Here is a 167,537-nt window from a genome sequence, read left to right as displayed (position 1 = left end):
CGATCCACGCGTAGGGAACGGGGGCGGCGGGCGCGGGTTCGGCATAGCCGGTGGTGGGGGGGGGGGGGGGGGCGGGGCGGGGGGGGGGGGGGGGGGGGGGCCGCCCCCCCCCCCCCCCCCCCCCCCCCCCCCCACTTCGATGTTGTGCTCTTTGTAGCGGTCGAGTTTTTCGAATTTTTCGACGGGGAAGAGGCGTCCGTCGGCGCGCATGTGGGTGTGGCCTTGTTTCTCGATCCAGGTGGCGATGGGTTGGTGGTGGCCTTTGCGTCCGCGAATGAGCGGGGCGCAGAGGTAGAGTTTTTTCGCCTTCTTCACACGCGGGTCGGTGGCGAGGATTTTGGCGAGGTGGGCGCGGAGTTGCGCGAGCGTGAGCGGAACAATGGGGCGGCCGGTGTCGGGGTGGTGCTGCACGCCGAGGCGGGCGTAGAGGAGGCGGAGGTATTGCGCGACTTCGGTGATGGTGGCGACGGTGGACTTGCGGGAGCCGCGCGTGATGCGCTGCTCGATCGCGACGGTGGGCGGGATGCCGGTGAGCAGGTCGATGTCGGGGCGCGGGAGTTGCTCGACGAACTGGCGCGCGTAGGGCGACATGGATTCCATGAAGCGGCGCTGGCCTTCGGCGAAAACGATGTCGAACGCGAGCGTGGACTTGCCCGAGCCGGAGACGCCGGTGACGACGTTGAGGCCGTGGTGCGGGATGTCGAGGGAGAGGTTTTTGAGGTTGTTTTCGCGCGCACCTATTATGTTGAGCGAGGCGGGGGTTGAACCGCGAATGGACGCGAATGAACGCGAATCCCCGGCGGGAAGTGATGTTTGGTTTTTTTGAGATTTGGATTTTGGTGATTTGAGATTTTTTTGGAATTTGGGATTTTGGATTTTGGAATTTGCGAGCGCGGCGAGCAGGTAGGGCGCGGTTTCGGTTTTGGTTTGCGCGAGGTGCTCGGGCGTGCCTTCGGCGACGATGCGGCCGCCGTCGGCTCCGGCCTCGGGGCCGATTTCGATGATCCAGTCGGCGGATTTGAGGACGTCGATGTTGTGCTCGATCACGATGATGCTGTGGCCTCGGTCAACGAGGGCGTGCAGGACGGCGAGCAGGCGTTTGACGTCGTGGCGGTGGAGGCCGGTGGTGGGTTCGTCCAGCAGGAGCAGCGCGGGTTTGAATGCGGATTGCGGAGTGCGGAGTGCGGAATGGCCGGACGCATGCGGCGGCTTGTTGGCTTGGGTGGTTTTTAATTCCGCATTCCGCATTCCGAAATCCACATTTGCGGCGTTTGGCGCCGCCAGGTGACGGACGAGTTTCAGGCGTTGTGATTCGCCTCCGCTGAGTGTGTTGAGCGGCTGGCCGAGTGTGAGGTAGCCGAGGCCGACTTGGGCGAGGGGGGCGAGGCGGGTGGTGATTTGCGGGTGGTCAACGAAGAGGGCGATCGCGTCGTCGATGCTCGTGTTGAGGAGGTCGTGGATGCTGCGGTCGCGCCATGTGATCGCGAGGACTTCGGGTTTGAAACGGCGGCCTTCGCAAATGGGGCAGGGGACGTAAACGTCGGAGAGGAATTGCATTTCGACACGCTCGGAGCCGAGGCCGTTGCAGTGGTCGCAGCGTCCGTCGCCGCTGTTGAACGAGAAGCTCGACGCGGTGAAGCCCGCCGTTTGCGCGGCGGGGGTGGAGGCGTAGAGGTCGCGGATGTGCTCCCACGCCTCGCTGTAGAGCGCGGGATTGGAGCGCGGGGTGCGGCTGAGCGGGGATTGGTCGACGAGGATGATTTCGCCAAACGCATCGACGCCGGTGATGCGCGCGATTTCGGCGGGGTCCTCGGCGAGCAGGTGGCGCGAGGCGAGGATTCCTTGATAGATGATGTTGTCGAGGAGCGTCGATTTGCCGGAGCCGGAAACGCCGCTGAGGCAGACGAGCCGGTTGAGGGGGACGGAGAGGGAGAGGTCGCGGATGTTGTGCTTGGACGCGCCTTCGATGCGAAGGGAGTCAGAGGCCGGAATACCAGAGGCCAGAGGGCCAGAAGCCAGAAGGCCAGAAGCCAGAGTGCCAGAGGGTGATGCGGAGGCTGAAGATTTGGGCGCGGTTTTTCTGGCTTTCTGGTCTCTGGTATTCTGGCCTCTGGTATTCCGGCCTCTTTCCACCGGTCTTCTGGTTTGTGGCGCGGGGATTGTTTCGCGTCCGCTGAGGTAGCGGCCGGTGATGCTTGTTTTGTCGGCGAGCAGTTTTTGTAGTGGTCCGCTGAATACAATGTGGCCGCCTTGCGCGCCGGGTTCGGGGCCGACTTCGATGATGTGGTCGGCGGCGCGAATCATGGTTTCGTCGTGCTCGACAACGACGACGGTGTTGCCGGCGTCGGTGAGCGAACGGATGATCGCGATGAGGCGGTCGATGTCGCGCGGGTGCAGGCCGACACTGGGTTCGTCGAGGACGAAGAGGGTGTCGACGAGCGAGGTGCCCAGGCACGAGGTGAGGTTGACGCGCTCGACTTCGCCGCCGGAGAGCGTTTTTGAGGGGCGGTCGAGCGTGAGGTATCCGAGGCCGACGTGGACGAGGTAGCGCAGGCGCGTGAGGATGCTGTCGCGCGCGAGTTTGGCGCTGTGCGTTTCGAGGGATGTGGCGGAGTCGGAGATCGTGGACTTTTCAACGAGCGGGAGAAGCTCGCTGACGGGGAGCGTGTAGAGTTCGGGGATGGCGCGGTCTTGCCATTTCCAGCAGAGCGCGTCGGGTTGCAAGCGCTGGCCGTGGCAGGCGGGGCAGGGATTGTAGGCGCGGAAACGCGAGAGGAAGACGCGCACGTGCATTTTGTAGGTGTTGTTTTCGAGCCATTCGAAAAAGCCCTTCAATCCATACCAAAGGTCGTCGGTTTCGTAGTCGATTTGCTCGTTGCGGGCTTTGCGTTTCCGATATTCGGGTTCGCCGAGCATGACAAACTCACGCTGTTTTTCGGTGAGTTGCGCGTAGGGGATGTTTGTGGGAATCTTGTGGCGGCGCGCGGCGCGGATGAGGTCTTCGCGCGACATGCTGTAAACCTGGCCGGCGAAGGCGGTGATCGCGCCGCCTTCGATGGAGAGCGACTGGTCGGGGATGGCGAGGCGGTAGTCGATTTCGATGACGCGTCCGAAGCCGCGGCAAACGGGGCAGGCGCCAAGCGGCGAGTTGAAGGAAAAGAGCGCGGGCGTGGCGGGGCGGAAGGTGCGGTTGGTGGCGGGATTGTGGAGCGTGGTGGAGAAGGAGGAGTGCTGGTGAAATGCGGAGTGCGGAGTGCGGGGTGCGGAATGATCGGAGGAGGCGGCGAAGAGTTGGAGCTGGCCGTGGCCGAAGTGGAGGGCGGCCTCGGCGGCCTCGAGGAATCGGGGTCGGTTTGTATCCGTTATTTCAATACGGTCCTGGACGACGTGGATTTCGGCGGCGGTGGACGGGATTTGTTTTGGGCTGGCGAGGAGGTCGTCGACGCGGGCGGATGTGCAGGCGCGTTTTTTGTCCGGGATGAGGACGCGGACGTAAGTCTGGTTTTTGAGGCTGGTGAGGATTTCGGGCCAGGTGATGTTGCCGGGTTTTTTGACGCGGAAGGTGACGATGAGCGTTTGGCCCTTGGCCGCGGCGAGGGTTTTGGCCCAGATGGTTTGCGGCGTGTCGGCCTCGATGTGCTCGCCGGTTTCGGGATCGTAACACTTGGCAATGTGGCTGAACCAGACTTTGAAGTAGTCGGTGAGCTCGGTCATGGTGCCGACGGTCGAGCGCGAGGTCTTGACGGTGTTGGTTTGCTCGATGGCGATGGAGGGGCGGATGTTTTCGATGCTGTCGACCTTGGGCTTGTCGAGGAGGTCGAGAAACTGGCGCGTGTAGGCGCTGAAAGTTTCGACGTAGCGGCGCTGGCCCTCGGCGTGGAGCGTGTCGAAAACGAGCGAGGATTTGCCCGCGCCGCTCAGTCCGGTGACGGCGATGTATTTGCCGAGCGGGATGTCGAGGTCGAAGCCCTTGAGGTTGTTCTGGCGGACGCCGCGCAGGCGGATGCAATCGAATGCGGAGTGCGGAGTGCGGATTGCGGAAGTGGAGGAACGGATTGCGCGGGCGGCTGGCTTTTTGGACTTGGACACGGAAACACGGAAGGGCCGTTGCCCGGTTTTCTCAAGCCGTGACTTTGGCAAAAATTTCCAAGTAACGCCGGAGCTGGGTTTGGGGGGCAAAGTGTTCCTGCGCGTGGGCTGCGACGCGGGCGGATTCGGCGGCGTGGTGTTCGGGGTCGTTGAGCAGACGGGTGAGCGCGGCGATGAAGGCGGGCTGGTTGCCGGGGGTGATGGCGATGCCGCCACATTCGGAGACGCCGCCGACGGCGTAGGCGACGGAGGGGATGCCGTGCATGTGCGCCTCCACGAGAAAATTGGGAAGCGATTCGCTGTGCGAAGTGAGGACGGCGACGCGCGCTTGTTTGTAGTAGGGCGAGGGATCGGAAAGATAACCGTGGAAGTGGACGCGCCCGACCAGTCCCATGCGTTTGACGGCGGAGCAGCAGGGGAGAAGTTCGCTGCCGGCGCCGATGATGTGAAGTTCGGCCGGTGGCGCGGGGGGGAGTTGGGAAAAGATTTTGATGAGCTCGTGGTGGTTTTTTTCAGGGCGCAGCATCGCGACGCAGAGGAGGCGGTGGGGAAGGGCTGAAGGACTGAAGGGCTGAAGGGCTGAAGAAGGGACGGCATCGGTCGATTCCTCGGGCTGGGGCGCGCTGTCGGCGTCGTGGACGATGGCGTTGTGGATGACGGAGATTTTTTCGTCGGGGACGTCGTAATTTTCGACGAGGGTTTTCGCGATTGCGTGGCTGTTGGCGATCACATGGCTCGTGGTGTGCAGCGAGCGGATGTAGGCGCGCGGGAGTTTTTTGCCGGTGCGCATGGTCGAGATGACGGCGGCGTCGGGCAGCGCGCGCGCGATGCGCCCCGCCTTGCAATTCGCCATGCGCCCCATGCAGAGCACGATGTCGGGCGCGAGGCGGCGCAGCGCGGGGATGAGGCGAGGGGCGAAAAAATCGAGGTGCGTGTCGAAGGACTGGAGACTTTGAAATTTGTAATTGGCGGAATGTTGTTGTTGCCCGGTGGAAATCTGCGATTGCGCGGACGGCGGGGCTAGCGCGCCGCCGGGGCGGAAAGTGAGCAGTGTTGTGTCGAGACCGTGCGCGGCGAATCTTCCGGCGAGGTGGACGGACTGTCGCTCCGTGCCGCCGTTTCGAAGATAATCCTGCAATATGACGATTTTTTTCATGGTGTTCGCCGTTGCAGCCAAGGGGTGTTGTCATTAGCCCGCCAATTGCAACGATGAAAATCCGCGCGCGCGGAGATTTGGGCGCGTGTTTCCCGTTGACCGTGGGCGACAGTTGCGGTGCTTTTGCACCCAGTAAATATTAATCAACAAAGACCTCCCTCCTCAACATGGCTGAAATCCAAGAATATGATCTGATTGTCATCGGCGGCGGCCCGGCGGGCTACGCGGGCGCGATTCGCGCAGGGCAACTCGGAAAAAAAGTGGCGTGCATCGAAATGGAGCGCGCCGGCGGCACATGCCTGAACTGGGGGTGCATCCCGACGAAGGCGCTGCTCAAGAGCGCGGAGCTTTACCAGAAGATGAAGCACGCCGACATCTACGGGCTGAGCGTGAAGGAAGTGACGTTTGATTTTGCGAAGGTGATCGAGCGCTCGCGCGGCGTCTCGAACCAGATGGCCAAGGGCGTCGAGTTTTTGCTCAAGAAAAACAAGGTCGATTATTTCATCGGCCGCGCGGTTGTGAACGCGCCGGGCATGGTTTCGATCACGGAGGGCGAGCATAACGGTAAATTTTTCAAAACAAAAAACATCCTCGTTGCCACGGGCTGCAAGATGCGTCGCATCCCCGGGATCGAATACGACGACGCGCGCGTGATGACCTCGCGCGAGGCACTCGCGGGCAAGTCGCTGCCGAAGTCGGTGATTATTGTCGGCGCGGGTGCGATTGGCGTGGAGTTCGCGTATTTCTACAACGCGCTTGGCTCGAAGGTGACGCTCGTTGAAATGCTGCCGCAGATTTTGCCGGTCGAGGACGCGGAAATCTCAAGGACGCTCAGCCGCGCGCTCGTGAAGCAGGGCATCGATATCCACACGGACACCAAGTGCGAAAACTTCCGCACCGGCAAGGGCGGCGTGAAAGTGGACCTCGTGCAAGGCGACAAAAAGACCGAGGTCGAGGCCGAGGTGCTGCTTTCCGCGATTGGCGTGGTGGCAAACATCGACCATGTGTTCGCGTCGAATCTCAAGCCGGAGCTCGACCGCAATTACCTGAAGGTCGGCGACGACTACGAGACCAGCATCAAGGGCATTTACGGCGCGGGCGACATTATCGGCCCGCCGTGGCTTGCGCACGTGGCTACGTTCGAGGCGGTGAGCGCGGTGAACGGCATGTTCGGCCACGGCACGCCGAAGCGCGTGAAAGTTTTCCCCGGTTGCACGTATTGCCAGCCGCAGGTGGCGAGCACGGGGCTCACTGAAAAAGCGGCGAAGGCGGAGGGGCTCGACATCAAGGTCGGCAAGTTCCCGTTCACCGCGTCGGGCAAGGCGGTCGCGTCCGCCGAGAGCGAGGGTTTTGTCAAGGTGATCAGCGACGCAAAGACGGGCGAGATTTATGGCGCGCACATCATCGGCTCGGAGGCGACGGAGTTGATCGCCGAATACGGCCTCGCCGTGGAGATGGAGGCGACCGTCGATGAGATTCACCAGACGATCCACGCGCACCCGACATTGAGCGAGGCGGTGATGGAAGCCGCCGCCGCGACCCTGGGCGAGGCGATTCACATCTGACGCGCGCGCGATTTTAACGCATTAAGAAACGACGACGATGGACGAATATCCGTTATGGGCCTGGTTGGGCTTTGGCATTTTTATCTCGGCGATGCTGGCGCTCGATTTGGGCGTGTTTAATCGCAAGGCGCATGTGGTTTCCGTGAAGGAAGCCGCCACATGGTGCATTGTCTGGTTCTCGCTGGCGATGGGGTTCAACGCCTTTGTGTGGCATGAGCACGGCTCGCAGGCGGCGGCGCAATGGTTCGCAAGCTACCTGGTCGAGCTCGGCCTGAGCGTGGACAATGTGTTCGTGTTCATCGTGGTGTTTTCGTTTTTCAAGGTGCGCGCGGAGTATCAGCACCGGGTGCTGTTCTGGGGCATCGTCGGCGCGGCGGTGATGCGCGCGGTGTTCATCCTGGTCGGGGTAAAACTCATCGAGCATTTCGAATGGGTTCTGATGATATTCGGCGCGTTTTTGATTTTCACGGGCATCAAGCTGGCGCTTCCAAAAAAAGACGAGCATGTGCATCCCGAGAAAAATGTCGTGGTGCGTTTGTTTCGTAAGTTTTTTCCGGTGGCGCCCGATTATCACGAGGGGCGTTTCTTCACGAAGATCGACGGGCGCAAGGTGGCGACACCCCTGTTCATCGTGCTGCTGGTGATCGAGACGACGGACGTGGTGTTCGCGCTCGACTCGATTCCCGCGGTGCTCGGGATCACGAAAGTGCCGTTCATCGCGTTCACATCGAATATTTTTGCGATACTCGGGCTGCGCTCAATGTATTTCGCGCTGAGCGGCGTGATGGGCATGTTCCGGTTCCTGGGCATCGGGCTGGCCGTGATCCTCGTGTTCATCGGCATGAAAATGATCGTCGGATACATATTCGAGTATCACGTGAGCATCGGGTTGTCGCTTGGCGTGATCGGCGGCACGCTGGCGCTTTCGGTGATCGCCTCGCTGCTGTTTCCGGGGAAAAAGAAAACGGAGGCGCAATGATTCGCCATGCGGACGCCCGATTACTTCAAAAAGATTTTTCGCACCGTGCGCGACTGGCCCAAGCCGGGCGTTAATTTTCGAGACATCACGACACTGTTTCACGATCCGGTCGCGTTTTCGAGGGCGATCGATGTGTTTGCGGAGGAGGGCGACAAGCGGCCGTTCGACATTGTCGCGGCGGTGGACGCGCGCGGGTTCACGATTGGCGGCGCGCTGGCATACCGCTTGCGAAAGCCGTTCGTGCTCGTGCGCAAAAAAGGCAAGCTGCCGTTCAAGACGATCTCCGAAAGTTACCAGCTCGAATACGGAACGGCCGCGGTGGAAATCCACGTGGACGCGTGCAAGCCGGGTGATCGCGTGCTGATTGTTGACGACTTGATCGCGACGGGCGGGACATTGCTTGCCGCGGCGAAACTGTTTCAGCAACTCGGCGGTGAAGTTGTCGGCGTGGCGGCGTTGATCGACCTTGTCGAATTGGGCGGCTCGAAAAAACTGCGCGCCGCCGGGCTCGACGTATTCACGCTTTGCGAGTTCACGGAGAGCGAGTAGGGACGGGCGCCTGAAAAAGTGGAACCCAATAGCTTACTCAGAATGAGAATACCCCTGTTTTGCGCAGAAGAACCAACCGCTTTTATTTGAGCGCATTTTCTGGTAGGGCGAACCCTCCGGGTGAGCCGAAATATCCCCGGCTCACCCGGAGGGTTCGCCCTACCAAAAGGCTTTATTTTTCTTGATAATTTTAAATCGAAAAAAGCTTTAGAAATCGGCGGTGATTTCGTGCTGGTGGCCGGGTTCGAGTTTGGGCGCGCCGATGCGGGTGCATTCGACGGAATCGTTTTTGTAGAGCTTGAACGAGACGGGCGCGACGGCGTCGTTTGTTTCCCATCGCCACTTGCCGATCGAGACAAACTGGAGCGGCACGCCTTTGTTCCAGCTCAGGCCGGGGCCGTCGCCGCGAATGTAGAGTTTGTTTCCGATTCCAATGTAGGAGGTCACGATGAGCCGGGTGACGCCGTCGGCCGACATTGCGGAGCTGAAGCCGCCGTCCTCGGGTTCGCCTTGGGAATACTCGTCGGAGGGAGGAGGCAAATCGAGGTCAAGCATGGGTTCCTCGTCGCGCGGCGGTTTCGGTTTGGACGCGGCGCGTTTGCGCGGAGGCGGCGGGGGGGCGGGCTCGGGTTTGGGTGTGTCGTCCTCGTTCGATTGCGGTTTGTCCGGGGGCGGAGCCTCGGGTTGGGGCTCGACTGGCGGCGGAGGAGGCGGTGGCGCGGGGGATTGCGGGCTTTCGGTTTTGTTGGCGTGCGCGGCGCCGGGCGTTTCGTCCCCGGGGGTTTTTTGCGCGTCGGGTTTGGGCGAGGTGTTGGGAGTTTTTTCGGGCTTGGTTTTTTCCTGGAGGCGCGGGGTTGAGGGAGGGTGCGCGATGTTTTTCTTGAATGGCGGGGTGCTCGTGGCGGCGGGGGTGTCGTCCGTGTTTGACGCAACGCTGTCGTCTGCCTTCGGCGTGTTTTTGGGCTGCGCCTGGATGTGCGCGGGGGGAGTCGGCGACGGGGGTGGCGGCGATGTTTTTTCGGGGGCTGGAGTCTTGGACGCCGGTTGCGTTTGCGCGGCGGACAGTTTGCCGGACAAGTCCTTGAGTTTGTTTTCGAGCGCGGTGATTTCGCCGGCAAAACGGGCGAGCATTTCCTTGTTGCGGCGTTCGATGGATTCGTCGACGGACTGCCCGAGTTTTTCGCGCGCGGTGTCGAGCGCGGCGGCGATTTGGGCGGGGAGGGCTTTGATGGCGGCGTCGAGCGCGCCGGAGAGTTGCCCGAGTTTGCGCGCGGTTTCGTCGGATTGGGTTTGGGCGTTTGTCTCGCGGGTGAGGATTTCGTTGGAGAATTTTTTGACGGCATCGAGGGCGTTTTCGAGTCGTTCGGTTTCGGAGGCGCGCAGGGTGTTGACTTCCTGCTCAAGCGCCTCGATTTCGGCGGAGGCGATTTCGTTGAGCTGGGTTTTCACGTCGCCGATTTTTTCCTGGAGTCGCGCGGGCAGGGTGTCGGCGTGCTTGAGCATTTTGGCGTTGGTGTCCGCGATGTCGTGCAGGCTGGTTGTGAGGATGCTGATTTGGTTGGCGGCGGCTGCGGCGGCCTGTGTGAGGGCGACAATTTGATCCTGGCGCTCGTCGAGGAGTTTGTCGCGCTGGCGTGTGTGGTTGAGCACGACGGGCAGGCAGGCGAGCACGGCGCCGAGGCAGACGCACAGCGTGATGGTTATGAGTGACGCCGGCGGAATCGGCGAGGGCGATTCGAGGGCGACCATGATCGCCAGGACGAGCAGCACGATGTCGGCGATGATAAAGGGCAGTGGGTTCAGTTTGGGTGCCTCTTGGGGAATTTTCATTGGCGTGACGTTTGGCTTTGGTTTTGCGCGTTCACATTGTTCTGGGAGGGCGGGGCTTTTCTCAAGGTCAAATATGCGCGGCCGTGCCCGCCGGGATGCTCACTTTCGGGAGCGCGTGATGCGCGCGGTGGCAATCCAGATGCCGTTGTCCCGCGGAAGGCCGTTGATGGTGGCGACGGCGACGAGCGCGTCGTCGTCAACCTGGCAAAGCGAGTTCCAGAGCGCGGCGGCGTTTTCCGGCAAATCGGGGAAGGGGGTGCTTTTGTTCGCGAAGTTTTTCGCGGAGTCATCGCCGACATAAACGTGAAGGTTGGCGAATTTGTGCGCCTCGTTGCGGCGGTTTTCGGTGGACTGGACGGAGAGCACGGTTTCGCCTGTGCTCAACTGGATGAGGTAGGGCGCGCCGGCGTAGGTTGCGGCGGGCAGCCGGCAGTCACGGCGAAGCGCGTGCCAGCGCCGGGGGCTTTGCCCGCCAACAACGCCGTCCACATTTCCTTCGGGAGTGAGGCTGATGATGGCCGGCTTGAATGCGCCGTCGATGCCGTTGTCCTCGATGGCGACGACGAGCCCCTTGTTGTTTTTCAACAGCACGGGAACGGGCATGCCGTCGCGTTTGCCCTTGCGATAGCTGGCCGTGACGGGTTTGAGCCATGTGGCGCCGTTGTCGCGGGAGCGGAGGACGGCGATGGTTTGGTCTCCCGCGGGCGTGATGGATTCGTCGGCATACCACACTTGCAATTCCCCGGAGGGAAGCTGGATCGGGCAGGGCTCCCAGCAGCCGGTGCGCCGGGTGTTGCCGGCAACATGGAGATCGCGCGCGCCGCCCCAAGTTCGTCCGCCGTCGCTGGAAAATGCGGCCATGATTTTATACGGCAGGTGTCCATCCTTGCGCACCGGGCGGGCGTTCCATGTGTAACAGAGTCTCCCGTCGGCGAGTTCGCACATCTCGGCGTTGGTATACCGGTAGCCGGATTCCTTCGCGGGCGAGGCGACGCGGACGGCGGGACCCCATGCGCCTGCCCTGGCGCTTTTCTTTTTTATACAAACTGAATCGCCGCTCGAAAAGACCAGGGCGATTTCACCGGTGGAAAGTTTCTTCATTCGCGCGTAGCCGCCGCGTGTCACGAATTCATTGGCCCCGGTGTTCCATTCGAGCGTGATTGAGGCGGCGGGGATGAGCGGCGCCGCAAGACAAAGGGCGCAAACAAGGCAGAGGCTGAATGTTTTTATGAGGCGTTGACTGGCGCGCGCGGAAACCATCCCGGATTCGTGCGCCAAAAGCGGCCGCCAGTCAATTCCGCCCGGCGGCCCGGCGGCGCGATTGATTGCGCGCGCATTTTTCCATTGATCGACACGGGGTGCTCGGTGTGCAGTCTTCGGGATATGGCTATCAATGTTCATGTGATTCCCGCAGGGCTGATTCAGACGAACGCCTATTTGCTCGCGGCGCCGGAGCGCGGCGAGGCGGTGCTCATCGACGCGCCGGGCGATGTGTGGTGGGATGTCGAGGCGGTGTTGCAGCAGGAGAAGTGCAAGCTCGTCGAGCTTTGGCTCACGCACGGGCATTGGGACCACATGCAGGGCGGGGCGGATGTGGCGCGCCGCACGGGCGCGAAGGTGCGCGCGCATCGCGACGACCAAATGCTGATTGAGACGCCCGAGGTGATGACGCAGTTCATGGGCGAGGATCTCGGGCTTGAGCCGGTTCGCGTGGACATGTGGGTGGGGCAGGGCGACACGTTTTCCGCGCTGGGCGGGGAGGTTGAGGTGCGCCATGTGCCGGGGCATTGCCCGGGCAATGTGCTGTTTTATTTTGCGAAGGAAAAAAAGGCGTTTGTCGGCGACGCGCTTTTTGCGGGCAGCATCGGCCGCACGGATTTGCCCGGCGGCAGCATGCGGCAGCTTGAGCAATCGATCCGCTCGCAAATCTACACGCTGCCCGACGACACCGCGGTGTTTCCGGGGCATGGTCCCTCGACGACAGTCGGGCGCGAAAAACTGACGAATCCCTATGTGCGCGGATAAAATGAGCATGAACAAAGACGACCACCTCTCCTTCGCCCGGCACGAACACTTCATGCGGCGCGCGCTCGTGCTCGCGCGCAAGGCGTGGGGGCAAACGCATCCCAACCCGATGGTCGGCGCGCTCATCGTCGAGGACGGCGAAATCGTGGCCGAGGGATTTCATGCGAGCGACGGCATGCCGCACGCGGAGCGCGTGGCGTTGAATGCGCTGGGACGCAAACCCAAGCCGGGGGCGACGCTTTATGTGACGCTTGAGCCGTGCTCGACGCACGGGCGCACGGGCGCGTGCTGCGACGCGATCCGCGAGGCGGGAATCGCGCGCGTGGTCGTGGGCGCGACCGATCCCAACCCGGTGCACGCCGGGCGCGGTTTCGGTGTGTTGCGCGAAGCGGGCGTCGAGGTGATTTCGGGCGTGCTCGACGGCGAGTGCGAGGACCTGAACTTGATTTTCAACCACTCGATCCGCACGGACGGCGAGCCGTTGATCGCGGCAAAATCCGCCATGACGCTCGACGGCAAAATCGCGACGCGCTCGATGGAGTCGAAATGGATAACCGGGCCGGTCGCGCGCGAAAACGTGATGCGCTGGCGGCGGCTGTTCCCGGCGATCACGGTCGGCGCGGGCACCGTGATCGCGGACAATCCGCGGCTGACCTCGCGCATTGAGGGCGAGCCGGAGTGGTGCCCGTGGCGCGTTGTGTTCGACGGTTTGCTGCGCACGGTCATGACGCAAAACATGCCCTCGCTTTACACCGACGAATTTCGCGACCGCACGATTGTCGTGACGACGCAGCACGGCGGGCTCGGTTATGTGCGCAAGCTGCGCGACCTGGGCGTGCGCGTGTGGTGCATGGACTCGCCGACGCAGCGCAGCTCGCTGGGCATGTTTCGCAAGCGCTGCGCCGGGGAAAAAATAACGGGTGTTTACCTGGAGGGCGGCGCGCAGCTGGTGAGCGAGTTTTTGCAGGAGCGGCAGATTGATTATCTCTTCACTTACACCGCGCCGATGCTGCTTGCCGACGACAAGGGGCGCTCCGCCTACTCGGGTTTGCGCACGGAGCATTTGACGCAGGCGGTGCGCATGGCCGATGTCCGGCACGAATCGCTGGGCGACGATTTCCTGATGCGCGGGCGCGCGGTCTATCCCGAAAAACTCAATGTCGATGAAACTGTATTTCGCCTCAGGTAACGCGCACAAGGCACGGGAGTTTCAAGCGCTCGTCGACGCGGGCGAGCTGCGCGGCGCGGTCGAGATCGTTTCGGCGCGCGCGGTTGGCGGCATGCCGCGCGTGGAGGAGGACACGGGCGCGTTCATCGGCAACGCTCGAAAAAAGGCGCGGGCGTTGCGTGAAAAACTGCGGGCGCTTTCCCCGGATGCCGGCGCCTGGGTGCTTGCCGACGACAGCGGGTTGTGCGTTGACGCGCTTGGCGGCGCGCCGGGCGTGGAGTCGGCCTATTATGCGGGGCCGCAGGGCGACAGCGCGGCGAACCTGGCGAAACTCGCGCGCGAAATGCGCGGCGTGCCGGACGAAAAACGCGGCGCGTATTTTGTCTGCGTGCTGTTTTTGATCGGGCCGGACGGTGTGGAGCATGTGTTCGAGGGGCGTTGCCCGGGGAGGCTGGTTCGCGAGCCGCGCGAGGGCGGCGGTTTTGGTTACGATCCGCTTTTTGCGCCGGAGGGTTTCTCGCGGACTTTTTCGGAGCTGGGCGACGCCGAAAAAAACAAACTCAGTCATCGCGCGCTCGCGTGGATTGAGATGGCGCGCTTCCTGAATACCGTCAAGGATCGCTGACGCATCATCACAATGGAAAAAACGAATCCAGTGTTTCCCGACATCGTGGCCGCCACGGGCCGCACTCCGCTCGTGAAACTCAACCGCATCGCGCAAGGGTTGGAGGCGAATGTTTTCCTGAAAATCGAATTCATGAATCCGCTTGCGAGCGTGAAGGATCGCATCGCGCGCGCGATGATCGAGGCCGCCGAGGCGCAGGGCAAGGTCGGCCAGGGCTCGGTGATCATCGAGCCGACATCCGGCAGCATGGGCGTTGCGCTGGCGCTCGTGTGCGCGCAACGCGGCTACAAGCTCATGCTGACGATGCCCGAGTCGACGCCGACGGAGCGGCGGGTGTTGTTGCGCATGCTGGGCGCGGAAGTCGTGCTGACGCCGGGCACCGGGGGAATGCCGGGCGCGATTCGTCGCGCTGGCGAGTTGCTGGCGGAGCACGGTCCGATGGCGTTCATGCCGCGGCAGTTTGAAAACCCGGCGAATCCCGAGGCGCACCGGCGGACGACGGCGCGGGAAATCTGGGATGCGCTCGGCGGCGAGGTCGATGCCTTTGTCGCCGGCGTGGGCACGGGCGGCACGATCACGGGCGTGTCGGAGACGATCAAGGCGATGCGTCCGGCGATGCGCGCGTTTGCGGTCGAGCCCGCGGCGAGCGCGGTGCTTTCCGGCGGCAAGCCGGGGCATCATTTGATTCAGGGGCTGGGCTGCGGATTCATTCCGAAAAATTGCAACCGCTCCGTGATCGACGAGGTGATCGCGGTAAGCGATGCGGACGCGATTGAAACCGTGCGCAAGCTGGCCGTGCTTGATGGAATCTTCGGGGGGCTTTCGACCGGGGCGAACGTATGGGCCGCATTGCGGGTGGCCGCGCGAAAAGAGTTTGCCGGAAAAAACATCGTCACAATCGCCTGCAGCTGCGGCGAGCGATATCTGGACACGGAGCTGGCCGCGCAGGCGCGCCGCGAGGTGGTTGTGTAAGGGGCGGCGGGCGCGGTGAAAATTGGATGATTGCGCGCCGCATTCTTACGCTCCGATTGCGCGCCCGCTTGTTTCGACAAGCGATATCCCGTCCACTCGCGTTCGCATGACACCGACCACATTTCGCAACCTCGCACTCCCCGCGTTTCTCGCCGCCTTTCTCATTGCTCCCGCGGTTTGCTCCGCCGCCGCGGATGCCGGCATTTTCGTAAACGCAAAACCCGCCACGCACACCTCGCCCGACATTTATCGCGACGGCTGGATCGACCTTAACAAGAACGGAGTAAAGGATGCCTACGAGGATCCCGCGCTCCCGCATGAGCGACGAATTGAGGACCTTGTCGCGCGCATGACCCTTGAGGAAAAAACCGCGCAGATGGTCACTTGGTATGGTTACCCGCGCGTCGCCAAGGACGAGCTTCCCACGCCCGCCTGGGACACCGCGTTTTGGAAGGACGGCATTGGCAACATCGACGAGCACATGAACGGCAACACCGGCTGGACCAACTCCAACCCGACGCCCAAGCACGCGCTCCCCTGGTCGCTCCACGCCCGCGCCATCAACGAAGTCCAGCGCTGGTTCATTGAAAACACTCGTCTCGGCATTCCCGTCGATTTCACAAACGAGGGCATCCGCGGCCTCCTTCACTCCAAGGCCACCGCGTTCCCGCACGAGATTTCCGTCGGCGCCACCTGGAACACCTCGCTCGTCCGCGAAATGGGGCGCGTTGTCGGACGCGAGGCGCGCGCGCTCGGCTACACCAACGTCTATTCGCCCGTCCTCGACGTCGCCCGCGATCCCCGCTGGGGCCGCATCGTCGAAAGTTTTTCCGAGGACCCGTTTCTCACCGGCGAGCTAGGCCTGCAACAAGTCCTCGGCATCCAGGAGCAAAACGTCGTCTCCACACTCAAGCATTTCGCCATTTACAGCATTCCGAAAGGCGGCCGCGACGGCCACGCCCGCACCGACCCGCAGGCCACCTGGCGCGAAGTTCAGACCATCTTCATGCCGCCCTTCAAGCGCGCCATCAAGGACGGCGGCGCGCTCGGGGTCATGTCGTCCTACAACGACTACGACGGCATCCCCGTCCAGGCCAGCAAGCTCTTCCTTACCGAAATCCTCCGCGGCGAATACGGTTTTCGCGGTTATGTTGTTTCCGACAGCGGCGCGGTTGAGTTCATCCATGACAAACACCGCACCGCCGTCACTCCCGCCGAAGCCATCCGCCAGTCCGTCGAGGCCGGCCTCAACATCCGCACCAACTTCACGCCTCCCGAAGCCTACGCCGAACCGCTCCGCCAGCTCGTGCGCGACGGCAGGCTCTCCATGGAAACAATCGACTCCCGCGTGCGCGACATTCTCCGCGTGAAATACTGGCTCGGCCTTTTCGACCGCCCCTATGTCGCCGCGCCCGATGCCGCCGAAAAAATCGTGCGCGCCCCCGCGCACATGGCGGTCGCCCGCCAGGCCGAGCGCGAAGGCATCGTCCTTCTCAAAAACGAAAACAACGTCCTCCCGCTCGACGCCAAAAAACTCAAGCGCGTGCTCGTCGCGGGTCCGCTCGCCGACGACAAGCATGGCTGGTGGTCGCGCTACGGCGCGCAACTGCTCGACTTCGTCACGCCGCTCGACGGCATCCGCGCCAAGCTCAGCAACGCGAATCCCGCCGTTGAAGTTCGCCACGCCAAGGGTGTTGACGTGAAGGACAAAAACTTTCCCGAAAGCGATGTTTACAAGGATGCTCCCGACGCCGAGGTGCGGGCCGGAATCGACGCCGCCGTGGCCGCCGCCAAGGATGTTGATATCATCATCGCCGCGCTCGGCGAAACCGACGACCTTTGCCGCGAATCCGCCAGCCGCATCAGCCTGAACCTTCCCGGTTATCAGGAGGAACTGCTCAAGGCGCTCCACGCCACCGGCAAGCCCGTCATTCTCGTTCTCAGCAACGGCCGCCCCCTTTCGGTCAACTGGGCGGCGAAACACATTCCCGCCATCGTCGAAATGTGGCTGCCCGGCGAGGAGGGCGGCGGTGCAATTGCCGACGTGCTCTTTGGCGATTACAATCCCGCCGGACGCCTTCCCGTTACCTTCCCCAAAAGCGCCGGCCAGATTCAAATGAATTTTCCCGCGCATCCCGGCTCGCAAGACCGGGACTACGGCCAGGTTTCCGGCGTGCTCTGGCCCTTCGGTCACGGCCTCAGCTACACGACCTTCACTTACTCGAACTTAAAAATCACGCCCGCGGAGCAAGGCCCGCAAGGCCGCGTCGAGGTTTCGTGCGAGGTCACCAACTCGGGCTCCCGCGCGGGCGATGAAGTGGTGCAGCTCTACGTGCGCGACGATTACAGCAGCGTCGTTACCTTTGAGAAAGTTTTGCGCGGATTTGAGCGCGTCAACCTGGCCCCCGGTGAAACCAAGACCGTCCATTTCACGCTCAAACCCGAGCACCTCGCGCTATACGACAAACTCCACCAATGGACGGTTGAGTCGGGGCATTTCACGGTGATGGTCGGCGCGTCCTCGGAGGATATTCGCCTGCGCGGCGGCTTCGACATCATCGGCGGAGCCTTCGCGCGCGAAAAGCCCGCCGACGTTAAGGAAAGCGTTGATCCGCGCTGATTTCGCGAGCAAGGCCACAAACTCGCCAAGCGCTTGCGGCCTCGCCCAACGCGCCCGGGCGTCGAACATGACACGGTTCGCTTCTTACGGTCAGATGTGCGCCGCCTTGAGCCGAACCGCGCAAGACGGCCTTGTTCTCGCTAAATAGCGCTCACCCTGTAACGTAACATTTAACCACACATTTTATGGGATTCTATTTCGAGGACTTTCAAAGCATGCACGCCCACGAGGGCATGAATATTGAAAAGACATTGGAAGCCGTTGCCCGGAGATACATCGGGCAAAATCCGGCGCATCCGTTCACCTATCGCGCGTTCAGCAGGGCGGGCATTTTGCGGGGCAAGGACTATCGCTACGAAGCCGATTTCAATAAAAATTTTCCCAATGCAAAACTCGGCCAGTATGTGTATGCGTGGGCGAAAATCTGGGCCGACGCGGACAGCGCGATCAGGTTCGACATCGACTGCCACAGCCCCGTGCTCATCTACGTGAACGGCGCGCAGATTTTCCGCTCCGACATTTTTCAGGAGCGCTATTTCAACAAGCGCACGCCGCTCGAAATCGGCCTCAAGGCCGGCTGGAACCACTTTGTCGTGCGCGTGCGCAAAACACTCGGCGGCTTCGGCGCGGTTTACGGCACGTGGCTCGGCAAGCTGCCCTATTATTTTCTCGTTCCCGATCCTGCCCGCGAAGGGCAGGAGGGCTGGATTTTCACGGAGCCGCGCGACACCGAGCTCGAGGTTATTCCCGGCGCGCCCGGCGCGCTCACACCCGGTGCGCTGCCTGAAAAGTTGAAATGGCTGCCGTCCGTCGCATGGGATTCCAAACAGCGCGCGCTCGGCCAAATGACGCGCCTCTTTGGCAAAACCAAAAACACCGCCGCGATCGGCTGGACGCGCGCGCAATTCCTCCTGCCCGGCAATGCCGCCTACACGCTCAAGGGCCGGGCGCGCTCGAAACTTTCCGTCACGATCAATGGCGAGGTTGTTTACGCCACCGGCAAGGCCGGTCCGGTCAACGCCAGGGTGAGCGTGCCCTTCGGCATTCACGACATCATCGTGCGCGCCGAATGCACCGGCGGGGATTGGGGCTACGAACTCGCGCTCTCGCAGGCGGCGGGCAAAAACGAACCGCTCGTGTTTCTCAATCCGGCCAACATGACCGGCACCGGGGCGAAGTGGCTCTATCTCGGCCCGATTCCCGCCGGCGCGGAACTCGACCTCGACACACTCACCGACCTCAACAAGCTGCACGATTCCGCAACCGGCGGGCGCATTTACTGGCGTGTTGACGAACCGGACACATGGGTGCGCCCCTACAACGACAACGCGCTTTACGGCAAATGGAACTACCCGCTCGGCGTCACGCTTTACGGGCTTCTACACGCCGGCGCGGCGATACACTCCGAGGATACGCGCCGTTATGTCGTGAACCATTTTCAGTCCTGCTGCGACACATACGACTACGCCATGTGGGATCGCGAGCAATACGGCGGCGCGACCAACGTCCATCATTTGCTCACCTCGCTTGATTCGCTGGACGATTGCGGCTCGGCGGGCTCGGCAATGCTCGAGGTTGCGAAATACTACGAGCTGCGCGGCAGCAGAAAAATTGCCGATGTCGTGGCCGATCACATCAGCAACAAGCAAGTCCGCCTGCCCGACGGCACCTTCTTCCGCAAAAACCTCATGCACACCTTCCATGAGGACACCATGTGGGCCGACGACCTTTACATGAGCGTGCCGTTCCTCGTGCGTTATTACCAGCTCACGAATGAGCGGAAATACATCGACGACGCGGCGCGCCAGTTTATCGGGTTCAAAAAGCACCTCTACATCCCGCGCCTGCGGCTCATGTCGCACGTCTATGATTTTATGCGCGGCAAGGCGACCGGCATTCCCTGGGGGCGCGGCAACGGCTGGGTGCTTTTCTCGCTTTCCGAGCTGCTCGCCGTGCTGCCCGAGAAGCACAAACTGCGTCCGCAACTGCTCGACTTTTTCCGCGAATTCAGCGCGGGCATCCTCGCGCAGCAGGACGCCGCGGGCATGTTCCACCAGGTTGTCAACGAGCACGATTCCTATCCCGAAACCTCGTGCACGGCGATGTTCATGTATGGGTTTTCGCGCGGCGTGCGGAATGGCTGGTATAAGGATCCCGCGCCCTACATCCGCGCCGCATACAGGGCGTGGGAGGCGATCAACAAAAACTCGATCGACAAATTTGGCAATGTGCACGGTGTTTGCCGGGGCTCGGAATTCTCGTTCCAGTCGGAGTATTACAAACGCGATCTCCTCTGGAACCTGAACGACACGCACGGCATCGGCATTGTCCTCCTCGCCGGCATCGAGCTCTGCAAACTGCGCGATTTTTTGCAGGAAGGGTAGGGCGTTTTTTGCGCCATCCATCACGCCCTTGATTCCGCGGATATTCCCTTTGCCATGTCCACAACCATCCCTTCTTCCTCAGGCAGTTTCACGCTTCCCGGCGAGGCCGGCTTTGAACAGCTCACGCTCCAGCTCGCAAAAAAATGGGGCGCCGACACCATTCGCGACTCCGACGGCACGCAGCTTTCGCCGGAGATCACGCAGTCCGGCTACTCGATTTATTCGACGATCTGCCTCGTGCGTTCGGTGCAGCCTTGGGCGCGCAAGAATCCGCACAAGCTCCAGCAAAATTTCCTCATGTCGAGGCCGGTTGTCGCGGCGAAACCGTCCGTCACGATTTCGCTGCTCGACGGTTATTACACCGAGCAGTTTGTCGTGAACGTCAAGGATTCGCCGAAACAATGGTGGCAGGTTTTTGACCGCACCACGGGCAGGGAAGTCGCGAAGTCGAAGTGGAGCGTTGATCCGAAAAAAGGCGCGGTCACCATCACCGGCGCGACGCCCGGGCATCGCTACACGGTCAATTTTCTCGCGTTCCGCGTCTGGGAGGAAATCTCGATGTATAATCACCTCACCAACAACTGGGGTGACCGCGAGCATCTCTCCGCCGTCGATCCCATGCATCCGGAAACGCAAAAGGCGCTGCTCGCATATCTCGACGGCTGGCTGCGCGACCATGCCGACACGCGCGTCGTGCGCTTCACGTCGATGTTTTATAATTTAACATGGTTCTGGGGCGCCGACCACAAACGCCTGCGCGATGTGTATACCGACTGGGCCGATTATGAAATGACCGTGAGCCCGCGCGCGCTGAAACTCTTCGAGAAAAAATACGGCTACAAGCTCACCTCCGAGGATTTCGTCAACGGCGGCCTCTACAATTCCACGCACAACGCCCCGACGCGCCGCTACCGCGACTACATGACGTTCATGCACGACTTCGTGATCGAGTTTGGCCGCAAGTGCGTCGATCTCGTCCACAAGCACAAAAAGCTCGCCTACGTTTTTTACGACGACAACTGGATCGGCGTCGAGCCGAGCAGCCCGCGCTTCCATGAGTTCGGTTTCGACGGCCTCATCAAGTGCGTGTTCAACGCCTTCGAGGTTCGCCTCTGCGCGCACTCGCGCGGCGTGGCCACAAAAGAACTGCGCCTGCACCCGTATCTTTTCCCGACCGGATTGAAAGGCGAGCCCACCTTCCAAAAAGACGGCGGCGGCAACCCCACGCTCGACGCGAAAAATTTCTGGATCGACGCGCGACGCGGCATCGTGCGCGCGCCCATCGACCGCATCGGCCTCGGCGGCTATCTCTCGCTCGTCGAACCGTGGCCCGACTTCCAGGATTACATTGAAAAAGTGGCCAATGAATTCCGCCTGCTGAAATCATTCCACAAGGGCGACAAACCCCACGTCGCGCCGTTCAAGGTCGCCGTGCTCACCGCGTGGGGCGATCTGCGCGCGTGGACGTGCTCCGGCCACTTCATGGCCAATGTCGAGCTCTACCACGTGCTCGAGGCGCTCTCCGGGCTTCCGCTCGACGTGCAATTCATCAGCCTCGACGACATCGCGCAAAACGGCGTGCCGCGCGGCGTGAAGGCGATCATCAACTGCGGACGCGCCGGCACCGCGTGGAGCGGCGGCGCGCATTGGGCCGACCCGCGCGTCGAAACCGCGATCACGCAATACGTGCAGCGCGGCGGCGGCCTCATCGGCATCGCCGAGCCAAGCGCGCTTCCTCAGGCCGGGCAAAATTTCCGCCTCGCGCGCGTGCTCGGACTCGACCGCGACAACGGCGAGCGCGTCGCCAACGGCCGCTACAAATACGACCTCTCTCCAAAACATTTTATCACCGAGGAATTGGCCGATGTGGCGCTCGATTTCGGCCCGAAGGAAATCGACAACATTTATGTTTTTGACGGCGACACGCATGTGCTCGCCGAGCGTCCTGGCGAAGCCTCGCCGCGCCTCGCCACGCACGCCTTCGGCAAGGGCCGAGCGGTGTATATGAGCGGATTCAAGTTCACCTACGAAAACACGCGCCTGTTGCACCGCGCGCTTTTCTGGGCCGCCGCGCACGAGGCGAAGTGGGGCGTGTGGCACTCCGAAAATCTCAACACCGAGGCGACATATTTTCCGAAGCGCAAAAAGCTCGTCGTCATCAACAACGCCGGCACGCCGCAAACCACGCGCATCACACTCGCCGACAGCAGGACGGCGAAGACCGTCAACCTCGAAGCGCACGGCATCGCGATTCTGGACATGTGAGCCGGGGATGTTGCGGCTCACCGGGACGGTTCGCCCTACCAAAAGGCATTTCCTCGCGACAATTTAAACAGAAACCGCGCTAACCGAAATATTTGTTCACGGCCTCCATGCGGGAGTGCACGTGGAGTTTGTCGTAGATGCTGCGCAGGTGGCTGTTCACGGTTTGCACGCCGATGCCGCATTGCGCGGCGATTTCCTTCGCGGCCAGGCCGCGCGCGGCCATTTGCAGGATTTCAATTTCGCGCAGGGTAAGCGGATCGTCGAGGCTTTGGCTGGCGCTCACGGGTTTGTCCTTGTGAAAAAACTGGATGACCTTGCGCGCGATTTCGCCGGTCATGGGCACTTCGCCCTTTGAAAGATTTCTAAGCGCGGCGAGAAGCTCTTCCGATGACGAGCGTTTGAGGAGGTAGCCGCTCGCGCCGGCTTCGAGCGCCTTGAAGATTTCGTCGGTCTCCTCGTAGATTGTCAGGATGAGAACCTCGGTTTTGGGAAGGACGCGCTTGATGTGGGCGGTGGCCTGGATGCCCGAGCCGTCGGGCAGGTTGATGTCCATGATGACGACGTCCGGCTGCGCCTCGGGAATGCGCGCGAGGGCGCTTCGGTAGTTGCGGCACACGCAGGCGAGTTCCATGTCGGGCGCGCGCGTGATTATGCGGGAGAGCTCCTCCGCGATCTCGGAGCGGTCTTCAACAATGGCGACTTTGAGTGGCATCCGGGTTTTTTGGCTGGGGGTTCGCCCCGCCTCCGTATTGGGGCGGGCGGCATTTGAGAGGCGAGTCTATTGTGATCGTCGAACCATTCCCCGGATTGCTTGTTATGTCAACACGTCCTCCAATCTCAGCCATGCGCGTTCGCATATTGTAGAGGCCGTTGCCCTCGTTGTTTTCGGGCGCGTTTGGATCGAAGCCGCGTCCGTCGTCGGCAATGACGAGGCGAAAGCGTTCGTTGTCGGCGCTCATGGTGATGGTGGCTCGCGCGGCTTGCGAATGTTTGAGGATATTGTTCAGCACTTCCTTTGCGATGGACAGGATGTTGTGGCGGGCTTCGGGCGTGATTGGCAGGTCAGGGATGGTGTGCGCGCCATCGGCGGTGCACAGGATTGGCGTGCCGGCGAGATGGCGCTGGGCATAGCGCACTATGTATGCGGCGAGCTGCTGCCAGGAATCATTTTGCGGGTTTACAGTCCAAACAACGCCGTGAAGATCCTCCACAAGGTAGTGCGACTGGGTGACCAGGTTTTGCGCGAGCTCCTTCACCGGGGTCGGTTCGTCCTCGCGGAGCAGGCTGTCGGCGATGTATCCGATTTTGGTGACACGGCCGCCGAGCTCGTCGTGCAAGTCGCGCGCGATGCGCGTGCGTTCGCGCTCCAGGGCGTGTTCGTGCTCGAGGCGGCGGAGCCGCTGCTTGAGGAGGCGGTTGGAAACCTTGAGCGCGATCCACGAGACGAGCGCGACGCAGGCGAAGGCAAGGATCGCGCGGAACCACACGGTCTGCCACCACGCGGCCGCGACGATGATGACGAGGGAGGTTTCGGCGCGGCTCGCGCCGCCGTCGCCGTTGATCGCCTCGACGCGGAACACGTAGCGTCCTGGCCGGAGGTTGGGGTAGGCGCAGTGGAGTTCGCCGGTGGCGTCGTTCCAGTCTATATCGAAACCCTCGAGCATGCGGCGCACGCGCACGCGTCCGGGATTCGAGAAATCAAGCGCGGCGAAATGCAGCTCAAGCTGCCCGACGCCTGGGCCGACATGAATTGGACCCTTGCCGGGCACGGGAACGCGGGCTCCGTCGATATGGATGCCGTCGATGTAAACGGGAAGCGGCTTGGGTGTTTCGGGCGGACGCACGGCGTCGAAACCGACAACGCCGCGATAGGTGACAAACCACAGGTTGCCGTCGCGGTGCTTCCACGCCATGGGCTGGATGCCGACCATGCCGGAGATTCCCTCGAGGTTGTCGTCGCGCCCGAAGAGCGTGGCGTTGACGGGGGAGCCGGGCGTGTCCGCCGCGGCCAGTAGTTGTTTTATGGATACATGAAAAATGCCCCGGCGACTGCTCACCCAAAGGCGTCCGTAGCCGTCGGCGATAACCTGGTTGATTATGTTGTCGGGCAGGCCGTCGTCCTGGGTGAAGAGGCGCGGGGCGGCGCCGGGGACGACGCCGTCAGCACGCGGGACGCGCGCGGTCCCCGCGTCTCCTCGCCAGAGGACGAGGCCGCTGGTGGTGCCGAGCCAGAGGTTGTTTTCGGAGTCGACAAAGAGCGTGTGCAATTGCGCGTCGCGGGCGCCGTGGGGGAGTGATTGCGCGATGAACTTTTTTTCGCCGTCGGGCGCGTCCTCGCGCACTTGGAAGAGCCGGCCGTTTTCCAAGGCCATCCATATTTCGCGGCCTTTCGGTGTCTTGCGCTCGGCGATGCTGGCCACCCGCGAACCGGGGAAGCCGTCCTCCGCGGTGAATTCGTTCACCACGCCGTTTTTTATGACGGCGAATTTTGAGGATGCCCAGCTCAGCCAGAGGTTTCCCTTGGAATCGCAGAAGAGGGTTTGGATGCCGCGCAGCGCCGGATTGACGTGATGCAGGACGCGCTGTCCGTCGTCCGCCTTGACGGGTGTCGAATACAGGCCGCTCGCCGTGCCGACCCAGATGGTGCCGCGCTGATCCGCGCAGACATTGATGACAAAGGGCATGTTGCGGGTGGGGGCTTTTATGACGGTGATTTCGCCGTTCTCGACGCGAACGAGCCCGCCCGCCTGGTTGGCGCACCAAAGCGCGCCGGTTTCGTCAATGCTCACCGATGTGCTCACGTCCATGGGCAGGCCGGCGTCGCTGTTCAGTATCACGTGGCGGTTTGGTTTCAGGTGGACGAGCCCGGCGGCGTAGATGCCGAGCCAGATGTCGTTGTTAATGTCCTCGTTGATGGCGTGCACGCGGTCGTATCGAAGCGCCAGGGGCTTCAGGTGTCCGTCGATTAGGCGCAGCACGCCGTCGCGCCGGGTTGCGAGCCAGAGCACGCCGTCCTTGCCTTCATAAAAATGCTGAAGCCCGGCGCGCGCCATGGGCCAGTCCTTGCCGGAGAGCACGACATTCCAGGTGCCGCGTGTCGTGTCGAAGCGCGCGAGGTTGTCGCGGCTCGCGACCCAAAGCCCGCCGGCGCGCGCCTTGGTTATCATGACCGAGCGGGGATTTTGTTTTTCGTAGCGATGCAGTTCGCCGTCCTCATACCAGCCGAAAAAATCGCCGCCTGCCACCCAGGTGCGGTTGTTTTCATCGCTCACGAAACAGAAGGTGGAATTGCGCCGGGTGACGCCCGCCCCGGTGCCGAAGATTTCCATGGCGCCCGCGCCGCCGGCTTCCGACCAGCGCATGATCGACGGCGAGTCCGTGCCGATCCAGACGGCGCCGGTGTGATCCACCGCGAGGTCGCGCGGCGTGATGTTGGCGAGGTGCTCATTCGCCGGATGCAGTTCGTATTTTCCGTTGCGCAGGCGGAGGAGTTTGTTCGCCGCGTTGAGCAGCAGGATTGTGTTTTCATCCTCGATCGCGATGGCGCGGATGTTGTAGCGGCTGCGGGCGAACTCCTCCGGCATTGGATATTCGACAAAGTTTCTCCCGTCGAAGCGCGCCAGGCCGCCCAGCGTGCCTATCCAGAGGAAGCCGCGCGAGTCGCGCACGATGTTGTTGATGCCGTTGTGGGGCAGCCCGTCCTCGACGAACCAGTTGTGTATGATGAACTCGGGATTGGTGTCGCCGGACTGCGGAAAATTCGCAATCGGCGCATGCGCCGAGCGAGCCATCAGGGCCGCGGTGAAAAGAAGAAGGAGGGTGATCGAACGCATGATCGGGGTGTGCATTTATTTCACTCTGACAGAGCTCGATTTTTTAATCATCCCTAAAAATAGGGGTGCGGGGCACCATGTGCGATTTGGTATTTTGTGCGGACAAGATCAACCCTCGACCCCGTTTCGCAACACGCCCCGCCCCGGTTCGCGCCTCCGAATTTTTCAAAAAAACCATGCGTATTAATACAACCATCCCCTCCGCGCCTGTCTCCATGCAGGTTTTTCTCATTGCAAAAACACTCCTGCTTGCCGCCGCCTCCGCGCTGCTGCTGCAGGGAACCGCCGCCGCCCAGAACGCGACGCTTACCTGGACCGGCGCGACCGACGGCAACTGGAACTCGACATCGCAAAACTGGACCGACAACGGCTCGCCCGCGACATTCATCAACGGCGACGCGGTCGTGTTCGATGACACGTCGAGCACCGCGACGATCGCAATCCCCGGCGCGGTTTCGCCCGGATCGGTCACCGTGGACACGACGCGCGCGCTGACCTTCGCGCCCGCCGCCGGCGGAGGACTTTCCGGAAACATGCCGCTGCTCAAAAAGGGCGCGGGCACGCTGGCATTTTCCGCCACGAACACGGCGTTCACCGGCACGAGCACGGTGGAGGCGGGGACGCTTCAGGTTTTTTATCCTGCGGTTAATTACGTCACATCGTCCTTCGGTCCGGTCGTTTTGGCGGGCGGAACGCTCACGATGGACGCCTCGACCTCCATCGTTCTCGACCACTCGATTCTTGTCCCCGAGGGGAAAACAGGCGAGATGCGAACCGGCCGCGCTTTGCGCATCGGCGGGGCCGTGACCGGCTCCGGCACGTTCACGGTTACAGCCGGAAACATTATCGATATTTATGGCGAATCGTTCGCCAACTTTTCCGGCGAGCTGCGCCTCAACACCACTTCGGCCACGGTCAGGCAGATACGTTATCTCAATGGCACCAATGGCTACGCCGCCTCCAAGGGCACCGAGCTGGCCGGCGCAAATGTCATACTCAACAATGTCTACATCGAGCCGCATGGTAGCGGCGCGTCGACCGGCACGGTTAGCTTTGGCGCGCTGGGCAACGTCATTGGCACGGAAAGGCTCGTGGCCCGCCCCGCCAACGGCACGACGGTTTTTGCCATTGGCGCGCGAAATCTCGACACCGTTTTCAGCGGAACCATCGAGAATAAAACCGCCGCGCAAATCGCCGCCCTCTCCAAGGTTGGCACCGGCATGTTCACGCTCAGCGGTGTGAGCACCTACACCGGCGCGACCACGGTCAGCGCGGGCGCGCTTCACCTCACCGGGCATCTCTCCGGCGCGAGCGCGGTCACGGTCGCGGGTTCTGGCGCGTTTGGCGGTTCCGGCACGAGCACGGGCGCGGCAACTTTTGCGGACGGCTCCACGCTTCTCGCCGATGCCACCGATGCGGGCGCGCTCGCCACCTTCAATGTCGGCGGCGCCGTCGCGCTCGGCTCCATCCTCAAGGTCACGCCTGTCGTCCCCGAGGGTGTCACGCTGGTTCCCGGCACCTACACAATTCTTCAGGCCGGCGGCGGCATCACCGGCTCGCCGTTGTTTATTTGGGATGAATCCGCCGCGCCGGGATTTGTCGCCAGTATCACCATTGTCGATGCGAACAAAATCCAGGCCGTCGTTTCCGTTGACTCCGGCAGCCCGCGCCCGGTCATCACCAGTGAACTCGCTGTCTCGGGCAATTATCGCGACGCCTTCAGTTACACAATCACCGCCAGCAACGCCCCCACTTCCTTCGCCGCGGCAAATCTTCCCGAAGGCTGGTCGATCAACTCCTCCACTGGAGAAATCACTGGCGACATCAAAACCACAAGCCCCATTGCCCTGACCATCGTCGCTGTCAATGGCAACGGCGCCACTTCGGCCACGCTTAACATTAGCGTTGAAGGCACCGTTGGTCCGTTCGACTGGTTTGTCGCGCCCGATGGCGATGACAACGCCACCGGCACGCTCGCGCGCCCCTTCGCCACCATCCAGCGCGCGCAGGAGGCCGTCTCGCCCGGCGAAACCGTTTACATTCGCGGCGGCACCTACGCCATGCAGGACTCGCAGATCGCGGCATACAGCGGCGTTTTCGCCTACGTCACCAACCTCACCAAAAGCGGATCAAGCGGCAGCCCGATCACCTACGCCGCGTATCAGGATGAAAAGCCCGTCTTCGACATGAGCGCGGTCAATCCCGCCGGCTACCGAATCCACGTCTTCAGCCTCAAGGGCTCCTGGATACACATTCGCGGCCTCGAAGTTATCGGCGTGCAAGTGAACATCACCACGCACACCCAATCCATCTGCTTTGAGGTCACCGGCAACGACAACATCCTCGAGCGCCTCTCCATGCACGACGGCAAGGCCATCGGCGTTTACATGTCCGGCAGCGCCGCGCGCAACCTCGTGCTCAACTGCGACGCCTACAACAACTGGGACGACGTCTCCGAGGGCGGCGCGGGTGGAAACGTGGACGGTTTCGGCTGCCACGGAAACGGCGCGGGCAATATCTTCCGCGGCTGCCGCGCCTGGTATAACAGCGACGACGGCTTCGACTGCATCAACCAAAACCAATCCGTCGTTTTTGAAAACTGCTGGGCCCTTTACAACGGTTACAGCAAGGACGGCGTCTCCCGCGGCGACGGCACCGGTTTCAAGGCAGGCGGCTACGGTATCGCAAAATCCGACGTCCCCAATCCCATCCCTCGCAACACCGTGCGCAACAGCATCGCCGTCAAAAACAAACGCGGCTTCTACGCCAATCATCACCCCGGCGGCATCGATTGGTATAACAACAGCGCTTATCAAAACAGCTCCGATTATAATTTCCTCGGCTATCAACCTAATGCCGATCCGAACCAACCGGGCGTTGATGTTCCCGGCACCGATCATGTCATCCGTAACAACCTCAGCCATGGAAACCCGCTGAACAGGATACTCAGCAACCTCGCCGACACCGGAAACACGATGGATCACAACGCCATCCCGACTGCCGCCGAACCCGCGCAACTCGCCGACACCGAATTCGAAAGCGTCGATTTCACTCAACTCACGACGCTTCCCCGCAAGGCCAACGGCGACCTGCCGGATATCACCTTCCTGAAACCCAAACTCGGCAGCGCCCTGATTGACGCCGGCGTTGATGTCGGCCTTCCCTATGCCGGACTTGCGCCCGACATCGGTGCGCATGAGAACACCGCGCCCGTCATCACAAGCGAGCTCACCGCGTCGGCCGCGCAAGGCGTTGCATTCACCTACACCATCACCGCGCTCAACGACGCGACCGGCTACGCGGCCGCAAGCCTGCCCGCCGGCCTCGTCATTGACACCACGACCGGCGTCATCAGCGGCACGCCCACCGTGAGCGGCAACTTCGACATCACGCTCTCCGCAACCAACGCCGCCGGCGAAACGGGCACGGCCACGCTCGCCTTGTCCGTCGTCGCGCCCGCGCTGCCCGTCTTTGATGCCGGCGACACCTTCGCCATCAACGGCGTGACGGGCGAAACCTTCGAATACGCCATCGCGATCACCAGCGATTCGCCCGTGACCTTTTCCGCCACCGCATTGCCCGACGGCCTCGACTTCGATCCGTTGACCGGCGTCATCAGCGGCGCGCCGACCGTCACCGGCACCTTTACCGTCACGATCACCGCCACCAACGCCGGCGGCCCCGTCACGCAACAAATCACATTCACCATCGGCAACCAGACCGCGCTCGTCGCCCTCGCGGGCGGCGCGCCCAACCCCGGCGACTCGGACGGCCAGGCCATCTACGCCCGTTTCAACACCCCCGGTTCCATCACCGCGCACACCGACGGAAAACTCTACGTCGCCGACACGCTCAACAACGCCATCCGCTCCGTCGATTCGCTCGGCAACGTCACCAAGCACACCGCCGCGCTCTCGCGTCCCGCCGCCATTGTCTCCGCCGGCGCCTCGCTCATCGTGGCCGACACCAACGCCATCCTCGCGTTCGACCCCGCCACCTCGCAACTCACCACGCTCGCCACCGGAATCACACAACCCGCCGGCCTCGCCCGCGACGCAGCCGGAAACCTCTACATCGCGAGCGCCGCGCGCCACGTCGTCTACAAACTCGCCGCCGGATCGGACACCGCGACCGTGCTCGCCGGCGAGCTCGACACATCCGGCACGGCGGACGGCGACTCCGAGACCGCGCGCCTCAATTCGCCCGCCGGCCTCGCCCTCGACGCCGCCGGCCAGCTCTACGTCGCCGACACGCTCAACAGCGCCATCCGCAAAATCGACACGACCACCGGCGACGTCACCACCATCGCCGGCCAGCCCGGCGCGAGCGGCACCGCCAACGGCCTCGCGCCCGACGCCCGCTTCAACAAGCCGAAAGGACTCGTCGCCGACGCCATCGGCAACCTCTACATCGCCGACACCGGCAACCACGCCATCCGCCGCCTCGACATCCTTTCCGGCATCGTCACCACAAGCGCCGGCCTCGCCGGAACCCCCGGCACGGACGACGGCTTTGGCTCCGCCGCCCGGCTCAGGCAACCCGCGGACCTCGCCATCGACTCCGCCACGGGGGAAATCTACGTGGCCGACACCGGCAACCACGCCATCCGCCTCTATCTCGACAGCCCGCGCCTGTTGAAACACCCCGAGGACATCTCGGTCGAGGAAGGCTCTGCGGCGACCTTCACCGTGCTCGCCATCGGCGCGCCGAATCCGGACTACCAATGGTATAAGGACGGCGCGATCATCGCCAGCGCGACCGCCTACACCCACACGATGGCCGCCGCGCAAACGGCGGACGAAGGCAAGTATTCGGTGATTATTACCAACGAAATCGGCACACTCACCAGCAACACCGCCACGCTGACGGTCACGGCCTCGACGAGCGGCACCAACAGCGGCACGACCGCCCCGCCTCCGACCGGTGACGACACCGACAAGGGTGGGGGAGGGGGCGGCGGCGGCGCGCCGGGCCTCCTCTATCTCGCCGCGCTCGCGCTCCTCGCCACGTTCCGCCGTCTGCGGGCAGCTTGATCCGTTTTGTGACGCGGCGGGATTTGCGGTTTGGTTGGCACACGAAAAAAATAAAATGCGGAGAAAAGCCTAAAAAAGGGGAAGCAAACAGGCTGACCTCGTCTGGTATTATATAAACATCTTTTTTCCCCGTTCCCTTCGTGACTCACCCCCGAGCGCATGTGCGTCTTCGCATTCGAAAAAGCCCTTTTGTTTTGGCCTGTCCACTCGATCCTTTGGGCGCGGGGATGTTCTTACTGTCAACCCGACATCCCTAAAATTAGGGAGCAATGGGCAATGGGTATGTTGGTATTTTGATAAAAACGAAATTCAGCCTCAGCCCTCTTAATTCCGTCCATTAAACTTTGTCTGCCTTTTCCCCCCTTCCGTTAAACCCTCATGCCCCCGCGCAATTAGCCCAGTTCCTCGCGTTTTGTGTCCGGTCGCCGTTTCGGCGCACGCTTCCATTTCCTGACCGTCCAACCTCGCACGCCTGTTGCAAAAACCCTCACCAAAGTAAATTTCCTATGAATAAAACACATCAAATCATTCGTTTCCGCCAGCTTGTCCGCATGGCGGGTTTGATATTGGCACCGCTGGCATTTGTTGCGGCGAACGCCGCCGACGGAACTTGGACGCAAACCGCCGGGGGCAACTGGAGCGACACGGCAAACTGGGAGGGCGGTGCCGCTGCGGGCGGTTCGGGCGCGGTCGCGAAATTCGACACGCTGGACATCTCCGGCACGGTCGCGGTCAATCTGGACGGCGCCCAATCCGCGGGGTCGATAGTCTTCGGCGATGCCAACACCGACACTGAAGGTTCATGGCTGCTTGGCGGCACGGGCACACTCACGCTCGACTCGTCCACTCCCACTATCACAACCGCATCCGCGCCCGCCACGGTGAGGGCGCCTCTTGTCGGCGCGACCGGCTTGACCAAGGCGGGCACGGGCGTTCTCACGCTGGCCGGCCCGGCGGAAATCTCCGGCGGTTATTCCGTCGCATCCGGAACACTTCTGATCGCCACGGGCGGCAGTTTAACGGGTGGCAATGTCATCAACCTTTCCGCCAAAACAGGGTTGGTTATTGATGGCGGCCACCTTTTAATTTCTCACGCCAGCAATGTAAGCACCATGGGCGGAGGCAACGCGGGCTCCGGTTTTTTTGCCCTCCACTCGGGGACCGCCCGGTTTTCCGCTTTTCGCTCCAACAGTGCTGATGGAACAATCATGCGCATCACCGGCGGGGCGTTTTTCGCTGACAGTGTCGCATTGCAGCGTGATGTGAACAACGCCACCAATTTTGCCTCCGGGTTGATTATTACTGGCGGCACTTCGACAATCGGGAACCTCACCATCGCCTCCGGAAATTCCTGGGCGCACATGTCGGTCGAAGGCGGTGATGTGCTTGTCACCGGCACCATGATTGTCGGCAACCAAGCCTCGGGCGGCCGCGGCGGCGCGTTGCGTGTGACGGGCGGGCGCCTCACTGTCACAAACGCCGACTATGGCATGGTTCTCAGCGCGAGGGCTGGCGTTAACAACATTGCCCTTGTCACAATCTCCGGCGGCATCAGCACGGTTGAGAAAATTACCTGCGGCCTCAATGACACGGTCACTCTCGGCTCGGGATCGCTTTCCCTGACTGGCGGCACCATGTTTGTCGGCCCGGGAGGCATCGTCAAATCCGGCGCTCCCGCCTTTCTTGCAAACATCACGCTCACCAGCGGTCGCCTCGGTGCCGATGCCGACTGGAATTGGGACGTTGCCGTCCCCATGACCCTGCCCGCCTCAAACTCGATTGTTATCGACGCGGCCGATGAATATGGTGCCGCGCACAACATCAACATCGACGGCATGATCTCCGGCGCGGGCGGTTTCACCAAGACCGGCGGCGGCATGCTCACGCTCAGTTCGACCACCAATTCCTTTACCGGCGCGATGACGTTGTCCGAGGGCAGCATTCACATAACAGGGCAGGTGGTCGGAAGCGGGGCGCTCATGACCATACCCGCCTCGACGGGCATCGGCGGTTCGGGAACGATCGCGCGCAGTCTCAACTTCTCCACCGACGCCGGGCTGCTCGTGGATGTGGACGTCCTCACCGGAGCGCTCAAGGGGCTTTCAGTCACCGGCGATGTGAACCTTGGTGGCACACTCGTCGTGACGCCCGTCATTCCCGAAAATGCCGCGATGGAATCGGGCACTTTCACCGTGCTCAAGACCACGGGCGTGATTTCGGGCAATCCGTCCTACACATGGAATTACTCTTCGGTGATGATGCCCGTCACCGCCACGTTTGCCAAGTCGGCGGACAGCAAATCCATCGTTGCGACTGTCGTGGCGCCGCCGCCGATCACGCCCGATATCAACAGCCCGCTTACGGCAAGCGGCACGGCGGCCTTCCCCTTCACCTACACAATCACCGCGGATAATTATCCCCGCAGCTTTGGCGCCACCGGCCTGCCCGAGGGCCTTGAGATCGACACGGCAACCGGCGTCATAAGCGGCATCACCGAGGTCGAGGGTCCGACAACCGTCACCATCACCGCCACGAACCGCGGAGGCACCGACACCAAGACGCTCGTCATCACCATGGCGCCCATTCCGCCCGCGACGGTCATCCCCGTGATTACCAGCACGCTTTCGGTGACGGGCACCGTGGATGCGTCCTTTGAATACCAAATCACGGCGACCAAGGACCCGATCCTTGGCTACGGCGCGATCCTCGGCTACGATGCGACTCCGCTGCCCGCCGGTCTTTCGCTCGACGCGGCCACGGGTCTTATCAGCGGCACGATTCTCAACAAGGGCGCGACGGATATTGTGCTCAGCGCCACCAACGCAGCCGGCGTCGGCAACGCCACGCTCAGCCTCACCGCATGGGCCATACCAATCATCACCAGCCCGACTTACGCGGAGGCCATGATCAACGAGCCCTTCAGCTATTTCATCACCGCTGACAACGATCCCACCTCATTTGAGCAGAGCGGCCTGCCCGAGGACTTTGCGCTCAACCCGGGCACCGGTGAAATCACCGGCACCGGCACGGCGGTTATTATAACCACGGCCACCATCACGGCCAAGAACTCGGTCGGCAGCGACACGAAGACGCTCGACATCCTCATCGACATCTACGAACCGCGCGTTGTCAGCGACCAGACCATCGTTTTGCCCCTCGGCGAGTCCGTTGACTACCAGACTATTGCCACCCGCAATCCCACCGAATTCTACGCCGCGCCCCTGCCCGCCGGTTTTTCCTTTGACCAGGCAACCGGGCGGCTCACCGGCACGCCCTCCGCCGCCGGCACCCTTAGCATCGATCTCTCCGCCAAAAACGCCTCCGGAGTCGGCCCCGCCGTCACCCTTAAGATCGTCACCTACGGTCCCGCGCCGTCCGGCGTGCTGCTCTGGACGGGCACGGCCGATCAGGTGACCGGCACAAGCGGTCTCATCGAGGCGACATGGGACACAACCACCCAGAACTGGGTTCAGGGTGGCTCGCCAAAAACCTACTCCGATGGAGCCGATGTGTTCATCGACGATTCATCCACCACCGATAACATCATTTTTGCCAGCAGCACATTCGCACCCAACTCCATCACCATCGATGTTTCCGGGCGTCCCCTTACGATAGCGATTTCCAATTCCGCGGCCCTCAATGTCAGCGGAACGAAGGAAATGCTCATCAAGGGCACCGGCACCGTCACCTTCGACGTCACCAACGACCGCACTTGGGGCGGTATCACTCGTGTTCAGGACACTGCCGTTTTTGCGCTGCAAGCCGCCCACGGCAGCACGGCCACTCCCGCCGGCAATGCGGGGCCGATCTACTTTGAGGGCGGTTCGCTTCGCTATGATCCGCCCGCGAGCAAAGCCAGGCTCGGACTCGCCTCCAGCATTGTTGTGCGCGAGGGGCACGCCCTCCTGGACATGCATTACGCCTTTGCGCTTAACAGTATTCTGGAGGGTTCCGGCACCTTGGAGGTCAGGAATCACGACCAAAGCGCGCGCTATGCGTTTATCGGAAACAACTTCACTGGCGCGCTGCTGCTCAGCGGTTCCGGCGTCTCGGAGCTGCCCAGCACCAACAGTTGGGATTTTACGGGCAACATGGCCAATATGACCATTGTGATTGAGGACGAGGCGCAGATGCGCCCCACCACAAACTCCGGCGGCAACACCATCTACATCGGCGCGCTTGCGGGAAGCAGCCCCGATGGCGTGCTGAACGCCGGACGCAACGGCCCCACCGGCAAACCCAACAGCACTTATCGCATCGGTCGCAAAAATATCGACACCCATTTCGCCGGCTCCATCGGCGACTGGACGGTCGGCGCCGCCACCCTCTATAACAAGGCCGCGCTCATCAAGGAGGGCACTGGCATGCTCACGCTTTCGGGGTCGCATAATTACCTTTTCGGAACGACAGTCTCCGCGGGTTCGCTGTTCCTCGCAAAGACAGGCCGCATCACCAATGGCGACGCCGCCAATCTGGTCACTGTCAATGAGGGGGCTGCGTTTGGCGGTTCGGGCGTGGTTACACCCAATGTCACCTTCCAAGGCGGGGCGGCGCTCCTCATCGATGCCGACCCGGAGACGGGCGAGCTTTCCGGAATGTCGGTCAGCGGCTTGGTAAGATTCGAGGGCAGCTCGGTCGAAATCAAACCCGTCGTCACCGGCACCAATCGCATTGCAAACGGCACCTACACGATTCTTTTCTCCGAAAACGACTTTGCCAGCCAGCCCGTGCTCAACTGGTCGTATGCCGCCGATCCTCTCATTAACGCCCGGCTTGAGTATGTCGGAAACAATCGCATTCAAGTCACCATCACCGGCGGGGCGATCCCCTTGTCAACGATCACCAGCGGAAACCGCGCCGCGGGCATCGTCGGCCAGCCGTTTTCCCACGCTATCGTCGCCACAAGCGATGATTCCTCGCCCACGATCTTGACCGTGGAAAACCTTCCCGAGGGTCTTGTTTTCGATTCAGCGACCGGCATCATCAGCGGCACGCCAACCACGGCGGGATACTACGATGGCGCCAGGGACGAGAATGGCAACCTGCTGCCCGGTTCCTACGAAGTGGTTCTGGTTCACGCCACCAATTCCAGCGGCACGACCACGGAGGAGCTGGTTGTGCGGATTTATCCAGCCGATTACGTATTGGACGCCCCGGTTATCAGCAGCCCCCTGAGCGTGGCGGTGATCAGAAGCCGCAACATGAGCTACCAGATAACGGCATCCAATTTTCCAACCGCCTTCTCGGCCACGGGCCTGCCCAATGGTGTTGAGATTGACGCCAATGGCTTGATCACGGGCATTCCCGAGATACTGGGCATGTATGAAGTTGTCATTACCGCGTCCAACCTCGCCGGCACGGACACAAAAACCTTGCAGCTGAACGTCGCGCTGCCGCCCCCGGTCATCATTTCGGAGAGCACCGCGATCGCCATACAGGACAGGTTGTTCACCTATCAAATCGAGGCGCAGAACGAGCCCACCGGCTATCGCATGTCGGCCTTTTACGAAACCACGGATTCCCTGACGATTACAGGAAGCCGGATATATTACCTTTCGATTGACGGCACCACGGGCCTTGTCAGCGGCACCTGCCCGAATGTCGCCACGACGGGGACGGCGCCGCTCATGGTCACCGGCACCCTTTTCGCCGACAATGAAACCGGCACATGGGGCTCGCAGGTGTTCTTCACGATCAACCCGCCCGAGCCGGTTGTCACCACTGGCACGGAGTTTTTCGGCGTGGTCGGCGTGCCTTTCACCTATGTGCTCAGTGCGTCGAACATGTATCCGGCCTACAAGCCCGGCTACGGCGTCACCAACATTCCCCAAGGCCTTAACGTGAGCCGCGCGGACGGAGTGATCACGGGCACGCCGCTCGTGGCCGGGGAGTATACGGTTGCGTTTGTTGCCACCAATATCACGGGAGCCGGCGCCAGGGCCGCGCGCTTCACAATCAATGGAGCCTCGCTGATCTCCACCATCACTGGCGAGGCGGGCACGGCCGGCTCCACCGACGGCGACCTGGCCTCGGCGCGGTTCAACTCGCCCGGCGCGGGCGTCGGCGACAAGGACGGCAATCTTTACATCGCCGACACCGACAACAACAGCATCCGCAAAATCTCGGCGGATGGCACCGTCTCGACTCTCGCCACGGGGCTTAACCAGCCCTCGTCCATCGTTCTTGATGCCGCGGGCACGGCTCTCTACGTGGCCGATTCCGCGTCGAACACGATCAAGAAAATCGATACGGCCACCGGCAATGTCACCACGCTCGCCCTTACCGGCGCGCCCGCGCTCAACTCCCCGCACGGGCTTGTCCTTGATGCGTCCGGCAATCTCTACGTGGCCGACACCGGCAACAACATGATCCGCAAAATCGAGATTTCGACCGGGGCGATGAGCACCGTTGCCGGCACCGGCGCATCCGGCGCCACGGATGGCGCGGGAGCCGCCGCCGCCTTCGACATGCCCATGGGTGTTGCGCTCAGCGCCGATGGTCTCCGCCTTTTCGTGGCCGACACCGGCAATAGCACCATCCGGGACATCGCGCTTGGCTCCGGTGTCGTGGGCACGCTCGTTGGCTCCGCCGGCGTCAACGGCAGCGCGGACGGTGTCGGGGCCGATGCCCGCTTCAATACACCGGAAGGCCTGGCCGTTGATTCGGCCGGCGTCCTGTATGTGGCCGATACCGGCAACAACACCATACGTTCCGTCGACGTGCGCGCGGGTATTGTCATCACGTTTGCCGGTTCACCGGGGATTTCCGGCAGCATGGATGGCAACGCTGTCAATTCGCTCCTCAACGCTCCGAGCGGCCTTGCCGTTGATGCCGACGGGGAAATCTATGTGTTCGACTCGGGCAACCATACCATTCGGGCCTTGCAGATCGGCCCCGCCATCGTCACGCCGCCGGCCGATCAGCGTGTGGCCGCCGGCACCGACGTCACCTTCTCCGTTGTTGCCTCCGGCGGGCCGCTTCCCACCTACCAATGGTATAGGGATCAATTGCTAATTGCCGGCGCGACCGGACCCTCGCTCACGATTAACAACGCCCAGCTTTCCGATGTGGCCAGCTATCGTGTTGTTGTCACCAATCCGCTCGGCTTCCGCACCGCGAACGCCTGGCTCACCATCTCCGACGCCAATCCGAATAATCCGGATGATGTCGGAGGCATTGATAATGGCAATTCCGGCGGCGACACCGGCGGCGGTGGTGGTGGCGGCGGAGCGCCCAGCGCCTGGTATCTGGCGGCGCTCGCAATCGGCGCCTTCATGTATCGCTTCCGCCGTCGCGGACCGGCTTTGTTTGCCCTCATGCTTGGTGTCGCGGTTTTCACCGCATCCACCGATCTCTCCGCCCAGGCCGCGCGGAGCGAGGGCGGCGGGGTCGTGACCGGGCGCGTCCTCAACAAGGCCACCGGCCAGTATCTTTCCGACGCCGTCGTGACTGTTGAGGGCACAAACATCCAGACCGTCACTGATGCGTCCGGCGCCTACCGTCTCGACAATGTGCCGGCCGGCACCGTGCGCATTTCCGCCAGCTATGTGGGCCTCGACGACATGGCCAGGGAGGTGACCGTTGTTTCGAGCGCGCAAGCTCGCGCCGACTTCGACATGACCTCGCAGATTTACCATCTTGAAAAATTTGTGGTCGCCGGTGATCGCGAGGGCTCGTCCCGGGCGCTTCAGGAACAGCGTGTCGCGGTCACCCAGAAGGCCGTTTTCGCGGCCGATTCGTTCGGCAATGTTGTTGATAACAACATCGGCGAACTCATGAAAAACCTTCCCGGCATCACCATCGACTACGATGGCGAGGACGCCTCCACGATGCGCATTCGCGGCATGGACCCCGACTTTGCCAGCATCACCCTCGACGGCAATGAGACCGCCTCCATGTCGTATGACTCCGACGGCAACACGAGCCGCGCCTTCAACCTGAAGACTGCCGCCCTTCAAAACATTGAGAAAATCGAGATCAACGCCGCGCCCACCGCCGACCAGCCGGCCAGCACCATGGGCGGCCAGATCAACATCGTGACCAAGAGCGCGCTCCGGCAAAAGGGCCGCCGCATGATGTTCACGGCCAATATGAGCCTCAATACCGCCGAGCTCAACTTCGACAAGACTCCCGGTGGCGGTCGCACTCCCGACCGCAAACTCCAGCCTGGTTTCAACTTTTCCTGGAGCGAGAATTTCAACCAGCGCTTTGCCATCGCGTTTGATGTGGGCTTTACGCGCAAATATCGATATAGCAACGAGTATACATTGCCAAACGGCTATTCCTACGATTCCTTCTCGCTGGCCAATTCCAATAACGTGCTCACGAAAGACACGACCGGTTATGTGCGGTCCCTGCGTTGGAGGGAACGAAGCGGCAGCACGGAGGATCGCGTGATTTCGCTCAACCTCGACTATGAGCCTTGGGGCTCCAATCACTCGTTCTATTTAAAGACATCGTATAATGACAGCCGCGGATTGGGCGCCTATGACCGCAATATGCGAGTCAACGCCGGTTCGCACGCCAACGGCTCCGACCTCTACAATATGATTTCGCCCAACGGCGTCTCGGTTGATATAAGCAACAGCGTCAATGCCAGCGACAATCGCACCTATATGTTCAACGCGGGCGCCAAGCATAAATTCGGCAGGGTGTCCGTTGATTACAATGCCTATTACAGCAAGGCCGAGGCCGATCCCAGTCCCGATGACAACTATTCGGTTTCCTACGGTGTGCGCGGGCTCGGGATGAACATTTTCGATCTTGCCGGCAATGCCACCGGCAGGCTTGTCCAGACCAATCACGACGGACAGGGCGTTATCACCTCCAGCGACCCGCGCAGCTATCAGAACCTGGACAACTACGACCGCCTCACGCTCGACCAGAATTTTAACTACGGCACGGACGAAAAGCTCGGTGCCAAGATGGACATAACCATCCCCCTCGAGCTCCGCGTGCCCCTCACCGAATACCGGGTCCCCGTCGAGGTTAAATTTGGCGGCCTCTACGCCGAGCAATCGCGCCACACCAATAAATATTGGAGGCGTCGCCAGATGACGGGCGGCAGCTCGGAATCAAGCTGGACGACCTCGCAACCCGCCCTCGGCCAGTTCGCCGATCCCTATTTCAAAAACAACTGGGGATTTGGCGTGCCCATTCCCACCTGGGTCAGCCCCTACCAAGTCTATGATTTTTATAACGCCAATCCCGACGCCTTTTATTCGCGGGAAACCCACGATGATCGCGGACATGAGCAGACGTATCAGGAAATGATTTCCGAGAAGGAAACCAAGGAGGCCACCACCGCCGGTTATGTTCAGCTGACCGCCCGCGTGACTCCCACCTTCACCGTGATCGCGGGTCTCCGTTATGAACGGTTGAGGTCGACCGGCAAAACGCCGGAGTTCCTGGGCATGCGCAGCTATACCAATGTGGATGGCACCGCGGTCACTGTTTCCGACTACAATATCTACAGCACGACCAACGCCAACAGCCAGCGCAACCCCAATCGCGAGTTCAACACCGTCGCCGTGCGCGATCCGATCACCAACGAGTTCCTCCATTTCGACCAGGTGCCCAATCCGTATTACGGCATGCACGACGTTGTTGACCAGACCAAGGCGCTCTTCTCGAAAAAATCATTCACCCACACCGGCGACGGCGAATTGTTTCCCAATATTCAGTTCCGGTGGACGACGCCGATACGCAATCTCACGGTTCGCGGCGCCCGCACCCAAAACATCGGGCGTCCCAAGCTCAGCCAGGTGCTCGCCGAAAGTGATTACAACCAAAGCAGCAGGAGAATGACCACGGGCAACCCCGCGCTCAAACCCCAGCGCTCGGTGAAATACGACGTGTCCATTGACTATATGACATCGCGCGACGGCGAAATCCGCTTTTCGCTTTTCCGCCAGGACATCAAGGATTACATCCACCAGGAGACCTCGTATTTTGAGGTTACCGACTTGCCCGAACTGGCGAACGAAATCGACGTGTTTTATAATGACGATCTCCGCTACTTCCCCGTCCTCATGCGCACCGGCATCTGGACCTCGATCAATTATTACAACAGCGGCGAGGGCAAAAACGAGGGCTTCGAAATCTCCTATCGCCAGCGGCTCGACATCATTCACAAGAGCCTGAGAAATTTCTTCTTCTACGGCGCCTTTTCATACGCCGACCCCACGATCAAGGCCTATCGTCACACCATGCGCGCGCCTTCCACGGTGACCGCGCAAACCGTGGCCGAATACAACGCCAGTGAAATGGTGTGGGTCACGCTGCCCATGTCCGGCATCCAAAAACGCAGCGGCACCATCCAGCTCAGCTACACGGGCCGGAAATTCAACGGGCGCGTCGCAGCCTACTGGGTTGATGATTTCGCGAAGGCGGTCAACGCCGACATCGTCGAAATTACGAACCAGGCCTCTGTCGTGCGCCTCGACCTCAACCTCACCTACAAGATCAACAGCCGATGGAACGCCACATTCGACTGGCGCAACATGACCGACGAGGGCGATGACCGTAAAATCTTTGACCGCACCGCCGGCTACTTCACCTCCGGCATGGTTATTAATCTCGGTGTGAGGGCCAACTTCTGACGCCCCTCGGGCTAATGCATAATGAAAAATGTATAATAGACCCGAAAAAACACAATCAGCCAACGCCACTTTAAATATATGAAAACACTCCGCACCACATCCCTCGCCCTGGCCCTCGGTCTTGCCTGTGCTCACCTCGCCGCCCAGACCACGCCTGTGCCGACCCAGTTTAGCGACTGGACCGGCGCTGTTGACAATAACTTCTTCAATGCCGCCAACTGGAGCACCGGCTCCGTGCCCGACAGCCCCGTGGCCGCCATTCGCCTTCCCGGCGACACCGCCATCGCGAACAAGGACATCGTCGCCACCCACACGGGGGACGAGGATAGAACCATTCAGTTTTATAGCATCCAGACTGGCGCCAACAAAAGCTACACGATCGAGTTTTCGAGCGAGGGCGACGGCGTCCTTTATATCAATCCAGTCGGCAAGGGGTTCACATTTAATGGCTTGATTGGAAGCACTCCGGAGTTGGGGCGCTCACTTGATCTCACCTATCCCGAATCGACCGGGGATGACTCGACCCGGCTGGCCGCCTATTACAAGCTCGGAAGAAACACCGTCATCACGGCAGCGGATTCCTACGCCGGCTCCCGCGTCGCCAACAGCGGTCTTGGCACGGGCATCTTCACGCTTACTGACAACGCCCGCATTGACATCTCCATGGCGGGCGAAATCCCCTTTGTTTACGAGGGGTATGTCGAGAACAGGCCCGGCGTCGTCACCTACACGTCGGCCCGCACCGACGGCGTGCGCATCGGCGGCATTCTTGAGGCCGGCGCCAACACGACAATCTACGTGGGCGGACGCAATGTGACGCTGAATGACAAGCTCACAACAGGCCAGGTCAGTATCATGGGCGGGTTGTTCTATCAGGAGCCCGCCAACTCCAATTCCGCCAATGCCATTTGCGATGTGTATGGCTACATCACACGCATGACGGGCCAGGTGAACTACGAGGGCGACGGGCGCGCGCGTTTTCGCATCCGCTCCGGCGCCCAGTATCTCGTGGAGGGCGTTCACAACGGCGGCATTCAAGCCATGGCCGGCTCGGTTATCGGCGGCAGCGGCATAATCAACGGCTTTATCACCGTCGATGAGGGCGGCATGCTCACGCCCGGTTACCTCGGCTCCACCATCGGCAATTCCCCCGACACGCCGCTCACCATCAACGCCACCAATTTCGAGCTCAACGGCAGCCTCGGTTTTGATCTTGTCACGGAGACCGTGCACGACCGTCTCGACGTCACCCTCACGGGCACCATGACCATTCGCAGCTCCACAACCGTGGACTCCACCTCGAGCAATCCCAGGTATGCAAACCTCATCATCAACATGGCCGACACGTTCCCCCGCATCGTGCGCACGCCCGTCACCTACGAGCTGATGACCGTCAACCTGGATGTCGCCAGCAGTGGCACCGACGTCATGATCCTGGGCGATTTTGAAAACACCACGCTTCCCGCCAGCATGACGCTCAAGACCACTTGGGAGTGGAAGAGCGAGTCCGAATACAACTACACCTACCTGCAGGACATGGAGGTGCGCCGCACGCTCCTCGTCACCGTGGAGCAAACGCCGTTCTCCGGGGTTTCCCAACTCGCCTCCGGCGACCTCGGCGACAAATACCTGGCCGCCGCCCGGAAGGTTGACGATATTTATTACAACACTCCCGTGGCGAGCCAGGCCGCCTACGAGCCGCTTTTCGAGTCGCTGAACCGCCAGCCCTCCATCATCCAATACTGCCAGGTGCTCGACCAGCTCACGCCCAGCGTCTATCAGTCCTGGTTTCCCGCGGCGGTCGTCCGCACCAACTCGCTCGTGCAAAGCGTGGAGGATCGCATGTATCAGGATGCCGCCTTCAAACGGCAGAAAGGTTCGTGGCAGGCGTTTCTCGACGGCTTCCGCCAGGAGGCGTCCAAGGGCAATGAGGGTGATGCCGACTATTCCAACTACGGCATCGTGGGCACCGTTGTCGGCACCAGCTACGCAATCAGCGAAAACTTCGTTGTCGGCGGTTTCTTCAGTTACGAGTTCACCGACTTCGATCTCGACACTGCCGGCGGCTATACCGACCTGAACAGCTATACCTTCGGCCTCAGCGCCCGTTACAACACCGGCAAGCTTCAATTCAATTTCACCGGTTTTTATGGCGTCGACGATTATGAATCCGAGCGCTCCGTGGCCCTGACCGGCCTTGGCACATGGGCGAAATCCGACACCGACGGCTCGCGCCTCGGCGCCGCGATTTCCGCCGCCTACACGGTGAATCTTCCCTGGTTCGAGGTCGTTCCCGTTGCGGGCCTTCAAGTGATGAATTGGAAGGTGGACGGCTTCGAGGAACGCAACGCCGGCGCGGCCAGTCTCCGCGTTTATGACCAGGAAAAGATGTCGCTTCAGGGCAAACTGGGCGTTCGCGTGGCTCGCAGCTTCCCGCTCAAGCACGGTGTTCTGCGTCCCTATTTGCACTATTCCTATCTGCACGAATTCGACGATGACGAGCGCTGGATCGCCTCCGACCTGTTCGGCGAGCGCATGTCGGTCCGCGGTCCCGACATCGGCAGCAACGGCTGGCGCATGGACATCGGCCTCGACTGGAATGTGACTCGCAAGCTCCGCGCCGAACTGCGCTACCAGTCCGAGTATCGCGGCGCCGCCAAGGAAAGCGTTGGTGTGCGCGGCGGCATCACCTACACCTTCTGAAAACGCCGCCAGTTTGACACCCGCTCCCGGCTACGCGATTCGAGGCCCTTCCGAATCGCGTAGCGCGCGTTTGCTCCCTTGCGATTTAAGTAGCCTCATCCAACCCGCCGCCTGCCCATGCCCACACGCACAACATGAAAACCCGCCTCCTCGCGCTTCTCTCATTATACATTTTCCATTTTCCATTATTCATTGGCGCCAGCGGCGCGCCCCCCGGACCCGTTGTCGAAATGGAACCCTACATCGTCAAGGGAGACCGCGTCCTGCCGGAGCCCGAGCGCTGGACCTATGTTCGCGTGCCCGCGCTTGCCCTTGAGCGCGGCGGGCGCACCGTTATCGCGCCCGGTTACGAGTTGCTTTCCAACCTCAATTCCAGCCAGACAAGGGTGCTCGTGCACGAACTGCAGTTGCGCCAGCTGGCCTCCACCCGCCTCTGGCCCGCGCTTGTGCGGAATTTGCCGAGGACGCCCGTTTATGTTGTCGTTGACATCAATCAGCAACACTCGGCGCCACGGCAGTTCGTGAAAACGAGCGACACCTGGGAGGGCGACCCGATTGTGGCGGTCAACATCGAGCCCGCGCCGAGCAATTTCAGCAGCTCCGTCAATTTCGCCTACATGGGCGCGCAACGCTTTGCCTCCGAATACGGGCTCACCCAGATGGACGACATGAATGACGGCAATATTTTGACCGGCGATGAAACTGAAACCACAACGCAGGACCACTTGAACCTCACCAGTCGCAATGTGCCGAGGTTTGTGCGCGATGAATCCATCGTGAGGCCGCTTCCCGATGGTTATGTTGAGCTGGCGGTGAACGGCGGCCCGCTTGCGGTGCTCGTTCGCGCCGACGAACCGCGTTCCGGTTTGCAACGTCCCTCCGTGGAGCGCCTGGCCTCCACGGTCAGTTACGAACTGGGCCGCTTTGCCCTCGATGCGCAGCCGCAAAAATTGCCCGCGTGGTTCACGCGCGGCTTCAGCAATCTTCTCGGCAGCACGCAGGTTTCCGACAGGCTCATCCAGTTCGCGCGGGTTCGCGAGGAACTGGCCGGTCGCGCCATGCCAAAACTCTCCGAACTTCTCAAAAAGGAGGGGGCGTTCACGGAGGAGGAGGCGCGGGCCGCGTCCCTCTTTGTCCATTACGGACTTTACGGGGACAATAATAAATACTCCGCGCGTTTCATGCAGTTTGTGAACAGGCTGGCGAGTGGCGTGGAGCCGACCGATGCGATGTTCAGGGAGGTTTTTGGGAAATCCGTGAAAACCATTGAAAGTCACCTGGCCGCTTATGCGCGCGACATCGCCTACTATAAGAGCACGGATTTTAAGTTCGATTCGCCTCCGCCGCTGCCCGCGCCGACTTATCGCGCGGCCACGCAATCCGAGGTCGCGCGCATCAAGGGCGAGATGCATGTTTCGCAGGCGAACCCGGGAAAGGCGCTTGAGGAATTGCGCACCGCCTACTGGCGCGGCGAGCGCGATCCCGCCATGCTGGCGCTGCTCGCGACGCTCGAGCAGCAGGCCGGCTCCGAAACGCGCGCGCGCAAAATCCTCAAGGCGCTGATGGCGCTTCCCAAGCCGCCCGCGCAAGCCCACATCGCCGCCGCGCGCCTCCAGCTCAAGGACGCGCTCGCGGCCAAACCCGCCGGCGCGAAACTGAACGCGGAGGAAACATCGGCATTGATCGACACCCTCGGCGGCGCGCTCACGGGCGGCCTGGCCACGGAGGATGTTTGCGACACGCTCGCCGAGATTCTCCTGAAAAGCGAGGCCCGCCCCGAACCCGGCACGCTCGGATTCCTGCAACAGGCCGCCAAGCGTTTTCCGAAAAACCAAACCATCGCCGGGGCCGCTGGAATAAAGGCTTAGGCAAAAGTTAAAAATTAATACCGCAACCCGACGCGCAAGATAGCTCGAATTTTTCAACCAATGATAAAACACATCCTCGTCACCACCATTCTGTCAGTCACGGCCCTCTCCGCCGCGCCGCAACGCATCGACATCGCCCCCGGCTCGATAACAAGTTCCTCGCCGTTCGTCTCCATCGACCTGCCCGAGGGCGTTTACGATGTCACCGTCCACCTCGGCAGCCCGGACGTCGCGTCCGATACTACCGTGAAGGCGGAGAACCGCCGCCTCATGCTTGAGTCGGTCAAGACGGCGAAAGGCGAAACAACCGCGCGCACCTTCACGGTCAGCGTCCACACACCGGACATCCCCGGTTCGGACAAAAAAGTGTCGCTCAAACCCAATGAAATCGGCGCCGCAAACTGGGACAACAAGCTCACGCTCGAATTCAACGGCCCGAGTCCCGCGGTCTCCGCGATTGAAATCGCGCGCAACGAAACCGCGCTGAATGTTTTTCTCGCGGGCGATTCCACCGTCACCGACCAGCAAAACGAACCCTGGGCCTCGTGGGGGCAGATGCTCCCGCGCTTCTTCGCGCCCGGCACGGTTGTCACCAACTACGCCCAGTCCGGCCTCGCGCTCGGTTCCTTCCACCGTCAGAACCGGCTCGAAAAAATCCTCAACACGCTCCGGCCCGGCGATTACGTTTTCATACAATTCGGGCATAACGACATGAAGGAGAAAAACGGCGGCGCGTTCACAACCTATGCCGGCAACCTCCGCGAATATGTCGACGCCATCGTCGCGAAAAAGGGCAGGCCCGTGCTGATTTCCCCCATGTATCGCCGCCGTTTTGATAAGGCTGGCAAACTCCAAAACACGCACGGCGATTATCCCGCCGCCGTCCGCAAAGTCGCGGAGGAAAAAAACGTCCCCTTCATCGACCTGCACACGATTAGCGGACGCCTCTTCACCGCGCTCGGCGTCGAGAAATCAAAGGATGCCTTTGTGTTTGCCCCGGCCAACACCTATCCCAACCAGCCCAAGGCCCTCGCCGACAATTCGCACTTCAGCAACTACGGCGCCTACGAACTCGCGCGATGCATAGTCGAGGCCATTCGCGTGCAGCTTCCCGAACTCGCCGTCCGCCTCGCTCCCGACGCCGGCAGATTTAACCCCGAGCACCCCGACGATCCGAAAAAAATCGCCATCCCTTCCAGTCCGTCCGCAGCCACACTCGAAAAACCCGAGGGAAGTTAAACACAATCCGTCATTCCAACACGGATCACACGAATAAACACAAATGCGGCGAAGTCCGCATCCGTGTTAATCCGTGCTCTCTGTCTCCAAAATAAACCATTTTCCGTCAGCCACGCTCAATGAATCAGCCCAAACTCCACGTTCTTCTCCTCGCCATCCTCGCATCGCTCGTTCTAGCGCCCGCCGCCCTTGCGCAACGCGAAACCCACAACCTCAATCTCGACTGGCGCCTGCACGTCGGCGACCCTTCTCGCGCCGATGCCAGGGACTTCGACGACTCCGCGTGGAAACTCGTCACGCTCCCGCGCGCGTGGAACGAGGACGACGCTTTCAGCAAGGACATCAAGGATCACTCGACCGGCGTCGCCTGGTATCGGAAACATTTCACCCTCACCGCCGCGCAGCTCGATAACACAAAAATATTCATCGAGTTCGAGGGCGTGCGGCAGGCGGCCGAGGTTTATGTGAACGGTAAGCACGTTGGCCGTGGCGAAAATGGCATCATGGCATTTGGCTTCGATATCACCGGGCAGCTCGTCGCCGGCGAAAACATCATCGCCGTGCGCACCGACAACGCCTGGGACTATCGCGAAAAGGAAACCAACCAGCGCTACCAGTGGGCCGACAAAAACTTCAACGCCAACTACGGCGGCATCACAAAAAACGTCCGCCTGCATATCACCAAAAAACTTTATCAAACGCTCCCGCTTTATTCGAACCTCAAGACGACCGGCGTTTATATATACGCCGTTGATTTTGATATTAAAAACCGCGCCGCCACGATTCACGCCGAATCCGAGGTGCGCAACGAAACCGGCAAGTCGCAGGCCGCCTTGTATACAATGGAAATCCCCGCGCTCGGCGTGAAAGTTTCCGCCGCGGCCCCCGTCAATATCGCCCCCGGCGAAACCGCCGTTTTGAAGGCAAGCGCGCGCGCCAAAAACATCGACTTTTGGAGCTGGGGGCACGGCGCGCTCTATGATGTGCGCACCACGATCTCGGTTGCCGGCAAAACCGTGGACACCGTCACCACGCGCACCGGTTTCCGCAAAACCGAATACGCCAACGGCATGATCACGCTCAACGACCGCGTCATCCAAATGCACGGTTACGCGCAGCGCACCTCAAACGAATGGCCCGCCATCGGCGCGAGCGTGCCCGCGTGGCTCAGCGATTTCAGCAACGGGCTCATGGTTGAAAGCGGCGGCAATCTTGTGCGCTGGATGCACATCACACCCTGGAAACAGGATGTCGAATCGTGCGACCGCGTCGGCCTCATCCAGGCGATGCCCGCCGGCGATTCCGAGCGCGACGTGACCGGCCGCCGCTGGGAGCAGCGCGTCGAGGTCATGCGCGACGCCATCATCTACAACCGCAACAATCCGAGCATCCTCTTCTACGAGTCCGGCAACAACGGCGTCTCAGAGGCGCACATGATCGAAATGAGGGCACTGCGCGACAAATACGATCCGCACGGCGGGCGCGCCTCGGGTTCCCGCGACATGCTCAACAGCAAAATCGCCGAATACGGCGGCCATATGCTTTATATAAACAAAAGCGCGCGCATCCCTTTTTGGCAGATGGAGTATTCGCGCGACGAGGGTTTGCGCAAATATTGGGATGACTACTCGCCGCCTTATCACAAGGATGGTGACGGCCCGTTATATAGAAACGCGCCCGCCGCCGTCTATAATCGCAACCAGGACTCCCATGCCATCGAGAACATAGTGCGCTGGTATGATTACTGGCGCGAGCGTCCGGGCACCGGGCGTCGCGTGAACAGCGGCGGCACCAATATTATATTTTCCGATTCCAACACGCACCATCGCGGCTCCGAAAACTACCGCCGCAGCGGCGAGGTTGACGCCATGCGCATTCCCAAGGACGGCTTCCACGCGCACAAGGTCATGTGGGACGCGTGGGTCGATATCGAGCGCCCCGCCGCGCACATCATCGGTCACTGGAACTACGCGCCCGGCACCGTAAAAAACATATGCGTTGTATCGAGCGCCGACGCGGTTGAGTTGTTTCTCAATGGAAAATCGCTCGGGCGCGGCGCGCAGTCGCACCGGTTTCTTTATACATTTGAAAACATTGCCTGGCAGCCGGGCGAACTCCGCGCGGCCGGTTATGACACCGCCGGAAAAAAAGTCACCGAAGCCGTCATCCAAACAGCCGGCGAACCGGCAGCCTTGCGCCTGAAAAACATCGGCAAGGCAAACTACCACGCGGACGGGCACGACCTCGCGCTGGTCGAGTTCGAGGTCGTCGATGCCGATGGCCGCCGCTGCCCGACCGCGCTCGACTTGGTCGAGTTTGAACTCGACGGTCCCGCCGAATGGCGCGGCGGCATCGGGCACGGGCGCGCCGACAACTACATTCTTTCGAAAACGCTGCCGGTCGAATGCGGGGTGAATCGCGTCCTGATTCGCACCACGCGCCAGCCCGGCGCGATCACGCTTCGCGCCCGTTCGGGTTCGTTGCGCTCCGCCACGCTCACGCTCCACTCGGTCGAGTATCCGTCGCACAACGGCCTCGCCGCCTTGCAGCCCGCGCCGGAAATCGCCCTCCCGGATCGCGGCCCAACACCAGCGGGTCTGTCGTATAAAATCTCGCGCACACCGGTCGGGGTGGTTTCCGTGCGCGCCGGCTCAAACGCCGCCGATGCCGCCAAGAGTTACGACGATGATGAGACGACGGCGTGGACGAGCGCGAACGATCTCGCCGGCGCGTGGATTGAATACACGCTTGAGCGTCCCGCGAAGCTGGACGAAATCACATTGCGGCTCACCGGCTGGCGCCAGCGCAGTTACCCGGTGAGCATTACGCTCGACGGCGTTGAGATCCACCGCGACGCGACACCGAAGAGTCTCGGTTATGTGACCCTCGCGGTGAAGCCCGCCGTCGCTGGCAAGGTCGTGCGCATTGAGTTGCAGGGCAGCTCCGAGGCGCGCGACGCCTTCACCATGAGCGAAGTCGCCGCAAAGGAAAACGCCTCCACCGGAGCCGACAAAATCGGCGGCAAAACCCTGAGCATCGGCGAGGTTGAATTCTACGAAATATTAAAATAGTTGGGCGAACCACGCTTGTGCCCGGGAGCGCGGGCATCCTGCCCGCAAGACAATGGACGGGGCGAAAAATCCCCAATTTTGGGGAGGCGCAGCGAATGCGCGCTTCGGTATTCTTTCCATCATGCGCCAACTGCATGGCGCGATATGCAATCAATCCTCAAGCTCCTTTATGCGCATGAAAAAATTCCACCCGATCCCACTCTGCATCCTCGCCGCCTCCCTCTTGCTTGGAGCCGTCGCCGCCACCGCCGCGCCGTCGCAAATGGAGGCGCTTGACCGCGGGGTTGTCGCGGTGCGCGCGACCGAGTCGTCCGTCTTCGTGAGCTGGCGGCTGCTCGGCACGGAGGCGTCCGACACGGCGTTTGATATTTACCGCTCCACCGACGGCGGAGCGCCCGTGAAACTCAACACGGCGCCCCTCGCCAAGGCCACGCACTTCACCGACAAATCCGCCGATTTCTCGAAAACCAACACCTACTCAGTGCGCGTCATCACCGGCGAACAAAGCTTCCCCGCAGCCGCGAAAAAAACCTCGCTCAACACGCTCCGGCCAAACGCGCCCGTGCGCCAATACATCTCTATCCCGTTGCGCGTCCCCGAGGGCGGCGTCACACCCGCTGGAGAATCCTATACCTACAATGCCAACGATTGCTCGGTTGGCGACCTCGACGGCGACGGTGAATACGAGATCATATTAAAATGGGATCCGACCAACGCGCACGACAACGCCCACGACGGCCACACGGGCAATGTGCTTATCGACGCTTACAAACTCGACGGCACTTTTCTCTGGCGCATCGACCTCGGAAAAAACATCCGTGCCGGCGCGCATTACACACAATTCCAGGTTTATGATTTCGACGGAGACGGCTTTGCCGAGGTCGCCTGCAAGACCGCCGACGGCACCATCGACGGCGTTGGCAAAATCATCGGCGACGCGAACGCCGACCATCGCGGCACGGAAGGCCGCCACACCGGGCGCATACTCTCCGGCCCCGAATACCTCACCATTTTCAACGGCAGGACCGGCGCGGCCATGTCCACCGTGCGATACCACCCGCAACGCGATCCCGAAAACCGCGACGACAATCCGGACGGCGCTCGTCAGAGGGAAATCTGGGGCGACGGCAACGGAAACCGCATCGACCGTTTCCTCGCCGCCACGGCGTATCTCGACGGAAGCCGCCCGAGCCTCGTCATGTGCCGCGGTTATTACACGCGCGCCGTGCTCGCCGCGTGGGACTGGCGCGACGGCAAGCTCTCGCAACGCTGGGTTTTTGACAGCGAGGACGGCACGCCCGGCAACAAACAATACAACGGCCAGGGCGCGCACAGCGTGACCGTCGGCGATGTCGATGGCGACGGCTGCGACGAAATCATCTACGGCGCCGCCGCCATCAACAACGACGGCAAGGGGCTCTACTCGACCGGGCTCGGCCACGGCGACGCGCTGCACATGAGCGTCATGGACCCGGATCGCGGCGGGCAGCAGGTGTTCATGGTTCACGAAAGCCGGCGCTCGTATGGCGACGCGGGCATCGAATACCGCGACGCGCGCACGGGCACGCTGCTCTTCGGCGTCGGCCCCAAGGGCGACGAGTGGGGCAAAAAAGCCGACGTCGGCCGCGGTGTCGCCGCCGACATTGATCCGCGCACAAAAGGTTGCGAGATGTGGGCCAGCTACGGCGCGCTTTACGACAACAAGGGCAACATCATTTCAAAAAAGCCCCCGCGTGAAAAAAACTTCCTCATTTGGTGGGACGGCGATCTCCTGCGTGAATTTCTCGACGGCGACTCGCGACGCGGGCGCGCGTGGATATCGAAATGGAATTGGAAAACGCAAACCTCCGACATGCTTTTGTCCGATCCCGAGTGCGTGACCAACAACGGCACCAAGGCCACGCCCTGCCTGAGCGGCGACATCTTTGGCGACTGGCGCGAGGAAGTGATCTGGCGCACGAAGGACAACAGCGAACTGCGCATTTACACGACGACGATCCCGACGGAGCACCGCCTCCGCACGCTCATGCACGACCGCCAGTATCGCCTGGCGATCGCGTGGCAGAACACCGCCTACAACCAGCCGCCGCATCCCGGGTTTTATCTCGGCGAAGGCATGACGCCGCCGGCGAAACCAAACATCGTCACGGCAGCCCGCGACGAAAGATAAATGCCATTAGCAAGCTCGGTTTGACCTTTGAAAGGGTGGGGCGCGCTCGCCGAGCGCGCCGGGAATTAAAAGTGGCAGGACGGCGGGTCGCAGAACGCGGTGGCGTTCTGAACGGCGAAGCCGCGCTGCTTTTTAACGCCCAAAAATAATCGCAAGGGATGCTTATTTCTTTTTCAGGTTCCGCACCGTCGGGCCGTCAACCCATTGGGCGGGCACGGTTGTCGTGGTGCGCAGCTCGGGGACGCCGCATTCGTTGCGGTAGAGTTGGCCTATGACGAGTTCGATGCCGCGCGCGCCGAGAATGCGCGGTTGGAGGTTCAGGCCGGCGCAGGGCACGTCGGGGTTCATCATTGTGTTCAGGCAGCAGAAACCGTGCGACTGCGGAACCTTCGCGCCGCACTCGCGCATCCAGTCGAGCACCTCGGCGCGGTGGCAGAGCACGACGTCGGGTTTGTATTTCTTGAACCACTTGGAAAAGTCCGCGCGGTTGATTTCTCGCGACAGGAGCGAGGGAACCTTGGTTGCGTTGTTGTTGTAGTGGTGCTGGTAGATTTGGTAGGCGGCTTCCCATCGGTGGAAGAGGCGCTCGTCGTGGTGTTGTTGAATCACGAGGCCGGGGCGCTTGTAGCCCAGCGACTGGAGGCGGTGCAACGCCATGAGCATGGCGCGGTAGTGATTGGGGCAGATATTGTGGAGCGCAGGCTGCTCGATCACGTAATCGGTGTAGATGCTGGCGTAGCGCGACCAGTTGATTTTTGTGAGGTCGGGATTGTCGCTGACGGGGAGCAGGAACACGCCGCGGATGCCGCGCGACTGGAGTATGGTGTCGAGTCGCTGGGGCGTCATGCCCTCGTGCCCCACGATGAAAACCTCGGCCTTGAAACCGAGTTCCTCCGCGCGCTCAATGGCGCCCTTGGTGAGTTCGCGGTGGTAGCGCGCGGAGCTGGGCGCGCGTCCCGCGGGACCGTCGAGATCGACGATGGCGATCACGCCGCGAAAGGTGGTCGCGCGCGAGCGGCGCATTTCGGACATGAGCGCGCCGGCGAGCGGGTTGTATTGATAGCCGGCGGCCTTGGCGGCGGCGTGCACGCGCTGGCGCGTCTCGGGCTTGACGCGGGGATTGTTGCGGAGGGCCTCGGAAACGGTGGTGTGCGAGAGGCCAAGGGTCTTTGCGAGATCGCGGAGTGAGGGGGCTGTTGAGGACATGGGTGCTTCTTACTGTCAGAGAGTTGGCTGTTCGCGAAAGACATCAAGCTTGTTTCACATGTAAATGTTAATGTTGCCGGCGCAAGCCGGGTTGAATGTGCTGAAAATGCGCACGCGCCCCGTTTCGCTTTCCCCGATGACAAACACCCGTAACCAACCCTCCATATCTGCCCCTAAACGCACTGCGGCGGGTTGTTCAATTTCATCAATCAAATAACCCAAACTCGCATTATTTTATGAACGGCATCCGAATATTGGACATCCTGGTGGTTCTCGCTTATTTCGCGGCGATTGTTTACATCGGGAGGCGCGCCAAGGCCGCCTCGTCAAAGGGCGAGGAGAGTTACTTCCTCGCGGGCCGCAAGCTCGGCAAGCTCTACCAGGCGTTCCTCAACTTCGGCAACGCCACCGAGCCGCAGGGCGCGGTTTCCAACGCGAGCTTCGTTTACAGAAGCGGCGCGTCGAACGCGTGGTATTCGTTCCAGACGGTGTTCATCAACCCGTATTACTGGTTCATGAACGTGTGGTTTCGCCGCGTGCGCCTGCTCACGATGGCCGATCTTTTTGTCGACCGTTTCAACAGCAAGGGCATGGGCGTGTTTTATTCGCTGTTCCAGATTTGCGTGGCGGTGCTGCTGATTGGTTTCGGCAGTTTCACGGCTTACACGATCACGGCGTCGCTGGTGAACAAGGCCGAGGCTTCATGGACGGTTGAGGAGCGCGCCGCCGTCGAAAGTTTCCGCGAGTTGCGCGCCCTCGAAACACAACAGCGCGTGTCGATCATCGCCGCCGAGCTGGCGGATTTGAATGCGATCGCGCCCGGTGCGCTCACCGGCGCGCAGCGCGCCCGAGTCGCCGAAATCACCCATGACATGGCGGCGGACACGAAGAGTTTTGAAAACATCACCCCGCTCACGCCCGCGCAGCAGCAACGCCTGGCGGACTTGCGCGACGCGAAGGCGCGCGGCGATATATACAGCAATGTGTCGGTGCTTCGCCCGCCTGTGTATAAATGGGGTTTTTATATAATGTTTATCGCGGTCGTGGGCGCGTATATGGTGCTCGGCGGCATGCAGGCCGCGGCGGTCGCGGAGGCGTTGCAGGGCACGCTGATTATTATTTTCTCCATATTGCTCATCCCGACCGGACTCTACGCGATCGGCGGCTGGGGGCAGCTTGCCGAGAGGGTGCCTGCAAAGATGTTCGACTTGTTCGGCGGCTCGCTCACGGGCTGGAGCATATTTGCGATCACACTGGTAAGCCTTATACAAATGAACGCGCTCAGCCCGAACATGAACATCATGGGCTCCGCGAAAAACGAAACCGCCGCCCGCATGGGCGTGACCGGTCTCTACGGCAAACGCCTGATGATCATTTTGTGGACGTTCGCGGGCCTGATTGCCGCGGCGCTCTTTGTCGGGCCTGACGCGCTTGCCGATTCCGACACGGCGTGGGGCATGCTTTCCGAGCGGCTGCTCGGCCCGATCCCCGGATTCATCGGCCTCATGCTCGCGGGGGTTATCGCCGGCGTGATGTCGAATCTCGCCGCAAAATCCATCGCGGTTTCGGCCTTGTTCACGCGCAACATCTACCGCGTGTTCAATCCCGCCGCCAGCGAGACGAAAAGTGTGTTTGTTGCGCGGTGCACCATTTGCGTGGTTCTGGTCGTCGGGCTTTTCGCCGCGACATTCATGAAGGACATGATGGCGGTCGTTAAGCTCGTCATCACCGTCAACGTGCCCTTTGGCGTGCTGATCATGGTTATGTTCTTCTGGCGCCGGGTGACGCTGCCCGCCGCGTGGACGGCGATCATCGTGGCGATCGCGCTCAATGTCGCATTCCCGATTGTCGCGCCGTGGATTCCGGCGATGACCAACAACCAGTCGCTCGCGATTTCCTCCATTGAAAAGGATGGCAAACCGGCCCCCGTTTACTGGGAGGTTGTCACCCGCGTGGACAAGGACAATCCCAACAGTCCGCTGAAAGGCAGCGGCCGTTTCGACATGGAGAACTTCATGGCCACCAAGCTCGGCATCGTCGACTCGGCCACGATGAGCGCGCGCAATCGCGAAAACCTCCGCTACTATGTGGACGCCGCGCTGCCCTTCATCGTTCTCATTCTCATGAGCCTCCTGACGCGGAACCGCAACCCCGGGCAGGTCGATTTCTTCTACGGCAAAATGAAAACACCCGTTGGCGACACGCCCGAACTCGAGGCGCAGGCCATCGAGGAAACGCGCCGCAACCCGCGCCGCTTCGACCACACCAAGCTCTTCGGCAAAAACTCGTCGTGGGAATTTGGAAAGTGGGACAGGCAGGACGCCGTCGGGTTTGTCGCATGTTGCGCCGCCTCCGGCGCCATCATCGCGCTCTTCTGGGGCCTGCTCAAACTGGCCTCGGGAGGATAAACGTCGTCTTCAAATTCCGATTTAAATCGAACAGAAAAACAACTCCAACAATGATCCGCAAAGCATTCGTCATGAGCGTGAATCCCGGCAAGGAAGCCGAGTATCAGCGCCGCCACAATCCCATCTGGGCCGATCTCGCCGCCGAGCTCAAGAGCCACGGCAGTCACAACTACTCGATCTTCCTCGACCCGAAGACACTTCAGCTTTTCGGCTACGTGGAAATCGAGAGCGAGGAACGTTGGGCGCAAGTCGCGCAAACCGACGCCTGCCAGCGCTGGTGGAAGTTCATGGGCGACATCATGCCGAGCAATCCCGACAACAGCCCGGTGTCGCGCGACCTGAACGAGGTTTTCCACCTCGAATAATAACAATACTGTTTGATATTAACCACGGAGGCCCCGGCGAATCACGGAGATCGGAATAATATAATCTCCGCATTCCTTCGTGCCCTCCGTGGTTAAATTTTTATATTAAAATCGCCCAATCTTATAATATGAAAAACGCCCCCATCACCCGCCGCTCCTTTGTCAAAAACGCCGCCATCGCCGCGGCCGCCGTGCCGCTCGCCGCGTCGCTCGCGCGCGGCGCCGACGCCAGGGCAGCCAAACCCGCGAAAGCCGCGTCCATTTCGCCGGACGTCAAAACCATCCGCTGGCTCGACGGCTCCGCCCCCGCGATCAATGTCGGCGCGACTTTCGGCACGCCGTGGCCGATGGGCGCCGCCGCGAAGGATACTGATTTCGCGCTCCGCGACACTTCCGGAAAATCCATCCCCGCGCAAACCTGGACAACCGCCTGGTGGCCCGACGGCTCGATCAAATGGACCGCCACCGCCGTGCCCGCCGGAATCAAAATCGGCAACGACCTCGATCTCGCCCCCGGCAAACCCGCCGCACCCGCGAAACCGGTCTCGGTAAAAAATTCCAACGCCACCGTAGAGGTGGACACCGGCGTGATGCGTTGTGTCATCGCAAAATCGGGCGATGTGCTCGTGCAAAAAATCACGCGCAACGATTCGAAAAACAAACCGGTTCTCGTCAATGGCCGCCTCGTCGCGCTCAGTTCTTCCGCGCCCGACCTCGACGGCTCCGCCGGCTCGCAAACCACGACCGCGTTTCAAAGCAAAATCATAGCCGTCACCGTCGAGCAACGCGGTCCCGTGCGCGCCGTCGTGAGGATCGAGGGCGTTCATGCGCGCTGCGCGCTAATGAAGAATGAAAAATGGATAATGAAGAATGAAAAAACCGGCAATGGTGACACGCCCCTTCAGGAAAGTTCGGTCCATTCTTCATTATCCATTTCTCATTCTTCATTAGGCGGCGAAGCCGCCGCCACCTGGCTGCCGTTCACCGTGCGCCTCTATTTCTACGCCGGCGGCGAATGCGTGCGCATGATGCACAGCTTCGTTTTCGACGGCAATGTGGAGAAGGATTTCATTCGCGGACTCGGCGTGCGCTTCGAGGTGCCCATGGCCGACGCGCCCTACGACCGCCACGTTCGTTACGTCGGCGAGGGACGCGGACTCTGGGCCGAGGCCGTCATGGGTCTCACCGGCCTGCGCCGCGATCCCGACCAGCGCGGCAGCAACGCAATCAAGTCCGCCCAACTCGCCGGCCTCGCCTGCCCGCCACTGTCCACGTTCAACAAGCAAGTTTCCGACCGCATTCAATACATCCCCGAATGGGGCGACTCCACGCTCACGCAACTCTCCGCCAACGGCTTTGCCATCCGCAAACGCACCAAGGCCGGGCACGCCTGGGTCGATGTCGACCAGGGCACGCGCGCATCCGGCACCGGTTACATCGGCGGCGCAAAAGGTGGCGGCGTTGTCTTTGGCCTCCGCGATTTCTGGCAGCGCCACCCTGTGCAACTCGATGTGCGCAACGCCCACACCGACGCCGCCGAGGTCACCGTCTGGATGTATTCGCCCGAGGCACCGGCGATGGACCTGCGCTTCTACCACGACGGCATGGGCATGGACACGTTCAAGAAACAATACGACGGCGGCCTCATCATCACCTACGAGGATTACGAACCCGGCTACGGCGACGCGCACGGCATCGCCCGCTCGAGCGAGCTGTTCCTCTGGGCCGTCGCCGCCACGCCCTCGCGCGACACCATTGCCGATATGGCCGCGCTCGTCCGCAATCCCGCGCACCTCGTTTGCCCGCCCGCGCGCATCCATGCCGCAAAAGTTTTCGGCGACGTTTGGGGCCTGCCCGACACGTCCACACCCGTGAAAGCGGCGCTCGAAAAACGCCTCGATTGGCAGATCGATTATTACCAAAAACAAATCGACCAGCGCCATTGGTATGGATTCTGGAACTACGGCGACGTGATGCACTCCTACGATCGCGACCGCCACGTTTGGAAATACGACGTCGGAGGCTACGCGTGGGACAACTCCGAGCTCTCGCCCGACCTCTGGCTCTGGACCTACTACATGCGCACGGGCCGCGCCGATGTCTTCCGCCTCGCCGAGGCCATGACGCGCCACACCGGCGAGGTTGACACTTATCACGCCGGGCAATTCGCCGGGCTCGGCACACGCCACAACGTCCAGCACTGGGGATGCTCCGCGAAACAAGTCCGCATCTCCACCGCCGCCTACCGCCGCATCTACTATTACCTCACCGCCGACGAACGCGTGGGCGACATCATGCGCGAGCTCCTGGACGTGGACAAAAAACTCAACGACATCGACCCCGCCCGGAAACTTGAAAATGCCACGCCGCTCGGCGCCTACGATTCGCGCGTCAGCTTCGGCACCGACTGGGCCAACCTCGCCGTCGCCTGGCTCACCGAATGGGAGCGCGGCGGCGACATGAAGTATCGCGACAAACTCCTTCGCGGCATGCGCGACTGGGGCAAAATGCCGCTCGGCTTTTTCACGAGCGACCGCTACGGCTACAAAATCGCCGACGGCAGCCTCGAGCCGCTCACCGTGCGCGGCCGTCCCGGCAACAGCACGGCGACCATCGGCGTCTCGCACCTCGATTCCGTTTTCGGCGCAGTCGAAACCTTCGCCGAGCTCATTCAGCTCACCGAGGGCCAGCCCGAATACGAAGGTTTCAAAAAAGTCTGGCTGCACTTCTGCACGCTTTACAATGCGCCGAAGGACGAGAAAAAGGCCGCGCTCGGCGCCGATGTCCGCGGCGGCAGTCTTGCGCAAGCCCACTCGCGTCTCACCGCCTACGCCGCGAAGATGACGGGCGACAAAAAACTCGCCGCCCGCGCCTGGAGCGAATTCTTCCGCAACGACGCCGCCGACCATGGTGATTCCTCCGGCACGCGCCACTTGCTGGAAACGAAACGCATCGAAGGCCCGACCGTGCTGAATCCTGTTGACGAGGCCGCCTGGGTCTCGACCAACGACGCCTCCCAGTGGGGCCTCGCCGCCATGCAATGCCTCGCCCTCGTCGGCGACAGCATTCCGTAAGTGGGCGCGGTGGTGAACAATCGGCACTGCATTTGGTATATTTTCATCATGCGTCATCTCACACTTATCACACTCGGTTTGCTCACACTTTGCCTTGCCAGGGCGGCGACAGGCGCGGCCTCGGATGATCGTCCGGTTGAGGACGCTTCCAAGGCGGGTCTCGTCAAAAAAGAGCGCGCCGAGTTGCCGACGCTCTGGGTTATCGGCGACTCCACCGTGCGCGTCGGCACCAATGGACAGCGCGGCTGGGGCGACGAACTCAGGCCGTTTTTCGACACGGCCAAAATCAACATCGTCAACCGCGCCATCGGCGGACGCAGCTCGCGAACATTTCTGACCGACGGACGCTGGGACGCCATTTTAAAAGAGCTGCGCCCCGGTGATGTTGTCATCATGCAGTTCGGGCACAACGATGCCGGCCCCATAAACGAAAAGCCCCCGCGCGACTCCAAGACGCGTGCGCGCGGCACTATTCGCGGCAATGGCGACGAAACCGTTTTTGTTGAAAAAAACATTATCACGGGAAAGCCCGAAACCGTTCACAGCTACGGCTGGTATATCCGCAACTACGTGGCCACCGCCAAGTCCAAGGGCGCGATTCCCGTGGTCTGCTCTCCGGTGCCGCGCAAAAGCTGGGACTCGGAATCCGCGAGCGCCAAAATAAACCGCGCCTCGGGCAGTTATGGCTTGTGGGCGCGTCAGGCGGCGGAGCAGTCCGGCGCGCTGTTTGTCGACCTCAACGAGATCATCGCGCGCGGTTACGAAAAACTCGGGCGTGCCGCCATCGAGCCGTTTTTCGCCGACAAAGGCACGCACACCACTCGCGAAGGCGCGGCTTTCAACGCCCGTGCCGTTGTCTCGGGCCTGAACAGTTTCAAGGATGATAATCCGCTGGCCGCGTATCTTTCCGAGGAAGGCGGGAAGGTTCCGGCGTTTGTCCCCTGATCCCAAACGTCATAAACTTTCTCGCCGCATTGCACCCGCCCGGCATCCCGAACGCGCGGGAAACAACACCGGACAAAAAATTGGTGGGCCCTGTGGGATTCGAACCCGCAACCAAGGGATTATGAGTCCCCTGCTCTAACCGTTGAGCTAAAGGCCCCCGAAAGTTTGCAAAGAAAGAGGGATATTTCCGCTTCCTGCAATAAAAACGAACGTAAAAATCAAAACAGCCCTTTCTATTTCATGCGCGGCTGGCAAAAGTGGGAAAAATCTGCATGGTTCCGCTATTCGCCAAATTTGTCATGGTTTCACGTTTCCGTTTAGTCTTCGCGCTGGTCGTCGTTTCCGGATTTCTTCCGGTTGCAAGCGCGCCCGCGTTTGCCTCCTTGTTTTCGTTCGGCGGTTCGCAACAGGTGCGGGCGTCGTTGGTCGCGCTCGACGAGTCCGTCCAGCCGGGCGGGACGGTGACCGTGGCGCTCAAGCTCGAGCACGCGCCGCGCTGGCACACTTACTGGATCAACGCCGGCACGGGTTTGCCGACTACGATCGCGTGGGAGCTTCCCGAGGGCTGGCGGGCGGGCGAAATCCAGTGGCCGGTGCCGTCGCCCATCAAGGATCATCAGGGCAACATTACCGGCAACGGATACGACGATGTCGTTTATCTGCCCGTCACGCTCACGGCTCCGGCAAACCTTGCGCCCGGAACAACAATCACCCTGAAGGGCAGGGCCGACTGGCTCATGTGCGCCGATGTGTGTGAACCCGGTGGCGCGGATGTTTCCGTCACACTGCCCGTGCTCGCGGCGGCGCCGAAACCGTCCGCGTTGCGCGCGAAGGTTTTTGCGACACCGCCCATGCCGGAAAAAACAGGCAGCGCCCGCGTGACGGCCTCGCGCGCGCCGGGGGCGAAAAATGTGACGCTCGTTTTTTCGCCGTCGCCGGTTTTGTCGAATGACGCCGCGCCGCATTTTTTCGGACGCGACGCGTTGATTCAATACGACCGGGCGCAATCCGCCAAAATCGCAAACGGCGCGCTTTTGCTGACGCTGCCCGTGTCCGATTCTTACGAGGGCGATGGCCGGCGTCTCGCCGGCGTGCTCGCGTTCACCGATGCGAAGGGCGTTTGGCGCGGTTATGACATCGACGCACCGGTGAGTCTTGCGGGCGAATCGCAATCCCGCGCCACTGCGGGCGGCATTTCGACAAGGATTCTTCTGCTCGCGTTTGTCGGCGGGCTCATCCTCAACCTCATGCCGTGCGTGTTTCCGGTGCTCGGCATAAAAATCCTCGGCTTCGTGAACCAGGCCGGGGCGTCGCGCCGCAAGGTCACGCTGCACGGCGTCGCGTTCACGGTCGGCGTGCTGGTTTCGTTTTGGGCGCTGGCGGGATTGCTGGCGGTGCTGCGCGCGGGCGGCGAACAACTCGGCTGGGGCTTCCAACTGCAATCGCCGGTTTTCGTTTTTGCGCTGGCGGCGCTGCTGCTGATTTTTGCGATGAGCATGAGCGGCGTGTTTGAGTTCGGGCTTTCGGCGACATCGGTCGGCGGCGGCTTGCAAACCAAGGGAGGCTACGCCGGATCGTTTTTCACGGGCGTGCTGGCGACTGTCGTGGCTACGCCGTGCAGCGCGCCGTTTCTCGCGCCCGCGCTCGGCGCGGCGCTGGCCATGTCAACGGGCGAGTCGTTTTTCGTTTTCACGGCAATCGCGCTCGGGCTTTCGACGCCGTATCTGCTGCTCTCGATTTTTCCCGGCGCGGTGAAAGTGCTGCCGCGTCCCGGCGCGTGGATGGAAACATTCAAGCAGGCGATGGCGTTTCCGCTCTACGCGACCGTCGGCTATCTGGTTTGGGTGCTCGCGGGGCAGCTTTCCGAAAACGGACTTTTGATGGCGCTCTTCGCGTTTGTTTTGGTTGCGCTGGGCGTGTGGTTTTACGGGCGCTACGCGGCTCCGGGCAATTCGTCCAAACGCAAAACCATCGGCATCGCGGGCGCGCTTGTCTGTCTGCTGCTCGGCGGCTTGCTTGGCTGGCCGCGCGCGGCGGCGCCGACGGATATTGTTTGGGAAAAATGGAGCCCGTCGGCGGTCGCCTCCGCGCAAGCGTCGGGAAAAACGGTGTATGTCGATTTCACCGCGCGCTGGTGCGCGACCTGCCAGGCGAACAAAAAACTCGTGTTCAGCTCGGACGAGGTGAACCGCGTGTTTCGCGACAAAAACATCGTCGCGCTCAAGGCCGACTGGACAAACAAGGACGCGCAAATCACCGCCGAGCTCGCGAAGTTCGGCCGCTCCGCCGTGCCCTTCAACCTGGTCTACAAACCCGGCGAGCCGGAGCCTGTTGTGCTGCCGGAATTGCTCACGCCCGGCATCGTGCTGGATGCGTTGAAATAGAAAATAGACGACCGCAAAGACGCACAAAAAAGCGCAATAAAACAGCCCGCCGGTTTGTTTTTCTTTTTGCGCCTCTTGCGCCTTTTTGCGGCTATTGAGTCGAAAACAAAAATGTCCAACGCCGCCGACAAACCCTCCGTATTGAAAATCTGGATACTCGCCTCGCGTCCGCGCACGCTGCCGGCGGCGGTTGCGCCGGTGATGGTCGCGTCGGCGCTCGCATGGCACGACGGCATGTTTCACTGGGCCGCGGCGCTGGCGTGCCTGCTGTTCGCTTTGTTCATCCAGATCGGCACCAACTTTGCGAACGACTATTACGATTACGTGAAGGGCGCCGACACCGCCGAGCGCGTGGGGCCGAGGCGCGCCGTCGCGATGGGGTGGGTGAGTCCGCGCACGATGCGCGCGGCGATGTGGATTGTGTTCGGCGTGGCGTTCGGGTGCGGGCTGACGCTACTGCGCTTCGGCGGATGGCCGCTGCTGGCCATCGGCGTGGCGAGCGTGATCTGCGGCATCGCCTACACGGGCGGCCCGTATCCACTCGGCTACAACGGGCTCGGCGATGTTTTTGTTTTTGTGTTCTTCGGTTTTGTCGCCGTGGGCGCGACTTATTTTGTGCAGGCAGCCACGGTCACGGCGGCGGCGTGGGTAGTTGGCGCGGGCGTGGGCGCGCTGGCGGTGAACATCCTCGTGGTGAACAATTATCGCGACGCCGAGACCGACGCGCGCGCGGGCAAGCGCACGCTCGTGGTGCGATTCGGGCGCGGATTTTCGCGCGCGCAATTCGCGTGCGGTTTGCTGGTCGCGTTTGCTGCGCCGGTTGTGTTGTGTGCGCGAGGTTACTCGTCGTGGACGCTGCTGCCGCTCGCGCTCGCGCCGATGGCGTGGACGCACGCGCGCCGGCTGCGAACCGGCAAAACGCCGCCGGAGCAGATCGCGCTTTTGGGCGACACGGGCAAATTGCTCGCGCTTTACGCGGTGCTTTTCAGCGCGGGATTGTTGTTGGGAACGCGGACTTGACTCGCGGCGGGCTGTTTCGTCACTCTTTCACCTTTCACCAACCAAAACCACAAACATTTATGGGCAAACAATACAACAAAACCATCAAGAAGAAGCGCCGCATCGCCTATCTTAAACGCAAGAAAGCCGCTGCCAAAAAAACCGCCAAGGCCGCGAAGAAATAAGGTTTTGCCAACGGAAGTTTTCGTTTCCGAACGCATTTCAACCGCAGCCCCGTGCTGCGGTTTTTGGTTTAGTAGAATGATTTTTATCCAACCACGGAGAACACGGAGAGCCCGGAGAAAAACAAATCAATGGTTTCCGGCTCCGCGCCCTTCGTGCTGATTTCTTCTCATGATCAGCGTCAGTCTCATTTCCCTCGGTTGCGCCAAGAATCTCGTCGATAGCGAGATCATGGTCGGGCATTTGCGCAAGGCCGGCATGAACGTGATCCCCGAGGCCGCGAAGGCCGATGTTGTCATCGTCAACACCTGCTCGTTTCTCCAGTCCTCCAAGGAGGAGTCGATCAATACGATTCTTGAGGCGCATCAAAACCGCGGCATGCGCAAGCGCCGCAAGGAGCAAAAGCTGATCGTCGCCGGTTGCATGGCGCAACGCTACGCGAAGGAGCTGCCCGACGCGCTCCCCGAAGTGGACGCCTACCTCGGCCTCGACCAGATCACCAAGGTCGCGTCGATCATCGAGGAGATTTATGAAAAGGAGCGTGCGAAAAACGCGGCCTCCGAAACTTTCGTTACGCCGCGCTCGAGTTACATTCCCGACTACGACACGCCGCGCTTCCGGCTCACGCCGCGCCACTACGCCTACGTGAAAATCGCCGAGGGCTGCAATCATCCGTGCACGTTTTGCGTCATCCCGCGGATTCGCGGACGCCACCGCTCGCGCACCGTCGAAAGCGTGGTCGCCGAGGCGCGCCGGCTCGTCGCCGAGGGCGTGCGCGAGATTAACCTGATTTCGCAGGACACGACGTTTTTTGGCATGGACACCTGGGCGCAGCGCCCCAATCCGCGCACGCCCGTCGATTCGGCGCGCGGCTCCGCGCTGACCACGCTCATCCGCGAGCTGCAGGCGATCCCCGGCGATTTCTGGATACGCCTCCTCTACACGCATCCGGCGCATTGGAGCGACGAGTTGATTCGCACCATCGGCGAATGCACAAAAGTGGCGCGTTACATCGACATGCCGCTGCAGCACATCAGCGACCACATGCTCGGCGCGATGCAGCGCGAGACCAACTCCGCCTACATTCGCGATTTGGTGCAACGCATCCGCGCGGGCGTGCCCGGCATCGCGTTGCGCACGGCGTTCATCGTGGGCTTCCCCGGCGAAACCGCCGCCGACGTCGATGAACTGTGCGAGTTTATCAGCGAAACGAAATTCGAGCGGCTGGGCGTTTTCCGTTATTCGCAGGAGGAGGGCACGCGTTCCGCAAAAATGAAGGGGCAAATCACCGCGAAGCAAAAGGAGTCCCGCTGGCATCGCACGATGGCGCTGCAAAAGGAAATCGCGTCGGAGGTGAGCCGCTCGTTTGTCGGACGCACCCTGCGCGTTCTGGTCGAGGAGCCCGGCGTCGCCCGCGGCGAAGCCGACGCGCCCGACATCGACGGCCGCGTGTATGTGCCGAAGACCCTGCCCGTCGGTGAATTCGCCGAGGTAAAAATCACCGGCTACCACGACTACGACCTGCTCGCGCTCCCGCCCGGCGAAAAACCGGCGAAGTTCAAGACGGCGAAGCAGGCGCAGTGACGACTGTGGGGCGTGGTTGCCAGAAACACAGAGGGCGTCGCAAAAATTTGCCAGAAATGCGCATGCGCCGCTTCGTTCGTATGCGCATCCTTATGTCTCATGAAATTTCGAGATGCGTTCCGTAATACATCCATCGAGGATTTTTCATAGCCAACGGCCCGCAAACTTTCTTTCCTTCAGCCTTTCAGTCCTTCAGTCTTTCAATCTTTTTCCAAACATCATGTCCATGACTCCGCTCGAAGAAATCCGTCACTCCTGCTCGCACATCCTCGCGACCGCGGTCCTCCGCGTTTTTCCCGAGGCCAAACTCGACATCGGGCCGCCGACGGACACCGGCTTCTATTACGACTTCGACCTCGACCACAAATTCACCATGGACGACCTCGCCAAAATCGAGGCCGAAATGAAAAAGGTCATCGACGAAAACCAAGCGTTCACCCGCAAGGAGGTTTCGCGCGACGAGGCCAAGGAAATCATCAAGAAAATCGGCCAGGAACGCTACAAGCTCGGCCGCCTCGACGACATCCCCGACGACGAAAAAATCTCGTTCTACCAAAACGGCGAGTTCATCGACCTGTGCGCCGGCACGCACGTGCGCTACACAAAACAAGTCAAGGCGTTCAAGCTCCTCTCCATCGCCGGCGCGTATCACCGCGGAGACGAAAAAAACAAGCAGCTCCAGCGCATCTACGGCACCGCGTTCCCAACGAAGGACGAACTCGCGCAATACCTCGAGCGCCTCGAGCAGGCCAAGCTCCGCGATCACCGCAAACTCGGCCGCGACCTCAAGCTCTTCCACATCGACGAGGACGTTGGCCAGGGCCTCATCCTCTGGACTCCGCACGGCTCAATCATCCGCCAGGAATTGCAGACCTTCATCAGCGAGGAACTTCGCAAACAGGGCTACTTCCAAGTCTTCACGCCGCACATCGGCAAGCTCGCGCTCTACAAAACCTCCGGCCATTTCCCCTACTACAAGGAGTCGCAGTTCCCCGCGTTCGCCGAGCCCGACCAGCTCGCGCGCATCGCCGGCGAAGGCTGCTCGTGCGCCGAAATGACCGCGCGCCTCGAAGCCGTCACCTCGCAATTCGCCGCGCAAATGAACGAGCGCACCGGCTCCAACATGATCACGCCCGACCGCGTCATGGACGCCGACAAGCTCCTCGACGGCTTCATGCTCAAGCCGATGAACTGCCCGCATCACATAAAAATCTTCGCCTCGCAGCCGCACTCCTACCGCGACCTCCCCGTGCGCCTCGCCGAGTTCGGCACCGTTTACCGCTGGGAGCAGTCCGGCGAGCTCAACGGCATGACGCGCGTGCGCGGATTCACGCAGGACGACGCGCACCTTTTCTGCACCGAGGAGCAAGTCGCCGACGAAGTGCTCGGCTGCCTCTCGCTCGTGAAAATCGTGCTCTCCACGCTCGGCATGTCCGACTACCGCGTGCGCGTCGGCCTCCGCGATCCCGACTCCAACAAATACACCGGCGACGCCGCCAACTGGGACAAGGCCGAGGCCGCCTGCCGCAACGCCGCCAAGACGCTCGGCGTGCCCTTCACCGAGGAGCCCGGCGAGGCCGCGTTCTACGGCCCGAAAATCGACTTCGTCATCAAGGACGTGATCGGCCGCGAATGGCAGCTCGGCACCGTGCAAGTGGACTACAACCTGCCCATCCGCTTCGACCTCTCCTACATCGGCCCCGACAACCAGCCGCACCGCCCCGTGATGATTCACCGCGCGCCCTTCGGCTCGATGGAACGTTTCTGCGGCGTGCTCATCGAGCACTTCGCGGGCGACTTCCCGCTCTGGCTCGCGCCCGAGCAAATCCGCCTCGTGCCGATCAGCGACAAGGTGCTCGACTACGGACGCGACCTGCTTGCGCAACTGCGCGCCGCCGGCCTCCGCGCGACGATGGACGAGCACAGCGACAAACTCGGCGCAAAAATCCGCCGCGCCGAACTCGAAAAAGTCCCGCACGTGCTCGTGCTCGGCGCGAAGGAAGCCGAGGCCAAGTCCGTCAGCGTGCGCACTCGCGCCGCCGGCGACGAAGGCGTGCAACCCTTCGCGCAATATCTCGAACGCGCAAAAACCGAGGTCGCCACCCGCGCGCTGGCAAGGAAAAAAGCGTAACGTAGGGGCGCACCTTGCGTGCGCCCTCGTGTGAATACACCTTGTGGATTCACGCGCAAACAGTCTTTCGCATGCCCAAATCAGGGCGCACGCAAGGTGCGCCCCTACAACGTCCCTACAACATTCACCATGTCCTTCCAGCAAACCACCCTCGCCGAACTTTCCCAAAAACGCGCCGCTTACGAAAAGCAGCCCAAGCACGCCCTCGTGGGGCTCGACGGATTTGTCGACACGATTGTCACGCCCGTCGCGCTTCGCACCGCGCAGGGCGACGCGTTCACGCCCATCGCCACGATCACCGATTTCGGCCAGCGCGTCCTGGGCGCCGCCGGCAAATCCACCAACATCGAGTTCTACCCGCGCATGGAAAAACTCGGCGGCAACGGCCCGATCATGGGCAATGCGCTCCTCGCCTCCGGCACGACACTCACCTACGTCGGCGCGATCGGCAAGGGCGGCGCGCACCCCGTCTTTGCCGACATGGCCGCGCGCGCGAGGGAGGCGATCTCGCTTTGCGCGGCCGCCAGCACCACCGCGGTCGAGTTCGAGGACGGCAAACTCATGCTCGGCCAGATGCGCTCGCTCGACGAAATCACCTACGAAAAACTCGTCGAGACACTCGGAGTTGACGGCCTCATAAAACAATTCGCCGCCGCCGATCTCGTCGCGCTCGTCAACTGGACGATGATCCCGAACATGACGGACGTTTACAAGGGCGTGCTCAAAAACGTCCTCCCCGCGCTTCCGCCGCGCGCCGCCGCGCAGCCGCGCCGCATTTATTTCTTCGACCTTTGCGACCCGGAGAAACGCGCCGCGCACGATCTGGTGGACGCGCTCAACGTCATCGCGGAATACGAAAAACACGGCGCCGTCACGCTCGGCCTGAATCTCAAGGAGGCGCAGCAAGTGCACGCCGCGCTCGGCCTCGGTCTTTTGGAGGGCGAGGAGGAAGCCGACCTGCGCGCCGCCGCGGGCGCCATCCGCAAGAAGCTCGCCGTCGCGTGCGTGGTCGTGCATCCGCGCAAATCCGCCGCGTGCGCCACGCCCGGGGGCGACTTTTGGGTGCCCGGACCGTTTTGCGAAAAACCGCTCATCACCACGGGCGCGGGCGACCACTTCAACGCCGGTTTCACAACGGGGCAGTTGCTCGGACTCAGCCCGCAGGCTTGCCTCGCGCTCGGCGTCTCGACCTCCGGGCACTACGTGCGCAGCGCGCACAGCCCGTCGCTCGCGGACCTCGAAACATTCCTCGCACGTTGGAAATAAATTCTCCATAGTCCGCGCATAAACCGATTCCGACCATGCCTCTTTCCAACAAACAACGCACCGGCATTCTCATCTCCTTCGAAGGCTCCGAGGGCAGCGGCAAGACGACGCAAATCGCTCGCCTCGTCAAACGCCTCGAAAAACTCGGCCACGAAATCGTGACCACGCGCGAACCCGGCGGCACCAAGATCGGCGAGCAGGTGCGCGACATCCTCCTGCACAATGCCGGCAGCGACAAAATGTTCGCCGAGACCGAGCTGCTGCTTTTCGCCGCCGCGCGCGCGCAAATCGTGCGCGAGGTCATCGCGCCCGCGCTTCTTCGCGGAGCCGTTGTGCTGAGCGACCGTTATCTCGATTCCTCGACCGTCTATCAGGGCATCGCCCGCAATCTCGGCAGCGACCCCGTCAACGAAATCAACCGCTTCGCCATCGGCAGCGTCATGCCGGATGTCACGGTTGTGATCGACGTGCCGACGAAGGTGAGCCTTTCGCGCATCAGCAAGCGCAAGGGCGCGAAGCCCGACCGCATGGAGCGCGAGAATATCGACTTTTATGAAAAAGTGCGCGGCGGATATCTCTTGCTCGCGAAGGGCATGCCCGGGCGTTTTGTCGTCGTGGACGGCACCAAAAGCGCGGCTGCGATTGAAAAGGAAATTTGGAACGCCCTTCAAAAGCGCGTCTTCAAAAAGAAGGCCCCCAAGGCGTTGCCAATGAAAAAGGCCGTCGCGAAAAAGAAAACCGCGAAGAAAAAATAATCCGGGGTATGGCGCGTCGAGAATTACGAGCGCCAGACGCGGCGGTTGGCGGAATGTCGCTGACGTTCGGGCCGGCGAAACCGCCCTGTCACGAAAACTACACTCACGCGCCGGTGCCGTCGGTCGGGGAAAGGCGGGGGGCGTCGGGTTGCGGGGGAGGCGAGGGGGAAAGATTTTCGCCGGATGAGTCGGTTTCAGCGGAAGTGTCCGTGCTTTGTTGCTGGCCGCCTTGATCATCGGTGGTTTCGCGGGCGGCGCCGGCAGTGTTTGGCGTGTAGATTTTTGCGCCGGGTGTTCCGGGAATCGAAATGTCCGCGGTTGCGTTGAGCATTGTTTGCACGCGCTGCATCAGCATGGCTTGCGCGGCGGCGGATGAGGTTGACGGTTCCGATGCCTCGCTGTCGTCGCCGAGCGCCGCGCCGCTGGTGTCGGCCATGTCAACATTTTCGAGGACGAGTTGTTTGCCCTGTGGAATCAGGATGGGGCGCGAGCGATTCGGGACGTTCATTTCGACAAGACCTTCGAGCATTACGATGGCGAAGTCGGCGGTCAGCGAATCGGCCCGTGCGTTGGGCTTGGATTGCAGGCTGTCGGGAATGTAGGAAATCTGGAAGGTCGTGCCGCGAATGCCCGCCACGCCGAGCGGCGTGTTGACCTTGAAATTGGAGCCCTCCTCCTTGTTGAGTTTTTTCACGTTGGCGATCAACTCGCCGCGCACCAAGTCGAGGTTGGTTTGCGAGGAACTGGGTTCGCTCAGCGCCTCTGACATTTTGAAGACCGCGCCGAAGGGGGTTTGGGTGAACTCGTCGAGCGCGACGAGGGAGTTTTCGCCGATAGTCACGGTGGCGCCGTTGGAGAATGCGAGCATCACGCTGGCCTTCGGGCCGGTGGCGATCATCTGGCCTTCGGTCACCATGGAGCCGGCGCGCAACGCGAAACGATAGGTTTCCCCCGAGGTGAAAACATACACCTCGCCCGTCACCTGCACGACGATGATATTGGCGACATTTTTGGGCAGCTCGCCCTGCGGCTCCTTCGCCGGTTCTTGCTGCGCGCGCATGGCGCTGACGAGGGCGGCGCACAAGGTGGCAAATAGGAAAAATTTGGGAAGAAATCTCGTCATGCGTGAAAGGTTGTTGGCGGTGAAAGGATGTTCGCGATCAGCGGTTTGACCGCAATTGCACTCGCAAACTATCTGCGTCTGTGTGGCCGGGGTCAAGACGCAAGCACATGTCGGCCGCGGCGAGCGCAAGGCTGCGTTTCACGGGCGAAAGACTGAGGTGGTAGGCTTGGTGATACCACGCGAGCGGGCTTGCGGGCGCGAGTTGCAGGGCGCGGGCAAAGGCATCGCCCGCCTCGGCGGTGCGCGCTTGCAGGTCGAGCGCGACTCCGAGACGCAGCCAGAACTCGGACACTTCCGACGCTCGATCAAGCGCGGCGCGGGCCGCGGTTTCGGCTTCGCCGCCGAGTTGCGCGGCATTTTGTTTTTCAATGCGCGCGCGCAGGGCGAGCGCATAGGCGCGGTCGGACCAAGCTTGCGCGTTGTCGGAATCGAGCCGGATCGCCTTGTCGAAAAACGCGGCGGAGCGGGTCAATGTTTGCAGGCGGTCGGCGCGGTCGGATGCGGTTTTCAGATCGCGACCCGCGAGCGCGTCGATTTGTTCGCGTCCGGAAACGCGCGCGGCCTCGGCCCGGTAGGTTTGCACGAAGACAATCCCACCCAGCGCAAGCACCGCGAGGGTGATTGCGGTGCCAATTACACGCTGTCCGAAAACACGGGCTGTGGCGATTTGGGCTGTGTTTTTCGGAATATCGCGCGGCGTATTTTTACCCTGTGCAATTTGCGAAGGCGGCGTGTTTGCTTCGCGGCGCTTTACGATTTCGGCGGCGCAAACCGCGACTATCATCGCCAGCGCGGGGATGCGCATGTGGAAATCCACCATGCACGCAAATGCAAAGCCGAGCAACCCGATGCCGAGCGCGCGGGTGAATGCGATGCCGGCCAAAACGCCGTCGGGAATCATGAGAGGGGCGTTGGTGCCGGGCGGGCGCTTGCGGCGGCTTTTCCACGCGATCACGCACCCCGCGCCGAAAAACAGCGCGAAGCCGGCGATGCCGTAGTCGCTGAGCAGATTGAGAAATTCGTTGTGCGTCCACTGCGGGTTGTTGAGAAAACCCTCGGGGCGGTGTTTTTCGAAAACGGTGTTGAAGCTGCCCGCGCCGGTGCCGAGAACGGGCGCGCCGGCGGTTATTTCGAGCGACGCCTGCCAGAGAATCACGCGCGATTTTTCGCCGTGATCGAGGACGAGTTTCTGCGTTCGTTCGCGCGCGGAGGGCAGGGTGGTCCAGATCGCAAGCGCTGCAAGCGCGGCAACGGCCAGAACCGCGGCACAAGCGAGCGCGCGCCGAAAAAAACGCCACTCGCCGACAAACCACGGCCAGCAAACGAGCGCGACGGTGAACGCGAGCACGCCGCCGCGGCTGAGCGTGAGCACGAGGCCGAGCATGAGCGCGAGCGCGACATATCCGCAAGCGATGCGTTGCACGCCGTTTGCGCCGCGCCGCCAGGCGAGCGAGAGCACGGGCGGAATCAATAGCAGGTAGAATGCCGCGAGCGAATTGGGATTGCCGAGAAATCCGCTTGCGCGTCCGACGTATTGCCCGGCCTGCACGCGTCCAAGCATCAACCATGTTTCATGGCCGTTGAGCTGGTAGGCGGAAAGAACCAGCGCAACCGCGCCGAGCAGCGCGACCGTGCCGAGCACGAGACGGCGGGGCCCCTTGTTTTGCAGGCTTTCGAGCGCAATGCCGAAGACGAGGAATGCCTGAATCCACAACATCAGTTCGCGCGCGCCGAGCCAGCGCACGGGGGTGATGTATAAAACGCTTGCGCCGGCGTAGAGGAGAAAAGGAACCAGCCACGCCGCGGCCCAATGGGATTTGGAGCCGCTCCAAATCATGCGAATCATCGCGATTGCGGCGGTTGCGAATGTGAGCGCGCTTGACCAGACCATCGTCTCTGCGCGCACGCCGCCGAGGCAGAGCGAAGTCCATGCAAGATTGACCGAAAGCAGAATGGCGACGAGCCACTCCCCGGCCGAATAAAGAACGGCGGGGCGGAGCGCCGCACAAGGGCGCTCTTTCACGCGGTTCCATGCCGAAGCGGGCTTCGCGGTATTTTGTGTGGTTGCGGCGGGGGGCATTGCGCGGGTGTGCTTTGATGCAAAACTATTTCTGGAGACGCAGCCGCGACGGATTGAATCGGGACGGAATCTTATTTTTCGTCGTCCTCGTCGTCGGAATCCTCATCCTCTGTTTCGTCGTCTTCCGCGAGTTCGGAAAGGATGTCGTCGATGCCGTCGTCATCACTTTCATCGTCATCTTCTTCGACTGCCTTCTGCGCCATGAGGTGTTCGAGCAATTCGGTCATGTCCTCGGCGGAGTCGAACACTTTGCGCGCGACAAAAATCGGGCGCGAATGCTGGATTGCGAGCACGATGGAGTCGCTCGGGCGTGCGTCGATTTCGAGCAGCTTTTTTCCGATTTCGTTTTCCATGCGCAGGAAAATGCGGGCGAAAAACGTGCCTTCCTTGGCATCGTTGATGAGCACGCGCTCCAGTTCCGCGCCGAGACCGAGCAGGATGTGCCCGATCAAGTCGTGCGTGAGCGGACGCTCTTTTTTCGCGCCGTCGAGTGCCATCTGCATGACGCTGCCGACAAAATGATCGACGTAGATCACAAAGTGCCTGCCCTCGGCGCCGAGGAACACGGCGCAGCCGTTCGCGGTCGGCATGACGGCTTTGACGGAGACTTCGATGGCATCGGTTTTCATGGGGGTGAAGCGTTATTGCGCCGCCGCCGGAGCGCAAGAGTGTTTGCGCCGTCCCGGGATTCACACTTGCGCCGCCGCCCGCGCGCACGTTTTCTTGTGCGCACAACATGAAGCTAATCGACCTCAACCGCGACGGCGCCATCGGCGCCAACTGCACATATCTGCAAATCGGCGAACTCAAAGTCATAATTGACTCCGGCCTCCATCCGAAAAAAGCCGGACGCGAAGCCACGCCCGATTTCAGCAAAATCCGCGGCGTCCACCTCGACCTCATCATCATCACGCACTGCCACCTCGACCACATAGGCAGCCTGCCCGTGCTCATGCGCGAGCACCCCGAGGCGCCCGTCGTCATGACCACCTCCAGCGCCATGCTCCTCGAGCGCATGCTGCACAACTCCGCCAACGTCATGCTCCGCCAGAAGGAGGAGGCCAACATTCCCGAGTATCCGCTCTTCACGCACGAGGAAATTGACCGCCTCAAAAAACGCTTCACCGGCATTCCCTTCGGCCAGGCCAAGCGCGTGCAATCCGGCGGCAACAAGGACGCGATTACCTTCATCCTCCATCCCGCGGGCCACGTCGCCGGTGCCGCGGGCGTCGAAATCCAGCACAAGCGCCGCAAAATCTTCATCACCGGCGACGTCCTTTTCGACAATCAGCGCACGCTCAACGGTGCGAAATTTCCCGTGGACCGTTTCGACACGCTCATCATGGAAACCACGCGCGGCAACACCGAGCGCCCGCCCGAAAAATCCCGCGCCAACGAAGTCGTGCGCCTCGTCGACACGATCAATGAAACCATCCAGCGCGGCGGCTCCTGCCTGATCCCGGTGTTCGCGCTCGGCCGCCAGCAGGAAGTCCTCTCGATCATCCACGACGCGCGCAAATTCCGCCGCCTCGTCGATTGCCCCATCTACGCCTCCGGCCTCGGCATGGACCTCGCCGATTACCTCGACGAAATCTCGCGCAAAACAAAACACGCCAATTTCAACCGCGGCATCATCAAGGAACTCAAAATCAAACCCGCGCCCCGCAAACTCAATCCCGGCGAGGACCCGAAGCAAAACGCGCTCTACATAATCAGCTCCGGCATGCTCGTCGAGCGCACGCCCTCCTACGTCCTCGCCTCGGGCCTCATCGGCAACGCCAACAACACCATCTGCTTCGTCGGCTACTGCGATCCCTCCACGCCCGGCGGCGAAATCCTCGCCTCGCGCAACGGCGACACCTACCTCTTCAAGGCGGCCAACGTGAAGGCGAAAATCAAGGCCCGCGTCGAGAAGTTCGAACTCAGCGGCCACGCCGACCGCGAGGAACTCCTGCAATACGCCGTGCAATGCAACCCGCGCTCCATCGTGCTCACGCACGGCGAACCCGCCTCGCGCGCCTGGTTCATGGAGCAACTCACGGAAGCGCTCCCCAAGGCCAAAATCACCGACCCCGTGCCGTTGCAGGAATATCAAATCTGACGAATGGGGAATGCGGATTCCAAGGCTGCTTCGCAAACGGAATGCGGAATAACAATCCATCAAACTGTCATCTGCTTTTCGTTTTGCGCTTGAGCGCCCCTTGATTTCGTAATCCGCACTTCGCGATTTAATATTTGCGGCCTTTGCACTTTTCACAACTCACCACCAATCATCCGAACCATGAAAAAAGACGCCATCCTCTCAAAAATCAAAGCCGACAAAGTGATCGGCCTCATTCGCGCCGACAGTCCCGACGGACTCATCGACTGCGCGCGCGCGCTCGCAGCGGGCGGGCTCACGAGCATCGAGCTCACCATGACCACGCCCGGCGCGATCCGCCTGCTCGAAAAGGCGACCGCCGAGCTGCCTGATTTTATCTTCGGCCTCGGCACCGTGCTCGACACCGAAACCGCGCGCGCGGGCATCCTTGCCGGCGCGAAGTTCATCGTCACGCCCGCCACGCTTCCCGCGGTCAACGAACTCTGCCGCCGTTACAGCGTGCCGGTTTTCAGCGGCGCGTTCACGCCCACCGAAATCCTCCGCGCATGGGAATCCGGCGCCGACGCGGTGAAAATTTTCCCCGCCGAATTCTTCGGCCCGAACTACATCAAGTCGGTCAAGGCGCCCTTCCCGCAAATCGACTTCGTGCCCACTGGCGGCGTCAACGAGAACAACGTGGCCGACTTCATCAAGGCCGGCGCCACCGCCACCGCCGCGGGCAGCTCGCTCGTCCAGGCTAAGGCGTTTAAGGAAAAAGACTGGGCGACAATCACCGCCAAGGCCAAGGCCTTCGCCGACGCCGTGGCGGCAATCAAATAAGTGTGGAATTGGCATCACGCCGCGTTGTCCCCTTATTCAAACACGCCTCGCGCATTTTTGCGCTTTTTCAAGCAGACCGAATTACGGTCTGCTTTTTTCTTTTTTGAAAACACGCTTGCGTGACCGTCGTTCCGCATTCGGCATTTCGAGTTCCGCATTTCTCCGATGGATTTCAATCTCGAACAACGCACCGCCAGCTTGAGCGTGGGTGAACTTTCAGATTTCACCCTCGGGCCGCGCGATGCGTCCGGCGCGCCAAGCGGACTCTGGCGCGCGCAACTCGGCACCCACTGGCATAACCAGCTCCGCGCGCAAATCGCATCCGAAAACTCCGCCGCGCAATTCGAAATCCCCATCACCGGGAAAATTGTTCATCGCGGCTGGATACTCACGCTCACCGGTCGTATCGACCAGCTCATTCCCGCGACCGAAAATACGCCGCTCATCCTTCGCGAGATCAAAACCGTCACGCGTCCCATTCCCGCTGACGAATCCGAACTGCGCGCCGAGTATCCCGCTTACTTTGTCCAGCTCGCCACTTACGCGGAGTTGCGTCGCCTCGTGGACACCGGCAATCAATCCCCGCGCATCCGCGCCGAGCTCCATTTCGTCGAAGTTGCCAGCGGACTCGCCCAGACGATCACGCTCACCGCAATCGACGACGCGCTTTTTCGCGCGCAACTCGAGCGAGTCACCGAGTTTCTCAACCTTCGCCTTCGCGCCCGCGAGCGTCTTCGCAGTCTTCGTTATCGCTCGCCGTTCGCCACGCTCCGGCCCGGACAGGAGACGACCGGGCGCGATCTTGCCGACGCGCTTGCCGAACACCCGGTTGTTCTCTTCGAGGCGCCCACTGGCTTCGGCAAAACCGGCATTCTCCTCGAACTCGCGCTTTCGCACATGCGCGAGGGCCGTTTTGACCGACTCATTTACCTCACGAGCAAAGCCACCGGACAACTCCAGGTTACGCGCACTCTCGCGGATATGGCAGACCAGGGTAGGGCGAACCCTCCGGGTGAGCTGTTTATCGACGCGACTCATCCGGAGGGTTCGTTTCACCAAATCGAATCGCAACCCTCAGTGGCTCCCGCGTGCGCAATCCCCGTCGCCGCCGATTCCACGGACGGGATGCCTGTGCCGCACGATCCCCGCCCCGGCGAGCTGGCGGCCCGTGCCACGCCCGTCACCGCCTGGCTCATGCGCCCCAAGCGCGAGCATTGCATCAACACCGCTTACAACTGCACGCGCGACACCTGCGCCTATCTCAACGATCTCGAAACTCGCTGGCCGAAGAGCGGGCTGTCGCGCTTTTATCTTGTCGAAGATCATCCGCGCGACATCGCCACGCTTCGCGCCGCGGGTGCCGACGCGCGCATTTGTCCCTACGAAATTTCCCGCGCCGCGCTTCCGTTCAACGACGTGTGGATCGGCGATTACAATTACATTTTTTCGCCGGCCAATCGCGGCATTTTTACCGGGCAGCCCGGCTACGATCCGGAGCGCACGCTGCTCGTCGTTGACGAGGCTCACAATCTCCCGTCGCGCGTTGCCGATGTTTTCAGCCATGCGTTTTACGCGGACGACGCGCGCGCGGTTGGCAGTTGGTTCAACATGGTTCGGGTTCCCTCGGCGCTTTCCAGCGCGTGGAGTCATTGGGTTCACTTTCTTTCGACGCTCAAGGCAAACGGCGCGCACACGCTCGCGACCGAGGACGACGCTCGCGAACTCATCGACACTCTTGCCGGTCAAATCACCGCCACGCCGCTCGATTACGCGCAAATGCCCGCCGGGATCAGCGAGACGCTCTGGTCGATTCCCGAGCTTGCCGCCGATCTCGCGTCGCTCGACCTTCCCCGTCTTTGGTGGAGTCCGCAAAACGCGCTCCTCGTAATCACCTGCCTTGACGCAGCAGACGCTATCGGTCCGGCCATCGCCGAATTTGGCGGCGCCATCCTCGCCTCGGCGACACTCACTCCTGTCGAAAACTTCACCGCCGCATGCGGACTGGATTCGCCGGAAACACCGGAGCCCGGCCCGGCATCCTCTTCTCCCAAGCTCGATAAGCTTGGCGCGCTGACCAAGCGCGACACAAAAAAACTATTCGCCAAGCTCACCTCCGCCGCGGATCTGCTCGCGCTCGACGAAGCCCGCGCAACCGCCGCGCCGCATTATGTCCGCGCCGCCACGCCCTGGCGCGATGACGCCTACGACGTTGCCATCGACACCCGCGTCAACACCACCTACCAGCAACGCGCGCAGTTTTCCGAAACCACCGCATCCACCATCGCCTCGCTCGCCTCGGCGTCGGGCGGCAACGTGGCTGTGTTTTTTCCCAGCTACGCTTATGCCGAAACCATCCAACGCGAGCTTGCCGACATGCATCCAGCGATTCGCATTTCGATGCAACCCAAGCTCCCTGATCTTGCCGCGCAAAACGCATGGCTGGGGCAATCCCTATCAGCGCCCGGCGTGGTGCTTCTTGTTCTTGGCAGCAGCTTCGCCGAGGGCATCGACCTGCTCGGCGGCCGCATCTCGCACGCGATGGTCGTCGGCCCCGCGCTCCCCGAGGTGAACCCGATCCAGCGCGCGCGTCTCGCGGCCTATGCAAATCTCGGACGCGACGAGGCCGCGCGCCGTGTTTATCAAATCCCCGGCATTCAAAAAGTGAATCAAGCCCTGGGCCGCCTGGTTCGCGCCCCGGGACAGCGTGCCAAGGTTCTTCTCCATTGCCGCCGCTTTGCCGACAAAAGTTTTCACGATCTTCTCGCGCCCGAATACCGCGCGTCCCTGCGGATTGCGAATGACGAGGAACTGAAGAATTGGCTGGGGCAAGGCGTCTAGGAGCTGAGGTGCAATGTCATTGTGCTTGCGAGGCTTCTGGTGCGCTGGTTGCTTGAAAATATGAAATTGAAGTCGCTCCTGTATGCAATGATGGGCTGCGGAATCCTGTGGCTGATCGGTGTTGCGGCTCAAAAAAATCCAAGAGTCCATGCTGATGCTCCGGATGCTTTGGCGGCGGTGTTGTCCGCCGGAACCGACGAGGAATTTGCGATGGCGTTGAAGGCCGTTGAGTGGAAGGATTTCGCCTCCACTTATCCCAAAAACAACGCGGGTGATCTTCTGAAAATATGCCAGCGCATAATTTTGATTCGTGAAACGGACAAGTCGTTGGATTCCTGTTTCGGAACTGTTTTTGGCCAAGCTTGTAGACATGGCGCACCGGAAGACTTCCCCGTGTTGCGGGAGTTGTTTGTCAACAATCCGCTATCTTATCTCAAGAAAGTTTACATGAAGGATTTCACGTCCTTCTGGCTTCGTTGGAAATTGGCTCAGCTTGAGAAAATTCGCCCGCCACCAATCGTAATTGAAAGCAATGATGACAAAATCGAGAAGATGGCATCGCATCTTTCAAGGGATGAGCTTGAGGCATGGAAAACATACAGGCGGATTATGCAGCCGTGGAATGATTCTGTGTTTGCGAAAAACCATGGCTATGTCGCCGACAACAGGCGTCTGTCATACACCTATAGGGGAGACCAGTTTTGGCAGATGGTGGAGGATATGATCTCAGGGAAACGCGCGGTCAGTGCCGAGAAGATTTTTCTATGGGAGTGGATGGCCGATTGTGGCACCAATGCATTCGGATTTTTTGAGGCCAAGCGGCAGGCGTTGCTCATCGCTTTGCTTATGGAGGAGCGATATGATCTGGCGATCGCCTCAGTGCTCAGTGACAACTATAGCACGCTCTGGTTTTCTCCCGAGAGGGTGCCAATGTTTCAGCGACTTGTCGAATTATGCGGCATTGATTATCAAACTTTTTGCCGCGGCGCGTATGTTGACGCGAGAATCAGTCCCGAAAGAAGGTTTAACCCTTATGCGCTAAGGCTGCTTGTGGGAGCGGGTGATGAACCTTCGATACGCGTGGCACTGAAAGAGGCTGAAAAGATGCGCGACAATGATCTGTTGTCATCCTATGAACTGGATTTCCTTTCTGCATTGGTTGATGCTTCGGGTGACGCAAAAAACCGCAAACGACCCTATGGGTATGGTGGCCGCATGGAAATTTCGCATGGGCTGCGCGATGACATCATACGGTTCATGACAACACTTCTCGCGCCCGAATCGAACCCGGAAAAGTGCAGGGAGGTCATCAAACGTCTGGCCCAAACCAAGTCTCCGCTGATAGTCGATCCCTTGCGGGCGGTGATAAGAACGCATCCATCAAAAACAGTGTGCGACGAGGCTGTGACGGCAATCAAGGGCATTACCGGTTACGAACCGGTTGTGCCAAAAAAACCGGGGCCGGTTTATTATAAGATTTCCATAAACGGGAAGCCTCTGGCCAACACGGAAGTCAGGTCGGCACTGTATGTTTTCAAAGGGAATCGCCGCGAAGTAGCGACTCGGAAAGGCTCAACAAATGAGAACGGTATTTTGAAGCTAGACCGGGATTTTATTTTGCGCGCGACAGGAAGCGACGGGAGACTCGTGTTTTCCAGATACGGAGGCGAGGCGTTGCCGGAGGTGCCGGTTTTTTTTGCGGAGGCTCCGGTCGCCAGATTGCAAACATCAGAGATCGTTTCCGTGGACATCCAGAGCGCTCCGATGATATTTGATTTTAATTTAACCCACCCAATAGCTGACTATAAAGTCCCGATATATGCGTGTTTTGTGTGGATGTCTGATGATGAAAGAATGGAAGGAAGCAGAGATCGCGCCATAGGTATCATCCGCTTGTCCGAGTCGGTTGTCTTTCCGTCCGTCGCCCTTGGAAGGTATAATATCTCCATCAATATTGGTGAATTTGGAGAAGAGGAATCAGCTGTTGTTCATTTCGCAAAATCTCGCCACGCAGCCACACTAGCGCCTCGTGTGGATGCAATCATGAGGCTACGTTTTCCCGACAACGAAACCCATAATCCATTATACTATAAGGGATATTGGAAGATGGATTCTGGAAAGACGGGCGAGGTTTCAATACGCGGTGATAGAGTTTTCTTCAGAAACATGCCTTTCGGGCATTATACTTTGACGGTCGAGCTTCCGATGAAAATTACGGGCGACGAGGTCGAGGATATTATTACGGGGAAGATGAAATCATACAAAGCCGATTTCACGATTACCGCGGACGTGTCCGAATGCTCGGATTTGCAGATGGTCGCGTGCGAGAAGCCCTAAGTTGCCGATTTGTGTTGGAATATCGCGTGGGGCGGGTGGTTTATTCTCTTTGTGTGTCAAAATCAGTTTTGAGGATTTGCCATTGAATGGCGTCGAGGAGCTGGCCGTCCTTGGGCGTGCAGCGCGGAATGACGCCGATGCGTGTCATGCCCGCTTTTTTCATGACGTGTCCGGATGCAGGGTTGTGGGGGAAGTGATGCGCGCGAATTGTTTCGAGAGCGAGATCGTCGAAACCATATTGAATGATGCGGCGGGTGGCCTCGGTGCAAATGCCTTGATTCCAAAAGGGCGCGCCGACCCAGTAGCCCACTTCGCCAAGGCGTTTTTCGAGTGTGAGAATGAGGCCGATGGCTCCGCGCAGCTCGCCGGTGTCGCGCTCGCGGATGGCGAGCGTGGTGCTTGTGCGCGCGAGGTGATCGGGCAGGTGCGAGGCGATCCATTGCTCGGCAAGGCCGTCGGGATACGGATGCGGAATGAACGCGGCCATCGAGGCGATGCGCGCGTCGCCCGCGTAGCGTTGCACGAGCGGCGCGTCGGCGGGCGTGAATGGAGAGAGTGTGAGGAGCGTGGTGTGAAGGGTGGGAAGCATGATCTGCGTAGTGGCGAAATTGAATATGTGATTGAAGTTCGATGGACGAGAGTTGCGCGATGAAAGTCAAGCGGATCGGTTTTGCGCGGCTTTGCGCGCTGACGGGGGAAATCGGATTCTTTGAAAAATCAATTTGCCGAAGATGCAGGTCCGGCGTGTCGTGTGCGGCATGGATTTATTTGAAATAAAGGTCGAGATCACGCCCGCCTCCGTTGATGAGACGGACAATCTTTTGCTCGAGTTGGGCATTGAGGGGTGGAGTCTGCTTGAGGATGTGATTGAAAAGCGCGCGTGGGTTGTCGGCATTTTCCAGAGTGGCGACGAGGCGCGCGCGCAATGGGACGCGTTGAGGCCGCAACTGGGCGGCGCGCCGATTGGCGAGGCCGGGTTGCGCGCGCTGGGCAACAGCGACTGGCGCGACAGTTACAAGGCGCACTTCAAGGCGTGGAAATTCGGGCGCTTGCACTGGGTTCCGGTTTGGGAACGCGACAAGTTCACGCTGCCCGGGGGCGAGGAGGTTATCTGGCTCGATCCGGGGATGGCGTTTGGCACGGGGAATCACGAGACGACGCGGTTGTGCGTGGAGCGGCTTGTCGAGTTGCCGTTCAATCGTGATGCGCGGGTGATTGACGCGGGGTGCGGGTCTGGGATTCTCGCGCTGTCGGCGGCGAAGCTCGGCTACGAAAATGTGCGCGGATTTGACAACGATCCCGATGCCGTGCGGGTGAGCATCGAGAACGCGGAGCTCAACGACATGGCGGGGCGGGTGGATTTTTTTACCGGCGACCTCGTCACGGGGCTCGCGGGTCACAAGGCCGGGATCGTGATGGCGAACATCTTGGCGAATGTGCTGATTGAGTTTGCAAGGGAACTAACTGATTCGGTTGCTCCTGGTGGCGTGCTTATTTTGAGCGGGATTCTCGCCAGTGAAAACGAGCAGGTGCGCGATGCGTATGCGAAAATAGTGCCGCAGTGGAAAATCGAGCACCGCACCATGGGCGAGTGGTCGGATGTGTTGCTGCGGGCGCCTTGATAAAATCGCCGTGAATTACACGTTTGCATACCGTCGTTATTCGCTTCCGTTTCGCACGCCTTTGCGCACGGCGCACGGTTTGTGGACGCGACGCGAGGGATTGCTTGCGCGGCTTGAGCGCGAGGACGGCGGAGTGGGTTTTGGCGAGTGCGCGCCGATCCCTTGGTTTGGCACGGAGACGGTTGTCGATGCGGCCGATGTGTGCGCGACGCTGGGTGCGCGGGTGAGTGATGAGCGGATTGGCGAAATCGACGCGGCGCGGTATCCGTGTTTGCGGTTTGCGCTGGGCAGGGCGAAGTTATCAGCCGGGCTGTCTTTCCCCGAGAAACATCTGCCAACGGCTCAGCCGGATGCTTCGCCCTACCTTCCGGTTGCGGCGTTGTTGCCGGCGGGGCGCGCGGCGTTGGGAAAAATCGCGGCGTTGGCGGAGGCGGGTTTTCGCACGTTCAAGTGGAAGGTGGGCGCGGGTGACATGGCGGACGAACTGGCGTTGCTCGATGATGTGTGCGCGGCGCTTCCGGCGGGGGCGCGGTTGCGACTCGACGCGAACGGCGCGTGGGGTCGGCGCGACGCGGAACGCTGGCTGTCGCGATGTGTCGGATATCCGGTGGAATTTATCGAGCAACCTGTCGCGGCGGACGCCGCCGGCGCCGAGGATTTGCTGCTTGGACTGGCGGCTGATTATCCGGTGCCGATTGCGCTGGATGAGTCGGTGGTTGGCGCGGGGGATGTCGGACGCTGGCTGGAGCTGGACTGGCCGGGAATTTTTGTGGTCAAGCCGTCGTTGTTGGGTGATGCGGATGGCGCCTTCAAACGGCTGCCGAAGGAACGCACAGTGTTTTCGTCGGCGATTGAGACGGGGGTGGGGGCGAAGACGGCGCTGAACATGGCGTTCGAGTTTTTCGCGGACACGAAAAAACCGCGCGCGCTTGGGTTCGGCGTGTGGCCGTTGTTTGAGGACGCGCGTTTTGACGGACCCCGGGCGGCGCCGTTTGTGCGCGCGGAGGAGTTGGAACAATTCAAACCGGAGATTTTATGGAACGCGCTGAATTGATGCGAGTGGCGGAGGCAACGGGCTGTGCCGTAAGGCGCGGCGGGTTTGTTTTTTTGTGCGATCCGAAATGGGGCGCGAGAGAGACTGCCCAGTTTGAGCGATTCGGGAAAATTGCCGACGCAATGGATCAGCCCGGACACGGCTGGCTGTGCCTGCCGACGGGCGGGACGAGTGGTGAGCTGAAATTTGCGCGGCACGATGAGCGGACGCTGGCGGTGGCGGTGTCGGGTTTTTGCAAACATTTCGAAATGGCGCGGGTGAATGCGGTGGATGTTTTGCCGGCGCATCATGTGAGCAGCTTCATGTCGCGCGTGCGCTGCGCGGCGACCTGCGGCGAGCATTTACCCTGGGATTGGAAGGAGATTGACCGGGGGAACTATCCGCGCGAGGCGGAGCTGCCGGGAGGATGGGTGGTTTCGCTCGTGCCCACTCAGTTGCAGCGGCTGCTGGTGTCAGGCGAGCGGGCGTTGTTTTGGCTGCATCAGTTTCGATGCATATTTGTCGGGGGCGGACCGGTGTGGCCGCAGCTCGTGCAGGATGCCGCGCATGCGAAGCTGCCGGTCGTGCTTAGTTACGGAATGACGGAGACGGGCGCGATGGTGACGGCGCAGGGCGCGAGCGATTTTCTGGAGACCAATGATCGCAGCAGCGGGCGCGCGATGCCGCATGTGAACGTGGAGATTGTTGACGCGGGGACGGGGCTCGAAATGGCGCGCGGTCAAACGGGTTTGGTTCAGATAAGCGGGGAGAGTTTGTTTTACGGATATTTTCCGGATGGGCGCGAGATGGAGATTTTCCGCACGGAGGACATGGCGCACTGGGATGCGCGCGGATGCTTGAATATTGTTGGCAGGCGCGACGCGGTCATAATCACGGGTGGCAAAAAGGTGATGCCGGTCGAGGTGATGGAGGTTTTGCGCACGAGTGGCGTGTTCACCGACGTGGCGGTGATTGGCGTGCCCGACCCGAAATGGGGGCAGCGTGTGGTGGCGTGTTATCCGGCGCGGTCAGTTGCGAGGCTCGATATGCGCCGGGTTGAGTCGGCGCTGCATTCCCTGGCGAAATATAAATGGCCGAAGTCATACGTGCCGGTTGCCGAGTGGCCGCGCAACGCGCAGGGAAAGTTGAATCGCGCTGCGTTGGTGGAGGCGGCGTTGGGGACAAAATAATTTGCGCGGCTTCGCAGGGTTTCGTTTTCCTGCACGAACGTGTTTTTTACCAACGAGCGAAAAAGGGGTTGTTTTTCTTTTCCTGAGCCAGGGTGGTGATTGGGCCGTGGCCGCAGGCGAGAACGGTGTCGCGTGGGAGCGAGAGGATGTATTTCCAGTTGTTTTTGATGGCGTCGTCGTAAGCGTCCGCGCTGCCGCCCATCGAGCCGGCGAAGAGCGAATCGCCGACGATGGCGAGGGGGTAGGAGAGGTCGGTGGTGTAGTAGGTGGTGCCACCGGGGGAGTGCCCGGAGGTCGGGTAACTGCGAAGCGTGAGGTCGCCGATGTGGAAGATGGTGTTGTCGGCAAAGGGTTTTGCCTCGGGAACGTCGGAGGCTTCGCGCGCGGAAATCCAGACTTCGGGAGGCGTGGCTGTTTTTATGGCGGCGAGGATTTTGCCGAGATCGGCGATGTGGTCTTCGTGCGCGTGGGTGAGGAAGATTTGGCGGAGCGAGAGTTTTTCGGCGGCGAGGTAGTCGAGGATTTTTTCACCGGACGCGCCGGGGTCGAAGAGTGCGGCCTGACGCGAGCGGTGATCCCAGACGAGGTAACTGTTCACGGTCATGTCGTCGTGAGGTGCGTTGAAGGCGGCGAAGCCGCTGCGAAAAACGGGATGCGTGGGATACCATTTTTTTGAGGCGAAGTTGACGAGCGCGCCGGGGTGGAGGCGGAGGTGGCGCGCGACACGGCGGGCGGCGGCCTCGTCGAATTGGCCGGCTTTGAGCGAAGCGAGTTCGGCGGGCGTGATTTCAGCGCGGGCGGCGAGTTGCTCGTCGGTGATATGGAGGCCGCGCTGGGCTTTGCCGAGGATGTCGGTGTAATTGTCTTCGATCGGGATGCGAGGCATGGTGAAAAAGGATTCAGGCGAGGTGCTAAATTTAGAGGAGGCCCTCAATGGGAAAGATGCGGAGGAGCGTGGTTTTCACGCGGCGCCAGACGCTGGCGTTGGGGTCGGTGTTGTAGGTGGCGGGTTTGCCGTCGGGGGTGCCGGTCCAGTAGAGTTTGCGGTTGCCTTCGGTGTCGGGCTTGGTGATGCGGACTTGGTAGCTGCTATCGGGCTCAATGGCCTCGTTGAAGAATGCGGCGAGTTCGCGGGAGAGTTCGGGGCTTTCGACCAGCACGCCCATCTCGGTGTTGAGGAGTTCGGAGCGGGGGTCGATGTTCATGGAGCCGATGAAGGTAATGCGCCGGTCGATGACAAAGGCTTTTGCGTGGAGGCTGATGCCGGTGCGTTTTCCTCGGAAGAATCGTTTTTTAGTCGAGGAAGGGATGACGCGGAGTTCGTAGAGATGGACGCCGGCATCGATGAGCGGCGCGCGGTATCGGGCGTATCCGGCATGCACGATGGCGACATCGGTGGACGCAAGCGAGTTGGTGAGGAGTTTTACATCGACGCCGCGTTTGACGAGATTGCCGAACATTTCCACACCTTGGGGACGGGGGACAAGATAGGGCGAGATGAGGAGGAGTTCATCGTTGGCGGTGGTGATGATTTCAGCGAGTTTTTCACCGATGTGCGGGCCTTTTTTGGGGGCGTCGTAGGGGTTTGCCTTGCCGGGATCGTCGGCGATGAGTTGCGCAGGCGCCCAGCACCAGTTGAATCGCCGGGGATGGAGTGTTTCTGCCTGGGATTCGACCAGATCGTCCTCGAAGAGGTCATCGGGGTCGTCGTCGATGGCGAAGGCCGGGGCGAAGAGGCCGCGGATGTTTTCAGCCGCCGGGTAATCACGCGCGTTTTTTTCAAGGGTGGCGCGGAGGGCGATTAGTTTTTTGGAAGCTTTGACATGGTCGTAAAATGCCACGAGGGGGTAGGCGGCGTTGCTGTTCCAGAAGTCGTCGAAGCTTTGGCTGATTTGGGCAACGATGGGGCCGACGGCGAGAACATCGAGGTCGCGGAAGTTCATGTCCTGCCGGGCGTCGAAATATTCGTCACCGATGTTGCGCCCTCCGATGATGGCGGCCTGGTTGTCGACGATGAAGGATTTGTTGTGCATGCGCCGGTTGAGACGGCGTCCATCGAAGAGGAACTGGGTGGCGAGGCCTAGCGCGAGGCTCTTTCGAATTTTGAAGGGGTTGAAGATGCGGACTTCGACATTGGGGTGCGAGTCGATGGCGAGGATGTTGCGGTCGTTGCCGATCACATGAATGTCGTCGATGAGCACGCGCACGCGCACGCCGCGGTCGGCGGCGGCGAGGATGTGCTTGATGACAAGGCGACCGGTGGAGTCGTCGTGGATCATGTAATACTGGACATCGAGCGAGCTGGCGGCCTGGTCGGCGAGCGCGATGCGGGCGAAGAGCGCCTCGGTTCCGAGTGCGAGAAGTCGGAAGCCGGAATGTCCCTCGGGCTGCAAGGCGAGTTGCTCGGCGATAAGCCGTGTGTTGATTGTGTGCGAAGGAGGGGGGAGCGCTTCGGAGGCAATTTTCGCGTAATTTTTCCGAACACTCGAGCAACCGCTGGCCAGAAGCAGAAATAGCGTGAGGAAGATGGCGATGCCCGTGCCGCGAGTGTTGCCGCCTGTGAAAACAAAGCGCGAGAAGGCAATTCCGCGCTTTTTGATTTGTGTGCTGTTGTGAGCGGCAAACACAGTGTGGCAGCTGGCGGGCGGACTGGAGCGGAGGCGGCGTCAAGAACTCAGGTGAGCTTGAGCAGTTCCATCGCAGTCGGGATATCCTTGATGAGTTGGGAGGGTTCGGGGCCGACGCCAAGGTATCGGAAATTGGGCAGCGCCGAGGCGGGGATGCGCGAGAGGTCGTTGCCGTAATCGCCGTGGAACGCGACTTCTACCGTGGTTCGATACATGGCGGCGACGTAGCGGCGGGCGCTTTCGGGAAGATCGGCGAAGCTTCGAATTTTCGAAATGTCCTCGGACCAGCCCGCGTATTTTGCGTAAACAGGGCGGAGGGTGCGACGGACGGCCTCGTTGCGGGGGACGTGATGATAGCGCTTGCCGGATGCGTCTTCGTAGGCGGTGCAGATAAGGAGTTCACCGCGCCAATTGCCGTCGTGAGTGAGCGCGTCGGCCTTGTTGATCATGAGATCTTGGTAGCCGCCGTAGCGGAGCGCGTCGCCTTTTTCAACAGCGTCAAACCAACCGACCATGCGCTGGCGTCCGGTGCTGGTGCCAAATTCGATTTGCTTGAGCTTGGCGGCGAGCGGGTGCGCGTCGTCCATTTGCGTGATGAAGGTGTGTGTGCCCACCTTGGTGTCATAGGCCTTGGCGACGCCGAAGGTGTGGATGCGCTGGAGCGGAATGCCGGCGCTCTCGAAAAACTCCGGCGCGAAAGTGTGCGACGCGGTGACGTTGGGCGAGAAGCCGTGGCGTTTGTCGAGCCAGTAGGACTGTCCGAACTCGCCAATGATGGTGCGTCCGGCGCGAACCTCGCTGAGGATGAGCTCGCGAACTTCGCCGATGTTTTTTTCGAGCGAAGAACCTGCGCGCCAGTAGGTGTCGGCGAGCGCGTCGAGGTTGAGCGTGAAGGGCGCGGCGCCTTTAAAACGCTTGAAATCAAATTCGTCGGCAGTGAAGACACCGAGTTCGATGGCCTCGGCGTTGGCGCGGAGTTCCGCAGCGGTCAGTTTCTCGAAAAATGAGTCCCATGTGACGGCGCTGACCTGGCAGACGTGCTGAATGGTGCGGCAGACGCGATCGGCGCGCTGGGCAAGTTTTTTTCGGTAGTCGTCGGGCGAGGCCAGAAAATCGGCAAAGGTGATCTGCCACTGGCCGGTCTCGTCGCAGAATGCGGGCGTGATGCCGCGTCCGGTGGAGCCGCGCGGCTCCTCGCGAAGAACATTGGTTCGGTAATCCTCCCAAGCGAGATCAAGCAGGCGATGCGTGAAATCGGAAACCATCGCGCGTTCGTCAATGAGCAGGCGCGAAAGGGTGGGGTAGCCTTTTTTTTCAAGAGGGAGCGCCTCCCACCAGACCTTGCGCGGATCGGCGACAACTCCAGAGCCGATGGCCAGATGCGCGATTTCGCGTTCAACGACACCGGCCGGCAGAAGATTGAGCTTGATACCGGCGGCGGTATGCCCGGAGTTTGCGCCGCCATTGACCTTAAGCACCACGGAAACCGCGGCGGGTGTGCCACGCAGTTCACTGGCGAGTTCGGGAATGAGACGGCCTTTGCCCTCGTCGCCAAAGGAAATGCCGACATCAGCGATGAGCTGGCTTGAGAATGGGAGAAGTGACATGGTTGATGTTTCGCGCAACCGGAGTCACATGAGCGTTCCCCTGTTGCAGAGAAGCAGAAAGAAGACGACGCGCATTTCGGCAACCATAAAAGATTCGATGTCCCAACCGAGAAAAAGCCCCCGCCCATAAATATCACCTAGAAAAAAGCTAGTTTTTTATAAGGTATGATAGTCGTGAAAAATGGCGAAAAAACGCCATAAATCACTATAATTTGTCAAAAATCGTGAGTTATATACATATCATTAAATCGCTTTTAGTGGCGAATATCTTGACAAAAGTAGTGTTTTTCGCCAAATAATACGAAAAATGAAAATCGAGCAAAACATGTCCGATCAACCAATTCTCAAAATAATTGGGATCAGACTGGCGCAAACACGCCTCTCTGAAAACATGACCCAGGCACAACTTGCGAAATTTGCGGGCGTGTCCAAACGCACATTGGAACGCATGGAAAACGGCGGCTCATCCCAACTGGTTGCGCTCATCCGTGTCTGTCGTGTCTTGGGATTGGTCGAACATTTTAACGACCTGATACCTGAATTACCCCCAAGCCCGATGACGCAATTGAAATTGAGGGGCCGTCAACGCAAACGCGCGCGCCCGCGCACCGATTCGGCAAGGTATTCCGAGCACAATCGCACCGCCGGGCAGTTTCTGCTGGAAGAGCCGAAGCCCGGCAACTGGACGTGGGGGGACGACACATGACAACGATCGCGGAAGTGAAACTCTGGGGCCGCACCATCGGCGCGGTTTCGGTGAATGGCCCGACGGACGTTGCTGTTTTTGAATACGAGCGCGCATTCATAGAAAGCGGCATCCAAGTTTCTCCCATTGTGATGCCATTGAGTGATCGCATTTATAGTTTTCCCAATTTGCCATGGCGGACATTCCATGGATTGCCAGGAATGCTGGCTGATTCGCTGCCGGACAAATTTGGCAATGCGCTCATCAACGCATGGCTTGCCACGCAGGGAAGGACGCCGGACTCGTTCAACGCTGTTGAACGCCTTTGTTACACGGGAGGGCGGGGCATGGGAGCGCTTGAATTTGCGCCGGTGGTTGGCCCCGTTACACGCGCCGCGAAAAAAATCGAAATCGACGCGTTGGTAAAACTCGCCTCCGACGTGCTCAAGCATCGCAACGATTTGAAAGGCACGTTTTCCGACGAAAAACGCGCGCAGTCGCTCAAGGACATCTTGCGGGTCGGGACATCCGCGGGTGGCGCGCGCGCCAAGGCGGTCATTGCTTGGAATCCCCGCACCAATGAAGTGCGGTCGGGCCAGGTCGGCGCAGGTGACGGTTTCGAATACTGGTTGCTCAAATTCGACGGCGTCTCGAACAACCGCGACAAGGAACTCGCCGACCCCAAAGGCTACGGTGCGATTGAGTATGCGTATTCACTGATGGCACGCGAGGCGGGCATTGCGATGAGCGAGTGCCGTTTGCTGGAGGAGCACGGGCGGCGCCATTTCATGACGCGCCGTTTTGACCGTCAGCCCGGCGGCGGCAAGCTTCACATGCAGTCGCTCTGCGCGCTCGCACACTACGACTTCAATAGCGCGGGGGCCTACTCCTACGAACAGGCGCTGCAGGTGATCCGAATGCTCGGACTGCAAACAGACGCGGTCGAGGAGCAGTTTCGGCGCATGGTTTTCAACATCATCGCGCGCAATCAGGACGACCATGTGAAAAACATCGCCTTCCTCATGAACAAAGCCGGACGTTGGACACTGTCACCGGCATTCGACCTGACCTTCAGTTACAATCCTGACGGCGACTGGACGTCGACGCATCAAATGACAATGAACGGCAAGCGCGACGATTTCACCCTGGCCGATTTCAGGGCGTGCGCGCGAAACGCGATCATGAAACGCGGGCGTGCCGGGACGATTATCGACGAGGTGCGCGCCGCCGTTGCCAAGTGGCCTGATTTTGCGAGGCAGGCCGGTGTTCCCGCCGTGTGGCGGAAACACATCCAGCAAAACTTGCGAATGAAAAAGTTCGCGTAGTGTCGCGGATTACCAGAGCACGCGGTAGCCGAGGTTGAACGACCATGGGCGGTCGTAGTTGTCGGCGGTCGCGTATTCATATTCCAAATACACTTGGCTGATGTCGGTGAGGCGATACATGGCGCCGAGGCCGGCCTCCAAACGCCAGCCCTCGGAATCGGGCGTGAATTCACGGTCAAGTATTTCCACGAGCCCGCCGCTGCTGCTCACTTTTGCGGCGGCCAGTTTTCCGTAGGGATGCCACTTTGTGTCGCGGAACTGGCGGCCCGTGCGGATTCCGACGCGGTATTGCTGCGAACTCAATGAGTCCATGTTTATGTCGAACGCGCTCACAGTGGACGTGGTTTCATATTCCGCTTTTCCAAACCATGACATCGACGCCTGCACGGAAGGCTCGATCCACCAGCCGTTGCTCCAGTTGAAGTGGCGGCCAATTTCGACGGAAATCCCGCCCATGTTGGTATTGTCCTCGCCGCTGGTCACGTGGCCGTTCGGGCTTTTGGCGTCGATGGTTTGCTCTTGGTGCCCGCCCTTAATGATGGCGTCGGCATACCAGCCGCTTTTGTGCAACCAGCTGCCATACACGCCGAATGACACCGCGCGGCTTTGGCTTTTACCGCTGTTGCCAAGGTCGAGATCAACCGCGCCGACATCGGCAAACGCGCCGAGGAGCCAGGTTGCGTTTTCGGTGTTGAAAGCGCGATCCCCGCCCGCGGTGACACCGTAGCCGTATTGCGAGTAGGAGCGTCCGCTCATGTCCGCGTCCGCGTTTAGTTGGTAGCCTCGTCCGCGCAGCCAGATGTTGCCTTTGTTGGCGGCGTTGGGGGCAAGCGCTTCACGTTCCATGCGGATTTCGCCCATGCGCTGGTGCATGGAGTCCATTGCGTAGTTCCAATCCCTGCCGAGCATGGCCGCGGCGGCGATGGCGGCGTCAACAACGCTGGATCGTCCGGTGTCCTTCAAATACCATGCGTTGTCGTTGAGCTGGCCGGGATTCTCAGTGCCCTTTATCAGAACGAATCTGTTGAGTTCGAGGTCGAGTTCGTCGATCTGGTTTCCATAAACATCGACGAGGTGATACTGCGCGGTGTCGTCGCCCGCGGCACCGGTGAAGTTGATCAGCTCCACATAGGAGCCCTCGGCGGGGGCGCGGCCCGAGTGCACGATGTTGACGCCGAACGCGCCGGAAGCGGCTTCGCTGATTTGCAAATAATCGCCCGCAAGTCCGCCATCAATCACGGTCCACGTTTTTCCGGTGGCAAGTCGTCTCACCTCATCGAAATTGACATTGAGGGAGAGGATCGAGTCAGCGCCTTCGAGACGGGCGATTGTCATTGTTTTTGGAGCGCCCGCGGCAAAGCCCAGCCAGCTGTTGTTTGCCATGTAAACATTTCCAAGGCTCATGCCGGTCGCGGCGGCGATGAGCCGGGCGTTGTTCATATCAACACCGAGTGTCGAGGCGATGGTGTTGGCGCGGGTGATTGTGACGGCGGCATTGTTTGTGAGCGCGAGCGTGCCCGAGCCGGCGACCGTGTTTGAGAGCGTGCCGCTCACGCCCGAGAGTTCATAGATCGCATCGGCGGCCACGTTAACAGTTGCGATGTTCAGGGCGGAGATGTGCGTTGCGAGCAGACGGCCCTCGTTAATGTCCACGGCGCCTTCAAAGTCGCTGTTGGCTTGCGCAATGGTCAGTGTGTTAGCGCCTTCCTTAATCAAGCGTCCGCTGCCGGCGAGTGTGTTTTCGAGCGTGCCGTTTGAGGTGCTCGAAACGGTCAGGCTTCCGGTGCTGTCGGTGAACTCGATAATGCCGTCACCGAGACCACCCGCATTGTCGAGAAGCGCGGCGGAATCCGCGTTGATGGTGATTTTGGAATGCAGCTCGGCGTTTGCGCCGTAGACGGCGAGTGTGGAGGAGTTGATGATGAGGTTTGCGCTCGTGCTGCCGGTGACGGTGCCGCGGATTTCGCCGTCAGCGTTGAGTTGCAGGGTGCCGCTGTTGAGCGCGAGGATCGAGCCTTCCTTGGCGTCGAGGGAGCCGATTTCCTGGGCAAAGTTGCCGGCGTCAAACGCGGCGCCGTTTTCAATCGCGAGCATGGAGGTCTGCCCCAATGCTCCATTTGCGCCAAGCCGGAGCGTGCCGCTGCTCACGCTCGTGGTGCCGGTGTAATCGCTTTCCGCGTTGCTGAGCATGATCCAATCGGTGGCTTGTATGTCGAGGCTGCCGTCGCCCGTGATTTTTGTGTTCAGGGTCGAGCCAGCGGCGGTGCCGTCGTCGTGATCGAGAGCCATCGTGCGTCCGTCGAGGATATCAAGTTGTTTCAGGCCGTAGGAAATATAGAGGCCGTCGCTTGATGCGCCGGTGCTCGCCACATAGTCGTAAGTGGCGACGGCGTCTGTCGTCACGCCGTCGTGCGAAAGGTTGATGCTGTGTGAATTGCTGACCACCGCGCCGCTTCCGTCATGAATGACGAGATTGGCGGCGTTGCCGGAGGCCCAGTCGGCCTCGATCAATTTCATGAGCACATCGCCGTCGTCCTGCTTCAGCAGCGGCGTGCCTTCCAGTGCCGCGAGATTAGTGCCGCTCGGGATCAAGCCGGGGTCTTTGAATCCCACCTGGATGCTGCCGGAGCCGACGGTGAGGGTGCCTGTTTTCAGGACGGTTTCGACCTGGCCCGCCATCGGTTCGACTTCGCCGAATTGCAGCAAGCCGCCGTCAAGTGTGATGCCGCCGATCTGGCGCGTGCCGGAGCTTGTCGCGATTTGGGTGACGTTGCCTGTGCCCAGGGAAAGGGTCGCGTTTGCGAGCAGAGCTTCCGTCGAATCGTCTATGACATAGGCGCTGTTTTTCAATTCCACCGCGCCTTGGAAACCGGCTCCGGTCGTCGTGGTGTCCATGCTGAAAACGTCCGACGTGCCGGTGAGGTTCACGGTCAATGTGCCGCTGCCCCGCAGGGTGTTGCTCCACTGAAAATTGCCCGCGGTGGCTGTCTTGAGCGTCAGGCTTCCGTCGGTTTCGATTTCGACGGTGGCGTCCGCGCCGAGGTTTTCTTGCGAGGCCACTGTGCCGCTTCCGGTGATATTCCAAGTGCCCTCGTAATTTGTTTGCGTGCCTGTGAGGTTCACGCCGGAGGCGCTCACTTCGGTGATACCCGCGCCGGTGATGGTGTTGCTGAACACGGTCACGCCGTCGGCGATTTCAATGACGCCGCCGTTGTCAATCGTGCCGGCGCCGAGGGCGTTGTTTGAGGCGATTTTTAGCTGGCCCGCGGTTACTGACACCAAACCTCCGAAATCCGCAGCGGCGGTGTTTCCATCCATGGTCAGCGTGCCCGATCCCGCCTTGACCAGTGTGCCCGTGATTTTGAGGGCGCCGGAATAAGTGCTATCCTCCGAGTTGTTCACGGTTAATTTGCCGATGCCCGAAAGCACGCCTGACGACGCGCCGGACAGGTCGCCCACTTGTTGGTCGTAGCCGTTGAGGTTGAATGTGCCGTCAACCACGAGCGCGGCGCTATTCATGATTATGTTCGCGACGCCCGCTGTGATCACGCCGGCCTTGATGGTCGTTGTTCCCGAGTAGGATTGCGCCGAGGAAAAGGTGAGCGAACCCGCGCCCGTTTTTGTCAGTCCGCCGCTGCCGATGAAATTGGTGCCGATGATAACGTTATGGCCGTTGGTATCAACGGCCGCGCCCCCGTTGCGGATGCTGACATACGGAATCCCCGAGATAAAATCTGCCGAATCCGCGGCCGCGCGAATCGTGCCGCTGTTGAACTCGACCACTGCCGCTCCGGCCTTTTTTTCAAGTCCGGCGACTTCCAGCACGCCGCCGTTCAAGTTGATCGTGCCCACGCCTGTGCTGTAATTTCCGAGTGCGATCACACCGGGAAAGAGAACCGAGCCTTGATCGTTGATGTTCAGCGTGCCATTCGACGAACCGCCGATCGCAAACTCGTGCGTTGCAACATCGGCTTCGGTCATGTCCCAAATGCCATTGTCGTAAATGGATACTGTCCCGGCTGCATCGAAACCGATGAGATATGCGCTCGAGAGAGCGGACGCCGTTCCGCTGACCACCTTGCCATTGTTCCTGATCTCCAAAAGACCGCTGCCATAATTGCCGACAGTCAATGCCGTGCCGATGGTCCACTGGCTGTTGCCCAACACCTTGACTTCACCGATTCCGTCAACTCCCGCGCCGATCATGTTGTCGGAGCTCGTTACCGCACCACTGCCTTGAATGGTCAGGTATCCCGTTCCCCAGCTGCCCGCGGCGCTGCTGGAGCCGCCGATATGGAGGGTGCCCGCGTCCCATGTCGCGTTGCCGTCAACAGACACCGTGCCGACCGCGCCAGCGTTCAAGCCGATGTGGGCGCCGTCGGTTTTGAGCGAGGCGTTGTTGTGCAGCGACACCGAGCCTGTCCCGTCTGAACCAATCGCGGCGTGGCGTGTTTCAAGCGAGGCGTTGCTCCACATTACCAGCGAGCCGTTGCCGCCGGCATTTTCGCCGATGTATAAATTTCCCGCCGCCGGGGCTGTGGCCGTGACAACCGCGTCGGTGCCAAGGATCAATCCGCCCGCGCCATTGCTTCCCACAACAATGCCGCCAACCTCAAACGTGGAGTTGCCGACCACGGCCGTGCCGCTGTTGTCGATGTAGGCCGTGCCGGTGGCGCTGGGCGCGGCGGGCGTCCAGTTCCCGGACAGGCTCCAATCGCCCGTGCCGGTGCCCTGCCATTGGGCTTCATCCGCGCGCAAAGGTGAAAGCGCGCACGTTGTCAGGAATATCGCGGCGAAAAAGGTCCGCAGGTTGTTCAATGAGGTTTTCATGCAGGAAAGGAGTTTGAAATTTTATGGGCGGTATCGGAGCCGTTATGGCCGGAGATTTCGCGCACAATTATGTTGGATTGGATGAATTATGTTTGAGCAAAGAGAGAAATAAATGGCCGCCCGCATTGTCAAAGGCTGCTAAAGCCACCCATGGCCTAACTACATCCCACTAATCGCAACCACTTTTCAAGTATTTTTCGTCACAACATTTTTCGTGACGCACCCCGCGATATTGCAAAATCAAAAAAATGTATCGCGCCCGATTGACGGGGATTTGACGGTTGGGCGCTACGGTTGCGGTTTTGTCGTGGTGCGGGTGATTTTTATTTTTTCACCCTCAATGTTTTCCTCGCCGCGGATGAGCGTGAGTTTTTCGCTGCTGAAGGTGACTGTTTCGTCCGGATTCGAGCGATCTATGATGACTGGATTTTCCGTGAGCGTGATGCGATCCTCGGCGGGAATGATCTCGGCGCGACCGCTTGTGACTTCGCGTGAAAGCTGTTTGAATCGCACATCCCCCGTCGCAACCAGCAGGAGAATCTTGGAGGCGATGGTTTGCAGTTTGGGGTCGAGCGTTGAATCCGGTTTCGGCGGTTGAGGCGGGGCCCCGGTCTTGCGCGGATCTGCGTCAACCGTCAGGTGGTTGCAGGCGAGGTCGAGATTCGTTCCCTCGAGATGGACGTCGCCGGCAAAAACGGCGTGCGACAGTTCGTCGGGAGTTGTCCACATGGTGAGCGTCCGGCTGGTGACAACCGTGTCGATGTCGGGCGAGGCTGCGGGGCTCTGGGGCGTGTTTGCGCTGAGGTCCTTGATTGGGGGGAGGGTGATGCGGACATTGTTTTCGGCGGTCAGGCGGCGTTCGAGCCGTTGAAGCGTGAAAATATCCGCCGAGGCGGTTGCGGATGCCTCGTGATCGATGAGCACGGGGTTTTGGGTGAGTATGATTTTATCCTCATTCGGCAGGATTTCGGCCTGGCCGCCGGTCGCTTCGCGGCTGGCTTGGGCGAGGTGGACGTTGCCGGTGGCGAGGAAATGTTGCAGCGGTGCGATTTTTGGCGCGGGTGCGTCGGGAGCGGGTTGTTTCTGCGGTGTGACGGCGAGCACGAGGTGATCGCAGGTGAGCCGGGTGTCCGTGGCGGCGACAGTTACGTTTTCATCGAGATTGGCGTGGGTGAGACCGTCCGGAGTTTCCCGCATTACAAAGTTGCCGGCGGTGATGACCGTGTTTTCCAACTTGGCATTTTCCGCGCGCGGTTCCGTGCCGGTTGCCTGCCAGGGCGGAAGGATGAATCGTCCAGTTTTGCCTTCGATGCGGCGGTCGGCGCGGTGAAGGACGAGCGGGTCGCCGGCGGCGGTGATCTTGAGTTCGGTGTCGGTGACGACGGCGTTTTGTGTGAGCGTGATGCGGCTCTCACGTGGAAACACATCGGCGCGTCCGCAAGTGACCGTGCGCGCGCCTTGGGTGAGGCGGACATTGCCGGTGGCGACGAGAAGCTGGAATTTGTCGAGCGGTGTGAGCGCGGGGTCCTTGTCGCGGAGGCGCGCGGCGGTGATTTCGAGGTGATCACAGTCGAGGCGCAGGCCGTCGACCGAGGTGATGACGACGTTGCCTTTGAGGACGGCCAGGGTTGTGCCGTTCGTTTCGTTTTGTGTGAGCGCGAGCGAATCGGCGGTGACGAGCGTCTCGTCGGACTCGAGTGCGGCCGGGGGATTTTGGGAATCCGGTTGATCGGTGGCGGAACGGCCGAGGATGTTTTTGAGCGGGGCCTTGTATAGGATGCGGGCGTTTTTGTTTATCGTGAGTTTTTGCCGCGCATGATCATAGGCCCAGTCCTCGCCCGTCACGTCGAGTTCGTCCTCGTGCGCGAGGCGGACATTTTCCTTTCCCTCGATTCTCGGTGCCGGCGAGTCGAACTCGAACACACTTGCTACGGGCGCTGTCATGCGGGTTACGACGCGGGCGCTTCCGTCACCGGGATATTGGATGAATTCGAGCCGGCCGATGTCGATCTGGCGGGTATTGATGATGGTGGCCTGTTCCCCGGAGATGAGCGATGTGCGGTGCCCGGCGTCGTTGAACGCGGGATACCGGGGATTCTTGACCGGGACGTTTGCGAAAATGCTTCTGCCCCCGGCGCCGGCAAAAACACCGGCGGCGAGGACAGAAAACAGGAGTGCTGTGAAAAGGGCGCGCACGCGCGTTGTTTCGGAAAACTATTTCCCGTGGGCGGCGAGAATGCAGTTGCAGATTTCCCGGACGGCGCCCGCGCCCGCGGCTTTTTTGGTGATGATGTCCGCCGCGGCGAGCGCGGGGGGCTGGGCGTTGGAGACGCTGATGCCGATGCCGGCCCATTTTATCGCGGGCGCGTCGATGGCGTCATCACCCATGTAGACAATCTGGTCGGCGGTGAGCTTGAGCTTGGCGGCGAGTTTTTTAAGTTCGGCGAGTTTGTCGTCCTGGCCCTGGACAACATACGGGATTTTCAGGTCCTTGGCTCGGACGGTTGTCGCGCCGGATTTCCGGCCCGAGAGCCATGCGGTGGTGATGCCGGCCCAGCCGAGATAAATGAGGCCGGCACCGTCGAGGATGCTGAAGGTTTTCGACTCGGTGCCGTCGCTTGAGACGATGAGCGAGCCGTCGGTGAGGATGCCGTCGACATCCATGGCGAAGAGCCGAATTTTACGCCACTGCGCGGCGCTGATTTTGGATTTTGTTTTTTTGGATTTTTTTGTGGGCATGGGAAAAGAGGATGTTGTTTGCGCGTGGCGATTTTTCGATGAGATTTTTTATGAGGCAGATGGGACGGATGGGAGGGCAGAATGTGCGTTGTATGTTTTTTGGAAAACGCGGTATTTGCGAAATCCAAAAATCCAAAATCGACTCAACCCATCCATGCGGTGATTTTTTCGATCACGCTGTCCTTCGTGGGGCGGAAGACGTGTTCGAGTTCGGGGGCGAAGGGCACCGGCATGTCGAGCGATGCGATGCGCAGCGGCGGGGCTTCGAGCGAAAAGAAAAGTTCCTCGGTGAGCTGCGCCACGAGCTCGGCGCCGAAACCGTGCGAGCGCCGGCCTTCGTGCAACACGATCAGGCGGTGCGTGCGCGAGAGTGACTCTCGGATGGAGTCGAGGTTCAACGGAGCGAGGCAGCGCAGGTCGAAGAGGTCGAGGTTACGCTCGTATTCAGCGGTGAGATAATCGCAGGCCTCGGCGGCAATGTGAGTCATTTCGCCGTAGGAAACAAAAGTGGCGAAGTCGCCCGCGCGCAGATGCGCGGGTTGCCAGATGTCTCGGTAATTCGAGTCCCACATGATGGGCGACTTGCCGCGTCGGTAGAGGCCCTTGTGCTCGAAAACGAGAACGGGGTTGTTGTCCTCATAGGCGGCGAGGATGGCGTTGAACGCATCCTGCGGATTGCTCGGGTAGAGCGCCTTGATGCCGGGGAATGCGGTGAACAGCGATTCGAGTTCCTGCGAATGAAAGGAGCCCAGGGTGATTCCGCCGCCGCAGGGGAATCGCAAAACGAGCGGCACTTGCGCGCCGGAGCGGAAGCGGTAGGTGGCGGCGTTTTGTGTGATTTGGGTGACTGCCTCCGTGGAAAAATCGGCGAACTGGAACTCCTCGATTGGGCGGCGTCCGCCGAGCGCGAGGCCGATTGTGAAACCGGTGCAGGCGCTCTCGGCGAGCGGGACGTTCATGACGCGGGGGCGTCCGAAATCGCGCAGCAGATGCTCGGTGACTTTGAACGGGCCGCCGTAGGTTCCGATGTCCTGGCCTAGTATGAGCGACTCAGGACGCTCGGTGAGGATTTTGCGAAGAGCGGCGTTGATGGCCTGCGCCATCGTCAAGGGTGAGTTGTCGGCAAGCTCGATGGCGGGTTTCCACGGCATCGGTTCGGCGGCGGGGGCAAAAATGTCGCGTTGCATCGGTGCGGCATCGGAGGCGGGACGCGGCACGGCGAGCGAAATTTTGACGCAGGTTTCGAGATAGGCGGAGAGCTCGGCGTCGATTGCGTCGAGTTGCGCGGTGTGGCCCGCGCCTGCAAGGCGGGCGCGGAATTTCGGGAGTGGATCGGCGGCGGCGATGCGCTCGGACTCGCCGGGCGGATAATAATCGCAAGTGTCGTAAGCGGCGTGCCCGCGGAGGCGGACGACACTGGCTTCAACGAGCATGGGGCGCGAAGTGGCGCGGACTTTTTCGAGCGCGGCGGCAAGCGTGGCGGCGACGAGTTCGGGATTTGTGCCGTCGAGCGCGAAGCCCTCGATGCCATAGCCGGCGGCGCGCTGCCAGAGGGCCGCGCCGGGCGCGCATTCCTCCTCGTAGGGTGTCGAGTAGGCGTAGCGGTTGTTTTCGATGACAAAAAGAACGGGGATGTTGAGCAGCGAGGCGAGGTTGAGCGTCTCGTGAATGTCGCCGGTGGATGACGCGCCTTCGCCGAAAATGGCGATACCAACGGCATTTTTCCCCGCGCGGCGTTGCGCGTCGGTGCAACCGGTGACATTGGACGCCATCGCGCCGAGATGGCTGACCATCGGGAGCGAGCGATTCGCCGGGTCACCGCGATGGACGTTTCCCTCGCGGGCCTGCGTGGGGCTTTCGGAGTTTGCAAAATACTGGTTGAGGTGCGTGCAGAGATGCTGGCTCCAAATGAGATGTCCGCCGAGTCCGCGATGCGTGAAGGAAATGACATCGGTTGTTTTGTCGGCGAGCAGCGCAAGGGGCACGACGAGCCCTTCGTGTCCCTGTCCTCCGGTGACGGTGCCCTTGATCAAACCCTGGCGGAAGAGGTCAAGGATGCGGTTGTCCGTGAGGCGCGCGAGTTGCATCCACGCGTAAATGCGAAGAAGGGCGGGGGAGGAAAGGGCTGAAGGGCTGAAGGGCTGTAGGGCTGAAGGTTCGGCAACGGGCGCGCTGAAATCGGCTGCGCGGAGATCGCGCTCATTGAGGATGGCGGGCGGTGCGGGAAAGTTTGTCGTGGATGCCATGGAAAAATGTGAGCGTTACGCGGATTATTTTTTCACTTTGTTCCCAAACAAAAGTCAGCGAACGATGCGGCTAAAACGTGAACACCACCAAAATCATGGTCTTCAACCATGATCTGTCCGGTCGCAGTATCCATGCTTATGGGATTTCCGCTGCCGTCCCAGCCGATAAGAAAACCATCCCGCTTCTTCCATCCTCCGTCCATTGCGGCTTCTCGTTCGAACTTTCTGTGGCTCTTCGTCAGCTCTTTGATATCGTCCAATGTCTCGGAACGAACAACACCGCCGCCGCACTCTGCGAGATACCAACGATAATCAGCAGGTATCGGCCCGAATTTTTTCTCAAATGCGCAAAGTGCGCTCTCACTTGCGGGTTTGGCTCCAAACCCTTCCGGCAATGCTAAATGCGCCTCTTTAATACAGTGTTTCTGATCGGGTGTCATTTTGGTTATTGGGTGGTGTTGAGTGCGGCGCTTGGGGTGTAAAGCATTGCGGAGGTATGGAAAGTAAAAAAGGGCGTCGCTTGCGACGCCCCTACGTGAGTGTTCGAAAGCTGGCGCTTACGCCGCGAGCTTCGGCGTTTTCGCCAGCGCGGCGTCGAGGGAGGCGATGAGCGAGGTGATCGTTTCCACGGTTTCGTCGCCCATGTTCGAGATGCGGAAGGTTTTGCCTTTCAGCTTTCCATAGCCGCCGTCGATCACGAGGTTGTGCTCGGCCTTGAGGATTTTGTTCAGGGCGGCGATGTCGTAGTTGAGCGTGTTGGCAAAGCAGTTCAGCGAAAGCGAGCCGTGGCCTTCCTTCGGGAAGAGTTTGAAGCCTTTCGCAAAGCCCCAGTCGCGCACCATTTTGTTGAGCTGCGCGTGGCGGGCGTGGCGGGCGTCGAGTCCCTCGGCCTTGATGTCGTCGAGCTTCGACTTGAGCGCGTAGATGAGCGGGATGACGGGCGTGCTGGGCGTCATGCCTTTTTCCCAGTTGGCCTGGAATTCGAGGAAGTCGAAATAGTAGCCGCGGCTTTCGACGGTGGCGGCGCGTTCGAGCGCGCGCTTGGAGACCGACATGAGCGAGAGGCCGGGCGGGAGCGCGAGCGCTTTTTGCGAGCCGGTGATGAGCACGTCGATGCCGAGTTCGTCCTTTTTGATCGGGACGACGCTGCAGGAGCTGACGGTGTCAACGATCGAGATGACGTCGGGGAAGTCGCGCAGCACGGCCATGAGCGCGGGCAGGTCGCTCATGCAGCCGCAGGAGGTCTCGTTGTGGATGAGGGTGACGGCGTCGTATTGGCCGGTGGCGAGTTCCGCGCGGAGCGCGTCGGGTTCGACGGGCTGGCCCCACTCGACTTTGAGCGCGCCGGCGTCCTTGCCGCAGCGTTTCGAGACGTCGAACCATTTGTCGGAGAAGGCGCCGTTCATGCAGTTGAGCACCTTCTTTTTGACGACGTTGCGGATTGCGCCTTCCATGCAGCCCCACGAGCTGCTGGTGCTGATGTAAACGGGGTCCTTCGTATACATCAGCGCCTGGAGTTCGGGCTGGACGGCGTTGAAGAGCGCGACGAAATCGGCGCTGCGGTGTCCGATCATGGGCTGGGCCATGGCGCGGAGCGTTTTTTCAGAGACGGCGATCGGGCCGGGGATGAAGAGTTTGTAGCTCATGAGGAAATTTTCGATTTTGGATTTTCGATTGATTGATTGAAATTTTTTGCACGGGTGTGCGTTAGGTTGAATCTTGGCGTTTTTCAGGCCGCCGCGCGTCACTTGTGGGAAAGTTTCACGATTTTCTTGTTCGCCTCGGAGAGGAGGAGCACTTGCGGCTTCCAGTTTTCGGCCTCCTTTTCGTCAACAAAGGCGAAGTTCATGATCGTGATGAGGTCGCCGCGCTTGCCGAGGTGGGCGGTCGCGCCGTTGAGGCTGAAGATGCGCGAACCGGCGGGGGCGGGGATGGCGTAGGTTTCGAAGCGTTCGCCGTTGGCGAGGTTGCTCACGAGGATTTTTTCGTAATGGCGCAGGCCGACCATTTCCATGAGCTCGATGTCGATGGCAAGGCTGCCCTCGTAGTTGAGGCTCATGTCGGTGACTTCGGCACGATGAATTTTGGATTTTACGAGATTGAGTTGCATGGTTGGATCAACTTCGTGATAGAAGTCTGTCAACGAACGCCACACCGCCCTCATCGTCAATACTCAATCCCAACCGCAACGATCCACGCCTTTTGTAAAAGCCCGCACCGCAAATGTCCTCCTGGTTTCAAAGAAAAATCCGCAGCTTCGAAGCTTTCGCCATCGATGTGATCTTCGGGCGCGCGGAGGGGACGGCGGCGACATTGTTCGCGGGATTTTTGCAGGTGCTGTCGTTTATGTTCAGCGGGATTGTGCAGGCGCGCTACTGGCTTTACCGGAGGCGCATTTTTCATGATCAGCCGCTCGGGTGCCTCGTCGTCGTGGTGGGAAACCTCACGGTGGGCGGCACGGGCAAGACGCCGGTGGTGGAAAAATTCGCCGCGGCGCTTCGCGATCGCGGGCGCAAGGTCGCCATCCTCAGCCGCGGCTACAAGAGCAAGTCGCCCCCGTTCTGGCGCAAGTGGATCAACTGGATCACGCACGCCGCGGAGCCGCCGCCGCGCATCGTGAGCGACGGCAAGACCGTGCTGCTCGACTCGGAGCACGCGGGCGACGAGCCTTACATGCTCGCTCGAAACCTGCCGGGCGTGCTCGTGCTCGTGGACAAAAACCGCGTGAAGGCCGGCATGTATGCGATCAAGAAATTCGGCTGCGACACGCTCGTGCTCGACGACGGTTTCCAATACCTGCCGCTCAAGGGGCGGCTCAACCTGCTGCTCGTTGACAAGACCAACCCGTTTGGCAACGGCAACCTGCTGCCGCGCGGAATCCTGCGCGAGCCTATCAAGCACATCAAGCGCGCGAGCTACGTTTTCCTCACAAAGTCCAACGGCCAGCGCGACCTGGAGCTGGAGGAGCTTATCAAAAAACACAATCCGCACGCCGACATTATCGAGTGCGCGCACCGCCCGCAGTATTTGCAACGCTTCGGCGCCGGAGCCGATGAGAAACAGCCGCTTGATTTTCTGAAAGGCAAGCGAGTGGGCACGTTTTCGGGAATCGCGGTGCCGGAGAGTTTCGAGAAGTTTGTTCGCGATCTCGGCGGCTCGATTGTTTTCACGCGCCGGTTTCTCGACCATTACCGGTTTAAGAAATCGGATTTCGAATCGATCTTCAAAGAGGCGATCGAGAAAAAAGTGGAGTTTATCGTGACCACCGAGAAGGACGCCGTGCGCATCGATCCCGGCATGCCGTGCCCCGTGCCGATCTATTACCTGCGGCTCGAGATCGAGATTCTTCAAGGCGCGGCCGACTTCAACGAGGCCGTGGAGCGCATCTGCTTTCCGGGCGCCGCGGCGTTGCCGTGATTTTTTTGCGCCGCGGGTTCGCTGCTGGCACGGGACGCCATGTGCGCGGCTCAAACGCGCTTGATCGTCACCAGCGTGTAATCGTCGCGCTGTTTTTCCGGGCCGGCAAAGCGCGACACGCTTTCGAGCACGTGGTCGTTGATTTCCTTCGCGCTGCCCTTGCGCGATGCGCGGACGGCGTCCATGAGCCGCGCGCCGGAAAATTCCTTCCCGTCCTCGTTTGGCATTTCCGTGATCCCGTCGGTGTAGAGCACGAGCGACTCGCCGCGCATCAGCGGTTCGTGCCGGTCCTTTATGATCTCGGCGAAAATCATCTCCTCCACCATGCCGATGGGCATTCCCTCGGAGCCGATAAACTCGCCCTTGAAGTGTTTGTCCGCGCGATCCTCGCGCGCGAAAAACGGCAGCTCGTGCCCCGCGCGCGCAAACGTAACCTCGTTGTATTCCGTGTCGATGATCGCAAACACCATTGTGATGTAGAGCCCCTGCTGGATGTCCTCGGACAGCACGTGGTTGAGCTCCACGAGCACACGCGCGGGCGACTCGAATCGCGGCGCGATCTGGCGCAGGTTGGTGCGGCAAATCGCCATCAGCAGCGATGCCGCGACGCCCTTGCCCGAAACATCGCCCACCGCCACGCCGAGCTTCGTTTCGGACAGCACAAACAAGTCGTAGAAATCGCCGCCCACTTTTTGCGCGGGCGAGTAACGCGTGTCGATGTCGAACCCATCGATCTGCGGCACCCCGTGCGGCAGCAGCATTTGCTGGATGTTGCTCGCGAGCGAGAGATCCATGTCGAGCTGCTTTTTCTCCAGTTGGAAGTTGATGAAATCGACCGTGTGCAACGCGATCGCCGCCTGCTCGGCGAGCGATTGCACCAGTGAAAAATCCGTTTGCGTGAACGGATGGCTGCCCGCCGGGTTGGTCACCGCGAGCACGCCGAAAAACCGTTTTCCAAATGTCACCGGCACGGCGATGATCGAGCGCACCTCAAGCGCCGGGTCGTAATGCCGGACCACGCGCGGGTCGGCCTTCGCATCGGGAATCAACTCCCCCTTGCCGGTCTGCGCCACGTTTCCCACCACACCATCGCCGACGGGAAATGTTTCCGACTTCAACACCTGCTCGATGAACTTCGCCCGCGAAATGATTCCCGCCCGGCCCGAGTCCGGCAGCGGCTTGTGCGGCGGGAATAGCCCCTCCACCGCCACGCCGCGCATCATGTTGCCCGCGGTTTTTTCAAATATGCACGCGCTGAGCGCGCCCGTGCACAAAATCGACGCGTGCACGATGCGCTGATAGAGCGCCTCGCGACGGGGATTGTCCGCCATCGCCTCCGCCATGTGGTGCATGAAGTCCACCACGATTTGCGTTTCCTGCGAAACCACCTGCCGGTCGTCCTCGGCGGGCGCGGCGCCGCGGCGGGCGCGGCAATAAAACAAAAATGCCGCGAACGCACCGACGAGCAGGCCTGTTAAAAACAAATACATTTCGGGATGGCTCCAAGGAAACAACCTGCGCGCTCCGCATTCAACAAAATCTCCAGCCGGCGTTCATTTTTATTTTCGCGTCTCCATCAATTTTGACCGTCCGTTTCTGCTTCCCTTTCAGCCCTTCTGTCCTTCAGTCTCTCGGCCTTTTACACATGAGCACCACCAACACAGCACCCGAAGAACACGCGATCCTGAAAACCTCCTACGGCGACATGACCATCAAGTTTTGGCCCGACGTCGCGCCCAAGACCGTGGAGAATTTCAAGAAACTCGCGCGCGAGGGTTTTTACAACGGCACCGCGTTTCACCGCATTATCAAGGGCTTTATGATCCAGGGCGGCTGCCCCAATACCAAGGACGGCGAAAGCGGCCTGCCCGGCACGGGCGGCCCCGGCTACCAGATCAAGGCCGAGTTTAACGCCAAGCCGCACGTGCGCGGTGTCATCTCGATGGCCCGCTCGCAGCATCCCGACTCCGCCGGCAGCCAGTTCTTTATCTGCCACGGCGACGCGCGTTTCCTCGACAAGCAATACACCGCCTTTGGCGAACTCATCGCCGGCGACGATGTGCTCGAGCGCATCGCCACCGTTCCGACGCAGCCCACCGGCGAGCGCAGCACGCCCATCGACCGCATCGGACTCACGAGTGTCGAAATCGTGCCCGCCGCGTGATCGGCGCATTCGCATTTCGTTTTCTGTTCGCGGCGGCCACGCTGCTGCAAAAACCAAGCCAAAAAAACGCCCGCAATCAACCGCGGGCGTTTTTTGTATTCAAAAATCAATTACAGTGACCGGTTGTGTTTGAAAAACGGCGATGTCGTTTCCTTGAGGGGGAGGAATGCCTAAAACGAGAACGGCACGCGCACGCGCGCCTCGGTTGGCTGTCCGCCGCGAGTCAGCGGGTCAAACACCCACTGGTTGAGCGCGGTCACCGCCGCCCAGCCAAACTCGGGGTGCGACGCCTGCACTATGCGCGGCAGGCATGCGCGCCCTTCGCGATCAATGATGAACTCGATTGTGGTCTCGCCTTTTACCTCTTTGCCGGCGAATGCCCGCGGGGGAACGGGAGCGGCGCGCCACACAGGGCGCGGCCTTCCGTCGAGTCCTCGCGCGCCCAGCACTTCGTTTCCGTTTGCCAGGTGACGAATCATGCGCATCTCGCTCGACTCCGCGATTTCGCCGTTGGCGTTTATGACCGGCTCCGCGGGCGGCTGCTTGAAAACGTGCCTCCACGTCATTCGCAACGACGCGGGTTTTAGCGTTTTGGTGCCCGCCTTGATATAACTTCCCTCAAGCGCCGCCACGAGCGAGCGTCCACATTCCGGATCGCTTGCCGAAAGCACCTCGATGTCGCGGATTTTATTGGTGTCGCTGACGGTGAATCGCACCACGGCCTCGCCCGATTTCCCCGTTGTTGCGAGCTCGTATGGAAAAACCGGGTCCACCATAATCACTCGCTCCGGTTCTTTTTCGCAATAGCTGTCAATCGAAACGCCTTCGGGCGGCGCCATGGTAAAAACGTCGGTGTCGGTTTCATTTTTCTGCCGCTCGCCCCACGCCGAGAATTCCAGCGACGCCCGCGTCTTTCCCGGCAGCGCCAGGTCGCCCTGTTTCGCGGGCTCGAACTTCCACTCCTTGAACTTCGCCTCCGAGCGCCGCACAAAATCGGGATGCGTCGAGTCGAGCACCCGCACCCTTGATACATTCCCCCCGGCGTCGATCATCAGGTCGGCGAAGACTGTGCCTTTAGTGATGCGCGATTCCAGCCACGCCGGAAAGGTCGTTTCCACCGGCTGTGAAACAATCTTTGGCGGTGTCTTCTTCAAGGGGTAGGGCATTGATTCGCGCGGGGGCAGCAGGCCTGCCGTTCCTATTTCCGACAGTTTGAAAAACAAACGCACGCCCATTCCCACCGGAATCGGCTTTCCTTCGTCGAGGCCCGGCGCAAACACCCATTTCCCGACTGATTCGAGCGCGGCTTCGTTGAAGCGTTTGTCCGACGATTTGGCGACACGCAGTTTGCCGACCTCGCCCGTCTCGCTCACCACAAAACGCAATTCCACGCGCCCCTCCACATTCTGTTTTTCCAACTCCGGCGGATACACCGGCGGCGTCCAGCTTTTCACAAGCGGATCCCCGCTCGGCGCGCCGGCAGGGACCGGAGTTTGCGCGCGGGCGGCCGTTGAAAACAAAATCATTGCAATCGCACAGGCGAGGGGTCGGTAACGCATGACGCAAACCCTCCCGCAAATCGGACGCGATGGTCAACCCATTTGCGCGCGCGCAATTTGCCTCAAACAAATCTGGCCATTTGTTTGCGCGTGAGTTCATTTGTGCGCTTTTCACATGTTCGAATCGCTCACAGACAAACTTTCGCAGGCGCTCCGCAATCTCCGCGGGGTTGGCAAACTATCCGAGGAAAACATGGCCGAGGCGCTCAAGGAAGTGCGCGCGGCCCTGCTCGGCGCCGACGTGCACTTCAAGGTCGCGCGCGAATTCGTGGAGCGCGTGCAGCAGCAATGCGTCGGGCGGGAAGTGCTCAAGGGCGTCTCGCCAGGCCAGCAAATCGTCAAGATTATCAACGACGAATTGGTGCGCTTGCTCGGCGAGGGCGCGACCGAGCTTTCCGCGGCGCGTCCGCTGAGGGTGCTCATGGTCGGCTTGCACGGCTCGGGCAAAACGACATCAAGCGCCAAACTCGCGAAACTGCTCAAAAAACGCGGCTACCGTCCGATGGTTGTGGCGTGCGATATTTACCGCCCGGCGGCCATCGACCAACTGGAGATTCTGGCGAAGGCGGAGGAGGTCGCGTTTTACGCGGATCGCAACTCGAAGGACGTTCCCGCCATTGGCGCGGCCGCGCTTGAGGCGGCTCGCGAGGCGACGTGCGACGCGATTATTTTTGACACCGCCGGACGCCTGCAAATTGACGAGACGCTGATCGACGAGGTGAAAAAACTTCGCGCCCGCGTGCAACCCGACGAGGTGTTTCTCGTCGCCGACGGCGCGCTTGGCCAGGAGGCGGTCAACGTGGCAAAGGCGTTCAACGACGCGCTGCAACTCACCGGCCTCATCCTCACCAAGCTCGACGGCGACGCGCGCGGCGGCGCGGCGCTCTCGATCAAGTCGATCACGGGCGTGCCGATCAAGTTTGTCGGCACCGGTGAGAAGACGGAAAACTTCGAGATATTTTATCCCGACCGCCTTGCCTCGCGCATCCTTGGCATGGGCGACGTGGTTTCGCTCGTCGAGCGCGCGCAGGAAAACATCGACCAGAAGGAGGCGGAAAAGATGGCGGAGAAACTCCGCAAGGCCGACTTCAACCTGGAGGATTTTCTCGGGCAGATGCGCCAGATCAAAAAAATGGGCTCGATGGAAAGCATCATGGGCATGCTTCCGGGCATGAACGGCGTCAAACTAGACGGCGACGCCGAGAAACAAATGGCGCGCACCGAGGCGATCATTCTCTCGATGACGCCGCAGGAGCGCCGCAAGCCCGAGCTCCTGAACGGCAGCCGCCGCCTTCGCATCGCGAACGGCGCGGGCGTGAAAATCATAGAGGTCAACCAGCTCATGAAACAATTTCAGCAAATGCAAAAAATGATGAAGATGCTGAAGGGCGGCGGAGGCCGCAAAATGATGCGCCAGATGCAAGCCATGCAGGCCAAGGGCGGTGGTGGAATGCCGAGGTTTTGAGGACACCGTTTTCCAATGGACTGGGGCACGATACAGCGTTTTTTGGTGTTTTTAGGCGGGCCTCTCTTGATTGGTTTTCTACTGAGCCGGTTTTATCCAAAATCTGTCAGAACTTCATACTGGGGGCTATTTTTTGTAGCTACACTTTTGATTGCTGGTGGCGCCAATGACATCAGAACAAAAACTTTCACTGGAAAAAGAGGTGCAGGATTGATGACAGGCGCCAGCGCGCAAATTATGGGCGCCGCTGTGCTTGTCATGGGGCTCTGTCTTTTTGTAGCGGCTATCCGCCGATACAAAATTGAAAAAGCGAAACACGAAAAAAACGTCGCTGAGGAAGCCGAAAGACGCCGCATCAGGCGCAAACAACGTCGGAAATCTTAACCTCGAAAATTTCATGCGTAGGGGCGCCGCTTGCGACGCCCTTACGGCTCGATTTCGGTTATTTTTTACTCGGCTCGAACTTCACAAAATCACCAAACGTCAGCAGCAGCGGGTAGTCGGTTATGCGGATGTTTTTCAGGGTCCAGGAATTGCCCTTGTAGCGCGATTGGACCATCATTTCGTCGGGCACTTCATAGACGTCGCCGGTGATCAGGTCCACTAGGCGCACGGGTTTCGGAAGGCCGGTGAATATCATCGTGGTCGCGCTTTCGAAGCTCGTCGTGAGCAGGTCGGTCGCGTTCCAGTAGAGGAAGCCGCGCGCGCCGTTGGACTTTTCCAATGCGAGATATTGCAGAGGATGATCGTCGAAGCCGACTTCTTTTCCGTATGCGCCTTCGCCGGGGACGATTTGCAGCGCAATGTTTCCCGTGGTGACGTCGTCGGTGAAAACGGAGCAGAGGTTTTGCAGCGCGTAGTAGGAGGGCTTGGGCGTGTATTCGCCGGTGGAGCGGCCGTCCTCGTCGAAGTCCGCGCCGAGCACGCCGAAGTATCCATAATCCAAATACGAGGCTTTTTCGCCGACTTTGCCGTCGAGCGCCTCGATCATGTCAACGGTCGTGAAATACGAGGTGAAATCGACGTCGAACGAAATGTCGGTGACGAGGTGTCGCAGCAACAGCTTGGCCTGGTTTTGCGGCGTCCACGCGCGGTAGCGCAACGCGCCGCGTCCGTCGGGGCGCGATTGCGTGCCGGACTCGCCCTGCACCATTTTGATGTCGGGGTTGTGGGCGCGCACGAGCGCGCGCATGGCGTCGTAGCGGTTTTTGTATCCGAGCTCCGTGATCGCGTAATAGTGATACGAAAAAATGTCGAGGTGCGCGGCCATGCCGGTTTCGAGCGCGGCGGCCATGTAGCCGAGGTGCTTGAGCGAGCCGGAGGTGACACCGCCCGCGATTTGCGCGGAGGGATCGACGGCGCGGATCGCCTTCGATGTGGCGATCACAAACTCGCCGTATTCCGCCGGGTTCACGCCGGTTTTCCAACAGTTGAGCGCGTTGGGTTCGTTCCAGATTTCGTAGAGTTGGACGCGTCCCTTGAAATGCTTGACGAGGGCCGTGACGTAGGCGGCCCACGCGCGTCTTTCCTCCCCGGTTTTCACGGGTGGCACGCCGACGGCGCCGAAATATTTTTTCGCCTCGGGCGTGTAGAGTTCGTTGCCGTAGCAGAGGTTGATCCACGGCGTCATGCCGCGCTTGATGAGGTTGTCCACCACGCTGTCGAGCCACGCGAAATCATATTGGCCTCGAACTTTTTCGGTGCGCTGCCAGCCGGACTGGATGCGCACCCACTTGACGCCGAGCGCGCCGACTTTGTCGTAGGCTTTTTCCGGGTCGAAAACATTACGGTCGAGTTTTTCGAAGCCGATGCCGATGCGCGGGCTGACGCCTTCGACCGATGCGCGCGGGGTGACTTTGCCGATCCGTTTGAGCTGCACGGGCGCCGCTTTTGGATGGACGGTTTGTGCCGTCGCGGGGAGGCACAGGGCCGTGGCGAGGAGGGCGGGCGCGACAATGCGGAGGAGTGAGGTGAGGGATTTTGGTTTCATGTTATTGGGTTTAAAAAACTGACATTGCATGAAGCCCAACGGGCTTCTGTCTTTTAGCCCGGGGTTGCGAGCGCGGCGAGCTACCCCGGGAATGATAAGCATTACAACCAACCCCGACGGGGTTGTGGCCTGTTTGCGCACCGTGCGTTTTCAACGAACGCAACCCTTTCAGGGTTGTGTTTTCTTTTTTATCCCACCCGGGGTAGGCGCTCGTTTCTCGCACCAACCCCGGGCTAAAAGACGCATCCCCGTCGGGGATGGGTGGGCGCGCATTTTCAATTTTCCAAAACACCGTCATGGGTCGAGCGGGTCGGTGCCGACTTGGGTGGAGAGCGGGGAGAGTTTGCCTATGAGTTCGAGCGGGCCGGCTTGGGAGACGAGCGTGAAGGGCGAATAGCCGAGCTCCTTTTTGGCGTTTCTTTGGAAGCGCGGGCTGACGATGTAGTTCACGTGCGTGTCGGTGGTGAGCACGCGGATGGTTTTGTCCAGGGGCGCGCCGAGGCGGATGAGCAGGCGCGCGGTGTTGCGGTAATTGGTGGTGGTGTGGCGGGCGTGCGGGTCGATGATGATGCATTCCTCCGGCACGCCGAAGTCGCGGACAACGACGCGTTTCATTTCAACCGCTTCGCAATAATTGGTGCCGGAGGGCCAGACGTAGCCGCCGGTCAGCACCAGAAACGCGGAGTCGCCCTCGCGGAATCTGCGGATGGCGGCGTCGAGCGAGGCGCGGCCCGTCGGGCTGAGGGGCACGCCGGAGATGTGCGCGCCGTGGCCGAGCACGAGCAGGGCGGTGTGCTTGTAACGCGTCCAATCAATCTTCGCGGCGCGGGCAAATGCGGCCTGGTTTTCACCCGCGTGCAACGGCTCGAAACGTCCGGCATAATCGCGCTGGTGCGCTTGCAGGAGCATGACCGCGAAACGGAGCGAGGGCTGGATGAAAAGCCGCGCGGCCTCGGGGTCGTCGCGCACGAGCACGAGAAGTTCGCGTGTCGTTTTGACGTGGTAGGCGGAGGCGGGATCGTAGGCGAGCGCGTCGATTTTTGCGTAGCGGGGCGGAACGCCGAGCGCGTAGGTTTTGATGACGAGGTTGACCATGCCGGCGGCATCGCCCCAGGCGCGCGCGAGGAAATCGGCGTCGGGGAGTTTTTCGTGGAGCGCGAAAAGACCGCTCGGGCGAAGGTTGTCGCGGACGGCGGCGCGGAGCGCGGGACTGTCGGCGAGGAGGCCGCGGAGGATTTCGGCGACTTGCTGAATCTCGGCGTCGGACCAGAGGAGCGGGTCGATTTGCGCGGTGAGGGCGTCGAGGGTTGTCGCATCCTTGCTCGCCGCGGCGGAGGCCGGGATCGCGCGGAACTTGGCTTGCGCAAGCGCGGCGAGTTCGGGATGCGCGGCGAGCGCGGCGCCGACGGCGGGATCGCTTTCGAGGACGGCGAGCAACGGGAACGTCTTTTCGAGAAGCGGATTGCTCCACGTGACGGGGCCGGCGCGACCGGTTTTCGGCAGCGCGGAAAACGCGGACGTCGCGAGGACGCAGAGCAGGGCCGGAATGACAAGGAGGCGTGCGGCGGCGCGGGGGAATTTCATGGGCGGAATTGTTGTCCGGTTTTGGGAAAAATCAAACCAGACCGACACGGTCGCGGCGGAATGTGCGCGCGCGGGCGAAACCCACGGCGATGGCGCCGACGAGGTAAAGCGAGGCGAGCACGGCGAACCCGCGCGTGAGCCCGGAGCCGTCGGTGTAAATGTCCTTCATGCGTCCGAGCAGCAGCGGCGAGAGCGAGCCGACGAGAAACGCCATCATGGTCATCATCGACACGGCGGTGGCGCGGAAGCGCGGCGGAATCACGTCGAAGAGCGAGGCGTGGGTGTTGCATTCGTAGAGGCCGCGGAAGAGGCCGAATGCGGTCATGGCAACGCACACGGAGACGAGGCCCGGCGCCATGGCCATCCAGAAAATCGCCGGCGCGCCGAGCGCCATCGCGACGGTTTGCAACTCCAGGCGCGCGGTCGGGCGGGTGCGCGCGCGGTAGTCCGAAAACGCGCCGCCGGCGAGCACGCCGGCCATGGCGCCGAAGTGGTGGAAGAACATCGCGTAGCCGCCCGCCAGCGTGAGCGAGAGGTTGAACTTGTCCTGAAGAAACGAGGGAGCCCAGACGACGTAGGCGTTGTTCACGCAAACGATGGCGGTGAACGCGACCGTGAGCAGCAGCGCCGTCGGCGTGCGAAAAATCATGGCGAACGACTGGAAGAGCGTCGGCTCCGCGACGGGGGCGGCGGCGGGCGGCGCGTCCGCGGGCGGTGGCTCGAGCGACTTCTCGTCATTTGTGTCGCGCAAGCGGAAGATGAACACAAAGCCGAGCAAGATGCCGCAGCCGCCGAACACGTAGAACGCGGAGCGCCAGCCCCAGCAGTCGGCGATCCAGCCTCCGAGGAAGCCGCTGGTCATCACGCCGATGTAGAGCGCGGTTTGGTGGACGGACATGGCGATGCTGCGCGTCGAGCGGTGAAACTTGGCGAGCAGAGAATACGCCGAGGGCGCGTAAAAGGCCTCGCCGCCCGCGGTCGCCACGCTGCGCAACGCCACGAGCGCGACCACGCCGCCGGCGAAGCCGGTGAAGAGCGTGGCGGTGCTCCAGAATATCAAGCAGCCGGTGATGACGCGCGTCTTGGAAAACCGGTCGCCGACAAAACCCGCGAAGGGCATCAGGATGGCGAGCGTGAAGAAGAGCACCGAGCCGACCAGGCCCTCCTGCGAACCGGTGAGCAGCAGCTCGGCGCGGATTTGCGGCAGCACCACGCCGAAGATCGCGCGGTCGCCCTGGTGGAAGAAAAACGCCAGGCAGAGCAGCGCGAGCAGCTCCCATTTGTAGCCCGGACGGAGTGGTTTTTGAGGTTTCATGCCAGATGTTTTGGTTTTTTGGGTCTAATGCGTGCTTCGGTTTGGTTTGGTCTTGTAGGGGCGCACCTTGCGTGCGCCCTTGTATGCGAAGGACTGTGCGCGTGCGCACACCCAAAGCGGGCTGACACGAGGGCGCACGCAAGGTGCGCCCCTACGGGATTTGCGGCGGCTGGTTTCATGTTTCGAGTGCTTGCGGGACGAGTTGGACCGAGCAGCCGCCGTCAATCACCAGCCGGGAGCCGGTGATGCGGCGCGCCTGTTCCGAGGCGAGAAAGAGCACCGAGTCGGCGATGTCGTCGCCCGTCGATTCCCAGCCGATGGGCACGATGGCGCGTCGCTGCGCGGCGGTTTCGGGCGTGATGTGATCCCAGCGGTTGGTGCGAATGTAACCGGGCACGACGGTGTTGACGCGGATGTTGTGCCCGCCGAGTTCGAGCGCCATCGCGCGGGTGAGCGCCTCGATCGCGCCCTTTGTCGCGCAATAAATGCTGCGGTTGCGGATGGCGCGCTGCGCGGTGTTGGAGCCGAGGTTCACAATCGCCCCGCCGCCTTGCGCGATCATGAGCCGCGCGGCTTCCTGGCCGCACAAAAACGTGCCCATGAGGTTCACGCGGACGACGTTTTCCATCACTTCGAACGGCATGTCCGCGAACGAGTGGCCGATGGCGTGCTGCACGGCGTTGTTCACGAGGATGTCGAGCCGGCCCCACTTGTCGCGCACTTGCCGGAACATGCCCGCGATGCCCTCGCGTTTCGTGAGGTCGGCGGGCAGCGCGAGCACGTCCGCTCCGGTGGCTTCGCTGATTTCGGCGGCGGCGCGCGCGGTGGCGTCGGGGTCGATGTCGTTGATCGCGACTTGCGCGCCCGCGGCGGCGAAGCGGCGCGCGATGGCGAAGCCGGAGTTGGCTGCCGCGCCCGTGACGAGCACGTGTTTTCCTTGGAAGTTCATTGTTGTTTTTTCGGAGTGTTTGAAGTTTCGGGATTGAAGTAGGAGACGGCGTCAGGCGGGCGGATTTGCGTGAGCGCGCCGGTGTAGTGCCGCAGGTTGCGCGGCTCGTAGGGATGCTTCGCAATTTCATCAATGCGCAGGTCGATGCCGAGGCCGGGCCCGTCGGGGATGAGCAGCGCGCCCGCCTCGAAACGCGCCTGCTCGGTGCTGATTTCGCGGCGGTGCGGCACGTCGTTCGACATGGTTTCGAGCAGGAAAAAGTTGGTCGTGCACGCGGCGAGTTGCAGCGTGGCGGCGTTGGCGACCGGGCCGGACGGGTTGTGCGGGCAGATCGCGATGTGATGCGTCTCGGCCATCGCGGCGATTTTGCGCAGCTCGCCGATTCCGCCCGCATGGCTCACGTCGGGCTGCACGTAGTCGGCGGCGCCGCGTTGCAGGAGCGCGCGAAAATCCCAGCGGCTGTAAAGGCGTTCGCCGGCGGCGATGGGCACGCGCACGCGCTGCTTCACCTCGGCGAGCGCGTCGAGGTTGTCCGGCGGCACCGGCTCCTCGAACCAGGTGATGTCAAACTCCTCCAGCCGTTGCGCGATGCGGATCGCCGTGGGCACGTTGAAACGTCCGTGGCCCTCGATCAAAATATCCACGTCGGGGCCGACCGCCTCGACAACGGCCTGCACGCACGCCATCGCGTCGTTGAGTTCGCGCTTGCCGATGTTCATGTAGGCCGAGCCGAACGGGTCCCATTTCAGTCCGCGGAAACCCTGAGCGACGGCGACGCGCGCTTTTTCCGCAAACTCGTCCGGGCGCACCGCCGGCGCGAACCAGCCGTTCGCGTAGCACGGCACGCGGTCGCGCACGCGTCCGCCGAGCAACTGCCACACGGGCACGCCGAGCGCCTTGCCCTTGATGTCCCAGAGCGCCATTTCGACTGCGGAGAGCGCGCTCATCAGCACCGGTCCGCCGCGCCAGTAAACGTCGCGGTAGGTGTCGTGCCAAAATGCCTCGATGTCGAACGGATCGCGCCCGACGAGATAGCGCTCAAGCTCCTTGCACGCTTGCGCGACGGTTTGCTCGCGGTATTCGAGCGTGGCCTCGCCGACGCCGTGGATGCCGTCGTCGGTGAGCACGCGCACAAAAACCCAGTTCGTGCGCCACGCGTGGCAGATGTGTGTTTCGATTGCGGTGACTTTCATGGTGAATGGAATTGGAAATCGCTTAACATTGGTGGAACGACGGCATACACGACGCCAACGGCGTCACACAACTTAGCCCGGGGTGAGCGCGTAGCGCGCAACCCCGGGTTACCGATACCACAAGACCGGCGCCCTGAAGGGGCGCGACAACATGTTACGGTGCGCGCTGATTTGTTGCGCCCCTTCAGGGCGCTGTATTCAAAAAATAGCATACCCAGGGTGTCGCAGACTCCACCCTGGGCTAAGTTGTGACACGCCTTTGGCGTGGTTACAGTGCGGCCAACATTGCGGCCAACGTAGCGCAGACTGCCAAGTCTGCCTTCCATTAATTGCGTGATTTTTTCAAGGGCAGACTTGGCAGTCTGCGTTACAACGGCAAACGGATGCGTGGGGATGGGCGAGCGGTTGGTTTGCGTTTTCATGCCGGTGTTGTTTGGGGCTGGCGTTTCATTTGCGCACTCCAAACCGCGTTTCGTAGAGCGTGGCGGCGACGTCGCGCACGGCCTCGATGGTTTCGGCGTAGGGCGTGTCGCAAATGTCGAGCAGGCCCGTTTGGTAATTTTCGCCGTCGAAACGCCCGGTCGTCGGCTGGTCGTAATATTGAAACCAATGCGTGCCGATGATCGCCGGGTTGCGCAGGCCGCTGCGCACGTATTCGCGGTAGGCGAGCGCGCGGGCGTCCTGGTCGGCCACGCGCACGAGGGCGGCGCAAAACGGCCCGCGATCAAGCGCGCCGAAGTGGAACTCCCCAATCAGCACGGGCATGCCCTTCGCGGTATCGAGGATGGCGGGAAGCGTGGCGAGACTCGACGCGTAGATGTTGATGCTGATCACGTCGCAGTGGCGCGCGGCCACGCGCGTGACAAACGCGCTGCCGCTGCCCGCGAAACGCGCACCGAGATACAGGTGATTCGGCGACGCGGCCTTGACCGCCGCGCGGCAGCCGGCGAAATATTTTTCGACGATGTGTTCGCTCAACATTTCGAGGTCGGCCTTGGCGGCGGGGTGTGTTTTGTCGGGCGGCGCGGTTGCGGCGAGTAGCGCGTCCCAACTTTCGTGCGCGGTCGCCCACGCGGTGTTCAGCGCGGCAATGTCGCGGTATTTTTTTCGCAGCACGGAAACGAGAGCGCGCTTGGCGGGTTGCGAGGCCGGTGAGGCGAGCGTGACCTCGGCGGCATGCCACGAGTTGCCCCAGCGCAGCTCGTTGTCCACGAAGAAACCGAGGCACCACGGGTCGTTGAGCGACTCCCTCAACTCGGTGCGCATGGTGTGCTCCATGTGCCGCTCCCACGCGGGGTCGAACGGATCGGGCAGCTTGCCCCAGCTTCCGCCGGACGCCTCGATGCGAAACTCCGACGCGCCCATCGGCGCGGAGTAGAGAATCGCCGTGTAGGGAAATTTGCGGCGCAGGTAAATGTCGGGATCGGAGGAGTTGGCGATGGTGTTCAATCCCCAGCTTTCGAGGCGCCGCAGCGCGCGCGCCTTGTGCGCCGCCTCCCAGTCCGCGCCGTGCTTGCGGAAAAGATTGGCCTCAAGAAAATCATAAACGGCGTGCCTGCCTTTTCCCAAATAATAGCCGCGCGTCGAGGGCGACTCGTCGCCGTAAAACCGCGCGAGCGGCGACGCGGAATCTTTTGGCGGCAGCGTGAAGAAATGCTCGCGGTCGGGAAGCGGCGTGCCGCGATAAACGCCGCCGACGCGCTGAAGCGTGGCGACGCGCACCACGCCGTGCGACCAAAAGAGCCGCCCCTCCGGATCGACGAGCCACCACTGGCCGTCGATTTTTTCGACGCGGAAAAATCCGGTCGCGCGATGCTGCGGCCCAGCCGCCCAGCCGCCGTAACGGTTCCATTTTGCGGGGCGTGGATGCGCGGCGATGTCGGCGTCCTCGGCGTTCAGGCGCGCGGCGAAATCGCGCTCCGATTTTATTTTGCCAGGCCACTCGCGGTGCGCGTATTGCCCGAATTCATCCACGAGCGGAAACACGCGGCTTTCCGGCCAGTCGCGCCATGGCTCGGGCACGCCGCGCGCGACGACTTTGCCGATGGCGAAACGTTGTCCGGCGCGCGCGTTTTTTGCATGGATTTCGATGCGCGCGATGCTTGCGCCGTCCATGACCCCGTGGCGGGCGAACTCCCGCGGCTTGCCAACGAGCGAGATCAGTTTGCCGTCGAGCGGCGATTTGTTTTTGCCGGTGATCGGCACCGTTACCCACACGACCTGGCCGCCCACGGGCAGCGTCGCCGGGGCGCGATAGTGCCTGTGATGAATTTTGACCGGCCCGGTGGCCGAGGCGGCGTCGAACACCGCAAGCTCAACATCAACCGGCTCCGTCCCGAGGTTGCGGAACGGCACGGCGATTTCGGCAAACGCCTCCAAATCCCACGAGCCCGCGCCCGCCTCCGGTCTCACGGAAATGCCGACGCGTTTTGCGTCGCGTGGTGCGGTTAGTTCGAGCCAGCCGGATTCGTTGGGCGCGGCCTCGGACGAAAGCGTTTTCACTCCGGCGGCGGGCCAGCGTTCCCAGCCGGCCACGGTGCGCGAGGGTGATTCGTCTTGCGCAAAAAGAGGGGTGACCAAGCCGATGGCGCCGACGCAGGCGGCGAGAAAACGCATGGGGGAATACATGTCCGCAAAGGCTGGATTCACGACCCGCGAAGGCAAACAGCCATTTGCGGCAACCCGTTTCTATTTTGCGACATTGACCCGGGAAATGAGAAACACGGACGGAGACGAATTCTTTCCGGGGAGCACACGCGTCCCGCGTGTCTTGTGCGGCGTCCCGCCGCGCATGGGCGAGGGTTCGGGCGGGACGCCCAAACCAGCACGCGGGACGCGCGCGCTCCCCAAGCCGATGATTTCACGAAGAGGTCTATTGACCGGCACTGGCGGAACGCTTCTTCTCGACGCATGCCTCGCAACCGCAACAAGCCCCGCGCACGCCGCAAGCCCGGCGATCCGCTGCATGTCGCCGTGTGCATCGACACCCGCGACGGCCCGGGGCGCGAACGCCTGCTCGGTTGCTACCAATACGCGCTCGAGCGAAACTGGCGTCTCTACCTGATCCGGCAGGACAACGCGGACGAGATCGCGAAACTCGCGGGCATTTCGCTGGACGGCGCGATCTTTTACGACCGCTCGCGCGAGTTGCAGGAGGCGGTGAAAAACAAGAACGTTGTTTGCGTGGAGACAAGCGCGCGCCACCTGCCGCTGGACGACGCGGCCGTGTTCGTGGACGACGAGGCGCTCGTGCGCGTGGCGGTCGAGCATCTCCGCGCGGTGGGATTCGAGTTTTTTGGATACTGCGGACTCGCGGGCAGCAGCCCGTCGTCGACGCGCGCGAAACACCTCATGGCGCTCTCGGGTCCGGCCGGGCACACGTTTGAGGACCAGCGTCGCGACGGCCAGATGGACATTGAAAAACTGATGCGCTGGCTGCGCTCGCTGCCAAAACCCGTGGGCGTGCTCGCCTTTGACGACAAGATGGGCGAGCGCGTGCTCGCCGCGTGTCGCTGGGCGGGAATCCGCGTGCCGGACGAAGTCGGCGTGATCGGGATCGGCGACGACGAATTGATTTGCGAACTGACCCTGCCGCGCCTCACCAGCGTGGCCCTGCCGACGCGCCGAATCGGACGCGCCGCGGCGGAAACGCTCGAGCACTTGTTGTCGGGAAAAACGCTGGCGCAGGAAAAACGCTGGCAGCGCGTCGCGCCGCTGGAGGTTGTCAGCCGCGCCTCGACGGACCGACTCCCGCCCGCGCGCCCCGCGGTGTTGAAGGCGGTCGATTTCATCCGCGCGGAAAGCCACAGGCTGATCGGCACCGACGAGGTTGCGGAGGCGGTGGGCATGTCGCGACGCACGCTCGAACGCGCGTTCAACGCCGACCTCGGGCAAACCGTGCACGATTTTTTTGTCGAGCTGCGCCTGCAAAACGCGAGGCGGTTGCTGCGGCAAACGGAGATGCCGCTCGAAGCCGTGTCGCGAGGCAGCGGCTACTCGTCGCTGTCGTCATTCATGCGCATGTTCGCCGCGCGCACCGGCAAATCCCCGCGCGAATACCGCGAGCACTACAGACGGCAGGGGAAGGGGTGAGGGAGGGCTTTATTGCAAATAAAGGGTTAGCCCAATGACCCATTTGCCGTTTTCCTTTCTGGTAGAGGCCACGCCACCGCCGTGCATGCCACTATCGGAAAACTGAAGTTCGGCTGCATCCGGTGAAGTAAACTGAATTTTATAAATGAACTCATCTCGCCGGTGATGCTGGCCTTGAATGAAAGCTTCGATTATCTCGTAAAAATCGTCTTCGCGTTCTTTCGGCACGGATGACAAATCGAACCGGTCATCCAGCAGGTATCGGAGTGTGTTTTTGCGCGCGCGGAAATCCGCTGGTTTTATTTTGAGGGAACGATTCCAGTTTTTAGTTTGGGCCCGCATGAACGGCGCCCAACGTCGAGCCCATTCCTTTTCGCCCCATTTTTCCTGGGGGACGTTTAGTATGAGGAGCTTGGCGCATGCGGCCTTGATTTCCATGTCAACAGTGGGGGCGTTTCTCCTCATCTTATAAATTTGAAGCGCGAGATAATTCCGTTTGTTCCATTCGCATTCGGCGATGCAGTATTCCACATAGTCGCTCGCCGATTCTGGTTTTCCGGCAATGTCGTAACCCATTGTGACAAGAAACGGAATGTCATTTATGATTGCGATGGGTTCGAGCGGCCACGGTTTGCCATCTTCTCGCGGCAGGCTGTCGGGCGCGCCCCACATGGGAGCACGGAATGCGCCGTCCTTGCGGGCGACAAAAAGCATGCGGCAGAGCGCGACTACTTTGCTGCCATCGGACCGCTTGGCGAGTTTGCGCAAAACGGACACAGCATGTTCCTCTCCTTGTTTTTGCAGTGCGACGGCGAGTTTCATGTAGCCTTTGGGATCGAATGAAACCTCGGACTGCTCTTTCGTTTTTTCGCTGTAATTGTGGAATAACGGCGGAAGCTCGGCGAAAAGCTCCTCGATTTCGGCAAAGGTTTTGGGACCGCTGCTTTCCTTCATTCGCTTCGCAAGCTCTTCCTTGTTTTGATTTGTCGCGGAGGCATGCAAAAAAGGCGTGGCGATCATTGTGATCGCAAGTGTCAGCATCAGGTAACAGAAGGTGTTCATCGAGGGTAGTTACAATTCATGGAATCAACGGTGGTGTGTATCAAATGTTAATGCCCGCGCTTTTTTTTCTAAAGTTGGCGTGATTTTGTCGCAGCAGCGGTGCATGTTCGGGCAAAATTTTGCGGTTACTCGATATAGAAAAACTCGGCGCTCCATTGGCCTATCATTTTCGTGAGGGAGGCGCCGCCACCATGGCGAGAGTCGTTGTCGAAAAAATTAAGGTAGGCCTTGGTTGGCGAGGAAAAGGAAATATTGGTTATGGAATTATAAAGATATCGCTCCTTGTGCAAATAGACGGTGAGAATTTCGCAGAAATCTGCCTCGCGCTCAGGGGGAATGGAGTTGATATTGAATGAGGCGCAAAGTGCTTTCCGCAGCGCGGCACGACGTGAACTGAAATCGCCGGGGAGGGCAGGGTTTTTCTCAGGCGGAATCTTGCGTGAAGAATCCTGCCATATTGTTGGAGTATCCGCGCGGTGCGAGGCGTGGCGAACTTGAGTTTGCACGAAATTGATCCAATCTTGGTTGATCCACGGGCCTTCCGGCGAGATGTCGATCAGGATCTTGGCGATGGCCAATTCGATCACTCTTTGCTTTGCGGTGTAAAACTGTTGCGTGCGCCAGTCACATTCCGCCACGCAGTATTCGATGTAGCTTTCGGCGGATTCAACTTTTCCGGCAAGCGCATGGCCTCGGGTGACGAGGACGGGCACGCCCTGCATGATTGCAATGGGTTCGAGCGGCCATTTCTTGCCATCGGGGCGCGGCAGGCTGTCGGGCGCGCCCCACATGGGCGCGCGAAATACGCCGTCCTTGCGGGCGACAAAAAGCATGCGGCAGAGCGCGGCGACTTTGCTCCCGTCGGGGCGCTTGGCGAGTTTGCGCAACATGGGCACCGCATGTTCCTCCCTTTGTTTTTGCAGCGCCGAGGCGAGTTTCATGTAACCTTTGGAATCGAATGAAACCTCGGACTGCTCTTTCGCTTTTTCGCTGTAATTATGGAAGAACGACGGAAGCTCGGCGAAAAGCTCCTCGATTTCGGCAAAGGTTTCAGGGCCTCTGCGTTCCTTGATCCGCTTCTCTAACTCTTCCTTTGTTGGATTTGGCGCGGAGGCGTGCAAAAAAGGCGTGGCGATCATTGCGGTTGAGAATAATAGAATCAGATAGCAAAAGGTTTTCATGGTGGGGAGTAGAATAATCCATGTGGTAAACGGCGCTGTGCGACAAATATTAATGCCCGCGCGTTTTTCGGGACGCATGCCGGGGCGCGCCTGTTTTTTCGGATTGAATCCTGCCGATCCTGTCCATCCTGTCTTCGAGCATGAAACTAGGCGTATTTGACAGCGGCATCGGCGGCGAAGCAGTGGCCGACGCATTGCGAAAAACTTTTCCCGGGGCGGAGGTTCTCGTTGTCAACGACCGCGCCAATGTGCCCTACGGCGGCAAATCACCCGAAGCCGTGCTATGCCTGACAGACGCGGCGATCCAGTCGCTGCTCGCGAGCAAATGCGATGTGATCATTCTTGCGTGCAACACCGCCACCGCGCTCGCAATCGACGCGCTTCGCGAAAAATATCCCGCGCAAAAATTCATCGGCATCGAACCAATGGTGAAAACGGCGGCCGCGTTGACGCGCGGCAAAATCGTCGCAGTTTGCGCAACGTCGGCGACGCTGGCCAGCGCGCGTTACAAACGGCTCGTGCGCGATTACGGGGCCGGGTTGCGCATCATCGAGCCGGATTGCGGTGAGTGGGCGTGCCTGATCGAAAACAATCTGATGAACCGCTCGCACATTCAGAAAACGATCGAGGGTGTGTGCGAGCAGGGCGCCGACGTGATCGTGCTTGGTTGCACGCATTATCACTGGATCAAGGAACTGATCACCGAGCTTGCCGCCGGGCGTGCGCGTGTGATCGAGCCTTCCGAGGCGATTGGCCGTCGCGTGAAAACGTTGCTGGCGCTTGATTGACTAAAAAACGTCAGGAGGGTTCCGTCGCTGCGAAATCACCGCGCGCGGTTTACGCGGGAACAATCCGGCTTTTGTCCAGCTCGATTCCGGCCTCGGCGAGTTGCGCCGGCGTTGTGTTCGTGACGAGGCAGCCGACTTTGTCCCACGCGATGACGTGGTGCGGCGTGTCGCGGGCGAGCTTGGTGGCGTCGATGCAAAAAACATTTTTCGCCGCATGGTCGAGCACCGCGCGCTGCAACTGCACGAGTTCGGGATGCGAATTAAAAACCCCCTTCGGGTTCATCGCCTCGCCGCCCAGAAAAGCGGCGTCGAATTTCCAATCCGCCAGCGCGTCCGGCGCGTGCTTGTTGAAAAGCGACGCCTGGCGGTGCAGGAAAACGCCTCCGAGCAAATGCAGCGTGATGCCGGGCGCGCCGCCGATCACCGAGGCGATGGCGAGGCTGTTGGTGACGACGGTGAGCTGCTGCCCCGGACGCCGCGCGAGCAGCCGCGCAAGCGCGAGCACCGTCGTGCCCGCGTCGAGGAAGATCGTGCCGTGGAGTGGCGCGCGTTTGATTGCGGCGCGCGCAATGAGCGCCTTGGCCGAACGGGCGCGCTTGGCGCGTTCGCCGATCGATGCGAAGGAGATGTTGTAATCGGCCAGCGCGCCGCCGTAAGTGCGCGTGATGTGTCCCTCCGCCTCGATTGCAGCGAGGTCGCGGCGCGCGGTGGCCTCGGAAATGCTCAGCCGCGCGCAAATGTCGGCGATGGGCAGAAAGCCGTCGTGCCGGATAAGGGTGCGAAGCCGCTCGCGACGAGCTTCAACAATATGCAGGGGGACGCGCATGAGGATTCAAATTTATGAGGCGCGATTGTTTTTAAAATATGATTGAGGTCAATCGTTTGAAAATGTGGCCGCGCGCAGTGTGGAGGCGGACATTTGCCCGTCAGCGAAACGGCTTCTTCGTTTTTGCCTGTGGCTACGCCGCGGATTTGTCCAGACGCACGAAGTGATTTTGTTCGGGGGTGATTCCGAGGCTGAAATGCCAGGCGGTTTCGGGAAGCCATGAGGCGATTTTTTCAGGCCACTCAACGGCGAGGATGTAGGGCGTGATCAGAAAATCCTCCAGCATGAGCGAGTCGATTTGGCGGTCGTTTTCGAGGCGGTAGGCGTCGAGGTGAACGAGGCTGGCAATCGGGCCGCGGTGGATTGTGAAGATGGTGAACGTGGGGCTTGTGATTGAGCTTTGGATGCCGAGACCGTGCGCAAGACCCTGAACGAAGGTTGTTTTGCCCGCGCCGAGATCGCCATGCAGCGCGAGCGTGGCGTTGCGCGGAAGCACGTGCGCGAGGCGTTCGGCGAGCGAGCGTGTTTCCTCTGCGGAATGCGTGGTGAGGCCGGCGCGGAGTTGTTGGAGAAGATCGGACACGGGAGAAGCCGGAGGCGGAGTTAGCGGATTACGGTTTGCGGTTTTCAGTTGGGCGCGGGCGCGCCGGTTGGAACTTTGATGGCTTGGATAACTGTAAACGGTGAACTGTAAATCGTGAACCTCACAAACATCAGCGGGCGATTGCGAGGTGTTCGTAGCCGTGATGGGCGGCTAGGTCGATGGCACCGGGGGCGCGCGGCGCGTGCAACGGGACAAATCTGCCGATGCGAGCGAGCGGGGTTTTCGGAAAACGCGCGCGCCATTTTTTCTCGAAGGCGGGGAAGTTTGTTTTTGAGGCGACGGTGAAGAGGATCTCGTAGTCCTCGCCGTCGCAAAGCGCGTGGGCGAGGGGAGGGCGGTTGTCGCCGCGCGCCATTTTTTTCGCGGCGGCGCTGATCGGAATGGCCGTGGCGTCGATCTCCGCCCGCGCCCCGGCGGGCGTGAGCGAGTGAAGGTCTTTTGCGATGCCGTCGCTGATGTCCATCATTGAGCGGACTTCGGCGCGAGCGGCGAGCCACGCGCCCTCGGCGAGACGCGGCGTGAAACGATAGTGTTTTCCCAGAAGGCTTCCGCCAAGCGTGCCGGTGGTGTAGATGTGATCGCCCGCGCGCGCCCCGGTGCGCAGGAGCATGCGGGGCGTCGTGGCACGCCCGATGAGCGTGAGACTGGCGGCAAGCGCGCCGGTGTTTTGCGCGATGTCGCCGCCGATGACGCGAAGCCGGTATGCGCGCGCGCAGGAGGCGAGTCCGCGGTAGAATTGTTCGAGCCATGCGATGCGCACGCCCGGATCGAGCGTGATTGCGAGCACGGCGGCGACGGGCGCGGCGCCCATTGCGGCGAGGTCGCTGAGGTTGCGCTTGAGGAGCTTTGCCCCGACCGCGCGCGGCGGCACGGCGTCGTCGAAATGGCGCCCGTAAATGACGGGGTCGACGGTGACGGCTTGGGCGCGTTTCGAGGGCGCGAGAACGGCGCAATCGTCGCCGATGCCGAGCGGCGCGGGCGGCGAGACGGGGCCGAGCCAGCGGCGGATGGATGCGATGAGTTTTTCCTCGCCGAGCGCGGAAACGGTTTCGCCGGGTTTGCTGCTAAACGGGTGCATGTGTGTTGGCTGGCGCGGGCGTCGGAGGGCGCGGGGATTGGAGGCTAGTTTGCAAGGCCGAGGAGAATGGTGAGGATTGTGCTGAGGTTTAGCAGTGCGTGCGCGATGATTGGAACCGTGAGGCGTCCGGTGCGCTCGTAGGAAACCGAAAGGATGACGCCGAAAATGAAGAGGAGCGGAAACACGCGCAGGTTAAAATGCACCAGCGCGAAAACAAACGAGGGGATGATGAGCGCGATCAGGCGCTGGGTGCGGGTGCGGATGTAGCCAAAAAGCCCCCCGCGAAAAATCGCCTCCTCGGTGACAGGCGCGATGACCACGGCTATGAAAGCAAGCGCGGCAATGCGGGCGGGCGAAGTTTCGTTGATGAAAATTTGGACGAGATCCTGGCTTGCGGCCTCGGCACCGGCGCGGTCGAGCAACCAGTCCCAGGCGAACGCAACCGGAATGAAAACCGTGCGCGCGATGCAGAAAACCCCGATGCCAACGAGAATGGCCTGGAGCAGCGGGATTGGCTTGGCTGGCTTGGGTTGCGCGTGCGCGAGGATTGCGAGGCGGGGCAGGCGTTCCATGACCAGAAGAAAGCGCCGGGCGTAGAGCACCGCGGCGATTGCGCCAATGTCGAACGCCCCTTGCGAGAGCATCTGGTTGAAGCCGTTTTTAAGGGAAAAGTCGGAATGAATCCACTTGCAGCATTGCACGAAGAGGCTTTGCGCGAAAAAGGCGGCGAAAACCACGAGGATGCACATTGCCGCGAAATAGGGCCACGAGGCGGCGATGTGCCGGACGCGCGAGTATTGCACGGTCTTGCGCGCGGTGGGACCCAGTTCCCAATGCCACAGCAGAAACAATCCCGCGATGCAGATGGCGGACATCGTGATGATGAGGGAAACGGGCGTGGATGCGTCAGTTGAGGCGGGCACGATTGGAAGGGTGCGGGTGGGTTTGCGGTTTACGGTTGGGCGCTTCCGCGCCGGATTGCGGATGTTACTGTTTGGGTAACTGTAAACCGCAAGCTGTAAACCGTAAACCTCGCCGCGCGCGCCGCATCAGCGGCTGCCTTGCGTGCCCCAGCGGCGGTGGAGGAAGCGCTCCCACGGCGAGAAGAGGACTTTGTCGGCGAGCAGGCCGATCACAACAATCACAAACATGACACCGATGACTTGCTCCATCGCGTTGAGCTCGCGTCCGTAGTGCAGCAGGTGGCCGAGGCCAAAACCGGTGAGGATTGTCACATAGATTTCGGCTGCCATGAGCGAGCGCCATGCAAAGGCCCAGCCTTGTTTCATGCCGCTCACGATAAAGGGCAGCGAGGCGGGGAGCATGACGTTCACCCAGGTGTGAATGCCGCGCGAGCCCATGGTGCGCGCGGCGCGGGCGTAGATGGGCGGGATGGTGCGCACGCCCGTCTCGGTCGCTATGATCACCGACCAGAGCGTGCCCATGACCACGACAAAAAACATGGCGGACTCGGTTTGCCCGAACCAGATGATCGCGAGCGGCACCCAGCAAACGCTTGGCAGGGTTTGCAGGCCGAGGGCGAGCAGTCCGATGGTGTCCTGAAAAAGTTTGAAGCGGGCGGTGACAAGGCCGAGGGGCAACCCGATGACGATGCCGCAGAGGTAGCCGAGGATGAGTCGCTTGACGGTGACGAGCGCGGCGGAGGCGAGCGAGCCATCGAGGACCGCGCCGTAGAGATAGCGGAGCACATCGCTGGGCGCGGGGATGAGGATGCGGTTGACCCATCCGAGGAGCGAGGCGGCCTCCCATGCGACGAGCAGGAGAAGGAAAAATGCGATGGCGGAGATAATGCGGGTTTTCATTCGGCGGCTCCGTCTGTGTTGAAGGGTGTGCGGCTGTTGGCGGCGGTGACCACGCTGTCGTTGAGGTAGCCTTTCAGGGCTTGGAGAATCTCGCCGGATTTTTCGGCGAGTGAAACGCTGTTGATGTCGCGCGGACGGGGGAGGGTGATGGGATACTCATGCCGGATGCGCCCAGGGTGCGGGGAGAAGAGCACGACGCGGTCGCCGAGGCAGACGGCTTCGCGGACGTTGTGGGTGACGAAGACGATGGTTTTTTTTCGCTGCGCCCAGATGCGCTGGATGTCACGGTAGAGTTGTTCGCGTGTGAGGGCGTCGAGCGCGCCGAAGGGTTCGTCCATGAGAAGGACCTTGGGGTTGGGCGCGAGGGCGCGGGCGAGGGCGACGCGCTGCTTCATGCCGCCGGAGAGTTCGTGGATGTTGGCGTGCAGAAAGTTGTCGAGACCGACTAGGTGCAGGTAATACTTGGCGACTTCGCGGCGTTCGTTGGTCTTGAGGTTGGGCTTGAGGCGGAGGCCGAACATGACGTTGTCGAGCACGTCGAGCCAGGGAAAGAGCGCGTGCTCTTGAAACATGACCATGCGGTCGCGCCCCGGGCCGGAGATGCGCTGGCCGTCCGAGAGCACGGAGCCCTCGTCGGCCTGGTCGAGGCCGGCGATGATGTTCAGGAGCGTGCTTTTTCCGCAGCCGCTGGGGCCGACGAGGCACACGAATTCGCCTTCGTTGATTTCGAGCGAGACACCGTCGAGCGCGCGCACGATTTGGTGTTTCGAATGAAAAATCTTCGAAATGTTGCGCACTGAAAGTTTCGACGGCGCTTCGTTTTCGAGTTCCTGTTGAATGCCCATTGAAATTTTGGATTTAGGATAGGGGATTTTCGATTGGGAGCTGCCGCTCCGGCTTCAATCTCGGTGTCGCTCGGCGGCGCGCAATCCAAAATTATTTGGATATGCTTGTGTCGATGAAGCGGTCGAGTTGGGTGTCGTCCTTGATAAACCCGAGCTCGCGGGTTTGGGTGACGAGTTCCTCGAATGGGGCGAGTTTCACATCGGTTGTAAAATGGAGGCGTTTCCAGGAGGCTTGCACGAGTTCGAGCGGGATTTCGCGCTTCACGGTGTTGGTGATGCCGCGCTGGACGAGGGCTTGCGCCTCGGCGGAGTGCTCGTTGATCCACGCGGTGAGTTCGCGGTGTCCCTGGAGGAATTTTTCCACGAGCGCGCGCTTGTCCCTCAACGCGCCGCTGCTGGCGACGAGGATGGTGGTGATGGCGTCGGTTTGCTCGATGAAGGGTTTGCCGCCTGCCTCGCGTTCGATGCGCGAGACCCAGGGTTCGATGGTCCAGACGGCGTCGATCTTGCCTTGCTGAAAGAGCAGAAGCTGGTCGGGATTGGCGGCGGGGAGGATGGAGACGTCGCCGCCGGTTTGCGTGACGTTGAAGCCGTGCGATTTGAGCCAGACGCGCGCGGCGATGTCCTGCGTGTTGGCGAACTGGGGTGTGGCAATTTTTTTGCCGCGAAAGTCGGCTGGCGTCTTGATGTTTGCGGCGGGGCGCACGAGGAGCGCGGCACCGCCGTAGGCCGCGCCCGCGATGACGCGGATTTCATCGCCGCGCGAACGCATGTAGGCGTTGAGGGCGGGGTTGGGGCCGACGTAGGTCATGTCGATGGAGCCGGCGATCATGGCCTCCATCGCGGTGGGCCCGGCGTTGTAGGCATACCAGTGGACCTTGACGCCGGGGCCGAGGCGTTGCTCGAACCAGCCTTTGCCGTCGTCGGTCGAGGCGCGGCCGATGACGCCCTGGGCGTGGGTAATATTGGGAAAGTAACCCACGCGGAGCACGGTGAGGTCGGCTTCTTTCTTGCCGCAGCCGGAAATGAGAAGGGCGACGGCGAGCAAAGGAGCAGCGATGAGCAACAGAAATGTGTTTTTTGTTTTCATGTTTGCGAAGGGTTTTGCCGGGTTGTGGGTTTGTGTGCTTCTGCGCACACAAAAGCGCTCTCAAATGATGGGGTGCAGGGCGAGGTGAAATTTCATTTTAGGGTGTTTTTTAATTCAGTTTATGGATTTTTTAAGCCCGCCGGGCAAAAGCCGGGCGGGCGACGGGCCGTTCCCGTGCTTGCCGAGGGCTCGGGGATTTGGTTTGGTCGCGGCAACATGGCACTTGATGAACAGGCTGATCTTTTTGGCGGGAGTTTCGCACCGAAGGGCAAGGCGCGCGGCGCGCGCGCTTTGAGCGCGATGCCGCAAAAACCCTCGGCGGCGCAACCGCTGGCGGCGCGGATGCGGCCGCGCGCGCTGGACGAAATCGTCGGGCAGGAGCATTTGACGGCGAAGGGCGCGCTGCTGCCGCGTTTGATTGCGAGCAACCGTTTTGGCAGCCTGATTTTCTACGGGCCGCCGGGTTGCGGAAAAACGAGTTTCGCGGAGGTGATCGCGCGCGAGACGAAGAGCCGGTTCGTGCGTATCAACGCGGTGATGTCCAACGTGGCGGAGCTGCGCGAGATTTTGGCGGAGGCGCGATCGCAGCCGGACTCGCCGACGCTGTTGTTCATTGACGAGCTGCACCGTTTCAACAAATCGCAGCAGGATTTGCTGCTGCCGGATGTCGAGGAAGGCTACATCCGGCTCATCGGCGCGACGACGCACAATCCGGGATTTTATGTGAATCCGCCGCTGCTGAGCCGCAGTCATTTGTTCCGGCTGGAGCCGCTCTCGGCCTCGTCGGTGGCGGGTGTGCTGAAGCGCGCGCTGGCCGATTCCGAGCGCGGCCTTGGCTCGCATGGCGTGACCGCGAGCGATGCGGTGCTGTCGGACTTGGCGGTGCTGTGCGACGGCGATTTGCGGCGCGCGCTCAATTCGCTCGAGGTGATCGTGCTGAGCATGCCGCCGGCTGAGGGCGGTGCGAAACGCGAGATCACGCCGGAGGAACTGGAGGCGTTCGCGCGCGAGCGGCGCGTGCGCTATGACGCCGACGAGGACGAGCATTACGACACAATTTCGGTTTTTATCAAAAGCTGCCGCGGCAGCGATCCGGACGCGGCGCTTTACTGGCTGGCCAAAATGCTGGCGGGCGGCGAAGACCCGCGATTTATCGCGCGCCGCTTGGTGATTCTGGCGTCGGAGGACGTGGGACTGGCCGATCCGCTGGCGTTGCCGCTGGCGGTGGCGGCGCATCATGCGTGCGATTTTGTCGGCCTTCCGGAGTGCGAATACGCGCTGGCGCACGCGACAGTTTACATCGCGTGCGCGTGCAAGAGCAACTCGATCACGCTCGGCCTGCACGCGGCGAAGGCGCAGATCGCGAGCGGCGTGGTGCAGCGAGTGCCGGAGTCCTGCCGTTCAAGCAGCGGCCAGGCGAACAAACGCATGGGGCAGGGCAGGGACTACATGTATGCGCACGATTACCCGGAGAATATTTCGGGACAGGCCTATCTGGAAAAACCGATGTCGCTGTTCACGCCGAAGACGGCGGGCTCGGAGGCGCGAATCGCCGAGCGGCTCGCCCGCTGGCGCGAAATGCGCGCGTCGATTCAGGCTGAGATGCGCGGGAAAAGGAAAGGGTGAGCGACTATTTTTTCGTTTTCCACCGACGAGGCGTGGATACCGTCGGTTGAGGCGAATTAATTGCTAGATTGGTGCGGGATTGGTCAATTTGGCGCTCTTTATCGGCATGTAATCATCCTTGCATTTCTGGAATATAACTCCATAAATGCAAGGTAGTATGATTGCCCGCCAGATCCTTCCATTGTTGAAAGCACGCCTGTCCGAACGTTCGGCAGTCGCATTGCTTGGACCTCGGCAAGTCGGCAAGACGACCCTCGCGATCACCGTGGCCGACTCCATGCCTTCCTCGGTTTATCTCGACCTCGAATCCGAAAGCGACTTGGCGAAACTCAGCGACCCGGAACTCTATCTCTCGAAGCACGAGGACGACTGCGTGATTCTCGATGAAATCCAGCGCAAACCCGGGCTCTTTCAAACCCTGCGTGGCAGTATTGACCGCATTCGGCGTCAGAAAAAGAACGGACGATTTCTGCTGCTCGGTTCCGCGTCGCTCGACCTTCTGCGACAATCCAGCGAATCCCTCGCCGGGCGCATCAGTTACATTGAACTTAGCCCGCTCACGCTTGAGGAGGTCGGCCAAAAACATGCCTCCGCGCTCTGGGTGCGCGGAGGTTTCCCCGAAAGTTTCACGGCCAAAACCGACGCAGCCAGCATGTCGTGGCGGCGGGACTTTATTCGCACTTACCTCGAACGAGACATCCCTCAGCTTGGCCCGCGCATTCCCGCGGAAACATTGCGCCGCTTCTGGACGATGCTCGCGCACCGGCATGGCGGACTGCACAACGCCGCCACCATAGCCCAGTCGCTCGGGGTTGATGGCAAGACTGTCGCCTCGTATCTGGATTTGTTCGTCGATCTCCTGCTCGTCCGCCGTCTCGAACCGTGGCATCAAAACGCCGGCAAACGCCTGGTGAAATCACCGAAAATCTATTTTCGCGACACCGGCCTGCTTCATTGCCTGCTTGGTATTGACACCGAGGACGACTTGCTCGGACATCCAGTCGCCGGAGCCTCTTGGGAGGGGCATGTGATCGAAAACATAATCGCGGCCATGCCCGAGGGCGCGCATTGTTATTTTTACCGAACCTCGGCGGGCGCGGAAATTGACCTTGTTATGGAGTTGCCCAAGCGCCGCCGCTGGGCAGTGGAGATCAAAAAAGGCCTCACGCCAACCGTGAGCAAAGGATTCCACATAGGTTGCGCAGACATAAAGGCCACACGGCAATGGGTCATTTATTCAGGAGGGGAAACCTATCCGCTGGACGCCAAAACGACCGCAATATCACTGGGGAAATTCATACAAGGCCTTCGCGCGGATGAAACTTGATCGACGATGATCCTCCTATTTCTTCGTCCTCACCGACGAGGCGTAGATGCCGATCACACACAGCACCACGAATATTATGAATGTGATGCGCAGGCTTTGCATGAACTGGGGGAAAATCTCCGGTGTGATTTGACGATTGCCGATTTTTAGCGCGATCACCATTCCCGCGATGCCCATGCTGAAGGCCTGGCCGGTCAGGCGCATCGTGCCGGTTGTGGCGGAGGCTTGGCCGTAGTGTTTCTTGTCCACCGAGCCCATGATAACGTTTGTGTTTGGCGAGGAAAACAGGCCGAACCCGAGGCCGAGCAAAAACAGACTGCCGATGATGACCCCGATGGGTGTTGTCGGCGACAAAAACAGCATGATCACAAGGCCGGCGACGATTACCGCCATGCCAAACGTGGCAAGGCGCGATGCCGAAAAACGGTCGGACAATCGCCCTGAGACAAGCGCGAACACGGCCATCACGCACGCTTGCGATATCAATATCAAACCGGCGTGCCGCGCGTCCATTCCCTTTATATATTGCAAATATAAACTCAGCATGAACGCGATTGCCGACGTGGCCGCGTAATTGATGAGCGTGGCGAGCGAGGAAAACGCGAAGACGCGGTTCTCGCTGAACAGTTTTAAGTTGATCAACGGCGCGTCGCAGCGCCGCTCATAATACACAAACGCAAATAGCGCCGCGCCGCCGATTGACAGCCACACAAAACCGTCGATGGACGACAGCCGCGTGAAGCCGCAGATCAACCCCATGATGCCGATTCCATACAGCACGCTGCCCGCGTAATCGAACCGCTCGCCCTTCGCCACCGTCCATTCCCCCTTCAAATGGACGCGCGCAAATATATGCACCGCGAAACTGACCGCCCCGCTCACAAAGAAAATGCTTTGCCACCCGAAATAATGCGTGAGCAGCCCGCCGACAAACGGACCCGCCGCGAGCGACGAATAGACCATGGCCGTGTTGATGCCGAGCACCTTGCCGCGCTCATGCGGCGGAAACACCGAGGTGAGGATGGCGATGTTGTTGCCGAACATCATCGCGCAGCACATCCCGGCGAGAAACCGGAGCGCGATCAACACCGTTCCCGACGGGGCAAACCCCGATGCGAAAGTGAACAGCGAAAACCCGAGCACGCCCCAAACGAACACGCGCTTGCGCCCGAGCAAGTCGCCCATGCGCGCAGCGGGAACCTGAAAAATCGCGGTGGGAATCAGGTAGGCGATTGTGAGCCAGGTAAGCTCGACGGCATCGAGCGAAAGCGACGCGCTGATCTCCGGCAGCGCGAGGTTGAGCGCCGACCCCATGAACGGCGCCAGGAACGCCGCGGTGCAAATCACCAGCAGCGCGCGACCGGAATGGATGGAGTGTGCGTGATCGGACATTGTGTGATAATAAAATTTGTCCGGTGAGCATGGCATGCCGGCAAAAAGGGTGCAATGCCGCCGATGGCGCCGGGGCGGTTTTAACCGTGTTTTAAAGCCATGACGGCGGGGCGCGTAAAAATCCCTTTTGCGCATCCGACAATTATCCTTGGGCAACAGCGCGCTTGCTCTTTTGGCGGCGGGCTCTTTAAGTCCGCCCCGATTGTCGTTTTCCACAAGCAAAACCAACTTCACATGAGCACACCGACACGTCCTCTCTCAACATGGGCCCAGAACATAGCGCCGTCCCCGACGCTCGCCGTTGACGCAAAAGCCAAGGCGATGATTGCCGCGGGCGAAGATGTTTGCGGTTTCGCCGCGGGCGAACCCGACTTTGACACGCCCGAGCACATCAAGGAGGCGTGCATCGCCGCGCTCAAGTCCGGCAAAACCAAATACGCGCCCACGCCCGGCATCCTGCCGCTTCGCGAGGCCATTGCCGCGGACTACGCCGCGCGCGCCGGCCTCAACTTCACGCCCGCGCAGGTTGTTGTTTCGCCCGGCGGCAAATTTTCCTGCTACCTTGCGATCATGGCCGTGTGCTCGCCCGGCGATGAGGTGATCCTCCCCGCGCCGTATTGGGTGAGCTATCCCGAAATGATCAAGCTCGCCGGCGCGACGCCCAAGATCGTGCTTGCCGACGACACGACCGGGTTCCGCCTGACCGCCGCGCAAGTCGAGGCGGCCATCACGCCGAGGACAAAACTCATCATCATCAACTCCCCCTCGAATCCGACCGGAGCCGTTTACACGCGCGCCGAGATGGAGGCGATCATGGCCGTCGCCCTCAAGCACAACCTCTACGTGATGTCCGACGAAATCTACGAGCATCTCATCTACGACGGCGCCAAGCATGTGTCGCCCGCGACCTTCTCGGCGGAAGCCGCTGCGCGCACGATCACGGTGTCCGGATTTTCAAAAACCTACTCAATGACGGGCTGGCGCCTTGGCACGCTTGTCGCGCCCGCGCCGATCGCCAAGGCCGTTGCGGAAATCCAAAGCCAGACAAGCTCGAACGCCACGACCTTCGCCCAATACGGCGCGCTTGCGGCGCTCACCGAAAAGGAAAAAACGAAGGCGGCCGTTGAGGCGATGATGGCGGCATTTGATCGCCGTCGCAAATACCTGCACGCCGAGATAAACAAAATCCCCGGCATTTCGTGCCTGCTTGCGCAAGGAGCGTTTTATCTTTTCCCGAACATCAGCAAGTTCGGCCTTTCCTCGGCTGAATTCTGCGAAAAACTGCTCGAGCAGCAAAAGGTCGCGGCGGTGTTCGGCAGCGCGTTCGGCGCGGAGGGTTACCTGCGCCTCAGCTACGCGACGAGCGACGAGATGATCAAGAAAGGCGTTGAGCGCCTGGCCGCGTTTTGCGCCAACCTGAAACACTGAGTGTGGTTCGAAAGTTTGATCGAAATACATATTAAAACCAAAACGGCAGCCCTGCTCAGGGCTGCCGTTTTGGTTTTTTCAGTCGCATTTTGAGCAAAAAATAAACCGGAAATACTCTTGCCGCAACGCGAACGGAGACGAGGACGGCTCAACTTCGCCTACTCGCGCTTCGTCGGAAACCGCGCGCCTTGCGCGTTGAGCGTGTCGAGCAGTGTTTTTTTCATGTTGGCGGCAATTTGTGTTTTGAGGGACGACAGATCATTCTTTTCGAGGGGATCGTTTTTGAGGTCAAAAAGTTCAAGGCGATCATCCTCGTAGAAATAAATGAGTTTCAGGTCTCCTTTTCTGATGGAGGAGATCGGCTTGGTTCCGGTGACTCGCGGGTGATAGAAGGGGAAATGCCATGTCAGGGTGTCCCGCGGCAGGGCCTTTGCCTTGCCGGTGAGAAGGGGAAGGAAGCTCATGCTGTCCACCGCGCTCGCCGGTTTTTTAACGCCCAAGGCCTCGCAAAATGTCGCCATCAAATCGGTGCCGATCACGGGTGTGTCGTTGACGGAGCCTGCGCCGATTATTCCGGGCCAGCGAGCCATCAACGGCACTCGGGTGCCGCCCTCGTAGAGCGTCCACTTGCCGCCGCGCAATCCGCCATTGTCGGCAAAACGGGGATCGCCGCCATTGTCGGACATCAGGACGAACAGGGTGTTTTGCGCCAGGCCAAGTGAGTCCATCTCGTCCAGCACGCGCCCGACAAGATGATCCATCGTTTCCACAAAAGCGGCATACTCGATGTGTTCCTTGTCCATCTGCAAACCCATGCGGGCGGCCTTGGCCTTGTATTTTTTAATCAACCATTCGCAGCGGGTGTGAATGGGGGCGTGCACATAATAATGCGAAAGGCAGAGAAAGAATTTTTCATCCCGGTGCGCTTTCAAAAAATCGATCATCCTGTCGGTAAGAAGGTCGGGCGCGAACTCGCCTTCCTTAAAATCGCCGTATCCCGGACGGTTCTTTTTTCCTTTCGGGTAACTGTAGGGATGGCTGCCGCGCTCCTCGTTTACATGGACAAAACCCTGTTTGTCCGGCCCCTGGCTGCCGTAGCCGAGATAGCGTTCGTTTCCGGGAACTCCGTGCTCCGAAAGATGCCACTTTCCAAAATATCCGGTGACATAACCGGCCGCCCCCATCACATCGCCCATGCTGGTTTCCGCCGGATCAAGAAAACGCGGAAAATCGGGTTGTCTCAAAACGGTGCCGGGTGGCGGCTTGGCACCGCGCGCCTGAATAACAAATTCGAAATTCAACCGTGCCGGGGCTTTCCCCGTCATGATGGCGGCGCGGGTTGCCGAACAAATCGGCGCGGGCGCGTAGGCGTTGGTGAATCGCATTCCTTCCTTGGCGAGACGGTCGAAGTTTGGCGTCTCCGCAAATCTCCCGCCATAAGGCCCGGTGTCGCCCCAGCCGAGGTCGTCAACAAGCATCAAAACGATATTTTTCGGTTGGGATGCCGCGGAAATTGACACGGCGCTCGCCGCAAAAGCGCACACACCAAGCGTCGTTTGGATCAGAGGTAATTTGGGTGACATGCGCGTCAAAGGAATCGTTTTTCTTCGCACGGTCAAGAAGCCCGCGGGATTTGCCCGTTTTGCCTGGGCGAAATCCATGTCCGATCCTCCCGCATCAATCCCGCCCATTGTGCCGTAATGGGTATTTTTTGAAAATCAGATTTTGTGAGGTTGGCGCTTGCGCAACATCCCGCCGTGGCTTGCGGTTCATTTGCCACTTGGCTTTGCCTTGCGGACGCGCTTGAGGAGTTCCTTTTTCAACTTGTCCAAGCCGTCGCCGGTCAGGCAGGAGATTTTCAGGATGTCCACTTTGTGCCGGGTCTTGAACTTTTTCAGGTTTTTTTCGGCCTCGGGAATGTCCATTTTGTTGGCGACGACGACGCGCGCTTTTTTCGCAAGCGCCGGATCGTAGAGCTTCAGTTCCTTGAGGAGAGTGGCGTAGTCGTCGCGCGGGTCGCGGGCGTCGGTGCCCGCCATGTCGATCATGAACATGAGCAGCGTGCAGCGCTCGATGTGGCGCAGGAAGCGATGGCCGAGGCCGCGGTTTTCGCTCGCGCCCTCGATGAGGCCGGGCACGTCGGCGATGAGCAGGCGGTCCTGCGTTTTCAGGTCGTTGTATTCGATGACGCCGATCTGCGGGTGCAGCGTCGTGAAAGGATACGCGGCGGTCTTGGGGTGCGCCTTGGTGATTTTGCTTGTGAGCGAGGATTTGCCGGCGTTGGGAAATCCGACAAGACCGATGTCGGCGATGCTTTTGAGGACAAGCCGGAACGTGCCGCCCTCGCCGGGCGCGCCGGGGTTGGCTCGTTTTGGGGCGCGGTTGGTGGAGCTTTTGAAGCGGGTGTTGCCCCAGCCGCCGTTGCCGCCCTTGCAGAGCACGATGCGCTCGCCCTCGTGCACGACCTCGGCGACGGCCTTGCCGGTCTCCTCGTTGATGACGACGGTGCCGAGCGGCATTTTCAAAATGGCGGGGCGGCCTTCGCGTCCGTTGCAGTCGGAGCCCATGCCGTGCTCGCCGCGCTCGCCCTTCCAGTGGGGCTTGTATTTGTAGTCGATGAGATTGTTGGTGTTCACGTCGCCGATGAGGACGACATCGCCGCCGCGGCCGCCGTCGCCGCCGTTGGGGCCGCCCCAGGGTTCGTATTTTTCGCGGCGGAAGCTGATGCAGCCGCGTCCGCCGTCACCGGCCTGGGCTTTGATTACACATTCGTCGATAAACATAATTGAATGCGGAATGTGGAATGTGGAATGCGGAATGTGGCGAGCCTGTAATGATTTTGAGGCGTTATTTCTTGCGAGAGCCGCCGGAACCGCCCGGCGCGGGAAAAACGATGCGCGGGATCTCGCCGAGTTGCGCGGCGGGCGCGGGAGCGGCGGTGTTTGCCGGCGCGGCGGGTGGCGGCTCCGGTGGCGGGGTGACGGGCGAAACAGGTGGCGGAGCCGACACGGGCGAGAGGGGGATTTCGGAAAGCTTGGAGAAGGCGGATTCGATGAGCTCGGCGACCCTGGCATCACGTGCGATGCGGGTTGGCGTGCCCATGCTCACGACGATGACGCGGCGTCCGTCGCGCTCGGCGGTGGCGGAGAGGCAGAACCCGGCGCTGTTGGTGAATCCGGTTTTGAGCCCGTCAACGCCAGGGACTTTGCCAAGGAGTTTGTTGTGGTTGACCATGTCGGTTTGCGATTTTTGCGGGCGCACGTTTTCGCCGAATTTGCGCAAACGCACCGATGTGTATTTGAGAATGTCGGTATGGGCGATGAGGTGGCGGGAGAGCAGGGCGATGTCGCGCGGTGTGGAGAGGTCGCCATCGCTGGTTTTTCGGCTGGGCGGCGGAAGTCCGTGGGGGGAGGTGAAGGTGGTGTTGGTCATGCCGAGCTGTCGGGCGCGGATGTTCATGCGTTCGACGAATGCGGCGCGCGAGCCGGCGGTGGCTCGCGCGAGGGCGTTGGCGCAGTCATTGGCGGAGTGAATCATGAGCGCGTAGAGGAGTTCTTCGACGGGGAAGACTTCCTTTTCCATGAGCCAGACTTGCGTGCCTCCCATCCGGCTGTCCTCGGCGGTGACTGTGACGGGTGTGTTGAGGGAGATTTGGCCGGCCTTGATCGCGTCGTGCACGACGAGGAATGTCATCAGCTTTGTGATGCTGGCGGGCGGATTGACGACGTCGGCGTTGTCCTCGAAGAGCACGGCGCCGTCCTGCACATTGATGGTGATGGCGCCTTTGTAGACGGCGGGTGCCGCGGCGCGCTTGGCCGTTTTTTTTGGCGCGGCGTGGAGCGCCGGTTGCGATGCGGCGAACAGGAGGGATGCGAGTGCGGCGAACAGGATGCGCTGGGAAAATCGAATACTCATTTCGGAACCCTCAAAAATGGGCGTCCCGGCGCGGGGTTAAAGGATGAAATGCGGGGTGCCGCGAAAATGATCCCTTGTGCTTTTGAGGTAACTCTTTTTAGTTTGGGTAACACTTGGCCTGAATGGTTCACAAAAGCATTATGAGAATATCCCCAATCGCTTTGTTCTGTAGTTTGATTTTTTTGGGTGTGTCTGTGTTGAGCGCACAGGATAATTGGCCGACTGAACGGAAAGAGCGTGCTAAAAAAGCGGGCGAGGAGCGGATGGCTTTTGCGACATCCAAGAATTTTGAACCATATGCATCAAAAAACTCGGATGCCCTGAAAAAAGTGAATGCGTTGATGGAGAAAAATGATTTTGAAACGGCGCTGAAAGAGGTCGATGAAGCATTGGCTGCAGACCCATGCGATATTGACCTGTGGATATGCAAATCCTCGATTTTGCGAACAAAAGGCGACGAGGCAAAAGCGGACGAGGCACGGCAGCGTTGGTTTGGGTTGGTTGATTCGATTTTGATGAGCGGTGACGGGAAGAGCTTTGAGACCGCCTTCAAGGTAATTAGTGTGAGAGAGGAGTATTCGCTCATGTCGATTTTAGGAATTGCTCCCGGTGACCAGTATCTGGTTGTCCATGAGGGAGTTTCGTTTGACAAGCGAATGGTGACGACTAGGGATGGCTCAAAAATAACACTCTATTTTAACGTCGATATTCCGCTAAAACATTTGCAAAAGAAGCTTTTAGGTTCGGAAGAAAATCCGAAAAAGTGAGTGTGTTGAAGGTGCCGATATTATTCGTCCCCGCCCAGGCCGTCGCTTTCGTCGTCATCGCCGCCGCCTTCCCATCCGCCGCCGGGGCCGCTTTCGAAGAATCCCTCGTTGGTGAGAATCGCCGTAACTTGGTCGACGATTTTCCGGAGGTCGGTTTGCTGGAGTTCCGGGTGTTCGGTGGCTAGCAATTCGAGCAAGATCGAACGGGCTTCCGATGGGTTTGTGCAACCATCGAGCGTTTCATCCGCACGATTGGCCGTTTCGTCGATGAGGGTCTTGAGGTTCATGATGCGGCAAATTTAAGCGTTTTTTGGGAGAATGCAAACAGGCGTTTTTGCATCCCACCGTAAACAATGGATACGGCAACGCCAGCCCGCGTGTGAAATGCCGTGTCAAATCACGCGCGCGTGCATTGGCGGGGCGGAGCCGTCCGGGCCGGACGGCCTGGCGAGCGTGGTGTCGAAACGCATTGCGGCCAGGCGCAGCAGCGGAACGCCCACTGGTGTGATCTCCAATTTGTCGGAGGTCAGTCGCACGATTCCGTCGGCCACCAAATCCGACATCGAGGCGAGTTCGCGGGCGTGGGTTTGCGCAAAGTCAACGCCCAGCTCCGCCGATATCGCGGCGAAGTCGATTTGGCGGTCGCACATGATGCGCATGATGATCGTGCGCCGGCGCTGGTCCTCGGCGCTGAGGCACAGGGCGCGCGCCACCGGCAGTCGTCCGCCGGCGAGCGTCGCGCGGTAGGCGGCGAGGTCCTTTGTGTTTTGCCAGTAGGCGGCGCGGGTTTGCGAAATCGCCGACATGCCGAACGCGTAGAGCGATGTGCCGGCCTTCGTGCTGTAGCCTTGAAAATTGCGCTGCAGCGTGCCGTTGCGCAGCGCCGCGGCGAGTTCGTCGTCGGGTTTTGCAAAATGATCCAGCCCGATGTCCACAAAGCCGGCGTCGGTGAGCCGCTTGTGCGCGAGCGCGAACATGGCCAGTTTTTCCTCGGCTCCGGGAAGCTGTCCGCGGTCCTCGAAAATGCGTTGGGCGGGTTTTATCCAGGGGATGTGCGCGTAGCTGAAAATCGAGAGGCGGTCGGGCGAAAGCGCGAGCACATCGGCGAGCGTGCGTTCGAAGGATGCGGCGGTTTGCAGCGGCAGTCCGTAGATCAGGTCGAGGTTGATCGATGTGAAACCTTGCTCGCGCAGCCATGCGACGGCCTGCTGGTTCAGGGTGTTTGGCTGGTATCGGTGGATTGCGAGTTGAACGCGGCGGTTGGTGTCCTGTATGCCGAGCGAGGCGCGCGTCGCGCCCATTTCGCGCAACGCGTGCACATGCTCTTGCGAAAATTTGCGCGGATCAATTTCAACGCTCACCTCGGCATCCGGCGCATAGGCGAAGTGCGCGCGCACGAGGCCGTTCAGGCGCCGCAGTTGGCCGGGCGTGAAAAATGTGGGCGAGCCGCCGCCGAGGTGCAGTTGCGCGACTTTGCGCCGCCGGTCGATTTTGCTCGTGACCAGTTCCATTTCGCGCGCGAGGTCGTCCAGGTAGGCGTCCGCCGCGCCTTGGTCGCGCGTGATCACCGCCGTGCATCCGCAATACCAGCAGCGCGATTCGCAAAACGGCAGGTGAAAATACAGCGAGAGCGGTTGCCCGTCGTTGTCGTCCGCTGCGGGATTGTTGTCCCCGGCGATCGCGTCCTCCGCGCGCAGCACGGCCAGCTCATCGGAAAATTTGGTCGCGGGCGGATAGGACGTGTAACGGGGGGCTGCGACATGGGAATACTTGCGCACCAAATCAAGGTCAAAGGCCGACGAAGATGCGCGGGGCGTCGCGTCGGGGGCGTTGTTGGAGGCTGTGCGGGACTGGTCCATGTGGTGTTTGAGAAAAATAAATAAAAATATGGGCCTGGTTTGGCCTGTTTGCAACGTGGCGCGGACGTTTTTCAGAATCGTTTTGTGCGGGCGTGGCAGTAGGGCTGCTTGCCGTTGTTGTCGTAGTATTGCTGGTGGTAGTCCTCCGCTTTCCAGAAGGCCGGCGCGGCCTCCAGCTTGGTCGCGACGCCCAGGCCCTTGTCCCTCAGGATGCGGATCAATTTTTCCGCGGTGTTTTTTTGCCCGTCGTTAAGATAAAAAATCGCGCCGCGATATTGTTCGCCGATGTCGGGACCCTGCCGGTCTGTTTGCGTGGGATCGTGAATCTCGAAGAAGAGGCGGGCGAGCGATTCGAAATCGGTTTGCAGCGGGTCGTAAACGACCTCGACCGTCTCGATGTGGCCGGTGCCGCCGTCGCACACTTGCCTGTAGGTGGGATTTTTGGTCGTTCCGCCCATGTAGCCGACGGTCGTCGCGACCACGCCCTTTGCCTTTTCCAGATAATACTCAACGCCCCAAAAGCACCCGGCGGCAAAATAGGCTTTCCCAACTTTCATTTGCGCTGACGGCACGAAATTGAGCGAGACCGAGTTGACGCAGTAGCGCGTGTTTTTTGCCGTGAAACGCTCGCCGTGAAAAACGTGGCCGAGGTGGCCGCCGCAACGATTGCAGACGATTTCCGTGCGCCTGCCGTCGGCGTCGGGAGTTTTTTTCACGGCTTCGGGGACGTCGTTGTCGAAACTCGGCCAGCCGCATTCGGAGTCAAATTTGTCGGACGAGCGGAACAGAATCGCGTCGCAATGTTTGCAGGTGTAAACGCCCTTGCCGTCGAACTTGTGGTATTTGCCGCTGAACGCCCTTTCCGTGCCCTTGTGCAGAATCACCCGCGCCTCCTCGGGTGTGAGCGGGTTGGTTTTGATTGGCGGCTGGGGGTGTTCGGCGTTGCCGGTCATTGCGAGGAGCAGAAAAATGCAAACAGGAAGGCTGATTTTCATGATTGGTCGGGCGGCATTGAAATCATAATGTCGGCGTGTTTTGGGTCTGGGCTTTGAAAATCTGGTGGAGACTGGCACATTAAAATCAAAAATGAATCATCAAATTGCAACGCCCCGGCGCGCAACAATCGTTGTCAGTCCCGGCGTTTTGTTTACATCTTTTTAAAAAATACCACCCGCCATGCGCCGTCGACTCGACCAAATCCTTGCCAGCCTCGGTTACTGCTCGCGCAGCGCGGCGCGCCTGTTTCTGAAAACGCACGCGGTGACGCAGCGCGATTCGGACGGGGTGTTGCGCGACACCTCTGAAAAAGTTGACCCGGCTAATGTGCTCGTTGATGGAGAACCGCTGGATCATCCGGAGGGGATTCTTGTCGTGCTCAACAAGCCCGCCGGTCTTGTGTGCTCGCACGATCCGCGCGAGGGGCCGAATGTCTATTCGCTGCTGCCTTCGCGCTGGCGCGCGCGCAATCCGCAGGTGACGAGTGTCGGGCGGCTCGACAAGGACACCAGCGGCTTGATTCTGCTGACCGACCAAACCGCGCTCGTGCACCGGCTCACGTCGCCAAGGCACAAGGTGCCGAAAGTTTATCGCGCGACTGTCGCGAGCCCGGTTCCGCCGGAGGCCGTCGGGTTGTTTGCATCGGGCGCGCTCGTGCTTGACGGCGAAAAGCAGCCATGCCTGCCCGCCCGGTTGCGTATCCTAAATCCGAATACGGCGGAGCTGACGCTTACCGAGGGGCGTTACCACCAGGTGCGCCGGATGCTGGCGAGCCAGGGCAGCGAGGTGCTCGCGCTGCATCGCGAAAAGTTCGGCCCGCTCGACTTGGACGGCATTGAGCCGGGCGCATTTCGCGAATTGCCAATCAATTTTTTCGACTGATTCTATTTCAGAAAATTTCCTCGAAACCATGTATGACTTTCCACTCACGGGCGCGCAGAGAAAAAAACTTCGCGGCATCGGGCAGACGCTCGAGCCGGCGCTTAAGCTCGGCAAATCCGGAATCACGCGCGAATTTTTACTGGAGCTGCAGCGCGCGCTCAACGCGCACGAGCTGATCAAGGTGCGGTTGCTCGAAAAAGGCCGCGACGTGCGCGCCGAACTATGCGAACAAATCGCCGACGAGGGTCGCTGTGTGTGCGTCGGCGCGGTGGGCGGCACGGCGCTATTTTTCCGCCGGCAGGAGGCCAGGGATAAACAGCGCGTGGAGATTTGATGCCGTAGGGGAGGGGGCCGCAATCGGCGCCCTTGCGAAACGATCACGCGAACGACAAATATTCCTTGCCGAAATACGGCGCGAGCGCGGCGGGGATTTTCACGCGGCCGTCGGCTTGCAGGTTGTTTTCCAGGAGCGCCGAGAGCACGCGCGGGATCGCGAGGCCGGAGCCGTTGAGCGTGTGGACGAGCTCGGGCTTGCCGTCCTTGCCGCGGAAACGGATTTGCGCGCGGCGCGCCTGGAACGACTCGAAGTTCGAGCAGCTCGAAACTTCGAGCCAGCGTTTTTGCCCGCCCGACCAGACTTCGAGGTCGTATTTTTTTGCCTGCGAAAACCCGAGGTCGCCGCCGCACATCAGGAGCACGCGGTAGGGGAGCCCGAGTTTTTGCAACAGGCGCTCGGCGTCGTCGCGGAGCTTGTCGTGCTCCTCGTAGCTCTTCGACGGGTGCACCCATTTGAGCAGCTCGACCTTGTCGAACTGGTGCAGGCGGTTGAGTCCGCGCACGTCCTTGCCGTAGCTGCCCGCCTCGCGGCGGAAGCACGGCGTGTAGGCGCAACGGCAGACCGGCAGCGCGGCCTCGTCGATGATTTCGTCGCGGAAGAAATTGGTGAGCGGAGTCTCGGCCGTGGGGATCGCGTAAAAGCGGTCGGGGATCGTCTCATACATCATGCCCTCCTTGTCGGGGAGCTGGCCGACGGCGGTGGCGCTGGCCTCGTTGACGAAGATGGGCGGATTGACCTCCGTGTAGCCGGCCTTCGTGTCCTCATCGAGGAAGAACTGGAGCAGCGCGCGCACGATCTTCGCGCCGTCGCCGACGTAAAACGGAAACCCCGCGCCGGTCACCTTCGCGCCGCGGTCGAAGTCGAAGAGCTTGTTGAAGCCGTCGATTTCGTAGTGCGGCTTGGCGTGCGGCGAGACGAGCGCGGCAATGTCGCCGTGCGTCGAAAAAACGACGTTCTGCTCCGGCGTCGCGCCCTCGGGCACGCTTTCGTGCGGGATGTTCGGGAGCGAGAGCATGGCGGCGCGGCATTTTTCCTCGGCGTCCTTGAGCGCGGCCTCCTTTTCCTTCACCTGCGCGGACACCGCCTTCATCTCCGCGACCTTCGCGATGAACTCGGGCGAGCCCTTCGGCAGTTTGGCCATTTCGCCGTTCGCGGCCTTTTGCCTGGAGCGCAGCGTTTCGGTTTCCTGCAAGAGCGCGCGCCATGCGTTGTCGAGCGCGATGACGGCGTCGAGATCGACTTGAAGGTGTTTTTTGGCAATCGCCGCGCGCACGGTGCCGGGCGATTCACGAAGTAGTTTAGGATCAAGCATGACGGTTGGTGGAAATGGAAAAACGCAAATCAAAGAGGGAAAGCCGTCCGCTGACACGCAAATTTTTGCATGGTCATCGGGCGAAACGCGGACATTCGTTTTCATCATGCGTTTTTCAAGTCAATGCTTCCTCGCGGTGATGCTGTTGTTGTGCGGCGGTGTGTTTTCCGCCTGCTCGCACTACCGGCTCGGCTCCGGCGGCAATCTGCCGTTTCGCACGATCTACATCGCGCCCGTCGAAAATGCGGCGAACATCCCCCAGGGTGCCGCGATTTTTTCCGCGCAACTGAGGGATGGGTTTGTGCGCGACGGACGCCTCTCGGTCGTCAACTCGGCCGCCGCCGCCGATGTCACGCTCACAGTCACGCTCGAACGCTACACGCGCAACATGACCACGTCGCGCGCCGACGATTCGGGGCTCGCCCGCAAGTTCGACCTCACGGTTCTCGCCGTGTGCACGCTTCAAGGCGCGAATGACGGCAAGGTGTATTTTGAAAAACGCCCGGTTTCATCCACGAGGCAGATTTTTACCACGCCCACTTTTGACGCGCGCCAAAGCGACCAGCTGCAGGCCGAATACAACGCGATGCCGCTGCTGGCCTCCTCGCTGGCAAACGGCGTGACGCACGCCGTGCTGGATGTTTGGTAAGACCCGCCTGCGGCGGGAAATTCCAATATTCAATATTCAAATTCCAAAGGCGGGAATATGTGCCCGTTTTTTTGAATTTTTCGAAATTTCTCGCCGCGGGCGGGTCTTACGAAACTTGTGTTTTAGTCGCGCTTCCGCCGAACAGCTCCCGCATCGAGCTCCACGCCTTGAGGAGCCCCGCGTCCTTCACGCCGCCCGAAAGGTTGTAGGTTTTCACGACTTCTTCCTCGTGCCCGCGATAACGCGGCGGCAGCAAGAACAGGGTGTATTCGCCGTCGCGCACGCTTGAGAAGAACAGCCCCTTGCCCACAAACGGCTCCTTCAATTTCACCTCGACCGAACGCTCCGGCAGCACGAGCCACGGTTTGAATGCAAAGCGCAGGCAGCCGGTTTCCGGCTCGTTGATCAATCGCCCGAATGTGCGAAGCGGCACCTTTTCCATATGCGCGCCGCTGAAAACATTGTTGGCCGAGGCGTTCACCTTGAAGCGGTATTTTCGGAATGTGAAATAGTCCCAGGTGAACGCCGTTCCAAAAATCATCAACCGGAACGACCATCCCGCCACAAAATACGAAATGACGATCACCGCCACCGACATGATCGCGGCGATCTTCGGATCAAGCGTGGAGGTGACCGTGATCAGACCTAGCAACGCGGTGCGCGCGCTCTTCAGCGCCGCGTCAATCGCGCCCCACGGACTCAGCAAAATGAGCACGTTGATTGCATGCGACGCCATCCACACCACGGCAAAAACGGCGATGCCCAGCGGCACCGTGAGGATGTTCAGCAGCCACGAAAAATCGATCGCGGCCAGGTTCACCATTGCCAGCCCGGTCGGCTCCGTCGCGCTTGCCGCCGGCGCCGCGTATTCGGCGATCAACCCGCGCAGCGAGTCCACGGTGAGCGGCACCACCGCGCCCGCGGCGACGAGGCCGGACGCCTTGTTTTCGACAGTCTCCAAAATATCGAGCGGCTTTTTCCATCCCGCCGGCAAAACCGCCCCCAGCGTATCCTTGAACGCGCAGGCCAGCGCGATCAGCAGCGCCGGAATGAAAAACGCGGGTTGCGCAAACCATGCAAGTTTCGCCCGGTCCTCATCCGATGCGCGCATGTATTTGTAAGCGCCGTAGGCGCCCGTGCCGAGCAGCGGGGAAATGGCGATGCCGGTGATCGTGGTGATGGTGGACGAGAGAGTGCCCGCGGGCGACTTGTCCGCGGATGAAGTCGTTGTGGTTGCGGCGGGCAGCACGGCTCCGAGTAACGGGCCGACAAACAGACAGAACAAGGCTGCGAACAATGCAAAAGGAGCGAGGCGTTTCATGAAAAGAAAACAGACAAATGCAATTTTAAGGCGTTGAGAAGTCCGTAATGCAGTTTTGAGACGAGCTTTGGCGACAGCCTGACGCGTGCCGTGTGACGCCCTTAAAATTACAAAGACAAAAGAAACTCGAAAAAAACCTTGCGCAAAAGGGGGCGACTCGTAGCGTTCGCGGTTCTTCCGGATTAGTCCCCATCGTCTAGCCCGGTTAGGACACCACCCTTTCACGGTGAGAACCGGGGTTCGAATCCCCGTGGGGACGCCAATTTTAACCCCCTCGCGTTTTTTCAAAAAAATGCGAGGGGGTTCTTTTTTTAATTTTTCGCAATGAGACGGTTGCGGCGGCGTTGACCTGCGCGGAGTTCTCGCGCATTCAATTGTTCATGTCCGGGCAAACTCCCTCCGCTCAACACCCAGCGCAGAGCATCTGCGGCCTTTGGATCGACGGTGACCGCGTCGCGCACCTCTCGCTTGCGAATGCCGACGGCACGCGCACCGGGCAATCCGCCGCGTTTCATCCGTTTGCGTGGCTCACCTCGGCGGAGATTGACTCGCCCGAGGGCGCGCGCATCGAGGCGCTCAAGGGACGGGGCGTTTTCACGCAGCTCGCGCACGCCGACACGCCCGACGCCTACGATGCGCTGATTTCCGCCGCCAAAAAAACACCGGCGGACGCGCGTGTCGGCACCGATGTGCTTCGTCCGTTTGAAAATCAATTTCTCCTGCAAACCCGGCAGCGTCTTTTTGGCGACCTTGGGTTTCACCAGCTTCGGCGCTGCCAGCTCGACATCGAAACCGATTCCGCCGGCGGGGGTGCGTTTAGCGATCCCTCGAATCCGACCGACTATGTTCTCGCCATCGGGCTCCAATTCACATCGGCGGATTCGCCCGCGCCGCGACGGCAGCTTCTTGTCCTTGATGAACCGACCGCCGCGGCGGAGAAAAAACTGCTCGAGCAATTCAACGCGGTTCTCGCCGCCGAGGATCCCGACACGATCGAGGGGCATAATATTTTCAAGTTCGACCTCGACTACCTGCGCCAGCGCACGCGGCGTCACAAAATTCCCTGCGCGTGGGGACGTTTCGGGCAGAAGGCCGCGTTTCGCAACTCGCGCCTGAAAGTCGCCGAGCGCTGGCTCGATTTTCCGCGATGCGACATCCCCGGGCGCGCCGTGATCGACACCTACATGCTCGTGCAATTGCACGACATCACCACGCGCGAAATGACAAGCTACGGTCTCAAGGACAGCGCGGTCTTTTTCGGCATCACCGCCGAGGACGCCGACGCCACCGGCGCGCGCACTTACATCAAGGGCTCGGAACTTCGCAACGCGTATCGCGAAAACCGCGAGGCGTTTCTCGCCTATCTCGCCGACGACTTGCGCGAAACCAAGGGGCTCGCCGATTTGCTCCTGCCCACGTATTTCGAGCAGACGCGCACGTTTCCGATCCTGCTTCAGGACGCCGCGCTGCGCGGCACCACGACCAAGATCGACCTGCTTTTCCTCGAGGAGTATTATCACGCGCGCCAGTCGTGCCCCGCGCCGGTTGAGATGTCCGCCTTCGCCGGCGGCTACACGCGCTCGTTCAAGGAGGGCGTGTTCAAAAACGTGCTGCACTTCGACGTCGCCTCGCTCTACCCGAGCCTGCTTCTTTCCATCGGGCAAAACCCCGCCTGCGACACGCTCGGCGTTTTCATTCCGATGCTGGCCCGCCTGCGCGAGTATCGCTTGAAATACAAGCAACTTGCGCGCACCACGGACGACGAGCTTCTGCGCGCCGAATACCAGGCTCGCCAGGCGAGCTTCAAAATCCTGATCAATTCCTTCTACGGCTACCTCGGATTTTCCGGCGCGCGCTTCGGCGACGGCGCGCTCGCCGCCGAGGTGACTCGCCGCGGGCGCGAACTCCTGCAGGCGCTCATCGATAGGCTCGCCGCGGAGGGTTGCGACATCCTCGAGGCCGACACCGACGGCATTTACCTCTCGTCAAAAAAATATTTTGCCGATCCCTCCGCGCTTCTCGCCAGTGCGCAAACGGTGCTTCCCGAGGGCATCGAACTCGAGCACGACGGCAGCTACGCGGCGATGTTTTGCTACAAGTCGAAAAACTATGCGCTCATCGACAAGTGCCCCGGCGGTAAAATCACCATTCGCGGTTCCGCGCTTCGCTCGCGTGGCATCGAGCCGTATCTCAAAAAACTCAGCGACACACTCATCCGCTATCTGCTCGGCGCGACGGACGAATCGCCGCTCGCGCTCCTCGAGGATTACCGCAGCCGCATCGGCAAAAGTGAAATGCCGGTGGCTGAGCTCGCGAAGTCGGAAATCCTCTCCCAGAACCCCGAGACCTACGAGCGCTTCATTGCCGAGGGCGGCAAGCCGCGTCGCGCGACCGCCGAGGTGGCGTTGCGGATGACGCCCCGTCCGCGCATGGGCGAGCGCGTCAGCTACTACATCACCGCAAGGGAAAAGGGCAAAACGGCGGACTGGCAGCGCGCCCGCCCGCTCGGCGCCCATGACGCCGGGCTCGCGCCGTATGATCCCGTGTATTATAACGACAAACTCGACGACTGGCTCGAACGCTACGGCGCGTTCCTGGGCGACGAGGCCAAACGAATCGCCGCCGAAAAACCCGGCGCGCAAGGGGAGTTGTTTTAGTAGGGGCGTCGCTTGCGACGCCCCTACTCGCGCCTTTGAAAGGGCGCATCTCAGAATTTTGAGATGCGTAAGGAAACGCGTGCGACGGAGCGGCGGTCTCCAGGCCACCGGACGAGGCGCAACGCGCCTCGCACTTCACGCAACTTCACGCATTGCGTCTTCGTTTTTCAAACCGGGAACGCTTCGCGTGTCCGGCGACCTGGTTTCGAGGCCAAAGGCCGACAGTCCGCCATTCGCCGCTCCGTGCGAACGCGTGACTCGGGCAAAATTTTGAGATGAGCCCCTCTTTGAAATGTTGTTTGCCAATTCGATTGCCGTCCGGCAACGGGCGCGCGTAAAGTGCGCCCCTAAGTTCGCATGTTTAAAATCCTACATCGCTATATCGCCAGCTCCGTCCTTTCCTCGGCGGCGGCGGCGATTGTTTTCATAGGATTTATTTTTGGCGCGGTCAATTTGCTCAAGGACGTGCTCGTGTATCTGCTCGACGGGCGCATTCCCTTCGGGCTCTTTCTGAAATTGTGCTGGGACATGGCCCAATACGTGGGCACCTACGCCGTGCCCATCGGCATGCTCATCGGCGTGCTGCTCGTGCTCGGGCGCATGTCGGCGGACAACGAGATCACCGCCATGCGCACTTCGGGGCGCAGCATTTTGCAAATCGCGCGCCCGATTCTTGTGATTGCGCTGTTCGGCGTCGTCGCGGAGCTCGGCATCAATTTTTATCTCATGCCAAAGTCGCGCGTGTCCTACCACGTCGAGCTTGAGAAGGCGCTCCGGCATTCGGCGGCGAACTTTTTTGTGCCGCGCACCTTCATGCGCGAGATTCCGGGCGCGGTCATTTTTTTCGACAAGAAGGACGGCCAGACTTACCAGAATCTCTGGGTGTGGCTGTTGGACAACCAGCAGCGCGCGACCTACATTTATCACGCGGCGTCCGCCGTCATTGAGTTCGACCTGGACAGGGAAATCCTGCGCGTGCTGCCTTTCGAGGGCAACATCGAGGCGCGCGCGGCGGCCGATCCGGAGACGCGCTCCGGCCACAACAACATTCTGCAAATGGGCGGCACGGAGCAGGCGGTCGAAATTCCCCTCGGCGATTTTCTCGGCAGGCGCGGTTTTAGGCAAAAGCTCAACTGGCTCACGCTGCCGCAGCTTCTGGAGCGTCGGACGGAGCTCGCGCACGACCCGAAGGCCACCGACATCGACCGGCTGAAGCTCACGCTCACGATTCACAACAAGCTTACGTTTTCGCTCGGGGTGTTTTCGTTCGCGCTCATTGCGATTCCGCTCGGCATCCGCACGCAGCGCAAGGAATCGTCGGCGAACATCGGCATCGCGATGCTGCTGGTCGTGGTGTATTACGTGATGTCGGTCGCGGTCGGCTGGCTCGACAAGCGGCCCGACTTGCATCCTGAGATTTTGATCTGGCTGCCGAACGCGGTTTTCATCGGCGCGGGATTGATACTTTTGCGGCGCGTGGAGCGGACGTGAGCGTCAGGCAGGGTAGGGCGAACCGTCACGGTGAGCCGCGCCACAATTGCCATCCGGCTCACCGGGGACGCTTCGCCCTGCCAAAAGAAATGCGCGGCTTTGTGCGCCGCGCATTTTTTGATGTTTCGTCAAATGACGTTTCAGACTTTCGGGCCGCCTTGCGCGAGGTTGCGGGCGCGGAGGCGCAGGCCGTTCAGGCGGATGAAGCCGGTGGCGTCGTTTTGGTTATACCAGCTCTCCACGCCTTCCATCGACGCGATGTTTTCGTCGTAGAGCGAATACTTCGACTTGCGGCCGCAGGTGATGATGTTGCCCTTGTAGAGTTTCAGGCGCACGGTGCCGGTCACGAATTTCTGGCTTTGGTCGACGAGCGCCTGGAGCGCCTCGCGCTCGGGCGCGAACCAGAAGCCGTTGTAAACGAGCTCGGCGTATTTCGGGATGAGGCTGTCGCGCAGGTGCTCGACTTCGCGGTCGAGGGTGAGGCTTTCGATTTGCTTGTGCGCGTGCATGAGGATCGTGCCGCCGGGGGTTTCGTAAACGCCGCGGCTCTTCATGCCGACGAAGCGGTTTTCAACGAGGTCAACGCGTCCGATGCCGTGCTTGCCGCCGAGTTTGTTGAGCGCCTTGAGCACTTTGCCGGGCGTGAGTTTTTTGCCGTTGATGGCGACGCAATCGCCTTTCACGAATTCGAGTTCGACGTATTCGGGTTTGTCGGGCGCGTCCTCGGGCGAGACGGAGAGTTTGAACATGTCCTTGTTGGCCTTGGTCGTGGGGTCGAACCAGGGGTCTTCGAGGATGCCGGCCTCGTAGGAAATGTGGAGCAGGTTGCGGTCCATCGAATACGGTTTTTTGAGCGAGGCCTCGACGGGGATGTTGTGCTTTTTGCAGTAGGCGATCATCTCGGCGCGGCCGGGGAAGAGATCGCGGTATTCGTCCATTTTCCACGGGGCGATGATTTGCAGGTCGGGCGCGAGCGCCATGTAGGTGAGCTCGAAGCGGCACTGGTCGTTGCCCTTGCCGGTGGCGCCGTGCGCGACGGTGTCGGCTTTTTCCTTGCGGGCGATGGCGACCTGCGCCTTGGCGATGAGGGGGCGCGCGATGGAGGTGCCGAGGTAATACTGGTTTTCGTAAACGGCGTTGGCGCGGATCATCGGGTAGATGTAGTCGCGCGCGAATTCCTCGACGAGGTCGAGCGTGTAGTGTTTCGAGGCGCCGGTCTTTTTGGCTTTTTTGTCCAAGCCCTTGAGTTCTTCCTCCTGGCCGATGTCGGCCGCGAAGGTGATGATGTCGGCGTCATAGGTTTCCTTGAGCCATTTGACGATGACGGACGTGTCGAGTCCGCCGGAATATGCGAGGACGATTTTCATGGGAGAATAAAGTTAAAATACTGCACTTCGTTTTCTTGCACTTCAATTTTAATCGCGAAAACGCGAAAAAACGGAAGCGCGGAAGGATTGGAACACCAGCGGCCGTTGATTGCGGAATGCATGCTTAAGGGGAATTTTCGTGTTTCCGCCCTTTCGCGCTTCCGCGATCAAAACTAGCCTCGCGGTTGTTGCGCGAGCACGGCCATGATGGCTTTTTGCGCGTGGAGGCGGTTTTCGGCCTCGTCGAAGATGATCGAGCGCGGGTGGTCGAGCACGTCCTGCGTCACTTCCTTGCCCACATACGCGGGGAGGCAGTGCATGAACCAGGCGTCGGGTTTGGCGGCGGCGAAGAGTTGCGCGTTCACACTGTAGGGCGACATGGTTTTGATGCGCTCGGCGGCCTCGTCCTCCTTGCCCATGCTCACCCAGACGTCGGTGTAAACAACGTCGGCGTTTTTCACGGCTTCGTAGGGATCGGTCGTGAACTGGTATTTGCCGGGGAGTCCGAGGCGTTTGCTTTCGGCGGCGAGGAGCGCGTCGAACTCGGCGGAGGGCTCGAAGCCTTTCGGGCCGGCGAGCGAGATTTCCATGCCGAAGAGGTTTGCGCCGAGAATCCACGAGTTGGCCATGTTGCAGGCGGTGTCGCCGAGGAACGCGATTTTGCGGCCCTTGAGCGAGGCGAGCAAGTCGCCGCCGGGCGGGGCCCAGCGCTCGGCGAGCGTGAAGGCGTCGGCGTAGATCTGGCACGGGTGCAGGAAGTCGGTGAGCGCGTTGATGACGGGCACGTTGCCGAGCTCGGCGAGTTGCTCGACCTCGGCGTGGTCGTAGGTGCGCACGATCAGGCCGTGCACCATGCGCGAGAGCACGCGCGCGGTGTCGCCGATGCTTTCGCCGCGGCCGAGCTGGATGTCGTTTTTGTTGAGGAAAAGCGGATTGCCGCCGAGCTCGTGGATGCCGACCTCAAACGAGACGCGCGTGCGGGTGGAGGACTTGGAAAAGATCATCGCCCAGGTCTGGTGCTTGAGCACGGCGGGGGTGTTGCGTCCGCGTTCCTGCTTGAGGTCGCGGGCCAGCGCGAGGACTTCGGCCGCTTCGTTCTGTGTGAAATCGGTTTCTTTGAGGAAGTGCTTCATCGTGTTTGTTATTGTTGGCGGTGTGACTGGGAAAGCGGTCGTGTTTATGCGGCGGCGCGGCGCACTACGAGCGAAAAATGAGGCTGACTGTCACGCGGGCCGGCCACGGCGGACGCGCGCCGGGCGCGAGGTGTGTCTTGCGCGCGGGGGAAATCTCCGTAGCGTGCGGTTCACTTTGCTTATGAGCACCAAAACTACCTACGGACTTATTCTCGCCGCAGTCGGCATCGCGCTGGCGCTGCTCGGCTACCTGCTCGGACTTCAAACGGAAAAGGCCGGCTCGACGCTGGCCTCGATGTTTCAATGGATCGGCACGATCGCGGGCTTTTTTGTGATTTGGCTCGGCGTGCGCGCCGTGCGCGATGAAAACAACGACCAGTGCCTGACGTTCGGACAAGGATTTGGCGCGGGCGTGGTGATCGTGCTCGTCGCGGCGCTCATCAGCGCGGTTTACACGTTTGTCCATTTCACATTTATCAATCCCGATTACGCGGAGCACATGATGGCGCTCGTCGAGCAGAAATGGGCCGAGGCCGGAATGAACGACCGGCAAATGGAGGCCGCGGAAAAAATCACGCGCATGTTTTTCCATCCGGGCGCGCTGGCCGCGATAGGCTTCCTGAGTCAGATGTTTTTCGGCGTGGTTTTCTCGCTGGTCGTCGCGGCAATCGTGAAACGCAATCCGGCGAGGTCCGTGCCGCCGCCTCCGGTTGTGCCCACCTCGACACCTCCACCGCCGATGCCTCCGGCTGCGCAGTGAAAATTTGAGGAGCGGTGCCGCCCGTATCCGTTTAATGTCGGAAGAATGGTGGCAAGCACGACGCCAAAGGCGTCATACAGCTTGGCCCGGGGTGAGCGCGCAGCGCGCGCAACCCTGGGTTATCAGCGACACAAGATCGGCGCCCTGAAGGGGCGCGACAATATGCAGGTGTGCGTTGATTTGTTGCGCCCCTTCAGGGCGCCGAATTTCAAAAAAACAAACACCCGGGGTGTCGCAAGCTCCACCCCGGGCCAAGGGGTGGCACGCCTTTGGCGTGCAAAGGCCGCATGCCTCTCGACGCTAAACGAATACTGCCGCCCTCCGGCGCGCCCTCACTTGCTCCAGTCGAGCATGCGCTGGATCGGGGCGAACGCGGCGGCGCGAACGTCCTCGGGCATCTCGATCGCGGGCGACATGTTTTTCAACGCGTCGCGCACTTTCTCGATGGTGTTCATTTTCATGAAGCGGCAGTCGTTGCACGCGCAGGTGTCGGTCGGGCCGGCGATGAAGGTTTTGTCCGGCACCTCGCGCTGGAGCCGGTGGAGCATGCCGCTTTCCGTCACGACAATGATTTCGCGCGCGGGCGTTTTTTTGGCGAAGCCGATCATGAGCTCGGTCGAGCACACCTCGTCGGCGATGTCGCGCACGGCTTGCACGCACTCGGGATGCGCGACGACGGGCGCGCCGGGAAATTGCGCGCGGATTTTTTCAATCGCCGCGACGGTGAACTGCACGTGCGCGTAACAACTGCCGGGCCAGAGCCGCATGTCGCGGCCCGTTTTCTGGCGCACCCACTGGCCGAGATTCTGGTCGGGCACAAAGAGGATTTTTTTGTCCGCGGGCACGCGCGCGACGATTTTGGCGGCGTTGCCGCTCGTGCAGATCACGTCGCTGAGCGCCTTCACGGCGGCGGAGCAGTTGATGTAGGCGACGACGTAGGTGCCGGGATGCGCTGCCTTGTAAGCGGCGAGTTGTTCGGCGGGGCACGAGTCGGAAAGCGAGCAACCGGCGTCGAGGTCGGGCAGGAGCACGGTGCGCGCCGGGTTCACGATTTTCGCGGTCTCGGCCATGAAGTGCACGCCGCAGAAAAGGATGACGTCGGCCTGGGCCTGTTGCGCCTGGTAGGCGAGCCCGAGCGAGTCGCCCACGTAATCGGCGATGCGCTGGATCGGCTCGATCTGGTAGTTGTGCGCGAGGATGACGGCGTTGCGCTCGCGTTTGAGCGCGAGGATTTCCTCCTGAATCGGGGAAAGCGGCGCGGGCTCGTTGCGCGGGCGGACAATGTAAGGCTCGTGGTTGGGCGTGGCTGTCATCGTTGTGTGTAAAATTGCGGGGGACGTTACGCGAAGCTTGCGCCCTGTGCAAGTTCGCAGCCACCATGCGGCCATGTCATCTATGCAATCAAAGCCACAGGTCCTGGCATGGCTCACGTGCGACGGCGTGCACATCGATCCCGGCTCGGGCAAGCACACCATACTCGGCGTTTTTTCCAACATCCGCGCGCGCGAGTTTCCCGTCACGCATCCGCGCATGATCTGGTTTCTCACAATCAGCGACGTGCCCGCGGGCAAGCACATGATCCGCATCACGCTCGGGCTCGACCCGATGAACATGCGCCCGCTCATCGAGCGCGAATTCGAATCCGCCGGCCCGCTCCAGCGCATCAACCTCATCAACGAAATCAACAACCTCAACTTCGACGAGGCGGGCGACTACTCGATCGTGATCGAGGTTGACGACGAGCCGTTGCTCGCGACGAGCATCACCGTTTCGAATTAATTGATGTCCGTAGGGGCGCACCTGGCGTGCGCCCTAGTATGCGGAAAACTGTATGCAAATCATCCACAACGCGGGCAAACGTCAGGGCGCACGCAAGGTGCGCCCCTACGAATTTAATTTCCACGAATTTTTATGACTCCTTCAAAACCACTCGATCTCATCGGCGTCGGCGCGCCGATCATGGATATTGTCGTGAGCGTGCCCGACGATTTTCTCGCGCACGCGGGCGGCGAAAAAGGCGGCATGGTCATGGTTGACGCGGACGAAATGGCGCGCCTGCTCGCGCTCCTCCCGACCAAGCCCGCAATGAGCACCGGCGGCTCCGCGGCCAACACGACCTTCAACACCGCGCGGCTCGGCTTGCGCGCGGCGTTCATCGGCAAGCTCGGCAACGACGACGCGGCGGACGCCTACAAGGCGCGCTTCGCATCCGCCGGCGTGGACACGTCGCGCTTCAAGCACGCCGCCATGCCAAACGGCCGCTGCCTCGCGCTCACCACGCCCGACGCGCAACGCACCATGCGCACCTGCCTCGGCGCGCACGGCACGTTTTCGCCGGAGGATGTTTCGCCGTCGGATTTCGAGGGCGCGCGGCATGTGCACATCGAGGGCTACGTCGTGTTCAACTCAAAACTCGCCGACGCGATCCTCGACGGCGCGCGCGCGTCGGGCTGCACGCTCAGCCTCGACCTGGCGTCGTTCGAAGTCGTGCGCGAATCGCGCGAATGGCTGCTCGGACAATTGCGCAAGGGAATCGACGTGGTGTTTTCCAACGAGGACGAAATCCGCGCGCTGTTTCCCGACGCCGCGGATGCGAACACCGTGGAGGATTATCGCGCGCTGGGCGCGCGCCTGGCGGAGTTCGGCGGCGTGGCCGCGGTGAAGCTCGGCAAGGACGGCGCGTGGATCGTGCGCGGCAAGGGAGGCGGCGTCGAGTCGCACCGAATCGCCCCCGTGCGCGTGACCGACGCGGTCGACAGCAACGGCGCGGGCGACGCGTGGGGCGCGGGCTTTTTGTCCGGCTGGCTGCGCGACAAACCGCTCCCCGTGTGCGGCGAGATCGCCTCGCTGCTCGGCGCCGAAACCGTGCGCCACATGGGCCCGCTGGTCCCGGACGCGCACTGGCCGCAAACCAGCTCGCGCGCGACGGAGTTGCTGCGTTGATGACGTTTCCCCTTTGCTTCAAAAACTCCGGGCGTCCTTTCGATTGACGCGGCGCGACGGTTTCGCCGGCGCGCTGTGTGTGCCGCCTTCCGTAATTCTTGGTGTCCTTGCGAGCACGCCCACCCGTTGGCGTTTTTCCGGTATGAATTGTTGCAAGGGAAAGCCCTTTTGCCAGGCGAGCAGTCCCGGTGTGCCAGGGGTGTTTCGGCTCACTCGGAGGGTTCGCCCCGCCATGAGGTGCGGCCAAATAAATCGAATGAGCCCAGCCGTTCCAAACTCGCTCGCAGGCGCATGGCTCCATGCGATTTTCCCGCACAGGCATTGTTTTCGCGAAACAGGCCGCCGATCAGGTTCGGGTGAGGCTCGGGCGGACGCCCCTATTGCCTCGAGTGATTTGTTTTCGGGACGGACGTGTCACGGAATCAAGCAGCGCGCGTGTATGCCGGTTTACGCCCCGGTGGCATGGCGCGGCGAAAGCCGCTGTTTTGGGGCCGTTCGCGCGGGTTCCCGGCGCGGCCTGTGCAAAGCGGGAAATTAATGTGAGAGTGTCGGGCATGGACAGATTGCCGGCTTCCGACCTTGCGTATTTCCGGCGGTTCCGGCGTCCGAAATGCTTTTGTTTGAAAAAAATATGAAATTTGGCGCCAACCACGTGTCTTTTGCGTCGATTGTCTGGGCACGATTGTGCCGGGATATCCATGGCCAGTAGCCAGTGGAAGCACGGCGCGCTCAGGCCGTTTTTTTAGCCAGAGAGACTCTAGTTTTCTTGTGCTTTTTGGGCGCTAAAATCATTCTTGCACTGATTTTGTAACATCCAGTCCCTTCTTGCTTTGCCTCTTTCTTGTGCACCTTGTTTGCAATAGCTTTTTTGGGGGATTTAACAAAATTATTCTTAACAAACCGAAGCAATCGCATCACAAGACATGGACGCGGAATCAGGGGCAAGCTATCCTTGCTCATATTCATTACAAAATTCCTCCGATTTTATAATCACTTTACAGCTGATACTCTGGGTTTCACGCGCCAAATTTAACCATCCGCAAACCATCGCTCAACCATCCGCTCACCCGTCAACCCGAGCCGGCCATTCGCCGGCTTGCCCCGTCAATCTCATGCAAAACACAAACCGTAACGATCACATGAACACACCTGTTCGCCCTCCCTCCGCGCGCGGCTCTCTCGCGCTTTTCCTGTCCGCCGCGCTCGCGACCCTCGCCGGGTCGCTGTCCGCGCAGCCATATGATATTCCCTCGGGTTGGACCGGTGGTTATCAGGCCTCCTCCACCGGCGCGTATATCCTCGCTGCCAGCGGCACGGTCACCGACACGGGGCATGCCATATGGACCAGTGTTTCCGACGTGGAGCTTCAAATCGGAGCCAACGCCCTTGCGCACAGCAGCGGCACGCACGGTGTGTTTTTTGGTTTTAACGGCACGCTCTACAACGCCGGCACGATTTCCAGCGACAACGCTGCAAGCTACGGTATTCGTGCTATCGGCGTCGCGCTCATATCCAACACCACTGGTGGCGTGATTCAGGGCGCAGGCGGTGTTTCGTTGCGTGACGGCGGCACGGTGCTCAATTCCGGCACGATCATTGGCCTTGACAATGGCGCCGATGGCGACAGCGGCGTCTATGGCTACTTCAGCATACTCATCGACAACAAGGCGGGCGGCGTGATTCGAAGCGCCAACAGGGGCGTGCATCTCGAACAAGGCGGCACGGTGCTCAATGCCGGCGCGATCACCAGCACCGGCACCTTCGGCATCCTGTCCAACACCGTCAACACCGTGATCGACAATGCCGCGACCGGGCACATCTCGGGCTCGCACGTTGGCGTGCGCCTCATGAACGGTGGCACGCTTTACAACGCCGGCACGATTTCCGGCGGCAATCTCTCCGCAAACTACGGTGTTCTCTCCGGCACCAACGCCGCGTTCATATCCAACACCACCGGGGGCGTGATTGAGGGCAGCGGCGGTGTTTCGTTGCGTGCCGGCGGCACGGTGGTCAATTCCGGCACGATCATTGGCTATGACGATGGCTTCAACAATGACAACGGCGTCTATGGCGGAGTCAGCATGCTCATCGACAACAAGGAGGGCGGCGTGATTCGAAGCAACAACAGGGCCGTGTATCTCTCGTATGGCGGCACGGTGCTCAATTCCGGCTCGATCACCAGCACCGGCAGCGTCGGCCTCGAGTCCAACACCGTCGACACCGTGATCGACAATGCCTCGACCGGGCACATCTCGGGCACGACCATTGGCGTGCGCCTCAATCAAGGCGGCGAGATCGTCAACTCCGGCAAGATCGAGGGCGAGAACGCTACCGGCGTGGAGGCCGTTTCCGCCGTGGTCACAATTACCAATTCCACCTCGGCGCAGATCACCGGCGGCATCTACGGCGTGAATCTCATGAACGGCGGCACAGTCACCAATGCCGGCACGATCGAAGGCTCCACGGGCTACGGTGTTTTCACCAGCACTAATTCCTCGTTTGTGGACAACATCGCCGACGGCATGATTTCGGGCGCGGGCGGCGTTTCGCTGCGCAACGGCGGCACGGTGCGCAACGCCGGCACGATCACTGGCAACAACACCGGCGGCGCCACCAACAGTGCCATCAACGGAGATGCCGGCATCTTCGTCGACAACTTGCAGAACGGCGTGATTCAAAGCGGCTACAGGGCCGTGTATCTCGCCACCGGCGGCGGCACCGTCAAGAATGCCGGCAAAATCATCAGCACCGGCAGCTTCGGCGTTGAGTCCACGGTTGCCGACACATTGATCGACAATCTCTCGACCGGCCTCATTGAGGCCGCCGATTACGGCGTGCGCCTCGTCAAAGGCGGCGTGGTCACCAACACCGGCACCATCTCCGGCACCGGCGCGCTCGGCGTCGGCGTCTGGTCCGCAAGCGCCAGCGCGCTCGTGAGCAATTCCGGCACTGGCCTGATCACGGGCGGCCCGGGCGGCACAGGCGTGTATCTTATGAGCGGCGGCACGGTCACCAACACCGGCACCATCTCCGGCATCGGCGCGCTCGGCGTCGGCGTCCGGTCCGGCAGCGCCAACACCCTCGTGAGCAACACCAACACCGGCCTGATCACGGGCGACACGGGCGTGTATCTCGAACAAGGCGGCACGGTGCTCAATTCCGGCGCCATCCGCGGCGCTGTCGATGGGATAATGTTTGAAAACGCGTCCGGCCTGGTCGTCAACAGCGGCCTTGTGGAAGGCACGGGCAATGACGCGGTGAATTTTTTACAAGGCGGCACCGCGCAAAACACCGGCACGATTCAAGGGGCGCATGGCGTCTATGCCCAAAACACGGCCGCGGTTGTTGAAAATGACGCGGGCGCGCTCATCCGCGCGACGGAACAAAATGCGGTTACGCTTCAGGCTGGCGGACGGGTTGACAACTCCGGCACCCTCTCCAGCGCCAACAAGCACGCCGTGCGCGTGGACGGCGGCCTCGCCGTTGTCAACAACGCCACCACCGGCGTCATCGACAACGGCATCTACGCGGGCGGCACCACCACCGTTGACAACCGCGGCCTCGTCACCGGCGCCCTCGGCGTTCAGATCGGCGCGAGCTCCACGCTCGTCAACACCGGCACCATCGATGTCACCGGCACGGCTCTCATCTTTAAGGGCCACGCGGATTACACCAACGGCTCCCTCATCCGGGGCGGCGACGAGGGCGTGCATTTTGAAACCACCGGCTCGCTCGGCAACACCGGCACGATCATCGGCACAAACGGCATCGGCGTGGTCGGCGGAACCGGCGCCATTCTTGTCAACAACGCCGCCAACGGCCTCATCCAAGGCGGCACCCACGGCGTCTATCTGACCGCCGGCGGCACCGTCTCCAACTCCGGCACCATCACCGGCGGCGACGCCGGCTACGGCGTTTATGTCAACGGCGGCGAGGCCGCGATCACCAACAACACCGGCGGTGTCATCAACGCCGGCATCTACGCCGGCGGCACCAGCTCCGTTGACAACCGGGGCATCGTCACCGGCACCCAGGGCATCGTCATCGGCGTGTCCTCCACGCTCATCAACGCCGGCACCATCACCGCCGTCACCGGCACGGGCTTGGCCTTCCTGAGCCACGCCGATTACACGGTCACAACCCCCATCGACGCCACCCACGTCGGAGTCTCCTTTGCGAGCACCGGCTCGCTCGGCAACACCACCTCCATCCGCGGCGTTGCCGATGCCGGCGTCGAGGCGCTTGGCGCCGCGATCACCGTCAACAACGCCGCCAGCGGCGTCATCACCGGCGGCTCCTACGGCATCAACCTCGTTCACGGCGGCACGGTCTTTAACTCCGGCTCGATCAACGGCACCGTCACCAACGTGGGCGTGGGCATCCATGCCGGCGCGACCGCGCTGGTTGAAAACACCACCGCCTCCAGCCTGATCTCCGGCGGCTCCAGCGGCATCAACCTTGCCCAAGGCGGCGTGGTTACCAACTCCGGCTCGATTGTCGGCGGCAATGCGGGGGTGGGAATCTATTCCAACAACAACGCCACGCTCGTCACGAACAACGCGGGCGGCGACATCACCGGCAACGTCGGCATCACGCTGAACGCCGGTGGCACGGTCGCGAATGCGGGCAGGATCACCGGTGTTTATTCGCCTGCAGTTCGTTCCAACGACAGCGCCACGCTCGTGAGCAACACCACCGGCGGCCGCATCTCCGCCATCACCGCTGTCTGGCTGGATGCCGGCGGCACTGTCACAAACTCCGGCAGAATTGCCGGCAACCAGACAGGCGTCCGGCTGGCTGCTGGCGGCGAGGTTGAGAACTCCGGCTCGATCAGCGGCGGCTCCTATTATGGCGTCTCTTCCAGCAGCAACGCCACGCTCGTCACGAACAACGCGGGCGGCTACATTACCGGCGACACCGGCGTCTGGCTGAGTGCCGGCGGCACGGTTGAGAACTCCGGCTCGATCAACGGTAGCACCAATTTTGGAGTCTATTCCAACAACAATGCCACGCTCGTGAGCAACACCACCGGCGGACGCATCTCCGGCAACACCGGCGTCTATCTGGATGCTGGCGGCACGGTTACCAACTCCGGCTCGATCAACGGTAGCAACAGTTATGGAGTCTATTCCAACAACAACGCCACGCTCGTCACGAACACCACCGGCGGCTACATCACCGGCAACACCGGCGTCAGTCTGAATGCCGGCGGCACGATTGAGAACTCCGGCTCGATCCGCGGCGGCGCCGGCGGCACCAATTATGGAGTCTATTCCAACAACAACGCCACGCTCGTCACGAACAACGCCGGCGGCTCCATCACCGCCGGCACCGGCATCAGGCTCGCCAAGGGCGGCACCGTCGCCAACAACGGCACGATTGTCGGCATTGGCAATGTCGGCGTTGCCGCCGCCGGCGCCGTCGCCGACATCACCAACAACGCCCTGATTGAGGGCGGTGTCGCGGGAATCACACTCGAGGCCGGCGGCTCGGTGCACAACACGAACAACGCCATCATCAGCGGCACCGCGGCTGGCAGCCACGGCATCCAGGCCTCCAACGTCCCCGTCGAAATCCTCAACGACCAATACGCGACGATCAGCGGCGGGACGACAGGCGTGACGCTGGACGCCGGCGGCACGATCACCAACACCGGCCGCATCGAGGGCCGCGACCCGGCCAGCGGCGTCGGCGTTTACGGCGGCCCCAACGGGGAAACCACCGTCACCAACGACTACTACGCAAGCATCATCACCGGCGGTTCCGCCGGCGTGTGGCTCACCGGCGGCGGCACGGTGGCGAACACCGGCACGATCATCGGCACGGGCGCCGGCAGCTACGGCGTGCGCACCGACGGGGGCGCGGTGGACATCACCAACGACACCCGCGGCCTCATTCGGGGCGAGGCGGCCGGCGCATATCTTGCCGGTGGAGGCATGGTGACCAACGTCGGCCTGATCGAGGGCGGCATCCACGGCATGGAGCTCGACGGCGGCGCGACGATCACCAACTCCGGCACGATTTACGGCCTGGCTGAAGACGGCATCCGCGCCGGCGCTGGTCCCGAAATCAAGATTACCAACAACCCTGGCGGCTTCATCAGCGGCCAGGAATACGGCGTCAACGCCGCGAGCGATCTCAACCTTGTCAACCATGGAGTCATCACCGGCACGAACAACGACGGCGTTTATTCCCAAGGTCGGGCGGACATCGACAACGAAGGCTTCATCCAAGGCATGGACAAGGGCGTGAACCTCGACGGAAGCACCAACGCGTGGGATAGCAAACTTGTCAACTCCGGCACCATCCGAGTGGATAATGGCGAGGCCGTCTATGTTACACAAGACACGGCTGAAATCACCAACAGCGGCCTCATCGAAGGCGAATACGGCATCCGGGCGGAGGGCTCCAACATCTCGACACTCGTGACCAACGCCGCCGGCGGCTGGATCCAAGGCTACAACAACGCCGGCGTCTCGCTGCAAAGCGGCACTGTGGACAACGCCGGGGAAATCCACGGCATCTTCGGCGTGATCATCAACGGCCCAGAAGCCCTCGTGGAAAACAAACTCGGCGGTTACATCAACGGCGGCGACACCGGCGTGAACCTCGTGCAGGGTGGCACGGTCATCAACGCCGGCGAAATCCACGGCAACGACGGCGTGCGCATCGAAACGCTCGAAGCCTACGTGGAAAACAAACCCGGCGGCTGGATCCACGGTTTCAACACCGGCGTGAGACTCATGCAAGGCGGCACCATCATCAACAGCGGCACAATCGAAGGCGGCTACGGCATTGATGCCGGCGGCGCGGCCGTGGTCGAAAACACCGGCGGAGTGATCACCGGTGACGTTGCCGTGAATCTCGCAGCGGGCGGCACGGTCACAAACAGCGGATTGATCGAAGGCGCCAACATCGGTGTTCAGACCGACGCTGCCGGCACGGTCACAAACAGCGGCACGATCCTTGGCAACACCAGCTTCGGCATTCAGGCCGACGCCGCGGTCAAGATCGAAAACACCGCTGTCACCGGCCTCATCCAAGGCGGCGAGACCGGCGTGCGTCTGAACGTCGGCGGCACGGTTACGAACTCCGGCACGATCCTCGGTGATACCGACTCCGGCATTTACGCCGACACCGGCGTCACCGTGGTGGAAAACACCGGCGGCCAAATCCAGGGCGGACTGAACGGCGTGTGGCTGGGCGAAGGCGGCAGGGTGCGCAACACCGGCGCAATCACCGGCACCGCCAGCTACGGCATTTATTCCGGCACCAATGCGGAAGTCGAAAACATCGACGGTTACATTAAGGGAGGGACCACTGGCGTGCACATAGCGGGATCGAGCACGATCACCAACAGCGGCACGATTATCGGCACCGCCGACGCCGGCGTTTTCGCGGCCCAATCCTCGCTGGTGGAAAACACGACCGCCGCCAGCCTCATCCAAGGCGACTACGCCGGCGTGTTTCTCTATAACGGCGGCACGGTCACCAACAGCGGCACAATCATTGGCACGCATGCTTATGGCGTTTATGCCGAACAGTCCTCGAAAATCACCAACACGACCGCCTTCAGTCTCATCCAAGGCAGCAACTCCGGCGTGTTTCTCGCTGGTGGCACGGTGATGAACAGCGGCACGATTATTGGCATGGACTATGCCGGCGTCATTGCCGTCATGAGTTCGTTGGTTGAAAACACGACCGCCTCCAGTCTCATCCAAGGTAGCGACTTCGGCGTGTTTCTCGATGGTGGCACGGTGATGAACGCCGGCACGATCAGCGGCACGGCCACGGACGGCATCGGTGTCGAGGCCGGAGAACTCGTCACGATCACCAATGAATCCGCCGGCCTCATCCGGGGCGGCCAGATCGGCGTGTCTTTATATGATGGCGGCACGGTGATTAATTCCGGCACGATTGCCGGCGTCGCCCACTACGGCATCAATTCCGTAGGCGAAATCGTCGTCACCAACACCATCGGCGGCGTGATTAGCGGCCCCCGCTACTCCTTGTCTCTTGTCGATGACACTGCGGTAAACGTGGTGAACCTGTGGAACAGCAGCACGCTCGTGGGCGATGTTCTCATCAAGAGTGCATCCTCGCTACTCACGCTCAACGGCGACGCGGGCACGGAACAGCTCTACTCGGACGCGGTGACCGGCAACACGGACTTCGCCGGCACACTCGTCAAGCAAGGGGCGGGCACCTGGACAATCGACAAGAACCCCGGCGCGGACACAATGACCCAGCAAGCGACCCTCGTGAAGGAGGGCAAGCTCATCGTCGATTGGGAAAAATACCAGCTCAACGGCTCGGATGTGAACATCGCCGCCGGCGCCATCCTCGAAGTGCGCACCGCCAACACGGCCACCACGACCACGCTCGTCAACCCGCTCACCGGCGACGGCCTGCTCGACCTCGTCGGCACGGCGACGGTCAACGCGCCCAACGTCACCTTCGCGCTCTCCTCCAGCATGGGCTCCGCCTTCAGCGGCACGGTCGGCGTGAGCAGCGCCTACGGGCACAAGACCGTCTTCGACCTCGCCACCTCGGAGACCGCGCTCACAAACGCGACCCTCAAACTCAACGCCAACAGCGAAACCACGCTCGACGCCAACCGCGAAATCGGCGGCCTCGACCTGGCCGGCGGCACATTCCTGGTCAAGACCGACACGACCACCGCGGGCCTGCCGCCCTACCGGCTCGACGTGGACAACCTCATGAGCACCGCGGGCGGAAGCAAGATCGGCGTGGACACCGAGGTGCTCTCGGGCATCAACCCGCCGCTGCCCCCCGGCGACGGACTCAACAAAAATGTCTTCGACATGGACGTGATTCCGCCCGACACGCTGCTTAGCGGCACGATCGTGCACGGCACGAACAGCACCATCATCGACGGCGCGACCTTCGACATGGTTGATAGCGACGGCAACGCACTGCCTTCGGGCACCAGCACGATCAGCTTCGGCCAGAACGGCCTCTATCCGGTCGGCGTGAACAGCTACGGTTACAACGCCATCCACAAAACCAATGGCAGCGGCGGCGGCGACATCGTGTTCAACTACGGCCTGATCTCGATCGAATCCGTCCACGCCACCGAGCT

At 60.9% G+C, this 167,537-nt stretch carries 105 protein-coding genes, 2 tRNA genes and 1 pseudogene; 56 read left to right on the top strand and 52 right to left on the bottom strand.

What is annotated here, in order from left to right; all coding sequences use genetic code 11:
- Together M2103_RS07030 and M2103_RS07025 are read right to left on the bottom strand one after the other, a co-directional pair.
- Nucleotides 1-4,089: pseudogene (locus M2103_RS07030) on the bottom strand (excinuclease ABC subunit A); the annotation flags it as partial.
- Between the two features lie 31 nt (nucleotides 4,090-4,120).
- Nucleotides 4,121-5,245 (bottom strand): glycosyltransferase, encoded by a 1,125-nt coding sequence (locus M2103_RS07025; RefSeq protein WP_277509621.1) that lies wholly within the window; start codon nucleotides 5,243-5,245, stop codon nucleotides 4,121-4,123.
- Between the two features lie 167 nt (nucleotides 5,246-5,412).
- Between M2103_RS07025 and lpdA the strand changes: the two genes are divergently transcribed.
- From lpdA to M2103_RS07010, 3 genes are read left to right on the top strand one after another with little or no spacing between them, the layout of a single operon-like run.
- Nucleotides 5,413-6,810, top strand: coding sequence for a dihydrolipoyl dehydrogenase (gene lpdA / locus M2103_RS07020; protein WP_277509620.1), 1,398 nt, complete (start codon nucleotides 5,413-5,415; stop codon nucleotides 6,808-6,810).
- 37 nt (nucleotides 6,811-6,847) lie between these two features.
- Nucleotides 6,848-7,789, top strand: coding sequence for a TerC family protein (locus tag M2103_RS07015; RefSeq protein WP_277509619.1), 942 nt, complete (start codon nucleotides 6,848-6,850; stop codon nucleotides 7,787-7,789).
- A 6-nt stretch (nucleotides 7,790-7,795) separates the two neighbouring features.
- Entirely contained in the window at nucleotides 7,796-8,338 is a 543-nt protein-coding gene (locus M2103_RS07010; RefSeq protein ID WP_277509618.1) for an adenine phosphoribosyltransferase, read from the top strand.
- Nucleotides 8,339-8,545: 207 nt separating this feature from the next.
- On the opposite strand, the gene M2103_RS07005 is transcribed toward M2103_RS07010, so the two are convergent.
- Complete coding sequence (locus M2103_RS07005) at nucleotides 8,546-10,168, bottom strand: hypothetical protein (protein WP_277509617.1); 1,623 nt, start codon at nucleotides 10,166-10,168, stop codon at nucleotides 8,546-8,548.
- Nucleotides 10,169-10,267: 99 nt separating this feature from the next.
- Nucleotides 10,268-11,428 carry a sialidase family protein gene (locus tag M2103_RS07000; protein WP_277509616.1) on the bottom strand — a complete coding sequence of 387 codons (1,161 nt, stop codon included), beginning with the start codon at nucleotides 11,426-11,428 and terminating at the stop codon, nucleotides 10,268-10,270.
- A gap of 123 nt (nucleotides 11,429-11,551) precedes the next feature.
- Between M2103_RS07000 and M2103_RS06995 the strand changes: the two genes are divergently transcribed.
- The 7 genes from M2103_RS06995 to gnpA all read left to right on the top strand — a co-directional run bounded on the left by M2103_RS06995 (nucleotide 11,552) and on the right by gnpA (nucleotide 22,227).
- Nucleotides 11,552-12,193 carry an MBL fold metallo-hydrolase gene (locus M2103_RS06995; RefSeq protein WP_277509614.1) on the top strand — a complete coding sequence of 214 codons (642 nt, stop codon included), beginning with the start codon at nucleotides 11,552-11,554 and terminating at the stop codon, nucleotides 12,191-12,193.
- A gap of 7 nt (nucleotides 12,194-12,200) precedes the next feature.
- Complete coding sequence (gene ribD / locus M2103_RS06990) at nucleotides 12,201-13,382, top strand: bifunctional diaminohydroxyphosphoribosylaminopyrimidine deaminase/5-amino-6-(5-phosphoribosylamino)uracil reductase RibD (RefSeq protein ID WP_277509613.1); 1,182 nt, start codon at nucleotides 12,201-12,203, stop codon at nucleotides 13,380-13,382.
- Complete coding sequence (gene rdgB, locus M2103_RS06985) at nucleotides 13,357-13,986, top strand: RdgB/HAM1 family non-canonical purine NTP pyrophosphatase (protein WP_277509612.1); 630 nt, start codon at nucleotides 13,357-13,359, stop codon at nucleotides 13,984-13,986. The genes ribD and rdgB overlap by 26 nt, the downstream gene beginning before the upstream one ends.
- Before the next feature lie 12 nt (nucleotides 13,987-13,998).
- A complete protein-coding gene (cysK, locus tag M2103_RS06980; protein WP_277509610.1) occupies nucleotides 13,999-14,958 on the top strand; it encodes a cysteine synthase A in 960 nt (319 codons plus the stop codon).
- A 106-nt stretch (nucleotides 14,959-15,064) separates the two neighbouring features.
- Nucleotides 15,065-17,578, top strand: coding sequence for a glycoside hydrolase family 3 N-terminal domain-containing protein (locus M2103_RS06975; protein ID WP_277509609.1), 2,514 nt, complete (start codon nucleotides 15,065-15,067; stop codon nucleotides 17,576-17,578).
- Between the two features lie 185 nt (nucleotides 17,579-17,763).
- Entirely contained in the window at nucleotides 17,764-19,962 is a 2,199-nt protein-coding gene (locus M2103_RS06970) for a glycoside hydrolase family 88 protein (protein WP_277509607.1), read from the top strand.
- 54 nt (nucleotides 19,963-20,016) lie between these two features.
- Nucleotides 20,017-22,227 carry a 1,3-beta-galactosyl-N-acetylhexosamine phosphorylase gene (gene gnpA, locus M2103_RS06965; RefSeq protein WP_277509605.1) on the top strand — a complete coding sequence of 737 codons (2,211 nt, stop codon included), beginning with the start codon at nucleotides 20,017-20,019 and terminating at the stop codon, nucleotides 22,225-22,227.
- 79 nt (nucleotides 22,228-22,306) lie between these two features.
- Here the strand turns inward: gnpA and M2103_RS06960 are convergent, their stop codons facing one another.
- A complete protein-coding gene (locus M2103_RS06960; protein WP_277509604.1) occupies nucleotides 22,307-22,939 on the bottom strand; it encodes a response regulator transcription factor in 633 nt (210 codons plus the stop codon).
- Complete coding sequence (locus tag M2103_RS06955) at nucleotides 22,914-26,060, bottom strand: sensor histidine kinase (RefSeq protein ID WP_277509603.1); 3,147 nt, start codon at nucleotides 26,058-26,060, stop codon at nucleotides 22,914-22,916. The genes M2103_RS06960 and M2103_RS06955 overlap by 26 nt, the downstream gene beginning before the upstream one ends.
- A 176-nt stretch (nucleotides 26,061-26,236) precedes the next feature.
- On the opposite strand from M2103_RS06955, the gene M2103_RS06950 reads away from it, so the two are divergent.
- From M2103_RS06950 to M2103_RS06920, 7 genes are all read left to right on the top strand, one after another.
- Nucleotides 26,237-31,093, top strand: a complete 4,857-nt coding sequence (locus M2103_RS06950; RefSeq protein ID WP_277509602.1) for a putative Ig domain-containing protein — start codon at nucleotides 26,237-26,239, stop codon at nucleotides 31,091-31,093.
- Nucleotides 31,094-31,599: 506 nt separating this feature from the next.
- Nucleotides 31,600-41,694, top strand: coding sequence for a TonB-dependent receptor (locus M2103_RS06945; protein WP_277509601.1), 10,095 nt, complete (start codon nucleotides 31,600-31,602; stop codon nucleotides 41,692-41,694).
- Nucleotides 41,695-41,772: 78 nt separating this feature from the next.
- Entirely contained in the window at nucleotides 41,773-44,397 is a 2,625-nt protein-coding gene (locus M2103_RS06940; protein ID WP_277509600.1) for an autotransporter outer membrane beta-barrel domain-containing protein, read from the top strand.
- A 134-nt stretch (nucleotides 44,398-44,531) separates the two neighbouring features.
- On the top strand, nucleotides 44,532-46,265 hold the full coding sequence (locus tag M2103_RS06935) for a hypothetical protein (protein WP_277509599.1): 1,734 nt from the start codon (nucleotides 44,532-44,534) through the stop codon (nucleotides 46,263-46,265).
- A 60-nt stretch (nucleotides 46,266-46,325) separates the two neighbouring features.
- Nucleotides 46,326-47,504, top strand: coding sequence for a rhamnogalacturonan acetylesterase (locus tag M2103_RS06930; RefSeq protein WP_277509598.1), 1,179 nt, complete (start codon nucleotides 46,326-46,328; stop codon nucleotides 47,502-47,504).
- Nucleotides 47,505-47,623: 119 nt separating this feature from the next.
- Entirely contained in the window at nucleotides 47,624-50,575 is a 2,952-nt protein-coding gene (locus M2103_RS06925; protein ID WP_277509597.1) for a DUF4982 domain-containing protein, read from the top strand.
- A 262-nt stretch (nucleotides 50,576-50,837) separates the two neighbouring features.
- A complete protein-coding gene (locus M2103_RS06920) occupies nucleotides 50,838-52,745 on the top strand; it encodes a rhamnogalacturonan lyase (protein WP_345783547.1) in 1,908 nt (635 codons plus the stop codon).
- 162 nt (nucleotides 52,746-52,907) lie between these two features.
- Here M2103_RS06920 and M2103_RS06915 read toward each other — a convergent pair whose 3' ends face one another.
- Entirely contained in the window at nucleotides 52,908-53,951 is a 1,044-nt protein-coding gene (locus M2103_RS06915) for a LacI family DNA-binding transcriptional regulator (protein WP_277509595.1), read from the bottom strand.
- Nucleotides 53,952-54,187: 236 nt separating this feature from the next.
- Here M2103_RS06915 and M2103_RS06910 point away from each other — a divergent pair, with 236 nt between their 5' ends.
- From M2103_RS06910 to M2103_RS06895, 4 genes are all read left to right on the top strand, one after another.
- Nucleotides 54,188-56,359, top strand: a complete 2,172-nt coding sequence (locus M2103_RS06910) for a hypothetical protein (protein ID WP_277509594.1) — start codon at nucleotides 54,188-54,190, stop codon at nucleotides 56,357-56,359.
- Between the two features lie 50 nt (nucleotides 56,360-56,409).
- On the top strand, nucleotides 56,410-56,724 hold the full coding sequence (rhaM, locus tag M2103_RS06905) for an L-rhamnose mutarotase (protein WP_108826304.1): 315 nt from the start codon (nucleotides 56,410-56,412) through the stop codon (nucleotides 56,722-56,724).
- Nucleotides 56,725-56,852: 128 nt separating this feature from the next.
- Nucleotides 56,853-59,798, top strand: a complete 2,946-nt coding sequence (locus tag M2103_RS06900; RefSeq protein WP_277509593.1) for a twin-arginine translocation signal domain-containing protein — start codon at nucleotides 56,853-56,855, stop codon at nucleotides 59,796-59,798.
- A gap of 48 nt (nucleotides 59,799-59,846) precedes the next feature.
- On the top strand, nucleotides 59,847-60,743 hold the full coding sequence (locus M2103_RS06895; protein WP_277509592.1) for a rhamnogalacturonan acetylesterase: 897 nt from the start codon (nucleotides 59,847-59,849) through the stop codon (nucleotides 60,741-60,743).
- Nucleotides 60,744-60,824: 81 nt separating this feature from the next.
- Here the strand turns inward: M2103_RS06895 and M2103_RS06890 are convergent.
- Nucleotides 60,825-60,900 (bottom strand) — tRNA-Ile (locus M2103_RS06890).
- Between the two features lie 142 nt (nucleotides 60,901-61,042).
- On the opposite strand from M2103_RS06890, the gene M2103_RS06885 reads away from it, so the two are divergent.
- The 6 genes from M2103_RS06885 to tmk all read left to right on the top strand — a co-directional run bounded on the left by M2103_RS06885 (nucleotide 61,043) and on the right by tmk (nucleotide 70,045).
- On the top strand, nucleotides 61,043-63,127 hold the full coding sequence (locus M2103_RS06885) for a thioredoxin family protein (RefSeq protein WP_277509591.1): 2,085 nt from the start codon (nucleotides 61,043-61,045) through the stop codon (nucleotides 63,125-63,127).
- 111 nt (nucleotides 63,128-63,238) lie between these two features.
- Entirely contained in the window at nucleotides 63,239-64,147 is a 909-nt protein-coding gene (locus tag M2103_RS06880) for a 1,4-dihydroxy-2-naphthoate polyprenyltransferase (protein ID WP_277509590.1), read from the top strand.
- A gap of 333 nt (nucleotides 64,148-64,480) precedes the next feature.
- The gene (gene rimO / locus M2103_RS06875; protein ID WP_108826302.1) at nucleotides 64,481-65,893 is read left to right on the top strand and encodes a 30S ribosomal protein S12 methylthiotransferase RimO; all 1,413 of its coding nucleotides are present in this window, start codon (nucleotides 64,481-64,483) and stop codon (nucleotides 65,891-65,893) included.
- Nucleotides 65,894-66,113: 220 nt separating this feature from the next.
- On the top strand, nucleotides 66,114-68,024 hold the full coding sequence (gene thrS / locus M2103_RS06870; protein WP_345783544.1) for a threonine--tRNA ligase: 1,911 nt from the start codon (nucleotides 66,114-66,116) through the stop codon (nucleotides 68,022-68,024).
- A gap of 129 nt (nucleotides 68,025-68,153) precedes the next feature.
- The gene (locus M2103_RS06865; protein WP_277509587.1) at nucleotides 68,154-69,290 is read left to right on the top strand and encodes a PfkB family carbohydrate kinase; all 1,137 of its coding nucleotides are present in this window, start codon (nucleotides 68,154-68,156) and stop codon (nucleotides 69,288-69,290) included.
- A gap of 35 nt (nucleotides 69,291-69,325) precedes the next feature.
- Entirely contained in the window at nucleotides 69,326-70,045 is a 720-nt protein-coding gene (gene tmk, locus M2103_RS06860) for a dTMP kinase (protein WP_277509586.1), read from the top strand.
- A gap of 103 nt (nucleotides 70,046-70,148) precedes the next feature.
- On the opposite strand, the gene M2103_RS06855 is transcribed toward tmk, so the two are convergent.
- The 3 genes from M2103_RS06855 to M2103_RS06845 form a co-directional block, all read right to left on the bottom strand.
- Complete coding sequence (locus M2103_RS06855; protein WP_277509585.1) at nucleotides 70,149-71,168, bottom strand: FecR domain-containing protein; 1,020 nt, start codon at nucleotides 71,166-71,168, stop codon at nucleotides 70,149-70,151.
- A 37-nt stretch (nucleotides 71,169-71,205) separates the two neighbouring features.
- Entirely contained in the window at nucleotides 71,206-73,248 is a 2,043-nt protein-coding gene (locus tag M2103_RS06850) for an O-antigen ligase family protein (protein ID WP_277509583.1), read from the bottom strand.
- A gap of 71 nt (nucleotides 73,249-73,319) precedes the next feature.
- The gene (locus M2103_RS06845) at nucleotides 73,320-73,877 is read right to left on the bottom strand and encodes a bifunctional nuclease domain-containing protein (RefSeq protein WP_108826297.1); all 558 of its coding nucleotides are present in this window, start codon (nucleotides 73,875-73,877) and stop codon (nucleotides 73,320-73,322) included.
- Between the two features lie 107 nt (nucleotides 73,878-73,984).
- Here M2103_RS06845 and M2103_RS06840 point away from each other — a divergent pair, with 107 nt between their 5' ends.
- The 4 genes from M2103_RS06840 to M2103_RS06825 all read left to right on the top strand — a co-directional run bounded on the left by M2103_RS06840 (nucleotide 73,985) and on the right by M2103_RS06825 (nucleotide 81,343).
- Nucleotides 73,985-75,349: an MBL fold metallo-hydrolase gene (locus tag M2103_RS06840; protein ID WP_277509582.1), complete on the top strand. Its 1,365-nt coding sequence runs from the start codon at nucleotides 73,985-73,987 to the stop codon at nucleotides 75,347-75,349.
- Nucleotides 75,350-75,529: 180 nt separating this feature from the next.
- The gene (eda, locus tag M2103_RS06835; RefSeq protein WP_108826295.1) at nucleotides 75,530-76,168 is read left to right on the top strand and encodes a bifunctional 4-hydroxy-2-oxoglutarate aldolase/2-dehydro-3-deoxy-phosphogluconate aldolase; all 639 of its coding nucleotides are present in this window, start codon (nucleotides 75,530-75,532) and stop codon (nucleotides 76,166-76,168) included.
- A gap of 165 nt (nucleotides 76,169-76,333) precedes the next feature.
- A complete protein-coding gene (locus M2103_RS06830) occupies nucleotides 76,334-79,006 on the top strand; it encodes a helicase C-terminal domain-containing protein (RefSeq protein WP_277509581.1) in 2,673 nt (890 codons plus the stop codon).
- 21 nt (nucleotides 79,007-79,027) lie between these two features.
- Nucleotides 79,028-81,343: a hypothetical protein gene (locus tag M2103_RS06825; RefSeq protein ID WP_277509580.1), complete on the top strand. Its 2,316-nt coding sequence runs from the start codon at nucleotides 79,028-79,030 to the stop codon at nucleotides 81,341-81,343.
- Between the two features lie 40 nt (nucleotides 81,344-81,383).
- On the opposite strand, the gene M2103_RS06820 is transcribed toward M2103_RS06825, so the two are convergent.
- Entirely contained in the window at nucleotides 81,384-81,932 is a 549-nt protein-coding gene (locus M2103_RS06820) for a GNAT family N-acetyltransferase (protein WP_277509579.1), read from the bottom strand.
- A 142-nt stretch (nucleotides 81,933-82,074) separates the two neighbouring features.
- Between M2103_RS06820 and M2103_RS06815 the strand changes: the two genes are divergently transcribed.
- The 3 genes from M2103_RS06815 to M2103_RS06805 are packed head-to-tail and all read left to right on the top strand — an operon-like array spanning nucleotide 82,075 to nucleotide 85,188.
- Nucleotides 82,075-82,965: a 50S ribosomal protein L11 methyltransferase gene (locus M2103_RS06815; RefSeq protein ID WP_277509578.1), complete on the top strand. Its 891-nt coding sequence runs from the start codon at nucleotides 82,075-82,077 to the stop codon at nucleotides 82,963-82,965.
- Nucleotides 82,943-84,019, top strand: coding sequence for an o-succinylbenzoate synthase (locus M2103_RS06810; RefSeq protein WP_277509577.1), 1,077 nt, complete (start codon nucleotides 82,943-82,945; stop codon nucleotides 84,017-84,019). Before M2103_RS06815 ends, M2103_RS06810 begins: the two co-directional genes overlap by 23 nt.
- On the top strand, nucleotides 84,001-85,188 hold the full coding sequence (locus M2103_RS06805; protein ID WP_277509576.1) for an AMP-binding protein: 1,188 nt from the start codon (nucleotides 84,001-84,003) through the stop codon (nucleotides 85,186-85,188). The genes M2103_RS06810 and M2103_RS06805 overlap by 19 nt, the downstream gene beginning before the upstream one ends.
- Nucleotides 85,189-85,234: 46 nt before the next feature.
- Here the strand turns inward: M2103_RS06805 and M2103_RS06800 are convergent, their stop codons facing one another.
- The 3 genes from M2103_RS06800 to M2103_RS06790 are packed head-to-tail and all read right to left on the bottom strand — an operon-like array spanning nucleotide 85,235 to nucleotide 89,422.
- The gene (locus M2103_RS06800) at nucleotides 85,235-86,074 is read right to left on the bottom strand and encodes an MBL fold metallo-hydrolase (RefSeq protein WP_277509575.1); all 840 of its coding nucleotides are present in this window, start codon (nucleotides 86,072-86,074) and stop codon (nucleotides 85,235-85,237) included.
- 31 nt (nucleotides 86,075-86,105) lie between these two features.
- The gene (locus tag M2103_RS06795; RefSeq protein ID WP_277509574.1) at nucleotides 86,106-87,815 is read right to left on the bottom strand and encodes a phospholipase D family protein; all 1,710 of its coding nucleotides are present in this window, start codon (nucleotides 87,813-87,815) and stop codon (nucleotides 86,106-86,108) included.
- 47 nt (nucleotides 87,816-87,862) lie between these two features.
- A complete protein-coding gene (locus tag M2103_RS06790) occupies nucleotides 87,863-89,422 on the bottom strand; it encodes an adenylosuccinate synthetase (protein ID WP_277509572.1) in 1,560 nt (519 codons plus the stop codon).
- Nucleotides 89,423-89,729: 307 nt separating this feature from the next.
- On the opposite strand from M2103_RS06790, the gene M2103_RS06785 reads away from it, so the two are divergent.
- Both M2103_RS06785 and M2103_RS06780 read left to right on the top strand, forming a co-directional pair.
- Nucleotides 89,730-90,128 (top strand): helix-turn-helix transcriptional regulator, encoded by a 399-nt coding sequence (locus M2103_RS06785; protein ID WP_277509571.1) that lies wholly within the window; start codon nucleotides 89,730-89,732, stop codon nucleotides 90,126-90,128.
- A complete protein-coding gene (locus tag M2103_RS06780) occupies nucleotides 90,125-91,432 on the top strand; it encodes a HipA domain-containing protein (RefSeq protein WP_277509570.1) in 1,308 nt (435 codons plus the stop codon). Before M2103_RS06785 ends, M2103_RS06780 begins: the two co-directional genes overlap by 4 nt.
- A 9-nt stretch (nucleotides 91,433-91,441) precedes the next feature.
- On the opposite strand, the gene M2103_RS06775 is transcribed toward M2103_RS06780, so the two are convergent.
- The 7 genes from M2103_RS06775 to panD all read right to left on the bottom strand — a co-directional run bounded on the left by M2103_RS06775 (nucleotide 91,442) and on the right by panD (nucleotide 103,357).
- The gene (locus M2103_RS06775; RefSeq protein WP_277509569.1) at nucleotides 91,442-96,262 is read right to left on the bottom strand and encodes an autotransporter outer membrane beta-barrel domain-containing protein; all 4,821 of its coding nucleotides are present in this window, start codon (nucleotides 96,260-96,262) and stop codon (nucleotides 91,442-91,444) included.
- Nucleotides 96,263-96,550: 288 nt separating this feature from the next.
- Nucleotides 96,551-98,458, bottom strand: coding sequence for a hypothetical protein (locus M2103_RS06770; RefSeq protein WP_277509568.1), 1,908 nt, complete (start codon nucleotides 98,456-98,458; stop codon nucleotides 96,551-96,553).
- An 18-nt stretch (nucleotides 98,459-98,476) separates the two neighbouring features.
- On the bottom strand, nucleotides 98,477-99,001 hold the full coding sequence (locus M2103_RS06765; protein ID WP_277509567.1) for an HAD hydrolase family protein: 525 nt from the start codon (nucleotides 98,999-99,001) through the stop codon (nucleotides 98,477-98,479).
- 143 nt (nucleotides 99,002-99,144) lie between these two features.
- Nucleotides 99,145-101,247: an alpha-ketoacid dehydrogenase subunit alpha/beta gene (locus tag M2103_RS06760; RefSeq protein WP_277509566.1), complete on the bottom strand. Its 2,103-nt coding sequence runs from the start codon at nucleotides 101,245-101,247 to the stop codon at nucleotides 99,145-99,147.
- A 32-nt stretch (nucleotides 101,248-101,279) separates the two neighbouring features.
- Nucleotides 101,280-101,687: an SMI1/KNR4 family protein gene (locus tag M2103_RS06755; RefSeq protein ID WP_108826280.1), complete on the bottom strand. Its 408-nt coding sequence runs from the start codon at nucleotides 101,685-101,687 to the stop codon at nucleotides 101,280-101,282.
- Between the two features lie 117 nt (nucleotides 101,688-101,804).
- A complete protein-coding gene (locus M2103_RS06750) occupies nucleotides 101,805-102,893 on the bottom strand; it encodes an alanine--glyoxylate aminotransferase family protein (RefSeq protein WP_277509565.1) in 1,089 nt (362 codons plus the stop codon).
- A gap of 98 nt (nucleotides 102,894-102,991) precedes the next feature.
- Nucleotides 102,992-103,357, bottom strand: a complete 366-nt coding sequence (gene panD, locus M2103_RS06745; RefSeq protein ID WP_277509564.1) for an aspartate 1-decarboxylase — start codon at nucleotides 103,355-103,357, stop codon at nucleotides 102,992-102,994.
- 113 nt (nucleotides 103,358-103,470) lie between these two features.
- Here panD and lpxK point away from each other — a divergent pair, with 113 nt between their 5' ends.
- Nucleotides 103,471-104,664 carry a tetraacyldisaccharide 4'-kinase gene (gene lpxK, locus M2103_RS06740; protein ID WP_108826278.1) on the top strand — a complete coding sequence of 398 codons (1,194 nt, stop codon included), beginning with the start codon at nucleotides 103,471-103,473 and terminating at the stop codon, nucleotides 104,662-104,664.
- Between the two features lie 50 nt (nucleotides 104,665-104,714).
- Here lpxK and M2103_RS06735 read toward each other — a convergent pair whose 3' ends face one another.
- Nucleotides 104,715-106,154, bottom strand: a complete 1,440-nt coding sequence (locus M2103_RS06735) for a GAF domain-containing SpoIIE family protein phosphatase (protein WP_108826277.1) — start codon at nucleotides 106,152-106,154, stop codon at nucleotides 104,715-104,717.
- 155 nt (nucleotides 106,155-106,309) lie between these two features.
- On the opposite strand from M2103_RS06735, the gene M2103_RS06730 reads away from it, so the two are divergent.
- Nucleotides 106,310-106,828 (top strand): peptidylprolyl isomerase, encoded by a 519-nt coding sequence (locus M2103_RS06730; RefSeq protein WP_108826276.1) that lies wholly within the window; start codon nucleotides 106,310-106,312, stop codon nucleotides 106,826-106,828.
- Between the two features lie 170 nt (nucleotides 106,829-106,998).
- Here M2103_RS06730 and M2103_RS06725 read toward each other — a convergent pair whose 3' ends face one another.
- Complete coding sequence (locus M2103_RS06725) at nucleotides 106,999-108,387, bottom strand: TonB family protein (protein WP_277509562.1); 1,389 nt, start codon at nucleotides 108,385-108,387, stop codon at nucleotides 106,999-107,001.
- 115 nt (nucleotides 108,388-108,502) lie between these two features.
- On the opposite strand from M2103_RS06725, the gene ffh reads away from it, so the two are divergent.
- Nucleotides 108,503-109,852, top strand: coding sequence for a signal recognition particle protein (gene ffh / locus M2103_RS06720; protein ID WP_277509560.1), 1,350 nt, complete (start codon nucleotides 108,503-108,505; stop codon nucleotides 109,850-109,852).
- A gap of 15 nt (nucleotides 109,853-109,867) precedes the next feature.
- Complete coding sequence (locus M2103_RS06715; RefSeq protein WP_277509559.1) at nucleotides 109,868-110,236, top strand: hypothetical protein; 369 nt, start codon at nucleotides 109,868-109,870, stop codon at nucleotides 110,234-110,236.
- Between the two features lie 58 nt (nucleotides 110,237-110,294).
- Here M2103_RS06715 and M2103_RS06710 read toward each other — a convergent pair whose 3' ends face one another.
- The 6 genes from M2103_RS06710 to M2103_RS06685 all read right to left on the bottom strand — a co-directional run bounded on the left by M2103_RS06710 (nucleotide 110,295) and on the right by M2103_RS06685 (nucleotide 119,499).
- On the bottom strand, nucleotides 110,295-111,842 hold the full coding sequence (locus M2103_RS06710) for a cellulase family glycosylhydrolase (RefSeq protein ID WP_277509558.1): 1,548 nt from the start codon (nucleotides 111,840-111,842) through the stop codon (nucleotides 110,295-110,297).
- A 294-nt stretch (nucleotides 111,843-112,136) separates the two neighbouring features.
- Nucleotides 112,137-113,426 carry a YdcF family protein gene (locus M2103_RS06705; protein ID WP_277509557.1) on the bottom strand — a complete coding sequence of 430 codons (1,290 nt, stop codon included), beginning with the start codon at nucleotides 113,424-113,426 and terminating at the stop codon, nucleotides 112,137-112,139.
- A gap of 31 nt (nucleotides 113,427-113,457) precedes the next feature.
- Nucleotides 113,458-114,741, bottom strand: a complete 1,284-nt coding sequence (locus M2103_RS06700; protein WP_277509556.1) for an MFS transporter — start codon at nucleotides 114,739-114,741, stop codon at nucleotides 113,458-113,460.
- Nucleotides 114,742-114,916: 175 nt separating this feature from the next.
- Entirely contained in the window at nucleotides 114,917-115,690 is a 774-nt protein-coding gene (locus M2103_RS06695) for an SDR family oxidoreductase (protein ID WP_277509555.1), read from the bottom strand.
- Nucleotides 115,687-116,883, bottom strand: a complete 1,197-nt coding sequence (dgoD, locus tag M2103_RS06690; RefSeq protein WP_277509554.1) for a galactonate dehydratase — start codon at nucleotides 116,881-116,883, stop codon at nucleotides 115,687-115,689. The genes M2103_RS06695 and dgoD overlap by 4 nt, the downstream gene beginning before the upstream one ends.
- A gap of 447 nt (nucleotides 116,884-117,330) precedes the next feature.
- Entirely contained in the window at nucleotides 117,331-119,499 is a 2,169-nt protein-coding gene (locus tag M2103_RS06685; protein ID WP_277509553.1) for a hypothetical protein, read from the bottom strand.
- A gap of 294 nt (nucleotides 119,500-119,793) precedes the next feature.
- Here M2103_RS06685 and M2103_RS06680 point away from each other — a divergent pair, with 294 nt between their 5' ends.
- A complete protein-coding gene (locus tag M2103_RS06680; protein ID WP_277509552.1) occupies nucleotides 119,794-120,975 on the top strand; it encodes a DNA-binding transcriptional regulator in 1,182 nt (393 codons plus the stop codon).
- Nucleotides 120,976-120,984: 9 nt separating this feature from the next.
- Here M2103_RS06680 and M2103_RS06675 read toward each other — a convergent pair whose 3' ends face one another.
- Together M2103_RS06675 and M2103_RS06670 are read right to left on the bottom strand one after the other, a co-directional pair.
- Nucleotides 120,985-121,797: a hypothetical protein gene (locus tag M2103_RS06675; protein ID WP_277509551.1), complete on the bottom strand. Its 813-nt coding sequence runs from the start codon at nucleotides 121,795-121,797 to the stop codon at nucleotides 120,985-120,987.
- A gap of 365 nt (nucleotides 121,798-122,162) precedes the next feature.
- A complete protein-coding gene (locus M2103_RS06670) occupies nucleotides 122,163-123,176 on the bottom strand; it encodes a hypothetical protein (RefSeq protein WP_277509550.1) in 1,014 nt (337 codons plus the stop codon).
- A gap of 182 nt (nucleotides 123,177-123,358) precedes the next feature.
- Here M2103_RS06670 and M2103_RS06665 point away from each other — a divergent pair, with 182 nt between their 5' ends.
- Nucleotides 123,359-124,006 carry an aspartate/glutamate racemase family protein gene (locus M2103_RS06665; RefSeq protein WP_277509549.1) on the top strand — a complete coding sequence of 216 codons (648 nt, stop codon included), beginning with the start codon at nucleotides 123,359-123,361 and terminating at the stop codon, nucleotides 124,004-124,006.
- Between the two features lie 49 nt (nucleotides 124,007-124,055).
- Here the strand turns inward: M2103_RS06665 and M2103_RS06660 are convergent, their stop codons facing one another.
- The 7 genes from M2103_RS06660 to M2103_RS06630 form a co-directional block, all read right to left on the bottom strand.
- Nucleotides 124,056-124,832: a DeoR/GlpR family DNA-binding transcription regulator gene (locus tag M2103_RS06660; RefSeq protein WP_108826264.1), complete on the bottom strand. Its 777-nt coding sequence runs from the start codon at nucleotides 124,830-124,832 to the stop codon at nucleotides 124,056-124,058.
- Nucleotides 124,833-124,965: 133 nt separating this feature from the next.
- The gene (gene tsaE, locus M2103_RS06655) at nucleotides 124,966-125,415 is read right to left on the bottom strand and encodes a tRNA (adenosine(37)-N6)-threonylcarbamoyltransferase complex ATPase subunit type 1 TsaE (RefSeq protein WP_277509548.1); all 450 of its coding nucleotides are present in this window, start codon (nucleotides 125,413-125,415) and stop codon (nucleotides 124,966-124,968) included.
- A gap of 130 nt (nucleotides 125,416-125,545) precedes the next feature.
- Nucleotides 125,546-126,514, bottom strand: coding sequence for a thiamine-phosphate kinase (thiL, locus tag M2103_RS06650; RefSeq protein WP_277509547.1), 969 nt, complete (start codon nucleotides 126,512-126,514; stop codon nucleotides 125,546-125,548).
- Nucleotides 126,515-126,558: 44 nt separating this feature from the next.
- Nucleotides 126,559-127,437: a type II CAAX endopeptidase family protein gene (locus M2103_RS06645; RefSeq protein WP_277509546.1), complete on the bottom strand. Its 879-nt coding sequence runs from the start codon at nucleotides 127,435-127,437 to the stop codon at nucleotides 126,559-126,561.
- Nucleotides 127,438-127,563: 126 nt separating this feature from the next.
- Nucleotides 127,564-128,337 (bottom strand): ABC transporter permease, encoded by a 774-nt coding sequence (locus M2103_RS06640; protein ID WP_277509545.1) that lies wholly within the window; start codon nucleotides 128,335-128,337, stop codon nucleotides 127,564-127,566.
- Complete coding sequence (locus M2103_RS06635; RefSeq protein ID WP_277509544.1) at nucleotides 128,334-129,182, bottom strand: ABC transporter ATP-binding protein; 849 nt, start codon at nucleotides 129,180-129,182, stop codon at nucleotides 128,334-128,336. Before M2103_RS06635 ends, M2103_RS06640 begins: the two co-directional genes overlap by 4 nt.
- Nucleotides 129,183-129,273: 91 nt before the next feature.
- Nucleotides 129,274-130,272 (bottom strand): ABC transporter substrate-binding protein, encoded by a 999-nt coding sequence (locus tag M2103_RS06630; RefSeq protein ID WP_277509543.1) that lies wholly within the window; start codon nucleotides 130,270-130,272, stop codon nucleotides 129,274-129,276.
- Nucleotides 130,273-130,446: 174 nt separating this feature from the next.
- Here M2103_RS06630 and M2103_RS06625 point away from each other — a divergent pair, with 174 nt between their 5' ends.
- Together M2103_RS06625 and M2103_RS06620 are read left to right on the top strand one after the other, a co-directional pair.
- Nucleotides 130,447-131,898, top strand: coding sequence for a replication-associated recombination protein A (locus tag M2103_RS06625; RefSeq protein WP_277509542.1), 1,452 nt, complete (start codon nucleotides 130,447-130,449; stop codon nucleotides 131,896-131,898).
- 157 nt (nucleotides 131,899-132,055) lie between these two features.
- Entirely contained in the window at nucleotides 132,056-133,225 is a 1,170-nt protein-coding gene (locus M2103_RS06620) for an ATP-binding protein (RefSeq protein WP_345783546.1), read from the top strand.
- Nucleotides 133,226-133,240: 15 nt separating this feature from the next.
- Here M2103_RS06620 and M2103_RS06615 read toward each other — a convergent pair whose 3' ends face one another.
- On the bottom strand, nucleotides 133,241-134,617 hold the full coding sequence (locus M2103_RS06615) for an MFS transporter (protein ID WP_277509540.1): 1,377 nt from the start codon (nucleotides 134,615-134,617) through the stop codon (nucleotides 133,241-133,243).
- Nucleotides 134,618-134,851: 234 nt separating this feature from the next.
- Here M2103_RS06615 and M2103_RS06610 point away from each other — a divergent pair, with 234 nt between their 5' ends.
- On the top strand, nucleotides 134,852-136,045 hold the full coding sequence (locus M2103_RS06610) for a pyridoxal phosphate-dependent aminotransferase (RefSeq protein WP_277509539.1): 1,194 nt from the start codon (nucleotides 134,852-134,854) through the stop codon (nucleotides 136,043-136,045).
- Between the two features lie 158 nt (nucleotides 136,046-136,203).
- Here the strand turns inward: M2103_RS06610 and M2103_RS06605 are convergent, their stop codons facing one another.
- The 3 genes from M2103_RS06605 to M2103_RS06595 form a co-directional block, all read right to left on the bottom strand.
- A complete protein-coding gene (locus tag M2103_RS06605) occupies nucleotides 136,204-137,565 on the bottom strand; it encodes a sulfatase (RefSeq protein ID WP_345783543.1) in 1,362 nt (453 codons plus the stop codon).
- Between the two features lie 249 nt (nucleotides 137,566-137,814).
- Nucleotides 137,815-138,828 carry a GTPase ObgE gene (gene obgE, locus M2103_RS06600; protein WP_277509537.1) on the bottom strand — a complete coding sequence of 338 codons (1,014 nt, stop codon included), beginning with the start codon at nucleotides 138,826-138,828 and terminating at the stop codon, nucleotides 137,815-137,817.
- Nucleotides 138,829-138,892: 64 nt separating this feature from the next.
- Nucleotides 138,893-139,960: a D-alanyl-D-alanine carboxypeptidase family protein gene (locus M2103_RS06595; protein ID WP_277509535.1), complete on the bottom strand. Its 1,068-nt coding sequence runs from the start codon at nucleotides 139,958-139,960 to the stop codon at nucleotides 138,893-138,895.
- Between the two features lie 140 nt (nucleotides 139,961-140,100).
- On the opposite strand from M2103_RS06595, the gene M2103_RS06590 reads away from it, so the two are divergent.
- Nucleotides 140,101-140,727, top strand: a complete 627-nt coding sequence (locus tag M2103_RS06590) for a DUF4919 domain-containing protein (protein WP_277509532.1) — start codon at nucleotides 140,101-140,103, stop codon at nucleotides 140,725-140,727.
- A 20-nt stretch (nucleotides 140,728-140,747) separates the two neighbouring features.
- On the opposite strand, the gene M2103_RS06585 is transcribed toward M2103_RS06590, so the two are convergent.
- The 3 genes from M2103_RS06585 to M2103_RS06575 form a co-directional block, all read right to left on the bottom strand.
- Nucleotides 140,748-141,014: a hypothetical protein gene (locus M2103_RS06585; RefSeq protein ID WP_277509531.1), complete on the bottom strand. Its 267-nt coding sequence runs from the start codon at nucleotides 141,012-141,014 to the stop codon at nucleotides 140,748-140,750.
- A 105-nt stretch (nucleotides 141,015-141,119) separates the two neighbouring features.
- A complete protein-coding gene (hemN, locus tag M2103_RS06580) occupies nucleotides 141,120-142,586 on the bottom strand; it encodes an oxygen-independent coproporphyrinogen III oxidase (RefSeq protein ID WP_277509529.1) in 1,467 nt (488 codons plus the stop codon).
- 71 nt (nucleotides 142,587-142,657) lie between these two features.
- Complete coding sequence (locus M2103_RS06575; protein ID WP_345783545.1) at nucleotides 142,658-143,539, bottom strand: bifunctional methionine sulfoxide reductase B/A protein; 882 nt, start codon at nucleotides 143,537-143,539, stop codon at nucleotides 142,658-142,660.
- Between the two features lie 223 nt (nucleotides 143,540-143,762).
- Here M2103_RS06575 and M2103_RS06570 point away from each other — a divergent pair, with 223 nt between their 5' ends.
- Nucleotides 143,763-144,464 (top strand): pseudouridine synthase, encoded by a 702-nt coding sequence (locus M2103_RS06570; RefSeq protein ID WP_277509527.1) that lies wholly within the window; start codon nucleotides 143,763-143,765, stop codon nucleotides 144,462-144,464.
- Between the two features lie 28 nt (nucleotides 144,465-144,492).
- A complete protein-coding gene (locus M2103_RS06565; RefSeq protein WP_277509526.1) occupies nucleotides 144,493-144,798 on the top strand; it encodes a YhbY family RNA-binding protein in 306 nt (101 codons plus the stop codon).
- 43 nt (nucleotides 144,799-144,841) lie between these two features.
- Here the strand turns inward: M2103_RS06565 and serS are convergent, their stop codons facing one another.
- Entirely contained in the window at nucleotides 144,842-146,113 is a 1,272-nt protein-coding gene (gene serS, locus M2103_RS06560) for a serine--tRNA ligase (RefSeq protein ID WP_277509525.1), read from the bottom strand.
- A gap of 106 nt (nucleotides 146,114-146,219) precedes the next feature.
- On the opposite strand from serS, the gene lptE reads away from it, so the two are divergent.
- On the top strand, nucleotides 146,220-146,762 hold the full coding sequence (gene lptE / locus M2103_RS06555) for an LPS assembly lipoprotein LptE (RefSeq protein ID WP_277509524.1): 543 nt from the start codon (nucleotides 146,220-146,222) through the stop codon (nucleotides 146,760-146,762).
- A 106-nt stretch (nucleotides 146,763-146,868) separates the two neighbouring features.
- On the opposite strand, the gene M2103_RS06550 is transcribed toward lptE, so the two are convergent.
- Nucleotides 146,869-148,083, bottom strand: a complete 1,215-nt coding sequence (locus M2103_RS06550) for a hypothetical protein (RefSeq protein WP_277509523.1) — start codon at nucleotides 148,081-148,083, stop codon at nucleotides 146,869-146,871.
- 185 nt (nucleotides 148,084-148,268) lie between these two features.
- Here M2103_RS06550 and M2103_RS06545 point away from each other — a divergent pair.
- The 3 genes from M2103_RS06545 to M2103_RS06535 all read left to right on the top strand — a co-directional run bounded on the left by M2103_RS06545 (nucleotide 148,269) and on the right by M2103_RS06535 (nucleotide 152,231).
- A tRNA-Glu gene (locus M2103_RS06545) sits at nucleotides 148,269-148,345 on the top strand.
- Nucleotides 148,346-148,463: 118 nt separating this feature from the next.
- Nucleotides 148,464-150,740 (top strand): DNA polymerase domain-containing protein, encoded by a 2,277-nt coding sequence (locus M2103_RS06540; RefSeq protein ID WP_277509522.1) that lies wholly within the window; start codon nucleotides 148,464-148,466, stop codon nucleotides 150,738-150,740.
- Nucleotides 150,741-151,097: 357 nt separating this feature from the next.
- Nucleotides 151,098-152,231, top strand: a complete 1,134-nt coding sequence (locus tag M2103_RS06535) for an LptF/LptG family permease (RefSeq protein ID WP_277509520.1) — start codon at nucleotides 151,098-151,100, stop codon at nucleotides 152,229-152,231.
- Nucleotides 152,232-152,371: 140 nt separating this feature from the next.
- On the opposite strand, the gene M2103_RS06530 is transcribed toward M2103_RS06535, so the two are convergent.
- The gene (locus M2103_RS06530; RefSeq protein WP_277509519.1) at nucleotides 152,372-153,598 is read right to left on the bottom strand and encodes an argininosuccinate synthase; all 1,227 of its coding nucleotides are present in this window, start codon (nucleotides 153,596-153,598) and stop codon (nucleotides 152,372-152,374) included.
- 173 nt (nucleotides 153,599-153,771) lie between these two features.
- Nucleotides 153,772-154,731: an ornithine carbamoyltransferase gene (argF, locus tag M2103_RS06525; protein ID WP_277509517.1), complete on the bottom strand. Its 960-nt coding sequence runs from the start codon at nucleotides 154,729-154,731 to the stop codon at nucleotides 153,772-153,774.
- Between the two features lie 181 nt (nucleotides 154,732-154,912).
- Between argF and M2103_RS06520 the strand changes: the two genes are divergently transcribed.
- Nucleotides 154,913-155,491: a DUF4199 domain-containing protein gene (locus M2103_RS06520; RefSeq protein ID WP_277509515.1), complete on the top strand. Its 579-nt coding sequence runs from the start codon at nucleotides 154,913-154,915 to the stop codon at nucleotides 155,489-155,491.
- 332 nt (nucleotides 155,492-155,823) lie between these two features.
- Here the strand turns inward: M2103_RS06520 and nadA are convergent, their stop codons facing one another.
- On the bottom strand, nucleotides 155,824-156,804 hold the full coding sequence (gene nadA / locus M2103_RS06515; RefSeq protein WP_277509514.1) for a quinolinate synthase NadA: 981 nt from the start codon (nucleotides 156,802-156,804) through the stop codon (nucleotides 155,824-155,826).
- Between the two features lie 82 nt (nucleotides 156,805-156,886).
- On the opposite strand from nadA, the gene M2103_RS06510 reads away from it, so the two are divergent.
- Together M2103_RS06510 and M2103_RS06505 are read left to right on the top strand one after the other, a co-directional pair.
- Nucleotides 156,887-157,270, top strand: a complete 384-nt coding sequence (locus M2103_RS06510) for a hypothetical protein (RefSeq protein ID WP_277509513.1) — start codon at nucleotides 156,887-156,889, stop codon at nucleotides 157,268-157,270.
- Between the two features lie 132 nt (nucleotides 157,271-157,402).
- Nucleotides 157,403-158,434 (top strand): adenosine kinase, encoded by a 1,032-nt coding sequence (locus M2103_RS06505; protein WP_277509512.1) that lies wholly within the window; start codon nucleotides 157,403-157,405, stop codon nucleotides 158,432-158,434.
- 729 nt (nucleotides 158,435-159,163) lie between these two features.
- On the opposite strand, the gene M2103_RS06500 is transcribed toward M2103_RS06505, so the two are convergent.
- Complete coding sequence (locus M2103_RS06500; RefSeq protein ID WP_277509510.1) at nucleotides 159,164-159,394, bottom strand: hypothetical protein; 231 nt, start codon at nucleotides 159,392-159,394, stop codon at nucleotides 159,164-159,166.
- A gap of 179 nt (nucleotides 159,395-159,573) precedes the next feature.
- Here M2103_RS06500 and M2103_RS06495 point away from each other — a divergent pair.
- On the top strand, nucleotides 159,574-167,537 hold a 7,964-nt coding region (locus M2103_RS06495; protein WP_277509509.1), incomplete at its 3' end, for a hypothetical protein.

This window comes from Ereboglobus sp. PH5-5, assembly GCF_029504805.1.
Taxonomy (GTDB): Bacteria; Verrucomicrobiota; Verrucomicrobiia; order Opitutales; family Opitutaceae; genus Ereboglobus.
The sequence above is the reverse complement of the archived record's forward strand: the minus strand, read 5'-3'. Positions and strand labels throughout refer to the sequence as shown.

Excerpts from the sequence above, each read along its gene's own strand:
- M2103_RS07025 (WP_277509621.1), bottom strand. The coding sequence starts at position 5,245 with ATGAAAAAAATCGTCATATTGCAGGATTATCTTCGAAACGGCGGCACG.
- lpdA (WP_277509620.1), top strand. The coding sequence starts at position 5,413 with ATGGCTGAAATCCAAGAATATGATCTGATTGTCATCGGCGGCGGCCCG.
- M2103_RS07015 (WP_277509619.1), top strand. The coding sequence starts at position 6,848 with ATGGACGAATATCCGTTATGGGCCTGGTTGGGCTTTGGCATTTTTATC.
- M2103_RS07010 (WP_277509618.1), top strand. The coding sequence starts at position 7,796 with ATGCGGACGCCCGATTACTTCAAAAAGATTTTTCGCACCGTGCGCGAC.
- M2103_RS07005 (WP_277509617.1), bottom strand. The coding sequence starts at position 10,168 with ATGAAAATTCCCCAAGAGGCACCCAAACTGAACCCACTGCCCTTTATC.
- M2103_RS07000 (WP_277509616.1), bottom strand. The coding sequence starts at position 11,428 with ATGGTTTCCGCGCGCGCCAGTCAACGCCTCATAAAAACATTCAGCCTC.
- M2103_RS06995 (WP_277509614.1), top strand. The coding sequence starts at position 11,552 with ATGGCTATCAATGTTCATGTGATTCCCGCAGGGCTGATTCAGACGAAC.
- ribD (WP_277509613.1), top strand. The coding sequence starts at position 12,201 with ATGAACAAAGACGACCACCTCTCCTTCGCCCGGCACGAACACTTCATG.
- rdgB (WP_277509612.1), top strand. The coding sequence starts at position 13,357 with ATGAAACTGTATTTCGCCTCAGGTAACGCGCACAAGGCACGGGAGTTT.
- cysK (WP_277509610.1), top strand. The coding sequence starts at position 13,999 with ATGGAAAAAACGAATCCAGTGTTTCCCGACATCGTGGCCGCCACGGGC.
- M2103_RS06975 (WP_277509609.1), top strand. The coding sequence starts at position 15,065 with ATGACACCGACCACATTTCGCAACCTCGCACTCCCCGCGTTTCTCGCC.
- M2103_RS06970 (WP_277509607.1), top strand. The coding sequence starts at position 17,764 with ATGGGATTCTATTTCGAGGACTTTCAAAGCATGCACGCCCACGAGGGC.
- gnpA (WP_277509605.1), top strand. The coding sequence starts at position 20,017 with ATGTCCACAACCATCCCTTCTTCCTCAGGCAGTTTCACGCTTCCCGGC.
- M2103_RS06960 (WP_277509604.1), bottom strand. The coding sequence starts at position 22,939 with ATGCCACTCAAAGTCGCCATTGTTGAAGACCGCTCCGAGATCGCGGAG.
- M2103_RS06955 (WP_277509603.1), bottom strand. The coding sequence starts at position 26,060 with ATGCGTTCGATCACCCTCCTTCTTCTTTTCACCGCGGCCCTGATGGCT.
- M2103_RS06950 (WP_277509602.1), top strand. The coding sequence starts at position 26,237 with ATGCGTATTAATACAACCATCCCCTCCGCGCCTGTCTCCATGCAGGTT.
- M2103_RS06945 (WP_277509601.1), top strand. The coding sequence starts at position 31,600 with ATGAATAAAACACATCAAATCATTCGTTTCCGCCAGCTTGTCCGCATG.
- M2103_RS06940 (WP_277509600.1), top strand. The coding sequence starts at position 41,773 with ATGAAAACACTCCGCACCACATCCCTCGCCCTGGCCCTCGGTCTTGCC.
- M2103_RS06935 (WP_277509599.1), top strand. The coding sequence starts at position 44,532 with ATGAAAACCCGCCTCCTCGCGCTTCTCTCATTATACATTTTCCATTTT.
- M2103_RS06930 (WP_277509598.1), top strand. The coding sequence starts at position 46,326 with ATGATAAAACACATCCTCGTCACCACCATTCTGTCAGTCACGGCCCTC.
- M2103_RS06925 (WP_277509597.1), top strand. The coding sequence starts at position 47,624 with ATGAATCAGCCCAAACTCCACGTTCTTCTCCTCGCCATCCTCGCATCG.
- M2103_RS06920 (WP_345783547.1), top strand. The coding sequence starts at position 50,838 with ATGGAGGCGCTTGACCGCGGGGTTGTCGCGGTGCGCGCGACCGAGTCG.
- M2103_RS06915 (WP_277509595.1), bottom strand. The coding sequence starts at position 53,951 with ATGTCCTCAACAGCCCCCTCACTCCGCGATCTCGCAAAGACCCTTGGC.
- M2103_RS06910 (WP_277509594.1), top strand. The coding sequence starts at position 54,188 with ATGAACGGCATCCGAATATTGGACATCCTGGTGGTTCTCGCTTATTTC.
- rhaM (WP_108826304.1), top strand. The coding sequence starts at position 56,410 with ATGATCCGCAAAGCATTCGTCATGAGCGTGAATCCCGGCAAGGAAGCC.
- M2103_RS06900 (WP_277509593.1), top strand. The coding sequence starts at position 56,853 with ATGAAAAACGCCCCCATCACCCGCCGCTCCTTTGTCAAAAACGCCGCC.
- M2103_RS06895 (WP_277509592.1), top strand. The coding sequence starts at position 59,847 with ATGCGTCATCTCACACTTATCACACTCGGTTTGCTCACACTTTGCCTT.
- M2103_RS06885 (WP_277509591.1), top strand. The coding sequence starts at position 61,043 with ATGGTTTCACGTTTCCGTTTAGTCTTCGCGCTGGTCGTCGTTTCCGGA.
- M2103_RS06880 (WP_277509590.1), top strand. The coding sequence starts at position 63,239 with ATGTCCAACGCCGCCGACAAACCCTCCGTATTGAAAATCTGGATACTC.
- rimO (WP_108826302.1), top strand. The coding sequence starts at position 64,481 with ATGATCAGCGTCAGTCTCATTTCCCTCGGTTGCGCCAAGAATCTCGTC.
- thrS (WP_345783544.1), top strand. The coding sequence starts at position 66,114 with ATGTCCATGACTCCGCTCGAAGAAATCCGTCACTCCTGCTCGCACATC.
- M2103_RS06865 (WP_277509587.1), top strand. The coding sequence starts at position 68,154 with ATGTCCTTCCAGCAAACCACCCTCGCCGAACTTTCCCAAAAACGCGCC.
- tmk (WP_277509586.1), top strand. The coding sequence starts at position 69,326 with ATGCCTCTTTCCAACAAACAACGCACCGGCATTCTCATCTCCTTCGAA.
- M2103_RS06855 (WP_277509585.1), bottom strand. The coding sequence starts at position 71,168 with ATGACGAGATTTCTTCCCAAATTTTTCCTATTTGCCACCTTGTGCGCC.
- M2103_RS06850 (WP_277509583.1), bottom strand. The coding sequence starts at position 73,248 with ATGCCCCCCGCCGCAACCACACAAAATACCGCGAAGCCCGCTTCGGCA.
- M2103_RS06845 (WP_108826297.1), bottom strand. The coding sequence starts at position 73,877 with ATGAAAACCGATGCCATCGAAGTCTCCGTCAAAGCCGTCATGCCGACC.
- M2103_RS06840 (WP_277509582.1), top strand. The coding sequence starts at position 73,985 with ATGAAGCTAATCGACCTCAACCGCGACGGCGCCATCGGCGCCAACTGC.
- eda (WP_108826295.1), top strand. The coding sequence starts at position 75,530 with ATGAAAAAAGACGCCATCCTCTCAAAAATCAAAGCCGACAAAGTGATC.
- M2103_RS06830 (WP_277509581.1), top strand. The coding sequence starts at position 76,334 with ATGGATTTCAATCTCGAACAACGCACCGCCAGCTTGAGCGTGGGTGAA.
- M2103_RS06820 (WP_277509579.1), bottom strand. The coding sequence starts at position 81,932 with ATGCTTCCCACCCTTCACACCACGCTCCTCACACTCTCTCCATTCACG.
- M2103_RS06815 (WP_277509578.1), top strand. The coding sequence starts at position 82,075 with ATGCAGGTCCGGCGTGTCGTGTGCGGCATGGATTTATTTGAAATAAAG.
- M2103_RS06810 (WP_277509577.1), top strand. The coding sequence starts at position 82,943 with ATGTGTTGCTGCGGGCGCCTTGATAAAATCGCCGTGAATTACACGTTT.
- M2103_RS06805 (WP_277509576.1), top strand. The coding sequence starts at position 84,001 with ATGGAACGCGCTGAATTGATGCGAGTGGCGGAGGCAACGGGCTGTGCC.
- M2103_RS06800 (WP_277509575.1), bottom strand. The coding sequence starts at position 86,074 with ATGCCTCGCATCCCGATCGAAGACAATTACACCGACATCCTCGGCAAA.
- M2103_RS06790 (WP_277509572.1), bottom strand. The coding sequence starts at position 89,422 with ATGTCACTTCTCCCATTCTCAAGCCAGCTCATCGCTGATGTCGGCATT.
- M2103_RS06785 (WP_277509571.1), top strand. The coding sequence starts at position 89,730 with ATGAAAATCGAGCAAAACATGTCCGATCAACCAATTCTCAAAATAATT.
- M2103_RS06780 (WP_277509570.1), top strand. The coding sequence starts at position 90,125 with ATGACAACGATCGCGGAAGTGAAACTCTGGGGCCGCACCATCGGCGCG.
- M2103_RS06775 (WP_277509569.1), bottom strand. The coding sequence starts at position 96,262 with ATGAAAACCTCATTGAACAACCTGCGGACCTTTTTCGCCGCGATATTC.
- M2103_RS06765 (WP_277509567.1), bottom strand. The coding sequence starts at position 99,001 with ATGCCCACAAAAAAATCCAAAAAAACAAAATCCAAAATCAGCGCCGCG.
- M2103_RS06760 (WP_277509566.1), bottom strand. The coding sequence starts at position 101,247 with ATGGCATCCACGACAAACTTTCCCGCACCGCCCGCCATCCTCAATGAG.
- M2103_RS06755 (WP_108826280.1), bottom strand. The coding sequence starts at position 101,687 with ATGACACCCGATCAGAAACACTGTATTAAAGAGGCGCATTTAGCATTG.
- M2103_RS06750 (WP_277509565.1), bottom strand. The coding sequence starts at position 102,893 with ATGAGCTACAAACTCTTCATCCCCGGCCCGATCGCCGTCTCTGAAAAA.
- panD (WP_277509564.1), bottom strand. The coding sequence starts at position 103,357 with ATGCAACTCAATCTCGTAAAATCCAAAATTCATCGTGCCGAAGTCACC.
- lpxK (WP_108826278.1), top strand. The coding sequence starts at position 103,471 with ATGTCCTCCTGGTTTCAAAGAAAAATCCGCAGCTTCGAAGCTTTCGCC.
- M2103_RS06735 (WP_108826277.1), bottom strand. The coding sequence starts at position 106,154 with ATGTATTTGTTTTTAACAGGCCTGCTCGTCGGTGCGTTCGCGGCATTT.
- M2103_RS06730 (WP_108826276.1), top strand. The coding sequence starts at position 106,310 with ATGAGCACCACCAACACAGCACCCGAAGAACACGCGATCCTGAAAACC.
- M2103_RS06725 (WP_277509562.1), bottom strand. The coding sequence starts at position 108,387 with ATGCGTTACCGACCCCTCGCCTGTGCGATTGCAATGATTTTGTTTTCA.
- ffh (WP_277509560.1), top strand. The coding sequence starts at position 108,503 with ATGTTCGAATCGCTCACAGACAAACTTTCGCAGGCGCTCCGCAATCTC.
- M2103_RS06715 (WP_277509559.1), top strand. The coding sequence starts at position 109,868 with ATGGACTGGGGCACGATACAGCGTTTTTTGGTGTTTTTAGGCGGGCCT.
- M2103_RS06710 (WP_277509558.1), bottom strand. The coding sequence starts at position 111,842 with ATGAAACCAAAATCCCTCACCTCACTCCTCCGCATTGTCGCGCCCGCC.
- M2103_RS06705 (WP_277509557.1), bottom strand. The coding sequence starts at position 113,426 with ATGAAATTCCCCCGCGCCGCCGCACGCCTCCTTGTCATTCCGGCCCTG.
- M2103_RS06700 (WP_277509556.1), bottom strand. The coding sequence starts at position 114,741 with ATGAAACCTCAAAAACCACTCCGTCCGGGCTACAAATGGGAGCTGCTC.
- M2103_RS06695 (WP_277509555.1), bottom strand. The coding sequence starts at position 115,690 with ATGAACTTCCAAGGAAAACACGTGCTCGTCACGGGCGCGGCAGCCAAC.
- dgoD (WP_277509554.1), bottom strand. The coding sequence starts at position 116,883 with ATGAAAGTCACCGCAATCGAAACACACATCTGCCACGCGTGGCGCACG.
- M2103_RS06685 (WP_277509553.1), bottom strand. The coding sequence starts at position 119,499 with ATGCGTTTTCTCGCCGCCTGCGTCGGCGCCATCGGCTTGGTCACCCCT.
- M2103_RS06680 (WP_277509552.1), top strand. The coding sequence starts at position 119,794 with ATGCCTCGCAACCGCAACAAGCCCCGCGCACGCCGCAAGCCCGGCGAT.
- M2103_RS06675 (WP_277509551.1), bottom strand. The coding sequence starts at position 121,797 with ATGAAACTCGCCGTCGCACTGCAAAAACAAGGAGAGGAACATGCTGTG.
- M2103_RS06670 (WP_277509550.1), bottom strand. The coding sequence starts at position 123,176 with ATGATCGCCACGCCTTTTTTGCACGCCTCCGCGCCAAATCCAACAAAG.
- M2103_RS06665 (WP_277509549.1), top strand. The coding sequence starts at position 123,359 with ATGAAACTAGGCGTATTTGACAGCGGCATCGGCGGCGAAGCAGTGGCC.
- M2103_RS06660 (WP_108826264.1), bottom strand. The coding sequence starts at position 124,832 with ATGCGCGTCCCCCTGCATATTGTTGAAGCTCGTCGCGAGCGGCTTCGC.
- thiL (WP_277509547.1), bottom strand. The coding sequence starts at position 126,514 with ATGCACCCGTTTAGCAGCAAACCCGGCGAAACCGTTTCCGCGCTCGGC.
- M2103_RS06640 (WP_277509545.1), bottom strand. The coding sequence starts at position 128,337 with ATGAAAACCCGCATTATCTCCGCCATCGCATTTTTCCTTCTCCTGCTC.
- M2103_RS06635 (WP_277509544.1), bottom strand. The coding sequence starts at position 129,182 with ATGGGCATTCAACAGGAACTCGAAAACGAAGCGCCGTCGAAACTTTCA.
- M2103_RS06630 (WP_277509543.1), bottom strand. The coding sequence starts at position 130,272 with ATGAAAACAAAAAACACATTTCTGTTGCTCATCGCTGCTCCTTTGCTC.
- M2103_RS06620 (WP_345783546.1), top strand. The coding sequence starts at position 132,056 with ATGATTGCCCGCCAGATCCTTCCATTGTTGAAAGCACGCCTGTCCGAA.
- M2103_RS06615 (WP_277509540.1), bottom strand. The coding sequence starts at position 134,617 with ATGTCCGATCACGCACACTCCATCCATTCCGGTCGCGCGCTGCTGGTG.
- M2103_RS06610 (WP_277509539.1), top strand. The coding sequence starts at position 134,852 with ATGAGCACACCGACACGTCCTCTCTCAACATGGGCCCAGAACATAGCG.
- obgE (WP_277509537.1), bottom strand. The coding sequence starts at position 138,828 with ATGTTTATCGACGAATGTGTAATCAAAGCCCAGGCCGGTGACGGCGGA.
- M2103_RS06595 (WP_277509535.1), bottom strand. The coding sequence starts at position 139,960 with ATGAGTATTCGATTTTCCCAGCGCATCCTGTTCGCCGCACTCGCATCC.
- M2103_RS06590 (WP_277509532.1), top strand. The coding sequence starts at position 140,101 with ATGAGAATATCCCCAATCGCTTTGTTCTGTAGTTTGATTTTTTTGGGT.
- M2103_RS06585 (WP_277509531.1), bottom strand. The coding sequence starts at position 141,014 with ATGAACCTCAAGACCCTCATCGACGAAACGGCCAATCGTGCGGATGAA.
- hemN (WP_277509529.1), bottom strand. The coding sequence starts at position 142,586 with ATGGACCAGTCCCGCACAGCCTCCAACAACGCCCCCGACGCGACGCCC.
- M2103_RS06575 (WP_345783545.1), bottom strand. The coding sequence starts at position 143,539 with ATGACCGGCAACGCCGAACACCCCCAGCCGCCAATCAAAACCAACCCG.
- M2103_RS06570 (WP_277509527.1), top strand. The coding sequence starts at position 143,763 with ATGCGCCGTCGACTCGACCAAATCCTTGCCAGCCTCGGTTACTGCTCG.
- M2103_RS06565 (WP_277509526.1), top strand. The coding sequence starts at position 144,493 with ATGTATGACTTTCCACTCACGGGCGCGCAGAGAAAAAAACTTCGCGGC.
- serS (WP_277509525.1), bottom strand. The coding sequence starts at position 146,113 with ATGCTTGATCCTAAACTACTTCGTGAATCGCCCGGCACCGTGCGCGCG.
- lptE (WP_277509524.1), top strand. The coding sequence starts at position 146,220 with ATGCGTTTTTCAAGTCAATGCTTCCTCGCGGTGATGCTGTTGTTGTGC.
- M2103_RS06550 (WP_277509523.1), bottom strand. The coding sequence starts at position 148,083 with ATGAAACGCCTCGCTCCTTTTGCATTGTTCGCAGCCTTGTTCTGTCTG.
- M2103_RS06540 (WP_277509522.1), top strand. The coding sequence starts at position 148,464 with ATGTCCGGGCAAACTCCCTCCGCTCAACACCCAGCGCAGAGCATCTGC.
- M2103_RS06535 (WP_277509520.1), top strand. The coding sequence starts at position 151,098 with ATGTTTAAAATCCTACATCGCTATATCGCCAGCTCCGTCCTTTCCTCG.
- M2103_RS06530 (WP_277509519.1), bottom strand. The coding sequence starts at position 153,598 with ATGAAAATCGTCCTCGCATATTCCGGCGGACTCGACACGTCCGTCATC.
- argF (WP_277509517.1), bottom strand. The coding sequence starts at position 154,731 with ATGAAGCACTTCCTCAAAGAAACCGATTTCACACAGAACGAAGCGGCC.
- M2103_RS06520 (WP_277509515.1), top strand. The coding sequence starts at position 154,913 with ATGAGCACCAAAACTACCTACGGACTTATTCTCGCCGCAGTCGGCATC.
- nadA (WP_277509514.1), bottom strand. The coding sequence starts at position 156,804 with ATGACAGCCACGCCCAACCACGAGCCTTACATTGTCCGCCCGCGCAAC.
- M2103_RS06510 (WP_277509513.1), top strand. The coding sequence starts at position 156,887 with ATGCAATCAAAGCCACAGGTCCTGGCATGGCTCACGTGCGACGGCGTG.
- M2103_RS06505 (WP_277509512.1), top strand. The coding sequence starts at position 157,403 with ATGACTCCTTCAAAACCACTCGATCTCATCGGCGTCGGCGCGCCGATC.
- M2103_RS06500 (WP_277509510.1), bottom strand. The coding sequence starts at position 159,394 with ATGAGCAAGGATAGCTTGCCCCTGATTCCGCGTCCATGTCTTGTGATG.